At 43.3% G+C, this 230,686-nt stretch carries 214 protein-coding genes and 3 pseudogenes (2 of these 217 only partly in view); 140 read left to right on the forward strand and 77 right to left on the reverse strand.

Annotation, left to right across the window (positions count from 1 at the left end; genetic code table 11):
• Positions 1-181: pseudogene (locus DPF91_RS13305) on the forward strand (IS5 family transposase) (it extends 734 nt beyond the left edge of the window).
• A gap of 143 nt (positions 182-324) precedes the next feature.
• On the opposite strand, the gene DPF91_RS13310 reads toward DPF91_RS13305, so the two are convergent.
• Positions 325-1,356, reverse strand: coding sequence for a helix-turn-helix domain-containing protein (locus tag DPF91_RS13310; RefSeq protein ID WP_117234921.1), 1,032 nt, complete (start codon positions 1,354-1,356; stop codon positions 325-327).
• A gap of 213 nt (positions 1,357-1,569) precedes the next feature.
• Between DPF91_RS13310 and DPF91_RS13315 the strand changes: the two genes are divergently transcribed.
• From DPF91_RS13315 to DPF91_RS13325, 3 genes are all read left to right on the forward strand, one after another.
• Entirely contained in the window at positions 1,570-2,703 is a 1,134-nt protein-coding gene (locus DPF91_RS13315) for a DUF1254 domain-containing protein (RefSeq protein WP_117234922.1), read from the forward strand.
• A gap of 14 nt (positions 2,704-2,717) precedes the next feature.
• Positions 2,718-3,536 carry a hypothetical protein gene (locus tag DPF91_RS13320; RefSeq protein ID WP_117234923.1) on the forward strand — a complete coding sequence of 273 codons (819 nt, stop codon included), beginning with the start codon at positions 2,718-2,720 and terminating at the stop codon, positions 3,534-3,536.
• A gap of 151 nt (positions 3,537-3,687) precedes the next feature.
• Complete coding sequence (locus DPF91_RS13325; RefSeq protein ID WP_117234924.1) at positions 3,688-6,357, forward strand: transporter substrate-binding domain-containing protein; 2,670 nt, start codon at positions 3,688-3,690, stop codon at positions 6,355-6,357.
• A 121-nt stretch (positions 6,358-6,478) separates the two neighbouring features.
• Here DPF91_RS13325 and DPF91_RS13330 read toward each other — a convergent pair whose 3' ends face one another.
• The 4 genes from DPF91_RS13330 to DPF91_RS13345 form a co-directional block, all read right to left on the reverse strand.
• Entirely contained in the window at positions 6,479-7,969 is a 1,491-nt protein-coding gene (locus DPF91_RS13330) for a DUF1254 domain-containing protein (protein WP_117234925.1), read from the reverse strand.
• 72 nt (positions 7,970-8,041) lie between these two features.
• Positions 8,042-9,442 (reverse strand): DUF1254 domain-containing protein, encoded by a 1,401-nt coding sequence (locus tag DPF91_RS13335; protein WP_117234926.1) that lies wholly within the window; start codon positions 9,440-9,442, stop codon positions 8,042-8,044.
• Between the two features lie 624 nt (positions 9,443-10,066).
• Complete coding sequence (locus tag DPF91_RS13340) at positions 10,067-11,290, reverse strand: HlyD family secretion protein (protein ID WP_117234927.1); 1,224 nt, start codon at positions 11,288-11,290, stop codon at positions 10,067-10,069.
• The gene (locus DPF91_RS13345) at positions 11,284-11,616 is read right to left on the reverse strand and encodes an MFS transporter (protein WP_117234928.1); all 333 of its coding nucleotides are present in this window, start codon (positions 11,614-11,616) and stop codon (positions 11,284-11,286) included. Before DPF91_RS13345 ends, DPF91_RS13340 begins: the two co-directional genes overlap by 7 nt.
• 192 nt (positions 11,617-11,808) lie before the next feature.
• On the opposite strand from DPF91_RS13345, the gene DPF91_RS13350 reads away from it, so the two are divergent.
• Positions 11,809-12,699 carry a LysR family transcriptional regulator gene (locus tag DPF91_RS13350; RefSeq protein ID WP_164684165.1) on the forward strand — a complete coding sequence of 297 codons (891 nt, stop codon included), beginning with the start codon at positions 11,809-11,811 and terminating at the stop codon, positions 12,697-12,699.
• Between the two features lie 60 nt (positions 12,700-12,759).
• On the opposite strand, the gene DPF91_RS13355 is transcribed toward DPF91_RS13350, so the two are convergent.
• Positions 12,760-13,395 (reverse strand): response regulator, encoded by a 636-nt coding sequence (locus tag DPF91_RS13355; RefSeq protein WP_117234930.1) that lies wholly within the window; start codon positions 13,393-13,395, stop codon positions 12,760-12,762.
• Positions 13,396-13,559: 164 nt separating this feature from the next.
• Between DPF91_RS13355 and DPF91_RS13360 the strand changes: the two genes are divergently transcribed.
• Positions 13,560-13,910 carry a hypothetical protein gene (locus tag DPF91_RS13360; RefSeq protein ID WP_117234931.1) on the forward strand — a complete coding sequence of 117 codons (351 nt, stop codon included), beginning with the start codon at positions 13,560-13,562 and terminating at the stop codon, positions 13,908-13,910.
• On the opposite strand, the gene DPF91_RS13365 is transcribed toward DPF91_RS13360, so the two are convergent.
• On the reverse strand, positions 13,894-15,171 hold the full coding sequence (locus tag DPF91_RS13365) for a sensor domain-containing diguanylate cyclase (RefSeq protein ID WP_117234932.1): 1,278 nt from the start codon (positions 15,169-15,171) through the stop codon (positions 13,894-13,896). The two genes, DPF91_RS13360 and DPF91_RS13365, sit on opposite strands and share 17 nt — an antisense overlap.
• Positions 15,172-15,469: 298 nt before the next feature.
• Positions 15,470-16,447 (reverse strand): DUF3187 family protein, encoded by a 978-nt coding sequence (locus tag DPF91_RS13370; protein ID WP_117234933.1) that lies wholly within the window; start codon positions 16,445-16,447, stop codon positions 15,470-15,472.
• A gap of 228 nt (positions 16,448-16,675) precedes the next feature.
• On the opposite strand from DPF91_RS13370, the gene DPF91_RS13375 reads away from it, so the two are divergent.
• From DPF91_RS13375 to DPF91_RS13390, 4 genes and pseudogenes are all read left to right on the forward strand, one after another.
• On the forward strand, positions 16,676-17,617 hold the full coding sequence (locus DPF91_RS13375; RefSeq protein WP_117234934.1) for a phospholipase A: 942 nt from the start codon (positions 16,676-16,678) through the stop codon (positions 17,615-17,617).
• A gap of 297 nt (positions 17,618-17,914) precedes the next feature.
• Positions 17,915-18,019, forward strand: a pseudogene (locus tag DPF91_RS22415) (sodium/glutamate symporter); the annotation flags it as partial.
• 34 nt (positions 18,020-18,053) lie between these two features.
• Positions 18,054-19,370, forward strand: coding sequence for a patatin-like phospholipase family protein (locus tag DPF91_RS13385; protein ID WP_117234935.1), 1,317 nt, complete (start codon positions 18,054-18,056; stop codon positions 19,368-19,370).
• A gap of 136 nt (positions 19,371-19,506) precedes the next feature.
• The gene (locus DPF91_RS13390) at positions 19,507-20,115 is read left to right on the forward strand and encodes a hypothetical protein (RefSeq protein ID WP_117234936.1); all 609 of its coding nucleotides are present in this window, start codon (positions 19,507-19,509) and stop codon (positions 20,113-20,115) included.
• A gap of 859 nt (positions 20,116-20,974) precedes the next feature.
• Here the strand turns inward: DPF91_RS13390 and DPF91_RS13395 are convergent.
• Positions 20,975-21,760, reverse strand: coding sequence for a hypothetical protein (locus tag DPF91_RS13395; protein ID WP_117234937.1), 786 nt, complete (start codon positions 21,758-21,760; stop codon positions 20,975-20,977).
• Positions 21,761-22,004: 244 nt separating this feature from the next.
• On the opposite strand from DPF91_RS13395, the gene DPF91_RS13400 reads away from it, so the two are divergent.
• Entirely contained in the window at positions 22,005-22,496 is a 492-nt protein-coding gene (locus DPF91_RS13400) for a hypothetical protein (protein ID WP_117234938.1), read from the forward strand.
• A 198-nt stretch (positions 22,497-22,694) separates the two neighbouring features.
• Positions 22,695-23,711, forward strand: coding sequence for a DUF2860 family protein (locus DPF91_RS13405; protein WP_117234939.1), 1,017 nt, complete (start codon positions 22,695-22,697; stop codon positions 23,709-23,711).
• Positions 23,712-23,814: 103 nt separating this feature from the next.
• Here the strand turns inward: DPF91_RS13405 and DPF91_RS13410 are convergent, their stop codons facing one another.
• From DPF91_RS13410 to DPF91_RS13420, 3 genes and pseudogenes are all read right to left on the reverse strand, one after another.
• Positions 23,815-24,807, reverse strand: coding sequence for a DUF2860 family protein (locus DPF91_RS13410; RefSeq protein ID WP_420855605.1), 993 nt, complete (start codon positions 24,805-24,807; stop codon positions 23,815-23,817).
• A 351-nt stretch (positions 24,808-25,158) separates the two neighbouring features.
• Entirely contained in the window at positions 25,159-25,971 is an 813-nt protein-coding gene (locus DPF91_RS13415; RefSeq protein WP_117234941.1) for an EAL domain-containing protein, read from the reverse strand.
• A 154-nt stretch (positions 25,972-26,125) separates the two neighbouring features.
• A pseudogene (locus tag DPF91_RS13420) lies at positions 26,126-27,276 on the reverse strand (IS3 family transposase).
• 122 nt (positions 27,277-27,398) lie between these two features.
• Between DPF91_RS13420 and DPF91_RS22100 the strand changes: the two are divergent.
• On the forward strand, positions 27,399-27,536 hold the full coding sequence (locus DPF91_RS22100) for a hypothetical protein (RefSeq protein WP_164684169.1): 138 nt from the start codon (positions 27,399-27,401) through the stop codon (positions 27,534-27,536).
• Positions 27,537-27,988: 452 nt separating this feature from the next.
• On the opposite strand, the gene DPF91_RS13430 is transcribed toward DPF91_RS22100, so the two are convergent.
• The 3 genes from DPF91_RS13430 to DPF91_RS13440 all read right to left on the reverse strand — a co-directional run bounded on the left by DPF91_RS13430 (position 27,989) and on the right by DPF91_RS13440 (position 31,562).
• Positions 27,989-29,305 (reverse strand): hypothetical protein, encoded by a 1,317-nt coding sequence (locus DPF91_RS13430; RefSeq protein ID WP_117234943.1) that lies wholly within the window; start codon positions 29,303-29,305, stop codon positions 27,989-27,991.
• 38 nt (positions 29,306-29,343) lie between these two features.
• Positions 29,344-30,726, reverse strand: a complete 1,383-nt coding sequence (locus DPF91_RS13435; protein WP_117234944.1) for a hypothetical protein — start codon at positions 30,724-30,726, stop codon at positions 29,344-29,346.
• A gap of 569 nt (positions 30,727-31,295) precedes the next feature.
• Positions 31,296-31,562 carry a hypothetical protein gene (locus DPF91_RS13440; protein ID WP_117234945.1) on the reverse strand — a complete coding sequence of 89 codons (267 nt, stop codon included), beginning with the start codon at positions 31,560-31,562 and terminating at the stop codon, positions 31,296-31,298.
• Between the two features lie 117 nt (positions 31,563-31,679).
• Between DPF91_RS13440 and DPF91_RS13445 the strand changes: the two genes are divergently transcribed.
• Entirely contained in the window at positions 31,680-32,960 is a 1,281-nt protein-coding gene (locus DPF91_RS13445; RefSeq protein ID WP_117234946.1) for a glycoside hydrolase family 125 protein, read from the forward strand.
• Between the two features lie 140 nt (positions 32,961-33,100).
• Here the strand turns inward: DPF91_RS13445 and DPF91_RS13450 are convergent, their stop codons facing one another.
• Positions 33,101-33,805, reverse strand: coding sequence for a GntR family transcriptional regulator (locus DPF91_RS13450; protein WP_117234947.1), 705 nt, complete (start codon positions 33,803-33,805; stop codon positions 33,101-33,103).
• Positions 33,806-34,159: 354 nt separating this feature from the next.
• On the opposite strand from DPF91_RS13450, the gene DPF91_RS13455 reads away from it, so the two are divergent.
• The 8 genes from DPF91_RS13455 (at position 34,160) to DPF91_RS13490 (ending at position 41,992) form a co-directional block, all read left to right on the forward strand.
• Positions 34,160-34,462, forward strand: coding sequence for a PTS sugar transporter subunit IIB (locus tag DPF91_RS13455; protein ID WP_117234948.1), 303 nt, complete (start codon positions 34,160-34,162; stop codon positions 34,460-34,462).
• A 69-nt stretch (positions 34,463-34,531) separates the two neighbouring features.
• On the forward strand, positions 34,532-35,872 hold the full coding sequence (locus tag DPF91_RS13460) for a PTS sugar transporter subunit IIC (protein ID WP_117234949.1): 1,341 nt from the start codon (positions 34,532-34,534) through the stop codon (positions 35,870-35,872).
• A gap of 141 nt (positions 35,873-36,013) precedes the next feature.
• Positions 36,014-36,376 carry a PTS lactose/cellobiose transporter subunit IIA gene (locus DPF91_RS13465; protein ID WP_117234950.1) on the forward strand — a complete coding sequence of 121 codons (363 nt, stop codon included), beginning with the start codon at positions 36,014-36,016 and terminating at the stop codon, positions 36,374-36,376.
• A gap of 86 nt (positions 36,377-36,462) precedes the next feature.
• Positions 36,463-37,080 carry a polysaccharide deacetylase family protein gene (locus tag DPF91_RS13470; RefSeq protein WP_117234951.1) on the forward strand — a complete coding sequence of 206 codons (618 nt, stop codon included), beginning with the start codon at positions 36,463-36,465 and terminating at the stop codon, positions 37,078-37,080.
• A 2-nt stretch (positions 37,081-37,082) separates the two neighbouring features.
• The gene (locus DPF91_RS13475) at positions 37,083-37,991 is read left to right on the forward strand and encodes an ROK family protein (protein WP_117234952.1); all 909 of its coding nucleotides are present in this window, start codon (positions 37,083-37,085) and stop codon (positions 37,989-37,991) included.
• Positions 37,992-38,064: 73 nt separating this feature from the next.
• Positions 38,065-38,970: an ROK family protein gene (locus DPF91_RS13480; protein ID WP_117234953.1), complete on the forward strand. Its 906-nt coding sequence runs from the start codon at positions 38,065-38,067 to the stop codon at positions 38,968-38,970.
• On the forward strand, positions 38,963-40,360 hold the full coding sequence (locus DPF91_RS13485) for a glycoside hydrolase family 1 protein (RefSeq protein WP_117234954.1): 1,398 nt from the start codon (positions 38,963-38,965) through the stop codon (positions 40,358-40,360). The genes DPF91_RS13480 and DPF91_RS13485 overlap by 8 nt, the downstream gene beginning before the upstream one ends.
• A gap of 204 nt (positions 40,361-40,564) precedes the next feature.
• Complete coding sequence (locus DPF91_RS13490) at positions 40,565-41,992, forward strand: glycoside hydrolase family 1 protein (protein WP_117234955.1); 1,428 nt, start codon at positions 40,565-40,567, stop codon at positions 41,990-41,992.
• Between the two features lie 55 nt (positions 41,993-42,047).
• Here DPF91_RS13490 and DPF91_RS13495 read toward each other — a convergent pair whose 3' ends face one another.
• Genes DPF91_RS13495 through DPF91_RS13505 form a run of 3 tightly spaced genes read right to left on the reverse strand, consistent with a single transcriptional unit; the run spans position 42,048 to position 44,458 of the window.
• The gene (locus DPF91_RS13495) at positions 42,048-42,446 is read right to left on the reverse strand and encodes a VOC family protein (RefSeq protein ID WP_164684170.1); all 399 of its coding nucleotides are present in this window, start codon (positions 42,444-42,446) and stop codon (positions 42,048-42,050) included.
• Positions 42,447-42,494: 48 nt separating this feature from the next.
• Entirely contained in the window at positions 42,495-43,712 is a 1,218-nt protein-coding gene (locus DPF91_RS13500; protein WP_117234957.1) for an anaerobic sulfatase maturase, read from the reverse strand.
• Entirely contained in the window at positions 43,712-44,458 is a 747-nt protein-coding gene (locus DPF91_RS13505; protein ID WP_117234958.1) for a GntR family transcriptional regulator, read from the reverse strand. The genes DPF91_RS13500 and DPF91_RS13505 overlap by 1 nt, the downstream gene beginning before the upstream one ends.
• Positions 44,459-44,645: 187 nt before the next feature.
• Here DPF91_RS13505 and DPF91_RS13510 point away from each other — a divergent pair, with 187 nt between their 5' ends.
• The 3 genes from DPF91_RS13510 (at position 44,646) to DPF91_RS13520 (ending at position 48,330) form a co-directional block, all read left to right on the forward strand.
• A complete protein-coding gene (locus DPF91_RS13510; protein WP_117235138.1) occupies positions 44,646-46,034 on the forward strand; it encodes a glycoside hydrolase family 1 protein in 1,389 nt (462 codons plus the stop codon).
• A 17-nt stretch (positions 46,035-46,051) separates the two neighbouring features.
• Positions 46,052-47,041, forward strand: coding sequence for an aldo/keto reductase (locus tag DPF91_RS13515; protein ID WP_117234959.1), 990 nt, complete (start codon positions 46,052-46,054; stop codon positions 47,039-47,041).
• Positions 47,042-47,226: 185 nt separating this feature from the next.
• The gene (locus tag DPF91_RS13520; RefSeq protein WP_117234960.1) at positions 47,227-48,330 is read left to right on the forward strand and encodes a LacI family DNA-binding transcriptional regulator; all 1,104 of its coding nucleotides are present in this window, start codon (positions 47,227-47,229) and stop codon (positions 48,328-48,330) included.
• Positions 48,331-48,378: 48 nt separating this feature from the next.
• Here the strand turns inward: DPF91_RS13520 and DPF91_RS13525 are convergent, their stop codons facing one another.
• Positions 48,379-49,155, reverse strand: coding sequence for a sulfite exporter TauE/SafE family protein (locus DPF91_RS13525; protein ID WP_164684172.1), 777 nt, complete (start codon positions 49,153-49,155; stop codon positions 48,379-48,381).
• Between the two features lie 261 nt (positions 49,156-49,416).
• On the opposite strand from DPF91_RS13525, the gene DPF91_RS13530 reads away from it, so the two are divergent.
• Genes DPF91_RS13530 through DPF91_RS13540 form a run of 3 tightly spaced genes read left to right on the forward strand, consistent with a single transcriptional unit; the run spans position 49,417 to position 53,366 of the window.
• Entirely contained in the window at positions 49,417-50,748 is a 1,332-nt protein-coding gene (locus tag DPF91_RS13530) for a PTS sugar transporter subunit IIC (protein ID WP_117234962.1), read from the forward strand.
• Positions 50,749-50,760: 12 nt separating this feature from the next.
• Entirely contained in the window at positions 50,761-52,167 is a 1,407-nt protein-coding gene (locus tag DPF91_RS13535) for a sulfatase family protein (RefSeq protein WP_117234963.1), read from the forward strand.
• Positions 52,168-52,184: 17 nt separating this feature from the next.
• Positions 52,185-53,366, forward strand: coding sequence for a glycoside hydrolase family 26 protein (locus DPF91_RS13540; protein WP_117234964.1), 1,182 nt, complete (start codon positions 52,185-52,187; stop codon positions 53,364-53,366).
• A gap of 219 nt (positions 53,367-53,585) precedes the next feature.
• Here the strand turns inward: DPF91_RS13540 and grxB are convergent, their stop codons facing one another.
• Entirely contained in the window at positions 53,586-54,251 is a 666-nt protein-coding gene (gene grxB / locus DPF91_RS13545; RefSeq protein WP_117234965.1) for a glutaredoxin 2, read from the reverse strand.
• Positions 54,252-54,288: 37 nt separating this feature from the next.
• Positions 54,289-55,155 (reverse strand): MBL fold metallo-hydrolase, encoded by an 867-nt coding sequence (locus DPF91_RS13550; protein ID WP_117234966.1) that lies wholly within the window; start codon positions 55,153-55,155, stop codon positions 54,289-54,291.
• Positions 55,156-55,252: 97 nt separating this feature from the next.
• Here DPF91_RS13550 and DPF91_RS13555 point away from each other — a divergent pair, with 97 nt between their 5' ends.
• On the forward strand, positions 55,253-56,143 hold the full coding sequence (locus tag DPF91_RS13555) for a LysR family transcriptional regulator (protein ID WP_206355570.1): 891 nt from the start codon (positions 55,253-55,255) through the stop codon (positions 56,141-56,143).
• 97 nt (positions 56,144-56,240) lie between these two features.
• On the opposite strand, the gene DPF91_RS13560 is transcribed toward DPF91_RS13555, so the two are convergent.
• Positions 56,241-57,158 carry a LysR family transcriptional regulator gene (locus DPF91_RS13560; RefSeq protein ID WP_117234967.1) on the reverse strand — a complete coding sequence of 306 codons (918 nt, stop codon included), beginning with the start codon at positions 57,156-57,158 and terminating at the stop codon, positions 56,241-56,243.
• A 128-nt stretch (positions 57,159-57,286) separates the two neighbouring features.
• On the opposite strand from DPF91_RS13560, the gene DPF91_RS13565 reads away from it, so the two are divergent.
• Entirely contained in the window at positions 57,287-57,874 is a 588-nt protein-coding gene (locus DPF91_RS13565) for an NAD(P)H-dependent oxidoreductase (protein ID WP_117234968.1), read from the forward strand.
• A gap of 317 nt (positions 57,875-58,191) precedes the next feature.
• Here the strand turns inward: DPF91_RS13565 and DPF91_RS13570 are convergent, their stop codons facing one another.
• The 5 genes from DPF91_RS13570 to DPF91_RS13590 all read right to left on the reverse strand — a co-directional run bounded on the left by DPF91_RS13570 (position 58,192) and on the right by DPF91_RS13590 (position 62,365).
• Positions 58,192-58,698: a nucleoside deaminase gene (locus tag DPF91_RS13570; protein WP_117234969.1), complete on the reverse strand. Its 507-nt coding sequence runs from the start codon at positions 58,696-58,698 to the stop codon at positions 58,192-58,194.
• A gap of 38 nt (positions 58,699-58,736) precedes the next feature.
• Complete coding sequence (locus DPF91_RS13575) at positions 58,737-59,714, reverse strand: isopenicillin N synthase family dioxygenase (RefSeq protein ID WP_117234970.1); 978 nt, start codon at positions 59,712-59,714, stop codon at positions 58,737-58,739.
• An 82-nt stretch (positions 59,715-59,796) separates the two neighbouring features.
• Entirely contained in the window at positions 59,797-60,552 is a 756-nt protein-coding gene (locus DPF91_RS13580) for an ABC transporter permease (protein WP_117234971.1), read from the reverse strand.
• An 8-nt stretch (positions 60,553-60,560) separates the two neighbouring features.
• Positions 60,561-61,379 carry an ABC transporter ATP-binding protein gene (locus tag DPF91_RS13585; protein WP_117234972.1) on the reverse strand — a complete coding sequence of 273 codons (819 nt, stop codon included), beginning with the start codon at positions 61,377-61,379 and terminating at the stop codon, positions 60,561-60,563.
• Positions 61,379-62,365, reverse strand: coding sequence for an ABC transporter substrate-binding protein (locus DPF91_RS13590; RefSeq protein WP_117234973.1), 987 nt, complete (start codon positions 62,363-62,365; stop codon positions 61,379-61,381). The genes DPF91_RS13585 and DPF91_RS13590 overlap by 1 nt, the downstream gene beginning before the upstream one ends.
• A gap of 505 nt (positions 62,366-62,870) precedes the next feature.
• On the opposite strand from DPF91_RS13590, the gene DPF91_RS13595 reads away from it, so the two are divergent.
• A complete protein-coding gene (locus tag DPF91_RS13595) occupies positions 62,871-64,217 on the forward strand; it encodes an amidohydrolase family protein (RefSeq protein WP_117234974.1) in 1,347 nt (448 codons plus the stop codon).
• Between the two features lie 98 nt (positions 64,218-64,315).
• Positions 64,316-65,296, forward strand: coding sequence for an isopenicillin N synthase family dioxygenase (locus DPF91_RS13600; RefSeq protein WP_117234975.1), 981 nt, complete (start codon positions 64,316-64,318; stop codon positions 65,294-65,296).
• A gap of 112 nt (positions 65,297-65,408) precedes the next feature.
• Here the strand turns inward: DPF91_RS13600 and DPF91_RS13605 are convergent, their stop codons facing one another.
• From DPF91_RS13605 to DPF91_RS13655, 11 genes are all read right to left on the reverse strand, one after another.
• Positions 65,409-66,641: a urate hydroxylase PuuD gene (locus DPF91_RS13605; protein ID WP_117234976.1), complete on the reverse strand. Its 1,233-nt coding sequence runs from the start codon at positions 66,639-66,641 to the stop codon at positions 65,409-65,411.
• Complete coding sequence (gene guaD, locus DPF91_RS13610) at positions 66,587-67,954, reverse strand: guanine deaminase (RefSeq protein ID WP_117234977.1); 1,368 nt, start codon at positions 67,952-67,954, stop codon at positions 66,587-66,589. The genes DPF91_RS13605 and guaD overlap by 55 nt, the downstream gene beginning before the upstream one ends.
• A 1-nt stretch (position 67,955) precedes the next feature.
• Positions 67,956-68,291: a hydroxyisourate hydrolase gene (uraH, locus tag DPF91_RS13615; protein ID WP_117234978.1), complete on the reverse strand. Its 336-nt coding sequence runs from the start codon at positions 68,289-68,291 to the stop codon at positions 67,956-67,958.
• Positions 68,288-68,767 (reverse strand): 2-oxo-4-hydroxy-4-carboxy-5-ureidoimidazoline decarboxylase, encoded by a 480-nt coding sequence (locus tag DPF91_RS13620; protein WP_117234979.1) that lies wholly within the window; start codon positions 68,765-68,767, stop codon positions 68,288-68,290. The genes uraH and DPF91_RS13620 overlap by 4 nt, the downstream gene beginning before the upstream one ends.
• Positions 68,764-69,738 carry a xanthine dehydrogenase accessory protein XdhC gene (gene xdhC, locus DPF91_RS13625; protein WP_117234980.1) on the reverse strand — a complete coding sequence of 325 codons (975 nt, stop codon included), beginning with the start codon at positions 69,736-69,738 and terminating at the stop codon, positions 68,764-68,766. Before xdhC ends, DPF91_RS13620 begins: the two co-directional genes overlap by 4 nt.
• Complete coding sequence (gene xdhB / locus DPF91_RS13630) at positions 69,731-72,202, reverse strand: xanthine dehydrogenase molybdopterin binding subunit (RefSeq protein WP_117234981.1); 2,472 nt, start codon at positions 72,200-72,202, stop codon at positions 69,731-69,733. Before xdhB ends, xdhC begins: the two co-directional genes overlap by 8 nt.
• Positions 72,195-73,607 (reverse strand): xanthine dehydrogenase small subunit, encoded by a 1,413-nt coding sequence (xdhA, locus tag DPF91_RS13635; protein WP_117234982.1) that lies wholly within the window; start codon positions 73,605-73,607, stop codon positions 72,195-72,197. Before xdhA ends, xdhB begins: the two co-directional genes overlap by 8 nt.
• 106 nt (positions 73,608-73,713) lie before the next feature.
• On the reverse strand, positions 73,714-74,790 hold the full coding sequence (locus DPF91_RS13640; RefSeq protein WP_117234983.1) for a BMP family ABC transporter substrate-binding protein: 1,077 nt from the start codon (positions 74,788-74,790) through the stop codon (positions 73,714-73,716).
• 367 nt (positions 74,791-75,157) lie between these two features.
• Positions 75,158-76,087: an ABC transporter permease gene (locus tag DPF91_RS13645; protein ID WP_117234984.1), complete on the reverse strand. Its 930-nt coding sequence runs from the start codon at positions 76,085-76,087 to the stop codon at positions 75,158-75,160.
• Positions 76,087-77,259 carry an ABC transporter permease gene (locus tag DPF91_RS13650; RefSeq protein ID WP_117234985.1) on the reverse strand — a complete coding sequence of 391 codons (1,173 nt, stop codon included), beginning with the start codon at positions 77,257-77,259 and terminating at the stop codon, positions 76,087-76,089. The genes DPF91_RS13645 and DPF91_RS13650 overlap by 1 nt, the downstream gene beginning before the upstream one ends.
• On the reverse strand, positions 77,252-78,799 hold the full coding sequence (locus DPF91_RS13655; protein WP_117234986.1) for an ABC transporter ATP-binding protein: 1,548 nt from the start codon (positions 78,797-78,799) through the stop codon (positions 77,252-77,254). Before DPF91_RS13655 ends, DPF91_RS13650 begins: the two co-directional genes overlap by 8 nt.
• 267 nt (positions 78,800-79,066) lie before the next feature.
• Here DPF91_RS13655 and DPF91_RS13660 point away from each other — a divergent pair, with 267 nt between their 5' ends.
• Positions 79,067-79,708 carry a TetR family transcriptional regulator C-terminal domain-containing protein gene (locus tag DPF91_RS13660; RefSeq protein WP_117234987.1) on the forward strand — a complete coding sequence of 214 codons (642 nt, stop codon included), beginning with the start codon at positions 79,067-79,069 and terminating at the stop codon, positions 79,706-79,708.
• A gap of 157 nt (positions 79,709-79,865) precedes the next feature.
• Here DPF91_RS13660 and puuE read toward each other — a convergent pair whose 3' ends face one another.
• From puuE to DPF91_RS13675, 3 genes are read right to left on the reverse strand one after another with little or no spacing between them, the layout of a single operon-like run.
• A complete protein-coding gene (gene puuE / locus DPF91_RS13665) occupies positions 79,866-80,810 on the reverse strand; it encodes an allantoinase PuuE (protein ID WP_117235140.1) in 945 nt (314 codons plus the stop codon).
• A 40-nt stretch (positions 80,811-80,850) separates the two neighbouring features.
• Positions 80,851-81,594 carry an aspartate/glutamate racemase family protein gene (locus DPF91_RS13670; protein ID WP_117234988.1) on the reverse strand — a complete coding sequence of 248 codons (744 nt, stop codon included), beginning with the start codon at positions 81,592-81,594 and terminating at the stop codon, positions 80,851-80,853.
• 3 nt (positions 81,595-81,597) lie between these two features.
• Positions 81,598-82,269: a GntR family transcriptional regulator gene (locus tag DPF91_RS13675; RefSeq protein WP_117234989.1), complete on the reverse strand. Its 672-nt coding sequence runs from the start codon at positions 82,267-82,269 to the stop codon at positions 81,598-81,600.
• A gap of 288 nt (positions 82,270-82,557) precedes the next feature.
• Between DPF91_RS13675 and DPF91_RS13680 the strand changes: the two genes are divergently transcribed.
• The 13 genes from DPF91_RS13680 (at position 82,558) to DPF91_RS13740 (ending at position 95,439) form a co-directional block, all read left to right on the forward strand.
• The gene (locus tag DPF91_RS13680) at positions 82,558-83,994 is read left to right on the forward strand and encodes an NCS1 family nucleobase:cation symporter-1 (protein WP_117234990.1); all 1,437 of its coding nucleotides are present in this window, start codon (positions 82,558-82,560) and stop codon (positions 83,992-83,994) included.
• Between the two features lie 437 nt (positions 83,995-84,431).
• On the forward strand, positions 84,432-85,223 hold the full coding sequence (locus DPF91_RS13685; protein WP_117234991.1) for a transporter substrate-binding domain-containing protein: 792 nt from the start codon (positions 84,432-84,434) through the stop codon (positions 85,221-85,223).
• A 13-nt stretch (positions 85,224-85,236) separates the two neighbouring features.
• Positions 85,237-85,905, forward strand: coding sequence for an amino acid ABC transporter permease (locus DPF91_RS13690; RefSeq protein WP_117234992.1), 669 nt, complete (start codon positions 85,237-85,239; stop codon positions 85,903-85,905).
• An 11-nt stretch (positions 85,906-85,916) separates the two neighbouring features.
• Positions 85,917-86,567 (forward strand): amino acid ABC transporter permease, encoded by a 651-nt coding sequence (locus DPF91_RS13695; protein ID WP_117234993.1) that lies wholly within the window; start codon positions 85,917-85,919, stop codon positions 86,565-86,567.
• Positions 86,554-87,282 carry an amino acid ABC transporter ATP-binding protein gene (locus DPF91_RS13700; protein ID WP_117234994.1) on the forward strand — a complete coding sequence of 243 codons (729 nt, stop codon included), beginning with the start codon at positions 86,554-86,556 and terminating at the stop codon, positions 87,280-87,282. Before DPF91_RS13695 ends, DPF91_RS13700 begins: the two co-directional genes overlap by 14 nt.
• A 38-nt stretch (positions 87,283-87,320) precedes the next feature.
• On the forward strand, positions 87,321-88,133 hold the full coding sequence (locus tag DPF91_RS13705) for a MurR/RpiR family transcriptional regulator (RefSeq protein ID WP_117234995.1): 813 nt from the start codon (positions 87,321-87,323) through the stop codon (positions 88,131-88,133).
• Positions 88,134-88,175: 42 nt separating this feature from the next.
• Complete coding sequence (locus DPF91_RS13710) at positions 88,176-89,372, forward strand: amidase (protein WP_117234996.1); 1,197 nt, start codon at positions 88,176-88,178, stop codon at positions 89,370-89,372.
• Positions 89,372-90,943: a gamma-glutamyltransferase family protein gene (locus tag DPF91_RS13715; protein WP_117234997.1), complete on the forward strand. Its 1,572-nt coding sequence runs from the start codon at positions 89,372-89,374 to the stop codon at positions 90,941-90,943. Before DPF91_RS13710 ends, DPF91_RS13715 begins: the two co-directional genes overlap by 1 nt.
• Entirely contained in the window at positions 90,940-92,169 is a 1,230-nt protein-coding gene (locus tag DPF91_RS13720) for a pyridoxal-phosphate-dependent aminotransferase family protein (protein ID WP_117234998.1), read from the forward strand. Before DPF91_RS13715 ends, DPF91_RS13720 begins: the two co-directional genes overlap by 4 nt.
• 24 nt (positions 92,170-92,193) lie before the next feature.
• Positions 92,194-93,438, forward strand: a complete 1,245-nt coding sequence (locus DPF91_RS13725; protein WP_117234999.1) for an allantoate amidohydrolase — start codon at positions 92,194-92,196, stop codon at positions 93,436-93,438.
• Position 93,439: 1 nt separating this feature from the next.
• Entirely contained in the window at positions 93,440-94,276 is an 837-nt protein-coding gene (locus tag DPF91_RS13730; protein ID WP_117235000.1) for a DUF5718 family protein, read from the forward strand.
• A gap of 48 nt (positions 94,277-94,324) precedes the next feature.
• Complete coding sequence (locus DPF91_RS13735) at positions 94,325-94,909, forward strand: chromate transporter (protein WP_117235001.1); 585 nt, start codon at positions 94,325-94,327, stop codon at positions 94,907-94,909.
• A gap of 2 nt (positions 94,910-94,911) precedes the next feature.
• Complete coding sequence (locus DPF91_RS13740) at positions 94,912-95,439, forward strand: chromate transporter (protein WP_117235002.1); 528 nt, start codon at positions 94,912-94,914, stop codon at positions 95,437-95,439.
• A 114-nt stretch (positions 95,440-95,553) separates the two neighbouring features.
• On the opposite strand, the gene DPF91_RS13745 is transcribed toward DPF91_RS13740, so the two are convergent.
• On the reverse strand, positions 95,554-95,793 hold the full coding sequence (locus DPF91_RS13745) for a PAS factor family protein (RefSeq protein ID WP_117235003.1): 240 nt from the start codon (positions 95,791-95,793) through the stop codon (positions 95,554-95,556).
• Between the two features lie 251 nt (positions 95,794-96,044).
• Between DPF91_RS13745 and DPF91_RS13750 the strand changes: the two genes are divergently transcribed.
• From DPF91_RS13750 to DPF91_RS13760, 3 genes are all read left to right on the forward strand, one after another.
• The gene (locus DPF91_RS13750; protein WP_117235004.1) at positions 96,045-97,034 is read left to right on the forward strand and encodes an ABC transporter ATP-binding protein; all 990 of its coding nucleotides are present in this window, start codon (positions 96,045-96,047) and stop codon (positions 97,032-97,034) included.
• Positions 97,034-97,996: an extracellular solute-binding protein gene (locus tag DPF91_RS13755; protein WP_117235005.1), complete on the forward strand. Its 963-nt coding sequence runs from the start codon at positions 97,034-97,036 to the stop codon at positions 97,994-97,996. The genes DPF91_RS13750 and DPF91_RS13755 overlap by 1 nt, the downstream gene beginning before the upstream one ends.
• 65 nt (positions 97,997-98,061) lie before the next feature.
• The gene (locus tag DPF91_RS13760) at positions 98,062-99,729 is read left to right on the forward strand and encodes an ABC transporter permease (protein ID WP_117235006.1); all 1,668 of its coding nucleotides are present in this window, start codon (positions 98,062-98,064) and stop codon (positions 99,727-99,729) included.
• Positions 99,730-99,912: 183 nt separating this feature from the next.
• On the opposite strand, the gene DPF91_RS13765 is transcribed toward DPF91_RS13760, so the two are convergent.
• The gene (locus DPF91_RS13765) at positions 99,913-101,337 is read right to left on the reverse strand and encodes a 6-phospho-beta-glucosidase (protein WP_117235007.1); all 1,425 of its coding nucleotides are present in this window, start codon (positions 101,335-101,337) and stop codon (positions 99,913-99,915) included.
• Positions 101,338-101,742: 405 nt separating this feature from the next.
• On the opposite strand from DPF91_RS13765, the gene DPF91_RS13770 reads away from it, so the two are divergent.
• Genes DPF91_RS13770 through DPF91_RS13800 form a run of 7 tightly spaced genes read left to right on the forward strand, consistent with a single transcriptional unit; the run spans position 101,743 to position 109,620 of the window.
• Positions 101,743-103,107 carry an ABC transporter substrate-binding protein gene (locus DPF91_RS13770; protein WP_117235008.1) on the forward strand — a complete coding sequence of 455 codons (1,365 nt, stop codon included), beginning with the start codon at positions 101,743-101,745 and terminating at the stop codon, positions 103,105-103,107.
• Positions 103,108-103,159: 52 nt separating this feature from the next.
• Positions 103,160-104,470 (forward strand): carbohydrate ABC transporter permease, encoded by a 1,311-nt coding sequence (locus DPF91_RS13775; protein ID WP_117235009.1) that lies wholly within the window; start codon positions 103,160-103,162, stop codon positions 104,468-104,470.
• 8 nt (positions 104,471-104,478) lie between these two features.
• The gene (locus DPF91_RS13780) at positions 104,479-105,303 is read left to right on the forward strand and encodes a carbohydrate ABC transporter permease (RefSeq protein WP_117235010.1); all 825 of its coding nucleotides are present in this window, start codon (positions 104,479-104,481) and stop codon (positions 105,301-105,303) included.
• On the forward strand, positions 105,303-106,391 hold the full coding sequence (locus DPF91_RS13785; RefSeq protein ID WP_117235011.1) for an ABC transporter ATP-binding protein: 1,089 nt from the start codon (positions 105,303-105,305) through the stop codon (positions 106,389-106,391). Before DPF91_RS13780 ends, DPF91_RS13785 begins: the two co-directional genes overlap by 1 nt.
• The gene (locus DPF91_RS22105; RefSeq protein ID WP_164684173.1) at positions 106,357-107,847 is read left to right on the forward strand and encodes a glycerophosphodiester phosphodiesterase family protein; all 1,491 of its coding nucleotides are present in this window, start codon (positions 106,357-106,359) and stop codon (positions 107,845-107,847) included. The genes DPF91_RS13785 and DPF91_RS22105 overlap by 35 nt, the downstream gene beginning before the upstream one ends.
• Positions 107,840-108,844, forward strand: a complete 1,005-nt coding sequence (locus DPF91_RS13795) for a LacI family DNA-binding transcriptional regulator (RefSeq protein WP_164684175.1) — start codon at positions 107,840-107,842, stop codon at positions 108,842-108,844. Before DPF91_RS22105 ends, DPF91_RS13795 begins: the two co-directional genes overlap by 8 nt.
• A gap of 11 nt (positions 108,845-108,855) precedes the next feature.
• Positions 108,856-109,620, forward strand: coding sequence for an inositol monophosphatase family protein (locus DPF91_RS13800; RefSeq protein ID WP_164684177.1), 765 nt, complete (start codon positions 108,856-108,858; stop codon positions 109,618-109,620).
• A 67-nt stretch (positions 109,621-109,687) separates the two neighbouring features.
• Here DPF91_RS13800 and DPF91_RS13805 read toward each other — a convergent pair whose 3' ends face one another.
• The 5 genes from DPF91_RS13805 to DPF91_RS13820 form a co-directional block, all read right to left on the reverse strand.
• Complete coding sequence (locus DPF91_RS13805) at positions 109,688-110,596, reverse strand: dienelactone hydrolase family protein (RefSeq protein WP_117235014.1); 909 nt, start codon at positions 110,594-110,596, stop codon at positions 109,688-109,690.
• 177 nt (positions 110,597-110,773) lie between these two features.
• Positions 110,774-111,259 (reverse strand): 4Fe-4S dicluster domain-containing protein, encoded by a 486-nt coding sequence (locus DPF91_RS13810; RefSeq protein ID WP_164684178.1) that lies wholly within the window; start codon positions 111,257-111,259, stop codon positions 110,774-110,776.
• Positions 111,260-111,282: 23 nt separating this feature from the next.
• Positions 111,283-111,642, reverse strand: coding sequence for a molybdopterin-dependent oxidoreductase (locus tag DPF91_RS22345; protein WP_338116884.1), 360 nt, complete (start codon positions 111,640-111,642; stop codon positions 111,283-111,285).
• A gap of 52 nt (positions 111,643-111,694) precedes the next feature.
• Complete coding sequence (locus DPF91_RS13815; protein ID WP_277392939.1) at positions 111,695-112,951, reverse strand: molybdopterin-dependent oxidoreductase; 1,257 nt, start codon at positions 112,949-112,951, stop codon at positions 111,695-111,697.
• A gap of 592 nt (positions 112,952-113,543) precedes the next feature.
• Positions 113,544-114,401 carry a LysR family transcriptional regulator gene (locus DPF91_RS13820; RefSeq protein ID WP_117235015.1) on the reverse strand — a complete coding sequence of 286 codons (858 nt, stop codon included), beginning with the start codon at positions 114,399-114,401 and terminating at the stop codon, positions 113,544-113,546.
• 410 nt (positions 114,402-114,811) lie between these two features.
• Between DPF91_RS13820 and DPF91_RS13825 the strand changes: the two genes are divergently transcribed.
• The 18 genes from DPF91_RS13825 to DPF91_RS13910 all read left to right on the forward strand — a co-directional run bounded on the left by DPF91_RS13825 (position 114,812) and on the right by DPF91_RS13910 (position 131,070).
• Entirely contained in the window at positions 114,812-115,027 is a 216-nt protein-coding gene (locus DPF91_RS13825; protein WP_117235016.1) for a Flp family type IVb pilin, read from the forward strand.
• Positions 115,028-115,080: 53 nt separating this feature from the next.
• Positions 115,081-115,500, forward strand: a complete 420-nt coding sequence (locus DPF91_RS13830; protein WP_117235017.1) for an A24 family peptidase — start codon at positions 115,081-115,083, stop codon at positions 115,498-115,500.
• An 11-nt stretch (positions 115,501-115,511) separates the two neighbouring features.
• The gene (gene cpaB, locus DPF91_RS13835) at positions 115,512-116,315 is read left to right on the forward strand and encodes a Flp pilus assembly protein CpaB (protein WP_117235018.1); all 804 of its coding nucleotides are present in this window, start codon (positions 115,512-115,514) and stop codon (positions 116,313-116,315) included.
• Between the two features lie 17 nt (positions 116,316-116,332).
• Complete coding sequence (locus DPF91_RS13840; RefSeq protein ID WP_117235019.1) at positions 116,333-117,661, forward strand: type II and III secretion system protein family protein; 1,329 nt, start codon at positions 116,333-116,335, stop codon at positions 117,659-117,661.
• Entirely contained in the window at positions 117,658-118,164 is a 507-nt protein-coding gene (locus tag DPF91_RS13845; RefSeq protein WP_117235020.1) for a hypothetical protein, read from the forward strand. The genes DPF91_RS13840 and DPF91_RS13845 overlap by 4 nt, the downstream gene beginning before the upstream one ends.
• Positions 118,165-118,173: 9 nt before the next feature.
• Complete coding sequence (locus DPF91_RS13850; protein WP_117235021.1) at positions 118,174-119,400, forward strand: CpaE/TadZ family protein; 1,227 nt, start codon at positions 118,174-118,176, stop codon at positions 119,398-119,400.
• Positions 119,401-119,406: 6 nt separating this feature from the next.
• Positions 119,407-120,684, forward strand: coding sequence for a TadA family conjugal transfer-associated ATPase (locus tag DPF91_RS13855; protein WP_117235022.1), 1,278 nt, complete (start codon positions 119,407-119,409; stop codon positions 120,682-120,684).
• Positions 120,684-121,601 (forward strand): type II secretion system F family protein, encoded by a 918-nt coding sequence (locus DPF91_RS13860; protein WP_117235023.1) that lies wholly within the window; start codon positions 120,684-120,686, stop codon positions 121,599-121,601. Before DPF91_RS13855 ends, DPF91_RS13860 begins: the two co-directional genes overlap by 1 nt.
• Positions 121,601-122,506 carry a type II secretion system F family protein gene (locus DPF91_RS13865; RefSeq protein WP_241033826.1) on the forward strand — a complete coding sequence of 302 codons (906 nt, stop codon included), beginning with the start codon at positions 121,601-121,603 and terminating at the stop codon, positions 122,504-122,506. Before DPF91_RS13860 ends, DPF91_RS13865 begins: the two co-directional genes overlap by 1 nt.
• The gene (locus DPF91_RS13870) at positions 122,499-123,248 is read left to right on the forward strand and encodes a tetratricopeptide repeat protein (RefSeq protein WP_123766765.1); all 750 of its coding nucleotides are present in this window, start codon (positions 122,499-122,501) and stop codon (positions 123,246-123,248) included. The genes DPF91_RS13865 and DPF91_RS13870 overlap by 8 nt, the downstream gene beginning before the upstream one ends.
• A 24-nt stretch (positions 123,249-123,272) precedes the next feature.
• Positions 123,273-123,767: a TadE family protein gene (locus tag DPF91_RS13875; protein WP_117235025.1), complete on the forward strand. Its 495-nt coding sequence runs from the start codon at positions 123,273-123,275 to the stop codon at positions 123,765-123,767.
• Positions 123,742-124,293 (forward strand): tight adherence pilus pseudopilin TadF, encoded by a 552-nt coding sequence (gene tadF, locus DPF91_RS13880; protein WP_117235026.1) that lies wholly within the window; start codon positions 123,742-123,744, stop codon positions 124,291-124,293. Before DPF91_RS13875 ends, tadF begins: the two co-directional genes overlap by 26 nt.
• A 2-nt stretch (positions 124,294-124,295) precedes the next feature.
• On the forward strand, positions 124,296-125,762 hold the full coding sequence (locus DPF91_RS13885) for a vWA domain-containing protein (RefSeq protein ID WP_117235027.1): 1,467 nt from the start codon (positions 124,296-124,298) through the stop codon (positions 125,760-125,762).
• A gap of 12 nt (positions 125,763-125,774) precedes the next feature.
• A complete protein-coding gene (locus DPF91_RS13890; protein ID WP_117235028.1) occupies positions 125,775-126,419 on the forward strand; it encodes an OmpA family protein in 645 nt (214 codons plus the stop codon).
• 349 nt (positions 126,420-126,768) lie between these two features.
• Positions 126,769-128,424 (forward strand): hypothetical protein, encoded by a 1,656-nt coding sequence (locus DPF91_RS13895; RefSeq protein ID WP_117235029.1) that lies wholly within the window; start codon positions 126,769-126,771, stop codon positions 128,422-128,424.
• 27 nt (positions 128,425-128,451) lie between these two features.
• Positions 128,452-129,777, forward strand: coding sequence for a hypothetical protein (locus tag DPF91_RS13900; protein ID WP_117235030.1), 1,326 nt, complete (start codon positions 128,452-128,454; stop codon positions 129,775-129,777).
• Between the two features lie 89 nt (positions 129,778-129,866).
• On the forward strand, positions 129,867-130,118 hold the full coding sequence (locus DPF91_RS13905; RefSeq protein ID WP_117235031.1) for a thioredoxin family protein: 252 nt from the start codon (positions 129,867-129,869) through the stop codon (positions 130,116-130,118).
• A 196-nt stretch (positions 130,119-130,314) separates the two neighbouring features.
• Positions 130,315-131,070: a helix-turn-helix transcriptional regulator gene (locus tag DPF91_RS13910; protein ID WP_117235032.1), complete on the forward strand. Its 756-nt coding sequence runs from the start codon at positions 130,315-130,317 to the stop codon at positions 131,068-131,070.
• A 99-nt stretch (positions 131,071-131,169) separates the two neighbouring features.
• Here the strand turns inward: DPF91_RS13910 and DPF91_RS13915 are convergent, their stop codons facing one another.
• From DPF91_RS13915 to DPF91_RS13925, 3 genes are read right to left on the reverse strand one after another with little or no spacing between them, the layout of a single operon-like run.
• Entirely contained in the window at positions 131,170-132,009 is an 840-nt protein-coding gene (locus tag DPF91_RS13915) for a CsgG/HfaB family protein (RefSeq protein ID WP_117235033.1), read from the reverse strand.
• Between the two features lie 10 nt (positions 132,010-132,019).
• Complete coding sequence (locus DPF91_RS13920) at positions 132,020-132,424, reverse strand: curli assembly protein CsgF (RefSeq protein ID WP_117235034.1); 405 nt, start codon at positions 132,422-132,424, stop codon at positions 132,020-132,022.
• Between the two features lie 10 nt (positions 132,425-132,434).
• Positions 132,435-132,953 carry a CsgE family curli-type amyloid fiber assembly protein gene (locus DPF91_RS13925; RefSeq protein ID WP_117235035.1) on the reverse strand — a complete coding sequence of 173 codons (519 nt, stop codon included), beginning with the start codon at positions 132,951-132,953 and terminating at the stop codon, positions 132,435-132,437.
• 192 nt (positions 132,954-133,145) lie between these two features.
• Here DPF91_RS13925 and DPF91_RS13930 point away from each other — a divergent pair, with 192 nt between their 5' ends.
• From DPF91_RS13930 to DPF91_RS13945, 4 genes are all read left to right on the forward strand, one after another.
• Positions 133,146-133,679 carry a hypothetical protein gene (locus tag DPF91_RS13930; protein ID WP_117235036.1) on the forward strand — a complete coding sequence of 178 codons (534 nt, stop codon included), beginning with the start codon at positions 133,146-133,148 and terminating at the stop codon, positions 133,677-133,679.
• A 39-nt stretch (positions 133,680-133,718) separates the two neighbouring features.
• On the forward strand, positions 133,719-134,912 hold the full coding sequence (locus tag DPF91_RS13935; protein WP_117235037.1) for a hypothetical protein: 1,194 nt from the start codon (positions 133,719-133,721) through the stop codon (positions 134,910-134,912).
• Entirely contained in the window at positions 134,890-135,231 is a 342-nt protein-coding gene (locus tag DPF91_RS13940) for a hypothetical protein (protein ID WP_117235038.1), read from the forward strand. The genes DPF91_RS13935 and DPF91_RS13940 overlap by 23 nt, the downstream gene beginning before the upstream one ends.
• An 89-nt stretch (positions 135,232-135,320) precedes the next feature.
• Positions 135,321-135,995 carry a response regulator transcription factor gene (locus DPF91_RS13945; RefSeq protein ID WP_164684182.1) on the forward strand — a complete coding sequence of 225 codons (675 nt, stop codon included), beginning with the start codon at positions 135,321-135,323 and terminating at the stop codon, positions 135,993-135,995.
• 65 nt (positions 135,996-136,060) lie between these two features.
• On the opposite strand, the gene DPF91_RS13950 is transcribed toward DPF91_RS13945, so the two are convergent.
• Positions 136,061-136,363, reverse strand: a complete 303-nt coding sequence (locus DPF91_RS13950; RefSeq protein ID WP_117235040.1) for a winged helix-turn-helix domain-containing protein — start codon at positions 136,361-136,363, stop codon at positions 136,061-136,063.
• A 224-nt stretch (positions 136,364-136,587) separates the two neighbouring features.
• Between DPF91_RS13950 and DPF91_RS13955 the strand changes: the two genes are divergently transcribed.
• Positions 136,588-137,331 carry a Crp/Fnr family transcriptional regulator gene (locus DPF91_RS13955; RefSeq protein WP_117235041.1) on the forward strand — a complete coding sequence of 248 codons (744 nt, stop codon included), beginning with the start codon at positions 136,588-136,590 and terminating at the stop codon, positions 137,329-137,331.
• A 62-nt stretch (positions 137,332-137,393) separates the two neighbouring features.
• On the opposite strand, the gene DPF91_RS13960 is transcribed toward DPF91_RS13955, so the two are convergent.
• The 3 genes from DPF91_RS13960 to DPF91_RS13970 all read right to left on the reverse strand — a co-directional run bounded on the left by DPF91_RS13960 (position 137,394) and on the right by DPF91_RS13970 (position 139,722).
• On the reverse strand, positions 137,394-137,798 hold the full coding sequence (locus tag DPF91_RS13960; RefSeq protein WP_117235042.1) for a hypothetical protein: 405 nt from the start codon (positions 137,796-137,798) through the stop codon (positions 137,394-137,396).
• A gap of 178 nt (positions 137,799-137,976) precedes the next feature.
• Positions 137,977-138,831, reverse strand: coding sequence for an SDR family NAD(P)-dependent oxidoreductase (locus tag DPF91_RS13965; protein WP_117235043.1), 855 nt, complete (start codon positions 138,829-138,831; stop codon positions 137,977-137,979).
• A gap of 111 nt (positions 138,832-138,942) precedes the next feature.
• Complete coding sequence (locus DPF91_RS13970) at positions 138,943-139,722, reverse strand: response regulator transcription factor (RefSeq protein ID WP_117235044.1); 780 nt, start codon at positions 139,720-139,722, stop codon at positions 138,943-138,945.
• 249 nt (positions 139,723-139,971) lie between these two features.
• On the opposite strand from DPF91_RS13970, the gene DPF91_RS13975 reads away from it, so the two are divergent.
• The 3 genes from DPF91_RS13975 to DPF91_RS13985 all read left to right on the forward strand — a co-directional run bounded on the left by DPF91_RS13975 (position 139,972) and on the right by DPF91_RS13985 (position 142,717).
• Positions 139,972-140,790 carry an SDR family NAD(P)-dependent oxidoreductase gene (locus DPF91_RS13975; RefSeq protein ID WP_117235045.1) on the forward strand — a complete coding sequence of 273 codons (819 nt, stop codon included), beginning with the start codon at positions 139,972-139,974 and terminating at the stop codon, positions 140,788-140,790.
• A gap of 150 nt (positions 140,791-140,940) precedes the next feature.
• Positions 140,941-142,050: a GGDEF domain-containing protein gene (locus DPF91_RS13980; protein ID WP_117235046.1), complete on the forward strand. Its 1,110-nt coding sequence runs from the start codon at positions 140,941-140,943 to the stop codon at positions 142,048-142,050.
• Positions 142,051-142,168: 118 nt separating this feature from the next.
• Entirely contained in the window at positions 142,169-142,717 is a 549-nt protein-coding gene (locus DPF91_RS13985) for a hypothetical protein (protein ID WP_117235047.1), read from the forward strand.
• A gap of 111 nt (positions 142,718-142,828) precedes the next feature.
• Here the strand turns inward: DPF91_RS13985 and DPF91_RS13990 are convergent, their stop codons facing one another.
• Positions 142,829-143,752 carry a LysR family transcriptional regulator gene (locus DPF91_RS13990; RefSeq protein ID WP_117235048.1) on the reverse strand — a complete coding sequence of 308 codons (924 nt, stop codon included), beginning with the start codon at positions 143,750-143,752 and terminating at the stop codon, positions 142,829-142,831.
• A gap of 102 nt (positions 143,753-143,854) precedes the next feature.
• Between DPF91_RS13990 and DPF91_RS13995 the strand changes: the two genes are divergently transcribed.
• Positions 143,855-144,661 (forward strand): hypothetical protein, encoded by an 807-nt coding sequence (locus DPF91_RS13995; protein WP_117235049.1) that lies wholly within the window; start codon positions 143,855-143,857, stop codon positions 144,659-144,661.
• A 50-nt stretch (positions 144,662-144,711) separates the two neighbouring features.
• On the opposite strand, the gene DPF91_RS14000 is transcribed toward DPF91_RS13995, so the two are convergent.
• The 4 genes from DPF91_RS14000 to DPF91_RS14015 all read right to left on the reverse strand — a co-directional run bounded on the left by DPF91_RS14000 (position 144,712) and on the right by DPF91_RS14015 (position 148,593).
• Positions 144,712-145,887: an OmpP1/FadL family transporter gene (locus DPF91_RS14000; protein ID WP_117235050.1), complete on the reverse strand. Its 1,176-nt coding sequence runs from the start codon at positions 145,885-145,887 to the stop codon at positions 144,712-144,714.
• A 148-nt stretch (positions 145,888-146,035) separates the two neighbouring features.
• A complete protein-coding gene (locus tag DPF91_RS14005; protein ID WP_117235051.1) occupies positions 146,036-147,229 on the reverse strand; it encodes an HlyD family secretion protein in 1,194 nt (397 codons plus the stop codon).
• Positions 147,230-147,233: 4 nt separating this feature from the next.
• Positions 147,234-147,563 (reverse strand): DUF3302 domain-containing protein, encoded by a 330-nt coding sequence (locus DPF91_RS14010; protein ID WP_117235052.1) that lies wholly within the window; start codon positions 147,561-147,563, stop codon positions 147,234-147,236.
• 247 nt (positions 147,564-147,810) lie between these two features.
• A complete protein-coding gene (locus tag DPF91_RS14015; protein WP_117235053.1) occupies positions 147,811-148,593 on the reverse strand; it encodes a response regulator transcription factor in 783 nt (260 codons plus the stop codon).
• A 160-nt stretch (positions 148,594-148,753) separates the two neighbouring features.
• Between DPF91_RS14015 and DPF91_RS14020 the strand changes: the two genes are divergently transcribed.
• The 11 genes from DPF91_RS14020 (at position 148,754) to DPF91_RS14070 (ending at position 160,341) form a co-directional block, all read left to right on the forward strand.
• A complete protein-coding gene (locus DPF91_RS14020; protein WP_117235054.1) occupies positions 148,754-149,005 on the forward strand; it encodes a hypothetical protein in 252 nt (83 codons plus the stop codon).
• A gap of 123 nt (positions 149,006-149,128) precedes the next feature.
• Complete coding sequence (locus DPF91_RS14025) at positions 149,129-150,709, forward strand: arylsulfatase (RefSeq protein ID WP_117235055.1); 1,581 nt, start codon at positions 149,129-149,131, stop codon at positions 150,707-150,709.
• A gap of 362 nt (positions 150,710-151,071) precedes the next feature.
• Entirely contained in the window at positions 151,072-152,364 is a 1,293-nt protein-coding gene (locus tag DPF91_RS14030) for an anaerobic sulfatase maturase (RefSeq protein WP_117235056.1), read from the forward strand.
• Positions 152,365-152,384: 20 nt separating this feature from the next.
• Positions 152,385-153,008 (forward strand): hypothetical protein, encoded by a 624-nt coding sequence (locus DPF91_RS14035; RefSeq protein ID WP_117235057.1) that lies wholly within the window; start codon positions 152,385-152,387, stop codon positions 153,006-153,008.
• Between the two features lie 10 nt (positions 153,009-153,018).
• Positions 153,019-153,975: a tetratricopeptide repeat protein gene (locus tag DPF91_RS14040; protein WP_117235058.1), complete on the forward strand. Its 957-nt coding sequence runs from the start codon at positions 153,019-153,021 to the stop codon at positions 153,973-153,975.
• A gap of 9 nt (positions 153,976-153,984) precedes the next feature.
• Positions 153,985-154,995, forward strand: coding sequence for an AAA family ATPase (locus tag DPF91_RS14045; RefSeq protein WP_117235059.1), 1,011 nt, complete (start codon positions 153,985-153,987; stop codon positions 154,993-154,995).
• Positions 154,996-155,004: 9 nt separating this feature from the next.
• Positions 155,005-155,946, forward strand: a complete 942-nt coding sequence (locus DPF91_RS14050; protein WP_117235060.1) for a DUF58 domain-containing protein — start codon at positions 155,005-155,007, stop codon at positions 155,944-155,946.
• A complete protein-coding gene (locus tag DPF91_RS14055) occupies positions 155,939-156,436 on the forward strand; it encodes a DUF4381 domain-containing protein (protein WP_117235061.1) in 498 nt (165 codons plus the stop codon). Before DPF91_RS14050 ends, DPF91_RS14055 begins: the two co-directional genes overlap by 8 nt.
• Complete coding sequence (locus tag DPF91_RS14060; protein ID WP_117235062.1) at positions 156,433-157,437, forward strand: VWA domain-containing protein; 1,005 nt, start codon at positions 156,433-156,435, stop codon at positions 157,435-157,437. Before DPF91_RS14055 ends, DPF91_RS14060 begins: the two co-directional genes overlap by 4 nt.
• Entirely contained in the window at positions 157,437-159,047 is a 1,611-nt protein-coding gene (locus DPF91_RS14065; protein WP_117235063.1) for a vWA domain-containing protein, read from the forward strand. Before DPF91_RS14060 ends, DPF91_RS14065 begins: the two co-directional genes overlap by 1 nt.
• Positions 159,048-159,063: 16 nt before the next feature.
• Positions 159,064-160,341, forward strand: coding sequence for a BatD family protein (locus DPF91_RS14070; RefSeq protein WP_117235064.1), 1,278 nt, complete (start codon positions 159,064-159,066; stop codon positions 160,339-160,341).
• Between the two features lie 110 nt (positions 160,342-160,451).
• Here DPF91_RS14070 and DPF91_RS14075 read toward each other — a convergent pair whose 3' ends face one another.
• A complete protein-coding gene (locus DPF91_RS14075; protein ID WP_117235065.1) occupies positions 160,452-161,129 on the reverse strand; it encodes a GntR family transcriptional regulator in 678 nt (225 codons plus the stop codon).
• Between the two features lie 337 nt (positions 161,130-161,466).
• Between DPF91_RS14075 and DPF91_RS14080 the strand changes: the two genes are divergently transcribed.
• The 4 genes from DPF91_RS14080 (at position 161,467) to DPF91_RS22280 (ending at position 165,186) form a co-directional block, all read left to right on the forward strand.
• Positions 161,467-162,468, forward strand: a complete 1,002-nt coding sequence (locus DPF91_RS14080) for a porin family protein (RefSeq protein WP_117235066.1) — start codon at positions 161,467-161,469, stop codon at positions 162,466-162,468.
• Positions 162,469-162,609: 141 nt separating this feature from the next.
• Positions 162,610-163,656 (forward strand): DUF2860 family protein, encoded by a 1,047-nt coding sequence (locus DPF91_RS14085; RefSeq protein ID WP_117235067.1) that lies wholly within the window; start codon positions 162,610-162,612, stop codon positions 163,654-163,656.
• Positions 163,657-163,859: 203 nt separating this feature from the next.
• The gene (locus DPF91_RS14090; RefSeq protein ID WP_117235068.1) at positions 163,860-164,231 is read left to right on the forward strand and encodes a thiamine-phosphate diphosphorylase; all 372 of its coding nucleotides are present in this window, start codon (positions 163,860-163,862) and stop codon (positions 164,229-164,231) included.
• 430 nt (positions 164,232-164,661) lie between these two features.
• Positions 164,662-165,186, forward strand: a complete 525-nt coding sequence (locus DPF91_RS22280) for a GGDEF domain-containing protein (protein WP_117235143.1) — start codon at positions 164,662-164,664, stop codon at positions 165,184-165,186.
• A gap of 122 nt (positions 165,187-165,308) precedes the next feature.
• On the opposite strand, the gene DPF91_RS14100 is transcribed toward DPF91_RS22280, so the two are convergent.
• Positions 165,309-166,745: a sucrose-specific PTS transporter subunit IIBC gene (locus DPF91_RS14100; RefSeq protein ID WP_117235069.1), complete on the reverse strand. Its 1,437-nt coding sequence runs from the start codon at positions 166,743-166,745 to the stop codon at positions 165,309-165,311.
• 243 nt (positions 166,746-166,988) lie between these two features.
• Between DPF91_RS14100 and DPF91_RS14105 the strand changes: the two genes are divergently transcribed.
• Positions 166,989-167,978 carry a LacI family DNA-binding transcriptional regulator gene (locus DPF91_RS14105; RefSeq protein ID WP_117235070.1) on the forward strand — a complete coding sequence of 330 codons (990 nt, stop codon included), beginning with the start codon at positions 166,989-166,991 and terminating at the stop codon, positions 167,976-167,978.
• A gap of 190 nt (positions 167,979-168,168) precedes the next feature.
• Positions 168,169-169,800: a glycoside hydrolase family 32 protein gene (locus DPF91_RS14110; protein WP_117235071.1), complete on the forward strand. Its 1,632-nt coding sequence runs from the start codon at positions 168,169-168,171 to the stop codon at positions 169,798-169,800.
• Between the two features lie 104 nt (positions 169,801-169,904).
• On the opposite strand, the gene cra is transcribed toward DPF91_RS14110, so the two are convergent.
• Positions 169,905-170,885 (reverse strand): catabolite repressor/activator, encoded by a 981-nt coding sequence (cra, locus tag DPF91_RS14115; RefSeq protein WP_117235072.1) that lies wholly within the window; start codon positions 170,883-170,885, stop codon positions 169,905-169,907.
• A 314-nt stretch (positions 170,886-171,199) separates the two neighbouring features.
• On the opposite strand from cra, the gene fruB reads away from it, so the two are divergent.
• Genes fruB through fruA form a run of 3 tightly spaced genes read left to right on the forward strand, consistent with a single transcriptional unit; the run spans position 171,200 to position 175,077 of the window.
• On the forward strand, positions 171,200-172,336 hold the full coding sequence (gene fruB, locus DPF91_RS14120; protein ID WP_117235073.1) for a fused PTS fructose transporter subunit IIA/HPr protein: 1,137 nt from the start codon (positions 171,200-171,202) through the stop codon (positions 172,334-172,336).
• A 4-nt stretch (positions 172,337-172,340) separates the two neighbouring features.
• Entirely contained in the window at positions 172,341-173,330 is a 990-nt protein-coding gene (gene pfkB / locus DPF91_RS14125; RefSeq protein ID WP_117235074.1) for a 1-phosphofructokinase, read from the forward strand.
• 19 nt (positions 173,331-173,349) lie between these two features.
• On the forward strand, positions 173,350-175,077 hold the full coding sequence (gene fruA / locus DPF91_RS14130; protein WP_117235075.1) for a PTS fructose transporter subunit IIBC: 1,728 nt from the start codon (positions 173,350-173,352) through the stop codon (positions 175,075-175,077).
• 80 nt (positions 175,078-175,157) lie between these two features.
• Here fruA and DPF91_RS14135 read toward each other — a convergent pair whose 3' ends face one another.
• From DPF91_RS14135 to DPF91_RS14145, 3 genes are all read right to left on the reverse strand, one after another.
• Positions 175,158-175,607 carry a DUF3429 domain-containing protein gene (locus DPF91_RS14135; protein ID WP_117235076.1) on the reverse strand — a complete coding sequence of 150 codons (450 nt, stop codon included), beginning with the start codon at positions 175,605-175,607 and terminating at the stop codon, positions 175,158-175,160.
• 16 nt (positions 175,608-175,623) lie between these two features.
• Entirely contained in the window at positions 175,624-176,184 is a 561-nt protein-coding gene (locus DPF91_RS14140) for a glutathione peroxidase (protein ID WP_117235077.1), read from the reverse strand.
• A gap of 145 nt (positions 176,185-176,329) precedes the next feature.
• The gene (locus DPF91_RS14145; protein WP_117235078.1) at positions 176,330-177,247 is read right to left on the reverse strand and encodes an aminoimidazole riboside kinase; all 918 of its coding nucleotides are present in this window, start codon (positions 177,245-177,247) and stop codon (positions 176,330-176,332) included.
• Between the two features lie 248 nt (positions 177,248-177,495).
• On the opposite strand from DPF91_RS14145, the gene DPF91_RS14150 reads away from it, so the two are divergent.
• The 10 genes from DPF91_RS14150 (at position 177,496) to DPF91_RS14195 (ending at position 189,868) form a co-directional block, all read left to right on the forward strand.
• A complete protein-coding gene (locus DPF91_RS14150; RefSeq protein WP_117235079.1) occupies positions 177,496-178,506 on the forward strand; it encodes a LacI family DNA-binding transcriptional regulator in 1,011 nt (336 codons plus the stop codon).
• 11 nt (positions 178,507-178,517) lie between these two features.
• On the forward strand, positions 178,518-179,237 hold the full coding sequence (locus tag DPF91_RS14155; protein WP_117235080.1) for a GntR family transcriptional regulator: 720 nt from the start codon (positions 178,518-178,520) through the stop codon (positions 179,235-179,237).
• A gap of 274 nt (positions 179,238-179,511) precedes the next feature.
• Entirely contained in the window at positions 179,512-180,876 is a 1,365-nt protein-coding gene (locus DPF91_RS14160) for a PTS transporter subunit EIIC (protein WP_117235081.1), read from the forward strand.
• An 88-nt stretch (positions 180,877-180,964) separates the two neighbouring features.
• Positions 180,965-182,437, forward strand: a complete 1,473-nt coding sequence (locus DPF91_RS14165; protein WP_117235082.1) for a sucrose-6-phosphate hydrolase — start codon at positions 180,965-180,967, stop codon at positions 182,435-182,437.
• A 188-nt stretch (positions 182,438-182,625) separates the two neighbouring features.
• Positions 182,626-184,062, forward strand: a complete 1,437-nt coding sequence (locus tag DPF91_RS14170) for an amidohydrolase family protein (RefSeq protein ID WP_117235083.1) — start codon at positions 182,626-182,628, stop codon at positions 184,060-184,062.
• Between the two features lie 56 nt (positions 184,063-184,118).
• Complete coding sequence (locus DPF91_RS14175) at positions 184,119-185,213, forward strand: helix-turn-helix domain-containing protein (protein WP_241033828.1); 1,095 nt, start codon at positions 184,119-184,121, stop codon at positions 185,211-185,213.
• Between the two features lie 186 nt (positions 185,214-185,399).
• Positions 185,400-186,767: a metal-dependent hydrolase family protein gene (locus DPF91_RS14180; protein ID WP_117235084.1), complete on the forward strand. Its 1,368-nt coding sequence runs from the start codon at positions 185,400-185,402 to the stop codon at positions 186,765-186,767.
• A gap of 66 nt (positions 186,768-186,833) precedes the next feature.
• Entirely contained in the window at positions 186,834-187,463 is a 630-nt protein-coding gene (locus tag DPF91_RS14185) for a DUF3299 domain-containing protein (protein WP_241033829.1), read from the forward strand.
• A 197-nt stretch (positions 187,464-187,660) separates the two neighbouring features.
• Positions 187,661-188,848, forward strand: coding sequence for a carbohydrate porin (locus tag DPF91_RS14190; RefSeq protein WP_420855606.1), 1,188 nt, complete (start codon positions 187,661-187,663; stop codon positions 188,846-188,848).
• 204 nt (positions 188,849-189,052) lie between these two features.
• The gene (locus DPF91_RS14195; RefSeq protein ID WP_117235086.1) at positions 189,053-189,868 is read left to right on the forward strand and encodes a hypothetical protein; all 816 of its coding nucleotides are present in this window, start codon (positions 189,053-189,055) and stop codon (positions 189,866-189,868) included.
• A 347-nt stretch (positions 189,869-190,215) separates the two neighbouring features.
• On the opposite strand, the gene DPF91_RS22350 is transcribed toward DPF91_RS14195, so the two are convergent.
• Positions 190,216-190,350, reverse strand: a complete 135-nt coding sequence (locus tag DPF91_RS22350) for a hypothetical protein (RefSeq protein WP_277392944.1) — start codon at positions 190,348-190,350, stop codon at positions 190,216-190,218.
• Positions 190,351-190,597: 247 nt separating this feature from the next.
• Here DPF91_RS22350 and DPF91_RS14200 point away from each other — a divergent pair, with 247 nt between their 5' ends.
• Positions 190,598-191,632 carry a sensor domain-containing diguanylate cyclase gene (locus DPF91_RS14200; RefSeq protein ID WP_164684184.1) on the forward strand — a complete coding sequence of 345 codons (1,035 nt, stop codon included), beginning with the start codon at positions 190,598-190,600 and terminating at the stop codon, positions 191,630-191,632.
• A gap of 9 nt (positions 191,633-191,641) precedes the next feature.
• On the opposite strand, the gene DPF91_RS14205 is transcribed toward DPF91_RS14200, so the two are convergent.
• Positions 191,642-192,646, reverse strand: coding sequence for an AraC family transcriptional regulator (locus DPF91_RS14205; protein WP_117235088.1), 1,005 nt, complete (start codon positions 192,644-192,646; stop codon positions 191,642-191,644).
• Positions 192,647-192,842: 196 nt separating this feature from the next.
• Between DPF91_RS14205 and DPF91_RS14210 the strand changes: the two genes are divergently transcribed.
• The 4 genes from DPF91_RS14210 to DPF91_RS14225 are packed head-to-tail and all read left to right on the forward strand — an operon-like array spanning position 192,843 to position 196,782.
• Positions 192,843-193,985, forward strand: coding sequence for an HlyD family secretion protein (locus DPF91_RS14210; RefSeq protein WP_117235089.1), 1,143 nt, complete (start codon positions 192,843-192,845; stop codon positions 193,983-193,985).
• A complete protein-coding gene (locus DPF91_RS14215; protein WP_117235090.1) occupies positions 193,975-194,997 on the forward strand; it encodes a DUF2955 domain-containing protein in 1,023 nt (340 codons plus the stop codon). Before DPF91_RS14210 ends, DPF91_RS14215 begins: the two co-directional genes overlap by 11 nt.
• A 55-nt stretch (positions 194,998-195,052) precedes the next feature.
• Positions 195,053-196,117, forward strand: coding sequence for an AI-2E family transporter (locus DPF91_RS14220; protein WP_117235091.1), 1,065 nt, complete (start codon positions 195,053-195,055; stop codon positions 196,115-196,117).
• 2 nt (positions 196,118-196,119) lie between these two features.
• Positions 196,120-196,782 (forward strand): potassium channel family protein, encoded by a 663-nt coding sequence (locus DPF91_RS14225; protein ID WP_117235092.1) that lies wholly within the window; start codon positions 196,120-196,122, stop codon positions 196,780-196,782.
• A 75-nt stretch (positions 196,783-196,857) separates the two neighbouring features.
• Here DPF91_RS14225 and DPF91_RS14230 read toward each other — a convergent pair whose 3' ends face one another.
• Complete coding sequence (locus DPF91_RS14230) at positions 196,858-197,394, reverse strand: DUF3332 family protein (protein WP_117235093.1); 537 nt, start codon at positions 197,392-197,394, stop codon at positions 196,858-196,860.
• A gap of 517 nt (positions 197,395-197,911) precedes the next feature.
• Here DPF91_RS14230 and DPF91_RS14235 point away from each other — a divergent pair.
• The 7 genes from DPF91_RS14235 (at position 197,912) to DPF91_RS14265 (ending at position 210,284) form a co-directional block, all read left to right on the forward strand.
• A complete protein-coding gene (locus DPF91_RS14235; protein WP_117235094.1) occupies positions 197,912-198,934 on the forward strand; it encodes an HD-GYP domain-containing protein in 1,023 nt (340 codons plus the stop codon).
• 83 nt (positions 198,935-199,017) lie between these two features.
• On the forward strand, positions 199,018-203,838 hold the full coding sequence (locus DPF91_RS14240; protein WP_117235095.1) for an ATP-binding protein: 4,821 nt from the start codon (positions 199,018-199,020) through the stop codon (positions 203,836-203,838).
• A gap of 76 nt (positions 203,839-203,914) precedes the next feature.
• Complete coding sequence (locus tag DPF91_RS14245) at positions 203,915-205,516, forward strand: putative bifunctional diguanylate cyclase/phosphodiesterase (RefSeq protein WP_117235096.1); 1,602 nt, start codon at positions 203,915-203,917, stop codon at positions 205,514-205,516.
• Between the two features lie 366 nt (positions 205,517-205,882).
• Positions 205,883-207,070 carry a cytochrome c oxidase subunit II gene (gene coxB / locus DPF91_RS14250; protein WP_164684186.1) on the forward strand — a complete coding sequence of 396 codons (1,188 nt, stop codon included), beginning with the start codon at positions 205,883-205,885 and terminating at the stop codon, positions 207,068-207,070.
• Positions 207,067-208,686, forward strand: coding sequence for a cytochrome c oxidase subunit I (gene ctaD, locus DPF91_RS14255; RefSeq protein WP_117235097.1), 1,620 nt, complete (start codon positions 207,067-207,069; stop codon positions 208,684-208,686). Before coxB ends, ctaD begins: the two co-directional genes overlap by 4 nt.
• Before the next feature lie 17 nt (positions 208,687-208,703).
• Positions 208,704-209,318, forward strand: coding sequence for a cytochrome c oxidase assembly protein (locus tag DPF91_RS14260; protein ID WP_117235147.1), 615 nt, complete (start codon positions 208,704-208,706; stop codon positions 209,316-209,318).
• A gap of 66 nt (positions 209,319-209,384) precedes the next feature.
• The gene (locus DPF91_RS14265) at positions 209,385-210,284 is read left to right on the forward strand and encodes a cytochrome c oxidase subunit 3 (protein ID WP_117235098.1); all 900 of its coding nucleotides are present in this window, start codon (positions 209,385-209,387) and stop codon (positions 210,282-210,284) included.
• An 11-nt stretch (positions 210,285-210,295) separates the two neighbouring features.
• Here the strand turns inward: DPF91_RS14265 and DPF91_RS14270 are convergent, their stop codons facing one another.
• Entirely contained in the window at positions 210,296-210,520 is a 225-nt protein-coding gene (locus DPF91_RS14270) for a DUF2909 family protein (protein WP_117235099.1), read from the reverse strand.
• Between the two features lie 61 nt (positions 210,521-210,581).
• Between DPF91_RS14270 and DPF91_RS14275 the strand changes: the two genes are divergently transcribed.
• The 9 genes from DPF91_RS14275 (at position 210,582) to DPF91_RS14315 (ending at position 219,948) form a co-directional block, all read left to right on the forward strand.
• On the forward strand, positions 210,582-211,328 hold the full coding sequence (locus DPF91_RS14275; protein ID WP_164684188.1) for an SURF1 family protein: 747 nt from the start codon (positions 210,582-210,584) through the stop codon (positions 211,326-211,328).
• On the forward strand, positions 211,309-211,962 hold the full coding sequence (locus DPF91_RS14280; protein WP_241033830.1) for a hypothetical protein: 654 nt from the start codon (positions 211,309-211,311) through the stop codon (positions 211,960-211,962). The genes DPF91_RS14275 and DPF91_RS14280 overlap by 20 nt, the downstream gene beginning before the upstream one ends.
• Before the next feature lie 25 nt (positions 211,963-211,987).
• A complete protein-coding gene (locus DPF91_RS14285) occupies positions 211,988-213,076 on the forward strand; it encodes a COX15/CtaA family protein (RefSeq protein WP_117235101.1) in 1,089 nt (362 codons plus the stop codon).
• Positions 213,077-213,086: 10 nt separating this feature from the next.
• On the forward strand, positions 213,087-213,995 hold the full coding sequence (cyoE, locus tag DPF91_RS14290) for a heme o synthase (RefSeq protein ID WP_241033834.1): 909 nt from the start codon (positions 213,087-213,089) through the stop codon (positions 213,993-213,995).
• Positions 213,996-214,302: 307 nt separating this feature from the next.
• Positions 214,303-215,355: a 3-deoxy-7-phosphoheptulonate synthase AroG gene (gene aroG / locus DPF91_RS14295; RefSeq protein ID WP_117235103.1), complete on the forward strand. Its 1,053-nt coding sequence runs from the start codon at positions 214,303-214,305 to the stop codon at positions 215,353-215,355.
• A 156-nt stretch (positions 215,356-215,511) separates the two neighbouring features.
• A complete protein-coding gene (dbpA, locus tag DPF91_RS14300; protein ID WP_117235149.1) occupies positions 215,512-216,888 on the forward strand; it encodes an ATP-dependent RNA helicase DbpA in 1,377 nt (458 codons plus the stop codon).
• A 178-nt stretch (positions 216,889-217,066) separates the two neighbouring features.
• The gene (locus DPF91_RS14305; protein ID WP_117235104.1) at positions 217,067-218,317 is read left to right on the forward strand and encodes a hypothetical protein; all 1,251 of its coding nucleotides are present in this window, start codon (positions 217,067-217,069) and stop codon (positions 218,315-218,317) included.
• Positions 218,318-218,327: 10 nt separating this feature from the next.
• Positions 218,328-218,744, forward strand: a complete 417-nt coding sequence (locus tag DPF91_RS14310) for a hypothetical protein (RefSeq protein WP_117235105.1) — start codon at positions 218,328-218,330, stop codon at positions 218,742-218,744.
• Entirely contained in the window at positions 218,737-219,948 is a 1,212-nt protein-coding gene (locus DPF91_RS14315; RefSeq protein ID WP_117235106.1) for a GGDEF domain-containing protein, read from the forward strand. Before DPF91_RS14310 ends, DPF91_RS14315 begins: the two co-directional genes overlap by 8 nt.
• Before the next feature lie 48 nt (positions 219,949-219,996).
• Here DPF91_RS14315 and DPF91_RS14320 read toward each other — a convergent pair whose 3' ends face one another.
• Complete coding sequence (locus DPF91_RS14320) at positions 219,997-220,605, reverse strand: TetR/AcrR family transcriptional regulator (RefSeq protein WP_117235107.1); 609 nt, start codon at positions 220,603-220,605, stop codon at positions 219,997-219,999.
• A 271-nt stretch (positions 220,606-220,876) separates the two neighbouring features.
• Here DPF91_RS14320 and DPF91_RS14325 point away from each other — a divergent pair, with 271 nt between their 5' ends.
• Positions 220,877-221,842, forward strand: coding sequence for a M23 family metallopeptidase (locus tag DPF91_RS14325; protein WP_117235108.1), 966 nt, complete (start codon positions 220,877-220,879; stop codon positions 221,840-221,842).
• 161 nt (positions 221,843-222,003) lie between these two features.
• Complete coding sequence (locus tag DPF91_RS14330) at positions 222,004-222,789, forward strand: AraC family transcriptional regulator (protein WP_117235109.1); 786 nt, start codon at positions 222,004-222,006, stop codon at positions 222,787-222,789.
• 42 nt (positions 222,790-222,831) lie between these two features.
• On the opposite strand, the gene DPF91_RS14335 is transcribed toward DPF91_RS14330, so the two are convergent.
• The 4 genes from DPF91_RS14335 to DPF91_RS14350 all read right to left on the reverse strand — a co-directional run bounded on the left by DPF91_RS14335 (position 222,832) and on the right by DPF91_RS14350 (position 226,358).
• Complete coding sequence (locus DPF91_RS14335) at positions 222,832-223,452, reverse strand: SGNH/GDSL hydrolase family protein (protein ID WP_117235110.1); 621 nt, start codon at positions 223,450-223,452, stop codon at positions 222,832-222,834.
• 247 nt (positions 223,453-223,699) lie between these two features.
• A complete protein-coding gene (locus tag DPF91_RS14340) occupies positions 223,700-224,623 on the reverse strand; it encodes a M14 family metallopeptidase (protein WP_117235111.1) in 924 nt (307 codons plus the stop codon).
• A 393-nt stretch (positions 224,624-225,016) separates the two neighbouring features.
• On the reverse strand, positions 225,017-226,045 hold the full coding sequence (pyrC, locus tag DPF91_RS14345) for a dihydroorotase (RefSeq protein WP_117235112.1): 1,029 nt from the start codon (positions 226,043-226,045) through the stop codon (positions 225,017-225,019).
• Between the two features lie 154 nt (positions 226,046-226,199).
• Positions 226,200-226,358, reverse strand: a complete 159-nt coding sequence (locus tag DPF91_RS14350) for a YqaE/Pmp3 family membrane protein (protein ID WP_117235113.1) — start codon at positions 226,356-226,358, stop codon at positions 226,200-226,202.
• 156 nt (positions 226,359-226,514) lie between these two features.
• Between DPF91_RS14350 and DPF91_RS14355 the strand changes: the two genes are divergently transcribed.
• Positions 226,515-228,335, forward strand: a complete 1,821-nt coding sequence (locus DPF91_RS14355; RefSeq protein WP_117235114.1) for a hybrid-cluster NAD(P)-dependent oxidoreductase — start codon at positions 226,515-226,517, stop codon at positions 228,333-228,335.
• A 66-nt stretch (positions 228,336-228,401) separates the two neighbouring features.
• Here DPF91_RS14355 and nadE read toward each other — a convergent pair whose 3' ends face one another.
• The gene (gene nadE / locus DPF91_RS14360; protein WP_117235115.1) at positions 228,402-229,232 is read right to left on the reverse strand and encodes an ammonia-dependent NAD(+) synthetase; all 831 of its coding nucleotides are present in this window, start codon (positions 229,230-229,232) and stop codon (positions 228,402-228,404) included.
• A gap of 93 nt (positions 229,233-229,325) precedes the next feature.
• On the opposite strand from nadE, the gene DPF91_RS14365 reads away from it, so the two are divergent.
• The 3 genes from DPF91_RS14365 to DPF91_RS14375 form a co-directional block, all read left to right on the forward strand.
• Positions 229,326-229,847: a nicotinate-nicotinamide nucleotide adenylyltransferase gene (locus DPF91_RS14365; RefSeq protein ID WP_117235116.1), complete on the forward strand. Its 522-nt coding sequence runs from the start codon at positions 229,326-229,328 to the stop codon at positions 229,845-229,847.
• Positions 229,848-229,903: 56 nt separating this feature from the next.
• Positions 229,904-230,386 (forward strand): hypothetical protein, encoded by a 483-nt coding sequence (locus DPF91_RS14370; RefSeq protein WP_117235117.1) that lies wholly within the window; start codon positions 229,904-229,906, stop codon positions 230,384-230,386.
• 151 nt (positions 230,387-230,537) lie between these two features.
• On the forward strand, positions 230,538-230,686 hold the 5' end (the start) of the coding sequence (locus DPF91_RS14375) for a succinylglutamate desuccinylase/aspartoacylase family protein (protein ID WP_117235118.1). 847 nt of this gene lie beyond the right edge of the window; 149 of the gene's 996 nt are visible here — the first part of the coding sequence; it begins with the start codon at positions 230,538-230,540; its stop codon lies beyond the right edge, outside the window.

Below are 230,686 nucleotides of genomic sequence, written 5' to 3' on the forward strand. Positions count from 1 at the left end.
GAAGTATGATTATCACAAACGGTCACATTCTGAAACCGCAATGTAACGTGTGAAACAATTGCTAGGAGGAAAGCTAAGTTTGAGAAACTACAATGCACTGGTTGGTGAAACTTACTCAATGATCGAAGCGTTAAAAAAGATTACAGGCGTATCTGTACCTGAAATTCAGTATGTTGCTTAACAATCAAGTAGCTTTAGGCTGTATAGTTCTCTATATTAATTACGCAACAAAGCCATCAATCATAGGTCACTGTGTACTTTGTTTTAATATGCAGGCGTAGTCGAGGTTTGTGAAATTTCTATTTACTTCCATAATGTTTGTTACTAAGTGTCACTTTGACAAAGTTCATTTTCAAAAGTTATTCTCCATGCGTTAGGTGGCAACTTAGTCCAATTTTTGAAAGCATGAATAAAAGTTCGTGAGTTTTCGTACCCTAGAATACCCGAAATAATGGTGATCGATAGGTCTGTATTTTTGAGTAAGTTCATTGCTCGATTTTTACGGACATCTTCCAGAATTCCACGATAAGTTAGACCTCTATCAGAAAGTAACGTCTGCAAAACTCTAGGGTGTATGCAGAGCATTCTTGCTATATGCTCTTTGGAAAAATAGCCATCTTCAAGGTTAGCTTGTATGTACTTCTTGATTAAATCTTCTAGAAAATCGGCACTCTTTAGTATTTTGGAAATATCACTCAATATATCTTTTTGAGTATCCAACTCATAGCTATAATTGGTATTGAGAAGAGTTCGAGGGAAATCGATAGCGTTTCGTTCACTTCCCACAATGACAGAGCAGCCAAAGTAACGTTCTAGACTTTTAATATCGGCGTTGTCATTTTTACGGAGTGTTACTCTAAACGGCTTCCAATTATCATTTAGCAAGCTTTTAAAGGTCTTATGGTAATAAGTTATGATGAGCTGGTTTAGCTGGTCACATTCAATCAAGTGATCAAATTCAAGATCAACAATATGAGAGGCGACTTCACCAGACACCTCTAGCCTGTTTTTTATTCCTCGTTTTTGTGCATCCATTAGATACTCTAGTGCTGGGTAGATATTTATTAACTTATCTTGCCTCGCAATTAGGTAGGAGAGTTCTCTTGCCCATTCGATAGTGAAGCGTTGGCCTACTTCAGCACCAAAGTTGTCTTGGTGTGTCCATAGTGCTCCCGTGTTTATAATAGATGCATAGGTAAGTATATCTAATTTCGCACTTTTTTGGGTAAGAACAGAAGTCGATAGATTATTTTTAGCGAGTAGGCGACCAGTATCAATGTTGTATTTCTGACATGCTTCGACCACGGGTAGAAGGTAAGAGGTGGGGACATTAAAATCGTGTGTGTTGATATTCATAAACCATCGTCCTGTAGAACTGTTTTAACGTGATTTTAGAGCTGAAGTTTAGGAGCTAGTATCCGCAGATTTACTAGTTTCTACGTCCGAAAGTCACAGTCACATGTTGAGACATTGATGCTCAATATGCCGTAACGATTCCTAATTTGTGAATAAGGGGAAAACCTCTGGTGTTTTAATCAACTGGACATTAAAACACCACGAGGATACCTCATGAAAAAGTCATATTTAGCCGCTTCAATAGCGCTGTTTTCTTCTTTAAGTGTGGCAGGCCCACAACTAGAAATTGATAGAGAGATTGGTCGCGAGGATGGCCGTTCCACCGAACAGGTAATTGCTTCAATTGACTCTTCAAGTTGGTCTGTAGACCCTGCAGACTATGGTTTGACAGCGATGGAATACCAACGTGGAGAGGCAGACATGTTTTTCTCCATGGTTCAAGCTCGAGCAAATGGTATTAATCAGTTCTTTCATTTCCCAGCACTGTCAAAAGCGAAAGACCATTTTGTGGTCTCTCCAAACAACGACACCATGTACTCACTGGCTGTAGTTGATGCTTCAGAGGGTTTCACTATCACAATCCCGGATGCTGGCGATAGATTTATATCTCTGCATATTCACGACTATAACCATACGTTTGTGGATTATGACTGGGCACCGGGCACTTACACCTTCGATAAAAATGAGATTGATACAGACTATGTAGTGATTGGTGTACGAATCGCAACGGATGGCTCTGATTCTGACCAAGCTGTCGTACGAGAGACTTTACAAACTCACCTGAATATTCAGTCCAACTCATCGAATAAATTTGTGAGTACACATGATAAAGAAGACATACTCAAGTTACGTGAAGCACTGCTCACAGAATATACCCAGTTAGACAATACCTATGGTGCTGTGAAATACGATATTCGCGCCGTTGATGATTGGGAAAAATGGACAGTAACTGTGGCGGGTGCTTGGGGATTAAGCCCAGACGATACCGCGATGTACCCAGCCTTCACACCTGCGAATACAAAAGGTAATACATGTTATGAAGCTTCATTTGAAGCTGTTCCTGCCAAGTCATTCTTCTCGTTGACTTTATATGGTCCAGATAACTATTTGATGTCTGATGATTTCAATATTGTTTCATCTAATCGTGAAAGCTTTATTCAGCGCGCAGATGGTGGGTTCGATGTGGTGTTTGGCGGAAAACAATGTAAATCAATAGCTGATGAAAGAGGCGCTAATTTCGCTTACACGCCAAAAGATGGTTGGGGTGGCTTACTTCGTTCATACCAGCCTGATGTCGATAAGATGTACAACTACACAATGCCTGAACTAAAAAAAATTAGCGAATAGTGGGACAATTAGAAATGACGAGTTTTAAATTGAACAGTAAAAAAGCCTCTGCTTTAATGTTGTCTGTTATAGCGGGTACTGCGTTGGCGAATGACGATGCGGAAGAACTTCAAGATATGTCCGACCCGTTAGCTGTATATACACAGGCTGGTATTGGGTATACAGATAAGGGGATCAACATTAAAGTTGGACAGAGCTACGATACAGGCTCAGACACAACGATGGCAATGAATGTGATGGAATTGAAAGGGGTTGGCGGTGATGCGCTTGGATTCCGAGATCAGGATGACAGCAATAACTTATATAAAGGTGTTGACGATAGCATTGACTCAGTTCGTTTTAGGAACTTCAAAGTAGATCTAACAAATGGTCGTGGTTCGCAACTTGACGTTGTATACAGCTTTGACGATCGCATGATAGGCGACGAGATGTATACTGAAACGGTTGATGTGTCATACAGTCTGATTCAAGCGCTCCCAAAATGGGGACCTGTACAGTTTTATCCATTAGCGGGTTTAGGTGCAACATTAGCTAACCAAGAAGAGGATGGGTATGAAATTCCGGGCACATTTGCCGTGGTTGGGATGTACAGTAAGCTAGATATTACTGATAAAATTTGGCTGAACTATAATCCAATGTGGTTGAGCACATTATCTGGTAGCGAAGATTATAAGGATAATTACTACGCTAATGACAGCTCAATCCTAACTCATGAATTCGCCGTGTCATATCAGTTAAGCAAGCGAACCAACATTCGATACTTTGCAAACTGGAATGAAGAAGTGGATTTTGCTGATGGGGATCATCGGATTGAGTTCAACTATCAGTTTTAGTTGAAAACATTGAAGCACAAGATGTAAATCTTGTGCTTTTTTTATTTAAAAGCAACTAGCAATTAGTTCTTACTTAAAACACTCTAATTTTAACAATTCAAAGCAGGATAGTTTACGCTTAGATATAGGTTCTCTATTTACATGGAATGCAATGCGCCGATATCACCCTTTAACATTCTTACTTGGTCTTTGGTTCGTCTTTTCTGAAACGGTTTGGGCTAGCAAGGTAAACCTTACTGAAGAGGAGCAACTTTGGATAGAAAATGCACCGACTATCAAAACCAACAATTCTAATGATAACGCTCCTTTTGATTTCATAGAGAACGGTGTCCCTACCGGGTACTCGATAGAGTACCTTCAACTGTTGGGAAACAAACTGGGTTTGTCATTTGAGTTTGTTCAGGACAAAACATGGAGCGAGTACAAGCAATTCTCTGAAGATAAGCATATCGACTTACTTCATCTGGTCAGTAAAGCTGAAGACCGAGAAAGATATTTGATCTATACAAAGCCTTACTTCAAAGGCTCACAAAATTTACTTTATGGTAAGAAAAGCAAGCCCGCCATCGAAAATCACTCGGAACTAAACGAACAGACTATTTCTGTTGTTCGAGATACTGTAGAGCAACGTTTCCTATCTCAGCATTATCCTAATATCAAACTTAACGGTGTAGACAGTATTAACGAGGGGTTGAATAGCATATTACGTGGTGAGGGGGATTACTTCCTTTGTTACCCAAGCGTGTGTGAAACCCAAATTCGGCAACGGTTTTTAACGTTGGTAGAGTCTAGAGGTCATTTAGGCATTGAAGAATTGGCTGCACCCAAGGAAGCTCATTTTGCGGTACGAAATGATTGGCCCATATTGACTTCAATTCTGAACAAGGCCATTTCTTCAGTTACACCTGATGAGAAAAAGCGCTTACTTGACAAGTGGATCTACCAAACTCGAAATACTGTGAAAGTTGAGACATCCCTATCTGAGAGTGAGCTAAATTGGATAGAGAAGAATCAGCGGTTAGTGTTTTCACAGCCAACCAAATATGCCCCTTATTCTTACGTAGAGGACAATGGCACTCTAGGGGGGTTAGCTGCTGATCTAGTGGAAGATTTCAGTAACAAGTATGAATTGCAAAGCTATTATGTGGATTACTCGAGCTGGTCAGATACCTATCAAGCCCTGTTAGATGGTGAGATAGATTACATTCCTACTATCAACATTAACGAAAAAAGGAAAAGAGAAGTTCTTTTGACGGAGCCTGTATTAACTTACTATCTCACCATATTTTCTCATGACGATGGCCCCGTATTTAACAACTTGAGTGCATTATCTGGCTATCGAGTTGGGATTAGTAAGAACTCATCTGTCGCAAGGTTGTTACGGGAAACTTACCCAGATTTAAAGTATGTCACGTACAAAAACGGGGTAGACGTCTACAAAGCTCTATCAGAGGGGAAAGTTGATGCTGCTGCAGCCAGTCCACATGTTATGTACCATACAATTAACGAATATGGTTTAGAAAATATCGTAAAATCAGCAGAGACCGAGTTTAAATTTGAGCTTGCTATCGCGATACACCCTTCTAAACCTGAACTGTTAGCACTGTTTAATAAGCTAATTTTTGAATATCAAGAAGGAGAAATTGATGAGTTGATGGATAAATGGACAAAGATTAAAGTTGTTCACAGAACCGACTGGTATTCAATAGCTTATTGGGGCATGGGTTTTACTTTAATAGCCATCTTATCAATAGTCCTTATATTGACTCGAAACAAAGCTAGAACAATCAAGCTACTTGCCGAAAATGACAAGCGTCTCAACAACGCGCAACGCGTGGCAAAAATAGGTAATTGGGAGCTCAACTCATCTAGACAGTTGGTCCAAATCTCTCAACAAGTGAGAGTATTACTCGGCTTGGCAAGCGATATATCTCTTTCTCAAGAAAACTATGCGCAGTTTATTCACCCTGATGATAAAGATGGTGTTAAGGCAAGTTGGAAGCGTGCTATGAAAACGGGTATTTATCAGCATGAATACCGAATTATTGTTAATGATGAAGAACGATGGGTGAGGGAGGTGGCTGAACTTTCGTTTGATCATGATGGGCTGTTTTCATCGGCAAACGGTATTATACAAGATATCAATGAGCAGAAGTTGATAGAGTTGAAGGTAAAAGAGAACGAAGCTGAGCTTCGTGGTTTAACGTCTAAGTTACTTCATGTTCAAGAGGAAGAGCGGCGGCGCGTTGCGAGAGAGCTGCATGATGATCTTAGTCAGAGGCTAGCAGTACTCTCAATATCAATTGGTACCTTAGAACTGGACAAGACATTGTTGCCTGCAAAAGATCGCTTAAATGCGATAAAACAAGATCTTGCTTCTGTCGCTAAAGATGTTCATGGTTTATCACGACGATTGCATCCTTCTATTTTAGATGACTTGGGACTCATTGATGCTCTGAAATCAGAGATTAGTAGTTATGTCGATAGAGAAATGATAGCGGTTCACTTTGAAACAACTGAGAACCAACTCGAATTAAGTAAACAATCTGAGCTCGGATTATTCAGGATCACTCAAGAATCACTCCGAAATATCGCGAAGTATTCTGAAGCATCGAAGGTACTTGTAACTATTAATGTTATTAATCGACATCTGATTCTGAAAATTATTGACGACGGGATCGGTTTTGATGTTAAAGAAGCGATGAAATCACCTGGACTAGGATTACAAAGCATGACGGAACGAGCTCGACTGATCAATGCAACTATTGATATTACGTCTAATGATAAAGGAACAACCGTATCTGTTGATATGCCCGTTTAATATACAGTGCATCTAGTTTCATCAAATTCTGCAATTTCAAATCGTCAGGCATTATATAATCTGGGTTTTCTATATGATGCCTGACGCAAATGTTTGTACTACGCTAATTTCCGGTCACGTATCAATTCGATAGTTTTTCGAAATCACCGATAGAGAAGCTCTTGTCAAAGAAATCTTGAGTTGGCCCATACAGACGGAAGTACACAAACCAGCCATCGTCACCAACGGTTTGAACAAAGTTACTTTCTTTGCCTTTAGGTGCTTTGTTACCGACGTAAAGGTCAATAGAACCATCTTCATTGTATTGAAGGTCATCCATACGACTACTTAGGTTGATATCTGAGACTTCTGTACCTCCGTTGTCGTATGGACGACGGGTGTTTTCACTGTACAGAGTTAAAGACCAGAATTGTGAAACTGGCACGCCTGCAGGAACATGCAATTTGTATGTTTCATCTGCGCGCAATAATTGGCCGTTGTTATCAAACTTAGTGGTCATGTAGACCTGACCTTTACCTGGGGTTGGGTTTACCATACCTTCAGATGATGTTACCGCTTCATAGAACCAAACTGCACGCTCATCTAACTCCACTTTCTCTTCAGTGATTTGTGGCACTGTGAAGTCAAAGCTCTTGTACCAGCTAGTCTCTTCCCAATATGGTTCACTGAAACGTGGTTTAGTTTGTAGGTTACGCAGCATAAGTTCGCCCATGGCTGCACCTTTTTCGAGTATTTCAATTTGGCGCTCGGTTGGATTGAACTCTTGACCTTTTGCAATACCTAGTGGCTCTAGCAAGGCTGCAAAAATCTTATCTTGCTCGCGAGTAGGCTCTTCTTGATAGATTTCACTCAGCAGTTTCCAAAACTCAAGGCCACGAGGTGCAGTTGCCGACCATTCTTTGTCTACACCTTCAATAAAGTTGGCTTTTTTTGCAGGCTGACCAACACGAGAAATTGACATGGTATCTTTAACATACTGCCCAAACTCTGGCGCAGGGTTTAAGATACGTAAGCCAACAAACACGCTGTTGGTTTCTGATTGGATCACGAAGTCCGCTTTCCCTTCGTACTTTGTCAGATCATCTTCAGGGCCTACGATAATGTAAGTCCCACCTTGGCCTCGGTCTGGTCCAGTTAAACCAAGATCAACAACTGGTTTTTGCCACAGGTTTAATACCATGCCGGCAAGTTTACCTTCAGGTACCGTAGTGATGATTGGTCCATCTTTCAAGCTAACAAAGTTAATGATGTATGGTGTAGTGAGGTTCGCAGTAACGATCCCTCGCTTTTCTTTCATGCTGTTGTATACAACAAAATCACCTAGTTCGGTTGCACCAAAGGCTTCATCTTGCGCCTTATCCCATTGCTTATAAGACACAATAGGTGTGGCCCAGATGTACGCTTGAGAGGCGCGTTGAAAGTCCATGGCATCATAGATAGCTTGCTGACCTTCAGTAATGAAGTTGTGCTCAAGCTTTACCGTGCCGTATGGCGTATCAATCGTTTCATTGCCCATTAGCTTTGCATCATCTAATGCCGTTGCAGCATGCGCTGTTGTCGCTGCCAAGGCTAAAGTTATAACCGACGCTTTGAATGTTTTAATTAATTTCATGGAATATCTCTCTAGTTACATTTGTGCTTTGGGAGCCTCTTCCCTGAGATACCCAGTTTGATTATTCGATTATTACTGTTTGTGTAATTCAGGACGAACCCACTCACCTGTGACCACTTTTGCGTCAGGGCCATATAGACGAGCCACCATGTAGAAGTAACCATCTGGAGAAGGAAGCCAGTTCTTAACCGCAACATCACCGCTTGGTTTTTGGTTACTGATGGTAATAGTTAAGCCACCGTCTTCGTCATAGGTTAGCCCTTCGGTACGGTCACCTATTGAGTAGCGATCAATTTCGTTCTCGACAAGCAGTTGACTTGGTAACTGGTACATAGTGAATGACCAGAACTGGCTTACAGGAGGTAGTTCTTCTTTAGAGAAATGAATGGTGTACGTGTTTTCACCACTTAGACGCTGTTTGGCATCATCAATCTGGTAAGAGAAGTAAACCGCCTCAGATTCATTCATGCCATATAGACCCAGGAGAGTACCGATAGCACGAGCTTCATATTTATCATCACCTAGTGATTCGTAGTAAGCACGATCACCGAAGATACCTATGTTAGATTTGTTGGTTTTACCGCGCTTTTTAAGCTTGGCAAATGCGTCTTGAATACCCGCGTTGATCGCGTCAACAATTTCAGAATCTACTTCATCAATGTTGAATTCTTTACCAGCCTCTAGGCCAATTTCTTTAAACGTATTGAGAACTTCGGTTTCATAATCAGGACGGTCTTGATCAACTTGAGTTAGCAGGAAGTTCATGTACTCGATGAATTCAGCGGTTTTTGCTTTTTCATCGCTCCACACAGGAAATTCAATGTTGGCTACTGGTGCTGGCGGCTTTTCACCATTCCATGCACTAAGTGGTGTGAAATCGTACTCGCGCTGAAGCGCTTTGATGTTTGTCGTATCATCATCACCAAGAATGTTGGTACGAGTTAGCGTTCCAACGAAGTTTGATTCTACATAAAATACTTTGTCCACATCGGCCGGTTTTTCGCCGTTCCAGTTAGGACCCGCAATCAAGACTGTTTTACCTTCCATACCGCTAATGCGCGAGCCTTCAACTGTGAAGTTGTGCGTAAATAGATCCCACCATTGAAATGCATTGAATCGGCTTGCATCGTCTAGATCTGGTGTACTGAACACGATAGGTTCACGGCGAAGATCTAACCAGGCCCAAGAATAAGTAGTGTCGTTGTTTGGCGTAACTACATCGATGTCATCTGGGGTAAAAGGCTTTGAGTAGTGTTTGTACTCTGCGAAACCACCAACATAGCCCTTGTAATCGGGGTTTTGTGTTTGGTTGTAAAGAGTTTTGTAGTTCTCAAGCATTGGGTAAGAAAAAATATACGCTTCTTCCGCGATATCTCGAGCTTGTTGCGGTGTTACAGCGTGGGCACTGAAGCCAACAGAAGCTAATGCTGCCATGGCAACGAGTGTCTTTATGCTCATTTTGAAACTAGTCATGTGTAATTGTCCTGTTGTTTATCAATTTTTGTCAGTTCATGCGTTCGTTAGTGGTGTATTGTCTCGACAGCTAGCTGTTGCGAGGCAGTAAGGCACCTCAATCTTCTTTTGGGGTTTCATAGCCTTTCGGTCATAGTCTCTGGGGTTGCCGACGAATTTGAACATTCAAATGACGCGGTGATTTAATTCACTGAGCTGTCATGTTTACATCTAATCTCCGAACTGAAACCTAGTTAAAGGCGGTACACTTCAAGAAAAAGTGTGCTAGTTACAAGGCTAAATATGAATTTTTCATGAGATCTCTTCGCGGTATTTATGTTGAAACGATTAGAACATTTGAGATTTGTCCTCTATGCACAAATTGAGAGTCGCAATGGCATATACGGATTCAGTTTCTCAATATGTGACTCTAACTGCTAGACGTAGAGGCTAGTCATTTATCCAGATGCTAGTCCCCAAGATTAAATTTTAAAATCACTAAGCGTATGTATTGTTTAAAGCTTGAAATAACAATTTATGAAATAGTCGAATTGAAATATACTTCTCGCTAAAATTTAGGTATTAGACCTATACTGAATTAATTTAGGTAATAGGTACGCTAATTTAAATTGAATATAAAAGCCTTTAGATTGAGTGGATGAAATATATCTGCGCTTTCATACGAATAATGATTCCTCTAATGACATCCAAAAAAGAGAGGAAGTGCAGGGGCTTCTCACCACTTATCCATGCAAGTCCAACTGCACCGACGGGAATGTCATAACCTTCAGGTTCATACAGTTTGAGGCGAACAAAATGGTATTTGTTTTTTACATTTTGTAGTGTAGTTTTCGAAACGGATTCTTCTCGGCCCATGCTTCCTGCCTGCGCTTCACCAGTTGCTTCAACAATACCTTGTACCTCTGCTTTAAAGATTTTTCCTGGGTATACAGGAGAGGCAAACTCGGCTAATTGTCCCGGTTTCACATTGCGGATAGCTTGATGGTTTACTCTCATGAGTACATACTTTTCGTTGGTGTACATTTGCATCCGCGGCAAGATACCCACATATTGGCCTTCTCGAAGAATAAAATTCGTCACAAAGCCATTCGAGGGGGCATGTACTTTCGTTTGTTTTAGATTCCAAAGAGCCTGTGCATACTCTTTTTCAGCTTTTTTAACTGAGGCCTGTGCATTGAGTACATTTAGTTTTGCCTTCTCAATGTGAATTTGAGATTCGGCTACTTTTACTTGATTACGTTCAACATCATTTTTAAGTGACAGCACTTTATTTTTAGCAAATGAAACAAGTGCACGTTGCTCATCTAATATGCGTTCGGTAATCGTATATTGCACCTTGGCATTTTGTTCTGTGTAACGATGGAGAGTATTTGATTGAAGTTTTAGATCATCTTGGGCTGAGAGAAGATTACTTTTCGAAATCTCTAGGTTAAGTAGTCCCATCTTGTAATTGGCTTTCGACAGTCCAACTTCTTCTTGTGCGACTTGATAGGCTACTTCAGCAGAGGCTTTATTCGCTTTCGCCTTTTGTTCATCAATCTCATAGGTCTCTGAATCTAGCTCAAAGATCAGTTGGCCTTCTTCAATCGTTGAATTTGGCTCAATGTGGACTTTGTGAACTTTGCCTTTGATCTGAGTATTTCCTGGTCTTAGTTGGATATGAGGGGCTTGAACCACTGAACCACCAGAAAGGTCCATCGGCGTATAGTTGATTAAACCAATCCAGACAAAACCAAGCCAAAGTCCTCCACCAATATAGGCAAAGAGCTTGAATGGCTTAGTCCATGGGACGCCAAGTAGACGAAGTATATAAATGAATAGTGCCCAAATGGCTAAACCCTCTAGCATGACTCACCTCCAGTTTTCTCTTTTACGTTAGACGGTTTTTCCTGCCATATTTCACGTAGGTGAATGATTGCCTTTTCAAAGTCTATAAAGGCAATGATCGTGGCAAGAACCCATACCCAATGCCAAACAAAACCAATCCAGGTCAAGATAGTAATCAGACCTATTTGACGATGTTCGGTAGCATGTGCTTTGTGAATTGGGAGTTCGTGGATCTTCCAAAATGCTATAACTGCTGCACTGATGGATAAAATCAACACGAACGCTGCGACGCCGTGAAGCACGGTATCTGCTGTGTTATTGACGAAAGGTATGCTGACGAGGCTCATAACCTGAACTCCTTGAGATAGAAACTGATCCCATTGTAAGAATTCATGGCTTGTTGATAGCTCGTATATTTCCCAGTGTTTAAGTGTATGGTTACGAGTTGGCGGAACTAAGTTTTAGTAAATCTCCGAGTCTTAAAGTGCGCTAACATCGCGATATGATCTTTACGTTAATTAGAGGTAAGGATGATTAATATGCAAATCCATAGTCGTGAAATTTTGTTCTTTATTGAAGTTGCTCGATATCAGAGTTTTGCGGATGCAGCTAGCAATATGAACATTCCGGCTTCGACTGTAAGCCGAAGAATTTTAGAACTTGAAGGTAGGGTCAACCACAAGCTTTTTTATCGCTCGAAGTATGGGGTTTCCTTGAGTGAGTTTGGCGAGAAGTTCCTAGAAGCGAGTCGGGAAGTAGCCTTTAGTTTAGACAACCTAAGAAAATTACCAGATGATGCTGGAAAAAATGAAAAAGTAGTAATTATTGAGGTACTACAGTCGATTGCCGGCCTGTTAATCAACGATTTTTTGCCAAAATTTAAAAGACAACACCCTGATATAGTCGTTGATTTGAGAACACTATCATTGCGAGAGCAAGCAACAACTACTGCAGGAAATCTTAGACTACAAAATTCTTCATTTGCCCACTCTGTTTATCAGTTTATTCCTTTTATCTGTTCAAGAAAGAGCTTCTATATTCATCCGAGATTGTTAGATGATTACCCCTCACTTCTTCATCCAAAAGATATCGACGCTTCGATGGTGCCATGTATTAGTATTCGAAATGGTGTTATTCCTAAGGACTCCTGGTTGTTTCAAGAGGAAGGGAAAGAGCATTCAATCACAATTAAGCCATCATTAATCGTTGATGATGCTATAAAAGCGAGAGATGCGGTATCGAGAGGAGTCGGGCTATCTTGGAACTATGATGTCCTTATGAAGGAACTCTTAGAGCAGGGAACTGCTATAGAGTTGTTTGATAAATGTACGAGTACACCAGAGTTTGCTTTCATAGCGTATGAACGAAGCAAGGTACTGAATAAGGAAGAGCAAGCTTTTATCTCTGCACTTTGCGAGCACTATCAATAGAGATTCTTACGATAAAACAAATACAGGCTGAGCTATTCGCTCAGCCTCGAGATAGCGTAATTACACTAAGCCGTTTTTTATTGCGAATGGAACAAGTTCATTTGCGCTTTTGAGTTTCAACACTTCAACCATTTTGTACTTATGGAACTCCACAGTACGGCTGGATACATTAAGTATATTGGCAATTTCTTTTGCTGAATGACTTTCTACGAGTAGCTGTAATACCTGACGTTGGCGTGAAGTTAAGACATCAAGTGGGTCGCCAGAATTTCCTTGGTTGTTTTTATAGGCGTCCATGATATCTGCTGCGAGGGTTGGGGTTATATAAGTCCGGTTTACCAGTACTGTCTTGAGCGCTGTAAGGAGCTCTTCTGGAGCGGCATGTTTAAGTAGGTAACCATGAACCCCAATATCCAGTGCTTTCATTGCATACTTTAGCTCAGGATGCATTGTGAGGAGGATTATCTTAACGTCTTTATTTGTTGCAATAATTTTCTCTGAAGCATTGAGGCCATTCATAATAGGCATCGAAATATCAGAGACAATAATATCAGGCTTTAGCTCCTTTGCCTTTTGGACAAGAGTATTACCATCTTCAACGATGGCAATGACTTCGTACTCATCACCAATCAAGTTCTTTATCCCTTCAGCAACCATTGTGTGGTCATCTGCTAGAAGAACAGTCTTCTTCAACATAACTCTCGAACCTTTTGAAAAACTTAGTTTAACAATAAGTCATTATTCCAATTATGAGTAGGTTAATCGGTAATGTTGGAGCAATAAACTAGTAATTCTACGAGTTACGATGTTGACGAAATAGCGCAACAATTTGAATATAGGTAAAGAATTGGGATGAAAAAATGAAGTTACTTTTTGTTGGCGACCTTCGCTTATATCATGCTGTAAGGGGATTAAGTGAGCGTTCTTCATTAGCAATCAAGTGGATCTATCGAGAGAGCTTCGAAACAGACCTGGGTACTTACAATGCGCTCATCATCGATAGCAAATGGTTTAAAGACTTCACTCGGTTATCAAGTCAGCAAGGAAAGTCAGTGGCCATCATTGGTCCTTATACTGATGAAATGAGTCGAGGAGCTTTTTCGTTGAAAGAACGCTATGCCTATATAGCATATGGCGATCTAGAGTCTGAACTGATTCCGGTTCTAGCAGAGTTTCTAAGTTGTCATCTTAAGCCTAATAAGTATCGATAACGCAGGGCAATCGGCAGGCTGAGCAGTCAACGCAGACACGGTTTTTTCCTTCTGCTTTAGCTAAGTAGAGAAATTGATCGGTTCGCTGTATCAATAAATCCACCGAAGCACTATCTCCAATCTGGTTGGTATTCGCTACGCCAATACTCACTGTCGAGTGAAAACTTTTTTGTTGTTTACTTTCGAAAGTCAGAGCCTCAAAATCCGCACGTATTTTTTCTGCTACAAGTTTACACTTTAGTCCTAATTTGACAGGTATGAAGGCGATGAACTCCTCGCCCCCCCAACGTCCGACAATCCCTTCACTTTTTTGAACAACACTATTTGCGGTGGACGCCAGTGCGCAGATTACGTTGTCGCCAACCTGGTGACCATGATTGTCGTTAATAGTCTTAAAGTTATCAATGTCCATCAATAGGCAAACCAGAGGAGCGTTGTTGTTGGATTGTTCTTCGAGCCATTGATAGACAGCTCTTCTATTATACAAGCCTGTGAGGTCGTCATGAGTTGCTTGAAACTTAAGCTCATTTTCCAGCGCGACTTTTTCAGAGACGTCTTCTAATATGACTTGAACCGCTTTTTCTCCTTGCCACAAAATGACGTTATCATAGATATTAAAGTATCGACTGACTCCATCTAAACCAATATTTTCAACAACCGTATTCGTAGCGGCACATTTGTGTTCTACTAGATCGATATACTGTTTTCTTACTGTTGAAGCCACCTCCTCTCGTACAAGGCTTAAAATAGAATCCATCGCTAGCACTTGTGCAGTTGAATTCGCGCCTTGCATTGAAACCCAGGATTCATTGACAAATAAAGGCTTAAACTCACGGTGAACTATAATTCCTTGTGTGGAATTTATGATCATGTCACGAAACATTTGATCTTGCTCTCTAGTGCCTTTGTAGTTTAGGTACGCTAGACGCGTATCAATCACGTTCATTTCTATAGTCGATAGATCGTTCCAAAGCATTTTTTTTAGCATGATAGCAATCGGAATATATAACCCATCTTTTGAACGTATCTTGCATAGATAGGCGTTCGGAAGGGAATAGCCAAGCAAAGTGAGTTCTATTTCGTTTTCGATGGTTTCTAGGTAATCATTACTAAATAGTTCTATGAGTGTCGAGAGCTCTGCAAGTAGATGGTCACTACTGCCATACCCCAAAATATGAGCGAAGTCATGATTGCAATGGACGATGTGCTTCTGATGTACGATCGCTGTACCATAAGGAAGGCTGAGCTTATGTTCTTGCACGTCTGGGCCCTGTGTAGATTGATAGAACACCAACGATAAGTGTTTTAAAGTTGGGAGGATGGGAGATGAATTTTATCGACACCGCTTTAGAATAACGATGCTAAAAATTGAATGTAACCATTCAATAAATGTCATGTCTTGATCAAACTGTGCCGAGAATTCTGTATACACAGATTAGTGAGGAAGGATGTAGACGAACTTTTTCTGTGTTTAAGTGTTTGTTTCTTCGTGACTTATTCTGAGGGTTAGAGATGAATCACGAAGAAAGATTAGTCAATGAGAGTCACAATAGTACCGACTATAATTGGTAGCGATAACCTATGGTAAATGAGATGTCTGTGCTGTTATCCATATTAACCATATTTTCCGTAGCAAATATTTCTATCGCCGAGTTTTCCATAAGGTAGCGATAACCTATGAGTGCTTCATGCGAAGCTTCCGATAGGTCACTTGAATCGTCGATGTATCCGTCGTAGAGGTGATATTCAGCAAGTATCTGGTGATTGTCGAAAAGTTGGTAACGATAACCAACTGCTGTGGAGAACGTCATGGATTTCATAGGCAGCAGATCATTTAATTTATCTCTTGAGTGGTGGGTTAGACCAAGCATAGAGTATATTTCATGAGCTTCGTTGGAATAGGTGTAGTTAATTTGTACATTTTGATCAAAGCTGTTTCCTTCAAACGGACCACTTGCGACGTGGTTGTAAAACAACCCGCCTCCAAAGGAGAGTGAGTGTTTGTCCTTCTCATAGACCTTCCTTTCGAGGTAAATGTTTACAGAATTGGAAAGTGTTTCACCGTCAAAGTTTTCGTTTTTTAACCCATAGTCAGTCATATTCTGAGTAAATTGATCCCGGCCAACTTCCTCACGACCATTTTGGTCAATGCCAAAAAGGTCGTGAAAAGACTCAGTTAACCCGTCCAAATGATTGTCTGCAGCGAAGCTCCATCTATAGTTTATGTCCATTAACCACTTTTCTGAAAATACCCACTTCCCACCAAGTTCAACTTGGTTGTGATAGTAGTCAAGCGTGTAATCATCCGTATCCGCCCACACACTTGCAGCGGTAACTGAGCCATAGATTTCTTTGTAATCGATAGGCAGTGCTTTCGCTGAACGTAAAACTGGTGCCAAGCTAATGGATTGTATAGGTGATTGGGCATAGGAACGCAGGGGGCCGTAATTATGGTCTTCTGCATGCAAAGTGGTAGCGAATAAAGGTGCAATGCAAGTTAAGGCGAGAGTGTACTTTCTTGAGTGACAATTAAACATTTTATTTACCCATTTATACTGACTGGGTTAATTTTCTCTAGACGCTGGAGTTCTTGTAACTAGTAAATGTACGTAAAGGAGGACGAAAATTAGCTTGCGATAACTATTGTTTTTATAGAATGGGATATTAAATTCTACCTGGCTAGGGTAATTACTAGGTGTTAAATGTAAATTCACGAGGGACGTTTGTGAATCTAGGTAATATTACGAGTAGAAGTTGGTTTTCAAATGTATGAATATGTTTTTAATTATTCTTATGTGGATAAATCGATGAGAAATTTAAATATCAAGAGTGTAATGGTAATCATGTTATTGGCCTTTAAGAATATGGCCTTAGCTCACGATGATCACGAAAATGAGTTAGGTTCAAAACCTCGACACTCCATCGCTGAAGAGAGGGTACGCCTCGAAAGAGAGGTGCAAGATAATCCATTTGTTCTGACACCACATAAAATGAACTATATTCTACCATATACGAAGACAAGCCAAATAAATAGAGGTGCTTATGAAAGTAATCCAAGTTGGCAGGAAGGCTTTGATGATAGTGAAGCTAAAATTCAACTTAGCCTAAAAGTTCCTTTGAATTATGATGATCTATTTATCCAAGATGATGGGTTATACTTTGGTTTTACTGCTCAATCTTGGTGGCAGATATATTCAGATGATATTTCGGCTCCTTTTCGTGAAACAAACTATCAACCAGAACTCTTCTACCTTGCACCTACGGATTATAATCACTGGGGTTATAACTTTGGTTGGGGAGTTGGTATCGAACACCAATCAAACGGTCGGAGCGAGCCTTTATCACGCAGTTGGAATAGAGCATATCTAGTTGGGCTATGGGAAAAAGAAGACGTAGCGTTAGCTGTAAGGCCTTGGGTTCGTCTAAGTGAAGATTACGAAAATGATGATAATCCCGATATTGAAGATTATATGGGGAATTTTGAGGCAACGGCGGCATATAAATTTGATGATATAAAAATATTCGGTCTAGTTAGAAACAATTTTTCAACACATAAAGGCTTTATTGAGTTGGGTGTTACTTTTCCAATATGGAAGCGGTTGAGAGGGTATGTTCAATATACAGATGGATATGGTGAATCATTGATTGATTACAATCACTCTCAGAGACGTTTCGGTATTGGTTTAGCACTTACAGACCCAATTTAGTTATTATAAATTAATAATTTATGTGGTTGTTAATTACATATATCATTTGACTTAGTAAAAACGTTAACACTTTGATTTGTCGATAATGCCTTCCTTTTGGTAAGTTATTGGATTCGTTATGGGTTTTAAAATGATTTTTTACACCTAGGAATATTTTTTTTGGTGACGATGTGGAACGTGGCGCTCTTCATTGGTCGTCGACTAAATCAATTTGTTAGTTTGCTACTGGTGTATATTATTCCAGAGCCTGTATCGGGTTAAATTCTGGTTTCAGTTTTTTTGTTATTACTATTTCTTCATGGTCACGCAGTTCAGGCTTTCATTATTGTACCTTTGGTTTGTGCATTCTTTACTGATCTAGCAAATACATTAATTATCCCTTACTTCATGAGCTTGATGTAATTCATTACATCTAAAATTATAGGAGAGAAATGTGATGACTAACCGTTTAATTCACTTGGTAATGTTGATTGGATTGTTGTCGGGGTGTGCAACTGTCAATCACCCTAGTAATTTGATGCAAGAACATGAAAGTTTGTCTCATATTGATCATTCAATACCATTGATAGGTACAGCAGACAACCAAGTTACGGTTATTCTTGCTTTTTCTGGTGGTGGAACACGAGCGGCGGCACTCTCGTATGGGGTTCTTAAACAGCTTAATGAAACCGAAATCAACATTGATAATCAACCACGTTCTTTACTGAGTGAGGTTGATGTGATCAGCTCTGTGTCCGGCGGGAGTTTTACAGCAGCGTACTATGGCCTTTATCAAGACCAGATTTTCTTAGACTATGAGCGCGACTTTTTGAAACAAGATGTGAAAGACGAGCTCATTTCTAATTTCTTGAGCCCATCTCGTTGGTTTACTGGGTGGGGGAGAACAGACACAGCGAATAACTACTATCAGGAACAATTATTTGGAGACGCCACATTAGGTGACATAAGTAAGTCTGACGGCCCATATGTCATTATTAATGCTTCAGATATTACGACAGGAGTACGCTTTTCGTTCATCCAAAAATATTTTAACTTCTTATGCTCTGATGTTAACGATTTTCCCGTATCGAAGGCCGTGGCAGCATCTGCAGCCGTACCGGTTTTGTTTGAACCTGTTGTTCTTGAAAATTATGCGGGTTGCGAGCCTCTAAAGCACAAATCTATGGATTCGTCTTCAAAGACTGCACTTTCATTTCGTTCACAAAAAACTGCTGAAAGCATTCGCCAATACAGCAACAAACAAAAAAATAGATACGTTCATCTAGTTGATGGGGGAATTACCGATAATTTAGGGCTCTTGGCCATTTATGACCTTCTTGAGCTTGGTCGCTTTCACCAGTCGATGAATTATTTAGGTACTCAAGAGCACCATATCATAGTGATATCTGTAGATGCTTCAACGGAACCTGAATTGGGGATAGGCCAGCACCCTGACAATCCATCGATTAGGCAAACTCTGAACTCGATAACTGATATACAGCTTCACCGCTATAATGATGCAACCAAAGCATTGTTTATGGATTCGATGCAAAGATGGGCCCATGAATCTTCAACAGCAGGACTTAAAATCATTCCCCACTTTGTACAAATCGGATTTCAATCCGTCGAAGATGAAAAAACTAAGGTCCAATTGAATCAGGTACCTACAGACCTGACTTTGGAAGCAGAGTTGGTTGACATGATCATTGAGGAGGGGCAGGTTCAATTAGAAGCAAACGACTTTTTTCAAAAGGCAGTCAAGCAAATTCAATAGCTACGTAAATACGGGTGTTTAATCAGTACTTTTTGTATTTTGCTCTAGTAATTCTACGAGCACCCACTTTATTTTCCAAGACATACACTGGCTACAGTTCTCGATAAAACACATTAATTGTGTTTAAGGATAAAGTATGAGTAGCCAAGTTTCTTCTAACCAATATTACGCTAGATCTATGACGCACAGCTTGTTTGTTGTAGACCTAACATCAACCCATCGTGTTCAACTCACACTGGGAGCAATGCTCAGTATGCTGGGCTTTCTGACCATGTGTTATCCCATTGTTGAAAAGCCTTGGTTTGCTTCCGCACTGTCTATCTTGTTGCTCATTACCGGCGTTTCGATTAATTCAGTCGTAATGATGACAAGTGGGTCGCTGACCAAACTAGTGGGAGCTATTGGAGTCAAGCGATACGGAGTTTTAGTTGTTCATTGTTTAATTGGTGCTATTGCTATGTTCGTATTTCCATCCTACACAATGGGATATCTGGCTTGGATGACGTTATTGTACTTTTTAATTGATGAGGGGCTTGCAGTAATCAATGCTCTGAGTCACAAACAGCACGGTCTGCTAGCGATTCGTTTTGTTGACGTGTTAGTGACTGTATCTGCTGTTGTTATGTTGTTGAGTGGATTTGAAATGAGAGGAGAGTTAGTTGTGACTTTACCTTTGGGGTTGAAGTTAATCCTTTTTGGAGCGGAACACATGCTCTCAATGAATCGACAACGTCATGCTCACTAACGACTTTTTGACCTGAGCCCGAGATTAAACAATGTGGTGTTCTTCTCGGTCTTTCTTCTGCATGGTTAGAAAATCAGACATAGAAATGTATAAGATTCTAAGAGTCAGTATTATAGGAAAATTCTTCTTTATAGTGGAGGGAAATATAAATTCTTTTCAAATGTAAGTGTTAAGCCGTATTTATCGGGCTAATGTCATAGTCTATTCAGCTAATATCTAGTACAGCGAACATCTGATACAACAGAAAAACAACAAAGGTTAAATCAATCCGCGAATGATAATTTAGTAATCATCCACTTCGTTTTTCTATGACACACTCTGGTTAAAGTTCTTCGTGAAACCAATTAAATAATCAAGAAGTAGAGTCAAAGCTCTTATCTATAGCTTACATACTGTTGCTCTAGTAATAAGCAATCGTATTCAATTCAAGTTTACGCATTATTAAGCATCAGTCGCCTTTATGTCCCTGTGTTACCCAACCGTTGACAAGTATTTTTAGCACTCCACTGAAGGCATACGGTTCGTACCTCCCACGACTAGAAGAAATTGATTTAAATGAGAAGGCGTTTTATTTGTTCAGTGAATCAGTTTTTCGGTAGCTGTCTAGTACCTTCTAACCTTTATAGTGGGATATCTGGTCTGGATGGAATATTGTTCTTTCTTAATGATAAGGTGCTGGTGGAAGTTAGGGACTTTGAATCGCAAGCAGGTTGAGCGCTAGTAGTTCATTTGTGGATGTGTTAGCAACAGTATTAGTGATTTTAATGTTTTTGGCTGATCTAAAATGAGAATCAGCTCAGTCCTTGAGCCTTAGAACTGCTATCGAGAGTATGTCATATGGCGCCAGATAAATACTATGTTAGAAATGCATTCCATAGCCAATCACAAGACCCCAAGAATTTGTATCGTAAGAAAATTTTTCTTTGTTGTTGTAATTTACGTAGGTAGATTTAAATCCTAGCCTTAGGTAAGAGTCATTTTTGAACTCTCGTTTGAAGCCCGTTTGCAGCTCTGATGTAAACTCAGTATCTTTGCCAATTCCAGCATCGATATCAAAGTAGTATCGCCACTTGTTGTTGATATTGTATTGAACTCTTGTACCAACGACATAGTCTACCCAATCCACATCGAGTGATCGTGAACTATGTAATCCTAAAGCATCAACATCAACGGCAAGGTCTATTTTATTTTGCCACCAACGTAATCCTGCTACTAGGTCGATGTGACCAAAGCTTTGAGGGTAGCGTCGAAACCCTTTCGCTGTTAAGGCTCCTTGAAACACGTCTACATCATAGTTTGAGTTTGCTAATCCAACAACGCTTCCGCCTTCACTGAGGTCCATATAGCTATAATCAAGAATATACCCCCACGTGTTTTTATAAAGCCCTTCAGTATGCACCATGAGCGTTGATTCGAGCATATCGACAACGTCGGAAAACGGTACATCAACCTCGCTTTCTGGGAGCATGTTGCCCTTCCGACCAATTCCTGCATCACCGTCAATATTGACTAAAAATGAGTATGCTTCGACATCAAATGCCCAATCATCTTGAGTATTAGTGTCATTGGCTAACCCCAATGTAGGAGCCGTCATTAAAGCAGTGGCTAAAACAACTTTCTTTGTTTTTGAGTTTTTAAAGTTCATTGATTTTTTCACTTATCTTTCAGGTATTGATTAATTAATCGCTATTAAATATTTATTCATTGGTGAAGAATGCACATTATGAGAAAGTTGGATGTAAATGACATGCGAAGTTCTTGAAATGTGAATATCTATAAATCCCTCTAGGGAATATTGATTGTGATGACTAGTATATCTACCAGTTATGTCATTTCCTTAGTTGAATATTATTTAATTAATGATATTGCTTTTAGTTCTGGTGGAAGGTATGAAAAGTTTTGAATTTATGGTAAATGATATTAAAAGATTGAAGTTAATACTTAATCTTGACTTTGTTAATAATGTGCTTTCAATGATTGTGCTGTTTATGTGCTTGTTTATGCTCGCCTTTTCACTAAATGAGAGTCGGTATGAAGTATCAGTATGCACTTTGGTTATGTTTGGGTATGTATTTCACAAATACTTTGGGGATAACTTAAATAACATGCATAAGATATTACTTTCTGACAAGCCTTTAACGAAGTTTTATGTTAATCTCCATCAAGAAGAACTTGTTAATAATTTTAACTTCTTCGTTAATAAGGTAAGCGGAGAAAAATTGGATTTAGATCCTTGGGAGGAAAGTAAAATAAATGATTTCATTAATTATGGAAACCTTGATAATCCAACAGCATATATAATTTACGATATCTATCTAAAGTACGAAGAAAGTGATTGGATAGAAAAAAATCTACATTCTTACTTATCTAGCAGAGAGTGAGTTGTTTTTTGTATCGATATTTAGCCATCAAACAGATTGAAAGGTTGCGGCCTCTATGTTTTTCTATAGAGGTCGTTTTTCTTTAGGAAATAACCGTAATTTTCTAGCGAGTGACTAGTAAATGTAACAGTTCTGGTTTGTTCATCAAAAGTTGATGATAACCCCATCAACTTTTGATGAATATAACCAGGACATGTTATGAAAAAACGTAATTTAGGTTTAATCACTCTTTCTATTTTATTCGCTTGTAACCTATCTGCTGAAGACTCGGTACCGGAGAAAGGCGGTTTTAGTGGGTTCGTAAACGTCGGTGTAGGCGGCGTTTCTGTCAAATCTAATGAAGTTGCAGAGTTTGCATTCCAGGATGACCTAAGTGATGATTCAATCTCGGCTTACGGTGAAGCGGATAGCAAAGAAAGCGGTATGGGCATCGCCGCCGCTGAGCTTTCATACACTTTTGCTGACACTAAAACCCAGCTTTATATCGGTAACCGTTTGGAAGATTACATCCGATTCGATCTATCGACTTTTGCCGGTATCAGACAAGAAATTAACGATGTAGGTACATTTGGCGCGAGTGTTATTTACACAGCACTTAAAACAGAAGTCTGGGCGGATCCTTTAGCATTAAATACGGAACGAGAAAAAACAGAACGCACAGCTAATGGCTATCGCTTGGTTTGGGATAATATTTACGGATCTGAATTTGAGGTTCGCTATACCTACCGTGATATTGAGTTTGATGATGAGAAGAATGGTCAATCTGTCACAAGCTTAACTGATCAAGAAAAAGCGATGCTCAAACGTGGCGGCGATAACTATGAAATTGAAATGCGATATCAGTTTACCTCCGACAACAAGCGTCACTCTATCTCACCAGAAATCGCTTACCTTCGTCATGATGCTGAGGGGGATGCAATGGCCTGGGATGGTATTTCTGTCGGAGGTACATATATGTATGCCGCTAATGAATGGAACTTTGTGACCAACGTTTATTATGCAACTTTAGAAGCCGATGACATTAACCCGGTGTTTGACAAAAAAGGGGATAGTCAATTGATGGGTGCAAGTGCGACTTTTTTCTATGATGAACCTTTTGATATGAAGAACTGGAACATGAACCTTGGTGTCGCTTGGTTTGAAGAAGATAGTGACATCGCCTTCTACGATTCAAGTATTTCTATGGTCACTGCAGGAATGATGTATCGTTTTTAAACGGAAATGAAGAATCGCCAAACATGCTGATTTAATTGGTTCGATAACAGAGTGACTCTTGAACAGAGGCACTCTTCTTTTATTAAATTAAATTAATGACTCGCTAGAATCGGTAAAGCATTCCTAAAGACCATTGCTTGATGGAGGAATCATAAAACTCAATATCACTTTGCTCTTCGAGTGCTACTACACCTGTATTTAAATACCAGTTTTCTAGATTGAATGGTTCTTGGTAAAATAAAGTTGCACTCAAACCATAACGAACACTGTCACCCTTTTCATTGAATATAGGGTTAACATCATCAAATTCTGTCTTGGAAAAACTAGTGTTAAAAACGTAGCTCCAACGATCTTTCGTAAAAATGTAGTTTACGTTGATACCAAACTCATCAGAAGAAACTGCGCTTCCATCTCTGTCTTGTTTAACCACGTGAAGTTGCGGGGCTATCACATGTTTACGAGAGTCAGAACTGAAGGTGTATTTCATGGTTGCTTTATATACATCACCATTTCGATTGAGCATAGTACGTTGTTGGTCATTTAGATTTGATGACTCGCCACTATGTTCATTCGCAATTTCAATTTCTCGCTTTGAGAACGTCACTTCTAAATTACTGTCAAGTATGTTGTCCCAGATTAAGCGGTAACCATTACTATCTCTATCTGTGCTAGATCTCTGACTATTAATGGAAAAAGGGTCTTCCCAGACTTCTGCTGCAACAGAGGTCTTTAGGTAGCTAATCCCAAACGTACCTAGGTTTTCTATTGGTTGCCTGAAACCTGCTCGGGTAGCGAAATCGAAGCTAATATAGTCCTCGAGGCTATTACCAATAAATACTTTTGTCCCAGTTGATACAAATGTGTAGGCAAGCTCCATTCCAACAAGTGGCGTTGTCGAGGTCGAAGAACTGGAGGGGGAGCCTAATGATTGAATTGATTCGTTCTCGAAGTCTATCGTAGAAAAGTCAGAGATGGTGTTGGACTCTACATTGGTCAGTCCTGCACCCACGTTAAGGTGTCCACTAAAACCTCCTTCTTCATCGATTGAATCGGTGGCATAGAGCTGATGTGATACAAGGAGTCCGATGCTTATTATTACGTTTTTTTTTCGGTGTGGCTTTAACTGCGTTAGTAGCATGTTGGTTTAACTCTGCTGTCGTTTTCAGCAAGTAAATGAAACGCCGTATAACGGTATTGATTTAGCCAGAAATACGGTATCGAACTACATACTGAGGTGTTGAATACGGTGTGTATTTAAGCAATGGTTAAGTGGATAGGGTTCATTTTTTGAGAGTTATAAAAGTGGCAGTGATAGTTGATTCTCAAAAGGTGAATGCGGAATGGTATTTGAGGAAGCAAGCTCGTGGAAGTAGTGCTAATGCATCTGAATGGTTGGGCTAGACTAATGATGTTGAGTTTTATTAGTCAGCCCTTTTTACATTGGAGGTTAGGTTCGAAATTTTGATAAAAATAGAGTTATTTCGTCAGAAGTGACGGGACTGTTAAGATATTCTCCTTGTATATAATCAACGCCACATATTTCTAGAATCTCCTTTTGAAATTTGTATTTTACTCCATCAGCGGAAACTTGAAGACCAAGCCTATGAGCTAAATTAGTGAGTTGACTAAGTATTTCTTTGTGCTTTTCTGAGTATGCGATTTTTTGAGTGACTTCTTTATCAATCCTCACTTCATCAAATTTAATCGATGACAGTGCACTCAGAGCGGTTGAATCGCCGCCGAAGTTGGAAAGGCATAGTCTAACGCCCATTAAATTTAAGGACGCAAGGCTGCACAGTAAATCCTTGTTTCCCATGTCGCTGTGATCTGGATAGACATTGATTGTTAGTCGCTGTGGTTCGATCTTGTGTTTTTCTAATGCCTCATGAACATAAGAAGGACACCAGTTGTTCATTAACAAAGCTGCTGGGGTGTTAATTGAAATGCTGAATCGCTTGCCGATCTTATCCCACTCTGCACAATCTTTGAGTGAACAATCAACGGATTTTTCGAACACCTTGAATGCTGATAATTTATAACTCCCTTTACATTGATACCGATGAGCTAGATGTGCGCTATCTCTATGGACGAAGAAAACGCTTGGCTCAATGCTGAACACTTCACTAGTTTGGATATTAACTTTAGGTATATATTTAAGCTCCAAATTTGAGCTCTTTTTCTCGTCATTTGCCAAAATTTCATCTAAATGAATTTTGCTGACTATATTCCCTTGATTAAAAAAATCATTGGTCGAGTTCATGAGGTTTAACCTTAGATTGAAGAAATATCTAAGGTTATTATTGCCATCTCCTGGCTTTTAAATACTGGAACATTTACTAGCGAAGAAGAGCCTAACTACTAGTTCATAAATCAAATTGATTTGGTGATCAGCTCCAGCCAGACTGGACAGCGCATTAAGCGACATATTGTTTTTCAAAGTAAACTGGGCTTAGATACCCAAGGGCACTGTGCCTTCTTGTTCGATTATAATCAACTTCGATGTACTCAAAAAGTGCTTGGCGCATCTCTTCTCGCGTCATCATCGGCTCGTATTGGACGGCTTCTACTTTCATTGAGTGGAAGAAGCTTTCAACACAAGCGTTATCCCAACAATTTCCCTTCCTGCTCATACTTTGTTTTAGGTTATGGGCTGCAATTAAGTCTCGGTAATCTTTTGAACAATACTGGCTACCTCTATCGCTATGGATAATCACACCCTGTGGCATACCTCTACGGAATAATGCCATTGATAGCGCATCACCGACCAGAGTGGCCGTCATTCTAGTGTTCATTGACCAACCAACGACTTGCCGTGAGTATAAGTCGATGACAACAGCTAAATACATCCAACCTTCGCTTGTCGTTAGATAGGTAATATCTCCAGCCCATTTTTGATTCGGTGCTGTCGCATTAAAGTCTTGCTCAAGCAAGTTAGGGGCAACAGGAAGCTTATGCTTACTGTCTGTCGTACATTTAAACTTACGGGCGGCTTTCGCGACTAAGTTCTGGCGCTTCATACTTGCAGCAATGGTTTTTACATCATGCTTATTCCCATTCTCTTCAAGTTCTTTTTGAATACGCCTTGCACCATCGCGTTCCTTTTTATTAACAAAGACATCTAGAACCTTGCTATCAAGCTGCTTGCGGTGCTCGTTGCGTTGAGTGACTTAATGGCGATGATTAATCCATTAATAAAACCCACTTCGAGAAACCCCAAACACCTTAGCCATACGGACAATCCTATATTGCATCAGGTGTTCGAGCATAAACTCATAACAATCTACTTTAGATTTTTCGCGAAGTAGGTGGCGGCCTTTTTTACGATATCTAGCTCTTCAGCTTGCTCAGCCAGTAATCGTTTGAGTTTGGCATTTTCAGTGGCGAGTTCTCTTTCTCTGTCGCTACTCTTCGCATCTTTCTTAACGGCTTTTCGCCACCCATAGATTTGAGATTCATAAAACGATAGTTGTCGTGCAGCAGCAGCGACTCCGACTTTTTCAGCCAACTTAAGTGCTTCGGCTTTAAATTCAGGAGCATGTTTGTTTCGTGTTTTCTTGGTTGTCATTGTCCACCTTGTTAGTGATTGTACTCACTTAACGCAGTGTCTAAAACTGATGGTGCGGATCAGTTTTGGAAGAGCAGGGTATCATTGATGATAAACTCGTGGACTTTATTGCGACATTGGGAATGACTGCACGAAATGAAGGTATGCTCATCCGATTCAAGGTATTCACTACTGAGATTGATGAATTAACTATGGAGCGTTTATCAGGTCATCCCGTAATTAAAGATATTTCACCTGACGATAAGAAGCATGCGCTGTAGCCTAGGGGCTGCGCTATTTTAAAGTCTCTGTGAAAGTACCCAGAAGAACCGATACTATTGGCAATTCATAACTCGGAATTGCCCCATTGCGTGTTACTAGCCTCATGCGAACGTGGCTAAAAATAGAGTATGAAGATCCCTAACCCATCTCCAGGTATTTGAAAAGTATGATGAATATAAGAAGGCTAATGGTTGCGGTGAGAACTGATGTATCGTTATCAAGGAGAAACTTGATTAACGGAAGAATCGACATGAAAAAGCTGTTAGAAATAGTTATTTCTAACAGCTTTTTAGCTTAACGGCCTGTTATTTGACTGGCCTTTTGCACTATTTTTTACTAGCCATCAGGCATTACTAAGTCCAAATCTTAGTTTATTTGGAACCTGAAATTTCCCACCAATCACAGCGAAAAAAACAGCACGCAAGGCAACTGCCTCTAGCAATTGAGGAAATTAGTCAATTTGAGGGTTAAGAATTTCGTTATAGTTTCCATCAATCAGTGTTGAATATTGGTAGATACCATAACCTACGCTTCCAGCAGTTGTTAGTGAACCAGAACCGTCAACATTCATACCATATTGACCATGACAACCCTTCTGGATCGCGAGCCCACTAACACCGAGATCCCAATCAAAGGTACTTGTTGTAGTAAGGTCTTCACCGACTTGGAACGTTGAAGAGTTTTCACAGTTTAGTGTACCTGTTGTTAGAGCACCTTCAGCAGTAAATGAACTAGTGTTTGTAATATTGAGTTCACCATTCGTACCGATGTTTACGCTGCCCCATACCGCGATGCGAGAGTTACCCCAAGCCTCTACCAAATCGGTTGCATCAAGTGAATCAGCTTCGATCACAGAGCCTTGCTCAGCAATAACCTCATCTGCATTTAGTGCATTGACATAGATGAATGTATTACCAATTGCTTCAACTCTATCGAAGCTTACTAATGTGCTATCGACAAGAAGTGAAGAGTTAACATCCCCTCTTATATAAAGTCCATCACCATCTACGCCATCTTTAATATCGACTGTTGAGTTACGCTTTGCGTGTATCGCTACATTACCAATAGAGCCAGAGTTAATGCGCAGGTACGCAGTATTTAGATCGATATTTGGCGCGTATTCATCACCATCTAACGGTGGTAGATTTGAAAATGTGACGTCATCTAAGCGAACTGATGAGCTATTACGTGCGGCAATACCACTTACAAGCGTAATATTTTCAAGGCGAACATTAGATTGAGCGTCAATGAAGAAGGACTCTGGATCTTCGACACTAATCGCATTAATAATTGCTGTACCATCACCAACGATCTTGATATCACCTCGATCGATATAAGCGCCATTACACGTCCCTGATAGATTAAAGGTTGTACGAGTCGATGCATTGCGGGCATTTTCAAGCGCATCGTATAAAGCACTAACACCGTCAGTATCACAATCAATACCTACAGTTGTATATGGGTTACTTGCACCGCCATCATTACCGCCACCTTGGTCTTCCAGTGTCTCGACACGAGTTCTTAAATCATCGACATCATCATAGAGGCCACCTACATCATCATAGAGTGTGCCAACCTCGCCGTCGATTCTTGTGACAGTTGTATCTAAGCTTGTTGCTTTATCATCTAGGTAAGTAAAGTTGGCGTTAACTTCACTTGCCTTAGCCGCAGTGCCAGATGAAAAGGTGTTTGGAACAGCAGCATATGCGCTGACGGTTAAAATCTGACTGATCGCTGTAGCCAACACGACTTTATTCATTGTTTTCATGGTTTAATCCTTATATATCCATATTTGAGTACAGGCGGTTATTGCCAGTTACTTTCGTCCCAGTTTGTGTTGTCCCAAGTAAATTCAGTATTGATATCACACGCATCACCGATACCATCCAAGTCACTATCGGCTTGATCGTTGTTGGCAACTGTTGGGCAGTTATCTATGTTGTTGTCGATGCTATCGTTATCTGAATCACCCGAACGGGTATCGTCGTTAGGGTAATCGTCATCTAGGTTATCGTAGCCATCGTTATCAGAGTCACCAGAGCGAGTATTGTCGTTAGGAAACTCATCATCATCATTGGTGTAGCCATCATTGTCGGTATCGTTGGGGTATTGGTCGGTTAAGTCATCAATACCATCATTATCTCCATCACCGATACGAGTGTTATCGTTTGGATACTCATCGTTGTCGTTGGTGTAACCATCGTTGTCGGTATCATTTGGATATTCATCTTCTTGGTTATCACCTAGGCCATCGTTGTCGTTATCTGCCCATTCGTCTGAGTTAGTAGGGAATTGGTCGATGTCGTTATTGTAGCCATCGTTATCGGTATCGTTAGGGTGTGGATCAGCCTTGTTATCACCTAATCCATCGTTATCGGCATCTACCCATTCATCAGCATTGTCAGGATATTCATCATCAATATCTTTGACGCCATCGCCATCGCGGTCTTCGATGACTATAGGCTCTTTCTCATCAAGCTCTTGTTTAATCTCTTCTGAAGTCTGACTATCATCAACGGTGTCTAGAACCTGCTTTATTTCCTCATTAACACCAGCAACGATGATGGTGAATTTTCCTGCTTCAGAACTGCCTGGTTGGGATACTTTTTGCAGTTCTTCAGGGTCAGTTGGTAGTGCACCTTGCTCAACTATTTGTTCAGCAGCATAAGCCGCTTTTGAAGCACCACCGTCAATAAAGTCACCGAGTACATCGTCAGCTTTAATGCCTAGCTGAGTTGCAACTTGTTGAACCGCAGTATCTTTATCAAGAGTTGGGTCTTGTTTTAGAGCATTGTGCACAACAGTGGAAAGAGGTGTGACCGCTGTTTCTCCTGCGGGTGCAGACATGACATAAGCTTCCGTTACAGGACCTTGATCTTCATCGATGGTTTGCCCAGCAATGGCTTGGACAACGATAGGGTACTGAGTTGGGTCAGCAATCCCTGACACATTAAGTTCAGCGACACCGCCAGTGCCTGAGAAAGCATTAGGCTCTCCATCATCTAAGAGGTAGTTGTTGTTTAAATCGAGCCATACTTGAGCATTTTGCAGGTAGCCATCGATTGCCGTCACGTTGTACGGCACAGGATCAGAAGAACTCTGATTGGAGGAGCTATCGCTGTCGCTACATCCTGTAGTTACAGCGATACTAATTAACCCGAAGGCTAGCAATATCTTGTTATGCTTCATTTCTATATCCATTAAATTGTTGCACTAGCAAACAGACATAGAAATTAAGTACATATAACACAATTATCAACAGTGTGATGTTTATACAAAAAAAAGGGAGGGAAATTTTATGGATTGGCGTTTACATTAGTTTTATCAATATGTTAACTAATTATCATTCAAGTATTTTATAAATGTCACTTTACTTATTAATCAATAACTTAAATTAGGTAAGCTTTTTGTGTTTAATTTATGTTACTGAGACTTGAATCACATTCTTCTGTAAAGTGAATTATCACTGATTACTGTGTGTCCACTGATATTTAAGATGAAAGTTGTCGATACGGCTCCCTTCTCGAAGAGCTATATCTAACTCAACAGTGTCCAATTATGAGTTGAACGAAGCCGCTCCGCGGCTGTGATCACCAACTGTATGGAGGTACTAGCAATCCTTGAACACAGAATTTGTGTCAAGTTGTTGAATCGTTTACTTGCCGATATGAGTAGTGATTTTAGCCTCACAGCGAGCAGCGCCCGCAGTGAGGATTTGTGTTATAAGCGAGCGTCACCTGTGAACACAGGTATTTATCTCACACAGCAGGACCACTAAAACTAAGGTGAATCCATCGTTTCACAGTGCTGGCTTCTTGCAACATACTTTTCCGCAGTTTAGGAACTCTAGCCTGCAGCCGTTGGTACTGTCTTCGTGTGATTGCGCAGTCTTTTAAAACTTCATTGACGATAAGGTACTCTTCTGAAGCATCAGTGAGCTCATTCACTAGTTCTTTCTCGGTGATAAGCTTGCGTTGAATTGTGAAGTATTCCGCGAGCTTATTGGCGTACGGTGCGACATCCATAACGGACTCCTCATTCTTTGCATAGATGCCTCAATACACTCTCGCTCTAGTGGTACAGTTCACTGTGTGGCTTACATCATCATAGGAATATGATCCATCGATAATAGAGGTTTAAACATGGAAGTACCGCAAAAGATATCTCAGACAGTTGATGAAGTTTGTGCGACTCTTGAACATAGACCAAGGCTTGCAAAGCTATTTCGTTGCTGCTACCCCAATACAATTGAAACAACAATGAAGGAGTTAGAGGATGGTTCGGTTTTTGCCATAACTGGTGATATTCCTGCAATGTGGCTCAGGGATTCTGCCGCTCAGGTTAGGCATTATCTTCCGGTAGCAAGGAACGATGAGCTACTACGACGAATAATTCGAGGGCTTATAAAGCGCCAGATTAGATACATTAATATAGATCCCTATGCTAACGCCTTTAATGAGCAAAAAAACGGCAAATGTTTCCATGAAGATTTGACTGAAATGAATCCATGGGTATGGGAACGTAAGTATGAGGTGGATTCTCTATGCTATCCAATTCAACTAGCTTATCTATATTGGGTTGAAACTGGAGACAGCACTATTTTTGACGTTGAGTTTGAACAAGCTGTTAGGACAATACTTGATACATGGGAGGTAGAGCAGGATCATTCGGGAAGATCAAAATATACATTCCAGCGCTTAAATGGCCCAGAGAGTGATACGTTGAAAAATGAAGGAAGAGGCACACCGGTAAAGAAAACTGGGATGACTTGGTCGGGTTTTAGGCCCAGTGATGATGCCTGTATGTATGGTTATTTAATTCCATCAAACATGTTTGCTTGTGTTGTTTTACGTTACATGCAAACAATACTTACCAGTATTAATGGCAACTCTCAACTAACCTCAAGAGCCGCGAAACTTGAGGACACGATTGATAAGGGGATCCAAAGTTATGGGATATATAACCATCCGAAATTTGGAGATATCTATGCCTATGAAACAGATGGATATGGGAATTATTTGTTGATGGACGATGCTAATGTGCCGAGTCTACTATCTGCACCTTATTTAGGCTATTTAGAGCGAGATAATAAGGTGTATGCGAATACGAGAAGGTTCATCTTGAGTGAATTTAACCCATATTATTTCAAAGGTGAGAGTGCAAGAGGAATAGGAAGTCAGCATACACCCGAACAATACATTTGGCATATTGCGCTAAGTATGCAAGCTTTAACTAGCTCATCTGATGATGAGATAATCGAAGTTTTATCAACGCTAGAGTCAACCCATGATGAAACATACTTTATGCACGAAGGCTTTCACGTTGATGATCCCTCACAGTACACTCGCTCTTGGTTTGCTTGGTCAAATTCAATATTTTCAGAGCTCATTTTGAAACTGCATGAACAAAGGTTTCCCTTCTAGTTGGAGGTATTTGGCGTACATGTACATAACGTGATATATCCAATGCACGTCTTTTTGGAGGCATGAGTTATATACAGAGTATGATTCCTGTTGAGGCCCTTTAAAGGGCCACTACAGGAATAATTGAATTGTGTATGACCTTACATTTTTACGAAATTGGTCGAAAATCTGAAATTATCACACAAATGTTTAACATTTGAATATTCGAATATATCACCATTGTCTAAAAATACGACTTGCTCTACATTTACAACGTTGTTTCCAATCGGCACATTTAGATGTTCATACTCGAGCTGTGTAGCTTCGGTGACGGTTATTTCCATCGTCGAGCTGTGAATCTTTAGACCGAGTTCATTTGTGATGTAGCTGTATACAGAACCCTCTACATTTTGCTTTGACAAGCCAGTTATCACATTAATAGGCATAAATGTATCTTCGATCACGTGTGGTTTTTTGTCGATGACTCGAACACGGATCAAGTGGTACAACATATCACCTTCGTCGCAATTCAAGCGTTCCGCTAAAAAATCACTCGCAGGCTCTACCGAGTAATTTAACACCACCGTTTCTAATGATTGACCACTGGAGGCTGCGTTCCTCGTTGTTCCATATAAATGTCTTGGAGCTTGGGTACTCAGAGGGCGCTTGACGTAAGAGCCAGAACCGCGCTTTCTAACAACCAGCCCATCGTTGACCAGTATATCGAGCGCTTTTTTTATTGTTAGTTCACTACAGCCAAACTCATTCGCTAATGAAGTTCCATCTGGTAGTTTGTCATTACTTTTGTACTCACCTTTTATAATGCGGTCTTTTATTGATTCATAGATTTCTAGGTATTTGACCATGGATTCTTCCGTTATTGTCTTTGCTATGTAGCGTTTAACAAATATTGTTCACTTTGTCTAATTAAACCTAGCTACCTCGTGATCATATCGATAACACAGTACCCAAATTTCGGCTGACCGAAGATTATTTGCACATACAAAATAAACCCATATAGGTTGTCTTTCAATAACTATATGGTTTTGGTTCTAAAACGGTGTTGTTTTGTGTGACGGGTGTACGGTTTTCACAACTGAGCGCTTTTACTGAGTTCCGATATCTGTTTTATTAGCGTCGAAAACAGAGCTTGTACACCATTCAGAAAACTGATTGAGCACGTATTAGGCTAAAAATTCTAAATATAGGGGAAACTCCAAATGACTAAAAAAATCTTCCTTGTTTGTTCAGCGGGTATGTCTACATCTATGGTTGTAAACAAGATGCGCGAAGCTGCTGAAGCGAAAGGTATGAGTGCGGAAATCAAAGCATACTCGGTTTCTGAGTTTGCTGATGTTGTCGATCAATATGAGATTTGTATGGTTGCACCTCAGATCAAATATGAGTTTGATCGCCTGAGTGGTATCTGTGGTGAAAAAGGGTTGAAGTGTGGGCAAATTGGCATGATGGAATACGGCATGATGAATGGTGCTGCGATTCTCGATGCGGCATTAGCGCTTTAATTTTTGTAATAAAAATAAAGCTGCCTGTGGGGGGCAGCTTTGTAAATAACGTTAACCGAGACAAAAATCATGTCGGAACAAAATAAGTTTTTTACATTCTTAGAGAATGTTGTAGCACCGGTAGCTGGTAAGGTCGGCTCACAACGCCATATTTGCGCGATTCGTGATGCGTTCGTTACTGCTATTCCTTTTATTATCGTGGGTTCGTTCCTACTCGTCATCGCATTTCCACCGTTTGGAGAAGAAGCGACAAACGTTTGGTCAACATTTGCTAGAGAGTATAGAGAACAACTTTTACACCCATTTAACTTCACAATGGGCACTATGACCCTTTGGATAGTTACGGGGTTAGGTTACAACCTCGCGAAATCGTATGATAAGACAATCAAGAGTCCACTTCTAGCGGGCGTGCTCTCATTATCAACATTTTTAATGGTCTCAGCTCCTATTACTGAGGGTAAATTGGAAATGTCTTTCATGGGAGGAACGGGTATCTTTACAGCTCTGCTAATTGGTACTTTTGTTCCTGAGCTTATGCACTTCCTAAAGAAAAAGGATATTGGTTTTAAGCTACCACCTCAGGTACCAGAAAAGATTCGCGAGTCGTTCGATCTGTTTATCCCTATTACAATTATTATTGTTACCATCTATCCGCTAAACCTGTTTATTGAAGCGCAAACGGGTTTCATTATTCCTCAAGCGATAATGGAAATCTTTAAACCACTAGTTTCAGCGTCAGATACACTTCCTGCATTGATGTTGGTCTGTCTTATTGCGCAAGTGTTGTGGTGGGCTGGTGTACATGGCTCGCTAATTACAAATGGTATTATTGCTCCATTCGTACTTGCGAATTTAACCATGAACCAAGAAGCGCTAGCGGCAGGTGTTGAAGGGACTCAACTACCAACGATCTTTTCTCAGCCTATGTTAGATGTCTTTATGATGGCTGGTGGGTCAGGCTCAACATTTGTTTTGGTTCTACTTTTCCTTCGCTCGCGAGCAGCTCACCTAAAAGCAATTGGCAAGATGTCATTGATCCCAGGGATCTTTAACATAAATGAGCCGGTTTCATTTGGTACACCAATTGTCATGAACCCAACTTACTTTATTCCTTGGGTCGTAGTTCCTCAGCTGTGCGGTATCTTTACTTGGTGTATGTTTAAGTTTGAATTGATGCACCGTATCATTGCTATCCCACCTTGGACTGCGCCAACACCAGTATCAGCTGCGTGGGCAACTAACTGGTCTGTTATGGCGATTGTGACTGTACTTGTGAACTACATTATTGCATTAGTTATTTGGTACCCATTTATGAAGATGCATGAAAAGCAATTGTTGGAAGAAGAAGCAAAAATGGCAGCGGTTCAACAAGAACAAGCTCAAGCTAATGGTACTCCAGTAACCGCCTAATATTATGAGATAGTGGAGAGGGAATGTTCTCTCTTCACACATACCTTACTATTAAATATAAAATTTGCTATCTAGACCATTTATTTAATGGGCTATGGATACATATTGCCTAAATTAATTAAAGTTTTAAATGGAGACAACATGTCAGAACATATTGAAATCAACAGTGTAAAAGATATATCAGAAGAATTTTTGATGATGTTACTTACACAGGCTGCGATGGGTGAATCAGCTTCAAAAGAAGCGATGATTAAAGCACGCCAGGGTGAATTTGAAGTAGCTAAACAACTTATCGAACAAGCTGAAGAAGCATTTACAGAAGTTCATAAAACACAAACTGCGCTAATTGGGTTTGATGAAGGTGAGGGTAAAGTACCTATGACTTTGATCCTCACTCATATTCAAGATCATATTATGACAGGCATGCTGGCTAAAGAAGTTGCTTTTGAAATTATTGCAATTCGCGAAGAAATGGCACAGCTAAAAGCTGCTTTGGTTGCTTAACTGTTTACACCTGTGGCGCTTGTTTCAAGTGCCACAGACTATCTTAATAATGTCAGTTAGTGGGTATAGGTTTATAGGTAAGTAAGATGAAGATAGCACTCACATTTGAAGGTGGCATTAATTCCATAACGAACGAGTTACTAGACTTACTGAATAACTACCAAGCGAAAGCGACGTTTTTTTGTTTGGCAAGCCATGTTGAAGAGAACCCTGACATTACACGCCGTATTGTTCAAGAGGGGCATTTGATAGGGGGAAATCACTATCAATACCTAGATTCAGTATTTTTAGATTTTAGTGAGTTTATTGAACAGTTGATTCGTTGTAATTCTATTTTAGAAAAAGTGACTGGACAGATGGTTCGCTACTACATGCCCCCGTATGGTTCGGTAAGTAATGAGCAACAGTACTTTTTAACTGATAGTGGACTTACCACGGTTTATTGGAATATAGACTCAGAAAACAATGGCGAGCACAAAGTTGAGAACATTGTTGGCAACATAATGACTAACGTGCGAGAAGAGAGCGTTATCCTTTGTCATCAAAGAGGCATCCTGCCTTGCAGAAATACTTTGAGAGCATTGAGAATCGTTATACCGATGCTGAAACAATGCGGTTACCAATTTGTAAGCGTAGACAAGATAAATAGTGGTAAAGCAAACCAGTTAGTTGGAGCTCCTCGTGGGGCCATAGTAGAGAAATAATTATGATTGTAGGTTTAGATATTGGCGGTACCAAAATTGAAGGTGTAGGGTTAGAAAAAGATCTTCCTTTGGGATCTTACAATACTTTGATTACTCATAGGGAGCCGACCGATAAGTCTAATTACCAAGACTTTTTAGCTTCAGTAATGCGTGTAATTGATAAGGTTGCATCGTGTGGTCAGATTGAATCTATTGGCATCGGTTGCTGTGGCTCTGTTGGGAGTGATGGTTTGATGCAAGGTGCGAATGTAACCGTTCTAAATGGTCAAGACTTTATTGGTGATTTAAAAGCTCGCATAGATGTACCCGTTGCTATCGCAAATGATGCCGATTGTTTAGCACTATCTGAATATAGAGATGGCGCTGCAAAGCAAGCCACTTCTTCATGCGTTGCAGTAATAGTTGGGACTGGGTGTGGTTCTGGTGTGATTATCAACAATGGGCTAGTGACTGGGTTAAATAAGTTAGGTGGAGAACTAGGGCATAACCCTTTACCAAATTACTCCCCGGAAAAAGACGGTAAACAAATTAAATGTTATTGCGGTTCATTGAATTGTTCTGAAAGTTTTGTGTCTGGTTCTGGTTTCGGTAGAACGTTTTCAGAAAAATATTTCACCGCTGACTCTAAACAAATAATGTCTATGGTAGCTGAAGGTGATTCAAGGGCTATTGAGCATTTTGACTTATATTGTGATCAACTCGCAAGAGTACTCGCATCAATTGTGAATATGATAGACCCTGAGATTATTGTCCTTGGTGGTGGTATGTCAAATGTGGACGCTATCTATCCAAAAGTACAAAGCAAATTAGCGCAATATACTTTCACTAAATCTGTGAAGACAAAAGTAATTAAAAATGTGCATGGTGATTCGTCTGGGGTAAGAGGCGCAGCTTTTCTCCATTTGATTTAATTTGCGTCAGGCAGAAAATTTTTTGATGAAAATTTTAAAACATATATGTTTATAAAATTATAGGTATATATCTATGTCGTATTTGGTTCTAGATTTTGGTGGTAGTGCTGTGAAATGTGCTGTCATGACTGAAAAAGCTGAGATATTGGAACAGTTTTCTGTGCCAAGCCAAGTTGGAAGCTATGAGACTTGGTTAGATGCATTTGAACCGTATTTTCACCGGTGTAATGACGAATTTGACGTTCGTGGTATTGCGATAAGTACTTGTGGTGCAGTTGATGTCGACACTGGCTTTATTCATGGTTCAAGCGCACTCCCATATATCCATGGATTTGATGTTAAGTCTTTGTTTGAGTCCAAGTTTGGAGTGCCTACTGAGATAGAAAACGATGCTTGCTGTGCATCACTTGCTGAATCGTGGTTAGGAGCAGGAAAAGACTCAGATCATTTTAGCTTACTTGTAATCGGGACCGGTATTGGTGGAGCGGTTGTTACAAATCAGCAAGTAATGAAAGGACATAATCTTCACGGTGGTGAGTTTGGTTTCACCATTTTAGAGTACCAAAATGAAAAGCCTGTGATTTTTGGGCACCTAGCCTCCACTCAATCTCTCGTCAATATGGCTGCTGATGCGCTAAATGTTCCTAAAGATAGTCTAAATGGTATTCAAGTATTTGAATTGTTTGATGCGCAGGACACGATAATCAAAAAAGTTGTAGATAAATGGTTAGGTTATCTCGCAACGGGGATTATTAATATTCAATATAGTGTTGATCCAGAATTGATTATTATTGGTGGAGCAATTAGTAGACGCCATGATTTAATTGAACTGATAAAGAGAAAAATATCAGAAATATTAACGTCAGTGCCTGAGGCGCGTATTGTACCTAACGTGAAAACATCCGAATTTGGTAATGACGCCAACCTTATTGGTGCATTGAAACACTATTTAAATAGACAAGGTTATAATAATGAATAAGTATATCTTCCCTGAAAACTTCAAATGGGGTGCGGCAGCTTCAGGTATCCAAACTGAAGGAATTACGAACAAAGCAAATGAGTCGATTTGGGATCTTTGGCACAACAAATCTCCGGAACGTTTCTATCGAGGTATCGGTTCTAGTTTAGTTACTGATACATACAACCGCTATGAAGAAGACGTTCAACTTATGAAGAAAGTCGGTTTTAACTCTTTCCGAACGTCCATTCAATGGTCTCGCTTAATAAAGAACTATGAAACTGGTGAGGTCTGCCAAGATGCCGTTGAGTTCTACAACAATTATCTTGATGAAATGATCGCAAATGGCATTGAGCCGATGATGAATCTGTATCATTTTGACATGCCAGCTGAATTACAAGAAAAATTTGGCGGTTTTGAATCGAAGAAAGTTGTCGATTTATATGTTGATTATGCGGTTAAGGCTTTTGAGCTTTTCGGCAATAAGGTCAAATATTGGATTACCTTTAACGAGCCGATTGTGCCTGTTGAAGGTGGTTATCTATATGATTTCCACTACCCATGCAAAAAAGATGGGAAGCTAGCGGTTCAAGTTGGTTACAATATCATCCTTGCGCACGCAAAAGCGGTGAAGGAATTCCATAAACTCAATATCGAAGATTCGCAAATTGGTGTCGTACTGAACTTAACACCTTCGTATACTCGAGATGAGCGCGAAGAGGATCAAAAAGCGGCTTGGTACGCAGACTTACTGTTTAACCGCAGCTTCCTCGACCCGATGGTTAAAAACGAAATCCCACAGGAATTGTGTGATGTTCTTGCTGAGCAGGGTGTAACACCTGAAACAACAGAAGAAGAAATTGCCTGTATTACATCCGCTAAAATCGAATTCTTGGGCGTGAACTACTATGTTCCTCGTCGAGTAAAAGCGCGTGAAGCTGAATATGAATTGGATTACTTCACTCCAGAGGTTTATTTCGAAAACTATGTGAATCCTGAAGGTCGCTTCAATCCATATCGTGATAATAACGAGATTTTGCCAACAGCAATCCATGATATTGCTATGAATGTTAAAGATAACTACGGCAACGTACCTTGGTTCTTAGCTGAAATTGGTATTGCAATGGATGAAGCGTCGGAAGGTAAACCAGATGAAAACGGCATCATTGACGACACATTCCGAACTGATTTGATGAAAGAGCACTTAATTCAACTGCATAGAGCAATTGAAGATGGTGCGAATTGTTTTGGCGTTCACCAATGGACGTTTATTGACAACTGGTCTTGGACTAATTCTTTTAAACGTCGCTACGGCTTTTACCGTTTAGATCTCGAAACAGGAAATCGTATCCCTAAGAAACATGGTGTGTGGTTCAAAGAACTAGCGACTACAGGTAGTTTTGAAGGCTAAAGGTTTTGCAATGACTGTTAGAGCATCTGCATTACAGTGACTTGACGGTTTATTAGTTAAATCCGAGTTTGATTAGTTCAAGCTCGGATTTATTTTATCCGGTAAATGATTTATTTGTGTGGATTGAAATCTAATAGTTTTAACTGAACTATCATTTGATTATTTTTCAGCAATAATTTTTATCAAGTAAAAGGCGAGATGAGTATGACGAAATATTCACTTAAATTTCCAAACGATTTTATTTTAGGTGCCGCATCTTCTGCTTGGCAAACTGAAGGGTGGAGTGGTAAAAAAGACGGACAAGATTCGTATATTGATGCCTGGTATAAAAATGATCGTAAGGTTTGGCACAATGGTTACGGCCCTGCTGTTGCAACGGACTTCTACAACCGCTATGTAGAAGATATTGATTTAATGAAGGTGGTTGGTTTGACCCACTACCGCAGCTCAATCAACTGGTCGCGTTTTATGCTCGACTATGAGCAGGGAATCGTTGACGAAGAGTATGCTAACTACGTGGAGCAAGTGATCGATACTATGCTAGCAAATGGTATCGAGCCAATGTTCTGCTTAGAACACTATGAACTGCCAGCTTACCTTCTAGACAAGTATGGTGGCTGGAGCTCTCTTGAAGTCGTTGATATGTTTGTGAACTATGCTCGTGAGGTTTTCAGGCGTTATGGTAGCAAGGTGAAGCATTGGTTTACGTTCAATGAGCCGATTGTGGTTCAAACTCGAGTTTTTCTCGACGCTATTCGCTATCCATATGAACAAGACACCAATAAGTGGATGGTGTGGAACCACGCAAAAAATCTCGCGACTGCAAAGATCGTCAAAGCTTATCGTGAGGGGGGTTATGAAGGCAAAATTGGCGTAGTCCTAAACCCAGAGGTCACATATCCTCGATCAAGCGCATTACATGATAGGCGCGCGGCTGAAATATATGATCTGTTCTACAACCGAGTATTCTTAGACCCTGCAATTAAAGGTGAATATCCGGAGCAGTTACTGACTTTATTGAAAGGTAACGGCATTGATTTTGAACCTTCAGCTGAAGAGCTAGCTATCATTAAGAACAACACCGTGGACTTCATTGGTGCTAATCTTTATTACCCACACAGAGTTAAAGCTCCTGAGGCCGAGTGGCCAAGAGATGTGCCGTTTCATCCGAAGAAGTACTTTAGTGTCTTTGAACTTCCAGGGCGAGAAATGAACTTCTCGCGGGGTTGGGAGATTGATCCGGCTATCGTTTACGACATGGCCATGCGCATAAAGAACGATTATGGCAATATCGAGTGGATTCTTAGTGAAAACGGTATGGGGATTGAGAATGAAGTGCAATTCAAAGATGAAAATGGTCAAATTCAGGATGACTATCGGATAGATTTTATTTCGCGCCATCTATACCACTTGTTACGTGCGATTGAAGATGGGGCCAACTGCAAAGGCTATATGTTATGGTCGTTTACTGACAATGTATCGCCCATGAATGCTTTTAAGAATCGCTATGGTTTGGTTGAGATTGACTTGGAAGACAACCGAAATCGTCGAGTCAAGAAGTCAGGTTATTGGTACAAGGAGCTGTCTGAATCTCGTTGCTTGATATTTGATCAAGATAGTGAATACCGCTGAAGCTAAAATTGGCGAGCATATTCGCTCGCCAAATTACCATTACGCCCCAGTTATGTTATAAAAACTGATTGAATTCTATGCGCTCGTTATCAAGCCCTTCAATCGTTATAAATTTCATACCATTAGCTCCAAAAGGCAGTGTTTTCGGGCCTTTTAAAATGTCGATGTTTTTTTCTTTTAACCTTTCCTGAATAACGGATAAATCATCAACTTTAATTGCGAAGTGATTGATTCTCCCCACATCATGACAAGCTTTATCATAGCTAAGTTGATATAGCTCCAGTAATCCACCATGAAGTGATAGAAAAGCAACTTTATCATTTGAGCCATCACCAGAAGGTAGCTGATATCGATTTTGGAGCTCAAATCCGAGTCCTAGGTAAAAATTGATACTTTCTTCAATATCTGAGACCTGAATACCACAGTGTCCAGAAAATTCACTAATATCTTGCAAATCTATATCTCCTATTCGATCTATGCTAATTGTTGTATTAGAAAGGGTTTATCGTGCTTCGCGACTACCGGATAGTATGGTTTTCATGTGAGTTGGCGAATACCCTGCTTTTAGCAAGTCTTTCATTGCATTCATGTAGGGTGCTGTTTGTTCAAAGAAGTGGTAATAACCATCACATAAGTAATTAACGTTTTTGTTTCCATTGTTATCAGCAATAAAGCGATGCTTAGGGCATCCGCCGTAACATGCAAATTCATAGCGACACTGTTTACAGTTTTGTGCGCGTTGACTGAATTTACTCTCGCCGAAAGATATTGCTTGAGCGCTACGATTGAGTTTAATAATGGTTTGTTCTTTAATATTGCCGAGCTTGTGTTCTTTCTCGACGTAGTGATCACATTGGTAGAGATCTCCGTTGGCCTCTAGTGCTAATGCATGACCACAAGTTTTAGACGTGACACATATTCCTGATGGCAAGCCGTTCCATGTTGCAAATGTACTATCAAATACCTGTACAAAAATGTCACCAATGTCTTCTCTTATCCACTTGTGGAATATTTTTGTAAGGAATTCTCCGTAGGCGAGTGACGGAGTGGTCCAATTTGTAACATGGTGAGTGAGCATATTGTCATTGGTTGCTATGGAACTAAGATCGGCTTCTTCAACCAATGGAATAAACTGGATATGTTTAGCTCCTAGCGCTTTCAAGTGCTGGTAAACTTCGATAGGGTGATCTACATTGTGAGTGCCGACAACCGTGAGAATATTAAAATCGACATGATATCGTTTTAAGGTTTTGAGGCCGGATAGCACTTTTTGGTAACTGCCTTTACCACTCCGGGTAACTCTATAGGTGTTGTGAATATCTGGAGGTCCATCGATGGATATTCCGATTAAAATATTATTCTTTTTAAAGAAACGCGCCCAATTGTCATCAATGAGTACTCCATTAGTTTGGATACTGTGGTTGATTGTTTTTCCTTTCGAGAATTTCTTACTAAGTTCAATTGCTTTCGCAAAAAATTCTATTCCCATCATTAGTGGTTCGCCGCCTTGCCAGAGAAAATCGACATAGTCTGAAGGTTGGCTTTCTATATACTGACTTATGTAGGCACTTAGTACATCGTCAGGCATTTTCCAAGCTGATTTCCGGTCTGGATAGAGCGCTTCTTTTTCAAGATAAAAACAGTAATGGCAGTCTAAATTACAGATTGACCCTGTAGGCTTTGCCATTACATGGCAGGCTAAGTTCGCATTTTCTACCATCACACCACTCCAACCTTTCTATTTTCACGAACATAATGAGTAGTGAAGTTAAATGATTCGCTAATGTGTTTGATATTGGCAAATTCGAATGTCTTACCATTGTCTAAGTATACGACCTGAGATACGACCACTAATGGCTCCTGTACAGGGATCGCGAGAAGTTTCGCATCTTCATGGTCTGCTTTTCGAACGGATAAGCTAAGAGTCGCGCTGTGAATTTTTAGCCCCAATATTCCTTCAATATATGAATATATTGATTGTTCAGCATGTTGCTTTTTTAATCCTGGTATTCGACTAATAGGCATAAATGTTTCTTCTATTGTCGTTGGCTTGTTGTCTATGATGCGTACTCTCTTGATCTTGTAGACGAGTTCATCTGACTCTATGTTGAGGGAGCTAGCAAGTGAGGTATCAGCAGGGATAACCTCAAAAGAAATTAATTTTGTAGTTAATTTGACTCCTGCTGTTTCTAAGTTAGCCGCAGTTCCAAGCAAATGGGAAAATGATGCTGAACCATGACTAAAGTTCATTTCTCGGGGTAGGCGTTTTACAAACGTACCAGCACCTCGCTTACGAGCAATTAACCCCTCATCGACTAGCATATCTAGTGCTCGCTTCACGGTCATTTCACTACATGAGTAATTTGCAGCAAGGGTTTTCCCATCTGGTAATTGTTCCCCTATTTTGTATCTATGCTGTTTTATACCGTCTTTAACATCATGATAAACGTGCTCGTACTTTGTCATAACTTCTGCCAACTAGTTTATTTGATAACACTATATCATCTCAAGCAAAGTTATAGATTTATTTTGCAAAAACTATATGGTTTTAGTGATCGAGTCCATAATTTTAAAGTTGAATGCTTTACGGACGAATGTGTATTGCATTAAATCTGCACATCTTTTGATTGATATGCAGCAACAGAGAAATGATATGACAACGAATATTAAGCACTTCCCCAAGAGCTTCTGGTGGGGTTCAGCAACCTCCGGCCCTCAATCTGAAGGCGCGGCGCTAAAAGATGGTAAATCCCCGAGTATTTGGGATCTTTGGTTCGAGCAACAACCAGAGTGTTTTCATAATCAAGTAGGCCCTCAAGATGCTTCGACTTTTTATGAAAATTGGAAAGCAGATATAGCGTTGATGAAACAAATTGGGCACAACAGTTTTAGAACATCCATTCAGTGGAGCCGCCTGATTCCAGATGGGGTCGGTGAGGTTAATTCTAAAGCGGTGGAATTTTATAACAACGTTATAGATGAGCTCATAGCCAATGACATAGAACCTTTTATCAATCTGTATCATTTTGATATGCCGGTATGTATGCAAAAGATCGGAGGTTGGGAAAATCGTAGAGTCGTGGATGCTTATGCGGAGTATGCTCGACAGTGTTTTGAATTGTTTGGTGATCGTGTAACTAAGTGGTTCACTTTTAATGAGCCGATTGTGCCTGTAAAACAAGGGTATGTGTATGCTAATCACTATCCTCAAATTCATGATTTTCGTAAAGCAGCAACGGTTGCACACCACACGCTGCTCGCACATTCAAAGGCCGTAATAGCTTTTCGTGAAATGAACATGAATAGTGAAATCGGCATAATTCTAAATCTCACACCAGCTTACGCCCGTTCTGAGCATCCAGCGGATTTAGAAGCCGCCAATATCGTTGATTTATTCTTTAATCGTTCATTCTTAGACCCTGTGACTTTAGGTCGCTATCCTCAAGAATTAGTTGATCTCCTTGCTGAGCACGGACAACTCCCACTCTGTAGAAACGGCGATGCAAAACTGATTGAGCAAGGTGTGGTTGATCTACTAGGGGTTAATTATTATGAGCCTCGTCGAGTTCAAGCAAAGCTTCATCTAGTGAACAAAAATAGTCCGTTTATGCCAGAGTGGTTCTACGACCCATACATTAAACCTGGTAGAAAGATGAATGTTCATAGGGGGTGGGAGATCTATGAAAAAGGTATTTATGACATTCTTACCAACCTAAGGGAGAACTATGGAAATATACCGTGTTTTATTTCTGAAAATGGAATGGGCGTCGAGGGTGAAGATAAGTTCTTACAAGATGGTCAAATTCAAGATGACTACCGAATTGAATTTATTAAGGGACACTTAGATTATGTCCATCAAGCGATCGAAGAGGGCTGTCACTGCAAGGGTTATCATTTGTGGACGTTTATCGATTGTTGGTCATGGATAAACTCATATAAAAATCGTTATGGCTTCATTTCCATTGATTTAGAAACCCAGAAAAAAACGATCAAAAAGTCCGGGGAATGGATCAAACAAGTATCAGAAGAAAACGGTTATTAATAAATTAGGGTTTAGAAATGGATAAGAAAATAATTAAAGACTTGCATGCATCCTCTATGGGTTTTGGTTGCTGGGCAATGGGTGGGACGTGGAATAATGTGCGTGACAAAGAATCTATCGCAGCAGTTCATCGTGCTATTGATGTAGGAATTAACTTTTTTGATACTGCACCTGTTTATGGGAAAGGGCACTCTGAAACCGTATTAGGTAAAGCGTTGAAAGGAGTTGAGCGTGATAACGTGATAGTAGCGACTAAGTGCGGTTTACCATTCGCGTATAGTCCAGAGCATGGTCGAGTTAAGTCAAGGCATGATCTGACTAAAGAGAGTATTTTTGCTGAAGTTGATGATTCATTATCTCGCTTGGGCCTCGAACATATTGACCTCTATCAGCTGCACTGGCCTGATCCGAATACACCTATTGCCGAGACGGGAGAGGCGTTACGTGAGTTGCAACTTCAAGGTAAAATTCGCCATGTTGGAGTATCCAACTTCTCGATAGAGATGACTCGTGAGTTAATGAAGGTGGTTGACGTAGCGACGTATCAAGGGTTATACAATTTAATTGAACAAAACCCAGACCACTATCACAACATTCCTTTAGAGTATCGCGCACGAAGTGAAGTATTACCATTTTGCCTTGAAAACGACATGAAGTATCTACCATACAGCCCTCTAATGCAGGGATTATTAACAGGAACTTTTTCTGCAAGTGATAACTTTGATAGTAACGATGACCGTGCTGCAAACCCGAAATTAAATGGGGACGCATTTAAACCTTATCTGGCGTGTGCCAATGAACTGTCGAGCTTTGCTAAGCATGTTGGCGTGGATCTGACCCATATTGCAATTCAATGGTTAATCAACCAACAAGAAGTAGGCCCAGTCATTGCTGGTGCTTATGATACTGATCATGTCGAACAAAATGCGCGCTACGCCGCTACGCAAATTGACATCGATGTATTAAAAGAAGCAGAGAGTATTGTTGCCCGTTGGGAGCTTACTTAATACGTATTGGCAATAATCTCGTTCGAGAAGCGCCTGACTAGGCGCTTTTTTTATTTGTTCACTTTGCTCAGTTTTTCTTTCATTTTCATGAAAACTGTGAAAACATGATGTCACCTTCTATAAAATGCTAATTGGACTTCTATTCGACTTAAAGGGAAGTTCGCAGTAAATTTAAGTGTTTTTATATGTCTGATAATGATGACTCGACAGAACAACAAGAGAACCCCAAAAAGATGGCCACTATTCACGATGTTTCCTTAATGGCTAACGTTTCTAATGCCACGGTATCGCGAGTATTCAACGGTAATGCCAAGGTAAAGAGCGAAACGAGAGAGTTAGTTTTAAAAGCGGCACGAAAGCTAGGCTATAACCCTGAAAAACTCTCAGAGCTTTCTGACGTTACTCCAGCAGTTTCTGCTGTGAGCACTCACTCAAATACAATTGGAATGGTGGTCTCCCAGTTGTCAACGTCTAGCTTTGGTCAGTTCTATTTGGCCGCTCAACAGCACGCTATCCAAGAAGGAAAGCAGCTGATGCTTTTTAATGGGGAGGGAGTTCGAAGTCGCGAAAAGAGCTACGTTAAGCTGTTAGTCGAACAAGGCTGTGAGGTGATTCTTCTCGTCGAAACAGAAATACTCGATTCAGAGGTTGAAGCCCTGACTGCTCTTGGCCAAACGGTGATTCGTTTTGATAGTCGCCACGATGAGTTAGCGCATTCTTTGAGTTACGATCATTCTGCAGCTTGTCATTCAGCATGCCAATTTTTGATTGCCAACAAGCATCAAAACTTCGCGCTATTTCCTGGAAAAGGTAAAGCGGCTAACGCTCGTATACGCGGCTATAAGCAGGCGATGGAAGACTACGGATTGGAGTTTGACCCTCGGATGATCCTTGAGCATGTTAGCGATGGGAATTCTGGTGTTATGGAACTTTGTAGAAAAGGAGGGGAATTCAGCGCTATTGTATCTGCTACCGACAAAATAGCCGCAGAAGCGATGGCAACACTAAGGCAGTTTGGCTATGAAGTCCCAGAAGATATTTCAATCATAAGTTTGGAAGGCTCTGAGTTAGCTGAATTTACTTACCCTAGACTTACGACGGTAGAAACTCCAGTCTCGTATATCGCAGCAGAACTCATTGATGCTTCAACTCAAATGCTAGAAGGCAGGGAGTGGGGTTCAATTCAAGATAAATGCCTTACCGGCCGTTTAGTTCCAAGAGAGTCGGTTAAACCATTCAAAGCAAAAAGTCAGTATGGCGCGCGATTAATATCAACCCCAAGAAAATGAATCATTGGTTTAATGAGAGGTTTAGCGGCCTCTCATTAAAACCTAGCTCTACAAATACCTGAAACACATACTTCCAACGCTAATCAAGACAAGGCAAAGTGTGGCTGTATCGAGCTTTTGCATCGAAATCGTTTTCATCAACCTATGTGCAAAAGGAATTGCGATGAGGCTTCCGGCAAATAACTGCATAGATAAAGTGACATTTGTTTGACCATTTAAGCCATATATCAACGCTGCAAGTCCTGAAAGTAGCATCGTGACAAATACAGATACTCCGACGGCTTGCTTTATATTCAGCCCTAAAAATTTTATCAAAATCGGGAGGACGATAATTCCTCCGCCGACTCCCGTTGTGCCTATAACTGATCCTGCAAAAAGACCTGATAGAACAATTTGATACCAAGGCTTTGTTTGACTCGTGGTGTGTTTAAATTTCATTGTGTTTTGTGGCATGAAACGATTTCGAATCATAATGGTGAGTGAACTTGCCATCGCAATCACAATGAGTACTTCAACAGCAGAACTTAAGCTACTGGCGTAGTTAGATGTCATTCCCACTGATATGAAATAGGAACCTAAAATAGTAGTCGGCGCTGTTGTAAGTAAAAAGAGACCGCTAGCTTTGAGCGGAATATTACCTAAGTGGTAATGGGTCATGCTCGAGGATATTTTCATTAGCATCGAGCAAAGGTTTGCTGTCGCAACGGAAGCTACCGGATCCATTTTGAATACATACATTAAGACTGGGATCATCAGTACACCACCACCAACCCCAGTCATAGAGATAATAAATCCTAAAATAAACCCAACGAACAATTCAAACATAGATACCTGCCTTTTCATTGTTTTCATGTTAATGAAAACTGATGCTCAAGTCTATTGGGATGTTGTTTTAATAATGCGATTCTGTTCTAAGTTATTGATTCGTATGGTATTGTTTGTCTTTCTTTAAACATATATGGTTTTGATGGTGATCACATATATGTAAAGTGATGAAAATATTGCTGTAAAGTAGCCTCCAAGGGAATGTAATATTCAACTTGTGCCGCACAATAACGAAATTCACCCTACAAGAAAGTGGACAATATGAAAGTTCTAGAAAATTTTTTTAACAAGCATGGGGCAAAGATAAATGCATTTGCCACCAATAAATATGTTTCTTCAATTAGAGATACATTTATTAGTACGCTACCAATCATTATGCCAGCTTCATTCTTCATTCTTTTTAGTCAGCTCTTCCTGAACCCAATATTCGGGCTACCTGTATGGCTAGGAGAAGATCACGTTGCAATAGGTTTTATGGCAGAAGTTTCGAATCTCTTAGTTGGAGGGACGTTAAACATGTTTGCTTTATTTGCCTGCTTTAAATTGGCGTCTCTTTTAGCGGCAAAAGAGGGGAAAGATCCTGTTGGTACTGGTTTGGTAGCGCTGGCAGCCTTTTACATCATTACTCCGGACTTCTCTGTTGCAAATGTAAGCTCAAAAGGCTTGTTTGCTGCAGTACTTGTCGCGATTGTTGCTACGAGGGTTTTCCACTATCTATCGGCTAGTGAAAAACTGAAAATACAAATGCCTGACCAAGTGCCTCCAGCCGTTGCTTCTTCTTTTGCAGCCATGTTGCCAGCAACATTTACACTTGTTCTATTCGCGGTAATTGCCGCATTCTTAAAGATGTATGAAACGTCCGTACCTTTAATTATCACCCAGCTAATTCAAGCTCCATTAGCCAACCTAGCTGGTAACATTTGGGGACTGATGACCGTTGATATCATTCAGAATATGCTTTGGATCTTCGGTATTCACGGTGGCGCTGTCTTAGGTGGTGTCAAATCGATGCTTTTTGCTCCAATGCAAGATGATAACTTGCGCGCAGTTGCTGAAGGCGTCTCAATGTGGGATTTACCACATGATATGACTTGGTTGTCGTATGACCTTTATGCGAACGTTGGTGGTGCCGGGGCATCATTGGCTCTATTGATCGCGATTCTACTCACTTCGCGCCGAGTTCACTACCGTAAGGTTGCTCAGATTGCTCTAATACCTTGCCTGTTTAATATTTGTGAACCAATGGTGTTTGGTTTGCCGATTATACTTAATCCAATTTTTGCAATTCCATTTGTTGTAGCACCTACAGTCATGCTGGGCTTTGCCGGCTTTATTACTTCCATTGGTCTAGCTCCTCCACTTGGTATTCTTGTTCCATGGACGACACCAGTTGGGGTTGGTGCATTCCTAGCGTCGGGTGGCGCGTGGCAAGCCGGTGTATTAGCATTTTGTACACTTGCCATTGGTGTGATGGTGTATCTCCCATTTGTTAAGTTGGCTAATAGAGCTGCAGAGCCTGGGGAACTTATGGGTAATGAAGAGAACAACCCTAAAGATGAAGCAAACAACTTAACAACGGCTGACGCTAAATAATAGAGAGATACGATGATGACTAAACGCCCTAATATTCTTTTACTGTTTACTGACCAGCAGCGTAAAGATTCGTTAGGGTGTTATGGCAATGATATTGCCGTAACACCAAATATTGATCAGCTCGCGAATAACGGAGCGAAATTTGAACACTTTTTTACCCAGAGTCCTATTTGTGGACCTAGCCGAGTTTCATTGCTCACGGGCCGTTATTGTAGTTCTCATGGAATAGGAGCGAACGGCCCTGTAGTTCCAGAAGATCTGTTAACGATTCAGAAGCGCTTGAAACCATATGGATACAAAACAGCAAACTTTGGTAAGTTGCACTTTCTTCCTCATTCGTTTCGAGATCACCGCGAGCATCACCCAGACTATGGATTTGATGAGTACGTAATTTCGGATGAGCCTGGTTGTTATGATGACCCATATACAGAGTGGGTTAAGCAAAAAGCACCAGAGCAACTTGATGCGGTACGCACTGCTTTGCCTTCTCAGGCACGCAGATTTGGTCGACCAGAATATAGTGACAGAAAAAGGGACCCAGAAACCCCTTTCACATTCGAAGGTGATGAATCACTGACTCATAGTAGTTTTGTTACTGAGTTAACTCGTGACTTTATTGAAAGACAAGAACAGAGTCGAGACCCTTTCTTTTGTATTGCAGGTTACTACGCACCACATGCACCAGTGAATCCTCCAAAACGTTTCTTAGATCTTTATAGGACTGAAGATATGCCTTTACCAAAAGTTGGCAAATCAGAAGTTATGATGGAGAAACTAAAAGGTTTCAATGATGACGAATGGCGTGAAATTCGTCGTTATTATATGGCGCTTGTCAGCCATGTAGATCACTGTGTCGGAGAGGTTGTTCAATCACTGAAAGAAACTGGGCAATATGATGACACCGTTATTGTCTTTGTAGCGGATCATGGTGAGTACTTAGGCGATCATGGCCGAGTGCAGAAGGGAATGCCCGGCGAAGATGTCATAACCAATGTACCTTTCATTATCCATTACCCTAAAGGGATAAAGCCTCACGCATACACACAACTAGTTGAAAGTGTTGATTGGGTACCAACAATGTTGGAATTAGCAGGTATTCCTTTGTCTAGAGATATTCAAGGTGAGTCTTTAGCGCCGTTAATGAATGGTCAAATCGACAGTCATAAATCATTGATTCTAACAGAGCAGTTTGAACCCAATGGACTACGTCAAGTATCTATTCGAGACGAGAACTTCCGTTATTACAGCGATAGTGATGGTAAAGAGCTCCTGTTCGATCTTGAAGCTGATCCCGATGAGCTTGAGAGCGTTGTTCAAGACCCTAGTTATGCAGAAGTGCTTTCTACGATGAGATTCAAGATGCTACAAAAAATACAGCAAGTTGCTTATCCAAATATAGAGAAGATTTTTGCCTATTAAACAGGAAGTTTTTAATCATGAATAGATTACTTCGACGTGCTTGCGTTGTAGGTGCATTTATATCTGTATCAGGTGGTTTGCATGCTGGTCAGCTAATCAACCCGAATTCAACACCGGAAACGAAAGCCCTCTATACCAATTTGAAGGCTTTGGGAGAGAAGGTTATGTTCGGCCACGAAGATGCCTTTGCTTATGGGGCTAAGTGGTGGGGGCAAGGTGATAGTGAAGCCTTAAACTCTGACGTTAAACTGGTGACAGGAAGCCATCCTGCAGTGTTTGGTGTTGATGTTGGAGCTATTGGGCTTGGGAACGAAAAAAACCTTGATGGTGTCAAGTTTGACGATTACTCGCATTACATCAAAGCAATGTTTCAAAAGGGAGGGGTGAACACAATATCGTGGCATATCTATAGCCCTATTGATGGACACCATTCTTGGGCTAAGACGTCCTATGTAGAGGAGCTAATTCCGGGAGGGAAGCATCATGACAATCTCAAGGCTTACCTAGATTCTTACATTAGTTTCAATGAATCGCTAAAAGTGACGGTCGATGGTCAAGAAATTTGGGTTCCGATTATTTTCAGACCTTGGCACGAGCATAACGGGGATTGGTTTTGGTGGGGTAAAGGCCACACTTCCGAGCAAGACTATATTGCTTTGTGGAAATTCACCGTTGACTACTTGATAGATAAGAAGCAAAACAATCTTATCTTTGCATTTTCACCAGATCGCTCGCGTCTTGATATCGAAGATTTTGAAGCCTCATATCAATACGGTTATGCGGGAGACGATTACGTTGATATCATCGGCTACGATAATTACTGGGACCTCGGCCATAAGGCAAATGAGCTTTCGATCAAAGAGCAACAGGCCATGTTTATCGACGGTTTAGAGAAATTGACTGATCTAGCCGAGAAAAAAGGGAAAGTATCAGCGTTATCCGAAGGTGGACAGGAAGGGATTTTCGATTCGAAATTTTGGACAGAACGTTTTGCTGCAGGCATTTTTGCAAATGAAAAGACCTCTCGAATTTCGTACGCTTTGGTTTGGAGGAACAATAACGAGAAACTGGGTAAGAAAGGGCACTATTTCGGTCCTTATCCTGAGGAACACAGCGCCAACGATTTCAAGGCATTTCATGCAAATCCAAGCACAGTTTTTCTGAACGATATTCCAGAAATGTACAAACTAGAGCACTAATGTATCGAACTCTTAGAGCCTGTTAGTTTAATTCTACAATCTTGTCACCTAATAGCAGGTTATATTAGCTACTTTTTCACTGTTCCGGATAAAGTAGCTAACAAGTATTTGCGCCTTTCCATACTGGCAACTAGGAATAAATCCTTCTTAGTTGCCTAAATCACCTTTGCCCCAAAACAATTTAAGGTCACTTTATGAAACCATAAAGTGACCTAATCATTATTTCGATATTCTTGGGTAGCTCTGTAAACTCGTCAAGGTGCTTAAAGTTTCAAAGTAGTGCTTTAATTGCTTCGGAAAACTTAACTCCGCAACCATGGTTAGGTTTCTTAACTCTGAAAATGCAGCAATGTCATCCATGTTAATCTCACGATCACGACTTAAATAACTCGCGATGTCCAGCTCTTGGCTCAGTTGCTCTAACTGCTCAAGCATCAATGATACAACGCCTTCAGTATTATCCAACGCTTCTTCTAAGCTCATACCCAATACGTTTGGTCGAGTATCAACAAACAACTTTAACGCTTCAGGGTCAGAAAGCTCTGGTAGTGATAGCTGTGGCATACGAGGGTATACCAACTTAGCCGTGATTGGTTTCATTGCAGCTAGCCTTGCCTCAATAACATCAGAAACTTGGTAGCTCTGTAGCAAAGGTTGCTGTGTATCGAGAAACTTAATAATCTCCACACTTTCCACCATCGCTTTAGTTATGCCGTCTTGTTCCATTTCTAAGATTGGCACAACAAACTTAGCGATCTGACTCTGCACACTGATAGGAATAACACCAAGGGCAGCATATTGAGTCGGTAGGTCAATCCCCTTAACATCTGCAAAGAACTTCACTCGAGTACAGAATGGGCAGCTATCAAAGATATGTAATTTCATTGTCGGTTTCCAAATATTGTTGAAGGTGTGTTATGGGTTACTTACCGTGCCAAATTGCGTAAGACATACGTTCAATATGAGCAGGAAGGTTCTCTTTGTAGCCGCGCCAATGACTAAACTCTGGCAGACTAATCTCTACTTTAAGTTGTTCTGTTGTTTTTCCTTGCTGCATGCCTTCCCAAACCGCATTAAATAGTGCTTGATAGAATCGCATGTCTTCTTTGAATGCTTCTGGTGATGAAACAGGCGCATGGCCACTGATCACGGTATCAAAATCTAGCTCGGCATCGACACGTTTAAATGTATTCAAAATGCTGACAGAATCGTGGTCATTTAGGCGATATGGTTCATTAACGTATTGTGGTAAGTGCCAATCAACCGCCACAAGTACCTTATCTTTTGGCATATGGATGATGCTCATACAGTCGCCATCATTTGGCCCGTAATAATGCAGATCGATCTGTTTTCCACCCATAGTGATGCTCATTTTGTCTTTGTAGGTGTCATCCGGTTGAATCACTTTGTCTTCAAGATCTCGGCTCATTAACTCGGTACATTTTTCTTGCGCAACAAATTTCGCCCCCTCATCTTTAAAGATTTTTCCGCCACGAGAATGGTCGAAATGATCATGTGAGTAGATAACGGTCTTAACGGGTTGGTCGGTCACTTTAGCGATTTCTTTACGCATGGCTTTCGCGCGAATTTCATTCGATGGGTCGGTAATAATTACCCCCTCGTCAGTCACAACCACTAGGCTGTTATAGAAAAATTGAGAGTACTGATACACGCCATCTTTAAGCTCAGTAAGTACAGGTTGGGCAGGGTTAAAGTTAGACTCAGCAAGTGCGCTATGACTGACTGCTAGAGTGGTTAAAGCTAATGTTACTGCTGTTGATAATTTCATGTTTTTCTCCGCGATTTGGTATACGCAAAGATTAATTTGATCAACTAAGGTAAACAATTAGACTAAAAGTAACTTAATAAGATACCAAAAGTATACAATGGATAAATTCAGAGATATGGAATTGCTTTGCAGTGTTGTTGAGAAGGGCAACTTTGCTAAGGCTGCAAAGGCAATCGGAGTAACTCCAGCGATAGTTGGAAGAAGAATTTCCGCATTAGAAGATAATCTAGGACTGGTTCTTTTTCAGCGAACAACTCGCAGTATGCAACTGACTCATGCAGGGAAATCATATTACGATGGCGCGAAGCAACTGTTAGAGCAAGTCGAGCATTTAGAACACTCACTAACTCAAGAGCATCAAGATAACCCATCAGGGCTAATAAGGCTGTCTGCGCCTGATGAGCTGGGAAGGCAGTTTCTAATTCATGCGATAGCAAAATTTCAAAAGAGCTACCCAGACATTCACTTTGATTTGAGCTTAAATAATTCGCCAGTTAACTTGATTGATGAGGATATTGACCTCGCATTCCGCCTCTCGTTTGATATGCAGGACTCTTCGCATGTGGCTGTAAAACTGAGCCAAACCTCTTTAGGGCTTTATGCGTCACCCCGTTATATTGGGGAGTATGGTATACCAGAGGATATTCAAGCTTTACAGTCCCATCGTTGTATCCAAATGGGGTCTAGCCGCTACGGAAGCAGTTGGAATTTAGAAAAAGACGGTCAACGGATTAGCTATCGTCAGGCTTGGGCCCTCACTGTTTCGAATACCAGCTCTCTTTTCGAGGCACTTATGGCTGATATGGGCATTGCGATGGTGCCAACCATGTTTTGCCATAAATATGTAGAACAAGAGAAGCTAATTCTATTAGAAGGCATTTCAGATTTCCCTGAGGTCGGGGTTTACGCCATCTACCCAACTCGCAAACACTTACCTTACCGATTGAAAGTATTTCTAGATTTTCTAAAAGATTGGTTTAAGGGTTAACGTGTGCGAGGGCTGCATGAGTTTACTCTGAAGCAACTTATATCGTGAGCTGAGGAGCATCGTTAGCAAAAACGTCTTTGCCCCAAAACGAGCTAGTTCATATTTCCAAACGTTCGCTTTTCTCTACTAAGAAGTCAACCAACACTCTAATGCGACGTGCCTTTTGACTATGTTGTGGAAAGTACAAATAGAAGCCGGGGTAAGGTTGCCAATGTTCTTCAAGGATTGGGATAAGTTTCCCATTCGATAATTGCTCACGTACCAACGGTGCAATAATTCGTCCAATGCCCAGCCCATTTTCAGCGGCGTCTACCATCGCATCAGTATCATTCACAATTAATGACACAGGCATCGCTACGGCAATATCTTGTTCACCTTGTTTTAGCTTCATCGCCATGGTCTTGTTTGAGCCTTGAAAGCGATATTGGATTAATCGATGCTCTTGTAATTCTGTAGGAGTTCGCGGTGTGCCATATTCAGCAATATAGTCAGGAGAGGCAAAGAGCGCTTCTTGTGTCGGCGTTGTTAACTGCCGGGCAACCATGCCCTGCTCTACTTTGTCACCAAAACGGATGCCGATGTCGTGGCCATCTTTAACGATATCGAGTGTCGCATCGGATATGTGTACTTCTAGCTGAACTTCTGGGTAACGTTGACAAAACTCAGGGTAAATCTTTCGGAAGAACGACTGGTACACAAAGCGCGGCAGGGTAATGCTTACTTTGCCTGATGGTTGTTCGCCTAAGTCTTTAATACTCTCAATCGCATAATCTAACGCCGTTAATGCACCACTTGAGCGCTCGCTAAGTAAATGACCCGCCTCAGTTAACTCCAGTTTTCTTGAGTCACGCAGAAACAGCGGAAGTCCCAAGGTAGACTCGAGTTGTTTAAGAGAGTTACTAACAGAGGGCGGAGTGAGTTCAAGCTTTCTTGCTGCACCTCGAATGCTGCCGGTTTGAACAATGGTTTGGAATATAGTGAGCTGGCTGAGCGTAATGCCTTTTAAATTCTTCATCCTACTAGGGCCTACATTGGTGTTAATTTTTAACTAACGCTTGATTAGATTTGTATGGCCTATAACTTAACAGTCATGGTCAGTAAACTACAAACATAAATTAAAGTTTCCAAACCGAGGAAGAGAAAATGAGCAAGATTGTTGTTATTTCAGGCCACCCAGATCTAGACAAGTCATACACTAATAGCGTGATTCTTGAGGAGCTTGGCACTACATTCCCAGACGCGGATATTCGTCGTCTAGATACGTTATACCCAGACTTCAACATTAATGTGGAAGCTGAGCAGCAAGCTCTTCAAGCGGCGGATACTATCGTCTTCCAATTTCCTTACTACTGGTACTCGTTCCCAGCCCTAATGAAGAAATGGGTTGATGATGTGTTTACATTTAACTTCGCTTACGGCCCTGAGGGCGACAAACTGAAAGGTAAGCAATTGATCCTATCATTCACCGTTGGTGGCCCAGAACAGGCATACAGCCCACTTGGCTACAACCACTTCACAATAGAACAGCTGCTGTACCCAATTCAGCAAACGGCTTACTTAGCAGGAATGGATTATCAGCCACCGGTTTATACTCACGGCATGATCTATATCCCAGATGTGTACAATGAACTCGATGAAGTTCAAGCCCACGCTAAAGAGCACGCAACACGTCTAATTAAGGCAATTCGTGAGCCAAAAGTTGAAGTATCAGGTGGCGCTAGCGTGGCGTAAGCACTCGATATCGAAAGAAAAGGCAATCATGGTATGACATGGTTGCCTTTTTTTCTTGGCAAAACACGGATTTCCCCTTAACGTACATTGGTAGTTCGACCTTAGAAGTAATCCAATGAAAAAACTCACTATTTACGACATTGCAACGGCTTTGTTGCTTAATTCAGTGAGAAGACATGGTAGCCCCATGTTGACCAGTCCTTAAACAATATACTGAGTTTCAGGCATACCAAGCCCTGTCGGTGAGCAAGGGGGAGGGGAGTTGCGCCTCCTGTTTAAGTGGCGCAACACCAATACTTCTACGAGTAAATTAGACGCTACGCCATTTCTGTTGCTACCTGTTGATTGCTCCAAAACGTCAAATGTACTTTTGCGGCTTCTTCTTCGAGTAGTGGACCAATAACCTCGACTTCTCTTTGCCCAGACTCGAAGACGGTGCGACAAGGTAAATCGAGAGTAGGGTTCTCAGGGTGATTACCTGTTATCTGTTTTAACCTATGTTCAGAACAGGCGTATACCACTCGTCCTATGCCCGCCCAATATGCAGCCCCCGCGCACATACAGCAGGGTTCCGCTGAAACGTACATAGTGCATTCCGACAAAAAATCAGGGCTCCATGTTTTGCTGGCTCGTGTCATCAAAACACGCTCTGCGTGACCCGTCATATCATGGTCGGGTAGGTATGCGTTCACTTGTTCCATTAAAACATTGCCATGTTTATCAACTAATAAAGCGGCAAATGGGTGAATGCCTTTTTCGGCTATGTCTTCTGTAATTGCAATGGTTTTTTTCAGCATTGCGATATCTAATTGGCTAGCGCTCATATAACGTCCTTTTCAATATAAATGTCTTATCGGCGGTTTTAGAAATTGGCACTCAGCCTATGCTTTAAGTAATCTTCGGCGGTAATGGGATCATATTTACCTAGCTTGCCTTGAATCAGTTGGTCTTTATTCGCTTGGCAGAAGAAAGCCATGCTGTAGCGAGCTTTATGAGCCCCTGCGGTTTGTGGCATTTGTACACGGTGGAGTGTCGATTTAAGTTGATCATCACTCCAACGCATCAACATATCACCGATATTGCAGGTGATGACATGCTCCGCGGCAGGTACATCAGTCCATGCTTGTCCGTTTTGTGCCTCTTTCCCAGGACAGGCTTGCAGCCCATCTTCGCCTTTTCGTTGAAACACCATAGTGAGGCAATCGAAATCAGAATGTGCACCTGCACGCCAGACGCCAGGTTGGGGTTGATACGTCTCCGCTAGCGGCAAGTAGTGCAGTAAACGCAGTGTAGATTGATAGGTTTCTGAAGTTCGATCGTGTGCATTGGTAAAAAAGTCACTCGGGAATCCAAGCTTTTCAGCAAAGCAGGAGAGTATCGACATACCGAGCTCCCATGCTTGGAGTTCTAGCTGCAAAACATCTGATTTGAAACAGGGAAGTTGCTGAGCATTTGGCCACAAATTAGTCATTTTGGGCAAAGTCACCTGGTAAGACTCTTTTTGATCTGCCGTTTTTGTTGATGGACGCACTTGGTTTTTATACTCCCAACCGGCATTTTGACCATCCAATAGAGCGACATTACTCTTTTCTTGTTTAGGCAGTGAAAAAAATTGAGCTGATTGTCCAAACACTCGCTGTATCAGTTCGAGTGGGATAGAGTGATGGCTCACTTGAAAGAATCCAACCTGCGTGGCAGCTTGCCACAACGCTTCCTTTATCTCCTCTCTTCGGTTGTTGAAATCGGAGAGATCGATAACGGGAATTGTTCGTTGATTATCGATCTCACCTTGTTGGCCAATGGTGGATTCAAGATTAAGTTCATCCAATACGTAAGTCATATTTTCTCCATTAAGTGTCGTAATGGAGCAATGCCAATCGTAAAGATTTGCCGCTTCTACTCCGGGTTTTAGTTACATGTGTTTAGCGATCTAAGCTCCAACTGAAAAAGCTTTTTTGAATCAGTTTAATGCTGTGGAACAAGATCAAGCTGATGACTGAAAGTACAAATAAAGAAGCGAATGCTTGTGGAATCTTAAAGAAAGAAGTCGAGAACTGAATGAAGTAACCGAGTCCTTCTTCTGCTGCGACAAACTCTGCAATGACCGCTCCTATTATGGCGAGTGTTATGGCGACTTTGAGGCCGCTAAAAATGTAAGGGATGGCATAAGGCAATCTGATTTGCCAAATCTCTCGACTCGGTTTTGCTCTTAACGATTTCGACAGTTCGATCAGCTCTTTTGGTGTCGCCTGCATACCCGTTGTTGCTGCAACAACAAGAGGGAAGAAGGTAATCAAAAAGGTTATGGCGAGTCGCGGAGCATCACCGGTTCCAAGAATGACTATCAACAGTGGTGCGATAGCCACAACGGGAGTGGATTGAATCACCACCAACATCGGATAAATGGTTTTGTTAAGATACTCAGAGCGAACCATGAGAATCGCAATTGGGATACTGACAACAACAGAGATCATGAACCCAACGATCGCAACATACAGGGTCGCCCAAAGGTGATTTAACCAACGTGATGTATCCACCGCGGTAAAGGCTTCGACTATGTCAGAGGGGGCAGGCAGTATGTACGCGGGAATCGAGCCCACAAAACAGATCAGCTCCCACAAAGGTAAAATCATCGACAGCGTCAGGATAGGCAAATAGCGTTTGTATGTTTTAGTCATATTCACCTCTACGCTACGGTTTTGAGTACAGTCTTAGCTGATGGTTTCTCAACAGCATTCGATTGAGGTTTATAGATATATTTGCGTATACGAGCGGTGTAATCGGCAAACACTGGATGTTGAATGGTGTCGATGTTTCTTGGCCTTGGTAGCTCGATATTCATCTCTTCGGCTATCGTTCCTGGCCTTTCACTCATCACTAACACCTTATCTGCAAGTAACACCGCCTCAGAAATTGAGTGGGTAATGAACAGAACCGTTTTGGGTTTTTCCTGCCAAATCCGTTGTAGCTCAAACCCCATCTCTTCACGAGTAAGCGCATCCAGCGCAGAAAAAGGCTCATCCATAATGAGAATATCGGGATCTAACAGTAGCGCTCGTGCAATGCCGATACGCTGTTGCATCCCTCCAGATAGTTCATCCGGTCGTTGTGATAAAAAATCTTGTAGACCGACCATTTTAATCAGCTCTTCCGCGCGCTTTCGATCTTTATCCCCAACGAAATTGAATTTGTGTTTCAGTGGAAACAAAACGTTATCTAAGATGCTTAACCAGGGTAGTAACGTCGGTTTTTGAAACACGATACCAATATCGTCTCGCGGCTCGGTAATTTGGTGACCAAAGGCCGATACGTCTCCTTCGGAAGCTGGAATTAAACCTGATAGTAACCTAAGCAGTGTTGACTTGCCGCAGCCGGATGGGCCGACGACTGCAATAAACTGATTCTTTTCAATAGAGAAGTTAACGTTCTTTAATGCAGGTACTTGTTTGCCTTGGTCTGTCACATAGGTATGTGATACGTCTTTAAACTCAACAAATGCAGCCATTATTCCATCTCCGGTAAAAATGCGCGGTTTATCGCTTTTTCAGGGTCATAGCTCGCTTCATCAATGCCTTGAGCTGCGGATGTCCATTTCCATGTTGATGCTAGGTGCTTAGAGTCGAACTGACCTAATGTAGAGGCTTCACTGATCGGGTTATAGACTAGGCTGTGAATTGACGTAATGGTATCTGTAGCGACTTTCACATCCACCTCAGGAACCATTTTGTTAATAGACTTTGCGCTTTCAACCGGGTTTGCCCAGGTGTATTCAATGGCCTCCCCAAAGGCTTTGATAAAGCGTTTGGCAACCTCAGGGCGCTCGGCTAAGAAGCGATCATTAGCTAATAATGTGGTCGCGTATTGCTCTAGCCCCGCTTCGTGCCAATGCATAACTTTAAGTGTTTTCCCAGCTTGTTTAGCCTGGCTTTTCAGAGCTTCTGTACTGGTAACCCATGAGATCAAAACATCAGTATTTCCGGTGGCTAGCATTGGGCCTAAAGCGCCAGGATCCGCTTTAGTGAGTTTAATGTCTTTTTCAGATAACCCGCTTTGGTTTAAAACGATTGGAAGGTAAAGGTTTGAGGATGTAAAAGGTGAGGTCGCGACACGCTTTCCTTTAATATCTTCGATTGAAGTGATAGTGCCATCATCCACAACAAAAAACGCGTGAGGTGCTTGGCTAAATACTGAATAGACTGCAGAAACAGGGACATCGCTGCTGGCTTTCGCAACGAGCAAAGCTGAAATATCCGCTGCACCGACATCAGAAATCCCCGTTGCGAGTTTGGTAATGGCTTCGGTTGAGCCTCTCCCTTGGTTAATGCTGACTTCTAAATCGTATTTCGCGAAGATCCCTTTATCGATACCGACATAAACTGGGGCTTTATCACCGCCAGGTAACCAATCAAGTTGGAAATTAACCTTATCGGCAGCAAGAGCGGTGAAGCTAAGGCTGGTGAGAAGCAATGTTGAGCTGAGCGTTTTAAGCATACTAGGTCCTTTTAGATGTTTACGAGCAATGTCTCTATCAGCCTGGATGGCTAGATAAACGCTTCTACTCTGGCTAATGACTTTACATGTCTGTTTTTCTAATAGTCTGAATCTCTTTCGGTTCATCTTACGATTGTCACTATTGTCATTAACGCAAGTCGCGTGCCAGATATGCAACATCGTTGTTACATCCCTTTGTCAACCTGATATCAATGGGAAATCGTACAGGGTATTAAAATTCAACCGGGCTGATTGATTTAGGGGCATTTGATTTAAATTGGGGAAGTAGTGCACAAAAAGCGTGCGACGGTTGCTTGATTGTTAATGTTGTGTTTTGGCGTGTTTCTAGGCTTGAAAGAGTCGTTATAAGGAAAGGAAGTAAAAAACAATGACAGTTTTACTAACGGCGCGGTTTTTGCTGCATACCCAGAGAAAACGAAAATTAAGGAGTAGAAGCGGTCAGGATTTATTCCGGGACATTGCTCATGATGTTAAGGAGTAATTGATGGGATACGTTATAAAAAATTCAGAATCTATTTTGCTGAACGACACGGTTTATAAAGGTGATATCAGAATTCGTGAAGGTGTCATTTCTGAACTTGGGCAAGACTTACCCATACAGGGTGATGAACTTATAGATGCTCGCGGTTGTGTCATCTATCCCGGCCTAGTGAATACTCACCATCACTTAGCACAATCGGTTTTAAAAGGTGTTCCAGAAGGGTTGAATAAAGGGTTAGGAGAATGGTTAGCCGCTGTTCCGTACCGTTTCTGGCCAAAAATCTCACCGAGGTTGATGTACCTTGCAGCCAAGCTTGGTTTATATGAACTCCAGTTTTCAGGTGCAACGACCTGTGCCGACCATCATTATCTCTACCATTATCAATCTACCCCCGAAATTGAGGGAGCGCTTTGGTGTGCTGCGCGAGATATGGGTATGAGGTTCATGTTGTGTCGAGGAAGCGCGACAAGCCTTGGCAGTCACAAAGGTGTGCAGAGTATGCAGCTTGAGCCAGAAACACCCGAGCTAGTGATGCAAAGGATTGAGCGAAGCTTAAATTTTCATGACCCCGACCCTCTATCTATGAGTCGAGTATGTATGGCTCCAACCAGCTTGATACATTCCTGTGAACCCGCGCATCTCAAAGAGTTTGCTCAGTTTGCCCGCCAGCATCAATTAAAAATGCACTCTCACTTATTGGAAGTGAATTTTGACGAAGAGCAATCTCAAAGCAAGTATGGGATGAGCGCCGTTGAATACGCCGCGAGTTGTGATTGGCTGGGTGAGGATGTGTGGTTCGCACACATGGTTCATACGGACAAACATGCGAGAGCATTATTAGCAGAATCTAATACTTCTATTTCACACTGTCCCACCTCGAATTGCAGGCTAGGAAGCGGCATCGCAGAAGCTTTAGATATGGATTCGACGGGTATCAAGGTCACGATGGGCGTGGATGGTTCAGCCTCTTCTGAATCAGGCTCTATGTTGCAAGAACTCAATTTAGCTTGGTTACTGCATCGTTCTCAGCATGGAGCCGATGCAATAAAACTCAACCAAGTTATGGATTGGGGTTCAAAGCATGGTGCCGATTTACTGGGATTCAAAAGTGGTCGAATTGAAGTTGGGTATGCCGCTGATTTGGTTCTATATCGTATCGATTCACCTCGTATGGCTATGGTTCACTCTCCCGAATGGGCTCCTGTTCTATGCGGAGAGCCAGCGACCGTTGAGTATAGTTTTATTCAAGGACGCCCGGTCATCGCTAAGCAAGAGAGTACCGTTGTCGACATCCATCAACTTATCTCTGATTTGCGCCAAGAGATGGCTCGCTTTATGGCGACCATTTAGTGCTCAATCAACAGTAGAGAAGCACTCAAGTACAACAGCATAAAACCACAGAAACAGAAGTAATTACTCCCATAAATGGACTAATGTAGGAAAGTAATATGAACGCAAATTTACCGATAATTGATATATCAGCGCTCGCAAACCCAGATACAACTCAATGGCAGGATGTCGTTGAGGCTATTGATAAGGCCTGTCGTGATACTGGATTCTTTTATGTTACCGGTCACGGTATTCCTGAGCAGCAATTTGCAAGTGTTGAAGCGATGGCAAGCCAGTTCTTCGCATTAAGTGAACAAGAAAAACAGAAGATCAATATCCAGCATTCAGCAAATCACAGAGGTTGGGGTCAAGTGAGTGCAGAACAACTTGACCCGAACGGACCTAAGGACTTCAAAGAGACGTTTGACATGGCGTTAGATCTGAGCCCTTATCATCCTCAAGTTTCTCGTTGCCCCGATCTCTATGGACCCAACCAATATCCCAACCTTGAGGGCTTTGTCTCCTTAGTTCACCAACACTACGAACTGACCATGCAAGTTGGTTTAAGAATCCTCAAAGCGATGGCGATTGCTCTGAAGCAGCCCGAAGACTTTTTTACCCAGAGCTTTAATCTTCCAATAAGTGTCTTGCGTTTTATTCATTATCCACCACAGGAATCCATGAGTAATGGAGCAGGGGCGCACACGGATTATGGTTGTATCACCTTGCTATACCAAGACCAAACAGGTGGTCTCCAGGTGCAAGGGGTCGATGGCGAATGGGTAGATGCCCCTCCTGTAGAGAACAGCTTTGTGGTTAATATTGGAGATTTGATGCAGCGATGGACAAACGATCGCTACAAATCGACCGCGCACCGTGTGACGAGCCCGACCCAAGGCGTAACTCGCTTTTCTATGCCATTTTTTGTCGAGCCCGACTTCGACACCGTGGTTAAAACCCTCGACTCCTGCTTAGCGTTAGACGAAGAAACCCGCTATCCACCAATAACTGCAGGAGATTGGATTCTATCTAGATTTTCTGACACGTATGAATATCGAAGCCCGGAATCTCAAGAGGCTGAAAGTACCATAGGCGTCTAAACCAAGTAGGCACATAAACAGAGCAGGCGTATAAACTAAATAGGCGTATAAATAAGAATCCCCCTCTAGCGAGTGCTAAAGGGGGATTTTTAAATATGCTCATCATTGAGAGCTACGGCTTAAGCAACTCTTTCACCATAGCTCGTTCACCTTCAGTCATCCCCGTCTTATTCATGAATGGCATATCCGCACTTTCTACTGTGCGAGCGACGATTCTTGCTGACCAACGTTCAATATCTCGCCAATCATCAAAGGCGGCCCCTGCTGGAGCAACGGTAAATACGTCATCCGTTGGATTTTGACTGTGACAACTGCTGCATCGCTCTTGAATAATGGTCATGACTTCGGCTTGATGTTGGCTGGTGGCCATGTTTGGTTGAGATTGATTCGGTGAGCTGTCGCTAGCGACAGGAACGCTCTCCTCAATGCTATTTTTCGCTGTTGGCCAACTGACCACAACCGCAAGCGCTAACATCATAGCTGAGCCACTCGCCAGTACCCAAGGCTGAGTTTTACCTGCATGTTTTAGATTGAAATAGTGTCTGATCCAAGCACTAATCAACATGATGAAAAGGGCGACCAACCAATTATGTTGATGCTGATAAATCATCGGATAATGGTTGCTGATCATTAGGAAAATAACAGGGAGAGTAAAGTAATTGTTGTGGATTGAACGGCGTTTACCCTCCAGCCCAGGAGCAGGGTCGACCTGTTCTCCCGCCGCGACTTGCGCCACCATTTTTCGTTGGCCGGGAATGATTTTGTGGAATACATTGAAGACCATGATGCTACCAATGAGCACACCCATATGGATAAATGCACCGCGTCCGCTGAACACTTGTGTAAACCCATAGAAGAATAGCGCCCCAGTCAATATCATCGCCGCAATGAATAGCGATTTTGATGAGGACAAAGGCGAGCGGAGCAAGAGTTCATAACAAATCACACCCGCTAGCACGCCACCGAGACCAATTCCAACTGCTTGGATGCTTGTGAGTTCCATGATTCGAGGATCGATGAGATACGCCTGAGCATTGAAATAGTACATCCATATCAATAGCGCGGTACCGGTTAGCCAAGTCGTATAGGCTTCCCATTTAAACCAGTGGAGCTTTTCAGGCATTTGCTCTGGCCCCACTTGGTATTTGGCAACCTCATAGAACCCACCACCGTGAACCGCCCAGAGATCTCCTTTTATACCTTTGTCTTTCTTCCATTTCGGTGGTGTATCGAGGCTGTTATCTAGCCATGTGAAATAGAAACTGGCTCCTATCCATGCGACTCCACAGATTACATGGAACCATTTGATAAATAACGCAATCCATTCGTAGAGTTGAGGCCACATACTTTACTTCCTTTTTTGTATACTAAGTTACCGCACAAATAGGTGCGTTCAATAATGCGATCATCGCTCAGAGTTGTGATGGCGAAGAGTTGTTCACGCAGGCTTTTACAGCGAAGTAATCGCTGCTGCAGCATGGGTGATGCCATAAAATTCAGTTCGACAAAATCGGCTTCACTGCCAGGATTTAGATTGCCGACAAGATGATCGAGTCCCATGGCCTTTGCTGCCCCTTGGGTACATAAATAAAGAGATTCAAATGGGTCTAAGCTGCTGTTTTGCAGCTGACAGATTTTGTAAGCGTCGGCTTGATTGGCAAATAGGCTCAAGCTCGTGCCCGCGCCCACGTCGCTGGCGATGGACACGTCTATTCCTTCTGTTTTGGCTCTATCGTAATTAAACAGACCACTGCCCAAGAAAAGGTTTGAAGATGGGCAAAAGCTGATACTCGCTCCAGAAGTACTCAGTGCTCGGTATTCTCTATCGTTAAGGTGGATCGCATGACCAAACAAGGCTCGATCGCGCACCAAGTCATTTGCTTCGTAAACCCCTAAGTAATCAGGGTGCTCAGGATAAAGCTCCTTTATCCACTCGACTTCACCTAGGTTTTCGCTAAGGTGCGTTTGAATAAAGGTGTCTGGATGTTCGTTGGCGAGCTTGCCAGCCATAGCCAATTGTTGCGGTGTACTGGTTGGCGCAAATCGAGGGGTGATGGCATAGCTGGCACGGCCATTGTTATGCCACTTTTCTATCAATGCTTTACTGTCTCTATAGCCCTGTTCTGGGGAATCTTGTAGCGCTTCAGGACAGAATCTATCCATCATCACTTTGCCACAAATCATGCGTGCGTTAATGGCTTCTGCAGCACTAAAGAATGCATCAACAGATTGAGGGTGGACAGTGGCGAATACACTGGCAGTGGTGGTGCCATGTTCCATCAATTGACCCAAGAAAAACTCAGCTTGCGCGTTGGCGTAGGCTTGGTTTTCAAACTGCATTTCAGTCGGGAAGGTGTACTCATTGAGCCAATCAAGCAATTGTTTACCAAAGCTGGCAATCATCTCTACTTGAGGGAAATGAACATGGCTGTCTATCATTCCTGGAATCAGCAGCCCTTTGTGCAGTTCGACACCGCCATAGTTCAGTAGCTGCTGGTTTGCGGGCAGTTTAAAGAAGTCTTGAGCTTCTCCTAAGTGGGTGATTTTTCCATTTTCAGTCACCAGCACACCATCGCTAAAATACTGATAGTTATCGGCTGGAGAAGACGTTGTTTTTGGAAAGTGGAGGATACTGCCTCGGTGAACTTGTCTTGGCATATTAACTTCCTCGATACGTGGTGTAGGAGTGCGCAGACATCAGCACCGGAACGTGGTAATGCCGTTCGTCTGATGCTCGAAAGTGCACGTCGATGAACGGGAAAAACACGGTGCCAAAGCTTTGCTGGCAGTAATCCTCGCTGTTAAATCTGAGCGAGTAATCACCTCCTAACTCTATTTCTTGGTCAAATGCAGCGCGGCCGTCCTCATCTGTTACCGCTGTTGCGATAGGCCTTGTTCCGTGCATTAAATCGTTCGTCAAATAGAGTGAAACTGAAATGCCCCTTGCCGGCACCCCAAGGGTTGTGTCTAGAACGTGGCAACTGAGTGTGCTCATACGTAGGCCTCCATGCGTATTGAACTGATCGCGCGCTGCTCTTTTGCTGCGTTGAGTAATTCGGTATTTCGTGAATTGGTGAGTCTGCTCTTGAGAAGCCTCAGCATTTCATCTGCACTTTTGTTCGTGGCGCAGACGATAAAAATAAATCCAAATGTTTTAACGTATTGCTGATTAAGCTCTAGCAGCGCAACTAGTGTGTCTTGGCTCGCGTGTTGGACTGAAGATTGCTCCTCTTTACTGAGCTCTTTTGCTTGGGCATATTTCGCTTGAAGCGTGGATAGGTCGCCAATCATCGGGTGGCCAGCAAACGCTTCTAACCAGTCATGCTCCTCCAAAAGATCGAACGCCTTGTTAGCGGCATCACGCAGAGCTTTCTGGTTCTCGAACGGCGCGCTTAGCTCCATAGAGCGTTGCCAAACCTGGCTACTGCATATCTGAGCCAATTGCGCACGATTAAGGGTGTATTGGCTCATCGTGTTACCTCCGCAAGGGTTTTTCGCAGTGAATTCGCATTGTCCCAACGCTGTTCATTGTCCCTGCGCTGTTCATTGCCACAGCCGGATACGTTTGAAGCTGGAAGAGATTCGCCATGTTTGGTAAACATGGGGATGAGTTGCGCGGCAATGGATACCGCAACTTGCATGGGTAATTTACCGCCAACTTCAGGGAGCCCGATCGGGCAGGTGAGTTGTTCAATCAGTTGAGGGTCGGAAAGTTGCTCCTTAAGTCGAAAGCTAAATCGCTGTTTTTTCCCCATAGAACCAATAAGGCCAATGAAAGGAAAACAGTTGCGCTCTAACGCACGCTCAGTTAGCTCAAAATCTAAACTGTGGTCATGGGTCATGATGACTAAGTGGCTGCGGGAATCCAGTGATGCGATACACTCTTCAACGTTGGTGATGAGTTGAGTTTGAATGCCTTGGTCTTGCAGTGGAGTGAGCCACTCTCGTCGACTATCGATAACGGTTAAACGACATGGAAGGTCGGAGATGATTTTAACTAACGCTTGGCACACATGCCCGGCACCAAATACCACCAACTGAGGAAGCTCAGTTTGCATAAACTCCATCAATACTTGAGCTGCACCGCCACAACATTGACCTAGATCGGAGGCGAGGGAGAAACGCTCGACGCTAGCTCCATTCGCACCTTCGTTGATTGACTGACGTGCTTTCTTAATGACCTGAAATTCAAGGTTGCCACCACCTAAAGTATCAAATTGTTCATCTAGGCCGATGACCATCTTTGCCCCCGTATCTCTTGGCGTAGAACCGACTTCAGCGATGATGGTCGCAATTACGTACGGTTGACCCGTTTGTTGATAATGGCGAGCACCTTCAAGCCAGTTACTGTGCCTAACACTGTTCTTTGGGTAGTTTTTCATCGTATTGTCGGTGAGAGCGTCCAACAGAGGTATATATAAAGAGTGGGAATGTTCAGTCATGTTCGTTCACCTCTGGGCTTGTTTTTTTGCTCGAAAAGTAATGAGGTTCTAAAGGCTTAAATTGATTCACTTTTGCCTTTGAACCGAGCGTGTCGACGCGTGTGTAACCAATCTGTTGATATTGTTGCTGGCATGCTTTTAAAATTCGCTCGCCTGTCGCTGGAGCATCGAGCTCAACATGCTGTTTGTGCTCACTAATTGAGGCGATCGCGTCATTGATGGCACACCAAGCACTAATGGCATGCATAAAAGGGGGTTCACCAACGGCTTTTGAACGGTAGATGCTATGTTCAGGGTTTGCCATATCAAACAGGGCAATGTTCATCTCTTTCGGATAGTCACCAATGGTTGGGATCTTATAGTTCATCGGACTGTTGCTTAGCAGCACGCCATCGTCGTTCCAAACCAATTCTTCATTGGTGAGCCAACCTAACCCTTGCATAAACGCGCCTTCGATTTGACCGGTATCTATGGCGGGGTTGAGACTGTTACCAACGTCATGGAGGATGTCGACTCGGTCTAATGTCATTTCACCCGTGAGAGTATCGATGGTGACTTCTGAACAAGCGGCGCCAATGGAGAAATAGAAGAATGGTCGTCCCTGTGATTTCTCCATATCGAACCAGATTTTGGGTGTTTTGTAGAAGCCGCTGCACGAAAGAGAGACTCGAGCTAGGTAGGCTTGTTGAACCAGTTCTGCCCAACTGATGTGGTGCTCTCCGCTTTTCCCTTCGTACACACCATTGAACGTCACGGTCCCGTTTGTGATTGTTGGTGTTTGCTCGCACTGATAGTGCTCCATCGCGAATTCGAGCAGACGCTCCCGAATGGTGGTTGCAGCATTGTGCGCAGCCATGCCATTGAGATCGGCGCCTGAAGAAGCTGCAGTGGGAGAGCTGTTCGGGACTTTGTCTGTTCGGGTTGAGGTGACTAGCACCAAGTCCATTGGTACGCTAAAAGTTTGCGCGACAATCTGTGCAACCTTAGTATGCAAACCTTGGCCCATTTCCGTTCCGCCATGTGAGACTTGGATGCTGCCATCGGTATAAACATGGACAAGAGCACCAGCTTGATTAAGGTGAGTGGCGGTGAATGAAATACCAAACTTAACTGGCGTCAACGCGAGCCCTTTTTTGAGCACCGGGTTTTGCTTGTTCCACTGCTTGATTTGGAGTCTGCGCTCACGGTAGTCAGCGCTATCTGCAAGTTGTTCAATGACGGCTTTTAGGGTGTCAGTTTGCTCAACTTGCATGCCGTAAGGTGTTGTGTCTTTACCTTCTCGGTAGAGGTTGTTTAACCTCACATCGAGTGCATCCATATCGGCTTTAATACTCAGGGCCTGCATTGCATTCTCAATGGTTAACATACCTTGTGGACCACCAAATCCACGATATGCCGTGTGACTTACCGTATCCGTTTTTAGGCGGTTTCCCTTAATAAAGGCGTCACCGAGATAGTAGGCGTTGTCGCTATGGAACATTGCTCGATCCACAATAGCGCCAGATAAGTCTGCCGAGTGGCCGCACAAGCCGTTTACTTCAATGTTCGTCGTTTTTAGCACGCCATTTGAATCAGCAACTAACTGGTAGTGATTGTTAAACGGGTGTCTCTTTCCGGTCGCTTGCATGTCAACGGAGCGGGGTAAACGCATCTTTACCGCTTTACCTGTGTAAAATGCACCAAGTGCTGCAAGACACGCCCATGGTGCAGCTTGAGATTCCTTCCCCCCAAAGCCGCCACCCATTCGACGCATATCAACAGTGACCTTATTGAACGGTATATCAAGTACTTCAGCGACCAGAGTCTGCACTTCAGTTGGGTGCTGGGTTGAACTGCGAACAAAAATACCCCCTTCTTCAGTGGGCTCAGCGAGGCTGATTTGACCTTCCAGGTAAAAGTGTTCTTGTCCGCCCACGGATAAATCGCCTTCGACGACAATGTCAGTTTCTGAGCAGGGCTGGGATTGCGGCTGACCGAACTGATTCGATGGGAGAATGTGAGGTTCCGTCTTCGCTTGTTCATACTTGGTTGTCGCTGCTGTGGCTTTGTAGGTAACTTTGGCCTGTGACGCTGCCTGCCAAGCTTGACGATGACTTTTAGCGATCACAAGTGCGATTGGTTGGCTGTGGTATTTGATTGTTCCGTCGCTGAACAGCGGATCCCCTTTGAAAATAGGGCCTATGTCGCGCTCACCAGGGATATCTTCATAGCGTATGACTTTCACGACACCATAAGTGTTCTCGACCTGGCTAAGATCTAGGCTCTCTATCTCACCGCTGGCAACGTCGCTCATGATTACGGAGGCATGTAAACATCCAACGGTTGTAGGCTGGTCATCAATAAATAGTGCGCTTCCTGCGACTTGATTGTCGGCGCTTTCATGTTTATGAGAGCGGCCAACCACTTTGAAATCGACGTTGGTTTGTTCACCTGTAGTATGTTTAATCGTGGTTAATTTACGCATGAGAGACCAACCTTGTGTTGATGCTGTTGCATTCTAAATAGAAGCGCTGCAGCAAGTTTTGGATCAGGGCCACGCGATACTCAGCACTGCCTCTCACGTCTGATAAAGGGTTGATGACATCGGGAACACAGGCTTTGATCTTATGAACGAGAAGCTGAGTAAATGGACGGCCGATCATCAGACGTTCCAGTTCACGTAGCCTTATTGATTTAGCGGCGATACCACCTGCAGACAAAATGCAGCGCTTAATTCGATTGTCGCCGTCTGTGGTGAGGTTAATAGCCAGGACCACCGTTGAAATGTCGTCTTCAAAGCGTTTGCTGATCTTGTAAATAGCGTGGCGTTGTTGTGGGGCGAGCTTAGGTAGAAGGACGGCACTAATCCATTGTTCTGGTTTGAGCACGGTCTCACGATAGCCTGTAATGTAATCCTCTGGAGAATAGAGGCGCTTTTCCGCTCCGTCGTCGACTTCTATCTTTGCGTTCAAGCTAATGAGTAGCGGGGCGATATCTCCGATGGGGGAAGCATGGCCCAAACTTCCCCCCATGGTGGCGCGGTGACGAATGGTGAGGCTTCCTAAACGTTCAAAGATCTCATCTGTGCTTGGGAAGTGTTCACGCATTAGCTGATGAACTTCATAGAGTGGAACGGAAGCACCCACTCGCCATCCCGATTTGGTTTCGCTGATGGTTGTGAGCTCATCGACTTCAGATATATCGATAATCTGCTTGATACTTTTTAACTGCTGAGTGACTTCAAGTGCAACATCAGTACCGCCAGCGATTAACTTCGCCGAAGGCATGCGAGTTTTAGCTTCTGCCAATTCTTGTCGTGTACTTGGTTTTGCATAGTGTAGTGTTTGCTGTGAATCACTTTCTTTGATCCACTGCTTCACACTCGATTCATTAGTTTGCGCTGGATCGAAATACTCTACGCCCGCCACTTGTTTTGCGGCTTCGATCAATGGGCCATATCCCGTGCATCGGCATAAGTTGCCAGCAAGATAGTCGGTTGGGTTTGTGGGTGGAGTCGATTGCTTTGAAAGCGCATAAAGAGACATAACCACACCGGGCGTACAAAAACCACATTGGGTCCCATGCTGGTCAACCACCGCCTGTTGGACAGGGTGAAGCTCACCGTGTTTACTGAGTTGTTCAACCGTGATTATCTGCTTGCCATGCAAGGCATTTAGAGGGGTGATACAAGCGTTGATCTGCCTATAGCACAGCTGTTCATCGGCATCGATATCGACCATTACTACGGTGCAGGCACCACAATCACCACTAGCACAGCCTTCTTTGCTTCCCACTAAGCCTTGATCTTCCCTTAGATAATTGAGCAACATGGTGTCAGCTGCGGCATAGTCGATTTGCACAACGCTGTCATTGATCATCACTTCTAACATAACGTTCCTTGTCGTGGAGGATTATAAACCTGTCTAATTGGTCAGGTTTATGGCTAATAAAAAAGCCCACGCATGAGGTCAAGCAACATGCAGTGGGCGTGGAGATTTAGTTTGGAATTGAAGCGTCTATGCCTTCTACATACCAGTTTACGGCTGTAAGCTCTTCATCTGTTAGGGTGTAACCCGCAGCAATAACTTCTTTACCGCTGTTATCTTTCATCGGACCGGTAAATGGATGGAACTCACCTGATTTAATCTTTGCGTGCGTCGATTTGATGGCTTCTTTCATTTCATCAGGCAGTGCTGGGTTAATAGACACGATCTGTAAAATATCGTCTTCGAAGCCGCCCCAGAAATCCTCTGGAGCCCAACTGTCGTCCATCACTTCTTGAGCGCTACGAATGTAATGTGGAGCCCAGACATCACGCACTGAGAACATGTGCGATTTAGGCGCAAATTGACTCATGTCTGATGCTTGGCCAATACCCATTACGCCGCGCTTTTCGGCGGCGATGAGCGGAGCCGGGCTATCAGTGTGTTGAACAATAATATCCGCGCCTTGGTCCATAAGTGCGTTTGCTGCATCCGATTCTTTGCCTGGGTCGTACCAGGTATTTACCCAAACAATTTTAATTTTAACGTCTGGGTTAACGCTTTTTGCGCCAAGGTAAACCGAGTTGATATCTCGAATGACTTCAGGAATAGGGAAAGAGGCGATGTAGCCAATAGTATTCGATTTGGTTGCCATGCCAGCCGCAACACCCGATACATAACGACCTTCGTAAGTACGTAATGTGTAAGTCGATACATTACCCCCACGTTTGTAGCCAGTAGCATGTTCAAACTTTACTTTAGGAAAACGTTTTGCGGCTTTTATTGTCGGGTTCATGAAGCCAAAAGAGGTAGTAAAGATCAGATCGTGGCCTGACTTCGCAAGCTGTGTGATCACTCGTTCAGCATCTGCCCCTTCAGGTACATTTTCGACGAAGGTGGTTTCAACCTTATCGCCAAAATGACTCTCGAGATCTTGTCGACCTTGGTCATGTTCGTAACTCCATCCATGGTCGCCTACAGGGCCAACATAAACGAAACCGACTTTTAGTGGTTCTTCTGCTAATACAGAAGAGGTGACTAAGGTTGAGAGTGATAAGGCAGTTGCCTTAATCCAAGGTTTTAGCTTCATGAGTTTCTCCATCTTCACTATTTATTGAGCGTTTCCATTACTGCTTTACTGAGTTGTTTAGATGGTATTTGCAAAAACCTGACCAACTGGTCGTGTTTTTAAGGTGAATTTACTGACAAACTGTAGAAGCCTTGTGTGGTGGGTGTTTCAGGGGTGTTAAATGTTTATTTTGCCCTAAGTTGCGTGTTTATCAGCCTTGAATTGAGAGTGTTTACTTGATGTTTACATATCGTTAACGCTCTAGATTGATGCAGTGCACTGGAATAGTGCGGGGGGAGTGAGAATAATAAACATGAAGAATTGGTGGGGAGCCACTAGAGGAATAGTAGAAAGAGAAGGGCAGCGATGACTGCCCTAAGCTCTATTTTTAATGGTGTTTTGGATCAAATGGTTTCCCTAAGCTCATCGGTGTCGCGAGCTTCTGCTTTATTGCATTTGAACTGATCATCACCATCACAGCGATCGTCGCGACGTAAGGGGTCATTGCGAGCAAGTTTGGAGAGATATCATAGCCGAACCCTTGCATTACAAGATGTAGGATTGAAGCGAAACCAAAAAGGTAAGCCCCGAGAGCAAGGTAGCCGATACGCCACGACGCAAATACCACCAATGCTAACGCAATCCATCCTCGTCCCGCCGTCATGTTTTCCATCCACATTGGTGTGTAGGCGAGCGACATATACGCTCCTGCTAAGCCTGCCATGGCTCCTCCAAATAGAGTGGCTAGATATCGAACCGTGAGTACCTTAATCCCTAGTGCATTGGCGGAATGAGGGTTTTCTCCCACTGCTCGAATCGTTAAACCGATGCGAGTTTTGTGCATTACATACCAAGCGCAGCCAACGATTAGAAAGCTGACGTAGACAAGTAAGTCTTGATGGAATAGAAGTGGTCCGAGTAATGGAATATCACTGAGTAAAGGAATGGCGATAGGTTTGAAACCATCAAGCGTACTTCCCACTAAACCTCCACCGAGAAAGGCACTTAATCCTGTACCAAGAATGGTTAAGGCGAGCCCGGTCGCGACCTGATTAGTACTTAGTGATAGTGACAGCACACCGAAGAGCATAGACATCGCCATACCGGCGAGCAGCGCTAAACAAATACCCAGGTACAGATTCCCTGAGTAATAGGCACCCGCAAATCCAGCCATGGCTCCCATTAGCATCATGCCTTCTTGACCAAGGTTTAACACCCCAGACTTTTCGCAGATCAGTTCTCCAAGGGCAATCAGTAGTAAAGGGGTCCCGGTTTTGATTGATGCCACCAGAATTTGTTGAATCAGCAACATGTCCATTACAGTGCTCCTTGTTGTTGAGGTTTGGTTTCGATTTCCGTTGGGTTGTCGCTTGTTCCTTGTTGAGAGCCCCGTTTTAATTGTTCTAGAGATTCCTGACGTCTCTTCGGCGTAACTCGGCGCTCGATGCTCACCCGATAGTTAATAAAGAAGTCGCATGCCAATAGGAAGCACAATAGCGTACCTTGAAATAAGTAAGTGATAGCCGTGGGTAAGCCGAGCTCAATTTGGGCTAAGTCACTTCCCATGTAGAGTGTTCCCATGAACAGTGCCGAAAACACAATGCCAAATGGGTTAAGACGTCCAAGGTAGGCGACAATTATCGCGGCATAACCGTAACCGGGAGAGACGGATGGGATAAGTTGACCGATAGGGCCTGTCACTTCGGCGGCACCAGCAAAACCCGCTAACGCCCCTGCTGTTAGCATGACTAGCCAGACGATTTTTCCTCCACCAAAGCCGGCATAACGAGCGGCAGCGTGATCCTCCCCAAATACACGAATTTCAAAACCAATCCGAGTTTTGAATAGTGTCACTCCAGCAAGAATCGCGAGCAAAATAGCGATGACAATACTGATTGTGGCTCGCCCTTCTTCATGAATGGTTGGCAATAATACGGCATCCTCAAACATCACTGATTCAGGAAATCCAAACCCTTGCGGATCGGCTAACGGTCCATGAACTGCCCACAACAAGGTATAGAGACCAATGTAGTTGAGCATGATGGTAGTGAGGATAATATTGGTGTGAAACACGCGGTTGAGCAGGGTAGGGACTGCAGCCCAAAACATGCCAGCCACAATGCCAGCGACGACAGTCAGGAGTAACATTTCAAAACCGCTAGAAGGCCCTGCTTGAATAGCGACAGCACTTGCAACTACGGCACCGACAAGCAGCTGACCTTCCGCTCCAATATTCCAAACGTTGGCGCGGTAGCACAACGCAAGCCCGATAGCACACAGCAAGAGAGGCGCGGCTTTCACCATGAGTTCACCAAAGTTGTATGGGTCGCTAATCGGTTGAAGGATGAAAACATCAAAGGCGGCTAGTGGGCTAACGCCGAGAGAAACAAACATCGCACTTGAAACAAGTGCGGTTAACGTGATGGCGATAACTGGCGATAGCCAACTCATCAACTTTGAGCTCGCAAGGCGGGGTTGTATCTTAAGCATAATTACCCTCCGCGCTCTCTTTGTTGTTTTCGTTTGTGAAGCTACCCGCTATCCATTGCCCAATCATTTCGACGCTGGTCTTTTCTGTTTCAACCGATTGGGACAATTGCCCTTCATACAAGGCGGCGATGCGATCGCTGATCACAAAGAGCTCGTCGATGTCTTCTGAGATAACTAAAATGGCGGCGCCGGCATCTCGAAGCGCAATCAACTGGCGGTGAATCGCGCTGGCGGCACCAATGTCGACTCCCCAAGTTGGGTGAGCACAGATTAACACTTTCGGCTGCTGTTCAATTTCACGACCAATGATGAACTTTTGCAGGTTTCCGCCAGAAAGACTTTTTGCTTGAGAAGATTGATTGGCGCATTTGACGTTGTTATCACGGATGATTTTGTCCGCGAGAGAGTGAAGCTTATCGCGCAAGATAAAGCCTCTATTCACTAAGGTGTGGGTGTTCGCGAGCAGAGTGTTATCAGTCAGGCTCATTTCGGGTACCGCACCCTGACCCAATCTATCTGCAGGTACGTAAGCCATGCCTAACTTACGTCTTTCACCTGAATTGAGCTTACCAATGGCCTTGTCGTTAAAGATTACCGCAGAATCTTGAGCGCGAGTGTCTTCACCACTCAAGGCTTCTAATAGGTCTTCTTGACCATTGCCAGCGACTCCAGCGATGCCAAGGATCTCACCACTATTGAGCGCCAGTGTTACCTCCTTTAAACCGCAACCAAAAGGATTAGAAGGTTGGAGAGTCAGTTTGTCTGCCTTGAAAATAGGTACATCATTAATATTTTTCGGATAGCTTGCCGATAGCTCGGTATCGCTACCGACCATCATTCGTGCGATCGAATCCGGGGTTTCATCTGCTGGGGTACATTCGCCACTCACTTTACCACCACGTAGAATCACAGCGCGGTCGCAAAGTTCAGTCACTTCTTTTAGCTTATGGCTGATAAATAAGATACTGCAACCCTCAGACTTTAGGTTTCTTAGCACTCTGAATAGACCGGCGACCTCTTTTGGTGTGAGCACAGAGGTGGGCTCGTCAAGAATAAGCAGCTTCACGTCTTGAATCAGGCAACGCAATATTTCTAAACGTTGTCGTTCCCCGGTGCTAAGGCTATGTACATAGCGGCTAGGCTCTACATGCAGGTCATATTTAACGCTCAGTTCAATGATGCGTTGATCAAGGTCGTCGATCTGAACCAGGAAATCTTTATCCAGACCTAGCTCAATATTTTCCCGAACCGTTAATGTTTCAAAAACAGAAAAATGCTGGAACACCATACCAATGCCCATAGATCGAGCTTGATTCGGAGAATTGATTTCCACTTCCTGATTGCGCCATAAGATCGCCCCACTATCTGGGGGACTAACACCGTAGATCATTTTGACCAATGTGGATTTACCCGCACCATTTTCACCGAGAAGTGCCAGTATTTCTCCCTGATTCAAGGTTAGCTTCACATTGTCGTTTGCTAGGACGCCAGGAAACGCTTTACTTACGTTCCAAAGCTCCAATAAAGGGGGGGCTTTCATTGTGTATACATTCCTTTGTATGGTTGCTTAATGGGTAGTCAATGCAATAAGCTGACCAAGTGTTCAGGAAAGTGTTTTTGCTACCAATTTGTTAATGCGTTGTAATTTTGGAGTGCTTTTTTAGGCGTTTTGATGGTGCAGGAGCACAGTGTTGGTGCGAAAAATAGTGGATTTGGTTTGCTTGACATGACGTATTGGATTGCTGAATGTAGAGCATAAAATGGAACACTTGCTAGAATTTGTCGAGGTTAATAAGGATGTGGAACTATGGAAAAAGTCGTAAGTAAATCGACAGACAAAACAGGTGCAATAAGGAAAAGAAATCAGTCACTTATACTGAATGCAGCGGCGCAAGAGTTTGCTAAACATGGCTATAAGGGCACGTCGTTGCAAGTTATCGCGGATAGGGTTGAGTTGCCAAAGGCAAACATTCTTTACTACTTCAAGTCGAAAACTGGACTGTATAAAGCGTTACTTAGTGAAATCCTTAACATGTGGAACCAAGGGTTTAGTGAACAACACAGCGCAATTGAACCATCAGAAGTGATTGGAAACTACATTCGTGAAAAAATGTGTTATAGCCGCTCTCACCCCTTAGAATCTAAGATATTTGCTATGGAAATTATTCAGGGTGCACCTGTAGTAAAGGACATACTTGTACAGCCAATGGTGGGGTGGTCTAAAGATAAGTCAGCAGTGATTCAGGGCTGGATCGATGCGGGTAAATTGAAGCCTATCGAGCCTCTTTACCTACTGTTTATGATTTGGGGCACAACCCAGTTTTATGCGGATTTTAATACAGAAATTGGTTTGCTAAAGGGAAGAGCACTGACGGACGAAGAGTTTTACCAAGCCCAAGAATTTACAGTTGAAACCATACTCAGAGGACTGGGTTTAAACGCTGAGTAATAATATCGAGAAGAGTAAAACATTCCATTTTAGTTTGATTCAATTCTTTTTCGACTCCGTACTTATTCGACTCCGTTCTTTTTAGATAGCATGCTTGTTCGAGTAGGTATGAAAAAGCCCAATTCCGTTGGAGAAGTTGGGCTTAACGGTTGAGGCGTTAGTCAATGCTAGGTGGATGGTTTTCAATCCAGTGTCTTGCAATATCCTCTCTGGTCGCAACCCACACATCCTCATGAGACTGCACATAATCTAGGAAGCGTTTAAGGGCTATGAAGCGACTGGGTTTCCCTATGATACGGCAGTGTAAGCCTATCGACATCATCTTAGGACGATGCTCCCCTTCTTGATACAAGCAGTCAAAATGGTCTTTCAAATACTGGTAGAACTCGTCACCATGACTAAAGCCAAACGGTGATGAAAAGCGCATGTCATTAGTGTCTAGCGTGTAGGGAATCACAAGGTGCTGAGTAGATTCTCTAGTTACACCGCTCTGTGCTGTATTCTCTGCTTTGGTCCAAAATGGCAAGTCATCCCCATAGTAGTCTGAGTCATAGAGTAACCCGGCTTGTTCAGTAACTAGCTGACGTGTGTTTGGTGAATCACGACCGGTATACCAACCAATAGGTCGCTTACCGGTTAGCTTCTCAATAATATCAAGTGCTTGCACCATATCATCACGCTCTTGTTCGATAGGCGTATCTTGGTAATGAATCCATTTTAATCCGTGGCAGGCGATTTCATGACCATCTTCAATAATCGCTTGAGTGACCTCGGGGTTACGCTGCAGAGCTGTTGCGACGCCAAAAACGGTCAGAGGAAGATCGCGCTGTTTAAACTCATTAAGAATACGCCACACACCTGCGCGGGAGCCATATTCATACATAGACTCCATGCTCATATGCCTAGCTTGGTATGCCTGTGCATTGAAGATCTCTGAAAGAAATGTTTCGGACTGTTCGTCACCATGCAACACACAATTCTCTCCCCCTTCTTCATAGTTGAGGACAAACTGAACCGCGATTTTGGCTTTGTTCGGCCAGTTTGCGTGAGGGATGTTGTTGCGGCCATAGCCGATGTAGTCACGAGGGTTATTTTGTTCCATAAAGTAAACCTTGTTAGTTACGATTGCTGCAGATGGTTGATTACGCTTGAGTAGGCGCACTCCAGTGCTCGAAATTTCCGCTGAACAACTTTGGCAGAGGAGAAGCATACTGACCTGCTTTTGAAGTGGTGAGTCGCAGTTGATGTAGAGATTCGGCGAGTTTCACCGCCGCGGTCACACCATCAATCACCGGTACATCCAGAGCGCTAGAAAGCTCGCTCGCTAAATCGGACATTCCAGCACAGCCAAGTACGATTGCCTCAGCTCCATCTTCATTAATGGCGAGTTGGCACTCTTGCTTAAGTTTCTCAAAGGTTTGGCTGTCGATAGCTTCCAAATCGAGAACCGCGATATCGGTTGCTCGGACTCCACTGCATAGGTGATGGTATCCATAGCGATGCAAAAGGTGTTCGCTTGCGGGTAGGGTGCGAGTCATAGTTGTGACCACACCAAAACGATAGCTCACGAGGCTAGCAAGTTGGAATGCGGCGCCCGCAATCCCAATCACGGGCTTGGTGGCGATCTCTCTTGCTGCATCTAGAGCAGGATCGCCAAAACACGCGATGATATGTGCATCAACGCCTTGCTCTTCACCTCTGCGAACCTGATCGAGTAATGCTGCAGCCGCTATGGTTTCATCAAACGCACTTTCGATGGTAATTGGACCGTGTTTTGGGGATGACGCTATGATCACCGTGTCGTGGTGGCAGACTTGTTGCGCGCTAAGGGCAATCTTATCTGTCATCCCTTGACAGGTATTGGGATTGATTAGGTTAATTTTCATGAGTTAGTCCATCTTTGAAAATAGTGTTTTGAAGTTAATTTCCGAAGTCGGTGAGCCGTCGAGGTTAAGGGATGATTTGATCATACCGAGGTGGTTTTTCATCCATTGTTTAGCTTCTTCTGCTAGGTGATTATCGAGTAGGTCTAAAATTTCACCGTGGTCACCGCAATCACAACTTACGCTGTCTTTCGAGCCATAGGCAGCAATGACAAGCGAAGAGCGATAACTGAGTTGCTCAACAAACTCTGCGAGAATTGAGTTGTTTGATTGTTTTGCTAGTTCAATATGAAAACGGGCCGTCAATTGAATGGATGCCGCTAGATCATTATTTTGCTCTGCTTGATGTTCTTCAGCGATCATGGTTCTAAATCGTTCAGATGTCGCTTTGTCCCAGTGCTTGAGGATATCGTCGATGAGCAGGGGTTCTAGAAGCGTACGGCTATTGAGTACCTCTTCTGCTTCCTGCTTAGTTGGGTTATTTACATGTGCGCCTTTATTCGGCTCAATAATAACGAATCGCTCTAGTGCTAAGCGTTGTAATACCTTTCTAATGCCCGTCCGGCTTATTCCAAATGCTTCAGACAACTTATCTTCTGGTAGCCGCACCCCAGGAGCCAATTCATGCTCGACGATCGCTTTAAGTATCTGCTGGTAAATTTTTTCATCATTGAACATAAAGGCTTTTCCATAAGTTGTAGTGAATGGATTATTGCAATATGTATACCAATGTTGAAATGAATTGCCTTTTCTGTTGTATACAATGTTTCGTGGGGGTTCTATATATTTTGGTGTAATTAAGAGAGTTTTATTAGCACTATAACGAGTCAATACGAACCAAATTAGTGCGTATCTACGGGTTTAATCGTTAATTAAATGCCATTGACGCCTTGTATTGCTGGTATTTATTACTTTGGCATACATATTGCCTTTTCTATTGTATACAATCGTAAATGGAGATGCGTTATGGAAAAGGAATTGCCAATTAGCCCTAGGCTAACTAACCAAGATTTGGCCCCAGAGAAAAAACAAAAATGGGGTTGGTATAGTATATTTGCTTTCTGGATGTCAGATGTACACAGTGTGGGTGGATATGTATTTGCTGCGAGTTTATTTGCATTAGGTCTTAATGGTATTCAGGTATTTATCAGCTTATTAGCGGGTATTTCTATTGTTTTGCTTTTTGCTAACTTAATGGGTAAGCCGGGACAGAAAGCAGGGGTGCCATTCCCCGTTGTTGCTCGAATGTCGTTTGGCGTATTTGGTGCAAATATACCTGCGGTGATACGTGGTCTTATTGCGGTAGTTTGGTACGGGATTCAAACTTACCTTGCTTCAAGCTCATTCATTATTCTATTGCTGTATTTCTTCCCATCAATGGAACAACTTGCCCAAAGCTCATTTTTAGGTCTTTCTTATCTAGGTTGGGTTGGCTTCAGTGCGATGTGGGTGTTGCAAGCTGTCGTGTTCATGTTTGGTATGGATATGATCCGCAAAGTCATTGATTGGTCGGGCCCGGCTATCTACATAGCGATGTTTGCGTTATGTGGCTACATGATTAACCTAGCCGGCTGGGAAAACATTAGTTTTAATCTAGGAAAAGAAACACTACTTGGCACCGAAGCGATCCTACAAATGCTGGTGGCTACAGCGTTAGTGGCAGGTTACTTTGCAGGGCCAACGCTTAACTTCAGTGATTTCTCTCGATACTGTACTAGCTATAAAGAGCTAAAGATTGGCAACATCTTAGGACTACCGGTCAACTTTATCCTGTTCTCTTTGTTCAGCGTTATCATCGTATCGGCTTCAATTCCCGTGTTTGGTGAGATGATTGTTGACCCAGTAGAAACGGTGAAGCGATTAGATTCAGGTATGATTACAGTACTTGGTGCTCTGACATTTATTTTTGCTACTGTGGGCATCAATATCGTAGCGAACTTCGTTGCTCCAGCGTTCGATTTCTCGAATGTATCACCTCAGAAAATTAGCTTTAAGACGGGTGGTTTTATTGCAGCATTTGGCTCGGTTCTTCTTACGCCTTGGAACCTATTTAATAACCCAGAAGTCATTCACTACACAGTTGATGTGCTTGCCGCGATGATTGGTCCATTATATGGCATTATCATTGTCGATTACTTTATTATTAAGAAATCAAACATTCATGTTCCATCATTATATACTGAATCACCGCAGGGCCTGTATTGGTATAAAAATGGTATCAATATGAACAGTGTTTATGCGTTGGTTGTTGCGAGTATTACTGCCATAATCGCAACTTTCTTTGTGACTGAATTAGCGAATTATGCATTATTCATCGGAGGATTTGTGTCGGCGTTTGTATATCGCGTGCTTATGGAAAGGAAATTAGAATGGGCATCGCGTCCTGTATTCGCTAAACAATAATCATATATTCTGTGTTAAGTAGCCATCGTGAATAGCGTTGGCTACTTATTTTTATGTGGTCTTTTATTCTATCTTTTATTCTGTCTTTTATTTATAAGGTGAATGAATTCGAGCCATTTGATTCGAGCCGTAGTTAATTCCCTTCTAAAAGTCGCTCGCATTACAAGCTGAGCATAAATTAAACCTCTCTTACTATTCCAAATATCCCCTTCTTATAGGTGTTTCAATTTCCCTTAAGAACACAATTTATTGACCCACATTTGGGCGAATGCACCAGCATAGCTCAAAAAACTATGAACCATATCGATGCCCAACTTTCTTGTCTTGTTCTTAATTGGTTGTTTTTATTGGTTAATTTTGGTTTTTTAGCATCTGGCACATTCGTTGCAACATTAAAATTAGATGTTTCAATCGTTTCAAGATAAAGGAATTACTCTATGAAAACTTTAAAGTTAGTATGTGCGTTGGTACTGACCGCTTCACTATCTATGGTGTCGTTGGTCGCGAAAGCATCTCAGTTGGATGTCATCAAACAACAGGGTGTTTTGAAGGTCGCAGTCCCTCAAGACTTCCCTCCATTTGGCTCGGTGGGCTTGGATCTAAAACCACAAGGCTATGATATTGATATGGCTCAGTTCTTAGCGGATGAGTTGGGTGTGAAACTGCAACTCGTGCCAGTAACGAGTGCAAACCGTATTCCTTATCTACAAACTCGAAAAGTTGACCTGATCATCTCTAGCCTTGGTAAAAATGCGGAACGCAAAAAAGCGATCGATTTCACTCAACCTTACGCGCCATTTTTCTTAGGTGTGTTTGGTACGGATGGAGAAGAAGTTACGTCGGCTGAAGACCTAAAAGGCAAAGTCGTTGGTGTTACGCGTGGCTCAGTAGAAGACATTGAATTGAGCAAGCTGGTATCGAAAGAGACAGTTTTGAAGCGTTATGAAGATAACAACGCCACGCTATCGGCATATCTTTCTGGTCAAGTGAGCCTAATCGCAACGGGTAACCTTGTTGTGACTGAGATTGCGAACCGTCACCCAAGTAAAGCGCCACAAGTGAAGTTCATGCTGAAAAACTCTCCTTGTTACATCGGCCTTATGAAAGGTGATGTCGCGTTACAGACAAAAATCAACGAGCTGATTAATAAGGCGACAGAACAAGGCACGCTAGAATCTATTTCTCAGAAATGGCTTAAAGCCTCTTACCCAGCAGACCTAGGTGCATAATTAGGGCCTCTCTATGACGTATTCATTAGATTTTGCTGGACTTGCCCCTTACCTGCCGCAGTTTGCGGCAGGTGTCTGGACCACGATCCAACTCACTCTTTTATCAACCATCTCTGGCCTCGCACTAGGCACAGTTTGTGCGGCAGGTCGAACTAGCCGAACCAAAGGGCTACGAGTTGTTTGCGCGAGCTATATCGAACTAATACGCAACACCCCATTTATCGTGCAGCTGTTTTTCATCTTTTTTGGTTTGCCAGCTCTTGGCTTGCGTTTAAACGCGTGGGAAGCGGGCGTCATTGCCATGGTGCTTAACCTAGGTGCGTATAGCGCAGAGATCATTCGAGCGGGTATTGATGCGACACCAAAAGGTCAATGGGAAGCGGGTAAAGCTTTGGGCTTAACCAAACTGCAGACGCTAACTCACATCGTGTTATCGCCTGCCTACCAGCGGGTTTATCCAGCGATAGTGAGCCAGTGCATCATCGTGATGCTGGGTTCTGCGGTGGTTTCTCAGATCTCACTGGAAGAGCTGACCTTTGCAGCCAACTTTGCCCAATCTCGTAGCTTTTTGAGTTTTGAGGCTTACATGTTGACCGCGGCGATTTACCTTCTATTGGCAATCTCAATGCGCTTTATGTTCTCAAAAATTAAGCAAGTCAGCTTTAAAAACCCATCGTTGTAGGAGATTAGAAGATGGTTGAGTTTTCTGATTGGGATATTTTCCGAAACTTATTACTAGCCGCAAGATGGACAGTATTGCTTTCTCTTCTGGCGTTCGTTTTTGGTGGAGCCTTAGGAGCAGTACTGACCTTGTTACACAGTACTAAGAGCCCATTATTTCAAGGGTTAATCAAAGTTTATGTAGAGATATTCCAAGGTACACCACTGCTAATGCAGCTGTTCCTTACCTTCTTTGGGATTGCATTGCTTGGGATTGAAATCAGTCCGTGGACAGCCGCGATTTTGTCTCTCACATTATTCAGTAGTGCATTTTTCCACGATATTTGGCGCGGCTGTATTGAAGCGCTGCCAAAAGGTCAATGGGAGGCATCAAAGTCCCTTGGTATGACTTACTTTGACACCATGAAGCACGTGATTGCGCCGCAGGCATTCAAAATCTCGATTGCTCCTACGGTTGGCTTTTCTGTGCAAATCGTGAAGGGTACCGCATTGGCATCAATCATTGGTTTTGTTGAGCTGACGAAAGCCGGAACCATGTTGAACAATGCGACATTCCAACCGTTTAAGGTATTCGCCTTTGTTGCGCTTCTTTATTTCTTAATCTGTTTCCCGTTATCTGTATTCGCTCGCCGCTTGGAGAATAAAAATCATGTCACTCGTTAGTATTGAAAAAGTCCATAAATATTATGGCGAAAACCATGTGTTAAAAGGCGTTGATTTAAAGATCAAAGCTGGGGAAGTTGTATCGATTATCGGTCGAAGTGGTTCGGGAAAAAGTACCTTACTACGTTGTTTAAATGGCCTAGAAAGCTATGAAGAAGGCGCAATTATCGTTGACCGTCAAGCGGTTGAAAATGATGACTACAAACTGCGAATTTTGAGCCGCAGTGTGGGCATGGTTTTCCAAAGCTTTAATTTGTTTCCTCACAAAACAGCAGGGGAAAACATCATGTTGGCGCCAATGCTGGTGCTGAAGAAAACCCGCGAAGAAGCAAAAGTTCTCGCTCAAGAACTGCTGGCTAAAGTTGGTCTCGCAGATAAGTTTGACGCGTACCCAAGCAATCTGTCTGGTGGTCAACAGCAACGTGTCGCGATTGCTCGTTCGCTGGCGATGTCTCCTAAGGTCCTACTTTGCGACGAGATCACGTCAGCGCTAGACCCAGAATTAGTCGGCGATGTATTGGAAGTTCTGGAGCAACTAAAAGCCGAAGGAATGACCTTAATTCTTGTGACGCACGAGATGAACTTTGCTCGAGATGTCGGTGATACTGTGGTGTTCATGAATGAGGGTAAGGTATGGGAAAGCGGTGAAAGTAATGCTGTGTTCGCCAACCCTGAGACTCCTGAGCTGCAATCATTTTTGTCTGCAGTTCGTTAATAGAAATCACTAAAGAGCATGAAAGGAAGCAAACCGATATGACCAACCCAATGCTAGAGCGAATTGCAGAGCACTACAGCGAGTTTACTAATAACGATCGTCGTATTGCCGATTATTTAGTGGTGAACCCTGAAAAGATCCTGATGCTATCAACCAATGAGGTTGCACAGGAATGCTCGGTATCAAAAGCGAGCGTGAGCCGCTTTATTCGCAAATTGGGTTATGACGATCATGGGAACCTACGCAGCGAGCTTTTAGATGAACGCGATAGAGGGACTCCGATGAACACGCCTCTTGGTTCGTCTGCCACTGGGTTTAATGCCGAAGTTGCAGCGCTCGGTGTGCTTTGGAGCCAAATTGAAGACACGGATTTGAGTTCGGTTATCGAATGTTTGGCGAAGAGAAAGAAAGTCAAAATAATCGGTTACCGAAACAGTTATCCCGTTGCGATACATTTCCGTCAGCAGTTGCTTCAATGTCGCTCGCAGGTCGAATTGCTCCCAGTACCGGGGCAAACCATTGGTGAAGATATCGCACAAATTGATGAGGATGACTATGTCGTCTTGATCGGCATACGACGTCGTATTCAAGGTTTCTCTGAGTTGATTGAGCGACTTCCAACTGAACAAACCCTACTGATCACGGATCAGACGGGGATCAAGTATCAGTCGCAGGTTGCTTGCACTCTAGTTTGTCCGATGGGCAATGACCGTCCACTTGATAGCTACGCAGCGCCAATGGCATTGATCTCTTACTTAAGTAATTCGGTGTATGACCATTTGGGAAGTCAGTCGCGAGAAGTGAGCGACACAATCTCGAAAACTTACAGCATTTTAAACGAATTAGAATAACAACGTTAACGTTAACGTTGGCTTGGCAAAGGAATGACAGCGATGCACAGTGACCACAGCGTATATTGCGCTCAGGGCCCCAAACATTTACCCCCACTAAACAACGGTTCTTTAGATGGTTTGAGCTTTGTATTTAAAGATCTTTTTGATGTGGAAGGATATGTCACAGGCGCGGGTAACCCAGCCTGGTTGAAGACGCACGATGCAGCAAGCAAAACCTCTCCACTTATTCTCAAGCTACTTTCTCAAGGTGCAGAATGCTTAGGCCGAGTTCAGACTGACGAACTCGCCTATAGCTTAAATGGCGTCAATATTCATTATGGCACGCCAGTTAATCCAATCGCGGAAGGCTGCTTACCAGGTGGTTCTTCTAGCGGCAGCGCGGTGGCCGTTGCACAAGGTGATGTCGATTTTTCAATTGGTACGGATACTGGTGGCTCGGTTCGAGTTCCTGCCAGTTATTGTGGTCTGTTTGGGCTGCGCCCGACGTTGGGGAAATTGTCTCTAGAGCATTGCTTTTCTCTTGCAACGAGCTTTGATACTGCGGGTGTTTTTGGGCGAGAGCTTTCTATTATCGAACAGGTTTACCCAGTTCTGTCTAGTGATGAAATGCATGCAGGTTCACCCCAAGATCTCCCTCCACAAACTCTCATACTGGACAGCACCCTCTCTGCGCTTATGGGACAAGAGCGTATTGAGCAAATTGTGCGCTGGAGTGAACGCTCTGGGGTATCGATTATCAAAGCGGATCTTCTTAATAAAGCGGGCCACAGCTTAGAGCAATTGAGCCTGTTGTTTAGAAAGATTCAGGGCTTTGAAATCATTGCGGAACACAGTGAATGGTTAGAGCAGTGGCAGCATACGCTTGATACTCCGATTCAGGAGCGAGTCGAATGGTCACGTACGTTAACGAGCGATGACTATAAGGACGCTACACAACAACAAGCGACATTTAGTTCATGGTTAGAGCAGACGCTTGTTGAAAATACCGCCATGTTGGTCATACCGACCACACCCGGTGGTCCTCCTAAACGGAATATGCCTGATGAAGAGTTGGCTCAATATCGCTCAGACCTCATGGGACTGACCTGTCTTGCAGGTTTAAGTGGAACGCCACAGCTTCATATCCCGATGAAAGGTTTGAGCCTTGGACCGTGTGGAGTGTCATTACTCGGTGTGAAACACAGTGAACATTCTCTTATTCAAACCGCCAAATTGTTAATTGAAGGAGCGCGATAATGGCATTTCAAACCTCTTTTACCGCCCCGCACTATAAAGCTGCACAAGCGGGTCAACAGATCCTCGATAACGGTGGAACCGCTAGTGAAGCGATGGTCGCTGCGGCAGCAATGATCGCGGTGCAATACCCGCATATGAACAGTATCGGTGGTGATGGATTCTGGTTGATTTGCCGAGAAGGCGAATCCCCAATCGCGATTGACGCGTGTGGACGTTCTGCATCTTCAATTGATGTCGACAAATACCGAGCAATGGGTGACGAGCTTCCAGAAAGTGGCGGCGAGGCGTCCATCACGATGGCAGGTACTATTTCTGGTTGGCAAAAGGCGTTAGAGCTGAATGGAGATCGCACGTCATTGCCAACACTTCTTGCTCCTGCTATCCAAGCGGCGCGAGGAGGTGTTGAAGTGACCCAGAGCTTGGTGAACGCGAGTGAAAAAACCTATCAGCGTCTCAGGCATATTCCAGCATTTGCCGACATTTATCTTAAGCAACAACAATTGCTGTCAAAAGGAGATATCATCTGCAACCCTGCGCTTGCCTCAACCCTAGAGCATCTTGCTGAAGTAGGGCTTGATGATTTTTATCGTGGAGAGCTAGCTAGCCAATTGGCGAGTGAGTTACAACAACAAGGCAGTCCACTTACGTTAGAAGATTTTCATACTCATTATGCAAAGGTGAGCCAACCGCTCAACGTAGAGATCTCTAAGGGGCAGCTTTATAACTTGGGTGCACCCACTCAGGGTCTAGCGTCTCTTCTAATTTTGGCTATTTATGATCAATTGGCGTCTCAGGCGACGGATGAGCTTGATCATATCCACTTGTTAGTTGAAGCAACAAAGCAAGCCTTCATCATTCGAGATCAGGTCATTACCGATGAACAAAGTCTCACTCAACCATTACAAATGTACTTGCAGCCAGATGTTATAGACCGCTGTGTAAACAACATATCGTTGAATACCGCGTTGCCATGGCCTCACCAAGCGAAGCCGGGTGATACGATCTGGATGGGGGCGACTGACCAATATGGAACTATGGTGAGCTTTATTCAAAGTATCTATTGGGAGTTTGGTTCTGGTGTGGTGCTGCCGTCATCGGGGGTACTTTGGAACGTGCGAGGAAAAAGCTTCTCTTTAGACGCGAATCATCACAACGTGCTAGCGCCAAGTAAAAAGCCTTTTCACACCCTAAACCCCGCTTACGCTGAACTGAACGATGGTACGCGCATGGTTTACGGCACCATGGGTGGAGAAGGGCAGCCGCAAACTCAGGCTTGTCTATTTAGCCGTCACCTTTACCAAGGTATTTCCCTACCTGAGTCGATAGCCATGCCGCGCTGGTTATTGGGTAGAACGTGGGGAGATAGCACCAACAATCTACGACTGGAGCAAGATCTCTATGCTACCTATGGCGAGCAATTAAAGTCTCGTGGGCATGAGGTGACTGCAGTCGATAATCTTAATGAATTAATGGGGCACGCAGGTGCGATTGCTCTAGATAAACAAGGAAATGCCCGCGCTGCCACAGACCCACGCAGCGATGGTGAAAGTTTTGTAGGAGAACAACAATGACCAATCAAACACTATTTGAAACCCTAAACCCGCCACAACGCTTGCTAATGGGCCCAGGCCCGATTAACGCTTACCCGCGAGTTCATCAAGCAATCTCTCAATCGTTGATTGGTCAATACGATCCAGTGATGACAGGTTATATGACGCAAGTGCAGTCGCTCTACCGTGGCGTGTTTGAAACCAACAATCAGCAAACCATGTTAGTTGATGGTACTGCGCGTTCAGGTATCGAAGCGGTGTTGGTTTCGGTGCTAAAGCCTGGCGATAAAGTTCTGATCCCTATTATTGGACGCTTTGGTCACCTGCTTTGTGAGATTGCTGAACGTGTGGGTGCTGTGGTACGAACGATCGATATTGAATGGGGTGAGGTGTGCCCAGCAGAGCTAGTCGAGAAAGAGATCAAAGCGTTCCAACCAAAGCTTTTAGCAACGGTGCAAGGCGATACTTCCACCACAATGAATCAACCACTAAAAGAGTTGGGTGAGCTTTGTCAGCGTTACGACGTTTTGTTTTATTGTGATGCGACCGCTTCAATTGCGGGTAACGAGTTAAAAGTCGATGACTGGCACCTTGATGCGGTATCAGCAGGTTTGCAAAAGTGTTTGGGTGGGCCTTCGGGCAGCGCGCCAATTACCTTGAGCGACCGCTGTGCTGAGGTGATCAATCGCCGTAAACACATTGAAGCAGGGATTAAAGCGGATCACCATCAAGCTGGTACCGATGAAATCATTCGCTCAAACTACTTTGATTTGGCAATGATCATGGATTACTGGGGACCGGAGCGTCTAAATCATCATACTGAAGCAACCAGCATGCTTTACGCCGCGCGTGAATGTGCGCGACTGTTTTTAGAAGAAGGTGCCGATACGGTGGTCGCACGCCATAAATTAGCAGGTGATGCGATGGCGAACGGGCTTCAAGCCATGGGCCTAGAGCTGTTTGGTAACCCAACCTATAAAATGAACAACGTGGTGGGTGTCTACATCCCTGATGAAGTGGATGGTGATAAAGTCCGTCAGGAACTATTGCACAGTTTTGGCATTGAAATTGGTACTTCGTTTGGCCCACTGCATGGCAAGATTTGGCGCATTGGAACGATGGGCTACAACGCTCGACAGGAAGCCGTGCTGACTACACTCGCTGCCTTAGAAGCGGTGTTGGTGCGTAATAAAGCGAAGATCATTCCGGGACAAGGGGTGATTGCAGCAATGGAACATTACGCTTAAACGCGAATAAGGACTGGCTTAAGAATGGAACAGAGCATCGCGAATCAAATCATGGAAAGGGCGGATCAACTCGCGCAATTCACTTCTATGCAAGGCGGATTGACACGAACCTACCTTTCCAAAGAACACAAGCAAGCGCACCAGCAACTGGCTCAATGGATGGAGCAGGCTGGATTAGAAACGCACCAAGACAGCGTAGGGAACCAGTGGGGACGTAAAGTTTCGACTAACCCTAACGCTCCAACTCTGATACTCGGCTCTCACAGCGACACGGTATCTAACGCAGGTAAATACGATGGCAATTTAGGTATCTTACTTGCTATTAGTGCCTTGGAGCAGCTTCAGCATCTCAACTTTCCATTTCATGTTGATGTTGTCGCGTTCGCAGATGAAGAAGGCACACGCTTCAACACCACACTGATTGGCTCTAGCGCGGTCGCGGGCATATTTGATCCACAATGGCTGGATATTCGTGACCGTGATGATGTGACAATGGCAGAAGCGATGTCTCTATTTGGCTTAACTTCTGAACTGGCTGGCAAAGATGCTCTGAAACCCGATGAAGTTCTTGCTTACTTAGAAGTACATATTGAACAAGGACCGATACTCGAAGCTAAGCAACTACCTGTCGGCGTCGTGACGGGGATTGCGGGCGCAAAGCGTTATCAATTATCGCTCAAGGGAATGGCAGGTCACGCTGGTACAGTACCGATTGATATGCGCTCTGATGCGTTTTGTGGTGTTGCGGAAATGACCATGGCGATTGAGGCTTATGCCAAGCAGAATAATCTGGTGGCGACAGTGGGTAAGTGCGATGTTATCTCCGGCTCGGTGAATGTGATTCCTGGGAGAGTCGATTTTACGCTCGACATCCGTAGCCTTGAACAGTCCCATTTAGAACGCGCTTGTGATGACCTGCTGACTGAGCTTGCGGTGATTGCTCAAAACAGAGGACTCAAGTTTGAACATGAGTTGTTTTACCAAGCGAAAGCAGTACCATGTAATCCCGAGTTACAACAAGCGTGGGGAGAGGTTGTAACAGAAGTGACGGGGCAGCCTGCGGAGTTTCTACCGAGTGGTGCAGGGCATGATGCGTTAGCCATGGCAAACCTAACTCAAGTTGGCATGCTGTTTGTTCGTTGTGATAAAGGGATCAGCCATCATCCTGCGGAGTCGATTGAACAAGATGATGCAGCAGTTGCATTGGAATGCTTGACGAAAATGATTGTCGCGCAAGCCAATATCCAAGAGAAAAGACTGGGAATGTAGAATGAGTAACCAAGTCGATAAGTTGGTTTTTGGTATCGCTGGTAACTCGCCTGGTTACCTTGCTCAAACCGGAGAGATAAAGGCATTCAGTCAAGAGGTCGCCGAACAAAATGGACCCAAAGCGCTATTTCCTATGTTTGTCGCTGAGCATACCAGTTTTCTAGGGACACAGCCTTTCAGCTCGGATTCACTCCATCTGCCAAAAGAAATTGACGCTGTTGTGCAGATGGAACCTGAGCTCGCGGTTAAGTATCGAGTTCAATATCACAAAGATGGCTCAGTTTCAGACTTGAAACCATACGCCCTGACGGTCATCAATGATGTAACCTACCGCAACCGTGACATCACCAAATTGGCAGAGAAGAAAAATTGGGGTGAGTGTTCAAAAGGCATCTCAAATCATGAGATTATGATTGATTCTTTAGAGCCTGGTGGTGACATTGACGAACTCAGGATCTGCGGTTTTTACAAAAGAGATGGCCAATGGCATCAATGCAGTGAAGACGTTGCTGTATCGCAGTACATTGTTTTTTATCAAGCTCTGACGGATTGGGTGCGCGATCGTATCAATCAGCAGAAAAATGAGGGCGTGTTGCACAATGCCCTTGCGTTGGTTCATGCTGCAGAGCAGCCAGACTCAATTACTGTGGCAATTGGTGCACCAAGTTATACCGCTTTTGAGGCAACACACCAGCTGAGTGTTGGTGACGAAATTGCCGTGTGTTTGTATCAACAAAGTGAGTTTCAACTGAGTGATTTACCACGGGTGTTTGAACAAGGTGAAGTAGTAGGAGAGCGCAATTCAAGTATGATTTTGTTGAAGCAAACCGTGAGTTAGCACTACTAGTTTTATTATTTATAACGGATTGAGAAGTACGAGGACAAAATGCAAACACAAAGAGACCTAGCCGCCGCGTTCTTTCGCATCGGGCTGTTTGGCTTTGGTGGGGGACCGACGATGATCCCGTTGGTTCACAAGGAGGTCGTGGATAATTACGCTTGGATGGATGATGACGAGTTCTCTAACGTCCTTGCTATCGGTAACACCTTACCGGGGCCGATAGCAACAAAAATGGCAGGCTACATTGGCTATAAGGTGGGTGGCACTCTTGGCTGCATCAATGCTGTGGTCGCGACCATTATCCCTATTATTCTGGTAATGATTATAGGTTTAGGCTTGCTGAACGAGTATCGCGACAAACCTTGGGTTGCAGGTATGGCGCACGGGGTTATCCCAGTGGTGACATGGATGATGGCAAAGCTCACTTATGACTTCTTAATTAAAGGACATAAGGCGTTAGGCATGGTAGCGATGGCGATCGGCGTTGTGGTCTCTGTTGGTTGTATTGTGGTGTTAAATATTCACCCTGGCCTTGTGGTTGGCGCGACAATCTTGGCGGTGTTATTCAAACCGCAGAAGCCAGAGGTGTCGGATAAGCCTCAAGTAGAAACTGACAGCAGTAAGGGATAACTATGCAAATCTATATCGATATCTTTCTTGCGTTTTTTATCCCTAATATTGTGGGCTACGGTGGTGGTCCTGCGATTATTCCTCTGATTGAAGCGCAAGTTGTTAGCCATTATGCATGGATGGACGCGGCTCAGTTTGCTGAGGTTCTAGCTCTTGGTAATGCGTTACCATCTCCGATAGCTACCAAAATGGCAGGATACATAGGCTATGAAGTGGGTGGTACTCTAGGTGCAGCAATCGCGGTGTTCGCAACGGTTGCGCCAACCATTTTGATCATGTTGGTGGCAATGGGAGTGTTGTACAAGTACCGTAACTCGCCAAAAGTCAAAGCGTTGAGCGCATGGGTTCTGCCTATCATCTTTACGCTGATGGCACTGCTAAGCTATAAGCTTTTGCAATCAGGTATTGAAACTGGCTGGGGTCACTTCGTGCTATTGTTTGTTGCTGCTGGCTTGTGTTTGGAAAAACTTAAAGTTCATCCCACCTATGTAATTTGTGCAAGCTTGCTGTACGGTGCATTACTGTTGTAATTGTTCAGAAGGACTTGATCGAAGTATAAAGCAGTAAAATGGATATTATTTAGACCTTTATCGGTTAATGTCTCCAAGGTTAAACAGCCCTAGTTAGGGCTGTTTGTCATTCTGTTACTTATGATGTTGGTTATGTAATACCGTTAATGCCGATTCTACACCTTTAGTAATATGGCTCTGATTCTCGAATTTCCCAGAGCTAGCAGGACCTAGAGCGCTAGTATATAAACGAAGCTGCTTATTTAATGGAAGGTTTAGGTGGTCGTAGAGCGCTTGTCGAATGTTCGCATGATGCTCAGGTGCTTGGCTTACTAATCTTTGTAGTGTTTCTTGAATCAATGTCGTTGTATTCATCTTATACTCTTTCTTCAGTTGGGGGAGATACAATTCTATCTATGAGATTGCAGAAATACTGAGATAATGATCATATTGTAATACAAATTAATTTTTGAAAATAAAGTCTCCTTCTGACGGATTAGAAAGTCGCGAGGCACGTTCAATTGATTTTCCCTTCAAGTTTCCCGTTCACTAAATTGTCACGTTTAAGAAGCAGAATTGTAACTTAATATCTAGATAATCATGCCACTAATTTTTTGGAGTAGTGCATGAGCCTAGATATTCAATGCCTTAATAAAGAGTTTGGAAGCGTCACTGCTCTGAATAATGTCAGTTTTTCTCTTCAAACAGGTGACATCGCTGCACTCGTTGGACCATCTGGTTGTGGCAAAACCACCTTACTGCGTTCGATCGCAGGTCTAGAAAAACCGTCATCTGGTCTGATTCAAATCAATAAAAGCGTCGTGTATCAAGGTGGCTCTAAGTCGATGAGTTTATCTGTGCAAGAGCGTCATTTGGGTATGGTCTTTCAAGACTTTGCCTTATGGCCGCACCTTACCGTATTTGAGAACATTGCCTTTGGTCTAAGAGCCAGAAAAGTAACCAGTAATCTCAATAAAAAGGTTGAAAATGCGCTTGAGCAAGTGCAACTGGCTCAGTTCGCTGATCGTTTGCCAAACCAACTTTCTGGTGGTCAGCAGCAGCGTGTTTCTATTGCACGAGCCATCGTGACTCAGCCTGAACTTATTTTACTCGATGAACCTTTATCAGCGTTGGACGCAGTACTCAAAGAGCAGATCCAAACTCTGCTGGTTAAGATCCTAAAAGAGAATAACCTAACCGCAGTTTATGTAACCCACGACCAAGCAGAAGCACTATCGATGGCTGATAAAGTGGTTCTTATGAACAGTGGAAATATTGAGCAGTTTGACTGTCCAGAGAATATCTACCACAAACCGAATTCTGAGTTTGTGGCCCGTTTTATTGGCAAGAGTAACCTGTTGCCAAAAAGCCAAGGTAACGCATTTATCCGTATGGAAAGCTTAAAGACAGGATGCGCGGCCAATGATAGCGATCTCCGATTTGATGCAGCGGTTAAGAGCGCAAAATTCGAAGGGCAGCACTATCTAATTCAAGCCGATGTTGCTGGGGAGTGCTGGCAATTTCATTCAAAACATCGCCTCAATGAAGGACAATCTATTTCGCTATTTTGTTCTCCTGGTGATGTAAAACAAATTTCTAAGAAGGGACACGAATAGTGAATAAATTAAGTATTCTTGCACTGGCTGTTGGCATGGTGGCTGCACCAGCGATCGCCGCAGATCTAACGGTATACACTGCAGGCCCAAAAGGTCTAGCCAATGATTTAGTTAAAGACTACCAGGCGCTATCGGGTAAAGAGTTACAAGTTTATCAAGCAACGACAGGGCGTATTATTGGTCGCTTAAAGGCAGAAGAAGCCCGTCCAGTAGCAGACGTAGTGATCCTGGCATCATGGCCTGCTGCAATGGGCTTACAAAGAGAGGGGTTGCTCCATTCATTTGATGCTGAAAATAGCGATAAGTTACGAGCAGGTTGGAACAGCGATAATCAGTTATTTGCCTACTCAGGCTCGGCATTGGGTCTAACATACAATACTCGTTTGGCTGAGTCGGTACCAACGTCGCTTAAGACTTATACTGAAGAAGAATGGAAAGGCAAAGTTGTGATTCCAGATCCGACTCAGTCAGGTTCCGCACTCGATTTTATCTCTGGTTTTGTTGCTAACGACGCGGATAAAGCATGGGAACTGTTCTCTGAATTTGAGAAAAATGGAATTGACGTCAATGGAGCAAATCGACCAGCACTTAATCAAGTCATCAATGGTTCGAAGAGCGTAGTCGTCGCTGGTGTGGATTATATGGGTCTTGCTGAAAAACAAAAAGGCAACCCTATCGAGGTGGTGTACCCGGAGGAGGGTACAGTGATTGCACCACGTCCTGCGATGGTATTGCAGTCAAGCCAAAATCAAGCCGACGCGGAAGATTTTGTAAACTACCTTCTAAGTGAACGTGCACAGAAGATTGTCGCTGGCGCGCTTTTGCTACCAGGTCGCAGCGATATCCCTGCGGACCCATCTCGTCCTGATTACGATGATATTAAACAACTGGACTACGATTGGAGCTGGATGTTTAACAATCAAGCCTCTGTTACCTCTAAATTTACGGAAATGTTCCGTTAATTTAACTGCTTAGTTTTAGGAGGGCGTTTATCGCCCTCTTTTTATTTTCTAGTCTTTAAATCACTATGAATAATCTACAACTCCCCAAGGTATCTAACTATTTGTTGATGGCGCTAATTAGCTTGGTGATATTAGTATTGGCCCCCATTGCGAGCATCTTAGTCAATAGTGTCTATCAACAAGATCAGTGGCATTTTTCCAATCTGTTTAGGCAAATATTGGATATTTATACCCTGACGATTCTTTGGAACTCTATTCAACTGGCACTGTTAGTGACGTTAGCTGCGACGTTATTGGCTGCTCCTCTCGCTTGGATCACCACTAAAACTTCGATTAGTCGCCATAAGTGGATTGATATCGTCATTTTAATCCCGTTTATGACCCCGCCGTTTATTGATTCAATGGGCTGGATGATCTTTATGCAGCATCGCGGGTATCTGGAACAGTTATTCCCATTTTTCTCAGGGAGACAGGATTGGTTCTTTTCTTTGGCGGGGATGATTTTAATCATGAGCCTGTCACTCTTTCCGTTTATGTATCTAGTCATTAAAAACTGTTTGCTGCGTATTGGCGCTAGTGTCGAAGAAGCGGCGTTGATATATGGTGCAAGTCGATGGCGTATGCTGACAAAAGTGACGTTTCCCTTGGTTATTTCGGGTTACTTGATGGGGGCATTACTGGTCTTTGTTAAGACGATTTCTGAGTTTGGTACCCCTGCGACCTTGGGTAAACAGATTGGATACTATGTATTAACGACTGAAATTCATCGCTTTACCTCAAATTGGCCGATTGATTTTTCTAAAGCCTCGGTACTTTCATTAGTGCTTTTAACGACCAGTATGCTGATGTGGGCGGGGCAGTTATATATTTCGAACCGTAGCCAGTATCAATTGATCACAGGTAAAGGCGCTAAGCTTCGAATGGTTGAGTTAAACCGTTGGCAACTGGCCGCATGTTGGGGCTTGCTAGCGATTATTCTAGGCTTCTCGATAGGCATTCCATACTTTTCGATCACAGCGACTGCATTGTTAGACCTTGCGGGTTTTGGGCTCAATTGGAGCAACCTAACTTTAAGACATTTCGCTGATGTCTTTAATACTGATAATGATGCATTTGCAGCATTACTGAACAGTATCCAACTAAGCTTTTATGCCGCAAGTATCTGTGCGTGTTTAGGTATTTGGTATGGGTTGCTCGTCGCCAAAGGCAAGTCTCGTCTTACGCCAATTGTGGATTTTGCCAGCTTGCTGTCGAATACAGTGCCTGGGATTGTGGTGGTTTTTGGTCTGATTTTATTTTGGAACTCTGCGTCGAATCCGGTACCGCTATACAATACCAAGGGTATGTTAATAGTCACCTACATTGTGCTTTTTTTGCCTTATACCGTGCAATACGTTAAGGCCTCTGCTGAACAAATTAGCCACAGTTTAGAGGATGCAGGAAGAATATGTGGGGCTTCCAAGTGGTATAGCTTTGTTCGCATTACCTTGCCACTTATTATGCCAGGAGTGATTGCAGGTTGGATGATGAGTTTCATCATTGGTCAACGGGAGCTGGTGGGGTCACTGATGGTGAAACCACCAGGTGTTGAAACTACAGCAACATTTATTTTTAGTGAGTTTGATCAAGGTAATACCAGCCTTGCGATGGCAATGGCTTTAGTGGTGGTAGTCGTAACTACCGGTGTTCTTATTCTTCTGAAGACTATTGAGTCGCGCTGGAAGTCGGCATAATGTGTAGCTTGAACATAGTGTGTTGCTTGAATTTAGGATGATATTGAATGACAAAGCCTGCGCGGCTTTGTCACCTAGTTCTTAGCTCTTAAGGCTTGAACACTTAACTATTCAGTTGCTGTAAGTTGCCCATAGGTTGCTATAAGGCAACAGAGTAGAGGCTTCTTCATTGCTACGACAGCACTAGAGCAGGTCTTCACCATTGCTCGCGATGACTTTCTTGTACCAATAGAATGACTTCTTGCGTGAACGCTCCAATGAACCATTACCTTTGTCATCACGATCGACATAAATAAACCCATAGCGCTTACTCATTTCGCCTGTTGATGCGGCAACCAAATCGATGCATCCCCAAGGTGTATAACCCATTAAAGGCACACCATCTTCAATAGCGTCACCCATAGCCTCTATATGAGCGCGAAGATAATCAATGCGGTAATCGTCGTTAATCTCACCATTTGCTTCTACTGTATCGTGAGCACCTAAGCCATTCTCAACCAGGAACAATGGCTTTTGGTAGCGATCGAAAAGAGTGTTCATTGCGATACGCAGCCCCATGGGGTCAATCACCCAGCCCCAGTCGCTGGCTTCTAAGTGCGGGTTACGAATAGATTTGACTACGTTTGCCTCACTGGTATTGCCCTTGTTCATGTCTGCAGATGCACAGCGTGAAGCGTAGTAACTAAATGAAATGAAATCGACAGTGTGTTTCAGTATCTCTAGATCTGCGTCATGAATCTCTAGTTCGACACCTTTATCTCGGAACGTACGTTGGGCGTAAGATGGGTAGTAGCCACGTGCTTGAACGTCGATAAAGAACAAGTTTTCTCGGTCTTTATCGAGCGCTATTTTGACGTCTTCAGGTTTGCAAGAATAAGGATAGAAATTACCGCCAGCAAGCATACAGCCTACTTGGTTGTCCGGGTTGATGTCGTGGGCAATTTTAGTGACCAACGCACTGGCGACCAGTTCATGGTGAGCGGCCTGGTACTTCACCTGTTCTTGGTTTTCGCCCTCTTTGAACAAAAGACCAGCGCCGGAAAACGGGCTGTGAAGCAAGATATTGATTTCATTAAAAGTCAACCAATGTTTTACTAAACCGTCAAATGCCTCAAAGCATGTACGTGCATAGCGTTCAAAGAAACCAATCATCTCACGACTGCGCCATGAGCCATACGTATTGACTAGATGCATGGGTACATCGAAGTGACACAGCGTTACTAGCGGCTCAATGCCGTATTTCTTGCACTCTCGGAATAGGCTTTTATAGTACTCGATACCTGCCTGATTTGGCTCAATCTCATCCCCTTTTGGAAACAGACGCGCCCAAGCGATAGAGGTACGAAACACTTTAAATCCCATTTCAGCTAGGAGTGCAATATCGTCTTTGTAGCGGTGATAAAAATCGATCGCGTTGTGGCTTGGGTAATACTCTTCTTCGTCCAGTTCAACCTGCTCGCAAAGGCCTAGCTTAACTGGCATACGATTCTCACCATGCGGGATCAAATCAACCGTAGTCAGGCCCTTACCGCCTTCTCGATAACCGCCCTCAGCTTGGTTTGCCGCAATGGCTCCGCCCCACAAAAAATCCTCTGGAAATACCGACATCTTTACCCCTAAATTCCAATTTTCTCTTAGTCCTATTATCGCCAGAAATAGTGGGCAATTCGGTGACAAGCGAGGCATTTGGCCTGAGATTCGTGAGTGAAAACCGTTACAACATATTAACTGCTCACTTTATATGGAGGTTGTAGATTTTTGGGGGAACGTAGACACGTTTTACTCTTTATATATGTGGATTACTAAGCTTCTATCATTAAAACAAAGCCTTAGTTATGTTTGGGCAAGGCCTGTATTTCTCCTGTTTCACCATAATGTCTACAAACCTTCATTGACCTGTAAGCTTGCGTTAACCCGAGTGTCATACAACCGCACCAAAATGCTCCTCATTCGAATGTGAACACGTGTTCACACTGTATTTCACAGAGATATCATTTTGGGAGAGATATTGTGATGACGACTGGATCAAACAAAGGATCTTGGAAGAAGCATTTGCTTCACCTTTCAATTGTATTGGCGGGTACTGCCCATGCTGCGGACTACGAAATATCTGTCGTATCGGGTGGTTCAGGGCCAAATGATCACTATCGTACAGACGCGATAGAGATGGCAGCTAATATTCTAATGCAAGAAGCGGATGCGGCGGGTGAAGAGCTTAATATCAAAGTGAATAAGCGTAGTTACGCTGATTGGGATAGCTTTAAACAAGCCGTTACGCTGGCCGCTGAATCAGGCTCTGCGCCAGATATTGTCGTAACGGGCCATGTAGATATTGCACCATGGGCTCAGTCAGGCTTGATTGCACCCGTTGAAGATTATGTCGATATGGATGCTTGGCCACTAAACAACTTATACCCAAATCTGGTCGAGATCTCTTCATTCAATGGGATGATTTACGGGATTCCGCAAGACTCAGAAGCGCGTCCTTTCTTTGCATGGAAAGAGTATTTACAGCAGATTGGTTACGATCAGCAAGCGGTCGATTCTCTACCAGACCGCATAGAGTCGGGTGAGTACACCCTATACGATATGCTGGAGGATGCCAAAAAAGCACAAGATGAAGGTCTAGTGGCTCAAGGGTATGGCTTTTATCCGCGAGTGACGAATGGACCTGATTTTTGGCAGTTTTATACCAGTTTTGGTGGAGAACTTCAGGATGAAGAAACGGGCCGCTTAATCTTCGATAAAGCGGCAATGGAAAAAACATATCAGTTCTTCGTTGATGCTGTGGAAATGGGTGTGACTCGCCGTAATCACCTTGGTACACCATGGGACCAATGGTATGCGGAAGTTGCATCGGGTAAGGCGGCATTTTGGCATGGCGGTACCTGGCATTATTCTCGTTATACCGAAGCAGAAGGCCTGGATGATTTCTTTGGTAACGTTCAGTTTGGCTTAATCCCAACGGGTGACAAAGAAGTCGACAATCATGCGAATACGCTAACGCACCCAGTGGTTTATCTGATTACAGAGCAAGATAATGAAGAGCAAATGGAAGTGGCAGCCAAACTTATCAAGTTAGCCTCTGAACCGCGAATCAATACCTTACATGCGATTAAATCTTCTCACTTAGGTATCAGCCCAGAGCAGATGAACATCGGTCTTTACAATAATGACCGTTGGGCAATGGAAGCGACAGAACGCCTTCTTCCACACGCGACTTCAATGCCAAATAACGCAGACTTTGGCGCGTTTTGGAATATCTATTGGAAAGGGCTAGAGGCCGCTTGGACAGGACAGAAGACACCTAAACAAGCCGTTATTGATGCAGAAACTGAACTGCGAGGCACCTTAGGCAACGGCGTCATCATTCTATAATTCCATCTATTCTCCTCTAACCGAAAGGTTAGAGGAGCTCAGAGAGAGCACCATGAATCGTTCTAAAACGCTTGGCCCGGTGATGATGTCACCAGCCATAGTCTTTGTCGTCTTATTCTTTCTATTGCCCGTCATCATGACCGCGGTTTTCTCGCTCACCAATATGAGCACGGCAACCGGCATTAGTAGTGGAACCTATCAAATATCACCGTCCGCATTACGAACGCTGAGCGCTGATTATGAAATGCCTAAACTTGCTGAATCATTGAAAGAATCTCGCTTTACCATTGATGAACAAGGCATTACGGCACTTGCCGATAGCAATCTTGATTCTCGCTTTGTCGAGCAGATGAAATCAAATCTGCTGGGCAAAACGTTCGATAATCGTCGCGAACTTACCCGAGAGATGCGTCAACTTTCTCATAGCCCTAGGAGCCCGAGAGAGCTGAACCGAACCGCTGATGGATTTCAGCGCTCTGTGGGTACGACACGTTATTCAACCAAAGCCGATATGCTGAGTGCCGTCGAAGCGGCTGGCATCAGTCTAAACGAGAATGAATCAGAGGCCTTGCTTAAGGCATCTTATACCGGTTGGACCTGGACCACTGAAAACTATCAGCGCATGACGTCGCTGCCAGATACAAAAACGGCATTAAGCAACACGCTGTTATATGTTTTCGCAACCTTATCACTATTCAACATCGGGTTTGCATTGGTGCTAGCACTGACTACGCACTATATGCCGAAAAAAATTGCCGGCTTTTACCGAGCAGTGTGGCTGTTACCTAGGATCACCCCACCAGTACTTTATGTTCTGCTGTGGAAATGGTTGGCGTGGGATACAGGCTTCATCTCAAACCTAGTGGCTCTATTTGGTGTCGCTCCTAAGAACTGGATGCTAGATACGCCAGCACACGCATGGACCTTTGTTGTGTTAATCAACGGTTTTGTCGGAGCTTCAATGGGCATGCTTGTCTTGTCATCGGCCATTAATGCGATTCCAAAAAGCCACTTTTGGGCGAGTGAAGTCGATGGTGCGAGCCGTTTACAGCAAATTAGATACATCATCTTACCGCAGCTTCGTTGGCCAATTCTGTTTATGACCTGTTACCAGACTCTATCTCTACTCGCGTCGTTTGATTACATACTGCTGGCGACGGGTGGTGGACCAGGTGGTTCAACAGAGGTATGGGCACTTCGAGCCTTCCATACCGCGTTAAGCAACTATGCGGGCAACCTTCAATATGGCTACGGTGCTGCGCTGGCGATGGTACTGGTAGCGATTGGCATGATCATGTCGGTGGTTTATTTGAAACTGTTTGGTTTTAACAAGATGGTTGCAAAACCTCGCATTGAAATATAGGAACTAAAATGTCAGATCTCACTAGAAGTCGTAAATCTGTCATCGCACTGGGGATATTGAGTGCTCCTTTGCTACTGATGTATCTCTATTTGATTATCGATACGTTTTCCAACACTGCCCCTGGTGATCTTTTGCCTTATGAGTTCACGTTAGAGCATTGGCGTTTCCTTTGGGAAGATATTCCGGGCAAACCCAATATTTGGGGGGTGACCTTCAATACCGTGCTGTTTTCGGTGATATCGACGCTATTAACGCTCTGCATTGCATCTACTGCTGCATATGCGTTATCTCGTCTAAATATTCCGCTACGTGGCTTTTTCTTAGGCGGGGTGATGGTGCTGCACTCATTTCCAACGGTCACCTTGCTTATCGCTATTTTCCTGATCCTTCAATATGTTGGCCTTTATGACACATTGTTAGGGGTAATCATGGTGAAAGCCGCGCTTGAACTGCCATTTGGGATCTGGATTCTAAAAGGGTTTTATGACTCGGTTCCGTGGGAACTGGAGATGGCGGCCATGCAAGACGGTGCAAGCCGATTTATGGTGTGGCGCAAGATTGTATTGCCTCAGGTTGGTTCAGCCATGACGGCGCTTGGTATCTTCTCTTTCCTCGCTAGCTGGAGTGAATTCATTCTTCCTCAGGTATTAGCACCAGGAAATGACGCTCAGGTATTGTCCGTCTATTTGGCAGGGCTTATTGCTGACGACAACAACTTCGACATGGCGATGTTTAAATCTGTAGGCCTGTTCTACGTATTGCCAGTCATCATTTTATTCGCAATTTTCCAGAAACAACTCATGAATATGTACAGCGGAGGTAACAAAGGCTAATGGGTATTCAAATTAACAACTTCACTAAGACCTTTGGTGACACCACCGTGATCGATAACATGAATCTCTCTATTGGTTCGGGTGAGATGATTGCACTTCTTGGTCCATCTGGGTGTGGTAAATCGACCACCTTATTTGCGATTAGTGGTATCCATCAAATCGATGGTGGCAGTATCGAGTTTGGCTCGCGTGATGTGACGAAACTGCCCCCACAACAAAGAAATGTTGGCGTTATCTTTCAGTCCTACGCCTTATATCCGCACATGACGGTTGAAGAGAACATCGCGTTTCCATTGATGATTCGCAAAGAGAGTAAAGCGGAGATAAAACGAAAAGTTACTGACATCGCAAAGCTGGTTCGCATTGATAACCTATTACACCGCAAACCAGCAGAACTGTCTGGTGGGCAGCAGCAACGTGTATCGTTGGCTCGTGCGATTGTGCGTAAGCCGGATGTACTTTTACTTGATGAACCGCTTGCCAACCTTGATGCCAAGTTACGTTTGGAAATGCGCTCTGAGATTCGTCGCATTCAACAAGAGACCGGCATCACCGCAGTGCTTGTGACTCACGATCAAGTTGAAGCAATGAGCATGTGTGATCGTATTGCCATTATGAATGGTGGACGCATTGTGCAGGTTGATACGCCAACAGAAATGTACCACAACCCGGTGAACGAGTTTGTGGCTGGTTTCTTGGGCAACCCTCCAATCTCGTTTGTCGAGGGCGAGATTCAACAAGACACATTTATCAATGGTGTGGATGGTATTCAACTGGCCCTAGAAAGGGGGCACCTTGATAGTAACCAAGTGAAAGTTGGCTTGCGCCCAGAACACGTGATCTTAACGGAAGAGACGGGTGATACCAACTGTGCAACGGTCTGCTTTATTGAAAATCAAGGCCGAGAAAACCTTTACGACCTCAGGTTAGCAGACGGCAATGTTATCCGAACCATCCAGCCGGTTCGCGGTGACCTGAAGCTTGGTGACACGGTTCACTGGAGCATCGACTCTAGTCATATTCTATTGTTCAATCAAGATGGAGAGCGCCTCTATGCTGCGTCAGCAACGCTTAAACAAGCTAGTTAAACAGTCTGATCACAAGCCGCTGTGTATTGCTCACCGCGGTGCAAGCGGCCATCGGCTTGAAAATACTCTTGAAGCCTTTGAGTACGCAGCCGATCTAGGTGCTGAAATGTGGGAGATTGATGTCCGTCTTACCGCCGACGGTGTCTGTGTTATCAGTCATGATGACAACTTAATGCATACCGCTGGTGTCGATGTGACGATTTCAGAAGTGAGTTTCGAGGTGCTCAGTTCTTATCGTTTGTTCAATAACCAGAGCGTACCCACCTTTGAGCAAGTGCTCGATTTAGCGATGCAAACAGGAACTGGGCTTTATGTTGAACTTAAAGGTGAAGGGGCTGGTGCTGAGGTGCTCAAAACACTAGAACGCACGCCATATGATGAGGTGGCAATTGGTAGCTTTGTTGCAGAATGGGTCGCTGAAATGGATGAGGTGAATTGCCCATATCCGCTATCCGTTCTGGTAAGAGTCGGAGACTGTCCATTCGAGCAGGCTAAAAAGGCCAAAGCAGACATGATTCACCTATGCTGGGAGAGAGCATCGGATACTCCTCATGAACTTTTAACAGATGAACTGCTTCAGACGGCAAAAGAACAACAGCTTCCTATTGTTATTTGGCATGAAGAGCGACCGTCAGAGATTGAAAAATTGCTTCACATGCCCGTGATAGGCATTTGTTCCGATTTGCCGGAGCTGATTACGGGATACCACCCTCATCCAAGCAACCCAATTCAAATGGTTCTGCATCGAGGAGCCAATGATGTGGCTCCGGAGAATACCAAAATCGCAGCCGAAATCGGTTACCGAGCGGGTGCTAGTGTGATTGAGCTCGATCTGAATACGAGTAGCGATGGCGAACTTATGGTCATTCATGATCCAACTGCCGATAGAACGACTAATCTCATCGGAGAAGTCAGCGATATTTCTCGTGAACAGTTTGGGACTTGTGATGCAGGGACATGGTTTCATCCGAGCTTTTCAAAGCAATCCGTGTCGACATTTGGGGATTTTCTAGAGCTCGCAAAAGAGAATGACGGGGAGCTTTATGTCGAGTTAAAGCAAGCAAACGTTGGTCAAGTTATCGAAACTGGTCTCCAGCACAACGCACTGTCTCGTTGCTTCTTTTGGAGTTTCAACAATGACTATATCCGAGAGCTAAAAACAGATTACCCAGACGCCGGCTTGATGTTAAGGCGCCAAGACTTTGATTCGTTTGAGGCACTGTTGGATTTTGCACACCCGGTGATCATTGAATACGACTACCTAATTGACGATTTGAGAGAGTTTTCACAGTGCCGAGATCACGGCATTAAATCGATGCTGCGTTATCCAGGTACCGATCAAGGAGTGTGGGTTGAGCTGATTGGCAAACAGCCAGATATGGTCAATATCGATTTCCCTTTTGCTTTTGCAAAGGCATATGAGGCATGGAAGCAGAAGGAATCCTTCTTTGAATGAGCATAAAACCAAGAGTATTACCTCTGTCGATGTAGCGAAAGCGGCAGGAGTCTCACGTGCGGCGGTTTCTAGAACATTCTCAAATAATGGCTATGTCTCCCAAGAAACCAAGCAAAAGGTAATGGAAGCCGCGAATGTCCTGGGTTATCGCGTTAATCATCTAGCGCGTAGCTTAAACCGTCAGCGATCAGATTTGATAGGGTTGGTCGTTGCAGATATGGACAATCCGTTTCGCAGTCAGCAGGTGAGTGATTTAAGTGAAGCGATTCTGGCAACGAATCACCGCCCATTGTTGATTCCTACCAAGAAAGGGCGCGATAGCTCTCAGGTCATTGATATGCTGCTGCATTACAACGTTTCAGGGGTGGTTATTACTTCCGATACACCCCCAGAGAGCATCTTTAAAATGTGCGCAGACAGCTCAGTGCCGGTAGTGCTTGTTAACAAGCAAGATACCCACGACAAGATTGATAGGGTTATCTGTGATAACCACAAAGGAATCGAATTACTGGTTTCGGCATTTTCTGATTCAGGCTGCGAAAGGGTAACGATGGTGAGCTCGAAGAAAGACTCATTCAGTATCCGCAACCGCGAGCAAATGTTTTGCGAGCTAGCGGCCGAGCGAGGAATCAGCACCACGATACTGTACCCAGAGACACACTGCTATCAGGGCGGTTTAGCGGCTGCGGAGATGCTTACCTCAGAGAGTGTGGCGCCCGATGGCGTATTTTGTGCCAACGACTATTTAGCGCTCGGTGTCATTGATGGATTGAAAGAACGACTTGGTAACGAGTGTATGGCACAAATCAAAGTCGCGGGGTTTGATGACATGCAGCAATCAAGTTGGAGTAGCTATCAGCTTACAACTGTTAAGCAATCGACAGAAGAGATGGCTCAGCACTGTGTCGAGCTGCTACTGAGCAGAATTGAAGACCCGGATCAAACATCAAGAACACGAACGCTAGATGTCAGCTTAATAAAACGAAAAACACTTTAATGAATCAAACAATGAATAACGATTTAGAACAGAAATACCACTTTGCTTGTGAACTGGCGAAGCAAGCTGGATTAATTGCCAAGGGTTATCAAAATCAATTGCTTGAAGGCAACTTAGCGATTGATGTAAAAGGTCATCAAGATTTTGTGAGTGATGCTGACCGAGAAACAGAGAAGTACATTCGAACGCAGCTAGAATCTGCTTATCCTCAAGACGGTTTTTTAGGAGAAGAGAGCGGTGCGACGGATGAATATAGAACTGGCGTATGGGTGGTAGACCCCATTGATGGCACAACGAACTTTTTAAGAAAACAATCGCTTTGGTGTGTGTCAATTGCCTACCTTGTCGAGGGTGAACCAGTAATTGGTGTTATCTATGACCCTAATCTTGATGAGCTGTTTCATGCACGGAAGGGCGAAGGTGCATACCTCAATGGTAAACCAATGGAAGTTTATCAAGGTAGCGAAGCCGTTGTAGGGTTAGTGAACCTTGGCTACTCACCTAAAATGCCACTGGATAATTATTTAAGCACTATGCAGAGGCTGCTTGATAATGGGATTGAGCATCGCCGACATGGCTCTGCGGCTCTAGGTTTAGCGCATGTCGCCGCAGGGCGATTCGATGGGTATCGAGAAGACTTTATTAACGCTTGGGACATCATGGCAGGCGTTGTCATTCTTAGAGAAGCAAAGGCTGACGTGGCCACGAATCAAATTGAAGGTGGTTATACAATACAAGCCAGTATCCCTGCCATTACTGAGTTGCTTGCTGGTTAAGCGCAAAGCTAAAAAGCCTAATCTCGTTAGGGCTGGGTGCATCCCAGCCCTTTGTTAACTGCTGGATCTAAACTAGGTGCTTGCTGAAAAACGCAAGTGTGCGTTCCCATGCCAGCGTAGCCTCTGATTCAGAGTAACGCCCCGTTGAATCATTATGAAAACCGTGATTAACCCCAGGGTACACATAAGCGGTGTACTCAGCTTCAATTTTTTTCAACTCAGCTTCATAGTCTGGCCATGTCGCATTCACTCGTTTGTCGTTTTCTGCAAATTGGATAAGCAGCGGACCTTTCACATTTTTTCTAAGCTCTTCCGCTGCTGGCGTACCATAGAATGGAACACCTGCGTCTAAGGTGTCAGGGATTGTCGCAGCGAGCATATTGACGATATAACCCCCATAACAGAAACCGACGGCGCCAAGCTTGCCATTGCTCTTTTCATGAGATCTTAGGAACAGCGCTGCAGCAATGAAGTCTTCCTCAAGCTTTTGCTTAGACATAGACTTTTGCATTGCTCGTCCTTCATCATCATTACCAGGGTACCCACCCAGCGGATATAAGGCATCCGGTGCAAACGCAATAAAGCCTTTAGCTGCAAGTCGTCGTGCTACATCTTTGATGTACGGGTTTAGACCTCTGTTCTCATGGACGACCAAAACTACGGGTGCAGGCCCTTCTAACTCTCGAGGGACAACTAAGTATCCCTGACATTCACCATGCCCCTTGGGTGACGAGAAGGTTTCATAGGTCGCTTTGATAGATGGGTCATTGAAAGAGACTTGCTCTGCTAGCGCATAATTAGGAATAAGTGCTGAAGAGAGTGCGGTTGCGCTAAAGCCCAATACAGCAAGACTAGATAGGCGGGCCAGAAACTCTCGACGATCAATTAAGCCGTGAGCATACTCATCATACCAATCAAAGGCTTCTTGCGGGATAGCTCTATTTTGATCGGGTTGAGATTCGATTTTCTGGTTCATAACATTTCCTTGTTTCAGACGTTCTGTTGTAAGACCACTTAACAATAGTAAAAAAACCGCCACATTTGAACTATTGTTCAGTTAAGTTTTTATTATGCAATCAAAATTGTTTTAAGTGACTATGCAGGCATGACTTTTTCGATTGGATTGGATATGAGTTAAGGCTTAACTGATGGTTTAGCTAGAAATAAGGGAAATACCACCCTCAATACAAACTGACTTACATTCACCACACCCATCACACAATTCTTTGTTGAACGCGGGTTGCTGAGCTTCTAAGTTAATCGCTTTGTTCTTGCACACAGTTAAACACATGCCACAACCATCGTGTTTGTTGCTGCATTTACCCGTTGATTGGGGTTTGAAGTTTAAGTGATGTGTTCGATTTTCGGATAGTGCTTGTGGGTCACATACCTCCACGCAATCGAAACAACGATTACAGAATGAATAGTCGAGATCAACTCGCGCTTTCCCCTGCTTGTTTAAGTAGATAATTTGATTAGGGCAGGTAGCGACGCAGAGTCCACAGCCATTACAAATACTGTCGAATGTTTGAGGTTCAATTGCCTTTGGTGGTAAGGGAAGGAGAGTCGTAGTGTTGTTGGCTTTCTTGCGACTAAACAAAGACAAAACATCTCGGCGAGTCACTTGGTGCGATTCCATTTTCCTCATCGATCCCTTCCACCTTAAAAGTAGAGTTTTGCTTGTGGTACATCAACGGTCAGTTCATCTGTCACCAGTTGTAAGATGGAGCGTGTTAATTGACCAATAATCGCGAAGTATGGGCTGATCGAGTTGTTGATCAGGTCATCGACTTCGAGCCAAGACACATCGGGTAACACCAAATCAGACCAACGTGCTGATGCTGTCATGTGGTTATCCCAGGTCAAGATGAACTCACATAAGGATTCGTCTTTGAGTGTCTCTTGGGTTTTGTTGAGATCCGAGTGCTGATTCATCGGAATATTACTGGCGTAATTAAATAAGAACTTAATATTGGTATCGAGCTTATCTTTGCCTTTCACATAACTGTTCAATGCAGTCATGCTCGTGCCTTCTCGAATTGCTCTTTCCCATAGGAAGCATGGAATTGACGTTTTAATAGGGTTCTTCATGGTAAAGCCAGTCACCGGTATTGGGGCCCGGCTTACCAAACTGCTTGGTGATGACAGGTAGCATCATGATAGAACGACAACCTTGCTCACCATTTGCGGTTCTTTGCAGTCCCCATCCTTGTGAAATCCACGCATTATTTGCACTCGCCATTTCACGGGCGAGTTGACGGATACGAGCCGCTGGAATACGGGTTAGATCTGCTGCCCATTCTGCGGTCTTTTCAATACCATCATTGTATTTACCCATGATATAAGATTTGTAAGAGCTATTCTTCGGCGCTGTTGCCGGTAGGTTGTCTTCATCCCAGCCAGTTGCATATTTATTGATGAAGTCATCGTCGGCTAGCCCTTCGTCAACCAGTGTATGCACAATACCTGCAACCAGTGCGGCGTCCGTACCTGGTCTGATTGGCAGCCACTCTGCATTCAAGCCAATCGAGCTGTCGGTGTAGCGCGGATCGATGATGATCACCTTCGCTTGGCTTTTCTCTAGGGCTTGGAGCACCTCGTAAATTTGCCCGCCACCGGACATTCGGGTTTCAGCAAGGTTTTGACAGAACATGACGACTAAATCGGAGTTGGCAATCTCAGACATGAAGCTGCCATGGCCTTTACCGTAAACAAAAGGTTCAATGCGTGATATTTGCGCGGTGGAGTAAGAGTTGTGATAGTTGAGGTAGCCGCCGGTACTACTCAAGAAACGGCGCATGGCATTGCGACCATGGATATTCCCGCCGTTACAACCTGTACCGTACTGGTAGAAGATGGCTTCGTTGCCATGCTTTTCTATGGTGTACTTTAGTTTGTCGGCAATGAGTGTGGTCGCTTCGTCCCAGCTGATCTTTTTAAACTTGCCCTCACCACGTTTACCAACACGCAACAGAGGCGACTTGATCCTATCGTGATTGTACGTTTTGTAGCGATTAGCTCGGACACGTAAGCATGGTGTGATCTGATGTTCTCCAAACACTTCGTCATTAATGCCATCTTCCGAGTCGATATACGAGATGACGCCATCTTTCACATGGACCTTGAGCGGGCAGCGGCTCCCACAGTTCACCAAACAAGCACTGTATTTCACTTCTTCTTTGCTCGCTTGTGCTGAGGTCTCAGCGGAAGCGGTAAACGGAAAGGTTGTCGACGTTGCTACCGCGCCTACAGCCGCAGCTTTACCTGAGCTATTTAAAAATGTTCTTCGAGTCAGCTTTTCTGTTAATAGTGTATTTAAGGCTTTTCTCATGAGAACTCCTTTCTCTCAGTGAAAGATGTCTAGTGATATAAACAGAGTTACTTTTAAATATATTGTCACTATCTATAACTGTTTTAGATCTACCTTCTATATAATTATTTTTAATTTGATAGCAATCACGAAACTCTATTAAATAAACTATGGCGGTTATTTAATGAATGAGATTGGTTTTTATTCAAATGTAACCGGGTGAAATAATAAATTAAATTATCACCTATATAAGGTATAGAGCGAAAGGGCATGAAAAATGCTGGCTTATTTCAACTTTGAATATAATTATATTTAACCACGTGACTTTAGGTTAATTTTATTCTTGTCTTTCAATTATAATTAAATAGATATTCTAAAAATTGGTATATGGTGACAGTATGAAAAATTCAAAAAATGTCTTACCCATTGTTGTCGGGCTTACTTTGGTTTCACATTCCGTTACTATGAAATGAGTGGCTTGTTGTGAGTAGAGAAGATAAGAAGACAAGACAAATCTTGAAATGAGGCTGTAAACTAATAATTGCTACTAAGACTTAAGTATTACCTCACACCTGTAGCTAGTACTGAAATCGAGGCCTTTTTATGCTTGTTATTATACTTTTGTAGTTTCTTTCTTTGGTACTAACTGCCCACAAAACCATTTCTGATATTGGCTTTGAGTTTCGTTGGCGTTGCAAAATACTGCTGCTGTTAGCTTGCGGCCAAATAAATAAGGGTGATCATTAATCTTAACGAGGTTGTTATTATTCAGTGCTTCGATAATGAAGTCTGGGAGTAGTGCAATGCCCGATTGTTGGCAGCAGAGGTTGACGATGGTATTCAGGTCTTCACACTGCCAGATGTGGTGTTGCTTGACCATTGAAGCACTGTTGATCTCTTTGCATCCCTCTAGCAGCAATAGCCGGGTGTCTTGGTTGCAGGTGAGCGAGCGATGGGCTACCCACCAAAAGTTAATTTTGAACAGCTCGGTCACCCTAAACTCGTAGATGCTCTTGTGGTAAGGATTACCAATTGCGAGGTCGAGCTCTCCGTGGGCGAGCATTTCGCCCAGTACGAAGCTTGGTTTAGTGACAAGCTTTAGGTTTACATCGGGAAAAGAGTTGGAAAACTCGTGAACCGCTTGACGTACTGCATGATTAGATAGCAGAGGGTCAATCCCCACACGATACAACACTTGCTTTGAGTCCTTCATCGCGTATGCAGACTTCAATAGAGCTCGATATTGCATAAGAAGCGGGTTGGCAATCTCACTGAGATGTTTCCCTTGGTTGGTCAGAACCGCCTTACCATGTTCACGTTCAAACAGATCAATTTCTAACTCAAGCTCTAGGCTCTGAATTGCTGCGCTAATCGTTGGTTGTGTCTTATGTAGCTTTCTCGCTGCAGCTCGAAAAGACCCTTCTTCAACAACGGTAACGAATGCTAATAACTGTTCAAAGCTCGGATGCATAATATGCCCTTATATTTATACACGAGGCAGAGTATCTACTCTAAACATCTAGAGTACTTATAAAGTTGAGCACTTGTCTTCACCTAAGTGGGGGAAGGCGTGATGTTCTATCAGTGATTTTTAATAATCTATATTTTTGGAATATGAGAAGGGTATGAAAATATCGTGACTAAGTTCAAATAATTGTTTTTATATCGCCTTAATTAAAGGTTGATATAGATCAATTATCCCCCATGGAAAACTTAGGTGTAAAGCGTTTATACATGCTGATTAAATTAGAGCCCAAAACGAGTTACTGAGTGATAGGTCATTTCTATCGTCATGAAAATTTCAAGCAGTGTGTTTTTGTTACATTTATAACAGTAGGCAAGGGACTTACAACTAAAGTTAACAACCAAAGGAGTAACATTATGTTGACTAACCTATATTGTAAAATAAGCACTCTATTCACTTCTTTTAAAAATGATGAGCGCGGCGTGACTGCAATTGAGTATGCGATTATTGCTGTCGCAGTAGCCGCTATCGTCAGTCTTATGTTTACTGATGGTGGATCATTTGAAACAGCATTAAGTGGAGCGGTAACGAAAATTACTGGTTATATTAATGGTGCTAATGGAACCAACTAGCTGTAGCATCATAATCACAAAGTAGCAGAAATAAGGCTAATTGTAATAATTCAATGGTTATAGTTTTAATTGGGTATTTTTCTTTGTTATTTAGTGTTGTTTGCATGGATATAAAATTCCGTCAAATACCTAACTATTTAATCTACCTAATAGGAATTTTAGGTTTATTTGCTTGTGATTGCTTTTATTTTGAAAATAGCGCAATAGATATCATTAGTATATTTGGTGTCGGGTTTTTACTTTGGTATTTGAATGTTTGGGGTGCAGGCGATGCAAAACTGCTCACAGTGGTTTCCATCGCCATCGATCAACAATATCTACCGGGTATATTACTGCTTATCACGATGATTGGAGGAGTGACAGCGCTGCTGATTATTATCATTAATCGACTGTTTGGAAAACAGATTACTACCGTGCCCTACGGTGTCACCATCTCCATCGGCGGCATGGTAGGGACACTGGCCTCACTCTAGAGGAGACAAGGATGAATATAAGGATATTAGTACCGATTGCCCTGATTGCAGTGGGCGCGGGGTTGTATGGACTGTCTGGACAACTCATTCAAACGCCTCCTCCTTCCCCCACAGCTTCTTCTGGTGAACCGGTCACTCAGGCTGAACCGGCGGAAAACAGCGTTACAATTTGGGTAACCACTCAAGCGTTAACGCGAGGGCAAGCTATCGATGTGACGCAGTTTGAGCGTCAATCGGTCAGTGAAAAAGAATTTGAGCGCTTCGGCTTTGTAACCAAGCTAGAGCGCGGCATGGTGGTCAAGCAAACCGTTGCCCCGGGTACACGACTTACACCAAAGTTGGTGGCGACACCACAGGATGCTGGGTACGTAGAAGCGGTGATCCATCCTGATCGTGTTCCTTATGCGATAGAGGTGGAACCCAACGCGATCATTGGTGGCTTGATCGACCACGGCACCTTAGTTGATGTGATCGCTATTTCTTCAGCGTCGCAAAACTTGGCCGATGATGTGGTGATCACCAACTATCAATCCGTTTCTGTCTCGCCACTGTTTGCGGCGGTTAAGGTACTTAAGGTTGATAAACAAGAGACGTTGTTAGAGCAAGGTCGTTCGCAATTGAACGTGAACCTCATTCTCGAACTGACTCGCGGTCAGCTCGCAAAATTGTCCATCGCACGCAAGATCTCACTGATCGAGGTGCATAAATCATTTGGTGCCAATGTAGTACACGAACTACAGGCGAACTCGGGTGATGTCCTTCCAGATTATCGTGCGATTGTCGAATATCGCGCAGAAAAAATAGCAGTAAAATAATAACTAAGGAGCGCCGCATGGACGCACGAACAATAAAGATTTTGCTTTGTTCAATGCTCTTAATCTTCTCTAGCCAGGTTTTGGCTGCTCGTATCGTCAACTTAGCTGAAGGGGAAGCGAAAACGATTCGTACCTCACAAGATATTGGCTCTGTGTTTATCTCTAACCCCGATGTTGCTGACTACCAAGTGATCGAAGCCAATCGAGTGGTGTTCTTTGGTAAGCGCATCGGTAGTTCATCATTGATGGTGTTTGATAAAGATGGCAATACACTTCTCTCACGCAAGTTAGTGGTTAATCGCAGCTTGGTGCATATCCAACAACAGATCCAGGTTCGTTATCCCGATGTGGATGTCACCATCTATAACTTGGGTGACCAAGCGGTGCTGAGTGGTACGGTGGCGACTGAGCAGATACGTGAAGAAATCTATCGACTAGCAGGTGAGCTATTAGGCAAAGATGCAGAGATCACCGATGTATTCTGGGACTTGGATGAAAACCAGTACAACATGGATTTTATGCGCCGTTACCGATTTGAGGGCTTAGTCAATAATATCGAGGTGGTCACCACCAAGCAGGTCAACGTGAAGCTCACCATAGCTGAGGTGTCTCACTCCTTTATGGAAGAGTTTGGCATTCAGGTTGGCTCGGAGTCTGGTGGCGCTGGGGTGTTTATTGATCAGCTGACCGACTTTAGTGCCGATGACATCATTTCGGTGATCACAGCAATTGGAGACGACAACGTTGGTCAAGTACTTGCTGAGCCTAATCTTTCGGTGATTTCGGGTGAAACCGCGAGCTTTCTTGCCGGGGGAGAGATCCCTGTGGTGACGGTGATTGATGGTGGCACCAATGTGGAATACCGCGAATACGGTGTCCGCCTTGAACTGATGGCAAAGGTGTTAAGAGACGACAAGATCAAGCTGTCGATGATGCCAGAAGTCAGCTCTTTGGATAACCAATACAGCAACGAAAACTATGACTTACCTGCACTGAAAACACGTCGAGCAAGAACCACTGTGGAGTTGGGCGATGGGCAGAGTTTTGTGTTAGGTGGTCTGCTTAGTTCAGAAGACAGAGAAACCCTACGCCGTATTCCGTTCATTGGTGATATTCCAGTGCTAGGTGCCTTATTCCGCAATACAGGTAGTGAACGTACAAAAACCGAGTTAGTAATTGTTGCGACGGTTAATCTGGTTCAGCCATTTCAGCCTTCTCAAGTACAGCTTCCAATGATGGAGAAGACTCATACCTTAACTCGCTTCTTTGCCTTGGATTCAAATTATGACAAGGCATCGGCTAAGTGGGCAAATGAATTACTTGCAACCGGAGGCTTCAAACAATGAACAGAAGAATAATCGGTAGTTTGATGGTGTTGCTAATGATGAATGGTTGTGCCGAAACCATCTCTGAGCGTCATGGAACACAAATAGACGTTGTGCCTTGGGAGTATCGATTTGCTGTCGATATTGAGAACAGCTCGACAAGTGCGCAACAAAAAGCGTGGAATGAAATGGATGACTACGTACAGCGCAATTGGAACATTTTATCCAGTCAACAACTCCATTTTCATTGGCTAAGCAACGATGGCAAAACATTGGCAGACAAATACAAGAAACATCTTTTAAGTCAGGGTATTGCCAGTACCAATATTCATGTAAGTAAAGGCACTGAACAGCTAGAGGACTTTGACCTTTCGTTGTTGGTTACGCAGTACAAGGCTGTTACCCCTGTGTGTGAGTACGAGAAAATCGGCAATTATGGTGAGTTGCCCCTGGGTTGTTACTCTGAGGGAGCGCGTTGGAAATCAGTAGTTCATCCTGAGCGGGTGATGAAGAGCGTGAAGTAAGGGAAGCATATGATAGAACTTGCCGATATTTTAGGTAGTAAAGAGAAAAAGGCGACAACCACTCAGGGCGTTAACTCGGTTCTTTTTTACCAAACTAATCAATGCAAAGCATTAGTCAAAGAAGCCTATCAGTTTGAGGGTTATGCAACGCCATCCTTTTTGGTCAATATGGATAGTACCATCAAAGAGCATGTTCGTGACCAGAGCATCGAAATCGTGATGATAGAGCTCAATGAGAGTGAGGATGTGGTCAAAGATGCTGAGCGCATCAGTTCACTGCTTCCAAACGATGCCTCGGTGATTGTGATAGGGCGCGAGGATTCAATTTCGACCATACGCAACCTGAAAAAAATGGGTTTTTATTATCTTTTTTGGCCAATCAACAAGCAAGAGCTGATCGACTTTGTCTCTGGTGTTTATGATAACCGCAGCGGAAATAAAGGATTGGGTCAAAAGCGTAAAGCAAAGCAGATCTCATTAGTAGGCAGTAAAGGGGGCGTGGGTACCACCATGCTCTGCTCTGAGCTAGCACATTTTTTGACTAAGCAAAAACACTCGTCTTGTGTTGTGGTCGACAATGCGTATCAAGGCGGCAACCTCGATATCATGATGGGTATTGAGAAGTTCAAAAAGAAAGAGATCCGCTCAGGCGAGCTCGCCACATCCCTCGATACGACATCGGCACATAGCTTGTTATATCGCTGTGACGATCTACTTTCGGTGCTTTCTATAGACTCACCGGATTACGGTAGCTTTGATGTCAAAGATTACACTCAGGCGGTTGTCGAGTATGTGGGGGAAGATGCCAATTTTCTCATCGAAGATCTATCGGCTTCCTCAGCTAGTTTAGTGTTTACCGCTAGGGATATTGTCGACGTATCCGACGCTATCGTACTTATCATTACCCCGACGGTTTCCGCTGTGCGCGAAGCGGCATCGTTGCTCAAACGCATACGAGAGTTACAAAATAAGGAAGACTCTCAACGTATTCTTTTAGTCTTCAACAATGTATTACCAGAGAGTAATGCGACGATTACCAAAGAAGAGGCGGAAAAGTATTTGCTGCAACCCATAGATGTTGTGGTTCCGCATATCAAGAAACTCGACGCGAAGATTTTAACGGGCAAGCGTGCGACAGATGTTAGTGGTAAAGCGAAGCGTTCGATTCACGCTTTGGGTGAATTAATCTTGGGTGAAGAGCCTAAACACGGTTTCTTTCGGTTTGGCTCAAGGTAGGTTGTTATGAGTAGTGCAAAGACGGTCTACATCAAAATTCGCAAGATGATCTTTGATGCCTTGGATCCTGAAGTTATCAATAGTTTGGATTCAAATAAATTGGCAGAGCAGTTAGCTCAAGCCATTAATGTGATTGTTGATAATGAAGGGATAGCCGTTCCTTCAGTACTACGGAATGACTTTGTTAAGGCTTTGGTCGATGAGTTGCACGGTTTAGGACCCTTGCAGAGCTTGATGGATGATGAGTCGATTACCGATATCATGATCAATGGGCATGAGAGTGTCTATGTTGAGCGGCGCGGAATGGTAGAGCAGGCCGATGTTGATTTTGTTGATGAAGTTCAACTCATGGAGATTGCCAAGCGTATCGCTGGTCGAGTTGGCCGCCGTGTGGATGAATCTAAACCTATGTGTGACGCTCGTTTAGAAGATGGCAGCCGCGTCAATATTGTCATTCCCCCAGTCGCCATTGATGGCACCTCTATCTCAATTCGTAAGTTCAAAAAGCAAGCCATTGATTTAATGGAGCTTGTCGACTATGGCTCAATGAGTCAAGAGATGGCTCAATTGATGATGATTGCCTCGCGCTGTCGCTTAAACATCCTTATTTCTGGTGGTACGGGTTCAGGCAAAACCACCATGCTCAATGCGCTATCTCAATATATTTCCGAGAAAGAACGCATTGTTACGATTGAGGATGCGGCCGAGCTGCGCCTTCAGCAACCCCACGTCGTACGTCTAGAAACGCGGGTAGCCGGGATAGAAAATACCGGTGCCATTCATCAAAGGGACTTGGTGATTAACGCCCTTCGGATGCGTCCCGACCGTATCATCGTTGGTGAGTGTCGTGGTGGTGAAGCGTTCGAAATGCTGCAAGCAATGAACACCGGCCATGATGGTTCGATGTCGACCCTCCACGCCAACTCACCAAGAGATGCACTGGCTCGTGTTGAAGCGATGGTGATGATGGCAACCAATAACCTACCTCTTACCGCGATTCGGCGAACCATCGTCAGCGCAATCGACTTAGTTATTCAGATCAGCCGCTTACATGATGGTAGCCGTAAAGTGATGAGTATCTTCGAGGTAGTCGGGCTTGAAGGCGATAGCGTAGTCATGGAAGAGATATTTCGTTTTCAACCAGAGCACAGCAAAGAAAATGCGGACAAGGTAATGGGTAACTTCCTTACCGCAGGTTTGATGAAGCGCTCTGTTCTTGTAGAGAAGGCACGATATTTTGGGCTGGAAGATAAGCTTGAATCTTTGTTTAACAGGAGGTCATGATGATTTATATCGCTTTAGTGACAATTGGCCTCTGCTTACTGGTCACGGCCTGGATACAACGAAAGCCAAAACAGTCGTACTTACAAGAGTTTAGTCGCACAGTATTCGTTGACAATATGACCTCTAATGATCAGGCGGTGGACTTACGTTCTTTGACCGACCGAACCTTTGCTGAGCGGATGGTATTGCGTTGGCATAACCTACAAAAACAGATTGGCCGCCTCGCGGTGATAAAAGTATCACTGTTTATATTCGTGGTGGCGTTTATCGCGTTAGAGATTAATCAGAGCTTCTTTCGTGGTAACCCGATCTTTGTCGTCGTTATCCTCGAAGTGTTCGCTTTGATTTGGGGTTACCTTTGGCTGCAGCAACGTGAAATCAAGATGTTCGAGGAGACCTTTCCCGATGCACTCAATATGCTGGCCAGCGCGGTATCCGCAGGTGAGAGTATTATGCATGCCATCATGTATGTTGGTCGCTCTTTAGATGGCGATGTGGGCAATGAATTTAAGGTAATGGGGGAGCGATTGCAACTGGGTGAGACTCCCGATGAGGTATTTCGAAAATCTTGTGAGCGATTTCCTTATCCTTCATTTCAGTTCTTTGTGATTACCTTGCGAGCCAACATGCATCGCGGTGGACAATTAAAAGAGGTGATCAGCCGTTTAACGCGATTAATGTTTGATGCGAGAGCGGTGGAGAAAAAGAAATTTGCTTTAACGGCAGAGGCTCGCATTTCGGCCAAAATAGTTGCCTCTATTCCGTTTCTATTTCTGTTATTTATGCAGTACATGAGTCCAGATAATTACGAGTACGTCATGTTCCATCCTGATGGTCGCCCTATCTTGTATTACATGTTGACCAGTGAGGCGATTGGTATGTTGATTATCTGGATGCTAATGAGGAGGGTTCGTTAATGGATAATATGATGACCATGCTTTCTGAGCCTCGCACTCAATTGGTGATCTTTATCTGGCTCACGGTTGTCGGATTGTGCTGCTTACTTTATGTGTTTTATTTGCAGTTTACTCGTCACCATACGTTGAAGCTATTTGGTTTGAAGCACAAAAAAGAGCGTTCTCGTTTTAGTTATATCGAAAATATTAATGAGAAGTTGGGCTCGCTGGTGTCTGTGTCGACCAATGAGATTAACGACAAGTTTCACGAAGCAGGCATCTACGATTCGCGTCTTTCTAAGTTGTTGTTGCCGATTAAATACACCCTAATGATTGGCGGTTTGGCTGCGATAGTGAGTTGGGGGGTATACGTTGGGTGGAGCACTGAAATGCTTGGAGTGAGCGCCTGCATTTGGATTGCCGTCACCTTGATTGGCCCTGATGCCTATTTGGCGATAAGAAAAACAGCACTCCAGCGTCGGTTATCAGACCGCTTGCCTTATTTGCTCGACCTCATGGGGGTATGTGTGCAAACGGGTATGACCATCGAATCATCGATGGCCTACTTGGCCGATGAGATGTTGGGGTTTGATAAAGATATTGCGCACATGCTGAGAAAGACCATGAATCGTTCCCAGTTAGTCGGTTTAGAGAAGGCATTAGAAGAGCTGTATGAACGAGTACCGACACCAGAGGTACGCAGTTTTACGATGACGCTTAACCAAAGTTTGCAATACGGTTCTTCGATTTATGATGTGCTTACCACACTAGCGACAGACATACGTGAAGTACAGATGCTGGGGTTAGAAGAACAGATTGGTAAGTTGTCGGCAAAAATGTCGGTGCCTTTGATTCTATTTATCATGTTTCCGATTGTTATTTTGATTACGGCGCCAGGAATTATGAGGATGATGGCAGGTGGATAGACGGATATTGATACTCAGTGCGTTGTTGTTGGTTGGTTGCACCTCGAACGGGCCATCGGAGCTGGAGTTGGTATTAGATAAAACCAACTTTGAATCTCGTGAAAAAGTGTTGGCGGATTCGGGAGACACCTACAAGCTTATCGCGTTCTATAAGCAGGAAATAGTTCGAAACGATACAACGGATCTGCGAATCAAATTGGTTGAGTCCTATTTGGAAGCACAAGACATTGAATCTGCTCTGTTCTATCTGCAACAAATGGACAAAGTTGAGGGCTATCAAGAGCAAATCGCTTTTTTAAGCGCGAAAGCCTATTACTTGCAGGGGGAAGTGGATCTAGCCGAGAAATATGCACTAGATGCTCTAGCACTTCAGTGGGTGTTTCCAGAGGTCGAAAACCTACTTGGGCTAATTTATGCGGCTAAACAGCAATACCCACTCGCTAGGCAGTATTTCAATATGGCACGCGGGCATCACTATAACGATATCGTGATTAAGAACAACTTAGCGGTTGTGGATCTGCTGGAGCAAAATTACCAACAAGCCATTTTTCGACTCGAAGCTCTATTTAACAATGGCTTAGCAGACAATCAAGTGAGAGCGAATTTGGCTTTGGCCTACGCCAAGTTAGATCAGTTTGAACAGGTACATCATGTGTTAGTTGGAGAGTATTCAACGGCGGAGATTCAACAAATTTATTTGGCACTGCGCAGCACTAAAGTGGCGGAGCAAGCCAAGTTATAGTTCCAAATGGAATAAGGATATTCGATGAAATACAGCGTGTTGAAGCAGAAAGGAGTGGCCAGCATTGAGTTTGCAATTGGCTTTTTTGCCTTTTGGTTAATGCTGATCGCGTGGGTGGAAGTGAGTTACATGTCATACATCACTTCTATTAGTGATTATGCGATTTCAGAGGCAGCTCGTCAGGCGAAGAAAGATACCCAGTCTTATCAGCAAGTCTTTCATCAAGTACTAAGCAATAGTGATAGTTTGTGGGCGGGTTTAGTCGATAAAAACAATTTCTCAGCGTCGATAAAATATGTTTCCGATATCGCCGAATTAAGCCAAGTAACCGAACCCTGCTTGCCTAAGGGCGGAGAAGCGCTCACAACATGCGGAACGGAAGCTAACAGTGCGATTGCCATTTACTACATAAATTATGACTACGAGGGATTGTTCTCTTACTTTTTTGATGGTTCGACACTTTTTTCTCGCGAAGTGATTATGGTGCAAGAGTATGAACGTGATCAATTTGAAATCTAAACAGCGTGGTGTATTTAGCATTGAGTTTGCCTTAGTCAGTGTCGTGTTGGGTATGTTGCTGCTGTTTACCATGGATGTAGTGGTCAAGTTATCCATGAAGGGCAAACTAGATCGCCTGTCATTTTCAGCGGTGAGCTTGGTAAAAGAACGCACCCAGCTATATGAATCAAACTACTCCATGGTTGAACCACAAGATGCAATTTTAGTATACAACACGGTGAAAAACTCTTTATCTCGCACAACGGGTAATTTTGATGAGAGTTCGTTTGGTATGCGGCTTGAGCATCAAACTTATACAGATAAAGTGGCAGACATTGACCTCCCAATGTTTAGTTTGGGAACCGGATGTGTCGTTAACCAGAGCCTCAGTAATATAGAGAATGGGTTGAGTGTGGTAACTACGTGGGGGCGTAAATCAACGCTTTATCGCGTCACGCTTTGCTATGAGACCGATGACATGGTTTCTGGAGTTTTAGGCAATGGCTTTACTACGGTTTCGTCTTCTTCCGTTATTTTGGGGAGGTAATTATGAATTATTCTTCGAAACGAAAGCAATCTGGGCATGCGGCAATATTATTTGTTCTTACTGTCCCTGTATTAATGGGCCTATTCAGTTTGGCAACCGATGGTGCTCGTATGATGCAGAATCAAGCTCGGATGGAAGACGCATTAGAGGCAGCCAGCCTTGCCGTTTCTGCATTGAACGACCCCAATGAAAGCAGTCAGGAAAATGCAAGTGTTTGTCAGGGCGCAGGGATAAAGGCAAGCACTGGTAGTGTGGTAAACCGTAATCTAGTCTGTTCCTATCTAAATGAATACATGGTTGGCATGGATTCTATCGATGAGGTGAACATTACTAAGATAGCCTGCGATGGTGAGGGTGCATGCACCGGTGATGACCTAGGACACCGTTACTTTGAATATCAGGTGAATGCCACCACAAAACATTCAACCTGGTTCTCATCTACGCTTTCCAACGATTCGAATGAATACACCGTCTATGCCGATGCCATGTCGCAAAAGTTCCAGAATCACGCTGTGGATGTGGTATTTGTGTCGGACTATTCGGGGTCAATGGATGATAGTTGGACGGGGACGGGCAAAAAATATAAAGCACTTGCTGGTGTAATAAAGAGTGTCACCGAAGAACTAGACAAATATAACAGCTTCCAAAATGTCGATAAAAATACAGCAGGGTATGTCGGATATAATAGACGCACAGCTGTAAAAGAAAAAGACAAAGATATATATTTAGTGGAAGAATGCGATCTTTGGTTTTGGGGTTTTTGTTGGCGTAGTTCAACCAAAGAGGTAGAAGTTGATACAGGGGAGCCAAGTAGCGGAGAGTTCCAACGAAGGGAAGTAACGTTGCAAATCTATGACCACGTACTTAATAGTGAAAGTAATCTATATTCAGGAAGTACGATAACTCACTTGTTTGACCTGACAGAACAGACGCTGACTAAAAGAGTGACTGTGAGTTTTGATAAAGATGGAAACTATATAGAGGGAGAGAGTGTATATTACCCAGACTATAATTCTGATAAGGATTATTTTTACTATAGTATCCCATTGACTACCAATTTTGATGTTTTAAATACCCAGATTGAGAGTTTCTTCCCTAAAGGTGGGACAAGTTCTTATCAAGGGCTTATTCGAGGTGCTCAGATAGCAGAGGCAGGAAAAAACCCGCGTCGACTAATCATATTGCTATCGGATGGTATGGATAATTACACCGGCAATACAACAAACTTAGTGAGTGCAAACCCAGGTATGTGCACCAAGATTCGATCTACTCTAGACGCACAAGTAACGGATGATGGCGTCCCTGTGTCATCAAAAATCGCCGTGATTGGCTTTGATTATGATGTTGATAGTAATACGGCCCTGCAGAACTGTGCTGGGCAAGGGAACGTGTATGAAGCTCAAAATACCCAAGATATATTAAACATTATTCTTGAATTAATCGTTGAAGAGATAGGGCACTTAAAATAGCAAGGAGTAGCTATGAATAAAATTATAAAAAATGCATTGGTTAATTGTTTGCCACTGTTGGCTTCTGTTCCAACCCTTGCACAGGAATCTGAGAGTTACTTGACCCACTATTGCTCTCTTGATGACGTGAACTTACAACAATCTGTGCAGGTTGGAGAGATAAAAAGCCTCAATTTCAACCAAGGAGCTTTCTATGTAATAGAGTCTGACAGCGAGTATCTACCTAGTTTGCAAAATATTGAAGATGCGCTAAACCAATTAGGACTCAGTGACAACTGCAAAGAATTCTTGCTCATGGGCTCGAAATTTGAATCCTACGATAAAGGAGATATTGCTGCTCGGGTTTACTTTGAGTTCGACAAATCTCGTTTAACCAAAGAAAGCACATATATTCTCAATACCTTACGCACACAAATCAAAAATGCGTCAAACCCTGCGCTTATTTTGGAAGGTCATACCGATAACATAGGCACAAACGAATACAACTTCAGTTTAGGATTTCGCCGTGCAAGCAGCGTACAAAAATACTTAGTGGCTAATGGCGTGAAACCATCAACCTTGGAGTCGGTTTCTAAGGGAGAAACTCAACCCATCGCGAATAACGATACTAGCCAAGGTAGAAAAAGTAACCGCAGGGTTGACTTGATTGTGGATTAAGCAACAGAAGAAATTATGTGTGAGCATAGAGATGTTTCATATCTTAGCTTAATAATGAATTAATTTAATAAAGCCAGCAGAAACAACTGTTGGCTTTTTTTGTATGTCTGTGAAAATTGTTTATTTTGACTCATTTCGTTATTTGTAATGTTCATCTTTTACAAAAACAGTCATGTAATAATCTTGCTGGTTAATTTTTATTTTTGTTCCGTTTTTGTTTAATCAACCCCCAGGTGGGGGATGATTAAATATATCTTTTCCCTAAACTTAATTATGTAGAGCGCATAGAGAAATATTACTGCTTTTGCGTTACTTGTTGGAATTAAGTATTAGCCACGGGAAGGTAGAAATGAAAGCAAATAAAATAGCAGTAGCCCTTGGTTTGGTTGGAACTATAGGGTTATACGGGTGTGGTGACAGTGGTGGGGGCTCATCAGGCTCTGTAGTAGATGATGGCGCAGCACAAACCTATACGGTGAAAGCGATCGATGGCTATCTGCAAAACGCGAAGGTTTGGTTAGATATAAACCGTAACTTTTTGCTTGATGATGGCGAACCTACCACGACTTCTGGGGAAGGTGGCGTTGCCAAGCTGGATGTTAGCGGTATTGCCGAACCAGAACAGTATCCAGTTGTGGTTCAGGCTATTGCCGGACAAACCGTTGACGAAGATGAGCCAGATGCACCCATCACTTCGGGCTTCATGATGTCAGCACCGGCAGGTGAAGACGCAGTAACTCCACTTTCTACGTTAGTGCATATCTATCTCGAAGATAAGGTCAAAGACATGGACATGACTGCTCCGGATCTTACTCAACTGGAGGAGATGAAGGAGCAAGCTGTTCAGCAAGTGGCGGGTGAATTAGGTATTGATGAATCTGAGGTTCTTGGTGACTTTAACGAACTTGATGACCCTGAAGCAGTTGAAGAGATTGCATACATCACTAAAAGTATTGTGACGTCCAATGCGGTGTTACCAGAAACACCACAGGAAATGGCAGACACCGTTGAAGAAGTGAAGGAAGCGGATGGAGACACAGTTTCAGACTTTGAGAAAAATGCTCAAGTAATCAACGATGTAATCAAAGATACCGTTGAAGAGGTTTCCGATAGTGGTGGAGATCTAGCTGTAACTGACCCCATTTCTTCAGTCGATACATCGTCTGATAACGATGGTGATGGTGTGCCCAACGCGATCGATAAGTTCCCAGATGACCCTAGTGAATATCAAGACTCTGATCACGATGGCATTGGTAACAAGGTAGACACTGATGACGACAACGACGGCATTAATGATACGACAGATCAATATCCAACAGATTCAACCAGAGCGGGTGATTTTGATCATGATGGTATCGATCTTCTCGACGACCTATATCCAAATGATACAGATAACGATGGCTACAATAATGACGATGATATTTTCGACAATGATCCGACAGAGTGGGCTGATGATGATGGAGATGGTTTAGGAGATAACAAGGTTGATCCTTACCCAAATGATACAGATAACGATGGCCACAATAATGACGATGACCTTTTCGACAATGATCCGACGGAGTGGGCTGATAATGACAATGATGGTTTAGGTGATAATTCTGATACCGATGATGATAACGATGGTTTCTTAGATACCGAAGATGCTTTCCCAAATGATCCAGATGAATACTTGGACTCAGATGGGGACGGAACAGGCAACAATTCAGATAATGACGATGATGGTGACGGCACTCTTGATGGGGATGATCAATTCCCGCTAGATCCTACAGAGAGCCAAGACAGCGACGGTGATGGTGTAGGGGATAATTCAGATGCCTTCCCACATGATGGGACTGAATCAGTCGATACAGACAGTGACGGTAAAGGTGATAACAGCGATAACTGTCCAACAGTGTCAAACAATGATCAACAAGATTCAGATGGTGACGGTATCGGTGATGTATGTGACACAAACACAGAATTAAATTGGGACAACGCGAACTGGGATGAAGCAACGTGGCAGTAATTGCTAGGCTTAAATAAGGAAATTATTATGAAAACTACAAACAAACTTCTATTGGCAGCAGCGATTAGCAATGTACTGGCGTTAAATGCAATGGCTGCTGAGCTTCATGAATTTAAGTCTGGAGATCCAGCGCTTGCGAGTGAGGTGAACAGTAACTTTTCAATTCTAGATACGGAACGTGAAAATCTGAAAGCAGAGCTCCTAGATGACATCATAGATCTAGAAACAAGTGTTGCTACCATGGAGACAAACTTAGGTTCATTAACTGATCGTGTTTCGACTCTAGATCCCTCTGGTTCTGGTGGGGATGGTGGCGGTACAACGCCTCCAGATTACGATATTGCAATAGATTGCAATGCTGAACCATCGGCTTTAGCTGATTCGTTGTACTCGATAGGAACAACTCAACAACGCGTTAACTACACACTCACCGGGACTTGTGACGCTGGTGTAATTCAACGAGGTTACGTTCGTATTGAAGGTGGAGCTATCGCTGCAAACACCGACCTTAGTGATTCTGACGGTGAGTCCCTGCAGATTGGGAGACAATCGAATGTACGTCTTGTTGATGTTTCTTTAGAGAGTAATCTCCTTGTAGAAGGTAATTCTAACCTGCGTTTAGAAAATGTTACGCTTCCTGCGCTTGGTCCTATTGGCTCCGGTGATGATGCAAGGGATAGAGAGAACATAACGCTCAATGCCTCTACACTATACATAAAGAAAGGTAGTGTTGATAACTTAGCTTTGTATGCTAAAAATAATTCTAATGCTCTGATTGGGAGTAAAGTCACGAGCAGTGGCGGTTCTTACGTCTTTGCACAAAACAACTCGGTGATTGAAATTGATAACAATGACCTTTGGTTTGGATTCATTTTATCAAATAATAATTCGTATATTTACGGTCAAACGTTGGATGCAGATGCGATTTATTCTGAATATAACTCAATGATCTCAACTAATAACTTGTACGTGAGTGGCGGGGATAATGAACTGGAAATAATACACCAGTCGCTAGTGGAGGTTATGGGTGGTATCAATGCTACTGAAAGTGACAGTGCTTTAAATATCGAAATCAAAGATGGTAGTAGTCTTTTAGTTTATGGAGACGTAACTGCCGGAACGATGGCGTGTAGTTTTGGCTCTCGTTATGACATTGATGGGAACTTAAATCTTCACAGAAGTTTTGATTTTGAACCTTATCCAAGTGTTGATATGTATGATGGTTGCAATGGTAAAGTAGATGGTACTTATCCTGATGAGAGTATGATTCATCTAGGTGTACTGTCGGCATTTAATGGCCAAGCGGAGTTCTATCAGGAAAACCCAGCAGAAAATCCTGACCCTGTAATGTGATAGATGAATAAGCCCTCTAAAGGCGATATGGGCTGTCCATATCGCCTTTTTATTCGTTGGATGCCAATTGGTTTGCAAAGGAGTGAGTGATGATCGTTGTAAAAATCTACGCTACGGGATGTAAAAGCTGTTCATTGACTGCTGAGTTGGTAGCGCTTGTGGCAGATGAACTGAGGGTTGATATTGAGATCCAAACAATCACCGATCTTCGAGCAATAATAAACGCAGGTATTATTAACACGCCGTGCTTAATGATTGATGACATTGTCTTAAAATCTGGTGCTGTACCTTCCGTGCAATTGATTCGAGAACACTTGAGCATGTATGTGCCGATACACTAACTAAAGTATCGGTCAACTTTAGGCGATTTAACTTTCTTCTGATTTATACGACGAAGCTTCGTTAAGACTTTAGACAACCATCGGCTATCACGACACCACGCTTAAAGATTTATAAAAGACTTATAAGAGTCACCTAAATGATCATGACTTCGTCCTGGTTTAAGGTCGCGTGGTAGTCGTAAGTTAGGTGATGTAAATGGAATTTATTAGTGACCGCAGTGTGCATTTTGACAAGGCTGAAAAAATAAACTTGTCTTATCGTCAACATATAAGAAAAACGTTGAAGTCTGTGGGTGTAGAGCATGTTGCACTGTCCGTATCACCCAATAATAAATCGCCCTACTACCTAGAGGTTACAGAGTTAGGAAGTAAAATAAAATTTGCTTCTAGAGCCAAAGCAATTGAAATATTAGAGAAGTACTCTAAACAAGCTAGAACCGCGGACATGAAAAGAGGTCGTACACATGTCCTCAATCGTGACATCTGGGTTAACTACTTTTGTGGTGATGAGCTTATTATTCGGCATATCCATCCCCATCTGTACATATATAGAGTCACTTTAGATTGTGATACTGAAGTGACCTTGCATTTCCATAGCTTAAAAAACTTGCTTTCAGACGCTTTAGATACTCTTCAAAATATGGTTGATATTGTTGAGAAATGGGTTGTCTCTTGGCTTGCGCATCAACGTCTACTTTACTCGCTTGCAAATATTGGCCTGGTCAGTCAAGAAGCAGAAATGCTCAATTTAACAAACGCTGAGCATGAAGTGCTATCGCTGATGCTTAGAGGCTTCACGAGCAATGAGATTGCAGCTTATCGACAGGTTTCAAAAGAGACGGTTCGTTCTCAGATCAAGTCATTACTCCACAAAACAAACAGTCATAGTCAAAATGAACTGATCGCCAGTCATAGTCACTTTAATCAACTTTGTTATTCATTATTTGATTGAGCGAATAGATGCGCAATTAAAATGAAACGGCCATTGGTGTGTCAATGGCCGTTTATGTTAAATATGACAGATTGTATTACTAATAGATACAGATAAATGTCAGAGGATCTCTCGTACTTGACTCGAGTACTTTTGATAAATTTTGTTTTTAGTCAGGTCATCAAAGTCACGCGGTTGCCATAGCCCTCTTGCAACCCCGTCGACAATAAGATGAATAATAGAGGCATCAATTGCCGACATGAGAGCAATATTAACCGGTTCATTGTTACTGTATCCCAATTCCGCCTCTAACAATTCTTGATAGTCAATATAGCGAAACGCTCCCATGGATAATTGATGACTGTAGATGGTCTTGCTTATAGTCACACTCGAAAGGATTCGTCCTGAACGCACATCTACAGCTCTTAGATTCACTGTCACTTGGTCGGCACGATACTCACCAGCAGCACTGATTCCCAAGTATTTGGCACCCGCACCACCGGTTTTAATGTTCCAATCGTATGCCACAACACCACCTTCTATCATAATGTTTGCAGAGTTAAGTGAGGGTAGGCCATTGTTATGGTTGTTCACTGTTTCGCCTTTCCCTTGGGCGGCTCGGATAATTTTACGTTCTGTCAGTAAGTTTTGTAGCCCCTCGCGTTCTAAAGGTATAAACCAGTTTGACTCAAGTAGTGCAGTCGTTAATAGTGCCGTTCCTCCTTGTGGAACAGCAGTCGAGAAGCTACTCGCTGGTGAACTTTTGTATTGGCCAGTCTGATCGCGGAAATCATAAACAGAAACCAAGATCCGTCCTTTAGGTGCAGGTAAACTGAGTAAATCAGTGTAGGTAGAACTGCGTTGCATGATCTGTGGGGCTTCGTCAACATCAGGCACTGATAAGCTGGTGGAGCAAGCCGATATTAAGAGTACAGAGAGTAGGGAAATGACAGCTTTCATCCTGAGTACCTCATAAATCTGGGTTTAAACCTGATACAGCAATCTCCGTTGACTCGCCGGAGACCTTATCAACAATTTGGACCACAAGAGTGCCGTTGTTATCGACAACATTGAGGTAAAAGTCATCAGTTTCTAACTGACCAGTGTTGCCATTACCGATGTCTGCCAATAATTGGCTGATTAAGCGAGACTCAAGGCTAGAGGCTAAACGCTCTAAGTCGGATTCTTCTTCATAACCAAATAGATCGTTATCCGGTGCGCTGTAATCATTGATCGCTTCAGCGTGAAAGATAAGGTGGTCGCTATTCAGCGGATTGCCACCAAAACTTGGGTTGACGGGTTCATAGATGAGTTCAGACGCGATACAGGCTTGACTCAGAGTGAGTAAAGTCACTGGAATCCAATAGGCTCTCATGATTTTCTCCTTAAAATTCATCGTGAGCAAGGTCAAAGGTGTCAGCAAACTTTCGTTCTATTTCCCATCTTGCAATATGAGAAATCACCACATCCACAGCGCGTTCCGCTTCTTCTTTGGCTTTGCGTTTCCCTGGTGTGATTATTGTGCGAAATATCACTGTGTTGCGGTGGATGATACTGATGATGCTGCCATAGCGTGCTGTTGCTGCTTCTTTAACCGTGAGGTTGACCTTAAGTGGGTCTAATTCGGCATTGAGCAGTTGAGAGAAAGGGTTATAAAAACCCTCTCCCAGTCTTGTCATCGTGTTATCAATGATCATGCCTTGTATTTCATCAAGGTCGCGCGGCTCAATGAGCTTAAAACTGTGTTGTGCGAGTTTATTTTCAACATTGTCAGTAGTACTTTCAGAGTACACATTTAATGAAAATAAGAGCACAACCAAAGTAACACCGTAATGAGTCACCGATAACGCCATACCAGCCTCCTTGTTACTTATAATCCTAAACTTAACGCCATCCTTACTCATCGTGAGTTTCTATTAAATGTGACATGTGTCTAACCAGGTAAATAAAAATCACCTAAAAGTTTATGCTGAAAGAAAAACCTAAACTTAGCAGTGCTTGATAAAGGGGTTATAAACACTTTTTAGTTTATAGAAATATAAACCAAATCATTGAATAATAATCTCATTGAACAACAGGACATAAGGAGGGTAATAATGACACATTGGGTTAAATTGTTTGTTACTGCTGTTTTCTTATTGAGTAGTTTGTCTGTGTTTAGTCAGTCTGATCAAAGCCAATACAATAATGAAGCCCTAATAGACTTAGAAGATGCGATATATAACACGGCTATCATCGATCAATTTCATGATGGTGGGAGTATCGAGCCTAACCAGGCTGAAATAAAACAGTCAGGTTTTGCGAATTTAGCCGTGATTAAACAATCAGGAAACCATAATTTATCGTCTATTAAACAAGACGGAAATCTAAACATTGCTGTTTCTAAACAGGTTGGAAGCAATAAAACGGCAAATATATCTCAAGTAGGTAACAGAAATAAAGCATTCGTTGGCCAATATGGAGTCGATGAATCTAATATTTCTCTTGAACAAAATAATAATCGTAACCTTGCTCTCATCGCTACCAGTGCGGCAAACAGTGGGACACAATCTTATACACAGAATGGAGGCGAATTCTTATTTATACATAGTCATACCAATCGATCTATTAAAATAATACAAGGCCGCTAGTAAATTTATTAGGGGTATATATTCAGAAAGGAAATCATTATGAAAAGACTAATGTTGGCTACATCTATTGCAATGGTATTCAGTGGTTACGCAGTGGCAGCACCTGGAGACGATAACTCCGTATGGGTAGAGTTGGGTAGTGCTCAAAACTCTAGTGTTTATGTTGATCAAGAATCCTCGGGTACGGACGCAAACAATAAAGCTAGTGTTCAGTTTGGTGAGACTCAGGTAAAAGTAGGTAAAGAATGGGTTAAGACGGGCACATGGCCTTGGCAAGGGCACTGGAAGCCTATTTATGAGCAACGTCCTGCGGATGATATTGATGTGTTCATTAATCAAAACGGGACAGAAAATGGAGCACACGCCATTGCCGCTGGAACAGGAAGTACGATTGGTATAAACCAAAGTGGTTCAGAGCATATGGGGGTCGCACAGGTTACTGGTCAATCACAAGAAGTCTATATTACACAAAATGGTGTCTCGCAAGAAGCATATGTAAGTGCCAGTGGTAAGAATAATTTAGCGACTGTTGTGCAGGCAGGAGAAGGAAATTTGGCGACAGTAGCCGCTGAAGGTATCAGTCATTCTGTTTATGTTAATCAAGCTGATAATAGCAATAATGCTTATGTAGATTTGGCTGGTGATGTTAACACGGCGTCAGTAATCCAAACAGGTTCTTCGAATACAGCATCCGTTTCTTCTGAAGGGGTCAATGCGCATAATACATTTGCAGTTAGCCAGCATGGAGAAGGGAATACAACTACCGTAACAGCAGAGGGAGGTTATTTACTTCAAAACTTCTTTAATGAAGCGTACTTAAACACTACGGGTAATGACAACACCGTGAGTGCTAATTTTGGTAGAGGCTCTCAATTTAACATGTCTTCTGTGACTATTACTAGTGACGAAAACACTGTATCAACGTCATCTTCTGGATGGAGTGATAATAATACAGCGGTTGTTAACATTGATGGAGGAAATAATAATACTGTTGGTATTACGCAAGGTGACTTGGACGGTATTTATGCTTCAAGTAATATATCATCGGTAATGTTAGAAGATACACTAGACAGTGAAGTCTATATTTCACAAAATCACATGACTTCAGCTGCCTATGTAGACTTGTCAGGTTCAACCAATGACTTTATTAGTATTAAACAAACCACTAATGATTTGGCATCTGTTACGGGTGCTGGTAGCCAAAATAACAATGTCTATATTAACCAGAAATAATGTAGTTGTAAAAGCGGCACTCTGTGCCGCTTTTCTCTTTACTTCAAACCCAATCGTGGCTAGAGATAATAATTCCTGGGATATATTCTGCATTGAAAATCCACAGAATATAGAAATCACTTTGCTTGCAAAAGATACTCGTCTTGATTTGATGATAATGAGCAGTACAGGAAACTCTATGCGCTATTCAGTGAGTGATAGTGGGAAGTTCACATACACTACCTCTAAAAATCAACTCCCACTGACAATGACAATTGACACTCTTAGTGCTCACCAACAAGTTTCAATGTCACAAAATTGTAAAAAAGAAGTTAAGTAATTTCAGGGTTTAACCCATATGGGTGTTGTTGGTTCTCAGTCGTGCTTAGTATATTGATACTACTTTTGTTTAGTTCAAGGATGAATAGCATGAACAAAGAACTACGTAGTGGGTTGTGCATTGCTCATCGAAATATTCAAACAGAAATGCTCAAGTCAGGCCTTAACTCTGAACTCCGTTTACACCTGTCCCAAGTTGACCTTGAGGACCTACCACAAGCATTAAACACAAGACCGTTCGATGTACTTATTATGGATTACGACCTCTTTCGTGAACTCAACGAGAGCCGAACTGTCGTTCAGAAATGCAATGCAACCCAGCTCCCAGTGGTGCTTATTAATTGTGAGAAGCCATTAAATATAGATACGCTGATACCCTGGAGTCACCTCGCCGGTGTGTTTTACGCTACTGACTTAGTTGACACTCTTTACAAAGGAATTCAACTCGTGCTTGAAGGTAAGCACTGGCTGAACCGAAGTGTGTCTCAGTCGCTTTTGGTGCGTTATCGAGAGCAATATAAGGTGGAAAGCCCTCTTCAAGATGGCCTTTTGACCGCTAGAGAATGGCAAATCTTGAAGTTAATTGGTAAAGGCTACAGTAACGGTGATATCTCACAACATATTTATGTAAGTGAAAATACCGTGAAAACGCATATTTATCATATTTACAGAAAAATTAAAGTGAAGAATCGAGTTGGTGCTATTTTATGGTTAGAGAATATTGCTGAACCGCTAGAACCAATGCAATCAGCATCCAGCCATTGATGGACTAAACCTTTATAACCAATTGAAATAGCACCACTTACGTGGTGCTATTTTTTGAGCTTCATTCACACATTCAACACATACCCCTCATTATGTATCGTCAAGATGACATCCTGCCCCAGCAAACTTCTTATCTCCGAAATCGCAACCACAACGGATGAGGGTTTGATCTTTTTGCCTTGCCACGCGATGTCTGCTAGGTGGTCTTTGCATATCACATCATTTTGGTTGGTGTGTAGGTAGTACAAAATATCGCGATAGCTTTGTGGTAAGCAGCCTAGGATGCGTTGGGTCTCTTCGCAGCGTATGACCTTTGAAGAAGAGTCAATGATTTTCCCATTTAGTGAGAATTTATAGTTGTCGTTCATATTTATAAGCCTTTTATTTAAAGCTTAACATTTCGATATCTTTGGGTTATGTACCTAAAGGAACATAACTTTGACTGAACCGAAAAATTTGTACGCAGGCTTACTTAAGGTATTTATTGATTGTCGATGCGAGGAATACAGCAAAGTTACGCTATCAAAGCTCAACATGTCCATTTACCCTTTTTATAGTTTGTTCAAAACTGTAACGAGATTAAAAAGCCCAAATGCAACAAAATAACCTGAAAGTTGACGATATTGTATGGCCATGCGAGCTGGATACTAACGTAAAGCAAAGTTTGCTTGCGATCGCTGAACATCGTTATGGCCCCAAAGATAGAAAGGTCGAAGAACAGTATGCTTTTCAAAGAGGTATTTACTATTATCTTCAAGGTAGTGCTGCCGTTTGTTTCTATGTCACTGAACCAGAAAAAACGATAGGAACCATCCATGGCAAAGGGGATTGGATGGGGGTGAATTCTGTTGGCACCCAATACAAGGTTGTATCGAATATTGAAGTGATTCAGGAAGTTGAGTTGGTTTTTTTTCCAGAAATGAAGCTGTTAGATTTGGCGGAACGAGAGCCTCAAATCTATAAGCTTTTGTTCACCGCAAGTAGAGATGTCCACAAAATTTGGCTTCAGTCATTTCTAGCTTTTGCCCATCATAACGTCTTACAAGTTAGCTATATTTTATTGGATATCTATAACAAGGGAGGAGTCGATGGCAACCCTTCTAAGGATATCCGTATATCTCAACAGCAGTTGAGTTTTGTGGTTGGCTGTACGAGGTCAAAATTGAATGCGCTTTTAAAAGATATGGAAAAACGCGGCTACATTAAGCTAGGCAGAAACAAGATTACTTTGGTCAATTTAGAGCTTTTAAACGCCGAAGTTAGCCGTATGAACTTAATGGTGAAGGACCCAAGAGCAGATTTGCAGCTTGATTTTGACTCACATCGGCAAAGTTAAGAATTAACAGCATCAATACTTGTTAAAAATGCCCAGTAATCTTGGGCATTTTCAATGGTCAATTATGCTTGCTTGCGTGCTTTTCTATTTTCCAACCAGTAACCAATTGTGTAGGTACAGATTGAAATGTCTGTGATAGCGAACGGTATGAAGTCAGCGTTCAAGTGTGCCGTTTCTGGGTTAAAGAAGTTGCTTACATACAAGTAAACCATAAACAGCTTTTCTAGAAATGAATAAAGGATGATAGATTCTCGCCACTCGGGTTTGAAAGCCGATGCAGCAATAAAGAACCCCATTAGGCCCACCATAATCCCCCAGTGTCTAAAAATGAAGACATAGTTGGAGTCGTAAGGCAGGTTGTTCATGTCCATTAGCGCCCAAGCTGGGTCAATAGCGTAGATAGCCGCATACATGGTGACTAAGCCACCCACGATCAAAAATGGCTTTAAATAGCGATTAAAAAACATAGTATTACCTTAGTTTAAAGAAAGAATATTGATTGCTACACGGCGGTTACATGCGCGCCCTATCATTGCTGAGTGTAGAAATAGCGTGATTTATGGACGATAGAGTACTCAACTGAAGGAGTAATGTGTGCAGTAGTAAATACTGCACAGTGTTGTCGTTAAAGATTTAGAGGTGAGGTCAGTATTCTGATGCTTTAGATGCGTTTTTGCCGGGTTTGATGCTGTTGATGATTTTCAAGAACGTTTGTCCCATTAGTCCTTCACCAATTTTTAACTGGGTAAGGTACATCAGCTTTGCATCCCAAGTTGAGCGATAGCTGAGTTTTGGAGAGCGACTAAATCCAGCTTTTAGCATGGTTTCAACTGTGGTTTTTGGGCTAGACCCATTTTGGTATGCACGCTTAAGAAATTCGTGTGAGCGTTTAACTATCGGTGAGTATGCTGGAAGAGAGGAGGTGTCCAACATGTCTTTAAGTTGGATGCCGTCAAACTCAGTTTGTACACACCCTGGCTCGATAGTGATAACCTGAATATTAAAATCAGCAACTTCTTGAGATAGTCCTTTCACCAAACCATTCAATGCATGCTTACTTGCGGAGTACCAAGAATTCATGCTTGTTGATACACGCCCAGCGATAGAGGTCGTAAATATAATGCGACCAAAACCTTGCTCACGCATATGAGGTAACACCGCTCTGGCTACACGAGCAGTCCCAAAGACATTGGTTTCAAACTGTTCTTTGGCTTTTTCTATTGTGGTTTCTTCTACAGGACCCGCGATGGCGTAACCGGCGTTAGCATAAACAATATCAATCCCGCCTTCACAGTTGATCATGGTTTCAACAATATGGTTAACATCGGCTTCATTGCGTACATCGACTTTAAATATACTCGCTCCTAAATCTTCCAAGGGTTTGAGTTTTTCGATTCTTCGAGCGCCACAATAAACAGTATGGTTCTGTGTCAATAGCGTTTTGACTAGCTCAAAGCCAATACCGGAAGATGCACCCAACACCAAAATGTTCTTGTTCATGTTTACCCTCATAGAAGTGAGATTGTCTAGAGGGGATATTAAGAAGTAGTGGGTTTGGCGTATACAGTAAATCTTTCTGCAAATAAGACTAATCTACTCGCTTTCGAATAACTAGCTCTCGAAGCCTAGCCCATTTCTTAAAGCAAACTGAACGAGTTCTGTATGGGTTTCAAAGTCGAGTTGGTCGAGCATACGATATTTGTGGGACTCAACGGTTCTTGGGCTAAGAAATAGTTTTTCAGCGCATTGTTTTGCTGTGAAGCCCTGAGCGAGCAAGCTTAGTACGGAGCATTGCTTTTTCGTTAGCTTGAGCAACTTTTCACTCTCATCAGCGGGTTTATCTCCATCAATATGGAAACTCCGTATCACAGAAGAGTGCTGCCAATAGATTAACCACGTATCACACAGTAGTTTAAAGCGATGCATATCATCGTTTGAGAGAGCGGGGATATCTTGGTTGAATCGGGCACACGCAAGAGCTCCCCATGTTTGTCCAAACAGTTCTAGGTGAATAATGCCATGCCAGCACGCACCTTCTTTGTACAACGTGTTGACCGGTTCAAGTTTGGAATTTTTCAACTCATCTAGATCGAAGGTCTGAATTTTCTGTTTAGATCTCAGTAACTTGATGTAATCCATGAAGTTACCACTGACAAAACGTTGTTTATCAAGTTCAGGAATTGAGCTTCTAGCAACTGAGACGGTTTTTCCATCATTTAAAAGTAACATTGAGTTGGGAAATAATGTGATGCGATCAATCTGGAACCATTCCATAGCTTGTCTAGATAGCTCACGAAACTTAGCATCAAAGTCTCTTGGCTGGCATGCGGTCAATGTATTGACTTGTGCCTGCATGAGCTCTTCAAAAGTTTGTTTTTTTGCGATCGTCATTGTTCCACCTTTACTGATACCTAGGAGGCTAACTTATCTTGGGGAATAAAAATGTGTCAATTATTTTAGAGGATTACTCTCATATTGATGCAGTATATTTTACTCTATTGAAAGCCATCATTGCCTCCTAAAATCCCACCCAAATGCATTGGCAATGAGTATGAAAGTAAGGCTTCTTAGCGCCGTTATATCCGTTTCGTCTGTTGCCATGATGCTGAACGTTTATATCGTCTTTAAGAGAGATTTGTAATGAAAAGTGTAATGAATAAAACGGTACTCGTCACTGGTGGTGCAATGGGTATGGGTAAAGCCTACGTTGAACGTGCTGTTCGTGATGGAGCAAAACATGTTGTTATCTGGGACCTAAATGAAGAAGCGATGGCTGCGACCAAGGCCGAACTAGAAAACGACAAAACCAAAATTCATACATTTGCCGTTAATGTGACGGATACTGAGCTTATCTATGAAACTGCGCAAAAAGTACTGGATGAAGTTGGACCTGTTCATCTACTGTTTAACAATGCAGGTATTGTTGTCGCTGATAACTTTATTGCTCATGAACGCAAAGCGATCGATTTATCAATGCAGATAAACAGCGTAGCGCCAATGCATATCGCCCGTGCATTTTTGCCAGCAATGGCAGAAGTGAATGACGCGCATATTGTCAACATTTCTTCGGGCGCTGGTTACATGTACTGCCCTAAGATTGCTGTTTATTGTGGAAGTAAGTGGGCGATGGCGGGGTGGTCAAACTCGCTTCGTGTTGAATTAGAAGAAACGCTTCCGCACATCAAGGTCACTACTGTGACACCAGGTCATATCAATACAGGTATGTTTGATGGAGCTCACTCTAAGCTGATGCCGGCAATTTCAACAGATAAAATGGTTGATGCAGTATGGAATGGTGTAAAGAAAGATAAAATCAACGTTGCTCGCCCTCGAGTTGTAGCCTTCATTCCTCTTATCCGTGGCTTGATTGGTTTCAAGGGATATGACTGGTTATCAAAAGTAACGGGAACCAATGATTTTATGGCAGGTCATAACGATACAAGGAAAAAAGATAAGTAAGACAGATATTTAGATTTTTTCGAAGCCATAGATGGATTTATGGCTTAATAGTTGACGGTTGAATTATAGTAATTGTACTGCATTTATATCTGCTTTATTTTGTTAGCTTGACACCTTAGATGGTTATAAGGTTGTTTGTTAGGTAATAAAGTGCATATTGATAACGCAAAAATGTTTGCTGCTCGGTTTGAGCGAGTACAAGCAAGTCATTACTATCTACTCGCGAATAATCTCTTTGGCGCGACTGTTTTCACCGTGTATTTTTACTTTACATCGGTGCACCCATCTTATTTAGTTGCTTGGTTTATAGCGCTAGCTTTCACTCTTATGTTGCGCCACTTCCATCATCAGTCTCTATATTCTGAGTTGAGACGTCACGATATTAAGAAAAGCTTTGAATGGCGATTTTCACTTTATCCCTGTATTAGTGGGTTTCTTTGGGGGATCGGCTTTTATCTTGTAGCGTTGGATAATGAATCAAATCAGCATATGCTGGCTTCTATATTCATTTTTACTGTCGCTTTCCATGGATTCGTCGTATTTATTAATAGTCGGATAACTTACATCAGTTACTATTGTTGTATATTTCTTCCTGTTACTGCTTTTTACCTTTTGGATGGAGAGAATGAACTGGTAGGGGTTAGCATCATCTTATCCGTTATTTATTTTGTTTTTTTCAGTCAGTTAGTTCACAAAAGCTCAATAAATAGCTTGGAACAAGATCATGAAAGAACACTATTGGTTCGCCAACTTAAGCTGTCGGAGCAACATCTGAAGAAAATGTCTCAAACAGATCACCTTACTAATGTCATGAATAGAAGCGCTTACTTAAAATCATTGGGTCGAGAATATTACACGGCGAAGCTAAAGGATAAGTTATTGCATCTGGCCATTGTCGATATTGACCATTTTAAGCGAATTAACGATAAATATGGTCATTCTGACGGTGATGACGTTTTGTCAAAAGTTGCGGCGATTCTAAAAGACACTAACGCATCGCAAATGTCTGTCGGGCGTTTAGGTGGTGAAGAGTTTGTCATGTTTTCGAGCTCTTTATCAAAGAGCGCCTTCGTTCAATTGGTAGAAAAAGCAAGAGTTCAAGTGCTAGAGACTCGCTTTGACAACGGCATCAGGGTTAGCATCTCTGCGGGGGTCAGCGAATTAAAATCAGAGCAATCGATAACCGATCTGATAAAAGTCTCAGACAGTGCGCTATATCAGGCAAAAAAATCAGGTAGGAATCAGGTTGTTACTATATAGCGAGTTCATGATGGTCAAGTGTTGGCTGAATAGTGTTCAATGTTTCCGAAAATCTACTGCTTACATTTGTGAGTAAGTCACGTAAATTTCCCGTTCCATTTATTATCGATAAAGTTTTATGTCTCGCCTTAGCCAAATTATTTTACCAATAGCACTACTTAGCCATCCTGCGTTAGCAAATAATTTCAACTACAATACCTTCGAGCTAAGAGCAGCCTCTGGTACCAATACGTTTGGTGGTGAGGTCTATCTTCCTATTACAAATAATAGTCATATTATTACTCGACTAGATTCGCATCTAAATAATGACTGGGATGCTGCTGCAGGTGTCGGTTTTAACGGGCCAGTGAGTCCATTTCTTGACCTTTATGGACAACTTCTGGCTCATCATGTTAATCCAGAAGATCTAGAAAACCCACCCGAAGGTTATGATGAAGAGAGTGATGTGTATGGCGAAATCAATCTTGGTGGCCGACTGTGGTTAACGCCTCAAGTGGAGGTCGTTGGTCATTATGCTCGTCTGGTCGATGATGAGGATAATCGTTCCGCTTATACCGTCGGTGCAAGGTTTCATTCGACACAACAATTGAGTTTTGGCCTCGATTGGAAGCATTATCAAGTGTACGAGCACCAAATTGCGTTTGCAGTTCGATTTGCTTATCGGTGATTAAAGTAATCCGTAAAATTGTCTACAAATAAAAAGTGGAAGCTATCATTAGCTTCCACTTTTTTGCATTGTTGCATTGTTGCATTGTTGCATTGTTGCATTTTTGTTTTGTTACATCTGTTGTCTCATATTAATCATGTGCTGTATTGATTCTATACAGTGTTGATAAAGTGGGGTGTTATGATTTTTTTCGAGATAATATGCAGCGTGATATCGAGGGGATGGAATAAAGCCCGCTAGCCATTCGGCTTGATGATATTTGACCATTCCTTTTGCCATCGTAGCCGATAAATTTTCTGCAATGACAAGTAAATCAGAATGCTGAACTAAATTAACCAATACGGACATACTTGCTGAGCGATAAGTAAAATCAAAAATATCGGGATGATATCGCGTGAGCTTAGCGCCATAATCAGGTAAACCTGGGATAAATATCCCACCTTTCTTATATTGCTTGAATTCTTCTAAAGTACACCCTGAATCGGTGATGGGGTGATCTATTCGTGATAGTACGACAGGCTTGCTTTCGGTAAGCGGAACCGCCCTTATGGATTTTGGTAGCTCCGTAGGGTAGAAGTTAAGCGCCAAATCCACTCTCCCTTCCAGGATATCTTTAGGGGTATCGTCATTCCAAATCGTAATATTAAACCGAGCATTCGGGAAACGTTCAAAAACCAAGGTACTGGTTAATTCTGACGCCAATGTTTCGAGCAAAACGCTCGATACGGCAATCGTCATATGACCAGAAAATTTGTTTGGATCCTCAAAATGGTGATTACTTAGCTTGTCATCCCATATAAGTAATTGTGCATCAAGCCCACTGCCAAGGACATCTGCCCTGTGCGTACTGTGTAGTGTCCCCCCTGCGCTGTAAAACAGCTTGTCGCCTGTATATTCTCGTAACTTAGCAAGTGTTTGGCTTACCGCAGATTGGCTTACTCCGAGTTCTTGAGCCGCTTTTTGAGTGGAACGTAATTTGTACACAGCATTAAAAACACGAAGGTAATTTAAGTTAATAGTGTTGTTTGTATTCATATTGTTCGGTATCAGTTTTTCTAATATACGCTATAAGTGGCTAAAAAACAGTATTCATTTAAATTAGACGACAAGTTAAGAAGTTAATCATAAGGCAAAAAAATGAATCGTATTAAATATCCGCTCATCGCGACTGTTGGCTTAAGTTTATTAGCATCAAGTGCATCATTTGCTAGTGAAAATGAATATCATGATGCGGATCCACGAAATAGTAGCTGGCGTGCAGCGGTATTTTCTGACGACGAGGGTGAATTAAAACTTTTGGCGGGTGGTGGTGCAAGCGGCCTAACCAGCGAAATATCTCAAACTGTAGGTTTTGCTGAATATTACACTCAATCTGAGAACGCTCGAGTTCGTGGTGCGCACTTTGATTCATTCGGTGGTGTTTATGTCGATGTTTACCATTTGAAAGATGCTGCAAACATGTACACCACGGGTTATATGCTACCGCTAGGTAACGAAGATGGAACACTGTTCTTTCCTTCATTGAACTATACCTATGTGGATTTCCAAACAGATGACCTTGCTGACGTACTCAATTCACGCTTGTCATTGAGTGGTGGTTACCCACCTGGTCTTCCAAGCGGTGTTTCGTCAAGTCAAATTACAACGTTGCTGGGTGATAGCGAAGCACACTTAGGGTCGGTAAATATGTATGCACTGCATCCGTGGAACGACACGCACTTTTCTGTGTTCAATATCAACCTAGGTTCTTCATACAGCGGTGCTGAAATGCAAGTGGCAAACCTAATGTGGCTACAAGGCATCAAAACGAAGGTTAAAGACAAAGACTTCAACATCATGTTTGAACTGAAGTACGACGTAATTTCAATTCAAAACGAGAAACTCGGCTTCGATGAAGCATCAGAAGAAGTGACTGCATCGATTGGTATCGACTACCGTTTCTAAACCCGAAAGCAAAACGCTGAACTCGAAAGTTCAGCGTTAAAGCCTCAGAATTAGAAGGTTACGTTTGCACCGATAAAGTGAATGTAGCCGTCGAATGAACCTGTTACATCAACATTTGTTCTTTCAACATCGACCGTACCTAGGTCGGCAAATTCATAGAACATATCGATACGAACGTCGTCCCAGTGAGTGCTAGCACCAACAGAGTAGCGGTATTGCTCACCTACAGGCAGGTCAACCCATTGCTTTGTTGGGTCGTCTTGTGGTGATGTCTCATAAGAGAAGCCGGCTTTTAGTGCCCAGTTTGCATTGAGTTGGTAGTCGGTACCGATGGCGAATTTCCACACGTCATCCCAGTCACGGTTAACGGCGACAGGCGCGGTATCACTTCCATTTACATACAGAGGTGTCTCAGGGTAGTCACTCCATTTGTGCCACTGAACCGAACCTAATAGGGTTATCTGAGGGCTCAGATCATAGCTACCGCTTAGATCAACAGTGGTAGGGAATATAAGGTCGGTACTTAGAGTTTCAAGATTTTCAATACCAGAAGTAACGTCAACATCAAATTCGTGCTCTAACTTAGAGCGGTAGCTCAGTCCTACAGCCCAGTCTTCTTCTTGGTACATGGCACCGGCATTGAAGCCCCAAGCGAAGTCACCATCTAGGTCGGTTTCTAGGGTAGTCGTTTTCGCTTCAAGGATACCGTAGTTTAGCTGAGCACCGATACCCACAGAGACTTTGTCAGTTACTTTAAAGCTTAATGCAGGATTGAATTGTACTGCGGTAACGAGTGCTTCGTCTAAGCCGATAGCACCTTCCCAGTCAGAACCATATTCAACGGCTGTACCGCCAATAGAGCCAAACATAAGACCAAGGTGTACGTCTTCGTTAAGCTGAGTAACGTGAAATACACCAATAGATGGCATGATGGTGTGCGCGCTACCATCACCTTGTGCCTTCCCTGTTTTGTTTAACAGGCTGTCATCTGGGGTATCGGTGTAATCCATGTGCAAATCTAACAACATAGTGTTGATGGTGGTTTTGCTTTCACCCATGTGAGACATAGTTGCTGGGTTAGTATAAGCCGCGGTTGCTGTTTCGGTGTAAACGCCGTCACCAGCACCTGCAGCGCCAGCATTTGCATAGGTTGCTTCTTGCATGAGTGTGCCACTAGCGTTAGCTAGATTTGATACCACCAGTAGGGCCAAAGCAGTCTTTTTCATTTTTTATATCCACGAAATTGTTTGTAGAAGAGGTTATGGGGAAGTGTAAATGACCGATTTACGAAGATAAGCAGTAATAATACCGCTTTGGGTAGACAAATATAAAAAGAGCCTGCATAAGCAGGCTCATTTAATATTTATTGGGGTTTTACTTAATTGGCCAGATGTATTTTAGCCACGACATCATGCGTAATAAAATGCGTCGTACAATGGATGTGTGTAAAATATCACCTTTTTCGTTGATAACAACAGACTGACCTTGTACACCGAGTGGTAAATCAAATTCATCGAGGTCTTGGTCAAGTTCAATCACACCAACAGCAAAGCCGTGTTGTGCAATAGTACGTGCTGAAAGAAGAGTACCATTTGCTTGGATCTCACCTTCGCGCATCGCAGGCAGTACCTGAACAAGTTTACCTGTAAAAATCTTGCCTGGTGCAGAGTCTAAAACAACTTCAGCTTCTAAGCCTGGCTTCATACGCTGAAGCGAGTTCTGCCAAAACATACCGGCGATTTGACGCTTGTTATTGCTTGGTACGAATACCATCGAAGGTCGTAACGGTAAGGTCGTAACACGGAATCCTGGTGCTAAGGCAATTTGTGTCGCTACACCATCACTTGGTGCTCGAACAACGGTATTATCAAAGTCTAATTGAGCCTGGCGTTTTGCTTCAAATAATTGAGCAACACGCGTATTTTGGCCATTGATCATTGAGGTTGTGCTAAGCAAAACACGACGTTCATCGGCTTCTGCAGCTTCTAACGCAGCTTCTGCTGCATCTAATGTAGCTTGTGCAGCGTTGTAAAGCTCTTGTTGTCTATCAACATCTTGTTCAGTGAAAGGTGAATTATCACCACCACTTTGGTGCGCTTCTTTGTAACGAGAATAGGTTGCTAAGGTGCGATCACGATTGGCTGTTGTTTGTTTTACCGCAGCTTGTGCTTTATCGGTAATGCTTTTAGCAGCCAGCAATGCTTCTTCATTTTGGTAAGCTAACGTTTTCGCTTCTTCTAACGCTGCTTCTGCCTTGAGGAGTGCGAACTCTTGCTTTTCGTTCTTGATGGTATAAAGAACATCACCTTTCTTTACTGGCACATTCGGTTTAACGAACACCTCTTCGACGGTGCCCCCAACTTCAGGGATGATAGGCACACTAACAAAATACTCTTTTGAGAACTTTGCATAAGGGTGGTTGAAGTTCATCGCAATCATGATAGTGCTTAGAATCGCTACACCACCAAGTGCCGCTGTCGGTACAGTCCACTTATTTAATGGGATTTTGAACAGTTTAAAGATAGCGATACAGATCGATGTGTAGGTCAGAATAATTAGCATATCCATGATATTAATCCTTCTTGTCTTCGTTGATTTGCGCTTTAAGCTCTACCATTTCTTGTTTGAGCTGCTCTAGCTCCAAAATGGTCGTATCGCTTCGGCTTGGGTTGCTCATACCCCAGCCAATCCCTGGTTTATACAGGGTTGCCCAAATCCATAAGAAAGGCCAAATCGCATGTAACGTAAACAAACTTACCCAGCCTGCAACATGGATGGCATCTTGATGAGGGTGGTTGCGTTTGTGTGCGATTTCATAAGGAATGTCATGAATAACGATAATTCCGTAGAAAATCGTCAAAAAGACAAAGAACACCAAAAATAGAGCAAAGTATTCCAACATAGCTTTTGTATCCGTTGATTTATAGGTATCAGGGTGTTGCTTGAGTTAGGCACCGTTTTAGAAAATTAAACTAAAAGGTGAACGTATGGGCCCAACTAGCAGCACGTTAAGAACGTTGAAGTTTTGACAAACTGTCAATGTTGCGGTGAGGATACGGGGGGAGGGTAGGAAGCTAATAGAGTAATTTTACGGTGTTTGATGTTATTGGGCGATAGGTCGCCCAATAACGAATGTCATGCTTAGGTGGCTAAGACTCTTCGATACCAAGACCATTTCTTAGCGCAAATTGAACCAGTTCAGTATGGTTATCCAACTCTAAAATATCCAACATTCGATACTTGTGAGATTCAATCGTTCGAGGGCTTAAAAAGAGTTTGTCCGCACATTGTTTCGCTGTGAGTCCTTGAGCGAGTAGCGAGAGTACAGAACACTGCTTTTTACTGAGTTTCAGTAGCTTTTCACCTTCATCAACAATGGCATCTTCCCCTCCACTTAAGCTTTTTGCCATGCTTGAGTGCTGCCAATACACCAACCAGATGTTACATAGGGCACGTAATTCGTTTAGTTGCTCCGGTGATAAGCCTGGATGATGCTCATCAAAGCTCGAAAAGCTGACCGCCCCCCATGTTTGACCAAAGAGTTCTAGCTTCACAATGATATGTGAGTGTGCCCCTTCTTGATGAAGAACTCGTAAAGTACTAATCGGAGAATTAGCCAGTTCAAGATTATTGAATAATTGGAAGCTTGATTTGGAACGTAACAGCTTTAGGTAGTCAGGAAAGTTACCAACAGCGAGCTTATTTTTGTCAACCTTGGGAACATGGGAACGAGCAACAGTGACGGTTTTACCATCATTGAGAAGTATCATTGAATTAGGAAACATTGTGAGTCTGTCGAGGCCAAACCACTCTAGCCCGCCAATCGCGACACCTTTGAAGATTTCATCAAAATCTTTAGCCTGACACGTGGTCAAGGTTTGAATTTGTGATTGAACAAATTGAGAAAAGCTCGTGATGTTGTCAGTTTTCATAATATTCCCGTTTTTAGGCTCCTTGCTTAAAGTACCTTGGGATATTCACCGGTGTCAATCTCTCTGAAGTTAATGCGGTAAATCTACCGTATAAAAAATGGTAATTAATATTTACGCTGCTCGGTTCGATATTAAATAATAATTTATAGTATGAACAATAATGAAGTTGAATGATTTTGAAATATTAAAAATTAGAGAAGAGGCATTCAAATCCTTACGTGCGTATGGATACTCTCATGATCAATCCCAAGAAATATCAGCCTTGTTATTAAGTGTATTGAATCGATGTATGTTGGAAAATTCTGAACTAATTGATCAAGAGGAGAGTGGAGAAATAAATACTTCGGGGTCTTGCGAGAAAGATAGCGAAGATTTAATTAAACGCGCTTACTCTCTCATCTCTAATATGTAATGATTTAGGTCAACTTTTTAAATTAACTTTTTGTGTTGCAGTAAATGTACTGCTTACCATTTTAAATTATTCACAAATAATAGCTCCCGATTCAAATATCCTTACAACAATTAGGTCTGAGCTATGTTTAAGAAAAAAACATTTCTACAGCTAGCAATGGGTGCGGCTTTAACCGCGACTTCTATGGCTAGTTTTGCTACTACTGATACTGAACGTCCAAACATCCTTGCTATTTGGGGTGATGACATTGGTATTGATAACATCTCTGCGTACACTCGCGGTCAAGCGGGTCACTGGACTCCAAACATCGACCGTATTGCAAACGAAGGTGTCTTATTCACTGACTTCTACGGTGACCAATCTTGTACAGCAGGTCGTTCATCTTTCGTTACAGGCCAACACCCAATCCGTACAGGTTTGACTAAGGTTGGTATGCCTGGTGCGAAACAAGGCATGAAACCTGAAGATCCATCTATTGCGACAATGCTGAAAGACAAGGGTTACATGACAGGTCAGTTCGGTAAGAACCACCTAGGTGACCTAGATTCACAACTGCCAACAGAGCACGGTTTTGATGAGTTCTTCGGTAACCTATACCACCTGAATGCTGAGGAAGAGCCAGAGCATCCAGATTACCCTAAAAACCCAGCGTTCAAGAAGAAATTCGGCCCTCGTGGTGTAATTCATTCTTACGCTGACGGTCGCATCGAAGATACTGGTGCACTAACTATCAAACGCATGGAAACGGTAGATGAAGAGACTCTAGAAGCAGCTCTAGACTTCATCGATCGCGCACATAAAGAGAAAAAACCATTCTTCGTATGGTACAACTCAACGCGTATGCACGTTTGGACTCACCTAAAAGAGGAGTCAAAAGGCATCTCTAAGCGTGGTGGTCTATACGGCGACGGCATGGTTGAGCACGATAACATGGTTGGTCAACTGCTAGACAAACTAGACGAGCTTAAAATCGCTGACAACACCATCGTTTCATACACTACGGATAACGGTGTAGAGAAATGGGGGTGGCCAGACGGCGGTACTTCACGCTACTACGGTGAGAAGAACTCTACTTGGGAAGGTGGTTTCCGTGTACCAGCGATGATGCGTTGGCCGGACAAGATCCCAGCAGGTAGCGTTGCGAATGAAATCGCTTCACACTTAGATTGGGCGCCAACATTTGTTGCAGCAGCAGGTGAGCCTAAGTTGGCTGAGAAGCTGAAGAAAGGTACTAAGCTTAACGGTAAAGAGTACAAGGTTCACCTTGACGGCTACAACCTAATGCCTGAGCTACGTGAAGGTAAGAATACAACGGCTGATAACAACCCAGATTGGCCACGTAAGAACTTTATTTATGCGACAGATAACGGTGACATCTCTGCAATCCGCTTTGGTGATTGGAAAGTAATGTACACAGTGAACAACTGTCACGGTATTGAAACTTGGTCATGTTCTTTTGAAGAGTTACGTTTCCCGTATATCTTCAACCTACGTCAAGACCCGTACGAGATTGCACTGCATGAAAGTACTGGCTACCAAAACTGGCGCGTAGAGCACTTGCCAATGATGTACATGGGTGCTGCTCAAACGTTCCAGTTCCTACAGACGTTCCAAGAGTTCCCACCACGTCAAGTACCGGGCTCATTCTCAATCGACCAAATCGTTGAGAAAATGAACATCTGGCAACGCGCTCAATATCAATAATATAAACTCGTTTATCGGGAATGAGTAACCAAAGAGGCAAGCATTCGCTTGCCTCTTTTTTATTGCTCAAAATAATTTACCTGAGTATCAATAATTGCAGTAGTTTTACGCTATGGATATAGAGTGAGTTAATCAATAATAAGTTCGTTACACAATGACACCGAAATATCACTTCCAGTGTCATTCTTTCTGCTTAATTATTTAAGCAAACTCGGAATATTCATTTTTAGATGTATTTTCACCACACCTTAGGGTGTGGTTTTTTTTGCGCTAAATAAATTGGTTTCATAAGCAGTATAAATACTGATTACTCAAAACCGCCCTCTTCATACTATTAGTGTAAATCGAGAATGGGAGTCCCTATGAGTATCCAGCTAAGTAGTTATCAGCCAAATATGCCATCTAAGCGCATGAATATTATGACAAAGCCAATCGGTTCTGCATGTAATATCGACTGCACTTATTGTTACTACTTGAGCAAGGAAGAGCTTCTTGGCCACGAAACAGGATGTGGCAGTCGTATGTCTGAAGAGATGTTAGAGACGTACATTAAGTCATACATCGAACAGCAAAATCATCATGAGATTGTATTCCACTGGCAAGGCGGTGAGCCGACGCTGTTGGGTGTGAATTACTTCCGTGACGTCGTACGCCTACAGAAGAAATACTGCCCTAAAGGTGTAACGATTGAAAATAACCTGCAAACCAACGGCACTCTTCTTACTGATGAGTGGGGTAAGTTCCTGAGTAAGAATAACTTCTTAGTTGGGTTGAGTATTGATGGGCCAGAGATGATCCACAATGCATACCGTACTAATCGATCGGGCCGTGGTACGTTCAAGCAAACGATGAAAGGTTTGGATATCCTGCATAAGTACAACGTGAACTTTGCAACGTTAACCTGTGTCAACAACTTGACGGGTGCCAATCCACTTGAAGTCTATCGTTTCTTACGTGATGAAGTACGTTCTCCCCAGATGCAATTTATCCCAATTGTTGAGCCAAAATCGTTCCGAGATACTGCACCACAGCGCTGGAGCGAGGACGAAATTTTATTTCAAGGTATGCCTGAGCTCGAGCCGAATCACCCTAACTCTGTCGTTGAAGCATGGTGTGTATCACCATTTCAGTGGGGCAACTTCTTGTGCACCATTTTTGATGAGTGGTTAGAAAACGATATTGGCAAGATAAATGTACCGTACTTTGAAGCGTGTGTAGAAACCTGGATGGGGCGTGTTAATCCACTTTGTACCCTTGCACCAATGTGTGGGAAGGGGTTAGCGATTGAACATAATGGCGATGTATTTGCTTGTGACCATTATGTTTATCCTGAATATAAACTCGGCAACATTCATGATTCTGAGCTAGAAGACATGCAGTTCTCACAAGGGCAAGAGACCTTTGGTAAAGAGAAGGAGGCTAGCCTGCCTTCGCAGTGTCGTGAGTGTACCTACCAGTTTGCTTGTTATGGCGAGTGTCCAAAGAACCGCTTCACTAAGACGCTTGCGGGAGAAGCTGGCTTGAACTACTTGTGTGCGGGCTGGAAGCAGTTCTTCACCCATATTGATCCCTATGTATCAATGATCGTCTCCACAATGGGTTACCCGGTACATAAGGGTATTAACTCACACGCAATGAAATATCAGCTTAAATAGGGTTTGAGATGAAACGACCAATGAGCCAGCTAACAAAAATCGTTTTACTAATGGTGATGAGCTCCAATGTGATTGCCGGTGGGGAATCACAAGTTGTGGCAGAACACGATTCAGTGAACTTCTTTGATAAACCAATTATCGAACAATTTAACGACAAAGCTTTCGACTACAAGGCAAAAGCTTATGGTGATTACGCCGTGTTTTTCAACCTGTGTCAAAAGCATCCAGATGACCCCAAATGTGGTGAAGAACTGGATTTCTATAAGGCAGGATACTATCGTGCAAAAGCCGCGGAAGAAGCGTTTTCGATGTCGGTTCAGCCTCATTTTAAAGACTTAAAATTGCCTACTATTGCGTATTCGGATTTAGCAAAGGATCTTAATTATTTAGGTTATTTGAATCAATCGGATGACGCTCAATTTGATGAGTTATTGGTTGCACTAAACCTATGGTTAGCGAAGCAAGATCTCGAACCAACAGTCGATATCTATTTAGCTCACGGTTATGCGATGAGTTTGGAAGCATTGATTGCAAAGCACTCAGATTCCGCAAAGCCCTCAGACCTCGCAAAACATTCAGGCTCTAAAAAGAACCTAGATTCTAAAATGAGCTTTGATTCTAAAAAACAGTTAGATTCTATGTAGAGGCATAACCGTGTTGAGAGTCCTATTTATCGTACTGTTTTCGGTGTTTTTTACTGATTTTCTAGCGGCAGCTGAAGCCCCGGTTACCAGTGAAAAAGACTTGGCAAGCTGGTCTCAGGATACTAATCAACCTTTAGATTTAAGGGTTGATGCAACTCGCGCATTACGTGGCTTTGATGGACCAAATGCGTTAATCGCTGTGAGCCGCGCCTCGCGCGAGATTGCGCCAAGAATGCGCGTGGCAGCCATTGATGCGGCGGCACATTGGTCTGTGATTGGTAAATGGGACTTGATGTACCCACTGACTACAGATGTTGATCTATCCGTACAGAAAGCCGCGATCTTTTCATTGCTTCCTCATTGGCAAGAGTTTGATAAGCCGATGAGATTATCGTTAGAAAAATCGATTGAACATTTGGAAAAAAATCTTCCGAAAAGTGTCGAGAGTGAGCTGGAACTCGCGTGGGTCGAACATGCTACTGGTAATTTAAACGCAGCTGAAGAACGCCTTATCAATCTGAATCATTCGAGTGAAGATATGCGTGTGATTATTGGCTTGTCAAAGATTCAACTACAAAGTCAAGGTGGCGAAGTAGCACGACAAACACTGGAAGAGGCGCTAGTCGTGCATCCAAGCGAGTCTAGCCTTTACTATGAGATAGCCAAGTTGAATTACTCGCTTGGAGAGTACCAGAAGGCACAGAGCAGCTTTGAAATGGCGCACTCATTGTCTCCATTGAATTCTACGTATGCTTATACGTTAGCGACAGCGATACGTGACACCCAACCGAAACGTGCAACTGAACTTTTTGATATCGCTTATCAAGGCTCTCAAGACCCGACTCATTTGTACGCAAAATGCGACATCTTGCTGGCTATTAAAGATGACGCTTCAACTTGTATTGCTGAACTAGAGCTAGTCGCTCCAGCGTACATTGTCCAAGATTTAGTTTCTTCGTATCAGTAAAGGCAGATTATGACTGAAAATCGTTGTTTGGAATCCGTATCAAACCTAATAAAAACGGTGAATCAAAGTGTGGTAGGGCAAGAGCACCTGACACAATCATTGGTGATTGCACTTTTAACGGGTGGTCATGTACTGCTAGAAGGTTTGCCGGGAACCGCAAAAACGCGTTCGGTGAAGTCTCTTGCAACGGCATTAGATATTGACTTCAAACGCGTACAGTTTACTCCAGATCTGCTTCCATCTGATGTCACCGGCGCAAATGTCTATGATAAAGACACCGGTACGTTGAAGTTTCAACCTGGCCCGATCTTTAGCTCAATATTACTTGCCGATGAGGTCAACCGCGCACCAGCGAAAGTGCAAGCAGCATTGCTTGAAGCGATGGCAGAAGGTACGGTAACGACTAATGGTCAAACCCTTTCTCTGCCTGAACCATTTATGGTGCTTGCAACGCAAAACCCAATCGAACAAGAGGGAACCTACCCATTGCCTGAAGCGCAGATGGATCGCTTCGTAATGAAGGTCGATGTGCACTACCCAACGCTAGAGTCAGAGATGGACATTATCCGTCTGGTTCGTCAAGAAGCATTAGGAGAACTGCCTAGCAGTGGTAAACAAACAATCGATAATCACTCAACTAACAATAGTACTTTGGAATTAAGTGTTGATGATATCCGTCAAGCAAAACAGCAAGTGAAATGCATTTACTGTTCAGAATCTATCGATACCTATATTGCTTCTTTGACGCATGCCACAAGGCAACCGGAAACTTTTCCTCATAGTCAACTTAGCCACTGGCTATTGGTCGGAGCCAGTCCTCGCGCCTCTATTGCAATGGATAATTGTAGCCGTGCGCACGCTTGGCTTCAGGGGCGTGATTATGTCACACCTGACGATGTGAGAAGCGTTGCTCACTCAGTGCTTGGTCACCGAATTTCGTTGAGCTTTGAGGCGCTGTCTTCTGGCGTATCAAAGGCCGATGTCGTAGATGAGTTGTTGAAAGTGGTGCCGCTGGCATAAGGCGTACTGATGTCAAAAGATCATGTCGATTCAAGGGTCTACAGTGACTTACAAGCGTTACTCAAAACGGAGCACCTTGCTCAGCAATTGGTGCTGCCACCGAGCGCCAAGTTCGGGTCTCGGTTAGTCGGTAGGCATTTTTCCAGTTTTAGTGGGCGTGGCTTGAGTTTTGAAGAGTTTCGTCATTATCAAGCGGGCGATGATACACGCAATATCGATTGGGCGGTGACTCTACGGACTGGGGAGCCTTATGTAAGAGTATTCTCGGAGGAAAAAGATCGTCCCGTTTACTTGGTTGTTGACCAAGGCTCTAACATGTTTTTCTCTTCGGTCGACACAATGAAATCAGTGGTGAGTGCTGAAGTCGCCGCTGCATGTGCGTTCAGCTGTGTAAAAAGTGGTGACCGATTGGCCGCCGTACTCGTCGGCGACGAATCTATTGATTTGTTCCCACCACGTCGTAGCCGTGACCACATTTACCAGATACTAGGTAAAATAGAACAGATGAATCAGTCTTTATCCGCGCAGGGTCGTGTTGATTCAAGTCCTCAATCGCAAATTGAAAAAGCGCTAAAAGACATTGCCATCATGAAGCCAAAAGGGGCTCTGATTATTGTGCTGACAGATTTCTATAATCTGCAAGAAAGCACAATAAAGCAACTGCAGTGGCTAAAGCAACACAATGATGTATTGGGTGTTGCAATTAGAGATCCTCTGGAAATGGATCTTAATCCTTCTGAGTCTTTGTTAATGAGTGATGGTGACCACCAAGTGTTATTGGGCGACGAGTACGCTGAACAATTGGTTCGTTATAACCAAGAGCACAATCAAAAATCGGATCGTTTAAGGGTTCTGTTTGCGGCTAATGGTTTTCCAATGATTGAGCTTTCCACTACAGGTACTCATCAGCGTGACCTTATCCAACAAATGATGGGGAATCGCCGTGTCTAACAACAGCCTTCTAGAACACTTTATTGATCCACTATCTCCTACTGCAATTTCTTGGATGCCACAAACCACGGGATGGAAGGTCGTGGCTGTAGCGTTTTGTTTATTGGTTTCGTTTTGGTGTTATCGCACGTGGTTAGAATTCAAACAGCAGGGGTACCGGCGTGAGGCGATTAGACAGCTCAAACAATTAACCTTTGACTGTCAGGTATTAAATGAGCCTCAAATAACACTTCAACAGCTGAATCAAATCGCAAAGCACACAGCGATGCAAGCATACCCAAATCTAGAAATAGCAAGTGTGTACGACCGCGATTGGCTTGAGGTCCTTGATCGCACTTGCAACGAAATTGATTTCAAACAGCCTCTGTTTGTTGTATGGCAGCGTAGCTTATATAACCCAGCTCATGAGAATTGGGACTCACACCAGTTAAATGAGCTTATTGATGCGATTCATACCTGGGTAAAGCATCACACTAAGGAGTTGAAATGATTTCCTTTGAAGTACTTGAAGCCCTGTGGTTATTGCCTTTGCCCTTATTTGTGTACAAGCTAGCTCCTAGTTACCTTTCACGACAGCAGGCAATTAAAGTGCCTTTTTTCAATGTGTTAGTGAATGAGTTAGGGATTAAACCACAGCCGGGTGCGCAGACAGCAAGAGTGATACGTCCACAAAAAGCAATCATTGCTTTTGGTTGGTTGATGTTAGTGCTTGCTGCCGCCAAGCCGGTGTGGATGTTAGACCCACAAACCTACGAGCGATCAGGTCGCGACCTTATGCTGGTGGTCGATCTCTCGGGTTCGATGGTGACGCAAGATTTCACGGATGAATTTGGCCAACCTCAAACCCGCTTAGACAGCGCAAAACAGGTTCTTAAGTCTTTTAGTCAGAGACGGGAAGGGGATCGGTTGGGCCTTATTTTGTTCGGCGATTCGGCATTTTTGCAGTCCCCCTTCACACTTGATCACGCAGCTTGGCTGGAGCTTCTCCATCAAACTGAAGTCGCGATGGCCGGTGAAAGCACCAGTCTAGGCGACGCTATCGGTTTGGGTATTAAAACCTTCTTAGAAGAAAGCGGTGACTCTTCGAATCAAGAAAAAGTGATGATTGTGCTCACCGATGGCAATGATACCGACAGTTTGGTTCCTCCTATTGATGCTGCCAAGGTTGCAGCCGCAAAAGGAATTCGTGTTCATATGGTAGCGATGGGTTCTTTGGCCTCATCCGGCGATGAAGCGATTGATATGGATGTCATTAATCAAGCGGCTGCGTTAACAGGTGGCGAAGCTTTCTTAGCGATGTCTGCTGAGTCATTAAACGATATCTATGTGGTGCTGGATGAGTTGGAGCCTAAATTGTTTGAGAGTTTTACCTACCAACAGAGCGTATCTCTTCACTACATTCCAGTGATCGCCATTTTTTTGCTTCACCTCTGCTTTGTGATTGTTATGAGCATTAGACGCAATAGACCAAAAATAGGAGCACAAGTTTGATGGAAGCATTTCACTTTATGCGACCGGAATGGTTGCTGCTATTGTTGCCCTTTCTGTTACTCATTGCCTATAAGTTGAAGCAAGGGAGTGAATTATCGAGTGATGTTAAAGCTATTCCCTCCCACCTTAGGCGTGCTTTATTGGTTGGTCATGGGCGTTGGCGACGCAATACTCCTACTATTTTACTCGGATTGCTGGGTGTCTTAGCGGCTATAGTGGCTGCAGGACCAAGCTGGCAGCGTCAGGTATCGCCAATCAGTGAAGACAACTCTGCTTTGGTGGTGATTCTCGATGTGTCAGATTCTATGTTGCAAAATGATATCGCGCCGTCACGACTATATCGAGCCAAGCAAAAGATCAATCAATTGATTGAACAGCGCAACGCAGGCTTAACCTCATTAGTGGTTTATTCGGGCAGTGCACATCTTGCGATGCCCTTGACGAAAGATAAGGCGGTATTTAAGCCATTATTGGATGGTATACACCCTGATGTGATGCCTCGAGAGGGCAAGTTTGAACACTACTCGCTTTCTGTGGTCAGTTCGTTATTACGTAATCACCCCAGTAATGCAACGGTGCTTCTTGTTTCTGATGCCGTTAACGTCAATCAGTTTGATAGCTGGCAACAATATTTTACTGAAACAGAACATCAACTTTTAATCTGGGGAATCGGGTCAAATAAGCGTCAAGCCGCAATGCCATTGGATGAAGACAGCTTGGAGCGGCTCGCGAGTACGATAGACGGGGAGTATGTTCGCTTTGAATCCGATGATTCAGATATCACTCAATTATTGAAAAAAGTATCAGCAAGCTCTCAGCTGAATGGTGAAGAATCCGAGCCCTGGCTTGATTCAGGTTACATGGTGGTTTGGTTAATGGTTCCGATCTATTTGCTCTGGGCACGTAAAGGCTGGGTCGTACAGTGGTGCTTGCCGTTGGTGGTGTTGTTTTCTGCCTTTCACTCTGAATCTACTTATGCCGGGGACTTCGTTTTCTTTGATCTGTGGTTGAGTAAAGATCAGCAGGGGCAGTACTTATATAACAATGAAGAGTATCTCCAAGCAGCAGAAACCTTTGAGGATTATCATTGGAAAGCGGAGTCTTACTATCAGGCTGGTGAATATGAGTTGGCGAAAAATTATTACCTCAGACTTGATACTTTAGATGCTCAACTTGGTGTCGGCGCTTCTTTAGCAAGACAAAAGGAATATGTAAAAGCGCGAGATTGGTATCAATCAATGCAAGTCCACTACCCAGAAAATGCAACCGTAAAAGCCAACCTTGACGTCGTACTAAAAATTGTCGAATACATCAATAAGTTCAGCGAAGGCCAAGCGAAAAGCAATGAGCGACAAAAAAGTAAAGAATTGGGTGACAAACCGAAAAAGTCAGATGGTGTTGAGCAGTTAGTACAGCAAGATCAGATTCTGGCAGAAAAACTTTCGGCTACAGATATTTTGAACAGTGAAGCGATGAATGACAAGTGGATGAACCGAGTAGAAACCAATCTAGCCCCCTTTCTTTCGAATAAGTTTTACCTTCAATTAGAAAAAGGGGTGGGTACGAACGGGTACGACTCACAAGACGTTGAATTGAGTCGTTTACCATAGGCAATGAGGATTAGTCATGAAAACACTGAATAAATCTGTTGTTGCCTTTGTTGCTTTGCTAGTCAGTACAATGAACATCGCATGGGCAAGTACCAGTCAGCAAGAACAACTGATGCAACTATCTCAACAAAAACGTGTGGTTGTGAACGCGACAATAGCACCAACAACGACAATCGTTCCCAATCAGCAAGTGGTCGTGAATATAGAGGTGATGACCGATACCTGGTTCACCAAAGGCACCCGAGTTCACCGCTTTGATGTACATAATGCTTTGGTGATGCAGCGTTCTTCATTTGCTACCAACTCTATAGAAAGAACGAACGGCCGCAAATATTCAAAGCAGGTGTGGGAGATGGTGGTTTACCCTTTAGAAGAAGGGCGCTTTTATGTCCCTAGCATTGTGATTGACCTTGCGGTAAGGGGAGACGAAGGTAATGTTGCTGGTCAATTGATTACTCAGCCTTTTGAGTTCGATGTTGAAGCAATGACAGCTGTTAATGAGGATGCGAATTGGATTGTTGGTGAGAACTCAAAATTCACTCAGGTTTGGACTCATATTCCGACGAATGGTGAACCTCAACAGTTTAGCCATCTGGACGAATTAGAGCTGCATGTAGGGGATGCCATCGAGCGAACCGTAACCTACTCTATTGATAACGCGACGGCTACCTTGATTCCAAAGCTGTTGCCAGAATTTGAATCCTCGCAGATCATTAAATATACAGAATCGTCTCAATATCAAGATACACAAAATCGCGGTGTATACAGTGCTAGTCGCATAGATAAAGAAATTTACGTCATTAACGATGCGGGGCAGGTTCAGATTCCCGATAATGAACTCTCTATTTGGTCTCCATCGGCAGATGTAGCAAAGACAGTCGTTTTAGGCGGGGTCCAGCTTGATATTAAGCACACGACAGCAAGTTATATTCGTATGCACTGGATGGTGTTGAGTGGGGTATTAGTCGGTAGCTTAGCTCTCATTGTATTGATTATTCTTAGCATCAATAAATATCAAACTTTAGCTCAGAAACAAGCATTGCCTATCGGTTGGCTGTTTTTTCTATCTGTATGGAAAAGAGAAGATGCAAGAGCTGAGGCATTATTGTATCGAAAAAGACAACAAAATAAGCAGCTGGTACTGTTAGAAGCGACATTAAACAACAGGCAAACGGAGGGTAGTAGCTCTGATGTGCTTATAGGGCGCTGGCAACAGGCGAAATATCAAAACCAAGCTGGGGAAGTGGCTCGAAACAGCAGAAGGACCTGGATTAAACTCTGGTTTGCTCTTTGATATTCCCATTATGGCAGTTTGGTGAGTGGTTTTTAGTGGGGCACAAATAAGAAACCCTAGCTTGTGCTAGGGTTTTTAACGTAAATCTGATTTTCAACGTTATTTCCAGTTTATACCGTTAAACCTTCCTCGCCGATTCTCTTGAGCATACCGAAGCGCACGTGTTCTACTAATGTTTCTAGGTGTGCTTCAAAGTATGCGATGGCTGCTTTCTTATCGCCAGTAAGGCTAAGATTTGAAATGTTGCGCATTTTATCTAATTCAAGAAAACGCTCTGCATCTTCATATGAAACGAAGGTATGAACATATCTTGCAAAGCGATTAATCAAACGCATAAGAAAGTCTGCCATAGACGCCATTTTGTGGTTGGTGAGAAGTGAGCTATAAAACTGAATGAGCGTGTCAATCATATCCCCTTCACCACCAATTGGATTTTTTATTTGATTCAATTGATTACAAAACTTTAGTTGAGCAATTTGCCAGTTCTCGTCAGCGTTTTCTATGGCCTTAGCGATGACTATGTTCCCCGTAATCAACAGTGACTCTTTTACGTCTTCCAGTTCATCGAAAGTGAGGGGGGTTACATAACAGCCTCTGTTCGCTTCCATGGTGACATAGCCTTCTTTGTCGAGAAGAAATAGCGCTTCACGCATTGGAGAAGCCCCTATTTCATATCTTTTTGTTAGCTTTGAAACGGCTAGATGCTCAGAAGGCTGGTGTATTCCTCTAAGTATGTTGCGTTTAATGGTTTCCTTAGCCGTTAGGCTTAATGTAGATAAAGAGTTCATTGCGTTGCTCGTTATAAATTCAACTGAATATTTAATTATTATTTAACTGTTTTAGATAATATCAGGAAAAATATTTAAATAAACAAATTATAAATCCAAAATTCAAATGCAGTAATTATACTGATTTTGTCTTTTTGAGTAGATTAAACCCCTTATTCTTGGTGTTAAATTTAATTCAATGATGTTCTTTTAAGTAAATTTACTTAATTTTGTTAAATCTATATTGATGCAGTAGTTTTTCCGTATTTTAATTGTGAGCCTCTCCACATAATACGCCCACTTACTAAGCAAACACGCTTGGTAATTAATACGTTAAGAAACGAATAAAGGGCACATCATGAAAAAGACCATTATTGCACTGAGCATCGCTGCTATCTCTTCGGCTGTATTCGCTGCAGACACGACTTCTCAAAATAGCAAGCCAGTGTTCGAGTTTGATCCGGTTCATAAAGATCAGTTCTCTGTATCTGGTGCTTTTGGCCTAGGTGGTTATTACGATACTAAATCCAAAGCTATCTACGATGATTGGGCAACGGGATTAACGCTAGCTGTAAATTATCGCAACAACCGTTTAGTTGGCTATGTTGAAGCTGACCTTGAGCTGAACTACACCACCGATGAGGATGCACCATTCCCGTCAGAGACAGATCTGAACACAGATATTGATAAAGCTTGGTTCGGTATTGATACAGGTTACGGTGTTGCTTCTTTTGGTTGGGAAAATGACACCGCTTTAGATGCTGTTGATGGTGCTGGTGACTTTACACATGAGTTTGGTACGTCTGTTGATGACGCATCTGACGCATTCAATGTTGTGAAGTTCCAAGGCTCAACATCAGGGATTGCTTATGGCCTTTCGTATTTTGAAACAGACGAAACACACTCTGACGCTGATAAGGGTGTCAATGGCTACCTGGGTTTCGAACATGAAGTGTTTAATGTTTATGCAGGTTACGAAGCTCGTGATGATGCTGACTATGACCTAGCGACAATCACTGGGAACGCAACCTTTGGACAATTCCAACTTGGCATGAATGCATGGCAAGAAAATGGTCAGTCTGATGTTGAAAGTAATACAACAGACTTCATAGAAACGGGCTACTACGTCTCTTCTGCATACGCTCTGAATGAACAACTAACGCTTGCGATGGGCTACGCTTATGCAAAAGAAGAACAAGATGGTCAATCAGATATTGAAGCGAGTTATGTAAACATCGCAGCTAAATATAACCCGACTGACGTCATCAGCATGGGGATGGATATTCGCCAAGATATCGACGTTGAAGCAGGCAATGATGAAGAAACTTACGTCTTTGCTAACGCTTATTACTTCTTTTAATTAAATTCTTACTTCGCATTTGAAGGTGCTCTTTGGAGCACCTTTTTATTTTTGCAGTAGTTTTCCGGTATTGAATAAATATCAGGCTGTTAAAGTACTGCAAATTCAACGATTCCAAGTAAACAGCAGCCAATTAACACAATGAATAAATACAGCAGTGCAGCAATTATTTCTCTTAGCCTAGTCTCCGGTTCTTCAATCGCCGCTTTGGCTCCAGAAACAGGCTTTTCTGGTGAAGTGAACTTACTCGCAGGTTACTACCGAGATACCAATAACTTCAGCACCAACCACAGTGCTTATCAGCAGGACATTACTTCGAAAGCCGAGTCTAGTGACGAAGCGAATAACGAGGTTGATGGTGACGGTATCGCTGGCCTACTGGGTAACGTAGATTACACTTTCGGTAGCAAGCTTAATCATCAACTGTTCTTGGGTACTTCTCGCGAAGAGATCGCGACGGGTTCTCTAGCGTTTGAACTGGGTTATCGCTATCAGTTTAAAGACGGTACAACTGTTGCGTTCTCAACCTTACCAACACTGGTTTCTACCGAAGTTTGGGCCGATCCATACGCAATCAATGAGAACCGTAAAAAGACTGATCTTTCAGGAAATGCGGGTCGCATTAAAGTTGACCATTTAATGGGGTCGGCGTTTGGTGTTGATTTTGGGTTTGGTGTTGCTGAAGTTGATGAAGATAACTCTGGTGAAGATGCGCAAACGGAAATTATCGCAACAGATGGTGAAGTGTTAACAGCAGAAGAGGCCGAGCTTCTGCAGCGCGATCGCAAGTACGCGAGCATGAAAGTTGATTACCTGTACTTCTTACCAAATAAGATGGGCGCAGTAAGACCGTCTTTCACCTATGCGAAGTCTGATGCCGATGGTGAAGCGCTCTCTTATGATTCATACAAAGCTGAAATCTCTTATGCGAAAGTTATTGGCCACCATAGTTATGCGGTGACGCTGGATGCTCGCAAGCGTGACTATGATGCGGTTAACCCGTTATATGACGTGACACGTGAAGACAAGCAATACGGCTTATTCTTCGCTTATGAATACGCAGAGATCTTCGGTGCAAAAGATTGGGGTCTAGTGACTTTGATGGGTGCAAATAAAATCGACTCAAACATCAACTATTACGACTCTGATTTCTTATTTGTTTCTGTAGGTGCGAACTACAAGTTTTAATATTCATTGTGAATGATTTCGAAGGCTGGTGTGTTTACATCAGCCTTTTTTGTTTTATCGACAAACATCATGATTTGTTGATAAGTATCCTCACTACTAAACTGCGGCGCATCATAAAGCTAAGCCCGCTTTGTCCTTTGAGTATTTTACCACAGTTTGGGGCTTAACCCAGCTTACTATGATGAGTACTTGGAGTAATTCTTTTGAAAGAACTAATCAACTTATGCCCAAAGCGTATGATGCGCGAGCGTAGTGAACGTGAATATGATTTGCGAGTTCGTAATTGTGTGAGTGATGATGAATATCACTCTCGAATGATGGTTTGGGACAGCTTAAAACAGCTGCCTAAAGATTCGCACGAAGACTACAACCTAGTTGGCATTGCTTACGAGAACATGCGTAAGGCTCAACAGAATGTAGGTCAAGCATTGGCGGTGAGCTACGAAGAGTTTGCGACAACGGCAAAAGATGAGCTCAACTACATCAATATTTATGTACTGGACTCGAAAGTTCAAATGTTCTGGTACGCGACTCTGCTTCTTGCTATTTGCGGAACGGTTGCACTGTATTTCTAGATAAAGCGTTAAATTAGACGTCGTATGAAAGGCGAGATGCAATAAACGAGAAAGCCACTCACAATATCGTGAGTGGCTTTTGTTCAGAGGTATGCTGACCGTCGTCAAATACGAAAATGCTCTAAACGAGTTAATAGCCTCGCTCTACCGGTGTAGGTTAGCTTAAGCATTACATGGCAAATCAGTTGTTTTATAACGAGGCTTGTCAGTGAATATCGACAGTATCAAGTTTGGGGACACGCCATTTAGGTTTATCGAGCTAAATGCCAATGACCACACCTCTTTTTTAAACCGATATAGTGACGTTGTATTTTTTCAACCTTCTCGGTTTGACTATGTCCTCATTGAGAGACACGCACTCTTCGCTCCGCTCCATACAATAGTCCCAATTACCTTCGCAGCATGGTTATTCATCTCCATCATTTTTTACATGGTGCTCAACTTACAATCCAAGAATGAGCTTATAAGAGAGAAAACAGAGCGTTCTATAACGGACAATCTTACGGGAGTGTTTAATTGGGATTACATTGATTTAATTTTGATGAAGGACGCTTCATTGGACCAAGGCGGTATTGTTCTTTATCTGGATGGCAATAATGTCAAAATGATCAATGACAATTACGGGCATGACTATGGTGATCTCGCGATTAAGATGATTTGTGATGTCATCAAGAGCTGTGTTCGTAGAGAAGATAGCGTGATACGTATGGGCGGAGATGAATTCGTGGTCGTACTAAAGCATTGCGATGAAGAGGGAGCGGTTAAGATCTATGAAAAAATAGCCGACGCTTTGGTTCTTCAGTCGAGTAGTAAGTTGCCATTTATTGATGAAGGTGTCTCGGTTGCTCCTGGGTATTGTTTATTCACTAACAGAAAAGACTTTGAACACGCGATAATCAATGCGGACCTTAAAATGTTAGAGAGCAAACAAGAAAGTAAACTAGGCCGTGCTTAAAATAATAAACAGCAAAACCCTATTTATCTGAACCTGAAGCATTATGCGCACCCGAGCTCAGAAGCGCCCAAAATTTTCATCGTAGGCGCTTCGTTACTCGGAACTCACTTTTTAAGGTTCTATTACGCTGTAGCCAGTTTAGCTTTGCGTTTCTCGTTTGCTGATAGTACTAGCGTTAGCACGAATGCGACACCAAATGCGATTGCCATACCTGCAACAAAGAAGCCTAGTTTGCCTGGAACAATTGAGATGATACCTGGTAGACCAGCGGCACCTAGTGCTTGAGCTTTCACGTGGAACAGAGTCACGAATGCACTTGCTGATGCTGCACCGATGATCGCTGCTATGAATGGGTAACGCAGTTTTAGGTTTACACCGAACATTGCAGGTTCTGTAATACCAAGCAGTGCCGTGACGCCAGAAGGCATCGCGATACCTTTTAGTTTCGTGTCTTTCGTCGTAAAACCAACCGCAAGTGATGCGGCACCTTGAGCCACGTTTGACATTGCGGCGATTGGGAAGATGAACGTACCACCAGTTACCGCGATGTCGGTTAGCAGCTGAGTTTCGATAGCGATGAAGCTGTGATGCATGCCCGTGATTACGAATGGTGCGTAGATCAAACCAAACAGTGCACCACCAATGAAGCCTGCAGAGTCGTATAGCCAGTTAAGACCGTCACCCAGTAGAAAGCCGATATCGCGAGTGAATGGACCCACTAATGTGAATGTTAGGAAACCGGTAATAAAGATAGCTAGCATTGGTGTGAGCAGGTTATCCAGTACCGATGGGATAACTTTACGTAGACCATTTTCTACTTTCGCGAGAATGAATGCTGATACTAAAACAGGGAGTACAGAGCCTTGGTAACCTACTTTTTGGATTTCAAAACCGAAGATATTCCAAGTAGGGATCGTGCCTGCAACGCTTGCACCACCGAAGCCCCAGCCGTTTAGTAGGTCAGGGTGAACCATTAGCATACCAAGTGCCGCTCCCAAGAATGGGTTACCGCCAAACTTCTTGCTTGCAGAGAATGCCAATAGAACTGGAAGATAAACAAAAGGTGCGTTGGCAAAGGTGTTGATCATGCTAGCAAGATCGGCAAGACCAGGATTTGCATCAATCAGTGATTGACCTTCAAGGAATAAACCTTGTGCAGTTAGCAGGTTGAAGATACCCATCAACAGACCGCCTGCAACGATCGCTGGGATAATCGGTACAAAGATATCTGAAAGACCTTTTACTGCGCGCTGAACAACGTTTTGTTTCTGTGCACCTGCAGAAGCGACTTCAGACTTAGTCATTTCTGACATGCCCGTGAGTTTGCTCAGCTCAGCATGTACTTGGTTTACGATGCCTGAACCAAAGATAATTTGGTACTGACCCGCAACCTTAAATTGACCTTTCACGCCATCAAGGTCAGCAATTGCATCTTCATCGACAATTGATTCGTCTTTTAGCGCCAAACGAAGGCGTGTAGCACAGTGCGCAAGCGCTTGTAGGTTGTCTTTACCACCTAGAAGCTCAAGCAGTTGTTTTGCAATAACAGGATAATTCATTCCAAACCCCGGTTGTTGTTTTTTGTATTTTCAATGTTTAGTTCGAAAAAGGTGTTGAATACTTTTGGGAACGTTTGCGAGGTGGATTTTTCAAAAATACCGAACGGTCGTCAAAGGTATGTATAGAATTCTGTGATGTTGATCGTCAATTTTATGTGGTTCTCTGCCGTGTTGACGGTGAATTTGAGCTGGAATTTTGATATTTTTGCAAACCTTACCAATAAGTTATAGAAGTGAATGTAGATGGCTAGCTTACATGACGTCGCAAAACTGGCTGGAGTGTCAAAATCGACTGTATCTCGCGTGGTAAATAACGAGTATGGCGTGAAAGAGGCAACTAAAGTCAAAGTAATGGCTGCGGTGAAAGAAGTTGGTTATGTGGTGAATCAGGTTGCCAAAGATCTCAAGTCACAAAAGACAAATCTAGTTGGAATCATTGTTCCTCGTGTCGCCTCGAACGCAACTTCACAGGGCGTCGATGGATTAAGCCGAGTGTTTGAGGAAGCTGGAAAGCAGGTGCTTTTAGCGAGTACTCAGCAAGATACTTCTAAAGAAATTGAATATATTCAACTATTTAACCAAAAGCGAGTGGAAGGGATTGTCCTTTACGCGACACATGTTGATGCCGAGTTAGTGGACGCTATTGAGAAGTCCAATGCTCCTGTGGTGTTAGTGGGCCAAGATGGTTCACTGTTCAATATCCCGAGCATTGTCCACGATGACTTGCGAGTAGGCTTCGAGGCAGGCAAGCGATTAATGGCGGCGGGGTGTAAAAAGCTAGGTTTCGTTGGGGTAGCAGAGAGCGATTACGCAGTAGATAAGCTGCGCTCTGACGGCTTGAAGCAAGCAATTTCAATGAATAAAGGAACAGAACTGCTGTTTCATAGCCACGGTGAGTTCACTATCGAGTCTGGTTATGAGAGCACCAAAGCCTTAATTGAACAGTTCCCTGATGTCGAAGGTATTTTCTGTGCAACGGACCGAATCGCTGTGGGTGCTCTTAAGGCACTGAAAGAAAAAGGAATTGACGTTGGTGATAAGCTGAAATTGCTTGGTGTAGGTAACGATGAATTGGGATTTGTTGCGTCTCCTTCTTTATCTACTTTTAGCTATGCCTTTGATAAAGCGGGCGAAAATGGTGCGAGAGTGTTGTTGGATCTAATTCAAGGTAAGCCGCAAGAGATGAGCAAGATTGTTCTGACATTCCAGAATATCGACCGAGAAACCTGCTAGCCCATAGCTTTCCTTTTGAAGACGTCAAACGAAATAATAACCTGAATAGCCCGCTATGCGGGCTTTTTTGTGCGCTCGATCACGCGATTAAGGTATGGGGTGTCGTGTTGTACTTGCAGACCTCATTTGATTTCTGTAGATTTGCAAACGTTCCCAACTATCAGTTTCCAACAAACGCAGAGTAAACATAATGTCCATTGAGAAGTATATAGACCTATGTGGCGGTAATGAGAATATCACTCGTGTGCTAGTTCCTGGTGATCAACTTATCTTCGCTGTGAAAAATTCACAACTTATTGCAACAAGTGAGTCAATCGACACTGTTCAAGATGTTCTTGGCGAAACTCAAGTGGTATTCACTCGTCCTGAATCTGTGACGAACGACATGCTTCTATGTGTAGGTAAGAGAATTGCTTCTCAACAACTTCAACAGATTGAGTCTTTCTCTGACCCTGTTGAGTGTGAGTACCGTCCTCAATGGCATATATCACCGCCTCAAGGTTTGCTAAATGATCCAAATGGCTTTGTTTTTCATGATGGTCAATATCATATGTTCTACCAATGGTATCCATACGCTTGTGTACACAAAGATAAGCATTGGGCGCATTTGACCAGTAAAGACTTAATTAACTGGGAGTGGCAGCCGATTCCACTTACTCCATCTGATTGGTTTGATAGCCACGGCGTTTTCTCTGGTCATGCGCTGAGTATGGGCGAAGAGTTGATGCTGTTTTATACCGGCAACACCCGTATCGGGCCTGAGCGTGATCGCCATACCACGCAATGTTTGGCGACGTCTAAAGACGGCATCAACTTTGAAAAGCACGGCCCTGTGGTCGGTGAGCTGCCACCAGGTACAACAGAACATGTGCGTGATCCAAAGATACTTCGCCACAACGACAAATGGTTGATGTTACTTGGTGCTCAAACGACCGAGCTCAAAGGTCGCTTTGTCGTCTATACATCAGATGATTTGAAAAGTTGGGAGTTTGACTCTCTGTATGGTGATGAATTGGGCGATTTCGGCTACATGTGGGAATGCCCTGATATGTTTGAGCTGAATGGTCAGATGTTCTCTGTTCTCGGTCCACAGGGCATTGAGTCGTTCTCACAACACAATACGATTCCTCATCATAATGGTATTGCTAAATCTCAGTGGACTGAAGGCTTCGGTTTTAGTGTGTCTGAGTTCGAGCATCTAGATTACGGTTTCGATTTCTACGCACCTCAAACGATGCTGACGCCTGATGGTCGCCGTGTTATGTGCGGTTGGATGGGGCTTCCTGATGAAATAGACCAACCAAGCACAGACAATGGTTGGGTTCATCAACTGACGACAATGCGCGAAATGCGTTTTGAAAATGGTAAGTTGATTCAATGGCCAATTGCCGAGCATGATTCGCTGGTTAGTGAAACTCAACAGATTATGCTGACTCAAGATGCTTTTGATGCGCAAGGAAAGTCGTTTGATCTTGAGCTTGAACTTGAGTGGGGTCAAACACTTAACCTATTTGAGAGCAGCGAACACAAGGTGACGCTTAAAGCTGATTATGAAACCAAGCGTCTAATCCTAGATCGCAGCCAAACCTTGAATCGTGCTCAAGATACCGTGCGTGAAGTCATTCTTGATTCAGATAAAGTGAGCCTGCGTATCTTGGCTGATACTTCATCGATTGAAGTCTTTATCAATGGTGGTGAAGCGGTCATGACGGGTCGAGTATTCACAGCTGTTGATGCGAGTGGTATTTCTGTTGATACGGGTAGCGTGAAAGCAACAGTGAAGCGCCTGAAAGCTTCTGAAGCTCCTTTCATGCAAGTCTAAACAATCGATAGAGCTCACTCTTATGTACAAGACCCAGCAACTTGCCGGGTCTTTGCATGCAGGAGCTCAACCGCATTAAAAGAGCTTACCGGCATTTCAATTTTTTAATTTCGTATAACAATCTTTCTTGGAATCAGCTCTACCCCAGCCTCATAACGCTTTGCCGACGCATTCAACGCGAGCGCCATCGCGCTATCGGCAATCAGCTCAAACTGCTGTGGTAGAGAGTTTACTTTACAAGGTAAGAAGTCGAGTAATCGGTTGTCGCCAAAGGTGGCAAGCTTGATATCATCCATTTGCGAAGGATGTTTGAGTAATACATCTATGACACCCTCTAATAAGGTATAGGAGGTGGTAATGATCGCATTGGGTAAGTTATCGTCATCAATCCATTGGCTGACTAACTTGGCTCCTTCTTCTCGAGAGAAGTGCTCACCGTAAACAACCTGTGTTGAGACTTCCTTCTTCTTACACAATGCTTTAAACCCTTGCTCTCGTTCTTGAGAGACCTTTAGATTAGGTAGTGCACCGATGAGCCCAACACTTTCAACCCAAATATTGATTGCGGATTCAGTGAGCTTGTAAGCGCCATCAAAATCTTCACTTAATACACAGCTGAAGTGTTCATCGTTAAGCGGACGGTCAATCGCGATGATTGGCGTTCCTGAGTTTTGTAGCTTCAGGTAATGTTCATTGGCATTGGGTAAGCAGCTCGCGACAAATAAGGCATCAATACGGCGGCTGATCAGTGCTTCTGCAACTTTAACTTCCGTCTCTGGTTCGTCATCTGAACAACCAATTAGAATCTGAAAGCCGGCTTTACGAGAGTTTTGCTCTAACAGTTTTGCTAAACGAGCGTAACTGGTGTTCTCAAGATCCGGAATGATCAAACCAAACGATCGAGAGTTTCCGGCACGAAGTGCAGATGCCGCCAGGTCTGGCTTGTAGTTGTACTCTTCGACAACTGCCATCACCTTTCTTTGCGTTTTTTCACTGATCCGGTACTTCTGAGCTTTACCATTTATCACGTAACTAGCGGTGGTCTTAGAGACTCCTGCTAGTTTTGCTATCTCATCTAACGTCATTCTTTAAGCCTTGTTCTGTGCGCCGGATCATAATAATACACACTTGATCCTTGGATAAGTTGAATTATAAGCTGAATCGATTCAGTATAAAAGCTGAAAGGATTCAGCAAAGCTCGAAAGTAGAGATAGCTCACCAAATTGAGTGTTCTGTAATCAATTCAGAGTTTTTCTGAGTTCTTTAAAGTAAAGAACCATTTTTTATTTAACTATTTGCTGAATCGATTCAGTTCCTCGGCGAAACAGTATCAACAAGATGTAATCAAGGCAGCGGCTAGTGCTGCTTTGTATAACAGATAACTTAGGTTGGAGAGCCCATGCTTAAGCTAAACAACGATGACATCACCCTCGCGCAATCAGCGTCAAATAAGTTTGAAGCGATCAAGAACATTGCTCAGTCCCTTACGGATAAAGGCCAGGTAGAACAGGGTTATGTTGAAGGAATGCTAAACCGTGAAAACCAGAACTCGACGTTTTTGGGCAACGGTATTGCGATTCCACACGGTACCACAGACACCCGTGAGATGGTAAAAACCACAGGCGTAGCCGTTCACCACTTCCCACAAGGGGTTGAATGGGGTGATGGTAATACTGTGTATGTGGCAATTGGTATCGCTGCAAAATCGGATGAACATTTAGGCATTCTCAAGCAGCTTACTAAAGTGCTTGGTGCCGACGGTGTAGAAGAGCGTCTGCGCAATGCAAGTTCGGCACAAGATATCATTGCACTACTGCATGGTGATATTCAGCTTGAGGCTGATTTTGATGCGTCTCTGGTGCAGTTGTTATTCCCTGCAAGCGATATGGTTCAAATGAGCGCCGTTGCTGGCGGTTTACTGAAAAATACAGGCTGCGCAGAAAGCGAGTTCGTGGCTGATTTGGTAACGAAAGAACCGACTCACCTAGGTAAAGGACTATGGCTTGTTGGTAGTAACAAACAAGTAAATCGCACTGGCGTATCCTTTGTTTCTACTGCCAATTATTGTGAATATCAAGGCGAGAAAGTTCGTGCTTTGGTTGCGTTCGCTGCCTGTAACAATGCACACCAATCGATCCTTAAAACCTTGTCTGAAATGGTGTTCAAGGGTGAGCAAGACAAGCTTCTTGATGCTTCAATCGAACAAGTTATTGGTTTGCTAAAAGGTGAAGAAGTGGTGGCTGCTGAAGCTGCGAATGATGACAACGTAGCCGTGTTCAAAATTAAGAATGCGCACGGTCTTCATGCTCGCCCTGGTGCAATGCTGGTGGCAGAAGCGAAGAAGTTCGAGTCAAACATTCGCGTAGCAAACCTAGACGGCGAAGGTAAAGCGGTGAACGCTAAGAGCCTGATGAAGGTTATCGCGCTTGGCGTAAAACACGGTCATAGCCTGCAGTTTACTGCAGAAGGCGTGGATGCATCTAAAGCTCTAGAGTCCATCGGTCAAGCTATCGCATCCGGTCTTGGTGAGGGTTGATCCTATGAGTAAGTCAAAAACAAACAAGGTTGTGACCATTACGCTCAATCCAGCATTGGACTTAACGGGTAGCCTTTCACAACTGAATGTTGGTTCTGTAAGCCTGGTTAACAAAAGCAATCTGCATGCAGCGGGTAAGGGCGTTAATGTGGCCAAGGTGCTGAGCGATTTGGGTGCAGACGTTACGGTTACGGGTTTTTTAGGTAAAGACAACCCAGAGCTTTTCCACCAATTGTTTAACGACATTAAAGTGACGGACCGCTTCGTTGAAGTGGATGGCGCAACACGCATCAACGTTAAATTGGTCGAAGAAAGTGGCTCAGTAAGCGACATCAATTTCCCTGGTGTTCAGGTTACTTCCGATGATATTGCTCGCTTTGAAGCGACGTTATTTGAGCTTGCTGAAAGCCATGACTACTTCGTGCTTGCCGGTAGTCTTCCTGGTGGAGTAACGCCTGAGCAGTGCGCGGGTTGGATTGAGAAACTGCATCAACAAGGAAAAAAAGTACTGTTCGATAGCAGCAAAGCAGCGCTTCGTGCAGGCATTGAGTCTCATCCTTGGTTAATCAAACCAAACGATGAAGAGCTTGGCGAGTTTGTAGGCGAGCACTTAGATACAGCAGAAAAATGCCAACGTGCAGCAACATCGTTAAGTGCAAAAGGTATCGAGAACATTGTGGTATCGATGGGCTCTGATGGTGTGATGTGGCTAAACGACAATGCTTGGCTACGTTCACAGCCGCCTCGCATGGATGTAGTGAGCACGGTAGGGGCAGGTGACACACTTGTCGCAGGTCTATGCTGGGGGCACATGCAACAGATGCCAAAGTCAGAATTACTCCGCTTTGCGACGGCGCTTTCAGCTTTAGCTGTAAGCCAAGTCGGTGTGGGTCTAACCAGTCAACAAGAACTGGAATCTATTCAGCTGAAAACTGAAGTGAATGAATTATCTCCAATTACGAACTTAAACATGTCTGTTAAAGACATGATCTAAGGAACATAAGGTTACTACTATGAATATTGCCATTATCACCGCGTGCCCAAGCGGCGTAGCGAATAGCATTCTTGCAGCTGGTTTATTAGAGCAAGCATCTGTAAAGCTAGGTTGGAATGCAAAAATTGAATGCCAATCGAGTGTAATTGAATCTACGACGTTGAGCAGTTCTGATATTGAACAAGCGGATGCGATCATTATTGCAGCAAACACGTCGGTGGATACTTCACGCTTTGTGGGTAAGAAAGTTTATCAGGCAGACATTAAGGCTGTAACGCAAGACGCAACGGCATTTCTAGAAAATGCTGTCCAACAAGCGACTGAGCTGGTGCAAGCAACGACGCTAGAAGCGAAAACGGAAACAAGCTCGGGTGTTAAGAAGATTGTTGCGATCACTGCTTGTCCAACGGGGGTTGCACACACCTTTATGGCTGCGGAAGCGCTTGAAGAAGAAGGTAAGCGCCGTGGTCACCAGATTAAGGTTGAAACTCGTGGTTCAGTCGGTGCTAAAAACCAGCTGACAGAGCAAGAAATTGCTGAGGCAGATCTGGTCATTATCGCTGCTGACATTGAAGTACCACTTGATCGTTTCAACGGCAAGAAAATGTATCGAACTAAGACTGGCCCAGCTCTGAAGAAAACCTCCGAAGAAATGGAAAAAGCGTTCGAACAAGCAACCACTTATGAACATTCAGGCTCTGCAAGCTCAGCTGCAACTGAAGAGAAGAAAGGTGTGTACAAGCATCTCATGACAGGTGTTTCGCACATGCTACCTGTGGTTGTAGCAGGTGGTTTGATCATTGCACTCTCTTTTGTGTTCGGTATCGAAGCGTTTAAAGAAGAAGGTACGTTGGCTGCAGCGCTAATGAACATTGGTGGTGGCTCTGCATTTGCGTTGATGATCCCTGTTCTGGCTGGCTTTATTGCATTCTCAATCGCGGACCGTCCAGGTCTGGCTCCTGGTTTGGTTGGCGGTATGCTAGCAAGCTCAACGGGCGCAGGCTTCCTAGGTGGTATTGCGGCAGGTTTCATCGCGGGTTACTCGGCAAAACTTTTGGCGGAGAAAGTCTCCCTTCCTCAATCAATGGAAGCGCTTAAGCCTATCCTGATCATCCCATTCGTCGGTACGTTGATCACTGGTTTAGCCATGGTTTACATCGTTGGTGGTCCGGTTGCTGGCATCATGACTGCGTTAACTGACTTCCTAAACAATATGGGCTCTGACAGTGCAGTACTATTAGGTATTATCCTTGGTGCAATGATGTGTTTCGACCTTGGTGGTCCGGTAAACAAAGCCGCTTACGCATTTGGTGTTGGTCTACTGGCTTCTCAAACTTACGCACCTATGGCGGCGATCATGGCTGCGGGTATGGTACCTGCACTAGGTATGGGGCTTGCGACTTTCATTGCTAAGAACAAATTTGAGCAAAGCGAGCGCGAAGCGGGCAAAGCGTCATTTGTACTTGGCCTGTGCTTTATCTCTGAGGGTGCAATCCCGTTTGCTGCGAAAGATCCAATGCGTGTAATCCCAGCGTGTATGGCCGGTGGTGCACTGACTGGTGCGTTATCTATGCTGTTTGGCGCTCAACTTATGGCTCCACACGGCGGTCTATTTGTTCTACTAATTCCAAACGCAATTACACCTGTACTGATGTACTTAGTAGCCATTGCAGCAGGTACGGCGGTAACGGGATTCGGTTATGCGTTCCTGAAAGGTCGCGAAGATGCTAAACAAGTGACGGCTTAATCCCCCAATAAGCCATCTATAAAGTCGTGACGAACAAGCCCCACAGCTGTCGAGTTGGTGGGGCTTTTGTTTATCTGGGCTTACTTGAAGATGAGTGCCAATACGTGCATAAACACCACAAAGCTAGTGAGTTTGCTACGCATGGTTAAATAAAAAGAGCGTTCTTCTTTGCGACTCTCACTCATATTGTGTCTTTCGATAAACCAGATTGAGAGGTAACCTGCGGTCAGAAGCATCGTTGCAAGATAGAAGTTGTTGCTATCAATTAACAATACTAACCAAGCCACGAGAGCGAACACATTGCTCACAATGAGCAGATTCTGTACTGCGTCATTCTGTTTAGAAGCAATGCCACTGCCCCACAACACACCAGAAAGAAAGCTTAAGATTACTGCGCTGTAGGTCGTAAAAACCGTCGCACCGTTTAGGTTGAGTAGCTCGATGTTGGATATTGTAAGAATCAATCCGACAGAAAAGGGTACGAGCCCCAAATAGCCGAGACTTAACATGGTTTTGTTTGTCGGAGACATGCCTCACTCTCCCTTTCTATAACTGGTCTTGAATCGCATTGACTAGGGTGCTGCTCATCGGTGACGTGGTACTTGGAAATGTACCGACGACCTTGCCATCTTTATTAATCAAGAATTTGTAGAAGTTCCATTTCGGAGTGATGCCTGCTTGCTGACTGATCTTGGTGAATACTGGATTAGCATCTGCTCCTTTGATTGAGCTTCTTCCCATCATTGGGAAAGTTACGCCGTAGTCGAGATAGCATATCTTCGCTGTCTGCTCTTCCGAACCTCTATCTTGTCTGAAGTCGTTACTTGGGAAACCAATCACCGCAAAGTCTTGCTGGTTGAACTTTTGGTGAAGTTCCTCAAGTTCTTTGTACTGTCCGGTAAAACCGCATTGGCTTGCGGTGTTCACAACAAGCAGTGTTTTGCCTTTGAATTCCTCGCATAAGTTTATGGTCTCGGTAGAGTTGAGCAGTCTCTGTTCGCCGTTGAGAATGTCCGGACAAGACGAAGCGACGGCATTAGAGCTGAAAAGACCAAGCAGCGCGGGTGCAAATAACTTAATGAGTGTGTGATGGCTGAATCTCGACATGGGTGATCTCCTAATTCCTCACTTTTCTACCTTAGCTTAGGATTGGACGATCACTTTTTGTTTGGACGAGTAGGGGTATTGAAACGAAAAAGCCCCGACATAAATCGGGGCAAAAAGGATATGAAAATAGTAAGTTTGCTGAAACTTAAATATATTCTAAAAGCGCTGCTTCTGTTGGTAGTGCAGTCATGGCACCTTTCTGAGTTGTCGCTAGAGCACCACAACCGTTCGCCCATTGAACCGCTGCATTGATGTTTTCTTGGTTGCTCCACTCGACGGTGCGTGCCAGTTTAGCCAATAGGCCACCCACAAACGCATCGCCAGCACCCGTAGTATCAACAGGCTTCACTGCCTGACCTGCGATAAGTTCTTGCGCTCCCTCAAAGATAACGAGTGCACCTTTCGCACCTTGAGTGATAAGTACAAGGGTGTTGTTGAATGGTTTAATCGCTTCGATACCAGCTTCTAGAGAGTCGGTGTCCGTTAGGAAGAACAACTCATCATCAGAGAACTTAACCACATCAGCAAGCTCGATTGCTTGACGTACAACCGGCTTAATCTCAGCAGGGTTTGCCCAAACTTCATCACGTAGGTTAGGGTCAAAGCTTACGAAGCCACCGGCTTCTTTAATTGCACGCATCGCTTCTAGTGTGCTTGAGCGGCTTGGCTCGTTTGCTAGCGCGATCGAGCATACGTGAAGCCATTGGCCTTGGCTAAATGCTGGGATATCAGATGTTTGCATGAACTGGTCAGCACTTGGTTTCACCATGAAAGTGAAGCTACGCTCGCCAGAATCATCAAGGTCAACGATAACAGTAGAAGTACGCTGCTCTTCGTCTAGAAGCATGTATTCAGTGTTTACTTTCTCGTCTGTTAGCGTTTGTTTCATGAATCGACCTAGTGGATCTTGGCCAACTCGGCCGAAGAATGCAGCGTCGCCACCTAAACGAGAAATAGCTACTGCAACGTTCGCAGGAGCACCACCTGGACACTTCAGGTATGTCGTGTCGCTATCTGGGATAAGATCGACAACTGCGTCGCCTGTTAGCCAAATCTTGTTCATATAATTTACCTTGTATCTGCAATTACTATACTTATATTATAAAGCTAAAACGGTTTAGCGAGTCAAATGGGATTGTGTATTTTTTTGTCCAACGCCTAAAAACTGTGATCACTCGCTATATTAATCGTGTCTCAATAGCAAAATTACCGCAAAATAAAGACGCACGGTACAGATTGTGCGATGGAACAAGTATGATGTTACAGAATATGGATGACCGTCGTGCATTCGCATTGCAATAAAGGAAAGTAATGACAAGTAAGAAGTTAAAGTTAGCAGATATCGCAGAGCTAGCGGGTGTATCAAAGTCGACAGTAAGCTTTGTGCTCAATGGTCATGCGAAGAAACATCGTATTAATGAAGAGACCGTAAAGAAGGTTGAAGAGGTGGCTCGTGCCAATAATTACTCACCAAGTATTTATGCTCGCGCGCTTAAGTCTAAGCAAACTTATACTATCGGCCTTGTTATTCCTGACCTTGCTAACATGGGTTTTGCCAACACAGCAAAGCGTTTAGAAACCCTGTGTCGTGACAATGGTTATCAACTTCTTATTGCTTCTTCTGAAGATCATCCTGAAATGGAGAAGCAAGCTATTCAGAGCTTGATTGACCGCCAGGTAGACCTCCTATTTGTTGCGTCTTCAATGACCGATGAAAGCTACTTCGAGCAAGTGAAGAAAACCACTCCAGTCATCTTGTTTGACCGTGTGGTCGAAAGCGATAAGTTCTATTCAGTCAAAACAGATGCGGCTTCTGCGACCCGTAAAGTCGTCAGTGTGCTCGCAAAAGAAGTGACGGAATGTGTGTACATTGGTGGTCAGCTAGAGCTGTCACCAAGTAAAGAACGTTTTTCTGGTTATCTTGCTGGTATCGCTGAGGCGGGTCTGGAGTACAACGAGAACTTTGTATTCAGTAAAGACTACCAGCCAGAATCAGGCTACGAGCTGATGGGGCAAGTAGTTGAGCAACTTGGCCGCGTGCCTCAGTCTGTCTTTACTGCGTCGTACTCCTTGCTTGAAGGTGTGTTGCGATACCTTACAGAAAAAGATCTTCTCACCGCAGAACTTCGTTTAGCGACCTTCGATAACTATTCAGTTCTAGATTGTCTTCCTGTAAAGGTGGATTCAGTAGAGCAAGATAGTGAGCAGATCGCGCAAGCCCTATTCGAGTTTGCGAAAAGCCTCATCAGTGATCCAAAGTCTCAACCAGAGCAACGAGAGCTAACTGCTAAGATTCACTTTAGACGCCAAGCGGCGGCATAGAGCGCAGTATTATGAGTGATATCTATACCCAGCAGGCGTTACCGCTTTATCTGCAAGTTGCCGAAGACTTAAAGCAAGCGATTGATTCAGGCGTTTACCCTGCATCAACAAAACTGCCTTCTGAGAATCAACTGGTCGAGCAATTAAAAGTCAGCCGAGTAACCGTGCGTAAGGCGCTGAGCCACCTCAATGAACTGGGCTACACCTATGCGGAGAAAGGCAAGGGCACGTTTGTGAAGCCAACTAAGCTCAAGCACGATTTCCTGTCGATGTCGGGGTTATCACAAGAAGCTGTCGGCATGCGCACTGAAAACAAGGTCGTCAGTTTCGATGTAATTGAAGCCGATGGTGTTGTTGCTTCAAAGCTAAACATTGAACCTGGTGAGCTCGTGAACTTTGGCTCCCGTCTGCGATACGTGAACGACGCGGTGGTCTCTTACGAGGAGTTTTATATTCCTCGAACTATGCTGCCAAACTTAACGCAACAAGATCTTGAGGGATCAAAGTTTGAGTTGTTAGGTCATCATGGTATTGAGATGGTAAAGACTCACCAAAAGCTTAAGCCTGCCTTACCGAGCGATAAGATTCAGTTGTTGCTTGAGGTAGAGGGTGATGAGCCGATATTGATCAACCTATCTCAAAACTATCGAGATGAAGAGCAGGTGTATGAGTATTCAGTGGTCTACTATAAATCGAGCGTCTACGATTTTGAGATAACTGCAAGAACATGATATTCCAAAAGAATCCCGATGCTTAAACGCCTCGGGATTTTTTTCGTCTGGTGTTATCAATGTTGTTTACTCTTGTCTTCGAGCGAAGCGAACTATAGGACGAAGTCCGTTCTAGCAGCGTAGCGTTCTCTCTCTCAGCTTTTAAAAAGTGTGAGCTAGAACAAAGTACGGTGTTTTTCTAAAAATAACACTACCAACTTGTATTTATCCTGTATTAGCATAATACACGTTGAATACAGGTTGTTATTTTTTGTACTCCTAGGAGACTATTACCATGGCAAGAGACGCAAAAGTCGTTGCAGAGAAAGTACTCGCACTACTTGGTGGCGAATCGAATATTGATCAGCTAAACCACTGTGCTACACGTCTACGTGTAGTTGTAAAGGACGACAGTAAGGTTGATGCTGACGCGCTGGGCGAAACAGAAGGCGTACATGGATACTTTTTAAAGAATGGTCAGCACCAAGTTATCTTGGGGACTGGCTTTGTAGGTAAAGTTTTCGCTGTGTTAAAGGGCGAAAACATCGAAACTACGTCGGAAACATCGAATAAAAACAAAGAGAACGTGAGCACATTCCAGTCTGTTACTCGCACTTTCTCCGACATCTTTGTGGCTATTATTCCTGCGCTTGTGGCGACGGGTCTATTGATGGGTCTGCGTGGCCTAATCGTCAACGGTTTTGGTGTTGAGCTGTCTCCACAGCTAACAACGCTTTCTCAAGTGTTAACGGATACCGCATTTATCTTTATCCCAGTTCTCGTAACTTGGTCTGCGATGCGAGTGTTTGGCGGTAACCCAGTATTGGGTATCGTACTCGGCTTGATGCTGGTGGCACCGCAACTCGCGAATAAGTGGGATGTTGCCTTTGGCAATGCTGAAGCCATGATGATCCCATTCATGGGCTTCGAAATCATGGTAACCGGTCTTCAAAGCTCGATCCTGCCAGCAGTATTTATGGGTTGGTTTGCAGCAATGGTTGAGCGTACATCACGTAAGTATGTACCTGAAGTATTGGATCTTATCCTGACTCCGTTCATTACGCTGCTTGTATCTCTGATCGCCGGCCTAGTATTCGTTGGTCCGATGCTACTGGGTATCGAGAAGCTGATTACTGACGTTGTGGTTTACTTCCTACAGATTCCTTACGGCATCGGTGGTCTTATATACGGCGGCGCGATTCAGTTCATGGCAGTAACCGGTATGCACCACACCATCGTACCTATCACGATTGCGATGGTGACAGAAACAGGTTTCGACTACATCAACCCACTAGGCACAGCAGCGATTGCAGGTCAGTTCGGTGCAGCGATGGCAGTGATGATGATGCAAACCAGCAAAGTGAAGAAATCGGGTATGTTTGGTGCTGCGCTTCCTGCTCTATTTGGTATCACAGAGCCAGCGATGTTCGCAATTACATTACCTCGCGTTAAGCCATTCCTATACGGTTGTGTCGGTGGTGCAGTGGGTGGTTGTATCGGTGCGATTGCCGGTATCGGCTCTGCGGGTACGGGTGCAACAATGCTACCGGGTATTCTTCTTTACTTGGGCGGTGGTCTGGGTATGTACCTTGTCGTAATGGTTGTCGCTGCTCTGGTTGCGTTCCTACTGACAAAACTGTTCTACAAAGAACCTAAGTAATTTAACTACGCATGACGCTCCCCAAATTTAAGAGCATGCTCTTGGGGAGCATTGTTGATTTTGGATTCACTCTCTATTTGGAGGAAAAGTGGACTTTTCAAATCGCCAAAATCGCTTAGTTAGATTAGAAGAGGTCTCTCAGTCTTACTTGGCGAGCATCGCTGAAAAAACACAAAATGATCCGTTTTATCCAAGCTATCACATAGCACCACCACACGGTTTGGTGAACGATCCCAATGGCTTGAGCTACTTTAACGGTGAGCATCATATTTTTTACCAGTGGTTCCCATTGGGCCCGGTTCACGGCCTTAAGCATTGGTATCACGTATCGACGAAGGACTTTGTGAACTTCAATGACCGTGGTGTCACTATGGTGCCAGAGTTGAGCTATGAAGAACACGGCTGCTATACCGGCGTAGGTGTTCCACATGAAGATGAGCTTCTGCTTTATTATACCGCCAACCGTTTTGATGAAGAGAAAAATGTTCATCAAACGCAAGCACTCGCTGTCATGGATAAACAAGGCAACCTCACTAAAAAAGGTGTGGTAGTCGAGGAAAACCGCGAACAGTTCACGTGCGAGTTTCGTGATCCGATTCTTGTACCACGCTCAGATAATTACTTCATGCTTGTTGGTGCTCAGGGCATCGATGAGAAAGGTAAGTTAGCGGCGTACAAAGGTCACTCACTGAACGAGTTCGATTATCTAGGCAACATCGATGTTGGCTTGGAAGATTTCGGTTACATGTGGGAATGTCCAAACTATTATGAAGAGCAGGATAAAGGCACCTTCATCTTCTCTCCGCAGGGGGTCACCAGCGAGAGTAAATACGATCTTAACAACGTATTCTCCGTGGTCTACATGGTGGGTGAGCAGATTGACTTTGAAACTCAACGCTTTGAGCATCAAGGCTGGTTTGAGCTAGACAAAGGCTTCGACTTCTATGCACCGCAGACTTACCTAGATGAGCAAGGTCGTCGCATTCTTCTTGGCTGGTTAGGTAACTCTAAGAGTGAATATCCGACAGACAAGAACATGTGGGCACACATGTTAACGCTTCCTCGTGAGCTGAAAATTGAAGGTAATCGTATTGCTCAGTTCCCACTACCCGAACTGGAAGGCTTGCGTTCAGAATCTCTAGCCGTAAAGGAAAGTACCGAGCTAAAGAATGCCTCGTTCGAGTTGGAATTTGAGGTTGATGGTGAGTTCTCATTGTCATTGGAAAACCAAGTAGGTGATAAGATGACCTTCGCTGGTACGAATGATGAGCTGATTCTTGACCGTACCGGCGTAACGCACCTTCATGCTGAAGCTTTTGGTAGCGTTCGTTATGCACAACGTTTAGTGAACGAGCAACGTATTCGCATCTTCGTCGATAACTCTTCGATAGAGATTTTTGCGGACAACGGTTTGACAGTATTCACCTCTCGATTGTTCATCGATGATCTCTCGCAACTAAAAGTAGCGGGTCTTAACGAGTGTAAGCTTCATTATCTCAAGTCGATGAAGTTATCTGGCGATGGATACCAGAAAACGGTTGTTGAAAAAGCACAGGCTTAATAGCTGATTTAATTAGTTTAACGTGTATTCGAAGGCATCTCATTGAGGTGCCTTTTTTGATCTTTCGATGATTTACAAAAGATTTAGTCTTCTATCTTGCGTGTCACTAAATGGCAATTCAACCTTTTAGTCGGTGGGTATTATGGCCTCAGATTTCAGAGCACCACTACTAACTAAGAGAGTATTTTATGTTCAAGAAAACACTGATTGCCGCTTCTTTAGCTATGACAGCTGCTTACTCATTTGCGGCGCCTGCACCGGTACAAGAAACAGCGCCAACTGCAGTTGAAGCGCCTCAAGTGGTTGTATTTAAGAATGTGAATGTTTTCAACGGAACTGAAAATAAACTATATAACAATCATTCGGTTATTGTGACAGGAAACAAGATCACTGCGATTACTAAGGGTGATGCAGACGTTCCTGCAGACGCGAAAGTTATCGACGGTGAAGGCCGCACATTAATGCCCGCTTTGATTGATGCGCACATGCACCTAACCATTCCTAAAGGTCTACTGGGTACCGATGACATGCGCTGGACCGAGATTGCGATTCACGGTCAAGAATTCGCAGAAATGTATTTGGATATGGGTTTCGGAACAATCCGCGATGTGGGTGGTGCAGACGGTTCTTGGACAGCAATGGAGCAAGATGGCCGCTTGAAAGAGGTCTCACGTATCTATGCGTCAGGTGCACCAATTGCACCAATCGGTTCACACGCAGATGTTGGCTTGCAATCGCGTCGTCTAACGGATTCTCCACAGAACTTGGAGATTCTAAATATCATGACGAATGCGAACGGCGTTGATGAAATAAAGAAACAAGCGCGTTACCAGTACCGCCAAGGCGGACAGTTCACTAAAGTTTTCCAGTCTGGTGGGGTATCTTCAAAGTTTGACCCTTGGCAGTACAACTCTTATTTAGATGATGAGATGAAAGCGGCGGTAGCAATTGCAGAGTCTTACGGTTCTTACGTAGCGACACACGTCTATTCGGAGCAAGCTATGCATCAAGCTCTAGACCTAGGTGTCAAAACATTGGAACACGGCTTTATGTTTAAAGCGGATATGGCAGAGAAGTTCAACAAGGAAGGTGCATTTATCGCAACCAACTTGACGGCGTTCTCTCCTGATTTAGCGACGATTCCAGTGGTACAAGACCCACTCATTCAGAAGAAATTAGCGTCGGCGCAAGCAGCGTTCGACACTTATCAAACAGAGATGAAGGCCGCTGAAGACGCAGGATTTGATCGCCGTGCATTCAATGTAGACTGTGTAGGTACTGCCGATACCTGTGCGAAGCAAATCGCTCACGAAATCTGGTTGAATGCAGACATGTTCGGTAACTTCTCCGCGCTTCGAGCAATGACGTCAACATCAGGTCGAATCTCTGCAGAGCTGATGCAGCCATGGATTGACCCGTACTCAGACGCGAAACTGGGTGTTATCGAAGTGGGTGCTTATGCCGATATCCTTCTGATTGATGGTAACCCACTAGAAGACATTAGCTTGGTTGGTGGTCGTGACACTTGGTTTGGTGAAGCGAATGACGCGAAGAAAGATGGTTCTCACCTGACGGAAATGGACCTCATCATGAAAGACGGTAAGATCTTTAAGAATACGCTTTAAGATTGAATGACAAAGAATCCGGCTATAGGCCGGATTCTTTCTTTTGGAGCGACACAATGAATGAAACAAATAAAGTTGACCAAGGAGAGCAAATTGCTGACACTCAAAAGACGTTAAATGGATTGAAACGTCTGATGAAAAACAACAAAGAAATGGATATCACTTTAGTGTCACGCGAGAGCGTCGAGTTCTTTGCCTCGATGTTTAAGGAAATCGACACCAAGACCTACGCTCTCCTTCGTTCGGCCACCATTCCCAATGATATTCACACCGACGTCGAGTACGAATATCTACCTGAATCCAGCTTAAAGAACTTCTTAGAAGTGCTTGCGGAGCACTTGAATAACGACTCTTTGGGTTGGTTATTTTTGCGTTCGTGTAAAGAGACGTATATTCCACGCTTCATCAGCGTTATTTCTGAGCGAGCATCGGTAAAAGATGCGCTAGAACAGTTCTGCCAAATACTTAAGAAAGAAAACACGGGCGCAAATGTCTACCTAGAAAGTGCTGGCAACACTTGGTGGCTTGTGCGAGAAAAAACGGGTCTAGATGAAGCCTGGTTCAAGTACGCAGAAATGTTCTCGGTGCTGTGTATGGCTGAGTTACTACGTGCCTTAACCAATGACAACTGGCGACCAACTAAGATTGGCATTCAAAGTCCAGATATCGATGATTTTTCTAAATTGCCTTCTATGGAGTTCGCTCAGTTTTTCCTTGAGCGTCCCGTGACGGCCATAGAAATTCCAGAATCAATTTTATGGTCTCCGGTTAAGATATCGACACCAGCTAAACCTTTGTCTGAGCGTTTTAGCGCAGACGAACTTACGTCACTGACCTTTGCAGAACAATTTACCTTGGCAATCACGCCTTATTTGTCTATGGGTAAGTTACCGATAAAAATTGCCGCAGAGATCTTAAGAATGAATGTAAGAACCCTGCAACGTAAGCTCAGTGCAGAGAAAATCGTCTACAAGCAATTTGTCGAAGATCTGGTTTTTGAGCAGGTCTCAAAGCGAATTATTGACTCTGATGAATCGATTACTGAGATAGCCAACCGTTATGGATACTCGGATGCAGCTCACTTCACTCGTTCTTTTAATCGAATATTTGGTTGTTCGCCTTCAGCCTATCGTAAGAAATATCGCCATTAAATCTATGCATTGTCCATGACCTCATTGTGTCATCAAATGGCAATGTGGTTTTCTTGCGTAAATTAAAATTCACTACTAAGTTATTGATTGGAGCCAATTAATTGCGATAAGTCATTTGGATATTTGATGAGTTATCGTGATTTGAGGTATGGATATGGATAATCAAAATGGATAAGGGAACGAAGTATGGCGAATTCATTGAAGTTAGCGGCATTAGCGGTATCTGTTAGTGCAGCTTTTTCTGTGTCTGCAGCATCGACACTGTTTACTAATGTTGATGTATTTAATGGTACGGAAAACAAGCTGTATGAAGATCATTATGTATTGGTGGAAGACAACATCATTACCAAGATATCTTCATCTGCGATTGAGGCTGGTGATGCAACGATTATCGATGGAAGTGGTAAAACACTCACTCCAGGCTTCATAGAGAACCACGCGCACCTTATGTTAATGGGTCCAAGTCTACCTAAGATGGAAGCCGATGTGACGTGGGAAGACTTTGCTATTCACGGGACACGAATGGCAGAAATGTACCTTATGCAGGGTTTTACAACGGTGCGTGATGCCGGTGGTGCAAATGGTGGCTTGAGGAGAGCAATAGACGCTGGGCAGATCTCTGGTCCACGTTTCTACCCATCTGGCGCATTCTTAAGCGCACGTGGTGGACATGCCGATTTTGCTAACTACACCGCACCTCCAGGCTCTGATACCAACTTTAGTCGTTTGAATATGGCCCAAGAAGCAGACAATGTGGCTGATGTGAAGAAGTTTTCCCGCAATAACTTTCGAATGGGCGCGACGCAGTTGAAGTACATGCAATCAGGTGGTGTCGTATCTGCGTTTGATCCTTGGCAATTGTTATCGGGTTCTCCTGAAGAGGTTTCTGCTGCGGTTCAAGTGGCTGAAACTTATGGAAGTTATGTCATGGCACACTCGTACCGTAAGGAAGCGATTCTAGGTGCGCTCGACGCAGGCGTTAAGTCAATTGAACATGGCTTTATGTTTGATTGTGAAATTGCTGATGTTATGAACGAGAAGGGTGCTTTTATCACGACCAACTTAACGGCCTTTGATCCGAACCTCTTCGATATTCCAGCAATAAAAAATGTTCCTGCAAGTCTGCGTAAGGCACAGTCTGCTTCTGCGGCTTTTAAAGACTACATCCCTAACATGAAAAAATGTCCGGTCAAGCGTGGGTTCCACACGGACTGTGTTGGTTCGGTGGACGCATGTAACATCCAAATTGCATATGAAAAGAAACTAAACTACGACTTTTTTGGACCATATGAGTCCCTTAAGGCAATGACATCAGTTGGTGGTGAAATCGCAACCTTGACTGGTGAATTCACCAACCCTTACCCAGAAGCGAAGCTGGGTGTTATTGAAGTTGGCGCCTACGCGGATGTCTTATTACTAGATGGTAACCCACTTGAAGACTTCACTGTTGTGGGTACGGGTGAAAAATGGTTTGGGGCTGACAAACGTCCTGAAAGTCCTGAGTCGATTGTTCTAATAATGAAAGACGGTGTGATTTACAAAAATACTCTGTAATTCGGACCATAGGTTGGGGTGATCAATTTGGTCATCCCTATTTCTCATATGAACTGGAGAGTAAGTTTGTCACATCTACTTTTAATTATTTTCGCTTTAGTCTCTTTCGCTAGCATGGCCGATGAGCTAATCGAGCTAGATTGGAAACAGTTAAGACCCCATGTGCCTAGAACAGTTTCACTGCCAACACTAGATTACAACCAACGAGCTGCTCTACAAGAAGTCTACACCTTAATGCTTGTTACTAATGAAGAAAGTTTAGCCCGAATTGCAGAAATAAAGTTGCAATTCAAAGAGCAAGGGCTTGATATCGAGCAGTTATTTGAGTTGCGTAATGAATATATGCAACAAGAGCAAAAAGTGGCTGAAACAACCACTTCTGCGTATGATGATCAGCTTGTTCGTATCCCTGGGTTCCTTGTGCCACTAGAGTTTTCAAGCCCATTAGTTGCCTCTGAATTTTTGTTAGTCCCTGTGGCGGGGGCCTGCATCCACATGCCTCCCCCTCCTGCGAATCAGATTATTCGAGTAAGTTATCCAGAGGGCTTCAAGGTTGAAACTGTTCAGTACCCGGTTTGGGTCGAGGGGAAATTTAACTCATCTCTTCATTCGGACGATGTGTATTTGGTTGATGGTGAGACCAATGTCACTATGGGTTACACCATGAAAGCGACGATGGTAGAAGATTACCTTTAGTTCAGCCAGTGCCTTTAATCAACGGGTGGATCACCTGAGACACAGAGAGATTCCAGCGAGGCAATTTCTATCGTGTGTCGCTAAATGGCAATTTTCTCAAATTTAGATCATTAAACTCATCAAAAGGAATCAGATGAATGAGAGCATTATTAATGAACACTAAACTATCCACGATTAGCCTTGCAGTTATTAGCTCTATGTTGGCAGCACCAATTATGGCGGCCAATTTCGATAGCCCCGATTCAGTAGAAAACACGATTGCCCAACAAAAAGAGCAGCAGCTGGATTGGCGTGCGAAGTTAGCTGAGGATGGTTTTACGTTTGGTGCTGATTATTTTGCATTAGGTTTAACGTCAGGCGATGGCGCCAGTGGTGATAGCGTAGATGCGTCATCAGGTGTTGCGCGTCTTTATGGCTCGTGGACTTTGCTTGGCAAAGATACAAAAAACTCAGGGAATTTGGTGTGGAAGGTGGAGCACCGACATGCCTATGGTGATACGGCTCCGAAAGATTACTCTTTTGGGCCTCTAGGCTATGTTGGTGCAATTGGGCCAGCTTTCAGTGATCAGGGCTTTCGAGTAACAGACTTAAACTGGAAGCAGAAGATCAACGATGGCAAGGGCACGATTATTGTGGGTTGGCAAGATGTGACCAACTACGCGGATGTTTATGCACTTGCAAGCCCATGGTCAGGCTTTACTAATTTAGCATTCTCGACAGGCTCGGGGGCGATGGGTCTGCCCGATGACGGCGTGTTAGCTCTATCAGCAGGTCATATGTTAGGTGAGAACTTCTATGTCGTGGGTGGCATTGCCGATGCGAATGGCAAGTCAGATGATATCTTTGATGGCTTTGATACTGCCTTTGGCAGCGATGCTTCCTACTTCACAACATTGGAGCTTGGCTGGACGGCATCACAAGAACAAATTTATACCGATAACTTCCACGTTACGCTCTGGGATTTTGGCGATGATACACGGCATAGTAACAGTTCTTCAGCTGAAGGTGGCAAGGGCGTTAACTTCTCGTGGAGTCAGTTTATGACACCGCAAATAATGCCGTTTGTTCGTGGTGGCTTCTCTGAAGGGGATGTCGCTATATATGATAAGTCACTTTCAGTCGGTATGGGGTACTTCGGGCTAGGAAAAGCGACTAACAACCTTGGTGTTGCTGTTAACTGGGCCGAGGTAAATGGTGATTCATTTGAAGCTGATGCGAAAGCAATTAGTGGTAACACTGAACAGTGGACTGCTGAGCTCTACTACAACATGCAGTTTGGTGATCACCTACAAGTGACGCCAGATATTCAATACATCAAAGATCCTGCATTCTCTAATGAGGATAGCGCTTGGGTATTTGGTGTGAGAGCTCGAGTATTTATCTAACCCACTATTCAAATTACGAATACAGTTGAAAGCGCCTTCGGTCACTCCGAAGGCGCTTTCGTATTAAGGGTACAGGACAATGAGATTCCATTTTGTTGCTGTCGTTAAATGGCTATTTTGAAAACAACAAATCCTTAAACTTCACCTTAACGAAAGCAAGGAGCTAATCGAATAGGAAGGCTCCTTTTTAATTGAGGTTTAGTAATGAAAAAGAATCTAATTTGTGCACTTGTTCTGAGCGGTTTAGCGACAGGCGCAATGGCGGCTGGCAATGCAGAAGACAAAGCGTTAGCAGAAAAGGCAGCAAAGGAACTTGCAAACCCAAATACCGCTTATGCGAGCTTAAACCTAAAGCTTCAATACAACGACAATTATGAGAATGGTGGCAGCAACTTTACGACCGTTTTTCAACCGACATTACCGTTTCCAATGGAAGGGGGAGACAAGATCATCTTCCGCCCAGCGGTGTCTTACGTTGACAATGACTTCCCTGGCAATGATGAGTCTGGTTTTTCTGATATCTCATTCGACCTTGCGTACGCACCAAAGACGGAACCCGGTACGATTGCAGCTGTTGGTATGATTGCGTCGCTACCAACCGGTAGTGATGGCTTCAGTGCTGACCAGTTTGCTATTGGCCCTGAATTTTTAGTGGGCAAAGTAAGTGCCGAACGTGTGCTTGGTGCATTCCCAAATCACCTTGTGGGCGTTTCTGGCTCAGGTATTGATGAGTCGCGTATCAACAAGACCTCTGCACAGCTGTTCTGGGTTGAAATGCTAGGTGGAGGCTGGACCGTGGGTTCGGCGCCGACGCTCTCTTATGACTGGACGAATGACCAAGCAGAAATACCGATCAACGTGAGTGTGACTAAAACAACCGTGATTGCGGGTAGACCTTGGAAGTTTGGTCTTGAAGCAAACTACTACATAGAGAAAGATGAGAAGACTCGTCCAGATTTTATGATTGGATTCAATATTACCCCGGTGGTTGAAAACAAGCTGGCAAACTTATTTAATTAGAAAATATGTCTTTGAATTAATAAGATTATATAAGATGGATAAAGAAAGGCACCTAGTTAACAAGCTAGGTGCCTTTTTTATATCGAACTGACTGTTTAATTAACTGGCGTAAAAAGGTAAGAGCATGAAAAAGCATTATGACACTATCAATCTATCAACAGAAAATATATTTAAAGGTGAAATTATGATCGTGTTATTTAGAGTGTGTGATGTGAATTTCTTAAGTACTTATGTCGATTTAGCGACCCACCTTCAGAGCCGACTGAGGTATGCTGAAGTCACTAGAACTAGTTAAAAAAGAGAGAAGCCTTGGCTTCTCTCTTTTCGTTTAGTTCCCAGTTTAAAGCTTAGTAGTATTCGTAAACTCTTACTTCCCAGCCATAAGACAAGTACTCTTCACGCAGTACTCTTGCTACGTCCTTGGTTACTACCATAGTTTGGCTAAAGCCGATTTCTTGAATTTTGTATTCAATGGTTCTCATATCATTACCTCTTGATATTATTAGTTGGATTGATAATTCCGATATCAATAGTAATGAAAGAGGTTGTTTGATATTTACCAGTTTGCGCCACAGGTCTCAGTTCATAGTTGGAATTTTATAAATAAATCTATCTGGCGTGAAATGGTAAGTGAAGACAGATTAAATGATTATCATGGTAAGTCGATTTTTATTATATAAGTCAGTCATATTGTTTATGCAGAGAATTATTAGAGAAAAAAATGTAAGAATGTTGAAGTATATTCTTACCATGATGATGATTACGGCTTTCGGCATCATGACTTATTTGCATGAATACCAAAACATTATGATGATCTTCTTTGTACTTTCGACGGTTTATTTTGTTCAGGTTGTTCTTAAGTATGAATCAAATACATTTCGAGACCAATTGACAGAAGCCGCTATTAATGGTGTCGCTGGTGTGGTGATCACTGATTCACAGTGGCGCATACAGAAGGTGAACTTGGAATTCAGCCGTCTAACAGGAAGAGTCGAGAGTGACGTTCGTGGTCGTTCGGTGTTTGATTTTAGTCTCGCTATCGATCCAGAACGTTTGATTGAGATACGGTCAGTGATCAAATCAAGAGGTTACTGGCGTGGTGAAATTGATGGAGTAAGCAAGCAAGGCGGTGACTATACAGTACTCGTTCGTGTACAGGTGTTACGCAATATCGCCGGCAAAAAAGTCAATTATGTCGCGACGTTCCATGACATCACCAAGCGAAAGCAGTTAGAGAACAAGCTTATTGAATTGAGTGAAAAAGATAGCATGACAGGTTTATTAAATCGCCGTAAGTTTGATGAGGAGCTACAACTAACATCTCAACTCGTTAATCGCTATGCTGATATGCAGACTTCGCTGGTACTCATCGATATTGATCACTTCAAGTCAATTAACGACCAGTATGGTCATGAAGAGGGTGACCGAGTTATTAAGTCGGTAGCGGCATACCTTAAGGACAGCTGTCGTACGACCGATCGAATCTATCGTGTTGGCGGCGAGGAGTTTGCTGTGATGATGCCGTACACTGAGGCAGAATCCGCTCGCAAAACGATTGAACGACTTAAGGAACAATTTAAGTCATTGAACCAATCATTTGCTGTGACATTCAGCGCCGGAATCTCAGAAGTTGGGCGACAAGCCGTTCAATCTTACAGAGAGGCTGACGTCGCTCTTTATCAAGCAAAAGGGGATGGGAGAGATCGCGTCTGTTGTTTTGAATCTAATGTTATTCCTGTATTCGAAAAGCTGTATGCCGTATAAAACGTTATGTTATTGAAGTCCCATAATGGATTTTCGATAGATTTTTGGCGTTAATCCTGTAATGCGCTTGAACGCTCGCGAGAAGTGAGAGATGTTGTTGTAGCCCAGTTGGTTTGCTATGTGGGTCAATGAGTGGCCTTGCTCCATCAAGTCACAAGAGACTGAAAGGGTGATGCTCTCTTTTATTTGTCTAAAGCTCGTTTTATCTTCCTTAAGCTTGCGTTGTAGAGTTCGGGTCGACATGTTGAGGATCTCTGCAGAGTCTTCCAGCGTGAGATCTTGTTCCAGTGAATAAGGAAGCAGGGCGGTAAATACGCTATCGGTAAAACTGCTGTGCCAGTCCACAAGTGGCTCTTTAAACTTGGTGTCATCCGCTGTGATATGAATCGGTCTTTGGAGGATCTCATCTTCAATATAAAACGCCGTCTTTTCTTGAGATATGAAGAATTGAGTCTTGCTAGGAAACGCTGAGCGGAAGATGTCGGTATCAGGCCAACGAAGTTTCACTTGCTTGGGGGCCCAATCCTGATTGGAGAGAGTACTGATCATCTCGATCATATAGAGCACCGAGAAAAATTCGCTCCACATAAAGTGATTGGACTCTTCAAACTTTGCAGCTCTGCAAAGCCAAGAACGACCATGTTCACGTTCGAAGGTGATATAGCTGCCCGGAGAGTTTTGAGTAAAAACCTGGTTACAGAGTTTCAGGGCTTCTTCAATGGTCTCGCACGCAGCAAAGCTGCCTAATACGTCCGGTAGAAATCTCTGTCTAATGGCCAAACGCATCAGTTCAGCAAATTTGTTTTCTCCCACTTGAGTTGAGATAAGAAAGAGAAGTCGCTTTACAGGTTCGGTCGGTACGTGGTCACTTTTGGATTGTAGGAGATCGGCTGGCAATCCAGATTCTTCGAGCAACTTTTGAATGTCGATATTGAACTCGGCAAAAACCTCAATAAACACTTTGGTGTAGCTTGTTTTGAACATCGCTAGTGGAACATTAGGATCGGCGCTCATTGCTTGTTTATCTCATACCTATGTTTGTCAGACTCTTTCAGCATAGCCCAGCGAAACTGGGATTGGAGAGTTTTCAATTGGAATTTGTGAGGGTGATGCGATTAAGTTGTTATAATTTAAGAAAATAATTTCACATATTCTCGATTTACCCACTATAAATTAATAGGAGAATTTGTTTTTGTGAGGAAAGGATTTCATGTCAGAGAAAGAAAGCGCGTCAGTGGAAGAGTTAGAGTCGCCAAAAGAAGAGGCGACTCAGGAAAAAGTTGAGGCGAATAAACCAGATAAAATTAGAAAGCTCACCAATTACTTGCTAGGTATTGTGGCTTTCATGCTTATCTTTAGCATCATTTCTGACCGAATTATCCCATCTACTGATAACGCACGTGTTAAGGGGTATGTGGTGCCAGTTAAGCCTCAGGTTTCTGGGCAGGTGCTTGATATCCAGGTTCAACCGAACCAGCCCGTTAAGCAAGGTGATGTTCTCGTAAAACTTAACCCTGTTGATTATCAGATTGCAGTGGCTCAAGCCGAACAAAACTTAGAAGTTGCGGGTCAAAATGTGGGTGCTCAAACAGCGAATATATCTTCTGCTCAAGCACGTTTAACTAGCGCGAACGTTGAGAGGGAAGCTGTTGAATTGCAGACTAACCGCATTTTAGCAATGGCTGAACGAGGCGTCGTATCTAAATCTGATGCTGACCAAGCCCGAGCAAGTTTGGCTACGGCGCGAGCGAACGTACTGAACGCACAAGCTGATTTAGAAAAAGCGAAACAGCAATTGGGTGGCGATGGAGAAGAGAACAGCCAAATTAAGGCCGCACTGTTAGCGCTTGAGCAAGCCCAGCTCAACTTAGAAAGAACAGTGATTACTGCACCAACCGATGGTGGTGTATCAAATTTCAGTTTATCTGAGGGCTTTTATGCTTCAGCGGGTCAACCTTTGATGACTTTCGTTTCTACAGAAAGTATCTGGATCGAAGCCTATTTCCGTGAAAATAGCTTGGGCAATGTGGAAGCGGGTGATGTCGTTGAAGTAGCATTAGATTTTGCGCCAGGAAAAGTGTTGAAAGGTCGAGTCACCAGTGTTGATTGGGGGGTTGATTGGGGACAAAACGATCAAGCGGGCAAGTTAGCACAAGCGAGTACTCAAACCGGTTGGTTACGTCAAACTCAAATGCTGCCAATTTCAATTGAGTTTGACCATCAAGAAGCTTCCGGTTTGCTTCGTATTGGTGGTCAAGCAGATGTTATTGTTTATGCGGGCGATAATGTCGTCTTCAATACCATCGGAAAGCTTTGGATTCGCTTTGTGAGCTTTATGTCTTATGTCCGATAGTATCGTGATCAATCAAGCCATCGAGAGCAAGATACTCCGTTACACCGTTGGGGTTGGCTTAGCGGTGTTTCTTGCGGCTTGGATAGATTGGCCGCTGGCATTTGTCGCTCCTGTTTTTACCGCGAAATTTCTGTTAGACAAACCGAACCTAAGTAAAGAAACCATTTACGAGCTAATGATCGCCATGGTGGTCACTATGTTGTTGGGTTTGTTCCTGTCGACAGGGATTACTCATTATCCTATTCCGCTCTTGGTAATGGTTGGGCTAATGATGATGTGGGGCTACTATCTATTTACCGACCCCAAATGGAACCTATTTGCTACTGTATTGATCATTGCAATCTTGATGTTGCCATTTATGGCGATTTCAAACCCAGGTATGTCTGTTTTATTAGCGTCAGGTTTAGCCAGCTCAGGCATCGTTGCAATCGTCATTTTTGCATTAGTTCATATCTACATTCCTGAGAAAGAGAGTAAGTTCAGTGGTTTTGCTCCATCACCACTGACGAAAGGTCAGCGTTGGTATGCCTCAATAAGAGCCATGTTGATTTCATTTCCCGTCGTGTGTTTTTTCTTTATCTTCCAGATCTCTGAAGCGTTATTGACCATGATGTTTATCGCTTTGTTATCGTTGATGATAACTAGTGAAAAGTCAGTAAAGTTGAGTGCATTTTTGGTCATCAGTAACTCTATTGGTGGCGCGATGGCCATTGTGGTGTTTTCTGTTTTGGGACTTGTTCCGAATATCCTGTTCTACACTCTGTTCATATCTTTACTTGCTTTGTATATGGGCAAGAAGATTTATACTGAACCTAATAAGGCACCAATATTTGCCACAGCATTCAGCACCATATTGGTATTACTAGGTAGCACGTTGATGAGTTCAGGGGATATTGCTGGCAACATGTGGATTCGAATCATTCAACTCGTGGTGATAGGTATATACATGATAATCGCGTCTTACTTTTTGGAAACTAGGCGTTGGAGCTTCTTGAAAAAACAGTCACTTTAACAAGATCTATTAAGTCAACAGACCTAGTTAATAAACGATCGAACAAGGAATAGTTATGAAGATCGACGCTCAATTCTCTCATCACGCTATCGATGCATTCATAAAGATAGCGGCGATATCCATATTAGTGATGTGGTGCTTTTCAATCCTACGTCCTTTCATATTACTGATTGTTTGGGCTGGGATTATCGCTACCGCTCTCTATCCTGTGGTTGGATGGCTGAACAATAAATTTTCTATCTCCAAGTCCAAAGCGAGTGGCTTGATTTCTTTTGTTGGTGTTTTGCTGCTTTTGGTTCCACTGATTTTGCTATCAACCGGCATTTATACCAGTACATCAGATCTCGTGGCCGAGTATCAAAGTGGCACTTTAAGTATCCCTAAACCAGACGCGTCTATTCAGGATTGGCCGCTGATTGGTGAAAAAGCCTATGCGGCCTTTTCACTTGCTGCTTCTAACCTTGAGTTGGCTCTGACTAAGTACGGCGAAGAGATCAAAGCTATTTTGTCTAAAATGGCATCAATATTGGGTTCTCTAGGTGGTGGTTTCGTCCAGTTTATTATCTCTACTATCATTGCTGGCGTGTTCATGTCTAACGCGGACAAGTGCGAAAGAGCTTTTATTCTCGTGGCGACCCGTTTAACCGGGCCGAAAGGTGAGGAACTTACACAGCTTTCCAAAACAACAGTGCGCAGTGTGGTTCAAGGGGTGATCGGTGTTGCGGTTATTCAATCAACCGCAGCCGCACTAGGATTGGTTCTGGCGGGTGTTCCAGCAGCAGGCCTTTGGGCTCTTGCTGTGTTATTGGTAGCGATTGTCCAGTTACCTCCGATTCTTGCCTTGCTGCCTGCAATCATCTACCTGTTCAGTGTGGATACGACGACAACAGCGGTTATTTTTCTCGTTTGGTCGCTTTTGGTTAGCGGTAGTGATGCTTTCCTGAAACCAATCCTGCTAAGTCGCGGCTCAGATATTCCAATGTTGGTTATCTTGCTTGGGGCATTAGGTGGTATGGCAATGTCAGGTATTGTCGGTTTGTTTGTTGGGGCTGTGATTCTGAGTTTGACCTATAAATTGTTTGTTGCGTGGTTGGACTCTGAGGTTCGAACAGAGGGTTAGCAATGAAGAAGGTATCCAAAGACGATAACTTTTATTTCTTGTTCTTTGCGCTAATAGCGCTGCTATTTTTTAGCGCCTTCATGCAACAGCTGTTCGTCGGTGGGCAAAAGTCGGTACTTGCGTTCATTATTGTATGTTTGGCGATATCGGTTGTTGGTGTGAAGAGAAAGCAGTCTTTTTATCGCAGTTGGTATGGCTTCTTGCTGACTCTAGCTGCGATATCAGGAACCATGTCGTTTTTTGAAGACATCGATATGTCTTTAGTCACGCTGTCTGCGTTACTTTTTTTCTTACTATCTCACACCTACACCGCGTTGAAGCAGGTTACGATTACCGACTATGTAAGCAAGAACCAAATAGTAGGTTCGATATGTGTTTATCTGTTGTTTGGCTTATCTTGGGCAATTATCTATCTGATTCAATTGGAGCTTTTCCCACAGGCGTTCAATGGTTTGGAGCAAAAACCTTGGCTAGATAATTTGTTCGAAGTGATTTACTTCAGTTTTATCACGCTGACGACAGTGGGTTATGGTGATATTTCGCCAGCATTGCCGATTCCAAGATTCTTTGTGTTTATGGAATCATTACTTGGCAGTTTCTATCTGGCGATTATGGTCGCGAGCTTAGTGAGCAGTCGTTTGAGTCAATCAGAGAATCAGTCTTAGGGCTGATTTTAGGTAAGTCATAAAGCAAAAGCGGGCTCAGAATCTCTGAGCCCGCCTTCATTATTCAGGAAACCATTAAGCTTGTTCTGCTTGCAGTGTCTCTAGTTGCGAGATAGTGGTTTGAGATACTAGCTCACCATCCATGTAGTAGCTTACATTTTCGCCATCACGAACACCATGAAGTGTGCCTTTGTCACCATTGTTGTATGTGATTTCCATTTCAATCGTGTTTTCATCGATTTGATTCATCTCACCCACTTCAATTGAGCGGTTATTTGAAAGATCGACTGGCGCTTCCGTCAGTGAAGAATCTAGCTCGTCATTCACTTTAAATTTGGTATCGACTTTCGAGTCAAAGATGTGTGGCTTACCGTTAATTGGGTTAGTACCGGTCCAGAACTCTAATGAGTTAAATACCACGTAATCGGCAGCGGTGGTGATACCGTATACAGGAGCTAATAAGAAGTTCACACCCGCACGAGCGTAACGGTTATCAACCACTTCAATGTTGAATTCCATAACTTTCCCTGTTACCGCGTTGCTTCCGATACAACCTGTTAGTGAAATAGCTAAAGCAGAAAGTGCAACGGTCTTAATAAGGATATTTTTCATTTTGTATTCCAAATAATAAATGTGAGTTATGTGTGTTTCTGGAATCTATTATGTGAGATACCCGCGTTCGGTTCTTACCACTTTGCGCCACACACTATAATTTTTGGTAAATAAACTGATGATTCAAAAAGAAAAAGCCCCCAGCGTATGAACGTGGGGGCTTAGACTTTGTTTCTATATGACTTTACTTTGAGATGTAGTTATAGGTTTTTTTACCAATCCAGAATGTGAATTTTAAGAGAGTGCGACCGATTGAATAAATGAATTTAGAGCTCGCTACCGCAAGTTCTCCGGCAACTTTTAAACAAGAATAAAGGTCAGAGTGTTTGAATTCAGTCATCGTCATAAGAAAGCCTATAGAGTAGAAGTGGGAACGAGTTGAATTTTAGAGATCAACTCCGAAATGACTTACCACTTTGCGCCAACCATGATTAATTTGTTGGAAACTAGCAACATAATGATTCTCTGCCTACACTGAAATGTGCACGTAACTAATTGAATGGAAAGGTATAGGCGTATGTCTGAGAAGCCAGTAGTACTGATAGTTGATGATACAAAAGAAAACCTTGATGTACTGAGTGGGCTATTATCTCCTCACTATAATATTCGCGCTGCGATTAACGGAAACTTAGCGTTAAAACTTGTAGATCTGTCACCGAAACCCGACTTGATCTTGCTTGATATTATGATGCCTGACCTAGATGGTTATGAGGTCTGTCGTCGACTTAAATCACAACCACATACAAAGCATATCCCGGTTATTTTCGTGACGGCCAAGATTAGCCCCGAGGATGAAGTAAAGGGGCTTAACTTAGGAGCTGTGGATTACATTACAAAGCCTATCAATCCAGCAGTCGCATTGCGTCGAGTTCAAACTCACATTTCACTGCACAATCAAACCCAAGCTTTATATTTTGAAGTACGCCGAGCCACAGAAGAAATCAATCAAGGCAAGGTTGAGATGATAAAGACCTTAGGACGCGCGGCGGAATATAAAGACAATGAAACCGGTATGCATGTTATGCGTATGAGTCATTATTGCTACGTACTGGCGCGAGCTGCAGGCTTCAACGAAGAAGACGCAGAGCTTTTGCGAGAAGCGGCACCGATGCACGATGTCGGCAAGATTGGTATTCCTGATGCAGTGCTACTCAAGCCTGGAAAACTAGAAGGTAGCGAGTGGGAGGTGATGAAGCAACATGTTGAGATCGGTGTCGATATTCTCTCTAGTTCAAGCGAGTCCGCATTAATTGATATCGCTAGGCGTGTCGCCCAATTTCATCACGAAAAGTGGAATGGAAATGGTTACCCCAAAGGGATATCGGGAGAAGATATCCCAATTGAAGGGCGCATTGCGGCGATAGCAGATGTGTTCGATGCCTTAACGTCAGAACGGCCTTACAAAGCAGCGTGGACTGTCGAGAGAGCCGTTGGGCTTTTAGAGGAAGAAAAAGGCAAGCATTTCGACCCAGAACTTGTGGATTTGTTTATCAAAAACTTACCAAAAATCTTGGAGATTAAATCTCAGTTTAAGGATTGAACGAGGTGACCGTGTTTAGACTTGTTTATTGGGTATTACTATGCAGTCTCGCTGCTGTCTCCTCGAACCTTTATGCGTTGGAAATGACAACCAACGAAAAAGCGTGGATAGAAGAAAACCCTGTTATAGATGCTTACACCTTTGAGAGTAAATACCCATATTCTTTTGTCAATGAATATGGGGAAGTGGATGGAATCATTCGAGACTATTTTGATGAAATATCCGCTCGTCTTGAGGTCGATTTTAATTTCCGACTTATTCAAAACTACGAAGGTATGCGAGAAGGGTTTGTGGATGGAAGCGCCGCTATTTTTCCGGTCGGCTTTGAATCAGGTGTGACTAAAAACTTAGCGCTCTACAGTAAACCTTACTTACCTTATCAGCGAATGCTGATTACTAGAGCGAATGCACCTAGGTTAAGTAATGCGATACAGCTTAAAGGGAGAAAAATCGCTGTAATCAAAGGTTCAACCGTTGAGCAATGGTTGCGCAGTCGTGATGTCGGCATTGAAGCCGTTTCCTACGAATCGAATAAGGCAGCATTAGAGTCTGTATCACAAGGAGAAACCTTCGGCCTTATTGGGGAGGTCGCATCTTCTATGGCATTGGCTCAACAGCTTAACCTAGGCAATATTGTCGTGAATTCTTTTGTTCAGGGTTGGGAGAGCAATACGGCTCAATTTGTCATTAATAAAAAGTACCCATTACTTCGCTCGTTAGTTGATAAAGTTCTAAAAGACATGCCGAGCTCTACTCACAATAAGATTCTACGAAACTGGCTCAGTGATAACCCCTACAGACAGTCTCTTGAGGGGATATTCAGCTATGGTAATCCCCCATACATGTACCCCGAGAGTGCTAGTGTTGGAATGGAGTTTACGCTTCTACAGAAACTCTTTAACTCAATGGGTTATAGAATGGGTGAGGTTTCGCAAATCGCTAACCCAAACCAGGCCCAAGTATTAGACAGCAACGTCAATCTTGATTTCGTGACGGGATATTTCCCGCAGGAGAGTAAAGATTATTTCTATAGTGATGAAATTATTGATATTGATTACGTCGCGGTAAGCCTCAAAGCCAGAGAGCTATCAATGAGTAATGTGAGTTCAGGTGCTAGTGTCAGGCTTGGCTCGGTCATTCAAGATGGCAATTCGCCCAGTCGGTTTGCATTCGAGCTGTATAAGAGCATCTTGGATGGTGCTGAAGAGTTTGACTTTGATACATTAAACGCTGCGCTCACCGCTCTAGTGCAGCAGAGAATAGACTTTCTCGTGGTTGAAGAGCGCGTATTAAACTGGTTTCTCGCACATGATAGCTCTGTGGATGTGAAGGGGTTGGAAGTCCACCGACAGAATGAAGTGAGCTTTCCTGTGCGAACTCAATTTCGAAGCAAAGAGGTGCGTGATAGATTTAATGCCGCATTGAACAGCTGGTTATCAGAACCTAGAACTGCTAATCGCTTCATCGAAGAGCATGTTAATTCTGACTATCGTCCCCAGCTGTTTCGAGCTGAGTTAATTTCGCAAATTGCAGCGTACTATATTTACAATGATCAGTTAGACGATCTGGTTGCATTACTCAATACTTTTTCAGCTGGTAAAGATATTTCGGCCATAGATATTTCTGGCCCGAGAAAACAGAGTAAAATAATCACATTAGAAGCAGTTGATGGCCAGTTTCGTTCCAGGAAACTGTTGGATACGACTAAGCTATCTTGGGTTGAAAAGGAATCGTATTATCGCTCTGATACCGGCGTTTCTAAGGTTGGCAATATTACTTTCTATTTCCCCTCAGAACCAACACTCAACAGTTATGCATACATTCCAGCCTTAGAGTTGCTGCCGATAGAAACTCAAGAAGCTAAGGCGTATATCACTTCCATTTACTCTAACTTAAAGCTCAGCGGTCAACTGTTAAACCTATCGCCTGAAGAAGTTGAATGGATACAAGATAACCCTGTTCATCGAGTTGGTGTTGATCCAAATGCTTTGCCATATGAGGGCTTCGATAACAAAGGGGCGTATATTGGTATGTTGGCAGAGTTTTTTGGCTTGCTTGAAGCTAAAACGGGGTTGACGTTAACGCCGGTAGAAGTCGCTTCTTGGCAGGAAACAATGAATCTAGTGAAGAATAAAGAGGTTAGTTTAGTATCCGCTGCAGTAGAAAACCCTTATCTAAAGTTTGATTTTGACCCAGCAATTGCTTTTTTAGAAAGCCCACTAGCTATTGCATCTAACCGAAAACAAAGTGGCAAGCTGATTTCGGAACTGCTTGGCTGGAAGGTGGGAGTATTGGCAGGAGCTGCCAACACGAAAGAGCTAAAACAAAATTACCCAGCAATAAATTGGCAGGAATTAGAAAGCTCTGAAGAGGGACTTAAGTTACTGAACAACAATAAGTTGGATGCGGTTGTTGATACAGTCCATGTATTAAATTACCTCATCAACACCCACGGTTATTACGATACACGCATTATTGGACGAACGAACTACAATGTCAGCCCTACGCTGTTCTCGACCAAAGATGAACCGCTATTAGATTCGGTGATCACTAAGGCAATTGATGCCATTACAACAGAGGAACGGAATCGTATTGTTTCCCGTTGGACGGCGATTAAAACGGTTGAAAAGGTGAACTACGAGCTAGTGTATACCGTTGCCGCTTTCTCGATATTGATTTTGATGTTGATTATCTTTTGGAACCGCAAGCTTCAACAACAGATACAACGAACTTCTGCGGCGCAGAAAGAGGCGGAAGAAAGCCGGCTCTATCTATTTGAGATCCTTAATTCAGCACCTATTGCCGCGAGTATTGTACAGAACGATAGGGCTGTGTATACCAATGAGCGAGCATTGGAGCTGTTTAAGATTAGTAAAGATGAGATTGATGATTACGACGTCACGAGAATTTATCCTGAAATAGAGTTTCGGAAAGAGATCATGCAAGAGCTGATGGAGAGGGGAAAGGTCATCAGTCGAGAACTGCAATTCAAAAAATCCACGGGAGAAGCTTTTACCGCTCTCTCAAGTTATTTCCGCACCGTTTACAACAACGAACAGGCGACTTTGTTTTGGGCTTATGATGTTTCCGACCTAAAAGAGCTTAATGAGAAACTCGCTGAAGCTATTCTGCAAGCGGATTCTGCAAACCAAGCTAAATCAGACTTCCTGGCCAACATGAGCCATGAGATACGTACGCCGATGAACGCCATTATCGGTATGTCTTACCTCGCGCTGCAAGAGGTAGAGAACCCGACTGCGAAGAAGTATATGCAGAAGGTTCACCATTCCGCTGAGTCATTGTTGGGTATTATCAACGACATTCTCGACTTATCGAAAATTGAAGCTGGCAACCTTACGATTGAGTCCATTCCATTTGATGTTCGATTTGTAGTCCAAGAGCTAAATGACCTTATTTTAGTTAAGGCCGAAGAGAAGTCATTGAGTCTTGATATGGAGATCCATAATGATTTGCAGGGGGGCTATATAGGCGACCCATTGCGTCTCTTTCAGGTGCTGCTCAACTTGGTCGGAAATGCAATTAAGTTTACACATGAGGGCGGTGTGCGTTTGGTGGTTTATCCGGTGAATGAATCGGGTGATTCGAGTCGTGTCCGGTTTGAGGTACATGATACAGGTATTGGACTGTCAAAAGAGCAGCAGCAAAAACTGTTCCTTGCTTTCACTCAAGCAGACGTATCAACCACGCGTAAGTATGGTGGTACTGGGTTAGGGTTGAACATTAGTCAGCGCCTTGTTTCGGCAATGGGGAGCTCGATAGAGGTCGATAGTGAGCTCGAGAAAGGTAGTTGTTTCTACTTTGAGCTCGATTTACCTACAGCTTCTAGCGAAGAGATAAATAGCTTGAATCAAGAGGAGCCAACTTCGGCTGAGGTATTACTCTTCGATGGTCAGAGTGTTCTATTGGTAGAGGATAATGACGTTAACCAAGAGCTTGCTACCGCATTATTGTCACGACTAAACCTAAGTTCGGTGGTGGCCAATAATGGTCAAGAGGCGATAGAACACGCTCAGTCGAAAACCTTCGATTTGATTCTAATGGACCTACAAATGCCTATTCTTGACGGGTACGAAGCAACGAGGTTAATCCGAGAGCTTGATCAGCAGACCCCAATCATCGCGATGAGTGCGAATGTTATGGAAGAGGTGAAGAGTCGTGTTGAAGCTTGCGGCATGAACGACTTTATTGCCAAACCCGTTGTTATTGAGCAGTTCTCTCAAACCTTAGCCAAATGGATAGAACCCAACAGTGCGAAAGTATCTAAGGTAGGTTGGTCAGATACTCACCTTGTTAACCAGACCCAATCTGACGTCATAGATATCGCTCTAGGTCTTCAATATTGTTCGCAAGACCAAAACTTGCTCAATCGTCAATTGAAAAGGCTAGTCGAGCAGCTTCAACAGTTCGAGTCCGAGTTTGAAAACCATAGTGAGTTAGATGCACGCGAGCTTGAACGTTACGTTCATTCACTGAAGAGTCACAGTGGGAGTGTGGGAGCAACTAAGTTATCGGAGATGCTTCAAGAGCTAGAGTCCAACATTGAACAACAAGTAGACTTTAAAGTGTCTTATCAAGCGGTTGTGACCCACATTCCTATGGTTTTGCTGTCTTTACAAGAGTACCTAGGAGTAGTGGGTTCTGCATCTACGGAGCAAGTACAAGAGTTAGAAGGAAGCTATCAAGGCCAAACAATTGAGTATGAAAGTTTAGAAACCCCCGTATTCGATCAAATTAAAGAGAAGCTCTCTAACTATGATCCTAGTGTGCGAACGCAGTTAGAAGACTTGTTACCCAAGCACCCTGAACTGTCTCAGATATTCAACTTGGTTGATAACTATGACTTTGAGTCTGCCCTCGTTCATCTGGAATCATTAACAAAATAGTAAATAACCCTTTTCATTTGAATTATCAGAATGGTATATTGTTAAGGTAGAGTAAATATCGTTTACAGGATATCCGATGCCTTATCAAACAATCGCAACAATACTGGTCTCATTAGGCGTAGTTGGCCAGATAGCGTCTTTGTTGCCAGCGTGGCGATTACATAGTCAAGCGAATAACAAGGGCTGGCACTTTTTATTTGGACTCATTGTACTGTTTGTATTTGCGTATATAGGTTGCTTGTATCGTATTGTTCTTGCTGAACAGGTCGCTGGCCCTGGTATGGGTTTCGGCTTGATCTTGTTTGCCGGTAGCATTTTTGTTTACCTCGCGATAACAATGTTCTCAACCAGTTTGACTCACCTTAAAAGTGTGGCCGATGGCTATGAGTATGCTCTGTCTCATGATTCCCTGACGGAGCTACCAAATCGTAGCTCGATGTTGAAAAAGCTAAAATCTAGTATTACTTCAGGCCGGGCGAGTACCTTGTTCATTCTCGATATTAAACACTTCAAGCGCGTAAATGAGTCACTGGGTAGCCAGTTTGGAGACCGCTTGCTTTGCCATATCGCTAAGTTACTTAACTGCAAATTTGGTTCAATTGCTGAAATTAGTCGTTTTGGTGGTAATGAGTTCGCGATATCTCTTATTGATCACAACGAAAAGCAGATTTTATTGGTCAGAAAAGAGCTAAAAAGGTTCATGAACAGTTCAATTTCTATCGATGATTATCAAATCAATAGTGGCTTCGCGATTGCATCGAGCTGTTACCCCACACTTGCTTCTGATGTGGATGAGCTTTTAGAACAAGTCAGTATTGCACTAGAGAAAGCGAAAGAATCCTCAGATGAAATCATTTCATATAATGAATCTCTTCTTGATGAGGGAGATAAGCAGCCCGATATGTTGGAGATGGTGCTGCAAGATATCGCAGATGATAAGCTACAGGTGTATTATCAACCGATAATTGAAGCAAAGACCAAGAACGTAGTAGCAGTAGAGGCACTTTCTCGATGGCCTAAGCGAGGAGGTGGCTTTGTTCCACCAAACTTGTTCATTCCAGCGCTAGAACAAGCGAATAAAGTGTCATCATTGACGTTATGGTTGATCAGTCGAATCGCGAAAGATTTGCCAGTGTTAAGAGAAGACAACGGCGTAAGTAGTGTACATATAAACTTATCGGCTAAGGACTTAATGAGCCAGAAGGTTCAATTAGCATTAGAATGGCACTCGATCAATACACCTTATTTTGCGAAAACAGTATGCTTAGAGATTACAGAATCGGCGGCGTTTGAACAAAATGAAACGACAGAACAAACGATTCAAACCTTGAAACAGTTAGGCTATGGCTTGAGCCTGGATGATTTTGGTACAGGCTATTCTTCATTGTCGCTGTTGAGGAAGTTACCTGTAGAGCAAGTAAAACTCGACCGTTCATTTGTAAGTAATATCGCCAGTAACACCAGTGATTACAATATTGTTAAAACTATGATTGAGTTAGGGCATGTATTGGGGTACTCGGTTGTCGCTGAGGGTGTTGAAACCGAAGAAATTGCCAATGAGTTAGAAAGCTTAGGATGTGATTATCAGCAAGGTTTTTTATATAGTCCTGCGGTACCACTAGCCCAATTACCAACAACTTACTCTGGGCAAGTTCATGTGTTAAGAGCTTCAGCTTAATCTAGCGTTTGCCATTAATTTTTGCACGCCAGCGATGTTCGTTGGCGTGCTTTTCATTGTTTGCTCGTTATTGAGTAAATACACATTTCTTTTGTTCCTTTCTTGAACAATCTCTGATCCCTAACTAGCTTTAAATTCAAGAGTTGCATATTTAACATGATGTTAACATCTTGGCTGAGGGACTACAGGGATAACAGAACCTTGCCACCGATGTCGATAGACCTACTTTTGATAGGTCACGAATAAGGGAGAGCCAGAGTGAATCGAAAGATTTTCAAGGTAAACGCGCTAAGTCTGTTCCAAAAAGTTGTCACTAAAATAAAACCAACAGAGATAACAAATGTTCTTTCCTCATCTAGAGGGTTTATGAAGAGATGCTTTGTAGCAACATTAGTGTTGGGTTCGCCTCAACTATTTGCAGAAAGCGATCTCAACATGAAAAGCAACCTCAACATGACGAGAGGCGTAACGGAGATCAGTGAAAAGGTTTATGACCTACACATGCTGATCTTCTATATCTGCTGTGCCATTGCGCTGGTGGTTTTTGGTGTGATGTTTTGGTCGATAATCCACCATAGAAAGTCGAAAGGTGCGGTAGCAGCCAATTTTCATGAGAGTACCAAAGTCGAGATCATTTGGACCTTGATTCCGATTGTGATCCTTGTGGCGATGGCTATTCCTGCGACCAAAACCTTAATCGAGATGGAAGATCCGAGCCAGTCTGAAATCACCGTCAAGGTAACGGGTTCACAATGGAAGTGGCACTACACCTATGTTACCGATAACGCGACTAACGCTAGCGACAGTGACCCTCAAGTTGAGTTCTTTAGCCTTTTGTCGACTTCTTCGAAGCAAATTGAAGGCGATGAAATCAAAGGGGCAAACTACCTCCTTGAAGTAGATAAACCACTTGTTCTGCCCATCAACAAAAAAATTCGATTCTTAATGACATCTGATGATGTTATCCATTCATGGTGGGTACCTGATTTCGCGGTGAAGAAAGACACCATTCCTGGCTTTATTAATGAAGCGTGGACCCGTATTGACCAACCCGGTGTATATCGTGGTCAATGTGCTGAGTTGTGTGGTAAAGCGCACGGTTTCATGCCAATTGTGGTGCAGGCGTTGAGCGAAGAGGATTATCAACAATGGCTCGTTGACGAGAAAGCACGCATAGCTACCGAGCAAGAAGCGGCGCAACAAGCATTAACCAGCTCTGCAAGCATGGAAGAGTTGATGGCGCTCGGTGAGGATATTTACCTGACCCGTTGTGCTATCTGTCATCAGGCGAATGGTGAAGGGCTTGCGGGTGCTTTCCCGGCGATTAAAGGTAGCGCTATTGCCCTCGGTGACGTGAGTCAGCACATCGATATCATAGTGAACGGTCGGGCAGGTACCGCAATGCAGGCGTTCGCTAATCAACTTAGCGACAAAGAAATTGCTGCGGTAATTACGTATCAAAGAAATGCGTGGGGTAACGATACTGGCGACACCGTTCAAGCCGCTGATATTGATGCGTTTAAGAACCAGACTAAGGAAGGGGAATCGCAATGAATCCGCTAAACAATAAACCGGTTAAAGAGGCGAGCGCTGAGGCTCACGCTGGTGCCGCTTCGGATCATGCTCACCATACACCTTCTGGTATCGCTCGCTGGGTATTCTCGACCAACCATAAAGACATCGGTTCCCTCTATCTGTGGTTTAGTTTTGCTATGTTCTTAACTGGTGGGGCAATGGCGATGATCATTCGTGCTGAATTGTTTCAACCAGGATTACAGCTTGTTGAGCCTCAGTTCTTCAATCAGATGACCACAGTCCATGGATTAGTCATGGTATTTGGTGCGGTAATGCCAGCCTTTACCGGGCTTGCTAACTGGATGATCCCGATGATGATTGGGGCGCCAGATATGGCCCTTCCAAGGATGAATAACTTGAGCTTTTGGATTCTACCCTTTGCTTTCGCCATTCTGCTCGCATCACTTTTCACACCTGGTGGCGGCCCTGATTTTGGTTGGACCTTTTACGCGCCGCTGTCAACAACCTACGGACCAGACAGTACCGCACTGTTTGTTTTTTCGGTTCATATTATGGGCATCAGTTCCATCATGGGAGCGATCAATGTGATCGTCACCATCTTCAATATGCGAGCTCCGGGTATGACCTTAATGAAAATGCCAATGTTCGTCTGGACCTGGTTGATCACCGCATTCTTGCTGATAGCCGTGATGCCCGTGTTAGCTGGTGCGGTGACCATGGTATTAACGGATAAGTACTTCGGCACCAGCTTCTTTGACGCCGCTGGCGGCGGTGACCCGGTATTGTTCCAGCACATCTTTTGGTTCTTTGGTCACCCAGAGGTGTACATCATGATCCTGCCATCGTTTGGCATCATTTCTGCGATCATCCCAGCCTTCTCTGGTAAGAAACTGTTTGGTTACCATTCAATGGTGTACGCGACTTGCAGTATCGCACTGTTGTCATTTCTTGTTTGGGCACATCATATGTTCACTACGGGGATGCCTGTGTTTGCTGAGCTCTTCTTTATGTATTGCACCATGCTCATTGCGGTACCAACAGGGGTTAAGGTGTTTAACTGGGTAGCTACGATGTGGCGTGGTGCTTTGACGTTTGAAACGCCAATGCTTTTCGCGATTGCTTTCATTGTACTGTTTACAATCGGTGGCTTCTCTGGGTTGATGCTCTCTATTGCTCCTGCAGATTTTCAATATCACGACACTTACTTTGTGGTCGCCCACTTTCACTATGTTTTGGTAACCGGTGCAGTGTTCTCGATTATGGCCGCAGCTTACTATTGGTTACCTAAGTGGACCGGTCATATGTATGACCAGAAACTTAGCCTGTGGCATTTCTGGACATCACTCATATCAGTAAACGTACTTTTCTTCCCAATGCATTTCTTGGGACTTGCCGGTATGCCAAGACGTATCCCGGATTATGCGATTCAGTTTGCGGACATTAATCAGATTGTATCGATTGGTGGCTTTGCGTTTGGATTGTCTCAGTTGATCTTCTTGTGGCTAGCGATCAAGTGTGTGCGTGGAGGAGAAAAAGCGCCTGCGAAGCCTTGGGATCGTGCTGAAGGGTTAGAGTGGACGGTTCCAAGTCCAGCACCACATCACACCTTCGATACGCCGCCGAAGATTGATTAGTTCGGGAGTGCAGGATGATGGACTTAGAGAAACCAAACTCGGAAAAGCGAGTATCACATGGGCAGACAGCGAAGAGTAACCGAAAGCTCTCGTTAAAGCTCTGCGCAGCGGCTATCGCTATGTTTGGTTTTGGTTTTGCCTTGGTGCCTTTATATGACGTTATGTGTGATGTCTTAGGCATCAACGGAAAGACGAATGAAACCGCCGTCAATCAGCCACAAAGTTTAACGGTTGATTACAGTCGTACTATTCGAGTTGAGTTCTTATCCCATATTTCTAAAGGTGTGCCTTGGGGTCTTCAGCCCAAACAAAAAGTATTGAACGTACACCCTGGTGAGGTCATTCAAACTCATTACGTCGCCAACAACAATTCAGCCACTGATCGTATTGGCCAAGCGGTACCGTCTGTGTCGCCAGGGTTAGGCGCCAGTTACTTTAATAAGATCGAATGTTTTTGCTTTAATCATCAACCGCTGGCAGCCGGTGGTAAGGCTGAAATGCCGCTGATTTTCTATATTGAGCCAGACGTACCCGACTCAATTCACACATTAACCCTCTCATATACCCTGTTCGATATCACGGATCAGCAGGCAAATAATCAGCAAGAAACTTTGCAGGTAGCGCGTAACTAGTTTGTGAGTATGAGTTAAGTTTGTGCACCTTTGATTGTGCGAGGGAATGACTAGGAGTGAGTAGTAATGGATACCAAATCCGTAGCGAATACTGCACCAAGGTATTTTGTTCCAGCCGATAGTATTTGGCCTATTGTAGGCGCTGTCGCTCTGTTCTTAATTGCCGTTGGGGCTGGCTTGACAGTGCAATATAAAGACTTGGGTGGGGCGGGGAGTATTTTTGGAAAATGGGTGCTCGCCATTGGCTTTATTATTTTGCTCTACATGTTTGCAGGTTGGTTCCGTCATGTCGTGATGGAGTCTCTTTCAGGTCTGTATTCTGAGCAGATTGCACGCTCATTTAGACAAGGCATGAGTTGGTTTATCTTTTCTGAAGTGATGTTCTTTGGAGCATTCTTCGGTGCGCTGTTCTACGCACGTATTCTTGCTGTGCCATGGTTGGGCGGGGCCGATAATAATGCCATGACGCATGAATTTTTATGGCCAGCATTTGAAGCTATCTGGCCGCTCACCACAACACCTGCCGGAGACACTACACAAGCGATGTCTTGGAAAGGTTTACCACTGATGAACACCATCATCTTACTGACTTCCTCGATTACGTTACACATGGCCCATGTGAGCTTAGAGAAAAATCATCGCATGGCGTTGGTGGTGTGGCTGGAGTTGACCATCGTACTAGCTGGTTTCTTCTTGTTTTATCAAGCAGAAGAGTATGTGCATGCCTATCAAGATCTTGGCCTAACTCTACAGTCAGGTATTTACGGTAATACCTTTTTCTTATTGACGGGCTTTCATGGAATGCACGTTTTGCTTGGAACGATATTCTTGATTGTTCTTTTGGCGCGTATCGCTTATGACCACTTCACACCCAATGACCACTTTGCCTTCCAGGCTGGTAGTTGGTATTGGCACTTTGTCGATGTGGTGTGGTTATGCCTGTTTGTGTTCGTATACGTTATCTAAGTTGGGAACACTTAATAAGGTCGCGCGTTGGGCTCTATAAGTCCAGATTGAAGTGCAATGATAATGAAGATGACAACAATAGCGGAAAGAGCAACACGGCGGCCTAAGTAGGTACTCATTTTCTGAGGTTTGGATGATTCCGTCGGTGTTCTCACCATCTCAAACATCGCCTTTGCTAGATTGAAGATAATGAAAAGTAGTAGCAATACCAATATGGTTTTGAACAAGAATGACATATCTGAAACTCCCAAGCAGTCGGCGTTTAAGGTTGTGCTTTTCGCAATTATAACTGTGGTCGTGTTTACGCTATTAATCAAATTAGGCCTGTGGCAAAAAGCTCGCGGTGAAGCAAAGCAAGTCACAGAGCTGATACTTGAAGAAACACAACATGCTGCCCCTGTTAGTCTCACACCGAATACTTTGACTAGACTGATTGAAGGAGAGTTAGCAACAGGGACTAAATTAGACGTGCAGTTCAAAGAGAGCCGATTACCATTGATTTATCTCGACAATCAAACTCTCGACGGAAAGGTTGGCTATCTGGTTTATCAGGTTATGGGTATCGCCAATACAAGCCAAATGGTCCTTATAGAGCTAGGTTTTGTAAGGGGAGCACAGAGTCGAGATGTATTACCCAATAGTCATTTTAAACTTGAAGACACGGCATTAGTCGGAAGAGCGTATACCAAACTAACTAATCCATTAGCCAATAAATTGATGGCAGAAACTGACTTAGTGATAAACAACGCAAGCGATATTGATACCGCCAACAACGAGCAGGCTATTCGTGTTCAGGCGTTAAATTGGGATGAGCTAGAAGTGTTTATGGACGTAGAACTGGCTCGAAGCGCAATACAACCCATCGCTAATAATTGGCCATTGCCACAACCATGGATGCCTGTGCCATTGTCATCTGCCAAGCATTATGGCTATGCGTTTCAATGGTTTGCTATGGCGACAGTTTGGTTACTTCTGACAGGCTTTATCTCTGTGAAATGGTTAATAAGACGAAAAGGAGGTACTCATGTCTCGAGCGACGAATGACACGAGTCAAGTCGAAAAATTAGCACTGAGCGACTTAGCTCCAAGTGATCTACCACAGAAAAATACGGCTCAGCAAAAGCGCGGCAGGTTGATGCTGTTCGCTCTAGTGCTGACGTTTGCTCTTCCTGCTCTACTTGCAAAGGTTATTCTTAGCCAGCAATGGTATCAATCAGGCGTGACAAATCATGGTGAGTGGTTTGAGTCACGCATATTAGCAAATGATATCGGTATCGATATTGAGCCTTTTCAGCACAGTGACCCTGTTTGGTTATTGGGTTATGTGATGCCAGAGGATTGCTTGGCATTATGTCAGAAGGAACTTGAACTGCTCAATCAAAGCCATATCGCTCTTGGCAAGTACCAACAGCGCGTCGAGTTGGTTGCGATAGAAACTGTATCTGATGATCTTCTTATCCCGGAAAGCCTTAAGGGACAGTACTCATCCTTAATAGCCGACAAAACCAAGTTATTGAACCAAGTAAGCTCTGGACAGGTAGTCATCATTGATCCTTTAGGCGAGGTGATCATGAAGTACCGCTTGTCGTCACAAGAGGCTGACAATACTGACCCTAAAGCTGCCAAAGGCATGCTGACGGATCTCAGAAAGTTACTCAAACTTTCACGCGTTGGTTAATTCAGGGAACGAGAGGTCAAGTTGTATGAAGGAAAAACCAATAAAGGAAGAGGCAAGACAACACACCGATTCACCTAGAGTGTTAATCAACCTAACTCGGTGGATTATAGGGCTTACTTTAGTAGTGATTGTTCTTGGTGCTTACACTCGACTATCTGATGCTGGTTTAGGGTGCCCCGATTGGCCTGGATGCTATGGGCAGTTGCTAGTGCCACAGGGCAGTGAGCAAATAGAGAAAGCGAATCAGTTATATCCTGAGCGAGCAGTGGAATCAGGAAAAGCATGGCTTGAAATGATTCATCGTTACTTTGCTGGGAGCTTGGGATTAATGGTCTTTGCCATGACTTTTATCGCGATTCGAAAAACTCAGTTTCGCGTGTTACCTGCGCTTATCTCAGCCGTGATTATCTTCCAAGCCTTATTGGGTATGTGGACTGTCACGCTGAAACTCATGCCCGTTGTGGTGATGGGGCATTTATTAGGTGGATTCAGTCTGCTCTGTCTACTGGTTCTTTTCCATTGCCGGTTAACGTTCTTCTCTCTAAATGGTGAAGACACAAGTAAGCTTGATTCAGAACGCCAGAACGGAATGCTAAGGCGCTGGGCGTTCGCTAGCCTAGCTGTGGTGGCGCTACAGATCATACTAGGTGGTTGGACGTCGTCAAACTATGCAGCCTTGATGTGTACCAGCCTTCCTATTTGTGAGGGGCCGTGGTGGAATTACCTCGACTTTAAAACCGCTTTTTCCTTTATTCAGCCTGGCTTTGATAACTATGAATTTGGGGTGCTTGAGTACCCAGCTAGGATGACTATTCATGTTTCTCACCGCATTGGTGCGATGGTTACGACGCTTGTGGTACTTGGTCTCATTTGGCAGCTGATCAAAAATGACATGTTCAAAGTCGCTATCGTGGTTTGTGGTCTCTTGGTCGTTCAGGTGGGTTTAGGGATTGCCAATGTAGTGCTGCACTTGCCGCTCGCCAATGCTGTACTGCACAACTTAGTGGCGGCAATTTTACTCTCTTGTCTTGTCGTGGTGAATTATGGGTTAGCGTCTCAAGCTCAGAGTGTAATAGCGAAACTAGATTCAAAGCAGGAGGCTTATAATGAGTAGGGTAACGAATATGGAAGTTCAAGCTCTAGAATCTCGTACTAAGAGATCGGAGAATCACATATTTAGTCAATGGAAGCTGTATCTTAATTTGACGAAACCCAAGGTCGTTGCCTTGATGTTACTGACGGCCTTAGTAGGAATGTCATTGGCGACAGAGTCATCCCCCCCTATGGTGACCAGTCTACTTGGGATGTTCGGTATAGGTTTGATGGCAGGATCGGCTGCTGCGTTTAATCACTTAATCGACAGGCGTATTGATGCGATTATGGCTCGAACCAACAATCGCCCATTGCCTTCTGGAGCACTAAAAGCGAGCCACGTATTTTTATTTGCATTGGTTATTGGTGTCGTCGGGTTTGTCGAGCTCTATTGGTTAGTGAACCCGTTAACAGCGTGGTTAACCTTCTTAAGTCTGCTTGGTTACGCCGCCGTGTATACCTTATGGCTCAAACGCGCAACCCCCCAGAATATCGTTATTGCGGGTATCGCCGGAGCAATGCCACCATTGTTAGGTTGGACAGCGATCACGAATGAGTTACATGCCAATGCTTGGTTACTGGTGATGATCATTTTTATCTGGACTCCTCCTCATTTTTGGGCGCTTGCTATCCATCGTAAAGAGGAGTATGCCAAGGCTGATATCCCTATGTTGCCCGTGACCCATGGTGTTGAATATACCAAGACCAGCATCTTGCTTTACACCGTGTTGCTCGCATTGGTCTGCGTACTCCCTGTATTAACTGGAATGAGTGGCTTGGTCTATTTGTGCTTATCTTCTGTGTTGAGTGCCGGGTTTATCTATCATGCGTGGCAACTTAAGTTCAACGCGAATGAAAAATCTGCAATCGAGACGTTTAAATTTTCCATTGTTCACTTAATGTTGTTGTTTGTCGCCTTACTACTCGATCACTATCTGTAACATGAACTTGCTATAACATGGATTCACTCTTACGGAATGCAGGTTTTCAAGGAAATTGAATACCTGCATTTTTGTTTACTCCTGATTCAAGCTAGATACTACGGCCTTTTTATGGGTGTAATTTATTTTTTACGACTGGTGTAAAACGTAAATTATCAATGAATATTGCCTTTTAAATAAAAAAGTGGTTGAAACCATCCTTTTTCCTAGATAAGTTACAGCAATAGTTGATTTAGAAAGCCCTGAATATGGATTTTTAACGGACAAAAATTGTTCAGGTGTATAGGAAAATAGGAAGAAAAGCGCAATGTTTCAAACTGATGATGTACGAATTAACAAAGTAAAAGAACTATTACCACCAGTGGCTGTTTTGGAGAAGTTTCCAGCAACTGAAGTAGCATCTTCAACGACTTATCAAGCGCGTAAAGCAATCCACAACATTCTTGAAGGTGAAGACGACCGTTTGCTGGTCATCATTGGTCCATGTTCAATTCACGATCCTGAAGCGGCGCTAGAATACGGCAAGAAACTTAAAGTACTGCGTGATGAGCTAGGCGATCGCCTAGAGATCGTAATGCGTGTTTACTTTGAAAAACCACGTACCACTGTTGGTTGGAAAGGCCTCATTAACGACCCGTACCTAAATGACACGTTCAAGTTAAATGATGGTCTACGCATGGGGCGTAAGTTGCTTCTTGATCTGACTGATATGGGGATGCCGACGGCGAGTGAGTTCCTAGATATGATCACACCGCAATACGTTGCTGACCTTATCAGCTGGGGCGCAATTGGTGCTCGTACTACAGAGTCGCAAGTACACCGTGAGCTAGCATCAGGTCTTTCTTGCCCTGTCGGTTTCAAAAACGGTACTGATGGTAATATCAAGATTGCATCTGATGCGATTCGCTCAGCAAGCGCCTCTCACCACTTCCTTTCAGTAACCAAATACGGTCATTCTGCAATCGTAGAGACGGCAGGTAACCCAGACTGTCACATCATCCTACGTGGTGGTAAAGAGACAAACTACAGTGCTGAGCACGTTAGCTCTATTAAGTCTGAGCTTGAGGCTTCAGGTCTGCCACAAAAAGTGATGATTGATTTCAGCCACGCAAACAGCTCTAAACAGTACCAGCGTCAAATAGTTGTAGCAGAAGATGTTGCAGGTCAGATGGCTGCGGGCGAAGATTCTATCTTTGGTGTGATGATTGAATCTCATCTAGTGGAAGGCCGCCAAGACCTAATCGACGGCAAGGCAGCAACTTACGGTCAATCAATCACAGATGCTTGTATCGGATGGGATGACACTGAGAAGGTACTTCGTACCCTTGCTGACGCGGTAGAAGCTCGTCGTAAAGCGTAGTCGCAAATTATATCGTTCCCGAATTCATTCGAAATGATGAATTAATTGAAGCCATTGGGTTGTGAAACCCAATGGCTTTTCTTTTTTCTGGCTTATGCTTCACAATTAGGCATAATACCGCACCCGCTAAACGCGCAATACCTTGAGGAAACGCCAGTGACAACGCCATTTTCGACACTACCACTTAAAGAAGAACTACTTAGCACTCTTGATTCACTGGGCTACAGCTCTATGACTCAAATTCAAGAGCAAGCATTGCCTATGGTGTTAGCGGGCAAAGATGTCATTGGTCAAGGTAAGACGGGGTCAGGTAAAACCGCGGCGTTTGGTTTGGGTGTGCTTTCTAACCTTAATGTAAAGCGCTTTCGTGTGCAGTCGCTTGTATTGTGCCCAACTCGTGAGCTTGCTGATCAAGTTGCAAAAGAGATCCGCACACTGGCGCGCGGTATCCACAACATTAAGGTGTTAACGCTATGTGGTGGTATGCCAATGGGGCCGCAGATTGGCTCGTTAGAGCATGGGGCACATATTCTGGTGGGCACTCCGGGTCGTATTCTTGATCACCTAGTCAAAGGTCGTATTAATCTAGACGAACTCAATACTTTGGTATTGGATGAAGCGGACCGTATGCTAGAGATGGGGTTCCAAGAAGCGTTGGATGAGATAATCGGTCAAGCACCTGCTGATCGCCAAACTCTTCTGTTCAGTGCGACTTTCCCGACAGAGATCAAATCAATTGCCGACCGCATTATGCGCAATCCTGAACTGGTGAAAGTAGAATCGACACACCAAACGACTTCGATTGCACAGAAGTTTTACCAAGTTGAATCGACGGAGCAGCGAGATGAAGTATTAGAAAGCTTGTTGCTGACATACAAGCCCGAGTCTTCAGTCGTGTTCTGTAATACTAAGCGTGAAGTTCAGAATGTAACCGATGAACTTCACCATAAAGGCTTTAGTGTGATTGAACTACATGGTGACATGGAACAGCGTGAACGTGATCAAGCATTAATCCAGTTTGCGAATAAGAGTGTCTCTATTCTCGTGGCGACTGACGTGGCAGCGCGCGGTCTTGATGTTGATAATTTAGACGCTGTATTCAACTTTGAACTGACTCGTGACCCTGAAGTTCATGTTCATCGCATTGGGCGTACCGGTCGTGCAGGCAGCAAGGGTATCGCATTTAGTTTCTTTACTGAGAAAGAACAGTATCGTGTTGCTCGTATTGAAGAGTACATGGATATCGAGGTTAAGCCAGAAGCGCTGCCTGAAAAAATATATGAAAAGCCATTCTACGCACCGATGGTGACGATCCAAATTTTAGGTGGCAAGAAAGCGAAGATTCGTCCTGGCGATATTATCGGTGCATTAACTAAAGAAGCCGGTATCGATTTCAACAAAATTGGCAAAATCAATGTGAAAGCGATGCAGTCTTACGTTGCTGTCGAACATTCAGTAGTAAAAGTGGCAATGAAGCAGCTTTCAAATGGTCGGTTGAAAGGCAAACCATCAAAGGCTCGAGTCCTTAAATAGCCCGACAAACACCCTAGAAAAATATTCAAAAGCAGCTTTTTTAGCTGCTTTTGTTTTATATTTAATCGTTATGGGTTTAGTTAACAAACTGAGAAAATAAAATTAACAACTGTGTTGTTTACAGTATGACTGAGTGTTAAAGTTCTAATGAATATAGCACACTGTAAATGGACTTATTATGTGGCGGCTCTTGCCTCTAGCACTGTTAGCATCATCAAGCCTCTCAGCCCAAGACTGGGCTATTTCTGGTTTTGGTAGTCTAGGGTACTCATACGATGATTCCGATGATGTTGGCAACATTCGCAGTGCAAATCAGTATCAATCAGATTTAGATGAAGGGAGTTGGAAACACTCAAGTAATGCAGCCCTTCAGCTCGATTATTTCTTCTCAGAACAATGGTCAGCGACGGCTCAAGCGCTATACGAACCTTCCAACCATTATCACGATGCTATTGATTATTTGAACCTTGGTTTTATCCAATATAACCCAAATCAAAAGTGGTCATTGAAGGCGGGGCGATTCGCTCCAAATATCTATATTGCATCAGATAGCCGTAATATCGATTTTGCTCACTTATGGGCTTATCCAGTGAAAGAGGTTTATGGTTTTCAGGGGTTTAATTCGATTGACGGTGTTAGCGCAACACGCTATTGGGAGACAGATCAGTTTCTTTATTCATTGACACTGCAATACGGTAACGGGAAGTTTTATTATCCAAGAAACAGCAGTAGCCATGTGGAAGTTACCGCTGATAATGCGTGGCTGACCAACTTTAGGGTTTCTCATGGCAATTGGAATCATAATATTGCTGTTGCCATTGTCAAAGATGTTAGCGCAGGATGGGATGATCAAACCCAGCATGAGATCGACGCACTGGAAGCGATCAAAGATGCTCCGAACACTCCTGAAAATATACGTGTAGATGCGCAAAATTATCTCAATAATTTTCAGTTAGATGAGAACACCACACACTATTACTTTATCGGTAGCCAATACTTCGACGGCGAATGGTTATTTCAAGTTGAGTTAAACAAGTTGGAATCTGAATCAGGATTGACCCCCATTGGATATGGCGGCTATGCCATGTTAGGTCGTACGTTTGGTAACCTAACACCCTATGGGATTGTCAGTACTTTTATCCCCAAAGATGGCCCTGTTGAAACCACTAGTGTGTGGGGAGCTGACGGCAGCGACCTGCAGCTGTACAACGAGATGGCTGCGTTGAACAGTAACGTGAATCGGGTTGATCAAACAACGCTTTCATTGGGAGTACGCTATGACATAGCAACCAACATAGCACTCAAGTTCCAGTTTGATGCGGTTAATATTGAGGATTATGGTTATGGGCTTTGGTATGCCGATCCTCGAAGCATGCAGAAGGGACAAACGATCCATGTCTACACCGCTAGCCTGAACTACGTGTTCTAGGGTGGAACTCATGAAATGGCGTTTGTTGGTATTCATCTTAACGATCATCGCTAGCTTTTCCGCTTTGGCGGACATACACGTTATTGTGAATAGCGAAATGCCTATTGAACAAGTCAGCCAATCCAAACTAAAGAACTTATATCTTGGCAAAACTAATCAGATAGATGGTACGTTCGTTTCAGGCTTAATTGATAGAGAAGGCGACACTAAAGCTATTTTCTATAAGACGCTGACCGGTCTATCCCTGGGACAAGTCAACGCCTATTGGGCTCGACTTCGTTTCTCTGGTCGTAAAAAAGCCCCGATAGAAATTGGCTCGCAAGAACGACTCGAAGCTTTACTTATCGAGAATGAGCATGTGATCGGTTATTCCGTGTTAAAGCCACAAACTAAAAATCTCAAGGTAATATTGACTCTGCATGAATAAGTATCCGACGCTACTTAGTCACTTCATGAAATTCTTTCTTTTCGGTGCATTTCTCTATATGTGCCTTGCCTTTATTATTGGCTATGAACGAGAACAACGAAATATTGAAGAGGTACATACCGAGTTAATAGAAAAGCTCGCCTTAACGGTTTCTAAGTCCGCTGCTATCGCTTTGTTCGTCAATAGCGAGGAGATTGCTAATGAGGTGACCTCTGCATTACTGCTACATGACGAGATTGCCGGTGTTGCAATTGGTCATTCGAAGTCGATTCCTTTTGAAAAGCAAACTTTCCATCAAGGTTATACTCATGAAGGAGTTATGACTTTTTCTCTTAATTCGCCAGTAGATGGAATTGGGATCGGTTATCTAACCATTTATCCAGACACACAGGTACTGAATGAGCGGAGCCGTACCTCATTGCAAGTGCAACTTAAACGACAATTCATTCAGTTTGTCATTATGCTGTTGTTGGTTCTTCTAGGTGTTCGAAGTTTGGTCATTGAACCTTTACGGCGATTCGCAGCAAAGGTATCACTGCTCAAACCGGGTGATGGCCTATTTTTTGAAACGCAATCTGAAGCGACAAGCCGTGAAGTTGCCATGGTCATGGATAGCTTTAACCGCTTTTCCAACTCATCAGTAGCAATGATCGAGCGTGAGAGAGGGCTAAGAAGCAAGATCGAGAGGATGGAATCTCACTATCGAAATCTTGCATTGGTTGACCCGCTTACTCAGCTCGCAAGTCGTTACGGTAGCGAACGTTTTATCGAAGAAAACCTGACGCCAGTGAATGGCTTTGCGTTGTTTATCTTGGATTTGGACGGGTTTAAAAGTGTGAACGATTGCTTTGGTCACCAAGCGGGTGACAAGGTGCTTATACAAGTAGCGGATCGATTGTCTAAGTTAACTCCTAAAAATGGGCTAGCGGCGCGATTGGGTGGTGATGAGTTGTTAGTGACTATTCCATGTAATGAGAAGCCTGACGATGAAACCTTACTGGCGTTAGCACAAGAATTCATTAACGCAATATCCCAGCCGGTTGACTTGCAAAGCAATCAAGAAGTAAGCGTAGGGTGCAGCATAGGGATCTCTTTTGATACATCAGAGAGCTTCAATTTATCAAAAACGATGAAGCAAGCGGATGAAGCGCTCTATTCAATTAAAAACAATGGTAAGAATGGTGCGAGAATACATCGAGATTGAAGATTGTGAGAGAGAACAAAGCCAAGCCGAATGCCTGGCTGTTCTATATTAGGTGGTTTGGTAAGCTTTTAAAAAGTTACGCACAGCTGTCTCAATTGCTAGCTCGAATGTCTCTTGTGATGCAGGAGCCTCATGCGCAATGAGTTGAGGCCAAAAGACAATTGCTTTGATGCTACCGAAGAATTGCTCAACAGCCATTTCGATGTTTTCAATCTCAAGGGCACCATGTTTTATGGCTTCATTGAGCCAGTCGTTTAAGCCATAGGTTTGTTCAATCTCGGCAAAACGTTGTCTTAGCAGCTCGGATATTTCTGGGCAACGAATGCATTCAGACATGACGAGTCTTGCTGTCAGCTGAAAATCATTGGTCGTCACATAACACATCTTTTTAAGTGTCAGTCTTGTTAACTGAGCATCGAGAGGCTCGGTTTCGACAAAGCGTAACTCTTCTTGTCCGTCATAACGACACATTAGCTTGTCGACAATGACCTTAAACAGGGCGTGTTTATTTGGGAAGTATTTGTACAGTGTGCGTTTTGATACACCGGCATGCTTTGAGATGCCTTCCATACTAGCTTGATGCACTCCTTTTTGTGAAAACACTTCGATTGCAGAACGAATGATATCGTCTTGTTTTATATCACTGACTTTAGCCACGTCAGATACCTCAAATACTAAACGGTACTGTTTACTTTTCGAGTATACCCCAAGCTTTGTATCTGTGAATAGCTCTGTTGGAAGAAGAATTTGGAATATTTTGACAATTGTATTAATTGGTTAAATAGTCATCAAATTAAGGGTTTAGTGTACTCAATAGGAGGGTTTCTTAATGAAATGTCGTTTTGTTAACCTTACTCAATATATTCTCGCTATGAATGCTGCTACAATCCGCGTCCCTTGGTAATTTGAGTCACTATTACAACACATCATGAAAGATCGAGTAGTAATTTCTATATCTTCTGCAAAAGGCACTAAAGAATTTAACCTGAGCAAATGGGTTGCGCGTAGTTTACGAGGCCTTGGTGTTGCGGTTTTTTCTGGCCTGGTAGGTGCAGGTGTATCGATTTATTACCTAATGGATGAGGTAGATTTCGCTAAGAATAAGCAAGTTGAACTGGAGTCTAAATCGAATTCATTGATTGAAGAAGTTGAGAATCTTCAAGAGCTTAAAGTTAACTTAGAGACAGACTTACTTGAGCGTGAAGAACGCATTACTTTTGTTTCTGACCGTCTCGGTGAGCTAGAGCGAGTTTTAGGCTTTGAAGTTGATGAAGTAGGTGAGGAGCTTGAAAGTCGATTAGATGCCGCTGCGATTACCTCTTCAGTAAGAACGGTAATGCTGACTCAAATTCCTAATGGTGCCCCGGTAATGGATAGCTATATTTCATCGGGCTTTGGTAAGCGAAAACACCCTGTTAGCGGCAAATTCCGTATGCACCGCGGTACCGATTTTGGTGTGAATATTGGTACGCCAATTTATGCTCCGGCCGATGGGGTGATTGAAGTAACCCGACCGAGCAACAAAGGCTCGGGTAACTATCTTCGAATGCAGCATTCCTATGGCTTTACTAGCTCATATTCGCACCTGCAAAAATTTGCTGTTAAGAGCGGTGATTTTGTTAGGAAGGGCGACTTGATCGCTTATTCTGGAAACAGCGGTTTATCCTCTGGTCCGCATCTGCATTACGAAATCCGGTTTGTTGGTCGAGCATTGAACCCATATGATTTTATCAAGTGGGATATGGATAACTTTGAAACCATATTTGCTAAGGTGAAAACAGTACACTGGGATTCATTGGTGAATCGAGTTGAAGAGGGCGTAAGCAAGCATCTCCAACTATCCTCTCAATATGTTGCCCGAACAGATGATGATAGTGCGACTAACATAAATTAATTCGTACTAAACCCGATTATCGAAAGATGGTCGGGTTTTTTTACGTTTTGTGTATTGATGGATTAACCGCCACCTAACCTTTGATTATGTAAGGTTAATTGACAGATCGTTACGAAAATATATACCATCAAAGCGACATTCCACACAGTAGGAAGATAAGTGTGAAAAAGAACTCCCGCCATTTGCATCCCTCAGTTCATATCGAGCAACCTGCCGAAGTATTCATGAACTTCGATGCTTTTTTGTCGAACACGGAAACACGAGTACATAGCCATGACTGGGGGCAGATTCAATTAATCAGTGGCGGTATATTAGAAATGCATGCAGAGAACATTCGTTTCCTAGCGCCACCTCATTTGGCGATATGGGTACCTGCAGGTGTCGTGCATCATAGCTACAACCGAAAGCCTCTTGAGTACTGTTCAATGAACATTCCTTCAGAATTAACGAAGAACTTTCCCGAGCGAACGAGCCTAATTAAGGTGACACCGATCGTTTCTGCCATTATTGAGGACTTTCGTCGTCGCGAGATCAGTACGGCTTCAACGGAGCAAGACAAACGTTTGGTGCAGGTTCTCGTGGATCAACTCTCAGCTCAGCAGCAAGACCAGCACTTCTTACCTTCATCATCGAACAAGTATCTCGCGCCAATACTTAAGCATGTGGAAGAAAATCCGACAGACGTAACGACACTCAAAGAGTGGGCTGAAAAAGTACATACAACCGAGCGAACACTTGCGAGATATTGTCAGAGTGAATTAGGGATGAGTTTCACTGAATGGCGTTTAAGGGTTCGTTATGTGTATTCTATGGATCTGCTACGCTCTGGTAGCTCAGTAAAAGAAGTGGCATTGACACTAGGCTATAATCAAGCCAGCCCATTTATCTCAATGTTCAAGAAATACTCTGGCGTTACACCAGAGCAATATAAGCATCGTTTGTTGTAGGGGCTTGACCTAAAAAACGGCGACGATCTTGAGGTGAGTCCGCTACAAAATTGTCGGTATACGCTGTGCAAGAATATCAGCAAATTTCTTATGTTGATCAGCTTGCCAGTGGATACCTTCTTTTGGGCAAGGCTGGATTTGAGTCGCCGCATCGAAGAAGTGACAACCTAATTCTTCAGAACGAAGGTGATAATAATAGCCGAGCTCTTTAGATTTCGCCTCAGCTCCAGCAAATCCCTCTTTTGATGGATCAACCTCAAGAACATGGGTGGGTGATACTAACAATACTTGAGGTGGTTTTTGCATAAAATTGTGCTGATAATTTTGTATCAATGTCACGAGTCGTGCCGCACCTTTAGATATGTCGCTCGCGGTAACATTGAATCGCGATTTTAAGTCGTTGGTTCCTAGCATCAATACGACGAAATCAGGGTGATGACTCTCGATGCATGGTAGAAGATAATCTAGCCCTTTTTTACCTGCTTCATACGGATCTTCTAATACTGTCGTCCTGCTGTTTAAGCCTTCCTCAATAACTAGATATCCTTCTGGTAGTTTAGACTGCAACAGCCTTGTCCAACGCTCTTCGTGGTTGTATCTACGTGGTAGATCAGGCGAGCACCCCCAAGTGTTTGAATCACCGAAGCATAAAATTGATTTCATAATAAATATAATGGTTATCCTGTGGGATATATATTGTATGACAAATGAAGCTGGTTTTGTTAATTCACTGTCAGGCATCGACCTGAGTGAACCATTACCAAAGCGGCTGAGGGTAATACGTTGGCCTATCGTGGCAATGACTTCTCATCGAAACTTGCTACAAACCATTAAAAAAGCCAATTGCTAACGCAGTTGGCTTAGTATAAAACTGTCAACGTATTTTAGGACGAGGCACTAACGGCTAAGATTACAGTTCATTGGCTAGTAGGAAATCTAATCCACCACAAATAGCGGCAACCTGAGCTTGGTTGCATTCTTCATCAGTGACTTTTTCGCTGTCTGGGTACACTTCAGTTGTGCTGCCGAAACGGCAATCCGTGACACCGCCACATAAGCCGAGCTTTTTCATTGGGTAAAGAATGACCCCTTTTTGCACTACATCAGAGCCAATAATTTGCCCTTGGTCATCCGCAGGGGCAATGTGAGTGACTTTTTCTACTGAGTCTATAATGGCTTTTTGGAATGCGAGTTGCGGGTTCGCTGTATCACCGACCGTGTAGAAACCATCTGGGATCATACCCTCGATGTATTCAATGCCATCACGAGCCGCAAGCGCTGGTCGGAACTCGGTTTCATCACTATCGGTTGTTTCGTGAAGATCAATATGCATCAGAACATCTTTACCAATAGACTCAACCAAGTTCATTAGATTTGCTGACTCTTCTGCTGGACTACCGGCATAGAATGAGCGGTTAGGATCGAGAGCAAGTGGGTTCCAGCGGTTGATAACTTCGTAACCCCATGGGCTTACGCAAGGTGCAACGACAAGGTTAAAATGCTGTAGGTATTTTTCTGCTTCAGTCTCAAGAAACAGCAGAGCACCGTGTACACCACTGGTTTCGTAACCGTGAACACCACCTGTAATTAGGATAGTTGGTTTGGTCTCGTTCCACTGTTTGGACTTAAGACAGTAAAGTGGAAATCTTTCAGGGTTGTAACTCAGTGCGCCATACTGCTCGACAATAAACTTTTCTTTTAGCGCTTGGATCTTAGGGACGACTTCTTGCTGGTACTCGCGCTTGATTGTCATTGAATCACGCCATTCTTGGCGCTCTGTGTCACCCCATTTTACGCCAGATTGACCGATAGGATAGGTTGAGACTGTTTTCATAATCCGTTAATGCTTTGTGGTGGGAAAGGATGACAGATTAATGGGGTCTGAGATTAAAGACAATCGAAGTCGATAATTTTTGGTGAATAATTGACACAAAAGGATTACCCTAGGTTGTTATAGTTGGGATTGGTAGTTAGTTGACTATTACGGATATTTGGAGAGCGCAATGGCTATCATTTACAAACTCCTTAAGCTGGCAGTTATCTGCGCAGTATTCTTTACCGTCTTTGATTGGATTGCTTACGGTGAAGTCCTCTGGATAGATAGATTTTTAAGCCGGCTCTAAGATCAACTCGTTGAATTTTCTTAACCGGTTGATGGATAAAGAAACGCCGCTGTTATATAACAGCGGCGTTTTGCGTTTAATTTAGTTCGTGACTATTTAAAGATTTACTTCACTGTCCAACCAATTGTCTCGCCTGCACGAATTGGCACTACGATGTCTTGACCAAATGGCATCGTTTCTTCAACAGACCACTCTTCTTTCGTTAGTGTCACTGTGTCTGCGTTGCGAGGCACTCCATAGAAGTCTGGGCCGTTATGGCTAACGAATGCTTCTAGGTTTTCTAGCTTTCCTTCTTGTTCAAACACTTCAGTGTAAAGCTCTACTGCAGCGTGTGCCGTGTAAGAGCCCGCACAGCCACATGCTGCTTCTTTCTTACCCTTAGCGTGTGGTGCAGAGTCAGTACCAATAAAGAACTTCTTGCTGCCACTTGTTGCCGCTTCTACTAGCGCTTTTTGGTGAGTGTTGCGTTTAAGAATAGGTAGGCAGTAGAAGTGAGGCTTAATACCGCCAACAAGCATGTGGTTGCGGTTGTAAAGCAGGTGGTGAGCTGTAATGGTTGCAGCTACATTATCGTTAGCATTTTTTACGAACTCAGCTGCGTCAGCCGTTGTGATGTGCTCTAGAACGATCTTTAGGTTCGGAAAATCATTGACGATAGGTGCAAGTACCGTGTCTAGGAACTCTTTTTCACGATCGAAGATGTCTACGTCGTGTGTTGTTACTTCACCGTGAACCAGTAGCAACATGCCCACCTCTTCCATCGCTTCTAAAACGTGGTAGATATTCTTAGCTGAAGTTACGCCTGAATCAGAGTTGGTTGTTGCGCCTGCTGGGTACAGCTTTGCAGCAACAACGGCACCAGAATCTTTCGCTTTGCGGATTTCATCAGGCGTTGTGTTGTCTGTTAGGTATAGTGCCATTAGTGGCTCAAACTGCTCGCTTGGTTTTTCTGCCATGATACGCTCACGGTAAGCCAGAGCCATTTCAGTGTTGGTAACAGGTGGGACAGTATTTGGCATGATTAGCGCACGACCGTTGTAGCGGCTGATGTCACGTACAGTGTCTGCAAGTACATCACCGTCGCGTAAGTGAACATGCCAGTCGTCAGGGCGTGTAATCGTAAGTGTCGTCATTTGAAGGCTCCCACCAGTAGAAATTGTTTTGATTGGAGCCTAAACGCAGCGAAAAGTGTGAATGCAATCGCTTACGTTTAGGCGACAGGATGATAGTGGAAACCGTATTGAATTTCATCCTATTTTTAGAATTTCTCGTTTTTTCGGATAAAAGTTAACGAGTTGCTAGCCAAAGTGCATGAATCATACCCGGGACGAAGAAGAAGATAGTTAGAACAATATTGATCAGCAGATCTTTACCGACTCCTTTTGCAAAAAATACGCCCAGTGGTGGTAACAGCACACAGAGAATAATGAGTACAAGCTTATTCATGATATATCCTTATTTAACTTTGTTGTTACAAGTTGTTAGCATATACGAGATTTTGCCAAAAACACAATAAAAACATAAGCCTATTTATTAGGATTCGTTCGCGGATTCATGTGCTTCTGTTAACATGAATGTAGAACCTCATACAGTGGAGTCCCCATGTCACAGTCTCAGCTCTCTCAAATCAATATCTATCCAGTCAAATCAATTGCTGGCATCTCTCTTTCTAATGCTTGGGTAGAGCGTCAAGGATTGAGTTTTGATAGAAGATTTATGTTGGCCTTAGCGGATGGCAGTATGGTGACTGCGAGAAAATATCCGCAGATGGTAAAAGTACAAGCGAGCCTAATATCAGATGGTGTGGTCTTCACTTTCCCAACCAAAGAACCGCTTCGAATCCGTTATCAGGATTTTAAGCTTCAGCCAACCTCTGCAACGGTTTGGAAAGATCAGTTTGAGGCTTATACCACGATAGACGAAGCAGATGACTGGTTTACTGAGGTCATTGGCCAAAGAGTTGAACTTTTATATTGTGGTGAGCAATCGAATCGTATTCGAGAAAAGCTAGGCCATAACGTGAGTTTCGCCGATGGCTATCCATTATTAATCATCAGCCAAGCGTCTCTTGATGAACTAAACAAGCGTAGCCCTGAGCTGCATACCATGGATCAGTTCCGTACTAATTTGGTCGTGTCTGGCGATGAGCCTTTCATTGAAGATAGTTGGAAGCGAATCAAGATTGGTGAAGTTGAGTTTGAAGCTATAAAACCGTGTGAGCGCTGTATTCTAACTACGGTTGATGTAAAAAAAGGTGAGTTTCGAAGCAGTAAAGAGCCACTGAACACACTGTCTCAATTTAGAGCAAATGAGCGAGGTGGCGTCTTCTTTGGGCAGAATCTCGTTGCGAAGAACGAAGGGATGATTCGTGCTGGTGATAAGGTTGAGGTTCTTGAATACAAAGATAAAGAGTTTTACCCGGATACTTGGCAACCATCCTTAAAGCTAACGTGTGTGGCTCGTGACAAGATGGCTAGCGACTTTGAAACCTTTTGGTTTGAACCGTCGCAAGGCGGCATTCCTAGCTACAAACCTGGTCAACACCTTCCGTTTGAAGTTGAGATTGATGGTGAGATGGTGGCAAGACGTTACACAATCTCGTCATCGCCTACCAAACTAGGCCGGCTCTCTATTTCGGTAAAACGTGTTAATGGCGGTAAGGTCTCAAACTGGCTGTTGGATCACTTGCAAGTCGGGGATGAAATCGTCGCTCAGAACCCGGATGGAAACTTCTATCTCAGTGACAATACATTACACCACCCATTATTATTGCTTTCAGCTGGCAGTGGCGTGACGCCAATGCTTTCGATGTTGCGTTATTTGGCTGACAACAATCAGGTGAATGATGTGGTGTTTTATCATCAGTGCAGCACGGAAGATGATTTACCGGTAATGGAAGAACTAGACCAATACAGTGAGCAGTTTCCAGGTCTGAAAGTTATTTTTGCTTTAAGCCAACCATCAAGAAACTGGCAAGGTATCGAAGGTAGATTGAGTGTTTCTCAATTAAGTAAGGTTGAGAACCTAAATGCACGACAAGCGTTTGTTTGTGGGCCTAATGGCTTCATGGAAAGTGCTAAGAAGATGCTAATCGGCCTTGGTTTGGACCCTCAGCATTATCATCAAGAAAGTTTTAATGTGATTAGTGAAGTAGACAATGAAGTCAAAACACTCCAACTCAGTGTGAATGGCAATGTATTTACTGGTGACAACCAATCTTCTTTATTAGAGCAAGCGGAAAAAGCCGGCATTCCTATCTCTAACAGCTGCCGAGCAGGGTTCTGTGGTGCTTGTAAGGTGACGGTGGAATCTGGACAGGTTGAACAACCTGACGTACCTGCTTTACTGGATGATGAGCGCGCAGGCGGAAAAGCTTTAGCTTGTTGCTGTATTCCACAAACTGACTTGGAAGTCATTAACTAGCCAAAGATTGGTCGTAAAAAAGGGAGCGACTTATCGCTCCCTTTATCGTTTATAGCGATTAACTCATTAATCGTAGATTGTTGGAATTGGTTGACGCTTGTGTTGAGTTGCGTTGTAGATACTCACTAGACGATCAGAAACCTCTTGAGAAACTGGCTTACCTTCAAGGAAGTCATCAATTTGGTCGTAGCTAAGGTTTAGTGCATCTTCGTCCGCTTTTTGTGGATCTAGCTCTTCTAGGTCAGCTGTCGGTACTTTCTTAACAAGTAGCTCTGGAGCACCAAGCGTTGCTGCAAGCTCACGTACTTGACGCTTGCTTAGACCAAATAGAGGTGCCAGATCACATGCGCCATCACCGAACTTGGTGTAGAAGCCAGTGATGTTCTCTGCTGAGTGATCAGTACCAATCACTAAGCCGCCGACGTAACCCGCTACTTCGTATTGAGCAACCATTCGAGCACGCGCTTTCACGTTACCTTTGACGAAATCAACTTTTGCTGCCTCTGTAGGAAGAAGGCCAGTATCAGCCAGTGCAGTATCTGTTGCTGCATGCAGACCGTCTACACCTGCTTTAATGTTTAGAGAGATAGAGTGGCTAGGTTGGATGAACTGCAGCGCTATTTGAGCTTCGTCTTCATCTTTTTGCTCACCATACGGTAGGCGAACAGCAATGAATTGGTACTCTTCAGAGCCTGCTTCTTTGTTTAGTTCATTCACCGCCAGTTGAGCAAGGCGACCACATGTTGTTGAATCGACACCACCACTGATGCCTAGCACTAGGCTCTTGCAACGTGCGTTAACTAGCTGCTTTTTGATGAACGCGACGCGACGTTCGATTTCGAAGTTGGCATCGATAGAAGGCAAAACCTTCATCTCTTCTCTGATTTGTTGTTCCATTTCGTTTTCCATTCCTGCAAGCAAATGCGTTAATTTTGTTGAATTTGTTTATAATACCCAAATTATTTGCAGAGAAAAACGTGAAACTGAGCTATGAAAAAAATCGCGATATTTGGCAGCGCTTTTAATCCACCAAGTCTAGGGCATAAGAGTGTTATCGAAAGGTTAACGCATTTTGATGAAGTGTTATTAGTGCCAAGCATTGCACATGCATGGGGTAAAACGATGTTGGATTACCAACAGCGCTGTCAGTTGGTCGACGCATTTATCTCTGATCTCGGTCTGTCAAATGTCATTCGCTCTGATGTTGAAGAAACGCTTTATAAACCAGGAGAATCGGTTACTACGTATTCTGTACTAAAAAAACTACAAGAATTGAATCCAGAGTCTATGCTTACCTTTGTGCTTGGACCTGATAACTTGTTCAATTTTTCTAAGTTTTATAAGTCAGAAGCAATATTGGAGAAGTGGGCTGTGATGGCGTGTCCAGAAACAGTTAAGGTCAGAAGTACTGATATTCGAAATGCATTGAACCAAGATCAACCTATCGACAAATTTTCAACACCAAATGTGATAAAAGTGTTGCAGAACACCAGTTGGTATAGCAAAATGTGAACCTTATCAATAAGTGGTCTGTCCACAATGTTGTCATTGATTGAAATAGTGAATGTATGATTAAACGAACTGCATTAATTACGCTGTCTATGTTGGCAATGAGCCAACAGGTTAATGCTGCCTGTGAACTTTCGTTTGATCGTTCCGTGATGTTGCAAGATGAAGCTGAGTCTTCACTTTGTTTGGACATCGTTGATGGGTTAACCTCTTTTACCGATAACTTGTTAAGTGTTGGTGGTCTGCTTGATGAAGACGTTGAGCAGGATAATTATTGGAGTGATTGGGTTCTGAGTAATAACGAGGACCCATTCATTACCCAACAAGTTTCTCAAAGCTATTTTGGCCTTGGTGTTTGGATCCCTGAAGAGTTAGATCAAGACAAAAATTTAACCACTGAAGAGTGGTTACTGAGCCATGGTTTACAACTGAGCGTTGGATTGGGTGATAAAAACTCGGACACACCCAGAGTACGCCTTGATTACCGTTGGCATGAAACCCACGACGGGGACTTGATGATGCAAGTGGAAGTACCTTTTTAGGCTTTCTATAATCGGATTAATTGAAACCAGCTAATTTAGCTGGTTTTTTTGTATGCGAGTATATGAACTGGCTTGTCCGTTCCGTATAGTAGCTGGAGGTAGGAAAGCTACTAAACGTTAAGAAGCACACTGTAAATCGCCTGAGGTATCAATGAGTAAGTCGCTAAATGAGTGTATTTTTCCTATGTTTCCGACCATTCAAGCGTTAGACGTCAACGCGTTGGAAGCGGGTGAGCATAAATTCTGGTTCGCTGTTGCGACTGACGCTGTAGGGCATCCTCAAACTTTGCCTCTGCGAGT

Origin of the sequence: Vibrio maerlii (assembly GCF_003415655.1) — a bacterium.
Lineage (GTDB): Bacteria > Pseudomonadota > Gammaproteobacteria > Enterobacterales > Vibrionaceae > Vibrio > Vibrio maerlii.

Bases quoted from the DNA above. Each gene is read 5' to 3' on its own strand.
- DPF91_RS13310 (WP_117234921.1), bottom strand. From the start codon at position 1,356: ATGAATATCAACACACACGATTTTAATGTCCCCACCTCTTACCTTCTA.
- DPF91_RS13315 (WP_117234922.1), top strand. From the start codon at position 1,570: ATGAAAAAGTCATATTTAGCCGCTTCAATAGCGCTGTTTTCTTCTTTA.
- DPF91_RS13320 (WP_117234923.1), top strand. From the start codon at position 2,718: ATGACGAGTTTTAAATTGAACAGTAAAAAAGCCTCTGCTTTAATGTTG.
- DPF91_RS13325 (WP_117234924.1), top strand. From the start codon at position 3,688: ATGCGCCGATATCACCCTTTAACATTCTTACTTGGTCTTTGGTTCGTC.
- DPF91_RS13330 (WP_117234925.1), bottom strand. From the start codon at position 7,969: ATGAAATTAATTAAAACATTCAAAGCGTCGGTTATAACTTTAGCCTTG.
- DPF91_RS13335 (WP_117234926.1), bottom strand. From the start codon at position 9,442: ATGACTAGTTTCAAAATGAGCATAAAGACACTCGTTGCCATGGCAGCA.
- DPF91_RS13340 (WP_117234927.1), bottom strand. From the start codon at position 11,290: ATGCTAGAGGGTTTAGCCATTTGGGCACTATTCATTTATATACTTCGT.
- DPF91_RS13345 (WP_117234928.1), bottom strand. From the start codon at position 11,616: ATGAGCCTCGTCAGCATACCTTTCGTCAATAACACAGCAGATACCGTG.
- DPF91_RS13350 (WP_164684165.1), top strand. From the start codon at position 11,809: ATGCAAATCCATAGTCGTGAAATTTTGTTCTTTATTGAAGTTGCTCGA.
- DPF91_RS13355 (WP_117234930.1), bottom strand. From the start codon at position 13,395: ATGTTGAAGAAGACTGTTCTTCTAGCAGATGACCACACAATGGTTGCT.
- DPF91_RS13360 (WP_117234931.1), top strand. From the start codon at position 13,560: ATGAAGTTACTTTTTGTTGGCGACCTTCGCTTATATCATGCTGTAAGG.
- DPF91_RS13370 (WP_117234933.1), bottom strand. From the start codon at position 16,447: ATGTTTAATTGTCACTCAAGAAAGTACACTCTCGCCTTAACTTGCATT.
- DPF91_RS13375 (WP_117234934.1), top strand. From the start codon at position 16,676: ATGTATGAATATGTTTTTAATTATTCTTATGTGGATAAATCGATGAGA.
- DPF91_RS13385 (WP_117234935.1), top strand. From the start codon at position 18,054: ATGACTAACCGTTTAATTCACTTGGTAATGTTGATTGGATTGTTGTCG.
- DPF91_RS13390 (WP_117234936.1), top strand. From the start codon at position 19,507: ATGAGTAGCCAAGTTTCTTCTAACCAATATTACGCTAGATCTATGACG.
- DPF91_RS13395 (WP_117234937.1), bottom strand. From the start codon at position 21,760: ATGAACTTTAAAAACTCAAAAACAAAGAAAGTTGTTTTAGCCACTGCT.
- DPF91_RS13400 (WP_117234938.1), top strand. From the start codon at position 22,005: ATGAAAAGTTTTGAATTTATGGTAAATGATATTAAAAGATTGAAGTTA.
- DPF91_RS13405 (WP_117234939.1), top strand. From the start codon at position 22,695: ATGAAAAAACGTAATTTAGGTTTAATCACTCTTTCTATTTTATTCGCT.
- DPF91_RS13415 (WP_117234941.1), bottom strand. From the start codon at position 25,971: ATGAACTCGACCAATGATTTTTTTAATCAAGGGAATATAGTCAGCAAA.
- DPF91_RS22100 (WP_164684169.1), top strand. From the start codon at position 27,399: ATGACTGCACGAAATGAAGGTATGCTCATCCGATTCAAGGTATTCACT.
- DPF91_RS13430 (WP_117234943.1), bottom strand. From the start codon at position 29,305: ATGAAAACAATGAATAAAGTCGTGTTGGCTACAGCGATCAGTCAGATT.
- DPF91_RS13435 (WP_117234944.1), bottom strand. From the start codon at position 30,726: ATGAAGCATAACAAGATATTGCTAGCCTTCGGGTTAATTAGTATCGCT.
- DPF91_RS13440 (WP_117234945.1), bottom strand. From the start codon at position 31,562: ATGGATGTCGCACCGTACGCCAATAAGCTCGCGGAATACTTCACAATT.
- DPF91_RS13445 (WP_117234946.1), top strand. From the start codon at position 31,680: ATGGAAGTACCGCAAAAGATATCTCAGACAGTTGATGAAGTTTGTGCG.
- DPF91_RS13450 (WP_117234947.1), bottom strand. From the start codon at position 33,805: ATGGTCAAATACCTAGAAATCTATGAATCAATAAAAGACCGCATTATA.
- DPF91_RS13455 (WP_117234948.1), top strand. From the start codon at position 34,160: ATGACTAAAAAAATCTTCCTTGTTTGTTCAGCGGGTATGTCTACATCT.
- DPF91_RS13460 (WP_117234949.1), top strand. From the start codon at position 34,532: ATGTCGGAACAAAATAAGTTTTTTACATTCTTAGAGAATGTTGTAGCA.
- DPF91_RS13465 (WP_117234950.1), top strand. From the start codon at position 36,014: ATGTCAGAACATATTGAAATCAACAGTGTAAAAGATATATCAGAAGAA.
- DPF91_RS13470 (WP_117234951.1), top strand. From the start codon at position 36,463: ATGAAGATAGCACTCACATTTGAAGGTGGCATTAATTCCATAACGAAC.
- DPF91_RS13475 (WP_117234952.1), top strand. From the start codon at position 37,083: ATGATTGTAGGTTTAGATATTGGCGGTACCAAAATTGAAGGTGTAGGG.
- DPF91_RS13480 (WP_117234953.1), top strand. From the start codon at position 38,065: ATGTCGTATTTGGTTCTAGATTTTGGTGGTAGTGCTGTGAAATGTGCT.
- DPF91_RS13485 (WP_117234954.1), top strand. From the start codon at position 38,963: ATGAATAAGTATATCTTCCCTGAAAACTTCAAATGGGGTGCGGCAGCT.
- DPF91_RS13490 (WP_117234955.1), top strand. From the start codon at position 40,565: ATGACGAAATATTCACTTAAATTTCCAAACGATTTTATTTTAGGTGCC.
- DPF91_RS13500 (WP_117234957.1), bottom strand. From the start codon at position 43,712: ATGGTAGAAAATGCGAACTTAGCCTGCCATGTAATGGCAAAGCCTACA.
- DPF91_RS13505 (WP_117234958.1), bottom strand. From the start codon at position 44,458: ATGACAAAGTACGAGCACGTTTATCATGATGTTAAAGACGGTATAAAA.
- DPF91_RS13510 (WP_117235138.1), top strand. From the start codon at position 44,646: ATGACAACGAATATTAAGCACTTCCCCAAGAGCTTCTGGTGGGGTTCA.
- DPF91_RS13515 (WP_117234959.1), top strand. From the start codon at position 46,052: ATGGATAAGAAAATAATTAAAGACTTGCATGCATCCTCTATGGGTTTT.
- DPF91_RS13520 (WP_117234960.1), top strand. From the start codon at position 47,227: ATGTCTGATAATGATGACTCGACAGAACAACAAGAGAACCCCAAAAAG.
- DPF91_RS13525 (WP_164684172.1), bottom strand. From the start codon at position 49,155: ATGTTTGAATTGTTCGTTGGGTTTATTTTAGGATTTATTATCTCTATG.
- DPF91_RS13530 (WP_117234962.1), top strand. From the start codon at position 49,417: ATGAAAGTTCTAGAAAATTTTTTTAACAAGCATGGGGCAAAGATAAAT.
- DPF91_RS13535 (WP_117234963.1), top strand. From the start codon at position 50,761: ATGATGACTAAACGCCCTAATATTCTTTTACTGTTTACTGACCAGCAG.
- DPF91_RS13540 (WP_117234964.1), top strand. From the start codon at position 52,185: ATGAATAGATTACTTCGACGTGCTTGCGTTGTAGGTGCATTTATATCT.
- grxB (WP_117234965.1), bottom strand. From the start codon at position 54,251: ATGAAATTACATATCTTTGATAGCTGCCCATTCTGTACTCGAGTGAAG.
- DPF91_RS13550 (WP_117234966.1), bottom strand. From the start codon at position 55,155: ATGAAATTATCAACAGCAGTAACATTAGCTTTAACCACTCTAGCAGTC.
- DPF91_RS13555 (WP_206355570.1), top strand. From the start codon at position 55,253: ATGGATAAATTCAGAGATATGGAATTGCTTTGCAGTGTTGTTGAGAAG.
- DPF91_RS13560 (WP_117234967.1), bottom strand. From the start codon at position 57,158: ATGAAGAATTTAAAAGGCATTACGCTCAGCCAGCTCACTATATTCCAA.
- DPF91_RS13565 (WP_117234968.1), top strand. From the start codon at position 57,287: ATGAGCAAGATTGTTGTTATTTCAGGCCACCCAGATCTAGACAAGTCA.
- DPF91_RS13570 (WP_117234969.1), bottom strand. From the start codon at position 58,698: ATGAGCGCTAGCCAATTAGATATCGCAATGCTGAAAAAAACCATTGCA.
- DPF91_RS13575 (WP_117234970.1), bottom strand. From the start codon at position 59,714: ATGACTTACGTATTGGATGAACTTAATCTTGAATCCACCATTGGCCAA.
- DPF91_RS13580 (WP_117234971.1), bottom strand. From the start codon at position 60,552: ATGACTAAAACATACAAACGCTATTTGCCTATCCTGACGCTGTCGATG.
- DPF91_RS13585 (WP_117234972.1), bottom strand. From the start codon at position 61,379: ATGGCTGCATTTGTTGAGTTTAAAGACGTATCACATACCTATGTGACA.
- DPF91_RS13590 (WP_117234973.1), bottom strand. From the start codon at position 62,365: ATGCTTAAAACGCTCAGCTCAACATTGCTTCTCACCAGCCTTAGCTTC.
- DPF91_RS13595 (WP_117234974.1), top strand. From the start codon at position 62,871: ATGGGATACGTTATAAAAAATTCAGAATCTATTTTGCTGAACGACACG.
- DPF91_RS13600 (WP_117234975.1), top strand. From the start codon at position 64,316: ATGAACGCAAATTTACCGATAATTGATATATCAGCGCTCGCAAACCCA.
- DPF91_RS13605 (WP_117234976.1), bottom strand. From the start codon at position 66,641: ATGTGGCCTCAACTCTACGAATGGATTGCGTTATTTATCAAATGGTTC.
- guaD (WP_117234977.1), bottom strand. From the start codon at position 67,954: ATGCCAAGACAAGTTCACCGAGGCAGTATCCTCCACTTTCCAAAAACA.
- uraH (WP_117234978.1), bottom strand. From the start codon at position 68,291: ATGAGCACACTCAGTTGCCACGTTCTAGACACAACCCTTGGGGTGCCG.
- DPF91_RS13620 (WP_117234979.1), bottom strand. From the start codon at position 68,767: ATGAGCCAATACACCCTTAATCGTGCGCAATTGGCTCAGATATGCAGT.
- xdhC (WP_117234980.1), bottom strand. From the start codon at position 69,738: ATGACTGAACATTCCCACTCTTTATATATACCTCTGTTGGACGCTCTC.
- xdhB (WP_117234981.1), bottom strand. From the start codon at position 72,202: ATGCGTAAATTAACCACGATTAAACATACTACAGGTGAACAAACCAAC.
- xdhA (WP_117234982.1), bottom strand. From the start codon at position 73,607: ATGTTAGAAGTGATGATCAATGACAGCGTTGTGCAAATCGACTATGCC.
- DPF91_RS13640 (WP_117234983.1), bottom strand. From the start codon at position 74,790: ATGAAGCTAAAACCTTGGATTAAGGCAACTGCCTTATCACTCTCAACC.
- DPF91_RS13645 (WP_117234984.1), bottom strand. From the start codon at position 76,087: ATGGACATGTTGCTGATTCAACAAATTCTGGTGGCATCAATCAAAACC.
- DPF91_RS13650 (WP_117234985.1), bottom strand. From the start codon at position 77,259: ATGCTTAAGATACAACCCCGCCTTGCGAGCTCAAAGTTGATGAGTTGG.
- DPF91_RS13655 (WP_117234986.1), bottom strand. From the start codon at position 78,799: ATGAAAGCCCCCCCTTTATTGGAGCTTTGGAACGTAAGTAAAGCGTTT.
- DPF91_RS13660 (WP_117234987.1), top strand. From the start codon at position 79,067: ATGGAAAAAGTCGTAAGTAAATCGACAGACAAAACAGGTGCAATAAGG.
- puuE (WP_117235140.1), bottom strand. From the start codon at position 80,810: ATGGAACAAAATAACCCTCGTGACTACATCGGCTATGGCCGCAACAAC.
- DPF91_RS13670 (WP_117234988.1), bottom strand. From the start codon at position 81,594: ATGAAAATTAACCTAATCAATCCCAATACCTGTCAAGGGATGACAGAT.
- DPF91_RS13675 (WP_117234989.1), bottom strand. From the start codon at position 82,269: ATGTTCAATGATGAAAAAATTTACCAGCAGATACTTAAAGCGATCGTC.
- DPF91_RS13680 (WP_117234990.1), top strand. From the start codon at position 82,558: ATGGAAAAGGAATTGCCAATTAGCCCTAGGCTAACTAACCAAGATTTG.
- DPF91_RS13685 (WP_117234991.1), top strand. From the start codon at position 84,432: ATGAAAACTTTAAAGTTAGTATGTGCGTTGGTACTGACCGCTTCACTA.
- DPF91_RS13690 (WP_117234992.1), top strand. From the start codon at position 85,237: ATGACGTATTCATTAGATTTTGCTGGACTTGCCCCTTACCTGCCGCAG.
- DPF91_RS13695 (WP_117234993.1), top strand. From the start codon at position 85,917: ATGGTTGAGTTTTCTGATTGGGATATTTTCCGAAACTTATTACTAGCC.
- DPF91_RS13700 (WP_117234994.1), top strand. From the start codon at position 86,554: ATGTCACTCGTTAGTATTGAAAAAGTCCATAAATATTATGGCGAAAAC.
- DPF91_RS13705 (WP_117234995.1), top strand. From the start codon at position 87,321: ATGACCAACCCAATGCTAGAGCGAATTGCAGAGCACTACAGCGAGTTT.
- DPF91_RS13710 (WP_117234996.1), top strand. From the start codon at position 88,176: ATGCACAGTGACCACAGCGTATATTGCGCTCAGGGCCCCAAACATTTA.
- DPF91_RS13715 (WP_117234997.1), top strand. From the start codon at position 89,372: ATGGCATTTCAAACCTCTTTTACCGCCCCGCACTATAAAGCTGCACAA.
- DPF91_RS13720 (WP_117234998.1), top strand. From the start codon at position 90,940: ATGACCAATCAAACACTATTTGAAACCCTAAACCCGCCACAACGCTTG.
- DPF91_RS13725 (WP_117234999.1), top strand. From the start codon at position 92,194: ATGGAACAGAGCATCGCGAATCAAATCATGGAAAGGGCGGATCAACTC.
- DPF91_RS13730 (WP_117235000.1), top strand. From the start codon at position 93,440: ATGAGTAACCAAGTCGATAAGTTGGTTTTTGGTATCGCTGGTAACTCG.
- DPF91_RS13735 (WP_117235001.1), top strand. From the start codon at position 94,325: ATGCAAACACAAAGAGACCTAGCCGCCGCGTTCTTTCGCATCGGGCTG.
- DPF91_RS13740 (WP_117235002.1), top strand. From the start codon at position 94,912: ATGCAAATCTATATCGATATCTTTCTTGCGTTTTTTATCCCTAATATT.
- DPF91_RS13745 (WP_117235003.1), bottom strand. From the start codon at position 95,793: ATGAATACAACGACATTGATTCAAGAAACACTACAAAGATTAGTAAGC.
- DPF91_RS13750 (WP_117235004.1), top strand. From the start codon at position 96,045: ATGAGCCTAGATATTCAATGCCTTAATAAAGAGTTTGGAAGCGTCACT.
- DPF91_RS13760 (WP_117235006.1), top strand. From the start codon at position 98,062: ATGAATAATCTACAACTCCCCAAGGTATCTAACTATTTGTTGATGGCG.
- DPF91_RS13765 (WP_117235007.1), bottom strand. From the start codon at position 101,337: ATGTCGGTATTTCCAGAGGATTTTTTGTGGGGCGGAGCCATTGCGGCA.
- DPF91_RS13770 (WP_117235008.1), top strand. From the start codon at position 101,743: ATGACGACTGGATCAAACAAAGGATCTTGGAAGAAGCATTTGCTTCAC.
- DPF91_RS13775 (WP_117235009.1), top strand. From the start codon at position 103,160: ATGAATCGTTCTAAAACGCTTGGCCCGGTGATGATGTCACCAGCCATA.
- DPF91_RS13780 (WP_117235010.1), top strand. From the start codon at position 104,479: ATGTCAGATCTCACTAGAAGTCGTAAATCTGTCATCGCACTGGGGATA.
- DPF91_RS13785 (WP_117235011.1), top strand. From the start codon at position 105,303: ATGGGTATTCAAATTAACAACTTCACTAAGACCTTTGGTGACACCACC.
- DPF91_RS22105 (WP_164684173.1), top strand. From the start codon at position 106,357: ATGCTGCGTCAGCAACGCTTAAACAAGCTAGTTAAACAGTCTGATCAC.
- DPF91_RS13800 (WP_164684177.1), top strand. From the start codon at position 108,856: ATGAATAACGATTTAGAACAGAAATACCACTTTGCTTGTGAACTGGCG.
- DPF91_RS13805 (WP_117235014.1), bottom strand. From the start codon at position 110,596: ATGAACCAGAAAATCGAATCTCAACCCGATCAAAATAGAGCTATCCCG.
- DPF91_RS13810 (WP_164684178.1), bottom strand. From the start codon at position 111,259: ATGGAATCGCACCAAGTGACTCGCCGAGATGTTTTGTCTTTGTTTAGT.
- DPF91_RS22345 (WP_338116884.1), bottom strand. From the start codon at position 111,642: ATGACTGCATTGAACAGTTATGTGAAAGGCAAAGATAAGCTCGATACC.
- DPF91_RS13815 (WP_277392939.1), bottom strand. From the start codon at position 112,951: ATGAGAAAAGCCTTAAATACACTATTAACAGAAAAGCTGACTCGAAGA.
- DPF91_RS13820 (WP_117235015.1), bottom strand. From the start codon at position 114,401: ATGCATCCGAGCTTTGAACAGTTATTAGCATTCGTTACCGTTGTTGAA.
- DPF91_RS13825 (WP_117235016.1), top strand. From the start codon at position 114,812: ATGTTGACTAACCTATATTGTAAAATAAGCACTCTATTCACTTCTTTT.
- DPF91_RS13830 (WP_117235017.1), top strand. From the start codon at position 115,081: ATGGTTATAGTTTTAATTGGGTATTTTTCTTTGTTATTTAGTGTTGTT.
- cpaB (WP_117235018.1), top strand. From the start codon at position 115,512: ATGAATATAAGGATATTAGTACCGATTGCCCTGATTGCAGTGGGCGCG.
- DPF91_RS13840 (WP_117235019.1), top strand. From the start codon at position 116,333: ATGGACGCACGAACAATAAAGATTTTGCTTTGTTCAATGCTCTTAATC.
- DPF91_RS13845 (WP_117235020.1), top strand. From the start codon at position 117,658: ATGAACAGAAGAATAATCGGTAGTTTGATGGTGTTGCTAATGATGAAT.
- DPF91_RS13850 (WP_117235021.1), top strand. From the start codon at position 118,174: ATGATAGAACTTGCCGATATTTTAGGTAGTAAAGAGAAAAAGGCGACA.
- DPF91_RS13855 (WP_117235022.1), top strand. From the start codon at position 119,407: ATGAGTAGTGCAAAGACGGTCTACATCAAAATTCGCAAGATGATCTTT.
- DPF91_RS13860 (WP_117235023.1), top strand. From the start codon at position 120,684: ATGATTTATATCGCTTTAGTGACAATTGGCCTCTGCTTACTGGTCACG.
- DPF91_RS13865 (WP_241033826.1), top strand. From the start codon at position 121,601: ATGGATAATATGATGACCATGCTTTCTGAGCCTCGCACTCAATTGGTG.
- DPF91_RS13875 (WP_117235025.1), top strand. From the start codon at position 123,273: ATGAAATACAGCGTGTTGAAGCAGAAAGGAGTGGCCAGCATTGAGTTT.
- tadF (WP_117235026.1), top strand. From the start codon at position 123,742: ATGAACGTGATCAATTTGAAATCTAAACAGCGTGGTGTATTTAGCATT.
- DPF91_RS13885 (WP_117235027.1), top strand. From the start codon at position 124,296: ATGAATTATTCTTCGAAACGAAAGCAATCTGGGCATGCGGCAATATTA.
- DPF91_RS13890 (WP_117235028.1), top strand. From the start codon at position 125,775: ATGAATAAAATTATAAAAAATGCATTGGTTAATTGTTTGCCACTGTTG.
- DPF91_RS13895 (WP_117235029.1), top strand. From the start codon at position 126,769: ATGAAAGCAAATAAAATAGCAGTAGCCCTTGGTTTGGTTGGAACTATA.
- DPF91_RS13900 (WP_117235030.1), top strand. From the start codon at position 128,452: ATGAAAACTACAAACAAACTTCTATTGGCAGCAGCGATTAGCAATGTA.
- DPF91_RS13905 (WP_117235031.1), top strand. From the start codon at position 129,867: ATGATCGTTGTAAAAATCTACGCTACGGGATGTAAAAGCTGTTCATTG.
- DPF91_RS13910 (WP_117235032.1), top strand. From the start codon at position 130,315: ATGGAATTTATTAGTGACCGCAGTGTGCATTTTGACAAGGCTGAAAAA.
- DPF91_RS13915 (WP_117235033.1), bottom strand. From the start codon at position 132,009: ATGAAAGCTGTCATTTCCCTACTCTCTGTACTCTTAATATCGGCTTGC.
- DPF91_RS13920 (WP_117235034.1), bottom strand. From the start codon at position 132,424: ATGAGAGCCTATTGGATTCCAGTGACTTTACTCACTCTGAGTCAAGCC.
- DPF91_RS13925 (WP_117235035.1), bottom strand. From the start codon at position 132,953: ATGAGTAAGGATGGCGTTAAGTTTAGGATTATAAGTAACAAGGAGGCT.
- DPF91_RS13930 (WP_117235036.1), top strand. From the start codon at position 133,146: ATGACACATTGGGTTAAATTGTTTGTTACTGCTGTTTTCTTATTGAGT.
- DPF91_RS13935 (WP_117235037.1), top strand. From the start codon at position 133,719: ATGAAAAGACTAATGTTGGCTACATCTATTGCAATGGTATTCAGTGGT.
- DPF91_RS13940 (WP_117235038.1), top strand. From the start codon at position 134,890: ATGTCTATATTAACCAGAAATAATGTAGTTGTAAAAGCGGCACTCTGT.
- DPF91_RS13945 (WP_164684182.1), top strand. From the start codon at position 135,321: ATGAACAAAGAACTACGTAGTGGGTTGTGCATTGCTCATCGAAATATT.
- DPF91_RS13950 (WP_117235040.1), bottom strand. From the start codon at position 136,363: ATGAACGACAACTATAAATTCTCACTAAATGGGAAAATCATTGACTCT.
- DPF91_RS13955 (WP_117235041.1), top strand. From the start codon at position 136,588: ATGCAACAAAATAACCTGAAAGTTGACGATATTGTATGGCCATGCGAG.
- DPF91_RS13960 (WP_117235042.1), bottom strand. From the start codon at position 137,798: ATGTTTTTTAATCGCTATTTAAAGCCATTTTTGATCGTGGGTGGCTTA.
- DPF91_RS13965 (WP_117235043.1), bottom strand. From the start codon at position 138,831: ATGAACAAGAACATTTTGGTGTTGGGTGCATCTTCCGGTATTGGCTTT.
- DPF91_RS13970 (WP_117235044.1), bottom strand. From the start codon at position 139,722: ATGACGATCGCAAAAAAACAAACTTTTGAAGAGCTCATGCAGGCACAA.
- DPF91_RS13975 (WP_117235045.1), top strand. From the start codon at position 139,972: ATGAAAAGTGTAATGAATAAAACGGTACTCGTCACTGGTGGTGCAATG.
- DPF91_RS13985 (WP_117235047.1), top strand. From the start codon at position 142,169: ATGTCTCGCCTTAGCCAAATTATTTTACCAATAGCACTACTTAGCCAT.
- DPF91_RS13990 (WP_117235048.1), bottom strand. From the start codon at position 143,752: ATGAATACAAACAACACTATTAACTTAAATTACCTTCGTGTTTTTAAT.
- DPF91_RS13995 (WP_117235049.1), top strand. From the start codon at position 143,855: ATGAATCGTATTAAATATCCGCTCATCGCGACTGTTGGCTTAAGTTTA.
- DPF91_RS14000 (WP_117235050.1), bottom strand. From the start codon at position 145,887: ATGAAAAAGACTGCTTTGGCCCTACTGGTGGTATCAAATCTAGCTAAC.
- DPF91_RS14005 (WP_117235051.1), bottom strand. From the start codon at position 147,229: ATGGATATGCTAATTATTCTGACCTACACATCGATCTGTATCGCTATC.
- DPF91_RS14010 (WP_117235052.1), bottom strand. From the start codon at position 147,563: ATGTTGGAATACTTTGCTCTATTTTTGGTGTTCTTTGTCTTTTTGACG.
- DPF91_RS14015 (WP_117235053.1), bottom strand. From the start codon at position 148,593: ATGAAAACTGACAACATCACGAGCTTTTCTCAATTTGTTCAATCACAA.
- DPF91_RS14020 (WP_117235054.1), top strand. From the start codon at position 148,754: ATGAAGTTGAATGATTTTGAAATATTAAAAATTAGAGAAGAGGCATTC.
- DPF91_RS14025 (WP_117235055.1), top strand. From the start codon at position 149,129: ATGTTTAAGAAAAAAACATTTCTACAGCTAGCAATGGGTGCGGCTTTA.
- DPF91_RS14030 (WP_117235056.1), top strand. From the start codon at position 151,072: ATGAGTATCCAGCTAAGTAGTTATCAGCCAAATATGCCATCTAAGCGC.
- DPF91_RS14035 (WP_117235057.1), top strand. From the start codon at position 152,385: ATGAGCCAGCTAACAAAAATCGTTTTACTAATGGTGATGAGCTCCAAT.
- DPF91_RS14045 (WP_117235059.1), top strand. From the start codon at position 153,985: ATGACTGAAAATCGTTGTTTGGAATCCGTATCAAACCTAATAAAAACG.
- DPF91_RS14050 (WP_117235060.1), top strand. From the start codon at position 155,005: ATGTCAAAAGATCATGTCGATTCAAGGGTCTACAGTGACTTACAAGCG.
- DPF91_RS14060 (WP_117235062.1), top strand. From the start codon at position 156,433: ATGATTTCCTTTGAAGTACTTGAAGCCCTGTGGTTATTGCCTTTGCCC.
- DPF91_RS14065 (WP_117235063.1), top strand. From the start codon at position 157,437: ATGGAAGCATTTCACTTTATGCGACCGGAATGGTTGCTGCTATTGTTG.
- DPF91_RS14070 (WP_117235064.1), top strand. From the start codon at position 159,064: ATGAAAACACTGAATAAATCTGTTGTTGCCTTTGTTGCTTTGCTAGTC.
- DPF91_RS14075 (WP_117235065.1), bottom strand. From the start codon at position 161,129: ATGAACTCTTTATCTACATTAAGCCTAACGGCTAAGGAAACCATTAAA.
- DPF91_RS14080 (WP_117235066.1), top strand. From the start codon at position 161,467: ATGAAAAAGACCATTATTGCACTGAGCATCGCTGCTATCTCTTCGGCT.
- DPF91_RS14085 (WP_117235067.1), top strand. From the start codon at position 162,610: ATGAATAAATACAGCAGTGCAGCAATTATTTCTCTTAGCCTAGTCTCC.
- DPF91_RS22280 (WP_117235143.1), top strand. From the start codon at position 164,662: ATGGTGCTCAACTTACAATCCAAGAATGAGCTTATAAGAGAGAAAACA.
- DPF91_RS14100 (WP_117235069.1), bottom strand. From the start codon at position 166,745: ATGAATTATCCTGTTATTGCAAAACAACTGCTTGAGCTTCTAGGTGGT.
- DPF91_RS14105 (WP_117235070.1), top strand. From the start codon at position 166,989: ATGGCTAGCTTACATGACGTCGCAAAACTGGCTGGAGTGTCAAAATCG.
- DPF91_RS14110 (WP_117235071.1), top strand. From the start codon at position 168,169: ATGTCCATTGAGAAGTATATAGACCTATGTGGCGGTAATGAGAATATC.
- cra (WP_117235072.1), bottom strand. From the start codon at position 170,885: ATGACGTTAGATGAGATAGCAAAACTAGCAGGAGTCTCTAAGACCACC.
- fruB (WP_117235073.1), top strand. From the start codon at position 171,200: ATGCTTAAGCTAAACAACGATGACATCACCCTCGCGCAATCAGCGTCA.
- pfkB (WP_117235074.1), top strand. From the start codon at position 172,341: ATGAGTAAGTCAAAAACAAACAAGGTTGTGACCATTACGCTCAATCCA.
- fruA (WP_117235075.1), top strand. From the start codon at position 173,350: ATGAATATTGCCATTATCACCGCGTGCCCAAGCGGCGTAGCGAATAGC.
- DPF91_RS14135 (WP_117235076.1), bottom strand. From the start codon at position 175,607: ATGTCTCCGACAAACAAAACCATGTTAAGTCTCGGCTATTTGGGGCTC.
- DPF91_RS14140 (WP_117235077.1), bottom strand. From the start codon at position 176,184: ATGTCGAGATTCAGCCATCACACACTCATTAAGTTATTTGCACCCGCG.
- DPF91_RS14145 (WP_117235078.1), bottom strand. From the start codon at position 177,247: ATGAACAAGATTTGGCTAACAGGCGACGCAGTTGTCGATCTTATCCCA.
- DPF91_RS14150 (WP_117235079.1), top strand. From the start codon at position 177,496: ATGACAAGTAAGAAGTTAAAGTTAGCAGATATCGCAGAGCTAGCGGGT.
- DPF91_RS14155 (WP_117235080.1), top strand. From the start codon at position 178,518: ATGAGTGATATCTATACCCAGCAGGCGTTACCGCTTTATCTGCAAGTT.
- DPF91_RS14160 (WP_117235081.1), top strand. From the start codon at position 179,512: ATGGCAAGAGACGCAAAAGTCGTTGCAGAGAAAGTACTCGCACTACTT.
- DPF91_RS14170 (WP_117235083.1), top strand. From the start codon at position 182,626: ATGTTCAAGAAAACACTGATTGCCGCTTCTTTAGCTATGACAGCTGCT.
- DPF91_RS14175 (WP_241033828.1), top strand. From the start codon at position 184,119: ATGAATGAAACAAATAAAGTTGACCAAGGAGAGCAAATTGCTGACACT.
- DPF91_RS14180 (WP_117235084.1), top strand. From the start codon at position 185,400: ATGGCGAATTCATTGAAGTTAGCGGCATTAGCGGTATCTGTTAGTGCA.
- DPF91_RS14190 (WP_420855606.1), top strand. From the start codon at position 187,661: ATGTTGGCAGCACCAATTATGGCGGCCAATTTCGATAGCCCCGATTCA.
- DPF91_RS14195 (WP_117235086.1), top strand. From the start codon at position 189,053: ATGAAAAAGAATCTAATTTGTGCACTTGTTCTGAGCGGTTTAGCGACA.
- DPF91_RS22350 (WP_277392944.1), bottom strand. From the start codon at position 190,350: ATGAGAACCATTGAATACAAAATTCAAGAAATCGGCTTTAGCCAAACT.
- DPF91_RS14200 (WP_164684184.1), top strand. From the start codon at position 190,598: ATGTTGAAGTATATTCTTACCATGATGATGATTACGGCTTTCGGCATC.
- DPF91_RS14205 (WP_117235088.1), bottom strand. From the start codon at position 192,646: ATGAGCGCCGATCCTAATGTTCCACTAGCGATGTTCAAAACAAGCTAC.
- DPF91_RS14210 (WP_117235089.1), top strand. From the start codon at position 192,843: ATGTCAGAGAAAGAAAGCGCGTCAGTGGAAGAGTTAGAGTCGCCAAAA.
- DPF91_RS14215 (WP_117235090.1), top strand. From the start codon at position 193,975: ATGTCCGATAGTATCGTGATCAATCAAGCCATCGAGAGCAAGATACTC.
- DPF91_RS14220 (WP_117235091.1), top strand. From the start codon at position 195,053: ATGAAGATCGACGCTCAATTCTCTCATCACGCTATCGATGCATTCATA.
- DPF91_RS14225 (WP_117235092.1), top strand. From the start codon at position 196,120: ATGAAGAAGGTATCCAAAGACGATAACTTTTATTTCTTGTTCTTTGCG.
- DPF91_RS14230 (WP_117235093.1), bottom strand. From the start codon at position 197,394: ATGAAAAATATCCTTATTAAGACCGTTGCACTTTCTGCTTTAGCTATT.
- DPF91_RS14235 (WP_117235094.1), top strand. From the start codon at position 197,912: ATGTCTGAGAAGCCAGTAGTACTGATAGTTGATGATACAAAAGAAAAC.
- DPF91_RS14240 (WP_117235095.1), top strand. From the start codon at position 199,018: ATGACAACCAACGAAAAAGCGTGGATAGAAGAAAACCCTGTTATAGAT.
- DPF91_RS14245 (WP_117235096.1), top strand. From the start codon at position 203,915: ATGCCTTATCAAACAATCGCAACAATACTGGTCTCATTAGGCGTAGTT.
- coxB (WP_164684186.1), top strand. From the start codon at position 205,883: ATGAAGAGATGCTTTGTAGCAACATTAGTGTTGGGTTCGCCTCAACTA.
- ctaD (WP_117235097.1), top strand. From the start codon at position 207,067: ATGAATCCGCTAAACAATAAACCGGTTAAAGAGGCGAGCGCTGAGGCT.
- DPF91_RS14260 (WP_117235147.1), top strand. From the start codon at position 208,704: ATGGACTTAGAGAAACCAAACTCGGAAAAGCGAGTATCACATGGGCAG.
- DPF91_RS14265 (WP_117235098.1), top strand. From the start codon at position 209,385: ATGGATACCAAATCCGTAGCGAATACTGCACCAAGGTATTTTGTTCCA.
- DPF91_RS14270 (WP_117235099.1), bottom strand. From the start codon at position 210,520: ATGTCATTCTTGTTCAAAACCATATTGGTATTGCTACTACTTTTCATT.
- DPF91_RS14280 (WP_241033830.1), top strand. From the start codon at position 211,309: ATGTCTCGAGCGACGAATGACACGAGTCAAGTCGAAAAATTAGCACTG.
- DPF91_RS14285 (WP_117235101.1), top strand. From the start codon at position 211,988: ATGAAGGAAAAACCAATAAAGGAAGAGGCAAGACAACACACCGATTCA.
- cyoE (WP_241033834.1), top strand. From the start codon at position 213,087: ATGGAAGTTCAAGCTCTAGAATCTCGTACTAAGAGATCGGAGAATCAC.
- aroG (WP_117235103.1), top strand. From the start codon at position 214,303: ATGTTTCAAACTGATGATGTACGAATTAACAAAGTAAAAGAACTATTA.
- DPF91_RS14305 (WP_117235104.1), top strand. From the start codon at position 217,067: ATGTGGCGGCTCTTGCCTCTAGCACTGTTAGCATCATCAAGCCTCTCA.
- DPF91_RS14310 (WP_117235105.1), top strand. From the start codon at position 218,328: ATGAAATGGCGTTTGTTGGTATTCATCTTAACGATCATCGCTAGCTTT.
- DPF91_RS14315 (WP_117235106.1), top strand. From the start codon at position 218,737: ATGAATAAGTATCCGACGCTACTTAGTCACTTCATGAAATTCTTTCTT.
- DPF91_RS14325 (WP_117235108.1), top strand. From the start codon at position 220,877: ATGAAAGATCGAGTAGTAATTTCTATATCTTCTGCAAAAGGCACTAAA.
- DPF91_RS14335 (WP_117235110.1), bottom strand. From the start codon at position 223,452: ATGAAATCAATTTTATGCTTCGGTGATTCAAACACTTGGGGGTGCTCG.
- DPF91_RS14340 (WP_117235111.1), bottom strand. From the start codon at position 224,623: ATGAAAACAGTCTCAACCTATCCTATCGGTCAATCTGGCGTAAAATGG.
- pyrC (WP_117235112.1), bottom strand. From the start codon at position 226,045: ATGACGACACTTACGATTACACGCCCTGACGACTGGCATGTTCACTTA.
- DPF91_RS14350 (WP_117235113.1), bottom strand. From the start codon at position 226,358: ATGAATAAGCTTGTACTCATTATTCTCTGTGTGCTGTTACCACCACTG.
- DPF91_RS14355 (WP_117235114.1), top strand. From the start codon at position 226,515: ATGTCACAGTCTCAGCTCTCTCAAATCAATATCTATCCAGTCAAATCA.
- nadE (WP_117235115.1), bottom strand. From the start codon at position 229,232: ATGGAACAACAAATCAGAGAAGAGATGAAGGTTTTGCCTTCTATCGAT.
- DPF91_RS14365 (WP_117235116.1), top strand. From the start codon at position 229,326: ATGAAAAAAATCGCGATATTTGGCAGCGCTTTTAATCCACCAAGTCTA.
- DPF91_RS14370 (WP_117235117.1), top strand. From the start codon at position 229,904: ATGATTAAACGAACTGCATTAATTACGCTGTCTATGTTGGCAATGAGC.